This window comes from Pseudomonas rhodesiae (genome assembly GCF_007858255.1).
Taxonomy (GTDB): Bacteria; Pseudomonadota; Gammaproteobacteria; order Pseudomonadales; family Pseudomonadaceae; genus Aquipseudomonas; species Aquipseudomonas rhodesiae.
This window is the reverse complement of record NZ_VFEU01000003.1, coordinates 167,048-393,964: the sequence shown is the minus strand read 5'-3', so window position 1 is coordinate 393,964 and position 226,917 is coordinate 167,048. Positions and strand designations below refer to the sequence as shown.

Sequence of the window (226,917 nt, the reverse complement as noted above, 5' to 3'; positions counted from 1 at the left end):
CTGGCGGATTTCCGGGCGGATGGCCTCCACCAGGTAACGGATATTGCCCAGGATCGGGTAGTTGCGGCGCACCGCGTGAGGGCTTTGCAACAGGTCGAAAATGCCGATCAGGCTCAGCGCGCCGGTGACCAACGTGATCGGCCACACCCACTCATAGTGAAGGAACGGCAGGCTGGCAAGGGTGAACAGGACGCACACGGCAAAGAAGGCGTAACGGCTTAGCAAGGACAGGCTCATACGGGTTCCTTGAGGTCGGACTCTTACAGGTCGGTGCGGCATTCTGCGCCGCTAACGAAGGCCCAGACAACCGCCGCTTGCACTCAAGGCCGCCCGGACGGCCCCGCGCCAGACAGCACGCGGCTGTCCGTGACCTCGAACCGCGCCTGGTTGTCGGTGGTCGAGTCGGCCCCGACGAACACGCTGAAGCGGCCGGCCTCGACCATCGGTCTCCAGTGCTCGTCGAGCAAGGCAAAATCCTGCGCGTCCAGGGTAAAACTCACGGTGCGCGTTTCACCGGGGGCCAGGTGGACTTTGCGAAAACCGCGTAACTGGCGGACCGGCCGGGTCACACTGGCGACGTCATCGCGCAGGTACAACTGCACAATTTCGTCGCCTGCGCGCTGGCCGGTATTGGTGACGTTCACTTGCACCGTCAGCGTGTCGGTGGAGGCAATCCGGTCGGCGCTGAGGTGTGGCGTGGCGTAGCTGAACGTGGTGTAGCTCAGGCCGAAGCCGAACGGGTACAGCGCAGTCCACGGTGAATCAATATAAGTGGAGGTGTACAGGCCCTCGCCACTGGGCGGGCGACCGGTGTTTTTATAGGCGTAGTAGAGGGGGATTTGCCCGACGTTACGGGCAAAGGTGATGGGCAGTTTGCCGCTTGGGTTGACGTCACCGAACAGAATATCGGCCACCGCGTGCCCCGTTTCGCTGCCCAGAAACCAAGTCTCCAGCAGCGCCGGAGCCTGGGCAACGGTGTCGGATAACACCAGCGGGCGCCCGTTCATCAGCACGATGACCACGGGTTTGCCCGTAGCCAGCAGCTCGCGCAACAGCGCGTCCTGGGCGCCGGGCAAGCCCAGATGCGTGCGACTGCGCGCTTCACCACTCTGGTTGGCGCTTTCGCCAAGCACGGCAACCACCACCTGGGCAGAGCGGGCGGCCTGGCGGATCGAGCGCAAATCCTCGATTTGTTCGCTGTTGGGCGCAGTGCCGGGCAGGTAAATCACCTCGGTGTCTGGGTCGACGGCGCTGCGAATGCCTTGCAGCACCGTGATGGAGTCCGCGGCCAGTCCCACCCCTGGCCATGGCCCGAGTGTGCTTTCGGCGTCCGTGGCCAGGCTGCCGACCACCAGCACCTTGCGCAGGCTCTTGGGCAACGGCAGCAGCGCGTCGGTGTTTTTCAGCAGTACGATGGATTTCTGCGCGGCCTCCCGTGCCAAGGCACGGTGCTGCGGTGTGAGCAGATTGGCCCGTTGCCGAGCTTCATCGCTGTAGCGGTAGGGGTCGGCAAACAGTCCCAGGCGTTGCTTGGCCTTGAGCACGCGGCGCACCGCCTCGTCCACGGTGGCCAAAGACACCTGACTCGCGCGCACCAGTGAGGGCAAGTACTGTCGGTAGGTCTGGCTGGCCATTTCAATGTCCACCCCGGCGGTGAACGCCAGCCGTGCCGCATCGGCCGGCACAGCGATGATGCCATGCTGGTTCAGTTCCCAGATGGCGTTGTAGTCACTGACGATCAGACCGTCGAACCGCCACTCATCCCGCAATACACCGGTCAGCAGCGCCTTGTGGCTGTGCAGGGGAATTCCGGCCAACTCGTTGAACGACGGCATGATCCCATCGACTCCGGCCGCCACCGCTGCGCGGAACGGCGGCAAATACACCTCGCGCAAGGTGCGCTCCGACAGGTCGGCGCCGTTGTAGTCGCGGCCGCCTTCCGCCGCGCCGTAGGTCACGAAGTGTTTGGCGGTCGCCAGCATCGAAGAATTGTCCGAGGGGCCTGCGCCATGAAACCCCCGGACCTTGGCCTCAGCCATCGCGGCACCGAGAAAGGGGTCTTCACCGGCGCCTTCCACCACACGGCCCCAGCGCGGGTCGCGGGCAATATCGACCATGGGTGCAAAGGTCCAATGCACGCCGCTGGCCGTGGCTTCGATGGCGGCGGCACGGGCGGTGCGGTAGGCAAGGTCGGTGTCCCAAGCCGCGGCCTCCGCCAGTGGCACGGGAAATATCGTGCGGAAACCGTGGATCACATCATAGGCAAACAACAGCGGGATATGCAGGCGCGATTGGGTGACGGCCTGCTCCTGCAACTGCCGGGTCTGCTCAGCACCGTAGGCGCCGAGCACCGAACCGACGGTGTTGATGGACGCCGGCGGCAACTGCCCGTTATTGATGACCGGACCGGTCGGGGTGATCTGGACACCCAACTGGCTGAGCTGGTCGATTTTTTCTTCCAGCGTCATCTGCCGCAGCAGGTCTTCCACCGGGTCCTGCTCGGTGGCCTGCACGCCGACGCTTATGCTGAGCGCCAGGTAGAGCAGGGCTAATTGACGGTAAAGGTTCATGACGGCGGGTCGTTGTCAGCTGGCCAGAGCGTGCGCCGGGCTGTCGGCGAGCCTGGCCAGTCGCGCGGCCGAGGCGTTGCTGGGATAGCTATAGGATTTCAAGGCGTCGGCTTGCGCCTGTTCGACCAATTGTTCGAAAGAAAAGGGGCTGGCGTGCTCGGCCGCCAGGGCTGTCGGATTCAGGGCTGGCAGGCGTGCGGCCAGCGAAGCGTACGTCAGAAACTCGCGGCGTGTAGACATGCTGGTCTTTCCTTGAAGATAGAAATCCAGGCACCACGATCGGTACGACGCAGGCAAGCAACCGTGCTGCTTGCCTGAAGTTTTGAGCGGGAAGGGCAGAGTGTCTACTGTCAGAAATAACAGCTTTGCAGGTGTTTCAGACGAGCGGTGGGCGCGCGCTTTTCTGAGATTGTTTCAAGGTCAGTTGGCACCTGGAGCATGGAACTTCCCGGCGCTCGTCGACCAACTAGGGGAACGCAGGGTGCGCCAGCGCTGCATCCCATTCGCTCCTCTGTCCGTGAGTCGCTCATGAATATAAGTTCTGCCCTTACCCATCCGCTTGTGCAATCGGCTCTCGTCCCAGCCATGAAGGCGGCTATCCCAACGCCCGCCATTACCCAGCCGACATCTTCGACGGTTTCTGAAGCCTCGCCGCCTCACGATCGGCAAATCCGCGATAACCCTCTCATGAAAGCTATGCTGGAGCGCAAAAGCAGTACGCAGGACCAGCCCGCCTTGGGTCAGCCCACGGTACAGGCCTCAACGGACAAGAGCGGCTTACAGAAGTTGGCTGGCGACATTGCCCAGCACACGTGGTTTATCCCAGGCTTGAGCAACATGCTCAGCGGCGTGGCCGGTGCGGATAAAGGCCTGGACGGTGTGGTAAAGGGGCTGGTCAGTGGTTTGGACAAGACTTTGGTGGACGGTCTGGGGACCGCCATTGAAGGCGCGGCGAACAAGGATGTGGTGTCGATTTTCAAAGGCTACGGGCAAGCCGTGAAGCACAACGCGTCGACGCCCGAGTCCGTCAAGTCGGTGCTCGCGAACCTGGTCTGAGCGCGCTGTGCCGTGACTGGACGGCGGCTCCTCAGGCCGCCGTCTGCCGAATCGGCAGCACCACGCGAAACGTCGTGCCCTTGCCCGGCTCGCTGCGCACGGAAATATCGCCGTGGTGCTTTTTGATAATGCCGTAGGACAGTGACAGCCCTAGCCCCGTGCCTTCCCCCACTGGTTTGGTGGTGAAGAACGGATCGAAGATTTTCTGCACGGTTTCGGGCGCAATGCCGCAGCCGTTATCGGCGACTTCCAGCCACACGTTATCGCCCTCCACCCCATTGCTGATGGTGATCGTGCCTCGCTCGGGGCCCATGGCCTGGGCGGCGTTGATTACCAGGTTCATCACCACTTGGTTAAGTTGCGAGGCCAGGCATTCGATTTCCGGCAACGCGCTGTAGTGCTTGATCACGTCGGCCTTATACTTGAGCTCGCTGGCGACGATGTTGAGGGTGGAGTCGATGCCCTGTTGCAGATTGGCCCATTGCCAGGTCTGGTCATTGTCCACCCGCGAGAAGTTTTTCAGGTCCTTGACGATCTGCACCACTCGCCCGATGCCTTCCTTGGACTCCTTGATCAGGATGGGAATGTCTTCCTTGAGAAAGTCCAGCTCCAGTTCATTGCGCAGGGTTTTGAGTGCATCGCGCTGTTCGGCCGAGGCGAGGCTGTCCTCGACCTGCCGGTAGGCATCGAGCATCTGCTGCAACTGATTGAAGTAGCTGTCGAGGGTGCTGAGGTTGGAGGAGATAAACCCCACCGGGTTGTTGATCTCATGGGCCACGCCGGCCGCCAGTTGCCCCAGGGACGCGAGTTTTTCCGACTGCACCAGTTGGCTCTCCAACTGCTTGCGCTCGTCGATTTCCAGTTGCAACGCTTCGCTGGTCTGGGTCAGCGCCAGGGTGCGTTGCGCCACCAGTTGCTCCAGGTGGCTGGTTTGTAAGGAGGCGCGGCGGGCCATGTCCCACTTGTTGGAGAGCGTGTTGGCCATCTGTTGCACTTCGATGTTGTCGAAGGGCTTTTTCAGGATCAGCAGGCGATCATGGCCTTTGAGGCGGTACAGCAGGTCATCCCAGGAGTAATCCGTATAAGCCGTGCACACCACCACTTGCAGGCCGGGGTCGACTTTCCATAACTCTTCGATGGTCTTGGCGCCGTCCCAGCCCTGAGGCATGCGCATATCGACGAACGCCAGGGCGTAGGGGCGCTTGTCCGCCATGGCCGCGCTGAGCAATTGCAGGCCTTCTTCGCCGCCATAGGCCGAGTGCAATTCGAACGCCTGGACCTCGGCTTTATCAGTGTCGCCGAACAGCGCCGATTCCAGATCGTCGAGAGCCTGGTTGGTCTCAACGGTCGGCATCAGGATCTTGCGGAAATCGTCGTGAATCGACGGCGTGTCGTCGATCAACAGGATGCGTCGATTGGGAGGCTGGTTCATGCAGGACTTCCGGCTGGGGTCATGGGAATCGTCAGGGTAAAGATCGCGCCCAGGCCAGGCCCGTCGCTGTGGGCGCTGAGCTGGCCACTCATTTCGACGGCGGCCAGCGCGCAGCTGTGCAGGCCGAAGCCGTGGCCTTCTTTGCGAGTGGTAAAACCGTGGGTGAAGATCCGCGTCATGTTCTCGGCGGGGATGCCTTCACCGTCGTCTTTCACGCTGATCTGCAAGGTGTTGTCGGCCAGTGCCTGGACTTTGAGCGTCATCTGCCTCGGGCGGTCGTTGAGATTGGACATAGCGTACTTGGCGTTGCTGATCAGGTTGACCATGATCAACAGCAGGCGATGTTTGTCGGCGAGGATTTCCGGCACGGGCGCATATTCCTTTACCACCGTGACGTGATGCCGGCTCAAGGCGCCGGCGTTCATGCGCAGGGCGTCCTCCATCAGGTCGCTGATATGCACCGGCTCCAGCAGCGTGGCGGCGCCGGCATAGGATTGCTGGGTGGAGACGATGTCTTTGATGTGGTCCACGCTTTTGCTCAACTGCGCCAACTCATCGGTCATGCCCTGCTGCTCCACGGCGATGGCGTCCACCAGTTGGTTGAGGTAACCGGGCAGCAGCTTGCCTTTCTCATCTTCAGTGAGAAAGGTACCCAGGTCGGCCTTGTGCTCATTGATCAACTGCATGGCCTTGCCCAGCCCCAGCGCTTTGCTGCTGCGCAGTTTGCGGGTTACCAGGTCGGCGGAGATGTTCACGCTGTTGAGCACGTTACCCACGTTATGCAGCACGTTGGTCGCGATTTCGGCCATGCCGGCTTGGCGCGCGCTGTCGAGCAGTTCGCTCTGGGCATCCTTGAGCTGCTGGGTACGCCGCTCCACGCGTTGTTCCAGGGTTTCGTTGGCGGCCTGCAATTGGCGGTTGACCCGGTTGATCTCGGCGAAACTGCGCAACAGGCGCACGGCCAGGTAGAGCAGCATCGCCACCAGCAAGGTCGAGAAAATCAGCAGATAGCGGTGGTACTGATGGTCAATGCGGTCGGCTGCCTGCTGGTCCTGGTCGAGGTGGGTGGTCAGGTCGTCCAGGCGTTCGGCCACGGGCACGTCGGCAATCCGCTCAAGAAGGTTGTTGACCACCGGTTGTTCGCGCAGGATCAGCGAAATGTGATTGCTCAGCAGTTCCACCGGGCCCTGGAATTCGCTCGGTAGCTGTTCCTTATTGGTAGCCAGTTTGCCCAGGCCCACCAGGATGTCGGCAGCCCGATCGTCACTGGTGACTTGAGCGAATTCCAGGCTGCTGAGCAGCAGGTCGTAGGTGTCGGTGGCCACGCCTTGCAACTGCAGCCGACCTTCGTCGTCAAGGCGATTGAACTGGGCCTGGATGTCGTCTTCGGCGGTTGGCAGGAACGCCAGGGAATTGCGCAGCACCGCGTTGTGGGATTTGAACTGATCCACCAGCCGGGCTTTTTCCTGCATTGCCGTCTGGTAAGCGGCTTGCGTGGCCTGCCAACTGCTCAGATCGGTTGGGTTGTGGTAGGTGTCGCGGCTGTTCAATTCGGCCCAGATCCGCGTCATCTCCGTGAGGGGCGTGACCAGGGGATCATAGTTGTGGGTGATCGCGATCCTGGCCTTGAGCACTTCGCTGTCCCACTGCGCATTGAGTTGTTGCAGTTGGCGGATCAAGTCCCGCGACTGGGTGTAGCTGGCGGTCTGGTCACGAGCGGCCTTCAGGTACAGAAACACCAGAGTCGAGGCGAGCAGCAGGGTCACCAGGCCAAGCACGACCTGGGTAAAGCGACGGCGCGACTGAGTCGTCATAGTGGCTTGCCCGCCCATTCACCGGTCAGCGTCTTGAGAAACTGCACGATCAAGTCTTTGTCTTCCTGGTTCGGATTACGTCCCAACTGGTACTTGAACATCACGTCGACGGCTTCTTCCAGAGTCTTGGCCGAGGCATCGTGAAAATACGGCGCGGTCACCGCCACATTGCGCAGGCTCGGCACTTTGAACACATGGCGGTCTTCCTCGTCCTGGGTCACCAGGTACCGGCCCAAGTCGGCTTCGACCGGGTTGCCGCGGGCTTTGAAGTAGTCGCCCATCACGCCGAACTTCTGGAACATATTGCCGCCGATGTTGATGCCCTGATGGCAGGCGATACAGCCGTAATCCTTGAAGCGCTGGTAGCCGTACTTTTCCTGGGTCGTCAGGATCTCGGTGTTGCCCAGCAGGTACTGATCGAAGCGCGAATTGGGGGTCAGCAGCGTTTGCTCGTAGGTGGCCAGGGCATTCTGCACATTGGCGGCCGTGACCCCGTCGGCGTAGGTCTGTTTGAACGCGGCCTGGTAGTCGGGCAGTGCGGAAAGGTTCTGCACCACGGTGTTCCAGTCGCTGCCCATTTCCGCCGGGCTGATCACCACCTGTTCGATCTGGGCTTGCAGGGTATCCACCCGGCCGTTCCAGAACTGTTTGAAATTCAGGCTGGCGTTAAACACCGACGGGGTATTGATCGCCACCGGCTTGCCGTCGAAGCCCATGGAAAACGGCTTGTTGTCGGCGCCTCCGGTTTCCAGGTGATGGCAGCTGGCGCATGACAACGTGTTATTGACCGACAGGCGCGGTTCATTGAACAGTCGGCGGCCCAGCTCGACTTTGGCCGGGTCCAGGGTGGGCACCGGCGGCAGCGGTTTGAGCGCCTCATTCAACGGTGCAGCCGACAGCGGCTGAACCAGCCCCGACCACAACACCAGCATGACGCCGAAACGGTAACGTGAGACTTCGCTCAAGCGAGCACTCCTTGCAGGCATGGGGCTATGGGGTGGGCATCAGTGTGGCGCTGCCTACTTGCAGCATGTGCGCGAAATCCTTGGGCGGCACGGCCTTGCTGAACAGAAAGCCCTGGCCCTCTTCGCACTGCTGGGTTTTCAGGAAGTTCAGCTGCTCGACGGTCTCGACCCCTTCGGCAATGATGTTCAGTTCCAGGCTTTTGCCCATGCCGATGATAGCGCTGATCAGTTGCGCGTCCTGGCTATTTACGTTCAGGCCGCGCACAAACGACTGGTCGATTTTCAACACATCGATGGGAAAGCGCCGCAAGTAACTGAGGCTGGAGTAACCGGTACCGAAGTCATCCAGCGCCAGGCGCACGCCCATGGCTTTGATCTTTTGCAGGATGTCCACGGTTTCATCGACGTTCTGCATCAGCACGCTTTCGGTGATTTCCAGCTCCAGCCGAGCGGGCGGCAGGCCGCTTTGCTTGAGGATCGCGGCCAGATTGTCGACGAAATCGCGCTGGCGAAAGTCGATGGGCGAGACATTCACTGACATGCACAACGGCGGCAAGCCCATGCTGCGCCAGGCTTGCGCCTGCTCGCAAGCCTGGCGCAGCACCCATTGGGTCAACGGCACGATCAGGCCGCTGTCCTCGGCCACCGGGATGAAATCGGCCGGGCTGACCCACCCCGAGCGCGGTTGAAACCAGCGTATCAGCGCCTCCGCGCCGACGATGCGCCCGGACCTGAGGTCCAGTTTGGGCTGGTAGTGCAGCACAAATTCATCGCGTTCCAGGGCATGGCGAATCGCGCTCTCCAGGTTTTGCTGGCGTTGGGCGCGCAGGTTCATATCTTCGGTGTAAAAACTGAAATCGTTCGCGCCGCGCTCCTTGCTGGTGTGCATGGCGGTTTCGGCGTGCTTGATCAATTCCACCGCGTTGCAACTGTCATTGGGGTAGATGCTGATGCCCAGGCTCGCGGTGACGCTCAGGTCATGCCCGGCCACATGCCGCGTCGCGCTGATGGTCCTGAGCACTTTGTCGGCGATGTGTTGGGTTTGCTGAGGGTGCTGGACGTCGTGGAGCACGATCACAAACTCATCGGAACCGTAGCGAAACACCGAATCGGAGTCGCGCACCGTTGCCACCAGGCTGTGGCTGACCTGTTGCAGCACTTCGTCGCCCACCGGATAGCCCAGGGCATTGTTGATGCGTTTGAAGCGGTCGAGGCCGATGAACATCACCGCCAGTTGCGTGTCGTGCCGCCGGCCAAGGGCGATGGCCTGGGTCAGGCGGTCCCCCAGCAGCGTGCTGTTGGGCAGCTCGGTCAGCGCGTCGTATTGCAGCAGGTGCGAGACTTTCAGCAGTTCCTGCACCCGTTCTTCGATGGTGCGCTCCAGGCCGCTCACCTTGCGGGCCACGTCCTGAGCCAGTTGCCATTTCCACGTCAGCGCACTGGCCATCTGGCGGATCTCCAAGTGGTCGAACGGCTTTTTCAGGATCAGCAACTGGTCGTTGTACTTCAGCCGTGCCTCGATGGCCTCGAAGGAATAGTCGGAATACGCCGTGCACAGCGCGATCTGCAGGTTGGGGTCGACGTTCCACAGCTGTTCGATGGTTTGCAGGCCATCCCAGCCGGGCGGCATGCGCATATCGATAAACACCATGGCATAGGGGGCGTTGGCGGCCAGGGCCTGGCTCACCAGTGCCAGCGCTTCCTGGCCCTGGTAGGCCGAATCCAGCTCGAACACCTGGCGTGGAGCAGCGGGGGTGCCGAACAGGGTTTCCTCAAGGCTATCCAGAGACGGCTCGGCGTGGGTGTCGGCGCACAGGATCTTGCGGAAATCCTCGTGGATCGACGCAGTATCGTCAACGATCAGAATGCGGCGGTTGGCCCGAGTTGAGTCTGCATTCCGCGCTGGCAAAAGGCTCGACGGCATAACGATTCCTTCCCTGGTTTCACTTCTTGGGGGGGCCGACTACTGTGACAGCATAGCCGAGCTACCTTGAAATTGATGGCCAGTTGGCGTCAAATCGATCCCGCGCCTCGGGCGAGGGAAAGTGGCTTGGCACGACGGTTCAATTTAGCTCAATTCCGTTTAATTTGAAGGCGCGTAGGCATGGATGAACAACTGGCGACGAAACCCACGATTTTGTTGGTCGACGATGAAGAGTCGATCCTAAACAGCCTGCGCCGCCTGCTGCGCGGCCAGCCTTTCGACGTGGTGCTGGCGGGCAGCGGCGCCCAGGCCCTGGACATCATGGCCGCCCAACCCATCGACCTGGTGATGAGCGACGCGCGGATGCCGGGCATGGACGGCGCGCAACTACTGGCCGAGGTCCATCGGCTGTACCCCGGCACCAGCCGCATCCTGCTCACCGGTTACGCCGACCTGCCGACGATCGTCAAGGCGATCAACGAAGGGCAGATCCACCGCTACATCAGCAAGCCCTGGAACGACGAAGAACTGCAGCTGGTCTTGCGCCAGACCCTGGAGCATCAGCGCTTGGAGCGTCTGACCCAGGTTCAGAACGAGCAGCTCAAGCAATTGAACGCCACCCTGGAAAAACGCGTGGCGGCGCGCACCAGCGAGTTGCAGCAGACCGCCGATATGCTCGACCTGGCCTACGACGAGCTCAAGCGCAGCTACGTGACCGGCACCGAAGTGTTTTCGCTGCTGGCCAACCTGCGCTTGCCCAAGAACAAGCAAACCAACCGCGCGCTGATCGAACTGGTACGCGTGTATTGCGCCGCTCAGAGCATCGATGAGTCCAGTGCCCGCGATCTGGCCATGGCGGCCGCGCTTTACAACATCGGCAAGCTGAGCTGGACCGACAGCATGCTGATGGAACCGGCGGACAAGCTGCACAGCACCGACCGTGAGCGCTATCGCGGTTATCCGACCCAGAGCGAATCGCTGTTGATGACCCTAGAACCGATGAAAGATGCCGCGCGGATCATCCGTCATCATCAGGAGCGCTGGGACGGCAGCGGCTTTCCCGATCACCTCAAGGGTGATGCGATTCCCTTCGGTTCGCGCCTGCTGAAACTGGCGGTGGACTTTATCGAACTGCAAAAAGGCCTGATCCTGGAGCGGCAAATGAACAGCGACGAAGCGCTGTTGTTCATCCGCAAATACGCCGGGCGTCTGTATGATCCCGAGTTGATCGAGGGCTTTGTGCAGGCCTGCGCCACCTTCCTCAGCGACGTGACCCTGGGCGACCCGACCGTCAAGGTGCTGACCACCCGCGAACTGCAGGACGGTATGATCCTGGCGCGTAACCTCAACGCCGACAACGGCATGCTGCTGCTCAACGCTGGCAAGGTGCTGAACTTACCGCTGGTGGACAAGCTGATTGCGTTCGAGGCGATGGAGGGGGCCAAGTACAGCGTCTTTATCAAGGAACCGGACGAGGCGTGAGCCTTGGGCGGTGATTTTCACTGATTTGAATGCAAGGTTTTTATCGTATGTCCACCACTATCCGCATCGCCGCCGCCCTCCTGATCGGCGACGACGGCCAGACCCTGCTGGTGCGCAAGCGCGGCACCCAGGCTTTTATGCAACCGGGCGGCAAGATCGACGCCGGCGAGCAACCCGCCGAAGCACTGGCCCGTGAGCTGTTCGAGGAACTGAACCTGCGTATCGACCCTGAAGCGGCGGCCTACCTGGGCCACTTCTCTGCCCCGGCGGCTAACGAGCCGGGTTGCACCGTGGAAGCCGAGCTGTTCCAGGTCAACATCGACGTACCCGTGGCCCCCGCCGCCGAGATCGAGGAAGTGCGCTGGATCGACCCGGCCGGTGACGGCGGCCTGGTCCTGGCGCCCCTGACCCGTGACCTGATCCTGCCGTTCTATCGCTCGTCCCTGGCCACACCGGCCTGACGCCCATGCTGATCCGTGCGCTGGGGGCCGAGGATGCCGAGGCTTATCGGGCCTTGATGTTGGAGGCTTACGACACCTACCCCCAGGCATTCACCTCCAGCGTGGCCGAACGCGCCGCCATGCCCTTGAGCTGGTGGCAAAAGCGCCTCGACAACCCGCTGGATCGCCTGCTGGGCGGTTTTGATGGCGAGCGATTGGCCGGGATTGTCGGCCTGGCCTTCGAACCCCGGGAAAAAGCGCGGCACAAGGTCACGTTGTTCGGCATGTACGTGACCACGCCGTCCCAGCAACAGGGGCTGGGCCGCCGGCTGGTGGAAGCGGCGCTGGCCGAAGCACGGCGGCACCCGCGCCTTAAAGTCATCCAACTCACCGTAACCGCCGGCAACATCGCAGCGTTCACGCTGTACCGACGCTGCGGCTTTATCCAATACGGCCTGGAACCGCTGGCGGTGCGAGTGGGGGAGGACTACTTCGACAAGATCCACATGTGGCGCGAACTCGGTGTTAACTGAGGCCAGTGTGGGAGGGGGCAAGCCCCTCCCGCATTTTTAGACGGTTCTTTCAGTTAGTACTGAGGAGGCATTTGGATTGGCATGCCGCAAACTGCGCGGTGGTGCGCCATGTGATCCAGCCCAGGCAATGACTATCAACGGTGGGAGGGGGCTTGCCCCCGATGCTCTTAGGCATCTACACAAATCCTGACGGCTGGCCAGTAACGCTGTGTCGGCAGACCCGCCCCATCAGCGCACCGCACTCACCCCGTCCAACGTGGAAAACGACGTGTCCTTGGCCGTCAGCAGGAAGTCGCGCATATACGGCGCATCCAACATGTCGGCGCGAATGCCGGCGTATAACGTCGCGAACAACCCTTTCTCACCCAGGCGCTTGGCCTTTACGTAGCCGCGCGAGCTGTATTCATGCAGCGCCCAATGGGGCATGCCGCACACGCCACGGCCGCTGGCCACCAGTTGCATCATCATCACCGTCAGCTCGGAGGTGCGCACCTGGGCCGGTTCCACGTCGGCCGGTTCCAGAAAGCGCGTGAAGATGTCCAGGCGGTCGCGTTCCACCGGGTAGGTGATCAGGGTTTCGCTGAGCAAGTCTTCCGGCACGATATACGACTTGTTCGCCAGCGCATGCTGGTTGGCCACGGCCAGCATCGCCTCGTAGGTGAACAACGGTACATAGGTGATGCCCGGCAGCTCCAGCGGGTCGGAGGTCACCACCAGGTCCAGGTCGCCACGGGCCAGGGCCGGCAGCGGGGCGAAGGCAAAACCGGAGGCCAAATCCAGCTCGACTTCCGGCCAGGCGTCGCGGAACTGGTCGATGGTCGGCATCAGCCATTGGAAGCAACTGTGGCATTCGATCGCCATGTGCAAGCGCCCGGCGGTGCCCCCGGCCAGGCGCGCGATATCGCGCTCGGCGCCGCGCAGCAAGGGCAGGGTGGCATCAGCCAATTGCAGCAGGCGCAGGCCGGCGCTGGTGAAGCGCAGCGGTTTGGTCTTGCGCACGAACAGCGGCATGCCCAGGCGTTCCTCCAGCTCCTTGAACTGGTGGGACAGCGCCGATTGCGTCAGATGCAGGCGCTCGGCGGCTTCCACCAGGCTGTCGGCTTCGCGCAGGGCGTGCAGGGTCTTTAAGTGACGGATTTCGAGCACGGGCTCTCCATGAGGGTAATTTGTGTTGAAGTGCGATGGCGTGAGTTTGGCTCATGTTGCAAAGCATGTCGACTATGACCGCCGGGCACTCTTCATCAAACTGTCATGGAACTGTGGCAGCGCGCTTGAACAAACTTCATCAGACTCGCGCTCTACTGGGGTTCTGCGTTTTGGTGTTTTTCATGCGTGTGTTGTTTTTATTGGCCGCCTTGCTGTTCGGCCTGCCGTCTTCTGCGGCCTCCCGTTGCGATATCAACGTCCCGACCCAAACGGTCGATCTGGATCAGGTGAGCCTTGCCTATCAAAGCATTGGCCGGGCTTCGGACCCGGCCTTGTTGTTGGTGATGGGCCTGGGCGGTCAACTGATCCATTGGCCGGATGAAGTGGTAGTCGCCCTGTGTCAGCAAGGCTTTCGGGTGATCCGCTATGACAACCGTGATGTCGGCCTGTCCACTTGGCGCCAGGCGCCGGCCAGCGCCAACCTGACTTTTGAAGTGCTGCGCTACAAGCTCGGCCTGCCGGTGGCGGCGCCCTACACCCTGACCGATATGGCCGACGACGCCTTGGGCCTTATGGACGCGTTGCAGATCCAGCAATTTCACGTACTCGGCGCCAGCATGGGCGGCATGATCGCCCAGCACCTGGCGGCCATGGCGCCGCAGCGGGTCGAGAGCCTCACCCTGATCATGACCAGCTCCGGCGCCGAAGGGCTGCCGGCGCCGAACGCGGCGCTTGTGCAGTTGTTGTCGCGGCGCAGCGCGCCCAGTCGCGAAGTCGCTCTGGAGCAACAGGCCGATCTGCTGGCGGCACTGGGCAGCCCAAATATCAAGGACGATCGCCAGGCTCTGCTGCACCAGGCGGCGCTGTCCTATGATCGCGCGTTCAACCCCGAAGGTGTGAAGCGCCAGATCATGGCGATCCTCGCCGAACCCAGCCGCGTGCCCTTGCTCAACCAACTGCGCGTGCCGACCCTGGTGGTCCACGGCACCGCCGACCCGTTGCTGCCGGTGATGCACGGCGTGCACCTGGCGGCGCATATCCAGGGTAGCCAGTTGAAGCTGATCCCAGGCATGGCCCATAGGTTTCAGGAAGCGTTCAAGGCGCCGCTGCTGACGGCGGTGTTGCCGTACCTGCAAGCCCATCGCGAGGATGCCGCGCACTGGGCACGCATCGAGCCCGCGGCGCCTTCGAAGGTGTTGTGACATTGGTGTATGGTGCAACCTTTATGGCGCATATGGCCTGCGAGGTTGCCTAGCATGAGTACTCCCCTGAAAATCGATTTCGTCAGCGATGTGTCTTGCCCCTGGTGCATCATCGGCCTGCGCGGCCTGACCGATGCCCTGGACAAACTGGGCGCCGAGGTACAGGCCGAGATCCACTTTCAGCCGTTCGAACTCAACCCGAACATGCCGGCCGAAGGGCAGAACATCGTCGAACACATCACCGAGAAATACGGCTCCAGCGCCGAAGAGTCCCAGGCCAATCGCGCGCGCATCCGCGATCTGGGCGCGGCGTTGGGCTTTGCCTTTCGCACCGATGGCCAAAGCCGCATCTACAACACCTTCGATGCGCATCGCCTGCTGCATTGGGCCGGCCTTGAAGGCTTGCAATACAACCTCAAGGAAGCGTTGTTCAAGGCTTACTTCACCGACCAGCAGAACCCCTCCGACCACGCCACCCTGGCGATCATCGCCGAAAGCGTCGGCCTGGATATCCAGCGCGCGGCCGCGATTCTCGCCAGCGACGAATACGCCGCCGACGTGCGCGAGCAAGAGCAACTGTGGGTTTCCCGGGGCGTGAGTTCGGTGCCCACCATCGTGTTCAACGACCAATACGCCGTGAGCGGTGGCCAACCGGCCGAAGCCTTTGTGGGCGCGATTCGCCAGATCATCAACGAAGCCAAAAACTAGAGCCCCCTCTCCAAAGGTGGGAGGGACGCTGCGACGATTCGATGGCTGAGTGTCAGTCAGCGCTTGTAGCGCTCCAACCACCTATCGAGGGCAAGCCCTCTCCCACAGGGTATGGCAGTGTGCATGGAGTAAGTGCTGGCCCGCGCCTTGCATTGACCCCCTAAAGCCTTAGGGGAACACTGCCTTGAATATTCTCGATCTTGACCACAGCCTCACTGCACAGGCGCCGATTGCCCGGCGGTTGGCCAGCGGCCAGGCCACGCGTATCGACCTGCTGGACCTGGGCCCCAAGCTGCGGCTGTGGTCCACCGCAAACACCTGGAAGCGCTTCGTCGAACGCCTGGCCCAGCGGCCTCGGCCCACCGACGCGCGACCGGAAATCCTGTTTATCGGCTCCGGCGATTATCACCACCTCACCCCGGCGTTCCTGGCCGATTTGAAAGAGCCGGTCAGCCTGATCCACTTTGACAATCACCCCGACTGGGTGCGTTTTGCACCAAAGCGTCACTGCGGCTCGTGGGTCAACCGTGCGCTGAAAATGCCGGCGATCAAACGCATCGTCACCCTCGGCCCATGCAGTGACGACCTGCATAACCCGCAACTGCGCGGCGGTAATCTGGGGGCCCTCAGGCGTGGGCAGTTACAGCTGTTTCCCTGGCAGCATGCGCCGTCGAAAGTGTGGGGGCGGATCGGCGATGGCGCCGGGCATCAGCAGCGTGAAGACCAGCTGTATTGGCGCAACCTGGCGGAGCTGGATTGGACCGCATTTCTTGAGGAGATGATCAGCAGCCTGCCCACCGAAGCGGTGTGGATCACCGTTGATAAAGACGTGCTGGCCAGCGAAGACGCGGCCACCAACTGGGACCAGGGCGGCATGCGCCTGACCCACTTGCTCCAGGCCTTGCGCGCCTTGGCCGCGCGCAAACGCATTATCGGCATCGACGTGTGCGGCGAGTTCGCCACGCCAGCGTTCAGCAACGCGTTCAAGCGCTGGGAGGCCAAGGCCGATCAACCCCCCGCCGAGCGCTGGAGCCCTGAGGACTTGCAGCGCAATGCCGCGACCAATCAAGCCCTGATCGAACTGTTTGAGGAGTTGTTCCCGTGACCCTGACCGTAGTGGTGCTGGTGGCGTTTTCCATCGTGCTCGATGTGATCGGCCAGCTGTGTTTCAAGATGGGCCTGGACCGTTTGCCGGAGCTGGAGGGCGGCTTTCGCCTGAATGCGTTCTGGGGGCAGGTATTCAATGCGCCGTTGTTGTGGGCGGGAATCGGTGCCTATGTGATCGAGTTTTTCGTCTGGCTCGAAGCTTTGTCCCGCGCGCCGCTGAGCTTGCTGTTTCCGGCGGCGGCGCTGGCGTATTGCGGGGTGGTGCTGGTCGGCAAACTGGTGCTGGGGGAAACCGTCAGCCGCCGGCGTTGGCTGGGAACCTTGGTGATCACGTTAGGGGTGATGCTGGTGGCGATTGGAGGAGGGCAGGCATGAGTACGCAGAACGTCAATGCCGGTTGGCTGCACGAACGCTTGGGTACGGTGGTGCTGTGGGCCCTGCTGATCTGCACCGAGAGCGCCGGCCAGCTGTTTACCAAGATCGCCGGCGATCAACTGGGGCAGATGGATTTCAATTGGCAGTGGCTGGTGGAAGTCGCGCATAACCCTGGCATTCTGGCGGCGATTGCCTGCTACATCGGCGCGTTTTTCGTGTGGATGCTGATCCTGCGGCGCAGCAGTTTGTCCCTGGCCTTTCCCCTGAGTTCGCTGGTGTTCGTGGTGGTGCTGTTGGGGTCGTGGCTGGGGCTGGGGGAACATATCAGCCTGCTGCACTGGGTGGGGGTTGCAGTGATCATTGGCGGTATCGCCTTGCTGGCCGAAGGCGAAGAGAACTGATGGTCGAGGGGCTTGGCCCCCCGATGTTCGTGGGTGGGAGGGGCAAGCCCCTCCCACATTGAATCAGTTGAACTTGTAGCTGATCGCCGTCTGCACCTGCCCCTGGTTCACATCGCCAGTCTGCTTGACGATGCTGCTGTCCGCCGCCGAACCCACCAGGTGCACCCAGCTGGCGCTGGTCAACAGGGACCAGTGGGGCGCCAGGGGGAATTCGAAACTCTGGGTCAGCGTCACATTCTGGAAGCCGCCGCTGGCGCTGTACGGGCGATACCCGGTGGCGGCGGCCTCGTGGTCGTCCACGCCGAAAAACGTGTTGGTCTGCCGTGCGTCGGCGAAATGCGCCACCAGGCCGCTGCTGCCGATGATTCCGCCGCCCAGCGGGTAGCCCAGTTCGCCACCCAGTTTGCCCAACGTGCCGCTCTGGGCGTGGCCGCCGCCGACGGCCTGGCCCAGCTGGGCGTAGACCCGCCAGAAATCAGCCGGTGCGTACTGCACGAAACCACCGATCTCAGCCATGTCCGACACATTGCGCAGGCCCTGTAGCGAGCCGTTGGAAGTACGTCCCTGCAGGTAATTGATATACGGCCCAGCGCTGAAACCGTGGGTGTTCAACGCGCTCCAGGTCAGGCCGTCGTCGGTGCTGAGGCTGACATTGCCCCAGTCCAGGTCCACATAGGGCACGGGCCGGGTTTCGTAGCGGCTGCCGGTCGGGTCGTGGGGCTGGTAGCTCAGGCCGGCGCCGACTTCACCGCTGATGCCGTCGGCCAACGCGGCATTGGAGACACTCCACAGGCCAAGTAAACCGGCGAATGCCGCGCGGGTGATCCTCAACATGGTCACTGTTCCTTGATTGAATACCCGCGCATGAACGCGCAAAGCATGGCGGCCATGCAAGCACTCATCTTGTTTGTAGCAAGCTACAAAAATTGTAGCTTCCACGACACTTATCACCTGCGTACCCCGAGCAAAGCCCCGGCCCCACGGGGTGATGGCCAGTTGGCACAGTCTCTGCTCTACCCCTGGTGCAAGCGCATGCAGCGCGCCCTCTTCAAGGTAAACGCAGATGATTGACTGGCATATCGTGTGTGACTTCGACGGGACCATCACGCCCACCGATGTCATCGACAACGTCCTCCAACGCTTCGCCGGCCCCGAGTGGGAAACCATCGAGCAGCAATGGCTGGACGGGCATATCGGTTCACGCGAATGCCTGAGCCGCCAACTGGCGCTGATCAAAGCCACGCCCAGCGAGCTGCTGGCGTACTTCGACAGCGTCGAGATCGACCCGGACTTTCCAGACTTCGTCGATCACGTCCTCGGCCTGGGGGCGAGCCTGGAAGTGGTCAGCGACGGCATCGAGCAAGGCATCGCGCGGATTTTGTCGCGCAACTACGTGACCTTGCTGCCGATCCTCGCCAACCGCCTGCGCCAGGTCGACCAGAACAGCTGGCGCATCGACTTTCCGTATTCCAGCGATGCCTGCCGCGCTGCATCCGGCAACTGCAAGTGCAAATCCACGCCAGGCAACAAGCGGGTGCTGGTGATCGGCGACGGCAAGTCCGACATGTGCGTGGCGTCCACCGCCGACTTCGTGTTCGCCAAGGGCAGCCTCGCTGAGTACTGCACCGCTAACGCCATCCCCCACGCGCGCTTCGACACCTTCGCCGAAGTGACCGCACTGCTGGCGCGGCTCCCGCAGAGCCTTGCCGCCAACGCCACCTCCTTTGCTACCGACTCTCAGGAACTCTTCCATCATGTCTGATATCCGCATCGCTACCGCCGAAGACCAGGTGCTTCTGGATAAAGAAGCCAAGTACTGCTCCTACGGGGACACCGTCCACTACATCGAGCCGCCGCGCATTTTCAGCCGCTGCGAAGGCTCCTACGTGTGGGACACCGAAGACCAGGCCTACCTCGACCTGCAAATGTGGTACTCGGCGGTCAACTTCGGTTATGCCAACCCACGCCTGAACAACGCGCTGAAACAGCAGATCGATACCCTGCCGCAGATCGCCAGCCAGTACCTGCACAAGGGCAAGATCGAGCTGTCGGAAATGATCGCGGTGGACGCCAAGAACAAGTTCGGTCGCGACGGTCGTGTGCACTTCAATGTCGGCGGTTCGCAATCGATTGAAGACTCCCTGAAAGTGGTGCGCAACGCTACCAACGGCAAGAGTTTGATGTTCGCCTTCGAAGGCGGTTACCACGGGCGCACCCTCGGTGCTTCGTCGATCACTTCCAGCTACCGCTACCGTCGCCGCTACGGCCACTTTGGCGAGCGCGCGCAGTTCATCCCGTTTCCGTACCACTTTCGTGGGCCCAAGGGCATGACCAAGGAAGAATATGGCAGCCACTGCGTGCAGCAATTCGCACGGCTGTTCGAGACCGAATACAACGGCGTGTGGGACCCGAAAGTCGGGCAGAGCGAATACGCCGCGTTCTACGTCGAACCGATCCAGGGCACCGGCGGTTACGTGATCCCGCCGATGAACTTCTACCGCGAACTCAAGCAGGTGCTGGATCAGCACGGCATTTTGCTGGTCTCCGATGAAATCCAGATGGGCTTCTACCGCACCGGCAAGCTGTGGTCGATCGAGCACTTCGACGTGCAGCCCGATGTGATCGTGTTCGGCAAGGCGCTGACCAACGGCCTCAACCCCCTGGGTGGTATCTGGGCTCGCGAAGAGTTGATCAACCCGAAGATCTTCCCGCCAGGCTCGACCCACTCCACCTTCGCCTCCAACCCGCTGGGCACGGCGGTGGGCCTGGAAATGTTCAAGATGACCAACGAAGTCGACTACGGCGCGATGGTGATGGCCAAGGGCAAGTTCTTCCTTGAAGGTTTGCAGGATTTGCAGAAGCGTTTCCCGATCATCGGTGACGTGGACGGCCTGGGCCTGGCCCTGCGCTGCGAAATCTGCGGCCCGGACGGTTTCACCCCGGACAAGGCAACCCTGGACTACATGGTCGAGGAAGGCATGAAAGGCGATATGGTGGTCGACGGGCAGAAACTCGGCTTGATCCTCGACGTGGGCGGTTACTACAAAAACGTGATCACCCTGGCGCCGTCCCTGGAAATCAGCTACCCGGAAATCGAACTGGGCCTCAAGCTGCTGGAACAACTGCTGGTACGGGCGACCAACCGGTGAACAGTCACGGGTTCGACCTCGGTGAAGGTGATGCCGGTTTCGTGCTCGGCAACGGTCCGGTCGGGGTCCTGTTGATCCACGGCCTGACCGGCACCCCGAACGAATTGCGCCAGGTCGCCAAGGGCCTGGCCAAGGACGGTACGTGCACGGTGTACGTGCCGACCCTGGCCGGGCACTGTGGCGGCAACAGCGACTTGCAGGCCACCGGCTGGCGCGACTGGTACGAAGGCGTGCGCAAGACCTTCGTGCAGGTGCGCCAGCGGCATGGGCAAGTGTTCGTCGGTGGCTTGTCCATGGGCGCGGTGATGTCGATGTACCTGGCTTCGGAGCATCCGGGCCAGGTCGCCGGGCTGCTGATGTATTCCACCACCCTTAAGTACGACGGCTGGAGCATCAGCAAAATGGCGTTCATCACGCCGTTGCTGATCCGCATCCCGTTCGGCGTGCGCCTGTTCCGTTTTACTGAAAAGCCGCCCTACGGCATCAAGAACCAACGGTTACGGGCAATCGTCGAGCGGCAGATGAAGGAGGGTGAAAGCAGCGAGGCGGGGTTATTGACCATGGAAGGGGTGACGGTGCGCGAGTTGCACTGGATGAACGCCGTGGTGAAAAAACGCATGCCGTCGATCAACGTCCCGGCACTGGTGCTGCATTCGATCGAAGACGATATCACCAGCCGCTGGAACGCCGACTACGTCGAACGCCACCTCGGCGGGCCGGTGACCAAGATCCTGCTGGACGACTGCTACCACATGATCACCGTCGACCTGCAATACCGGCGGGTGATCGAACTGAGCGCCGCTTTCATCCGCGAACGGGCGAACGATGATGTGTTGGCGTGTTGTGGTTAACGCGACTGTTGTGCTGAGCGGGCTGTGCGCCAAGCAAGCTCTTGTTGGTGAGCAGGTCAAGCCTGCTCACCAAGCGACCTGACCCAACTAGATCCTCAGCCAAAAAAGGGGAACACGTGATCACCACCCAAGCCTTTGCAACCATCCGGGCGCTCCAGCGCAGTGCCTGGAACGATTGTTTTCCTGGTGCGCTGGAGGACTGGGACTACTACGTCGCCGTGGAAAACGCCGCCATCGAGGATTTTCAATGGCGCTATCTGGCCGTGTACGACAATGGAACGCTGGTGGCCGTGGCGCCGGCCTTTATCACCCATTACCGCCTTGACACCACTGTGTCCGGTGTCGGCAAGCGCTTGACCACGCGCTTGCAACGCGTGTGGCCCGGGGCTTTGCAGTTGGGGTTGTATGCAGTGGGCTCGCCGGTGGCCGAGCGCTGCGACGTCGGGTTTGCCAGTGACGTGCCGGCCGCGCGCCGACCGCTGTTGCTCAAGCACCTGTTGCACGCCGCGCGACAGGACGCCGATGACCTCGGCATCGGCCTGCTGGCGGTCAAGGATGCCCCCAGCCATGACCCGCACTGGCGCGAAAGCTGCCGCGCCGCCGGTTTCCAGAGCATGCCGAGCCTGCCCACCGGCGTGCTGCCGCTGCCCTATGGCTCGGTGGACGCCTACCTCGGCTCGCTGGGCAAATCCACGCGCAAGGACCTGCGCCGCAAGCTGCGCGCGCCGGGGCCGCGGGTCGAGTGGCGGGACAATATCGATGATGTGCTGCCCGAGGTCATGAGGCTGTACGAAGCCACGCTTACCCGCGCCGAATTGCAGTTCGAACGCTTGCCCGCCGACTACTTCACCGGCGTGCTCGAACGCCTCGAAGGGCGGGCAGTGTGTGTGCTGTACTGGGTGGATGAGCAACTGGTGGCGTTCAACCTCATGCTCAGGGACGAACATCGGCTGGTGGACAAGTTCTTCGGGCATGACGTCGCCTTCACCCGCGACCACAATCTGTACTTTCGCAGTTGGCTGACCAATGTCGACTACTGTATTCAACACAAAATTGCAGCGTACGAGTGCGGGCAGGCCGGGTATGCCAGTAAGCTGCGCCTGGGCTGCGAGTTCCAGGGCAACCAGGTGTTCTTCCGACACCGCAACCGCCTGGTCAACGGCCTGCTCGCGCTGGTAAAACTGTTTATTCGACCGGATCGTTCCGACCCTGCCATGGCTGCCGCAATAAGCGAAACCCGATGATCACCAAGACCCGCCAGAAAGCCCGTCCGTTTGCCATTTCGCGCTGGAGTGTCCAGCGCAAGCTGGTGCTGGCGTTCTGGTTGGTCAGCGTGATCCCCACCATGATTGCGGCGGAATTGGCCGCCACCACGCTGTCGGAAATTTTCGACAGCAACGTGCGCATCTGGCTGCAGGAGTCGACCAAGATCGTCAAGGATGAGATCGGCGATATCCTTCACGACAACGCGCGCATGGCCAAACTGTTCTTGCGCTACACCAGTCCGCCAGAGAGCAGGCAAGCCGCCAAGCACGATCGTCTGACCGCGGACATTGCCGATGCCACCGACATCGATGTGGTCGCGCTGATCCGCGTGAGTGACAACAAACCGGTGTTCAGCACCGCCGCCGACGACATCGTCAAACAGATCAGCCTGGCCCGGAACACCGTATTGCAAACCGTGCAGGTGGGCGGTGTGTCCACCGGCATCGTGGTCTCCACCTTCGAGACCACCCAGGAGGGCGTCGACTATGTGCTGTTGGTCGGCACCTACCTGGACAGCAGCTTCCTCACCAGCGTGGCCGATGTGCACTCCCTAGACCTGCGCCTGTACCTGGCCAACCCGGACGGCTTCTCGGAAATCTTTTCGACCCAACGCTTTGAGGATCACCCCTCGCGCATCCCCAAGGACGTCGAAACCGCGATGCGCAGCACGCGCCAACCCAGCGAGCAGTTCACCCATAACTACAGCGGCCTGTACTGGCCGATCTTCAACGACGCCGGCGAGTTGCAAGGCGTGATTTTCAGCGGGTTGCTGCGCCACACCAGCCTGGTGGGGCTGGTCAACCAGAGCAACTTGTTCGTGCTGATCTTTGTGCTCAGCTCGGCGTTGTCCCTGGCGGCCGGGGTGCTGGTGTCGCGACGCCTGACCAAGCCGCTGCGGGATCTGTCCCAGGGTGTCAGCGCGGTGATCTCAGGCGATTATGCGCACCGCGTCGAGGTCAGCGGCGGCGACGAATTGGCCCAGTTGAGCAGCACCTTCAACCACATGACCGAGCGCTTGGGCGAGCTGCACCAGCTCGAAGCCCAGTTGCGGCGCCGCGACCGCCTGCATGCCCTGGGCGAAGTCGCCATGGGCCTGGCCCACGAGATCCGCAACCCGTTGGGCATCATCAAGACCGCCACCCAGTTGCTGCACCGCCGCGCCGACCTACCGGACGCCGACAAGCGCCACCTCGAATATGTGATCAGTGAAGTCAGCCGCATCAATGACCTGATCACCGAGTTTCTCGACTTTGCCAAGCCCAACCCGCCGCTGCGCGTGGTGCAACCGGCGCGTGCACTGGTGGAGGAAATCCTCGGCTTCTGCGCGCCGGAACTGGCCACCCATAACATCGATGCGCAGATCGACGACCAGGCCCCGGGGGCGACGCTGTATGCCGATGCCCGCCAACTCAAACAGGCGTGCCTCAACCTGATCATCAACGCTATCGACGCCATGCCCGACGGCGGGCGTTTGACCTTGGGCATTCGCAGCGTGGGCGACAACACCGTCATCAGCATTGCCGACAGCGGCCAAGGTATTCCCGCCGAGATGATCGAGCGTATCTTCACGCCGTTTGTCACCACCAAGGCTTCGGGCACGGGGCTGGGGCTGGCCAAGGTCTATTCGATCATGGAAAGTCACGACGGCAGCATCGAATGCGCCAGTGAGAAAGAGGCCGGCGCCACCTTCAGCCTGTACATTCCGGCGCGGGGCGAAGACGACGAGGACAGTCATGACGCATAACGTATTAGTAGTCGACGATGAGCCCAAGCTGTGTGATTTGCTCGCCTCGGCCCTGGGCCAGAACGGCATTCAGGTGTTCACCGCCGGCAACGGCCTGCACGCGCTCAAGGTGTTGGAGCAGGAAGACATCGACCTGGTGATCAGTGACTGGCGCATGCCGGGCATGGACGGTGCGGCGCTGCTGGCGGAAATCAAAACGCGCTACCCCCAGGTGCCGGTGATCGTGATGACTGCCTACAGCACAGTGAAAAACGCTGTGCAGTCGATGCGTAACGGCGCCTATGACTACATCGCCAAGCCGTTCGATATCGACGAACTCGATATCACCGTGGCCAAAGCCCTGCAGTTTCGCGACATCCTGTGCGACAACGCACGCCTGCGCGCCGAGTTGGATGAGCACGCGCAGTTCGACAGCCTGGTGGGCGACAGCCCGGCGTTTCGCAAGGTGCTCCAGGCGGTGGATTCGGTGCGCGACAGCAGCGCCACCATCCTGCTGACTGGCGAGAGCGGTACCGGCAAGGAAATGGTCGCGCGCGCCATCCACAAGCACGGCAGCCGCGCCGACAAACCCTTCGTGGCGGTCAACTGCGCGGCGATTCCCGAAGGCTTGTTGGAAAGCGAGATGTTTGGCCATCGCAAGGGCGCGTTCACCGGCGCGGTGTCGGACCGGGTCGGGCGCTTCCAGCAGGCCGACAAGGGCACGTTGTTTCTCGATGAAGTAGGCGATATGCCCCTGGCCTTGCAGGCCAAGATCCTGCGCGCCTTGCAGGAGCGGGTGATCGAGCCGGTGGGCGACCCGCGCGAGCGCAAGGTGGACGTGCGAGTGATCGCCGCCACCAATAAAAACCTGCTGGACGCAGTGGCCAATAAAGAGTTTCGCGAAGACCTGTATTACCGCCTCAATGTGTTCCCGATCCCGCTGCCGGCCCTGCGCGAGCGGGTGGAAGACATCGCGCCCCTGGCCCGGCATTTCGCCCAGACCCTGAGCGCCACCGCCGGCAAACGCATCACCGGTTTCAGCCCCGAAGCCTTGCAGGCCATGGCGGCCTATCACTGGCCGGGCAATATCCGCGAACTGCAAAACTGCGTGGAGCGCGCGACCATCGTGGCAGCCACGCCTGTGATCGAAGACATCGATTTGCCAGGCTATCTGTTTGCTTCCAAGCCCAGCGAGGGCGGCGTGGCGACGATTCTCAGCGACGGCCCCGGCATTCCCCAGGACTTGGATGCGGCGCTGGCCGAGGTCGAGAAAGCCTACATCCTGGCGGCGTTACAGGAGAGCAATGGCGTACAGGCCGCGGCGGCGGCGAAGATTGGGATTTCCGAGCGCAGCTTCTGGTATCGCCTGAAGAAGCTGGGCATCCAGGTCGACAAGATCGTCCGCTGATTCAACCGGGATAAAACTGTGGGAGGGGGCTTTCCCTAATGCCAGTCAGTTAGGGATTCAGTTGATCCAGCCCAGGCAATAACTTTCAAAGGTGGGAGGGGGCTTGCCCCCGATTGCAGTGGCCCAGCTACAGATGAGCTGACTGTCACACAGCTATCGGGGGCAAGCCCTCTCCCACAGTTTTTGACCGGGTCCGGTCAGGTATGGATGCGTACCCAGATACTCACCAGGATTGTGGCGGCCATCAGCCAAGCCAGCGCCGCCACGGCTAAAGAGGCCTCCAGGCGCATCCGGTCGACCATCACATACAACGCAGCCAGGTACACGAAGTACGGAATGATTGACCACATGCCGAACAGGATGGTGGTCTTCAAGTCTTCCACCGAGCGGCCTTTGCCGACGATGTAGTGGGCGATCAGCGCAAAGGTCGGGAACAGCGGCACCAGCCCGGCGATGTAGTAGTTTTTGGTCTTGGCCAGCGCGGCGAGTATCAGCACCACCGCCGCGCCCAGGGCGGCCTTCAGAAACAGATCCATCAGTGACTCAACCCATATTTTTTGACTTTGTCGAACAGCGTGGTCTTGGCCATTCCCAGCTCCTGGCTGGCTTGGGTCAGGTTGCCGCCGCTGCGTTGCAGGGCGTCCATCAGCAAATTGCGCTCAAAGGCTTCCACCGCCTCGGTAAAGGCCAACCCCTGGCCGCCGCTGCTGGCGCCGCTTTTCTTGAATGCGGGCAGGCCGAGTGCGAAGCGTTCGGCGACGTTGCGCAGTTCGCGGACGTTGCCGGGCCAGTCGTGGCTCATCAGGCTGGATAGGGTCTGGTTGTCCAGCTCCGGCGCGGTGCGGTCGAAGCGCAGCGACGACTGCTGCAGGAAATGTTCGAACAATTGCAGGATGTCTTCGCGGCGCTCGCGCAGTGGCGGCAACTCCAGGGTGACCACGTTGAGGCGGTAATACAGGTCGCTGCGGAACTGACTGGCGCGGCTCAGCTCGTCCAGGTCGGATTTGGTCGCGGCAATCACTCGGCAATCCACCGCCACGCTCTGGTTGGAGCCGAGGCGTTCCAGGGTGCGTTCCTGCAACACCCGCAGCAGTTTGATCTGCAGGTTGATGGGCATGCTTTCCACTTCGTCGAGGAACAGCGTGCCTTCATGGGCGTGTTCGATCTTGCCGATACGCCGCTTGCCGGCGCCAGTGAAGGCGTTGGCTTCGTGGCCGAAAATCTCGCTTTCAAACAGGTTTTCCGGCAAGCCGCCGCAGTTCAGGGCGACGAACTGGTGGGCATGGCGCCGGCTGAAATCATGCAGGCAGCGGGCGACCAGTTCCTTGCCAGTGCCGGTTTCACCTTCGATCAACACATTGGCTGAGGTGTCGGCGACATTGGCGATCAATTCGCGCAGGTTCTGCATGGCCGGCGAACGCCCGATGATGCGGCCTTCCAGGGAGTCGCGTTCGGCCAGTTGACGGCGCAGCGCCCAGACTTCCCGCGCCAGCCCGCGCTGCTCCAGGGCGCGCCGGACGACGTCCACCAGGCGTTCGGGGGAGAAGGGTTTTTCCATGAAGTCATAAGCGCCGTTGCGCATCGCCCCGACGGCCATGGAAATATCGCCGTGCCCGGTGATCAGCACCACCGGCAGGCTTTTATCCAGGGCTTTGAGGCGGGTGAGCAGCTCCAGGCCGTCGATGCCCGGCAGGCGGATATCGCTGATGACAATGCCGGCGAAGTTCTCGCCGACGCGCTTCAAGGCTTCCTCGGCGCTGGCCACCCCCACGCTGGTGATGTCTTCCAGCGCCAGGGCCTGCTGGCAACCGAGCAGCACATGGGGGTCGTCTTCGACGATCAGGACGGTGAGGTCGTTGGGGTCTGTATTCATGTCGACTCAGTGGGGTGAGCGCCCGCCAATGGCAGGCTCAGGACAAAGGCCGTACCACCGCTGGGCGGGTGTTCCACGGCGAGGTTGCCGCCGGTGGCCGCCGCCAGGCTGGCCGACAGGGTCAGGCCCAGGCCCAGGCCTTGTTCGCCGGGTTTGGTGGTAAAGAACGGTTCGAACAAATGTTTGCGCGCCTCGGGGTCGATGCCGTGGCCATTGTCGCGCACCTGCAAGCGGTATTTGCCCTCGGCGCTGCTGCCCTCCAGCCACAGTTCGGGCGCCGGTTGGGCCTGCATGGCATCCAGGGCGTTGCCGATCAGGTTGACCAGGATCTGCTCCAGGCGCGTCTGATCGATCTGCAATTGGGTGTCGGTAAAGTCACGGTGCAAGGTCAGTGGCAGGTTGTCCAGACGCGCGCTCAGCACCTGGAGCGCGGCGTCCACGGCCTTGACCAGGCTGGCCTGGCCCTGGTCGTCGCCACGCCGGGCGAACGAGCGCAGGCTGGCGGTGATGCGCCCCATGCGGTCGATCAGTTCGTTGATGGTCTTGAGGTTGGTGCTGGCGGTGTCCAGCGCGCCGCGTTCGAGGAAGCGCACGGTATTGCCGGACAAGGTGCGCAGCGCCGCCAGCGGCTGGTTCAATTCATGGGCGATGCTGGTGGACATCTGGCCGATGGCCGCCAGTTTGCCGGCCTGCACCAGTTCATCCTGGGCGCGGCGCAGGGTTTCTTCGGCCTGGCGCCGTTCGCGGATCTGGCCCTTGAGCCGTTCGTTGCTGGCGCGCAGGTCGGCGGTGCGTTCGGCGATCCGCCGCTCCAGTTGGCTGTTGGCTTCCTGCAAGGCTTCCCGCGCGGCGAGGCGGGTGGCGATGACCTTGCGTCGCTCGTTCCAGGCAATCAGCAGGAATGCCACCAGGCCGAAGGCGACCGCCACCAGGATGCCCTGATTGATCGCTGCGCGACGCAGGTCGTTGAGTGGGGTGAGGAGGGTGAAGCTCCAGGGTGTGTCATTGAGCGGGCGCGATTGCGCCAGGTAGCTGACCTCGTGCTCGTCGTTGACCACTTCACTGTTGGCTGGGAAGGTCAGTTTTTCCGTGCCTTCCTTCAAGCGCTCGCGTGCCAGGGGCTCCAGCTCGTTCAAGGTGGCCCAGTAGTATTGCAGGCTGTGGGCGAGGCGTTCTTTGACCTCGTCGCTCAGTGGACGCACGGCCTTGAGGCGTCGGGCCGGGTCGCTGGAGAGAATGATGATGCCGTTCTCGTCGCTCACGAACGCTTCGAGGCGCGCACGCTGCCAGCGCTCTTCCAGGGCTTCGAGGCGCACTTTGACCACGGCGACGCCGATGATTTTGCCGTGCTCCTCCAGGCCATGGGCCAGGTAGTAGCCAGGCTCGCCGTTGGTGCTGCCGATGCCATAGAAACGGCCGGGCTGGCCGCGCACGGCGTTCTGGAAATATGCGCGGAAGGACAGGTCTTCCCCCTGGTAACTGTCGGCATCGCGCCAGTTACTGGTGGCGAGTACGCGGCCGGTGGTGTCCATTACGTAGATGGCCCGGCTGCGGCTGCGTCGGTTCAGGCCTTCGAGGTAATCGTTGACGGCTTTGCGGGTTTCTTGATTCGGGTCGGCCAGCAGCGTGGAGACACTGGTTTCCAGCTCCAGCAGGCTGGGCAGGTAGGTGTATTTGCTGATCTCGCTTTCTACGGTGCGAGCATGCAGCTCCAACTGGCGTTCGCCGTTGTCGCTGAGGGTGCGGATGCCATAGTACTCACTGATCCAGAAGCCGATGTAACCCAGGCCGATCATCAGGGCGATGATCAACGGCGGCAGGAACAACTGGCGAATCAGGCGAGGTTTCACGGCAAGTGATGGCGGTGCGGCGCGAAATTGGTTGGGGTCGCATTTCATCACAGATGCCTTGGGTCAACCAGAGCTTGCCATGCAGGAGGGGGGCTTGCCCCCGATGACGGTGGTTCAGTACAGATGTACCGACTGACACACAGCTATCGGGGGCAAGCCCCCTCCCACACTGGCTCGGGCTTAATTGCTTAGTGCTGCAGGATTTTCTCGAGGAACTGCTGCGCGCGCTCGGAGCGGGCGCTGATGTCGCCGAAGAATTCTTCTTTCGGGCAGTCTTCGATGATCTTGCCGGCATCCATGAAGATCACGCGGTCGGCCACTTTACGCGCGAAGCCCATTTCGTGGGTCACGCACATCATGGTCATGCCTTCCTGAGCCAGTTGCACCATTACATCCAACACTTCGTTGACCATTTCCGGGTCCAGGGCCGAGGTCGGTTCGTCGAACAGCATGACGATCGGGTCCATGGCCAGGGCGCGGGCAATCGCCACACGTTGCTGCTGACCACCGGAGAGCTGGCCAGGATGCTTGTGAGCGTGCGCCGACAGGCCGACGCGCTCAAGCAATTGCAGGCCTTTCTTGGTGGCTTCTTCCTTACTGCGGCCGAGCACCTTGATCTGCGCGATGGTCAGGTTTTCGGTGATGGTCAGGTGTGGGAACAGCTCGAAGTGCTGGAACACCATGCCTACGCGCGAGCGCAGTTTCGGCAGGTTGGTCTTCGGGTCGGCGATGGAAGTGCCGTCGACCACGATGTCGCCTTTCTGGAACGGTTCCAGCGCGTTCACGCACTTGATCAGGGTGGATTTGCCCGAGCCGGAGGGCCCGCACACCACGATCACTTCGCCTTTTTTAACCTCGGTGCTGCAATCGGTCAGCACCTGGAAGTCGCCATACCACTTGTTGATGTTCTTGATAGAGATCATACGGCAAACCTTTTTTGCAGACGCTTGACCAGCAGCGAGGCGGAAAAGCTGATGATGAAGTAGACGACACCGGCGAAGATCAGGAACTCATTGGAGCGCCCGATGATATCGCCGTTGGAGCGGGCGGAGTTGAGGAAGTCCACCAGGCCCACGGTGTAGACCAGCGACGTATCCTGGAACAGGATGATCGACTGTTGCAGCAGCAACGGGGTCATCTTGCGGAACGCCTGGGGCAGGATGATCAGGCGCATGGTCTGGCCATAGGTCATGCCCATGGCCTGTGCTGCCGCCATCTGACCCTTGGGGATCGACTGCACGCCGGCCCGCACGATTTCACAGAAGTACGCGGCTTCGAACATCATGAAAGCCACGACGCAGGAAGTGAACGCACCGATCGGGGTGTCTTCGCCGGTGATCCAGCGCAGCACGAACGGCACCGCCAGGTAGAACCAGGTGATCACCAGCAGCAGGGGGATCGAGCGGAAGTAGTTCACATAGGCGCCAGCCAGACGCGACAGCAGTTTGCTGGACGACAGGCGCATCAGCGCGAGAATCGTGCCCAGGGCGATACCGCCGATCACGCCCATGACCATCAGCTTCAAGGTCATGATCATGCCGTTCCACAGCCCAGGCATGGCGGGGATGATACCGCTGAAATCGAGTTCCATTATTTACCCCCCACGGAGATCAGGCCGGGCACTGCGACTTTCTTCTCGACCAGGCGCATCAGCAGCATCAGGCTCATGTTCAGGGTGAAGTAGATCAGCGTGGCCAGGGTGAAGGCTTCGAACAGGTTGGCCGAGAACTCGGCGGTCTGTTTGGTTTGCGCCAGCAGTTCCATCAGGCCGATCAAGGACGCCACGGAGGAGTTCTTGAAGACGTTGAGGAATTCCGAGGTGAGTGGCGGAATGATGATGCGGTAGGCCTGGGGCAGCAGCACGTTCCAGTAAATCTGCGGCAGCTTGAAGCCCATGGCGCGGGCGGCGGCTTCCTGGCCGCGTGGCAGCGCCTGGATACCGGTACGCACTTGTTCGCAGACACGGGCCGCGGTGAACAGGCCCAGGCACACGACAACGCTCAGGTAGGCCGAGGTGGTTGGGTTCAAGTCCTGCTTGTACCAGTCTTGCAGGTTCTGCGGCAGCAGGTCGGGCACCAGGAAGTACCAGATAAACAGCTGCACCAGCAACGGCACGTTACGGAACAGCTCCACGTAACAGGTCGCAATGCCGGATACCAGCCGGTTCGGCACGGTGCGCATGACCCCCAGAATGGAGCCCAGCAGCAGGGCGATGATCCATGCCACGACGGCGATGGCGATGGTCCAGCCCAAGCCGGCGATGTACCAGTCGAGATAAGTCTCGCTGCCCACGCCGGTGGACTTGAAGAACACGCCCCAGTCCCAGTTGTAATTCATTAGGGTCTCCCCCGAAATCGATCGATGTACAAGCACCCGCTTGGGGAAAATCCATTCCCGCCTGACGTTGAACGCCAGGCACACGCGATCGGCTCGAAAACCGCCAGGTCGAGTGTTCCAAGTTAAAACCAGCAGGTAGTAACAGACGCCTGAGGGAGGGTTGGCTCCCTCAGGAGATAAGGTTAGTCAGCTTTTAGATCTTTACTTCCGGAGCCGGCTTATCGGTCGGGTTCTGGATCAGTTCCTTGACCTTGTCGCTCATCGGGAAGTTGAGGTTCAGGCCTTTAGGTGGAACCGGGCTTTCGAACCACTTGGCGTAGATCTTGTTGATCTCGCCGGATTTGTACAGGCCGATGATGGCGTCATCCACGGCTTTTTTGAACGCTGGATCGTCTTTGCGGACCATGCAGGCGTAGGCTTCGAAAGATTGCGGAGTACCGGTGATTACCCAGTCATCCGGCTTCTTGGCCTTGGCTTCTTCACCGGCCAGCAGGGCGTCGTCCATCATGAACGCTACGGCGCGGCCGCCTTCGAGCATCTGGAAGGATTCGCCGTGGTCTTTGGCGGAGATGATGTTCATGCCCATCTGCTTGTCGGCGTTCATCGACTTGATGATGCGCTCGGACGTGGTGCCGGCGGTGGTCACGACGTTCTTGCCTTTCAGGTCGGCGAAGTCGGCATAGCTTGGCTTGCCATCTTTGTCTTTCTTGACCAGCAGACGGGTGCCGATTTCGAAGATGTTGGTGGTGAAAGCGACTTGCTGGGCGCGTTCGGCGTTGTTGGTGGTGGAACCGCACTCGATGTCGACGGTGCCGTTCTGAACCAGCGGAATACGGGTCTGCGAGGTCACCAGGTTGTAACGGGTCTGCAGATCGGGCTTGTTCAGGTCTTTTTTCAGGGCTTCAACGATGGCCAGCTGAATGTCGTGGGAGTAGCCCACAGGTTTGCCCGAGCCATCCGCGATGTAGGAAAACGGAATGGAGCTGTCGCGATGCCCGAGGGTGATGGTGCCGGAGTCGTTGATTTTCTTCAGCGTGCCGGTGAGTTCGGCGGCAAAGACTGGAGTGCTGATCAGAGCAGCAGCGATAGCTGCGCCCAAAATATGGGGAACGATGCGCATCAATACTTCCTCGACATTTGTTTTTTTTATGAAGCCGGCTAAACGGCTCTCTTGTACAGCGAATGTCCGTGACGGCTCCTGAGGCGTCTCGGCAATCGTCCAAGAGTGTAGAGCATGAGTCGTGCCAGGCTTGAAATAAAAGGTTAACTGTTTGATTTAAAAGGTGATTAAGTTTCTGTTACGAGATTTCGCCGGCCTTTTGATCCGGCAAACCGAATAGCGTGGGGTGCTGTGTTCGGAAAACCGAATGCCGTTGGTTAGCCGATCTATGTATAAGCGGCAAATGCAAAAACGCCGCGTTTATTCAAAATAAACGCGGCGCTTTCAGGTTTTCACTCCCAGGCTCAAGGCCATGCGGCGGCAGGTCAGGCCGCTTGGAACTTACTGCGGTTCTGCTCAACCTTGGTCAGGTAGCGCTGGACGTTGTCCTGCTCCTGCTCAGTGGTAAACAGGCCCAGCTTGGTGCGGCGCCATAGGATGTCCTGAGCCTGGGTGGCCCATTCTTCGGTGCACAGATAGTCGACCTCGCGGGTGTACAGGCCACCGCCCAAATGCTCGCCCAGGTCAGCCAGGGTTTGCACGCCCTCCAGCAGGCGCCAAGTGCGGCTGCCGTAGGTTGTGGACCAGCGGCGTGCGATCTCGCTCGGAACCCAATCGAACTTGGCGCGAATCGCCTCGGCCAGCGCTTCGGGCGTGCTCATGTCCTCACCACCCGGCAGGCTGGCCGTGGCGGTCCAGCTAGGACGCATCTGCGTGAAGTACGGCGCCAGTTGGGCCATGGCCGATTCGGCGAGCTTGCGATAGGTGGTCAACTTGCCACCGAACACCGACAGGATCGGTGCCTCGCCCGCACTCCCGGACAGTGCCAGGGTGTAGTCGCGGGTGATCGCCGATGGGTTGTCCGACTCGTCGTTGCACAACGGGCGTACGCCGGAGTAGGTGTGCACGATGTCATCGCGGCTCAGTTGCTTCTTGAAGTGGGCATTGACCACCTTGAGCATGTAGTCGGTTTCGCCCTCGGTGATCGCCACTTTCGCCGGGTCGCCGGTATATTCGCGGTCGGTGGTGCCGATGATAGTTAGATGATTCAGGTACGGAATCGTGAAGACGATGCGCTGGTCTTCGTTCTGCAGGATGTGCGCGTGGGCGCCCTCATACAGTTTCGGCACGATCAGGTGGCTGCCCTGGATCAGACGAATGCCGTAGGGCGAATCCAGTTTCAGGTCATCTTTGATGAATTTGGCCACCCATGGGCCGGCGGCATTCACCAACGCACGGGCGCGGATCGAAAACAGGCTGCCGTCGGCACGTTCCATGTTCATTTCCCACAGGCCCTTGCTGCGATGGGCGCTGACGCACCGGGTCTGGGTGTGGATATGGGCGCCTTTTTCACGGGCGGCCATGGCGTTGAGCACCACCAGGCGGGCGTCGTCGACCCAGCAGTCGGAATACTCGAACCCTTTGGTGATTTCGCTTTTCAGTGGGCTGTCCGGGCCAAACTTGAGGCTCTTGGAACCCGCGAGTTTTTCGCGCTTGCCCAGGTTGTCATAGAGGAACAGCCCAGCACGAATCATCCACGCCGGGCGCAGGTGCGGGCGGTGCGGCAGGACAAAACGCATTTGCTTGACGATGTGCGGCGCCTTGGCCAGCAGCACTTCCCGTTCGGCCAGGGCTTCGCGCACCAGACGGAATTCGTAATGTTCGAGATAACGCAGACCACCGTGGATCAGCTTGCTGCTGGCGGAAGAGGTGTGGCTGGCCAGGTCATCCTTTTCGCAAAGAAATACCGACAGCCCACGACCGGCTGCATCTGCTGCAATGCCAACGCCATTGATCCCGCCGCCAATAACGGCAACGTCATAGACTTCGGCAAGCGGTGGAGCAGGCAAGGTAGAAGGGTTCATCGGCTGGCCTCGCGATTTTTTCGTATTGGAATTCGAACATTAATGTTCATTTGCGAAAATGGTAGCCGATAAACGCGGGCACAGCCACCCGACTTCGATTGAAAAAACTCATCGAAGGGCAGGAAAAGGAAAAATTGTGAACATTGGCCCGTCTAAGGCTCGAGATGATTCAGCGAGTATTGATAGCTATCGGGGGCCAGCCCCTCCCACATTTGAATGGTTGTACACATCAAAGTGTGGGAGGGGGCTTGCCCCCGATAGCATCAGTAAAGGCCTTAAACGACTTCCAGCCGAACCTTATGCTGATTCAGCAACTGCACCAACGCCGGCACTGGCTCTTGGTCAGTCACCAGGCAATCCACCAGGCTGATCGGCCCCAACCGAATCATGGCATTGCGCCCGAATTTGCTGGAGTCCGCCGCCAGAATTACTTGCCGGGCATTGGCGATGATCGCCTGGGACACGCGCACTTCCTGGTAATCGAAATCCAGCAGGCTGCCGTCCTCGTCGATGCCGCTGATACCCACCAGTGCGAAGTCGACTTTGAACTGATTGATAAAGTCGACGCTGGCCTGGCCCACCACGCCGCCGTCGCGTCGCACATTGCCGCCGGTGAGCAGCACGTCGAAGTCGTCCTTGGCGCTGAGCATGGCGGCGACGTTGAGGTTGTTGGTGATAATTTTCAGGTGGCTGTGGTTCAGCAGCGCACGGGCGATGGATTCGGTGGTGGTACCGATATTGATGAACAGCGAGGCGTGATCGGGGATCTGGGCGGCGATGGCTTCGCCGATGCGTTGTTTTTCGTCGCGCATCTGGTCGGCACGCATGGCGTACGCGGTGTTTTCGACGCTGGAGTCATAGGCCGCGCCGCCATGGTAGCGACGCAGCAGATTAGCGTCCGCCAACTGGTTGATATCGCGGCGGATGGTTTGCGGGGTGACAACGAACAACTGCGCCATTTCCTCGATACTGACGTAGCCGCGTTCGCGGACCAGTTCGAGAATTTGTTGCTGGCGGGGAGGCAGATTCATGGGGCGTCCTTTGGGCTGCCATACAAAAGTGGCCCATGATGACGCAGGAATCTGCTCCCTACCAGTTACAACCCGAGGTTGGCTTATTCGGCGCCTTCGTGGGGCTCCCAGTCACGGGTGCGGCTGACTGCTTTTTGCCAGCCGGCGTAGAGTTTTTCTTTTTCCTTTTCGTCCAACTGAGGTTCGAATTCGCGCTCGATCACCGCCTTGCCGCGCAATTCGTCCAGGCTGCCCCAGAAACCGCAGGCCAAGCCGGCCAGGTACGCCGCGCCCAGCGCTGTGGTTTCACGCATTTGCGGGCGCTCCACTTGAGTACCGAGAATGTCGGCCTGGAACTGCATCAGGAAGTTGTTGGCCACCGCACCACCGTCCACGCGCAGGGCTTTGAGGCGTTCGCCGGAATCCTGCTGCATGGCGTCCAGCACGTCGCGGGTCTGGTAGGCAATCGACTCCAGGGCTGCACGAATAATGTGATCCACGCGTACGCCACGGGTCAGGCCGAACAGCGCGCCACGGGCGTAGGGGTCCCAGTACGGTGCGCCCAGACCGGTGAAAGCCGGGACCAGATACACGCCGTTGCTGTCCTTGACCTTGCCGGCAAAGTATTCGGTGTCATGGGCATCGTTGATGATCTTCAGCTCGTCACGCAGCCACTGCACGGTGGAACCACCGTTGAATACTGCGCCTTCCAGGGCGTAGGCCACTTCGCCGCGCGGGCCGCAGGCGATGGTGGTGAGCATGCCGTGCTTGGATTTCACGGCTTTGTCGCCGGTGTTCATCAGCAGGAAGCAGCCGGTGCCGTAGGTGTTCTTGGCCTGGCCGGCTTCCACGCACATTTGGCCGAACAGTGCGGCCTGCTGGTCACCGGCGATGCCGCCGATGGCGATACCGCTTTTGGTGCGGCCGTAGATTTCCGACGAGGACTTCACTTCCGGCAGCATCTCGCGCGGAATGTCGAGGATCTCCAGCATCTTCGCATCCCACTCCAGGGTGTGGATGTTGAAGAGCATGGTGCGCGAGGCGTTGGTGTAGTCGGTGACGTGAGTTTTGCCGCCGGTAAATTTCCAGATCAGCCAGCTGTCGACGGTACCGAACAGCAGCTCGCCGCTGCGCGCACGCTCGCGGCTGCCTTCGACGTTGTCGAGGATCCACTTGAGTTTGGTGCCCGAGAAGTACGGGTCGGTGACCAGGCCAGTGGTGTCGCTGATGTATTGTTCGTGACCGTCGCGCTTGAGCTGCTGGCAGATTTCGGTGCTACGGCGGCACTGCCAAACAATGGCGTTGTAGATCGGGCGGCCGGTGACTTTGTCCCACACCACGGTGGTTTCGCGCTGGTTGGTGATGCCGATGGCGGCTACCTGGTCATGGTGCAGGCCGGCCTGGGCCAGCGCTTCGACCATCACCGCGCTCTGGGTGGCGAAGATCTCCATCGGGTCGTGTTCGACCCAGCCCGCTTGTGGGTAATGCTGGGCGAACTCACGTTGGGCGGTGCAGACCACGTTGGCGTCACGATCGAAGATGATCGCCCGCGAACTGGTGGTGCCCTGGTCGAGGGCAATGATGTAATTCTTATTCTGAAGGTCGGTCATGTCGATTGCCTTAAACGAAATAGGAAGTCAGAAATCAGCCTGGGCCGCGAAGGGCAGGGGGCCAGGCTGGCGCTTTCAGGAAATACGGGTATTGCCGTTGACAGCCGTGTCAGGTGTTTCAATTACAGCAGGTGCGGCGCTCGGCAGATGACGGGCGATCAGGCCGCGATACGCCGCAGCACCAAGGCACGCACCCACGATCGGCGCGAAAATCGGCACCAGGAAATAAGGAATATCGCGGCCGCCGGTAAGGGCCATTTCACCCCAGCCGGCGAAAAAGGTCATCAGCTTCGGCCCCAGATCCCGCGCTGGGTTCATCGCAAACCCCGTCAGCGGGCCCATGGCACTGCCGATCACGGCAATCAGCAGGCCGATCAACAGCGGCGCCAGTGGGCCGCGTGGCAGGCCGTTGTTGTCATCGGTCAGGGCCATGATCACGCCCATCAGGATCGCGGTAATGACCATTTCCACCAAGAACGCTTGGGCGGTGCTCAGCAGTGCATGGGGGTAAGTGGAGAACACCGACGCCAGCTCGAGGCTGGCTTGGGTGCCGCGCACCAGATGGTGGGTTTGTTCGTAATCGAAAAACAGATTGCTATAGAGGGTGTAGACCAACGCGGCCGAGCAAAAGGCGCCGGCGATCTGGGCGAGGATATAGAAAGGCAGCTTGCGCTTGTCGAAGTCGGCGAACAGGCACAGCGCGATACTCACCGCCGGGTTCAAGTGGGCCCCGGAAATCCCGGCGCTCAGGTAGATCGCCATGCTCACGCCGACCCCCCAGATGATGCTGATTTCCCACAAGCCAAAACTGGCACCCGCGACCTTGAGCGCAGCGACACAGCCGGTACCGAAGAAGATCAGGAGCGCAGTGCCCAGAAACTCGGCCATGCATTGGCTTGAAAGTGAAGGCTGTTGAAGAGCAGTTGTCATGGAAAACCTCAATTGTTTTTCTTGTCTGGCGCTGGGCCTCAACGGGCCTTGCGCGATTTTCACCGCGGCGGGGATCCCCATCTCCGTTACGGCTTACTGCTCGAATGCGTAGGATTATTTCCCACTGTATTCGGAAACGAAAAAATATAGACAAGAATGACCGCTGTCAAAGGTCGAAAGTGAACTGTCAGTCACTTTCCAACTATGGGTCTGATGAATGATCACGTCGCCGACGCCCGGCGCGTGTCACGGCAGTGGGCGCACTAGAGCGTTTCGTGCTGGGTTGGCCTAGAATTGGCCATCTGTTTGCCACGCTTGGAGTATCCATGACCCCTGCACTGGATCTGTTGAAGAAAGTTCGCGCCGAACATCGTATTCATAGTTATGAACACGACCCTAAGGCCGCCTCCTATGGGCTGGAGGCCGCAGAGAAATTGGGCCTCGACCCATCGCAGGTGTTCAAGACCTTGCTGGCCAGCAGCGAGAAGGGCGAATTACTGGTGGCCGTAGTACCGGTCGTCGGAAGTCTGGATTTGAAGGCTCTGGCTCATGCGGCGGGGGTCAAGAAAGTCGAAATGGCCGATCCGGCGGCCGCGCAGCGTTCAACCGGTTATTTGCTGGGCGGCATCAGCCCGCTGGGGCAGAAGAAGCGCTTGCGCACGTTTATTGATGTGACGGCACAGCCCTTCGCGACGATTTTTGTCAGCGCAGGCAGGAGAGGGTTGGAAGTGGAGTTGCCGGCGGCAGTGCTGGCGGAGCATACCCAAGCCAAATTCGCCGAAATTGGCCGGGCATAATTCCCAGTGGCTGAAGATGCTGTGTGGGAGGCGGCTCACTCCCACACGTTTCGTGACTCAGCTGGCAGTGCTGTAGCGCCGTACGCCGGATTCGAGCTGGGGAATTTGCGCCGCAACGCTGCCTGACGCTTGGAACAGTACCAAGTGTTCAGCGGCGACACGAATGCCAACCTCCGCGCCCACCTGGTGGTCGGCATGGCTGGGAAAAATCGACTCCAGCTGTGCGCCGGTCGGCAGTTGCAGGCGGTACAGGGTGGACGCGCCGAGGAAGGTCTTGCCGACAATCCTTGCCTTCAACGCGCTGTCGGGCGCATAGACGATATCGTCCGGGCGCAGCAATACATCCACCGCACCGCCCGTAGGCCAGGTATAGGCACGGTTGCCGCGCAGATCGCCCAGCTCGGTACTGACCGACTCCGGTGAGCTCAACTGCCCACGAATGAAGTAGCCCTGGCCGATAAAGCTGGCCACGTAAGGCGTCTGCGGTTCGTGATAGAGGTTGTAGGGCGTGTCCCACTGCTCCAGCCGGCCTTCTTTGAACACGCCCACCTGATCGCTCACCGCGAAGGCTTCTTCCTGGTCATGGGTGACCAGGATCGCACTGGTACCGCGCGCCTTGAGAATATCGCGCACCTCATGGCTGAGCTTGCGGCGCAATTCGCCATCCAGGTTAGAGAATGGTTCGTCCAGCAGCAGCAATTGCGGTTCCGGCGCAAGGGCGCGGGCCAGTGCCACACGTTGTTGTTGGCCGCCGGACAGCTCATGGGGAAAGCGCTTGCCCAGGTTTTTCAGGTTGACCAGTTCCAACAGCTCGGCCACCACACGCTCTTTTTGCGGGTGCTTGCGAATGCCAAAGGCGATGTTGTCGGCCACACTTAGATGGGGAAACAGCGCGTAGTCCTGGAACACCATACCGATGCGACGTTTCTCCGGCGCCAGGGTGAAACCGGCGCTGGAGATGACTTCGCCTGCCAGACTGATCTCGCCTTCATACACCGGCTCGAACCCTGCGATGGCGCGCAGGGTTGTGGTTTTGCCGCAGCCCGAGGAGCCCAGCAGGCAGCCGATGTCACCGGCATTGAGGTGCAGATTGAGGTTCTGCACCACGCGTTGGTCCTGATAGCCGCACGCCAGGTTGCGCAGGTTCAGCAGTAATGAATGGCTCATGCGTGGTGGTACGCCGGCTCGACCAGAAATTCGAGCAGGGCCTTCTGTGCGTGCAAGCGATTTTCGGCCTGATCCCAGGCGACCGAGCGCGGGTCGTCGAGTAGGTCGAGGCTGATTTCTTCGCCACGGTGCGCGGGCAGGCAGTGCATGAACAGCACGTCCGGCGCGGCCAGGTCGAGCAGGTCGCGGTTGACCTGGTAGGGCGCGAACAAGGCCAGGCGCTTGGCGGTTTCGTCTTCCTGACCCATGGAGGTCCACACGTCAGTGCTCACTAGGTGCGCGCCAACCACGGCGTCTTTTGGATCGCGCAGCAGTTGCACGCGGCCATCGGCCTTGGCCAGGAACTCAGGGTTAGGCTCGTAGCCTTCCGGGCAGGCGATGCGCAGGTGGAAGTCGAATTGAATCGCCGCTTCTATATAGCTGTTGCACATATTGTTGCCGTCGCCGATCCAGGCCACGGTCTTGCCCTGGATTGAGCCGCGGTGCTCAAGGAAGGTTTGCATATCGGCCAACAGCTGGCAGGGGTGCAGGTCATCGGACAGGCCGTTGATCACCGGCACGCGCGAATTGGCGGCGAATTCGGTCAGGGTGCTGTGGGCGAAGGTTCGGATCATCACCGCGTCGAGCATGCGCGACATGACGATGGCGCAATCGCTGATCGGCTCGCCACGGCCCAGTTGAGTGTCCCGCGGCGACAGGAAGATGGCCTGGCCGCCCAGCTGAATCATGCCGGCTTCGAAGGACAGGCGGGTGCGCGTAGATGATTTCTCGAAAATCATCCCGAGTACGCGGTTTTTCAAAGGCTCGAACAGAACGCCGCGGTTACGCAGGTCTTTAAGCTCAATGCCTCGACGGAGCACGCTGACCAGCTCTTCGGGCGTACAATCCATCAGGGAGAGAAAGTGCCTTGCGCTCATCATTAACTACCTTTTGCAACAGACCGCAGATACTCAAAGCCTTGTTTATTGTGACAACGGGCGAGACCTGCGGCGAAAGCCGCACGGGGGCGACGAAATAGGGGAAGGCGCGATATTGACATTAAATGTCGCGTCTTACCAATAGGGCTACGTTTTTAGGGGTTTTCAAGCAGGGCGCCGAGGCGCGTTTGAAGACAATTTCCTGACAGCAGCGGCCCATTTGTACACTGGCCTCGCAACCTTTTGCAATGCGCGGAGGCGGGCTCGGGCCAGGCTGCGTCGGTTTCAGCCGCTATGGGCGGGGTTCTGCAACATTTGCTCATGCTTAGCCATGGCCCGGCCTGATGCCCGGCGATTCACAGGACGAACGATGCTGGCGCCCATTGAGGTCGCGGCCCATAGTCAGCCCAAAGCCCCCATAAAGAGACTGGCCATGACCAAGACTCTCCACCACCGTGCCTGCCATCTATGTGAAGCCATCTGTGGTCTGACCCTGGAAACCACCCGTAACGACGACGGCCGCCTGGCGATCACCTCGATCAAGGGCGACCCGCAGGATACTTTCAGTCGTGGTCATATCTGCCCTAAAGCTGTGGCGCTGCAGGATATTCAAAACGATCCCGACCGCCTGCATCAACCCATGCTGCGGGTGGGCAGCGAATGGCAGCCGATCCCATGGGAGGAAGCATTCGCCCTGGTGGCCGAGCGGCTCGCGGATATTCAGACACGGCACGGGCAGAATGCGGTGGCGGTGTATCAGGGCAACCCCAGCGTGCATAACTATGGGCTGATGACCCACAGCAACTACTTCCTCGGCCAGCTCAAAACGCGCAACCGCTTTTCCGCGACGTCCGTGGACCAATTGCCCCATCACCTCACCAGTCACCTGATGTACGGCCATGGCCTGCTGCTGCCGATTCCGGATATCGATCACACCGACTTCATGCTGATCCTGGGCGGCAATCCACTGGCGTCCAACGGCAGCATCATGACCGTGCCGGATGTGGAAAAGCGCCTCAAGGCGATCCAGGCCCGTGGCGGCAAAGTGGTGGTGGTCGACCCCCGGCGCAGCGAAACCGCAGCAATTGCCGATCAGCACCTGTTCGTAAGGCCTGGGGGCGATGCAGCCCTGTTGTTTGGTGTGCTCAACACCTTGTTTACCGAGAACCTGACTCGCGTCAGTCATCTGCCGGTTGAGGGGCTGGACGAGGTTCGCCGTGCGGTCAGCGGCTTCACCGCCGAGGCGATGAGCCGCCAGTGTGCCGTGCCGGTCGCGCAGATTCGCCAGTTGGCACGGGATTTCGCCGCAGCGGACAAGGCTGTCTGTTACGGGCGCATGGGCGTATCGACCCAAGCGTTCGGTACCTTGTGCCATTGGCTGGTGCAGTTGATCAACCTGGTGACGGGCAACCTGGACAGGGTGGGCGGCGCCTTGTGCACGTCGCCGGCGGTGGATTTGGTGGCATCGACCGGAGGCGGCCATTTCAACCGCTGGCAGAGCCGGGTGTCCGGGCGCCCGGAATATGGTGGCGAGTTGCCGGTATCGGCGCTGGCCGAGGAGATGCTGACCGAAGGGGATGGCCAGATCCGCGCCTTGGTGACGGTGGCTGGCAATCCGGTGCTGTCTACGCCGAACGGTCGCCAATTGGAGCAGGCGCTGGATGGTCTGGAGTTCATGGTCAGCGTCGATCTGTATATCAACGAGACCACGCGTTACGCCGACCTGATCCTGCCGTCCACATCGGCGCTGGAGAACGATCACTACGACACCACCTTCAATATGTTCGCGGTGCGCAATGTCACTCGTTTCAATCGCGCGATCCTGCCCAAACCCGAAGGTGCGTTGCATGATTGGGAAATCTTCGTGGGTCTGGCTCAGGCATTCGCGGCGAAGACCGGCGCGGCCCTGAAGCCGACCATGCCGCCGGCGCAGATGATCGACTACGGGCTGCGTGCCGGGGCTTATGGCGATGCGTCCAGCTACAAGTTGTCACTGGCGATGCTGGCCGATCATCCCCATGGCGTGGACCTGGGCCCGCTGCGGCCCAACCTTGCCGAGCGCTTGAAGACCGCGGACGGCAAGGTGCAGGCGGCTCCGGCGGTGATCCTCGCCGACCTGGCGCGCTTCGCGGCTCAGCCAATACCGATGGCCGATGAGCTGTTGTTGATCGGCCGTCGGCATGTGCGCAGTAATAATTCCTGGATGCACAACTATCACCGCCTGGTGAAAGGCAAGCCGCGCCATCAGTTGCACATGCACCCCGACGATCTGGCTCAGCGCCAGCTAAGCGATGGCCAGCGGGTACGGGTCAGCTCACGTATCGGCATGATCGAGGTGGAGGTGGTCGCCACTCAGGACATGATGCCCGGCGTGGTCAGCCTGCCCCATGGCTGGGGGCATGGTCGCCCCGGTGTGCGGATGAGCATTGCCAGCGAACAGCCAGGCGCCAGCGCCAATGACCTGACCGACGAGCGGCAGTTGGATGAGTTATCCGGCAATGCGGCCTTGAATGGCGTGCCCGTGCAAGTCGCCGCGGCGTAAGGAGCCCGAGCACCCTGCGGGAATTTTGCGTTACAATGCGCCACCGTGCCGACCTGTGAGTCGCAAAGTTCCTGCAGAGGTGTTCCATGGATATCATCGAAACGATCAAAGAGCAGATTGCCAACAACACTATTCTGCTTTACATGAAGGGTGCTCCGAACGCTCCTCAATGCGGTTTCTCCGCGAAGGCGTCCCAGGCCATCATGGCGTGCGGCGAGAAGTTCGCTTACGTCGATATCCTGCAAAACCCAGAAATTCGTGCCAACCTGCCTAAGTACGCCAACTGGCCAACCTTCCCACAATTGTGGGTGGCCGGTGAATTGGTCGGCGGTAGCGACATCATCGTTGAGATGGCGGCTGATGGTTCGTTGCAAGCGCTGATCAAAGACGCAGCGGCAAACGCGGCGGCCAAGACAGACGCTTGATTCGACCGCATTAAAAAGCCCCGCTTCTCGAAAGAGAGCGGGGCTTTTTTGTATCTGCCAGCGAAGGGTTACTCACCCATCTGCGATTGCAGATAGTTCTCCAGGCTGACTTTGTCGATCAGGCCCAGTTGGGTTTCCAGCCAGTCGATATGCTCTTCCTGGTCTTCCAGGATGTCTTCCAACAGTTCACGGCTGCCGAAGTCGGCGCTTGTTTCGCAATGAGCGATGGCGGCCTTGAGGTCGCTGTGGCTCTTGCGTTCAAAGCCCAGGTCGCTGCCAAGCATTTCCTGGGTGTGCTCGCCGATGTTCAGCTTGCCCAGGTCCTGCACGTTTGGCAGGCCTTCCAGGAACAGGATGCGTTTGATCAACGCATCCGCGTCCTTCATGGCCTTGATGGATTCTTTGTATTCACGTTTGCCGAGCTTTTCCAGGCCCCAATCGTCGTACATGCGCGCATGCAGGAAGTACTGATTGATCGCGACCAGTTCATTGGCAAGGATTTTGTTGAGTTGCTGGATGACTGAGATGTCGCCTTTCATGACTGGGGTCCTGCCCTGTAATAGCTGTGTATAGGGCGGAGTTTGAGCGGCGAACTCTGTAGTGTCAAACCTAAGTTATTGAATAATAAATGAAAATTAATCGGAATAAGAATGTTTGTGTTCCGCGTCTTGACGCTAACTAGTTGAATTACGGGCATAAAAAAACCGAACACTAAGTTCGGTTCTTTAAAACATGCCCGATCAGGCGTGAGTAAATTCTGCTGAATAGGGGAGCGAAGCCTGCGCGGTCTGCAGCTGCGTCAGGGTTTCCCGTACCACTTGCTTGGCAAGACAAGCGCATTTACCGCACTGGCTGGCAACGCCGGTGGTTTCACGCACTTCCTTGTAGCTGCAGCAACCTTCGTAGATTGCTTCGCGGATTTGTCCGTCGGTGACGCCAGTACAGAGGCACACATACATAAGGGAGAACCGTCGCGGGTTTAGGGCTTAAGTGCGATGGATCTTAATGTTAACGAGAATGATTGTCAAAGTAGATTCATGGACTTTTGCGCTGGCGCCCTCGCGCTGACGAACGGTTTTTTCCGTGTATGATGGTCGGTCTTCACGAAGCGTGACTGCGTCACAGGCTTGTCGCTTGAACACGGCAGACTCTGGATCGGTCCTTTTACTTCAATCTTCATCCCACATCAGGAGATACCCCATGAGCGTACTCGTCGGTAAACAAGCCCCGGATTTCGACGTACCTGCCGTTCTCGGCAATGGCGAAATCGTTGACAGCTTCAAACTGTCTGAAGCCATCAAAGGCAAATACGGCCTGGTGTTCTTCTACCCGCTGGACTTCACCTTCGTCTGCCCTTCGGAGCTGATCGCTCTGGACCACCGCATGGACGATTTCAAGGCGCGTAATGTTGAAGTGGTTGCCGTGTCCATCGACTCCCATTTCACCCACAACGCCTGGCGCAACACCGCCATCAACGATGGTGGCATCGGCAAAGTCAAATACACCATGGCTGCCGACATGAAGCACGAGATCGCCAAGGCTTACGATGTTGAATCCGAAGGCGGCGTGGCTTTCCGTGGCGCTTTCCTGATCGATGACAAGGGCGTTGTTCGCTCGCAAATCATCAATGACCTGCCACTGGGTCGTAACATGGAAGAGCTGATCCGCCTGGTCGACGCGCTGCAATTCCACGAAGAGCACGGCGAAGTGTGCCCTGCCAACTGGAAAAAAGGCGACAAAGGCATGAACGCCTCGCCAGAAGGCGTGGCCGCTTACCTGACCGAGAACGCTGGCAAGCTGTAAGCCACGTTTACGGTAAAAAAAACCGGCCTGAGAAGGCCGGTTTTTTATGCGTGGGATTCCATCTCAGTCGTTGAAGTCTTCCCAGCCGCCCATCTGCTTCCAACGATTGACGATGCCGCAAAACAGCTCGGCGGTCTTTTCGGTGTCATAACGCGCCGAGTGGGCTTCACGACCGTCAAAGTCGATGCCGGCGGCCTGGCAGGCTTTGGCCAACACCGTCTGGCCGTAGGCCAGGCCGGCGAGAGTGGCAGTGTCGAAGCTGGAGAACGGGTGAAACGGGTTGCGCTTCATGTCCAGACGCGCCACGGCGGCGTTCAGGAAGCCCAGGTCGAAGCTGCTGTTGTGGCCAACCAGGATCGCGCGTTTGCAGCCGTTGGCCTTCAACGCCTTGCGCACGCCACGGAAGATATCGGTCAGCGCCGCTTCTTCGCTCACGGCCATGCGCAGCGGGTGATCAAGCTTGATCCCGGTGAATTCCAATGCGGCGGCTTCGATATTGGCGCCTTCGAACGGTTCGACGCGGAAGAAGTGGGTATGCTCCGGGAACACAAAACCCTGCTCATCCATACCAATGGTGGTGGCGGCGATTTCCAGCAACGCGTCGGTGGCGCAATTGAACCCACCGGTTTCTACGTCGATGACAACCGGCAGATAGCCGCGAAAACGCTCGGCCATCGGGTGGCGGGAACCGCCACCACTGTGCTCGTGTTCGTCATCGTAATGGTCTTCACTCACTTGCTTTCCTCCAGCAGGCGCCAGCGCAGTGTTTCACCGGCGCGCAGCGGGATGACAGTCAGCTCGCCGAACGGCAGGCTGGCAGGGGCGGTCCAGTCTTCACGAACCAGGGTGATGCGATCTGTGTTGGCCGGCAGGCCGTAGAAGCGTGGGCCATTGAGGCTGGCGAAGCCTTCGAGCTTGTCCAGCGCGTTACGCTGTTCAAATGCTTCGGCATACAACTCGATAGCGGCGTACGCGGTGTAGCAACCGGCACAGCCGCACGCCGCTTCCTTGGCGTGCTGGGCATGGGGGGCCGAGTCAGTGCCGAGGAAAAACTTCGGATTGCCGCTGGTGGCGGCATCCAAAAGCGCCACTTGGTGAGTATTGCGCTTGAGGATCGGCAGGCAATAGAAGTGTGGACGAATCCCACCCACCAGCATGTGGTTGCGGTTGTACAGCAGATGATGCGCAGTGATAGTCGCGCCGACGTTGGCCGGGGCCTCGGTGACGAACTGCACGGCATCGGCCGTAGTGATGTGTTCGAACACCACCTTGAGCGTCGGAAACAACTCCACCACGCGGCGCATGTGCTCGTCGATGAAGATCTTCTCGCGATCGAACACATCGACGTCGCCACGGGTGACTTCGCCGTGGATCAGCAGCGGCATGCCGACTTCCGCCATGGCTTCGATGGCCGGCAGGATCTTGTCGATGCTGGTCACACCGGAGTCGGAGTTGGTGGTGGCGCCGGCGGGGTACAGCTTGGCGGCGTGCACGAAACCGCTGGCCTTGGCCTGACGAATTTCTTCCGGTTGGGTGCGGTCGGTCAGGTAAAGGACCATCAGCGGTTCGAAGCGGCTGCCGGCCGGCCGTGCGGCGAGGATACGCTGGCGATAGGCGTCGGCTTCGGCGGCATTACGTACCGGAGGTACCAGGTTAGGCATGATGATGGCGCGGCCAAACGTGCGCGCAACATCGGCCACGGTGTGGGGCAACGCAGCACCATCGCGAAGATGAATGTGCCAGTCGTCGGGACGCAGCAGGGTCAGGCGGTCGGACATTGGGGATTCCAGGCGGGTCAATCTGTTGGGAATGCTACCGGAAAAGACTCGCGCAGGCACTCGCTATCAAGTTTTGCGCGATACGACCGATAGCTCTGGGTATGCCTTAACGATGTATGACGCTTTGAAGTGTTGTAGAAACCAGTGGAGCCTCCCGTGCGCCAGCATTATCTAGCCCTGCTCAGTGTGTTCGCCAGCCTGCCTGCGATGGCACTCACGTTCCAGACACGTCTGGAGAATATTGAGTGGAAGGTGGAAGGTGACCAGTTCGAGTGCCGTCTAACCCAGCCGATCACTGATTTCGGTTCAGGTGAGTTCGTGCGCCGGGCCGGCGAGCAGGCAACATTTCGCCTGAAAGCCTTCAACGGTTCGCTGGGTGCTGGATCGGCCACCTTACTGGCGGCTGCAGCTCCTTGGCAGCCGGGTCGCGGTGACATAAACCTGGGAGCGGTGCGCGCCGGGAGCGGCGACGTTCTGTTCAATAGTTCTCAGGCCCAGGCCGGGCGTTTGTTCATCGGCTTGCTCGAAGGGCGTTCGCCTACTGTGCGGCATTACGGGCGCGAGGGTGGGTATTCGGAGATCCGTTTACTGCCGGTGAAATTCAATAAGGCCTACAGCGACTATCAGTTGTGTACGACTAAATTGCTGCCAATGAACTTCGATCAGGTCAAGCAGACCGTGGTGGGCTTCCCCGGCGGCGGTATCGAACTGGATGCGGCGGCCAAGCAAAAACTGTCGGTGATTCTCGCATTCATGAAGGCCGATCCGACCGTCAACCATATCGAGTTGAATGGCCACTCGGACAACAGCGGCAATCGCTTGAGTAATCGCGATATCTCGCGTCGGCGCGCGTTGGCGGTCATGGATTACTTCAAGGCCAACGGCATCCCGGAATCCCAGATCACCCTGCGGTTCTACGGTGAAAGCTACCCTCTGGCGCCCAATACCAATGCCGCCAATCGCGCCCGTAACCGTCGCGTGAATATCCAGTTGGAAAGAGTGGCGGCCCCCGAGAAACCGGCGCCCCAAGCCGCGGCACCCAGCAATCCGGCGCACACCTCATAAGGTGCGACCATCGGTCGCCAGATTGACATAATCTGTCGCTTTATCTTCATTTGCTGTCGCGCCTCTGTAAATCCACGGTTTTGATCGGTAGAATCGACGCCTTTCCGTACAACCCCGTGGAGTGATGGCATGGCCGACGTAAACAAGGTCGTTCTCGCGTATTCCGGCGGCCTGGACACTTCGGTGATCCTCAAGTGGCTGCAGGATACTTATAACTGTGAAGTGGTGACCTTCACCGCTGACCTGGGTCAGGGCGAAGAGGTCGAACCTGCACGTGCCAAGGCGCAAGCCATGGGCGTGAAAGAGATCTACATTGACGACCTGCGCGAAGAGTTCGTCCGCGATTTCGTTTTCCCGATGTTTCGCGCCAACACCGTCTACGAAGGCGAGTACTTGTTGGGTACCTCCATCGCACGCCCGCTGATCGCCAAGCGCTTGATCGAAATCGCCAACGAAACCGGCGCCGACGCCATTTCCCATGGCGCCACCGGCAAGGGCAATGACCAGGTGCGTTTCGAACTGGGCGCCTATGCGCTCAAGCCTGGTGTCAAGGTGATTGCACCTTGGCGCGAATGGGACCTACTGTCCCGTGAAAAGCTGATGGATTACGCCGAAAAGCACGCAATCCCGATTGAGCGCCACGGCAAGAAGAAATCCCCGTATTCCATGGATGCCAACCTGCTGCACATCTCCTATGAAGGCGGCGTGTTGGAAGACACCTGGACCGAGCACGAGGAAGACATGTGGCGTTGGACCGTCTCCCCTGAAAAGGCGCCGGATACCCCGCAGTATCTGGAACTGACCTACCGTAACGGCGATATCGTGGCGCTGGACGGCGTCGAGATGACCCCGGCCACCGTACTGGCCACTTTGAACCGCATCGGCGGCGAGCACGGTATCGGCCGTCTCGATATCGTCGAAAACCGCTACGTGGGCATGAAGTCCCGCGGTTGCTACGAAACTCCGGGCGGCACCATCATGCTGCGCGCGCACCGCGCTATCGAGTCCATCACCCTGGACCGCGAAGTGGCGCACCTCAAAGACGAGCTGATGCCCAAGTACGCCAGCCTGATCTACACCGGCTACTGGTGGAGCCCGGAGCGTCTGATGCTGCAACAGATGATCGACGCTTCCCAAGCTCACGTGAACGGTGTTGTGCGCTTGAAGCTGTACAAGGGCAATGTGATCGTCACCGGTCGCAAGTCGGATGAGTCGCTGTTCGATGCCAACATTGCCACCTTCGAAGAAGATGGCGGCGCTTACAACCAGGCAGACGCTGCTGGCTTTATCAAGTTGAACGCATTGCGTATGCGCATTGCTGCCAACAAAGGTCGCTCGTTGTTCTGAGTCGCGGATATGCTTGAAAAAAAGCCCCTTGTTTAAGGGGCTTTTTTTCGCCTGGATGTTTTAGAAATATGGAATGTTTATCACGTTTAAAATCTGTAAGTTCTATTCGCAAAAAATTGTACTGAACATTTTTTGCACAGATGGTGGTGAGCGATTTGTAGGAGTGCGAAGAATTTTATAATTAATCGGGAACTGGTCTTACAGAAAATTCACTCATACAGAGGTTATGTGAGTGTGATTAGGGAAAGTTCTGTAGGAATTCAGGGTGTAAGCAAATATGTTTATTGGAACTGAAACAAACGATTTTTTTCCATCTGCGTCAGCGTCTACTTTGCTCTGGCAAGGGGCATTTCCTGAAAGTCATGTGGGGCTGGGTTACCGTGTGTGCAGAGTCACCCGTAGATTTTATTCAAGTTATGTAAGCCCCCGGAAAGGTCTGAAAGGCTGCATAAAACTAGATACATCCGACTTGGTGTTTTTTTGTAGGGCAATTCCCTTATGGCTGTGGGTTGGGTCTCTGCTTGCTGTTGCTTGGGAGGGGACGCTATGCCAACTAGGAAACGACTAGGCTATTGTGCTTGCTCTGAATAATTCGAACAGCGAAATTGGACTTTCTTATGAATAAAGTGCTGATCGTGGATGATCATCCTGTCATTCGTCTTGCTGTGCGTATGCTAATGGAGCGTCATGGTTATGAAGTCGTTGCCGAGACTGATAACGGTGTCGATGCGTTGCAACTTGCACGGGAACATATGCCGGATATTGTCATACTGGATATTGGAATTCCCAAGCTTGACGGGCTGGAAGTTATTTGCAGGCTGTCCTCAACCAAACAGCCCACGCCGTTCAAGGTGCTGGTGCTCACGTCTCAAGCCCCTGGGCATTTTTCAATGCGCTGCATGCAGGCGGGAGCCGCCGGCTATGTGTGTAAACAGCAGGATCTGACCGAGCTGCTCAGCGCCATCAAGGCGGTTCTGTCCGGCTACAGCTACTTCCCCAACCAGGCGCTGAATTCGGTGCGCTCCGCCATGGGGAATGCCAGCGAGGCCGATATGGTCGAGCGTCTGTCGGGGCGTGAGATGATGGTGTTGCAGCAATTGGCCCGTGGCAAGACCAACAAGGAGATCGCTGACGGTATGTTTCTTAGCAACAAGACGGTCAGCACCTACAAGACACGCTTGCTGCTCAAGCTCAATGCCCGCTCCCTGGTGGACCTGATCGAACTGGCTCAGCGCAACGGTCTGGTGTAGGGGAGGGCATAACGCCCTATATAGTCAGGGTAACCGGCAGAAAAAAGCCTCCGTCAGGGAGGCTTCCGGTGATCGACCGCTTGGTCAGAGGTCGAAATCGTAATCGGCCAATTGCTTTTGCAAGCGTCGCTCTTCCAGAAGATTGTCGATGGTGCGGCGTTTGCTCAGGTTGGTCTTGGCCACTTCTGCAACAGGTGCATCAGTTCCATCGTCATCCGACTCCACAAGGTCGTCTTCGATTTCCAATTGTTCTTTGCCAGTGCTCATAAAGTTAACTCCAGGCTAAGACTGCCGTTGGCGCTCCTTATAACGATAATCCGCGGGCGGGTAAAAAAGATTTTTTCAATCGTAAGATGAAGAAAATCAATGATTCCTCAATCGTCGGATGTCTTGTCTTTGTATTCACACAAATCTTCGATCCGACAGCTCCCACAACGGGGCTTTCGGGCTTGGCAGACGTAGCGTCCATGCAGGATAAGCCAGTGGTGGGAATCGAGTAGGTAGGGCTTGGGCACGAACTTCATCAGTTGCTTTTCTACCTCCACCACGTTTTTCCCGCGAGCAATACCGGTGCGGTTGCTGACTCGGAAAATATGCGTATCCACGGCCATGGTGAGTTGTCGAAAGGCGGTGTTGAGCACCACGTTGGCGGTCTTGCGACCCACGCCTGGCAGGGCTTCCAGGGCTTCGCGGGTTTGCGGCACTTCGCTGCCGTGCCGCTCGATCAGCAAGCGACAGGTCTCGATCACATTCTTGGCCTTGCTGTTGTAAAGGCCGATGGTCTTGATGTACTCCGACAGCCCTTCAACGCCCAGGGCATAGATTGCTTCGGGCGTATTGGCCACGGGAAATAACTTGGCCGTGGCCTTATTGACACCCACGTCCGTGGATTGGGCTGACAGGATCACCGCAATCAGCAGCTCGAACGGTGACGAGTAAGCCAGCTCGGTCTTGGGTTCAGGATTGTCTTCGTGAAGCCTGCGAAAAATTTCCAGGCGTTTTGCGGCATTCATGAGGCGAAATGTTCCTTGCAGACGGTCAGCGGGATGTCGAAGTGGAGAGCCCTGTGTGAGGCTCTGCGAGCGATAGTCCAAGCAGCATAAGCCTGACGGGCATCAATGTGTGTCATGGCCGCGCCGAAAAGGCCAGCAAGGCCAGGTTACGTGCCTGTTACAGCTCAGTCACCATGGCAATCCACCTGGCGTTGAGCTTCATCGAGTCTGTGCTGTGCATCCGCCAGTTGCTGCGCGTCGGCCTGTTGGTCCTGGGCCTTCTTCAACTCGGCGCGGCGCATCGCCAGCTGAATCTTCGCGCGTTTAAGGTCAGCAGAATTGCGGTTGGGTTGTTTGGCTACCGGAGCGCCACTGAACTCCAGCGCTGCCAGGGCCTGCTCCGCCGTCTCGAACTGCTGCTGGAGGACAATCAGTTGCGATTGTTGCTCAAACGTCGGCGGATGCCCAAAGGCTTTCAAGGATTTGTGCAGTTGGGCACGGCTCATGGTTACATTGACCTTGGCCTTCTTCACTGCCGCATCGCGTGCTGCTTGTGCTGCGTCTATCGTCGTTACTTCTACAGGTGCCGAGCGCTTGGAGCGGGCCAGGCGTTCGGCGAGTTTGTGTGCTTCTTCGCGCTGCAGGCGCGCGTTGCGTTGTTCGAAGCGGCGACGGGCGCGACTGCGTTTGACCTCGCGCTCAAGGCGTTCTTTATCATCGCTCGCCAAACCACCCACAAGCGCAATGACGCTGAGCGGCGCACGCATCTCGATGCAATCAACCGGACAGGGCGCCACGCAAAGGTCACACCCGGTGCACTCGTCGATGATCACCGTGTGCATCAGCTTGGCGGCGCCGACAATGGCATCCACCGGGCAGGCCTGGATACATTTGGTGCAGCCGATGCACTCGGCCTCGCGGATGAAGGCGATTTGGGCGGGCCCGTCTCCTCGGCTGGTGTCCAGTTCCAGCATCGGCACGTTCAGCAATTGCGCGAGCCCAGCAATGGTCTCCTGACCACCGGGCGGGCACTTGTTGATCACTTCGCCCTGAGCAATTCCTTCGGCGTAAGGTTTGCAGCCTGGGTGCCCGCATTTGCCGCATTGGGTCTGCGGCAGCAGCGCGTCGATACGTTGAATGAGGTTCATGCTGAGATCGTTGTCATGCCGGTTGATTAAACAAACAGAGCCTGATTATCCGGCAGGCAAGAAGGGAGGCTAGCTGCAAAGCCCCGTCGCCGAAACGACAGGGCTTGTTGTGCAGATTTACTTGATGCGCTGACCCGGCTTGGCGCCACTGTCAGGGCTGAGCAGGTAGATTTCTTCACCACCAGGCCCCGCCGCCATCACCATGCCTTCGGAAATACCGAACTTCATTTTCCGCGGCTTGAGGTTGGCGATCATCATGGTCAGGCGACCATCGAGTTTGGACGGTTCCGGATAGGCGCTCTTGATCCCGGAGAACACATTGCGCCGCTCATCGCCGATATCCAGCGTCAGGCGCAACAGTTTGTCGGCACCTTCCACCGCCTCGGCCTTGACGATGAGGGCAACGCGCAGATCGATGGCGGCGAAGGCGTCGAAATCGATTTCCGGGGACAGCGGATCCTTAGCCAGTTCGCCATTGCCGGCCGGTGCGGCGTCGCCGGTGTCGGTCTGGCTGGCGGCCAGGTCTTCTTTCGAAGCGTCAGTCATGGCTTGTACTTTCACAGGGTCGATGCGCGTCATCAGCGGCTTGAACGCGTTCAACGGGTGGTTGGCGAGCAAGGTGGCGTGGTCGTTCCAGGTCAGGGGGGCGACATTCAAGAACGCCTCGGCATCGGCGGCCAGCAGTGGCAGCACCGGTTTGAGGAAGATCACCAACTGGCGGAACAGGTTGACGCCCGTGGCGCAGATCGCCTGCACCTCAGCTTCTTTGCCTTCCTGTTTGTTCAGCGACCATGGGGCTTTATCTGCGATCCAGGCGTTGGCGCGGTCGGCCAGGCCCATGATCTCACGCATGGCGCGGGCGAAGTCGCGGGCTTCATAAGCATCGGCGATGCTCGGCGCGGCGGCCAGGAAGGCGTCGGTCAGTTCCGGTGCGGCATTCTCGGCCACCATCACGCCAGCATTGCCCTTGTGGATAAAACCGGCGCAACGGCTGGCGATGTTGACGACTTTGCCCACGAGGTCAGAGTTGACCTTCTGCACGAAGTCTTCCAGGTTCAAGTCTAGGTCGTCGACGCCACGGCCAAGTTTGGAGGCGTAGTAGTAGCGCAGGTATTCCGGCGACAGGTGGTCCAGATAGGTGCGCGCCTTGATGAAGGTGCCACGGGACTTGGACATCTTCTGACCATTGACGGTCAGGTAGCCGTGCACATTGATGCCGGTCGGCTTGCGGTAGCCTGAGCCTTCAAGCATTGCTGGCCAGAACAGGGCGTGGAAGTTGACGATGTCCTTGCCGATGAAGTGATACAGCTCGGCCGTGGACTCCTTGCTCCAGAACGCGTCGAAGTCCAGCTCCGGCGTGCGGTCGCAGAGGTTCTTGAAGCTGGCCATGTAGCCGATCGGCGCGTCCAGCCACACATAGAAGTACTTGCCTGGCTCGCCTGGAATCTCGAAGCCGAAGTACGGCGCATCGCGGGAGATGTCCCACTGCTGCAGCCCGGCATCCAGCCATTCGGCGATCTTGTTGGCCACGGCGTCCTGCAAAGTGCCGCTGCGGGTCCAGGTTTGCAGCATCTGCTGGAAATCCGGGAGCTTGAAGAAGAAGTGCTGGGAGTCTTTGAGCACCGGAGTGGCGCCGGAAATCGCCGACTTGGGATCCTTCAGGTCGGTGGGGGCGTAGGTGGCACCGCATTTTTCGCAGTTGTCGCCGTACTGGTCTTCAGTGCCACACTTCGGGCAAGTGCCCTTGATGAAGCGGTCGGCCAGGAACATTTTCTTTTCCGGGTCGAAATACTGGGTGATCGAGCGAGTGGCAATGTGGCCGGCTTCTTTCAATCGCAGGTAGATCTGGCTCGACAGCTCGCGGTTTTCTTCGGCGTGGGTCGAATGGAAGTTGTCAAAGTCCACCAGGAAATCGGCAAAGTCGGCGCTGTGTTCAGCCTGCACATTGGCGATCAGTTGTTCCGGCGTGATGCCTTCCTTTTCGGCGCGCAGCATGATGGCCGAACCGTGGGCGTCGTCCGCGCAGACATAAATGCATTGATTGCCGCGATGCTTCTGGAAGCGCACCCACATATCGGTCTGGATGTACTCAAGCATATGGCCAAGATGGATGGAACCATTGGCATAGGGCAGGGCGCTGGTGACGAGGATCTTGCGTGGCTCGGACATGGGGCTCGGCTACTTGATGAAACGGAGGTCGGCCACTATAAAGCGCCGGCAAATTTATTTCACCCCGTGGCGTTGTTTCAGCATCCTGCAAACTGTCGAAAGCATGCCGTTACGTGGCCGGAACGGTTAGGATAGCCGCCTGTTTCAGTCAGTCTTTTTCGGGAGTAGCCCATGAGCGCCGTGAATCGCGCAGCGGTGGAAGCCGTTCTTCGCCAGTACACCGACCCCTATTTGAACCAGGACCCGGTGAGCGCCGGCTGTGTGCGAGCCATTGAGGTCCAGGGCGATCAAGTCTCGGTCCAGTTGGAGCTGGGCTACGCCGCCGGCCTGTTCAAGAACGGCTGGGCGCAGATGCTGCAGATGGCCATAGAAGGTTTGGACGGCGTACGTTCGGCCAAGGTCGATATTCAATGTGTCATCGCCGCGCACAAGGCGCAGGCGCAGATCCCGGGCTTGGCCAACGTCAAGAATGTGGTTGCAGTGGCGTCCGGCAAGGGCGGGGTTGGCAAGTCTACTACGGCGGCCAACCTGGCCCTGGCCCTGGCCCGCGAAGGCGCACGTGTGGGCATTCTCGACGCCGATATCTACGGCCCGAGCCAAGGCGTGATGTTCGGTATCGCCGAAGGCACGCGGCCGAAGGTCAAGGATCAGAAGTGGTTCGTGCCTATCGAGTCCCTGGGCGTGGAAGTAATGTCCATGGCGTTCTTGACCGATGACAACACGCCAATGGTCTGGCGAGGGCCGATGGTTTCCGGCGCGTTGTTGCAACTGGTCACCCAGACAGCCTGGGGCGACCTGGACTACCTGGTCATCGATATGCCGCCCGGCACCGGTGATATCCAGCTGACCCTGGCGCAGAAGGTGCCGGTGGCAGGTTCAGTGATCGTTACCACGCCTCAGGATCTGGCGCTGCTGGACGCGAAAAAAGGCGTGGAGATGTTCCGTAAGGTCAACATTCCGGTGCTGGGCGTCGTGGAAAATATGGCGGTGCATATCTGCTCCAATTGCGGTCATGCCGAGCATTTGTTTGGTGAGGGCGGCGGCGAGAAGCTGGCCACCCAGTATGGCGTCGAGCTATTGGCCTCGCTGCCGTTGTCGATGCTGATCCGCGAACAGGCTGATGGCGGCAAGCCTACGGTAATGGCTGAGCCTGATAGCCAAATCGCCATGATTTATCAGGAACTGGCCCGCCACGTGGGCGCGCGGATCGTGCTGCAGGAAGCGGCCATGCCATCCATGCCGACGATCACTGTCAGCGAGGATTGACGCGAGGAGGGGGCGATTACGCTTTTGCGCAATGTCTCATGTAAGCATTCGCTTACTTTTTCGTAAGCGAATGGTTTTTTTCCTCGCCCTGGGTGGCTAAAAAATGCGAAAGACTTTTCTATCTTATTGAAACATAACAATTATTTAGGGGTGCTCTGTTACGTCGGCGTGCTGGAGTGAATGTAGCATCCCGTTGAACTTCCCTTGGAACTCTCTAACATCAGCCCTGTGTCCACGGATTGACACGGCCATCAAGGAACGATGGTTCAAGGAATATCGCGGGATGCGATTCATCAGGATGATGAAAAGGAATAAAGGGACTAAGGAAAAAATGTGGGCGGGTCATACCGCCCCTTTTTTCGCCTGTAGAAAAGTAAAAGCAGGTCCAGGAAATGCAAAAAGGCCCGCAAGGGGCCTTTTGAGGAACGGTGAGGCTATCAGCGTTCGAGGTCGGCGATTTTGCCGGTCTTGCCATCCCACTCTTCGGCGTCAGGCAGCGCGTCTTTCTTCTCGGTGATATTGGGCCAGATATCGGCCAATTCAGCATTCAACGCGATGAAGTTCTCCATGCCGGCAGGCACCTCATCCTCAGAGAAGATCGCGTTGGCCGGGCATTCTGGTTCACACAGGGCGCAATCGATGCACTCGTCCGGGTGGATGACCAGGAAGTTCGGGCCTTCGTAAAAGCAGTCCACCGGACAGACTTCTACGCAGTCGGTGTACTTGCACTTGATGCAGTTGTCGGTGACGACGAAGGTCATTTCTAATTTTCTCCTCAGGCGGCGGCAGCGAAACCCTTAATGGCAGGGCTCGCGAGGTTCGGGAGCGATAGTCTGCAGGCCAGGCTAAAAGCCAGCAGCATCCCAAACCGCGCGAGAGTCTACCAGTTTGCAGGCCTGTGCGTTATATCCGAGTCTTCAGTGCATATAACATTTCGAGTGCTTTACGCGGCGTCAGATCGTCCAGCTCCAGCTTGGCCAGTTCATCCAGCACGGGGTGGGGCAGGCTGGCGAAGAGATCGCTCTGATGTGGCGCGGCACTTTGTCGCTGAGTCTTGGCGGGACTGGCGACCGCAGTTTCGTGGGGTAACGCAGTGGTTTCCAGGCGACTGAGGTGTTCGCGGGCGCGGCTGATCACGTCGTTCGGCACACCGGCCAGTTGCGCAACAGCCAGGCCGTAGCTTTGACTGGCCGGCCCTGGCAATACATGGTGCAGAAACACGATACGCTCGTTGTGCTCGGTCGCGTTCAAGTGCACGTTGGCCACCAGCGGCTCGCTTTCCGGCAGTACGGTCAGCTCGAAATAGTGGGTGGCGAACAGCGTGTAGGCGCGTAGGTGTGCCAGGCGCTCGGCGGCGGCCCAAGCCAGGGACAGCCCGTCGAAGGTGCTGGTGCCGCGACCGACTTCGTCCATCAGCACCAGGCTGCGTTCGGTGGCGTTATGCAGGATATTGGCGGTCTCGCTCATTTCCACCATAAAGGTCGAACGGCCACCGGCCAGGTCATCGCTGGAGCCGATCCGGGTGAAAATCCGGTCTACCAGGGACAGCTCGCAACTGGCCGCCGGCACAAAACTGCCGATATGCGCCAACAACACGATCAACGCGGTCTGGCGCATGTAGGTGGATTTACCGCCCATATTCGGACCGGTGATCACCAGCATGCGGGTATCGTCATCCAGCGACAGATCGTTGGCGACGAACGGCGTGGTCAGCACCTGCTCCACCACCGGGTGACGCCCCTGCACGATGCGCATGCATGGCTCGGTGACGAACCGCGGACAGTTGAGGTCAAGGTTGAGGGCGCGTTCGGCCAGGTTGCTCAACACGTCCAGTTCCGACAACGCGGCAGCCGTGTCTTGCAGCGGCGCCAGTTGGCCGATCAGGTCTTCGAGCAGCGCCTCATACAGCATCTTTTCCCGCGCCAAGGCACGGCTTTTGGCTGACAGTGCCTTGTCTTCGAACTCCTTAAGCTCCGGGGTGATAAAGCGTTCGGCACCTTTGAGCGTCTGGCGGCGCTGATAGTCGATCGGTGCCTGTTCGGCCTGTTTGCTGGGCAGCTCGATAAAGTAGCCATGCACGCGGTTGTAGCCGACCTTCAGATTGGCCAGGCCAGTACGGGCCTTTTCGCGGGCTTCCAGATCGATAAGGAATTGCCCGGCGTTTTCGCTCAGGGCTTGCAACTCGTCCAGTTCGCTGTCGTAACCGGTCTTCAGTACGCCACCGTCACGGATGATGGCCGGCGGGTTATCGATGATGGCTTTTTCCAGCAGCGCCGCCAGTTCCGGGTAGGTGCTGGTGGTCGCGGCCAATTGTTGCAAGTGCGGTGCGTCCAGCTCGCTCATGGCCGCTTGCAGCTGCGGCAGGGCGCCGAGCGCATCGCGCAGGCGCGCCAGGTCGCGCGGGCGCGCATTTCGCAGGCCGATCCGCGCCAGAATGCGCTCGATATCGCCAATTTCCTTGAGCTGCGGCTGCAGCTTTTCAAAGCGGTAACCATCCAGCAGGCAGGTGATGGAGGATTGGCGCGCTTGCAGCACCTTCAGATCCCGCAGCGGACGGTTCAGCCAGCGGGTCAGCAGGCGGCTGCCCATGGCGGTCTGGCAACGGTCGACCACCGATTGCAAGGTGTTGTCGCGCCCGCCGGCCAGGTTGGTGTCCAGCTCCAGGTTGCGACGGCTGGCGCCATCGAGCACCACTGTATCGTCCAAGCGTTCGTGGCGCAGGCTACGCAAGTGCGGCAGGGCGGTGCGCTGGGTTTCCTTGGCATAGCTGAGCAGGCAACCGGCGGCGCCGATTGCCAGGGTCAGGGTTTCGCAACCGAAGCCTTTAAGGTCTTGCACGGAGAATTGCTGGCACAGGCTCTTGAGCGCCGAGTCACGCTCGAAATCCCACGGCGCGCGACGTTTGGTCCCACGCCGTTTTTCCGCCGGCAAGTCCTTGGGCCAATCGTCCGGGATCAGCAACTCCACGGGATTGATGCGCTCCAGCTCTGCCAGCAGGTTCTCCCAGCCCTTGATCTCCAGAACTGTGAAATTGCCGCTGGTGATATCCAGCACGGCCAGGCCGAACAAGCGCTCATCCCCCAGCACCGCCGCGATCAAGTTATCGCGACGCTCATCCAGCAGTGCTTCATCACTCACCGTACCCGGCGTAATGATGCGCACCACCTGACGTTCCACCGGGCCTTTGCTGGTGGCCGGATCGCCGATCTGCTCGCAGATCACCACCGACTCGCCCAGCTTTACCAGCTTGGCCAGATAGCCTTCGAGGGAGTGGTAAGGAATCCCACACATCGGAATTGACTGCCCCGCCGACTGCCCGCGCGCGGTCAGCGTGATGTCCAGCAACTTGGCAGCCTTCTTCGCGTCTTCGTAGAAGATCTCGTAGAAGTCGCCCATGCGGTAGAACATCAACTGATCAGGGTGCTGGTTTTTCAAGCGCCAGTACTGCTGCATCATCGGGGTGTGGGAGGACAGATCGGACGTGTTCTTACTCATCAGATAGTTAGCAAATTCGTTGAAAGGAGTGGGGCAAAGGTGGGGCGCTCGGCCCTGCTTATTGCAATGGCCGCAAGGTTAACATGTGAAGTCGGCGCTTCGCAGGTTGCAAACCGGTGTACAAAACGCAGAGACGCTGCGCCTGATACAGCGCGACCTGTGCATAAAATATGCAAATTAGCATTTGCCAAGCTGCAAAACACCCGGCACTATCGCCGTTATGCAAAAACGCAACGTTTCTATCGTATTAAGAGAATTGCTGGACCGCGACCGGATCTCCCCCACGGAGCTTCACCGGCGTACCGGTGTGCCTCAGTCCACGCTGTCTCGGATCCTCAGCGGCAAGATTGTCGATCCGTCTGACAAGCATATCTCCCGCATTGCCGAATACTTTGGCGTGAGCACCGACCAACTGCGCGGGCGCGTGGCCGTAGGCGCTGCGCGGGACGACGGGCGCGACCCGATGCATTCGGAACTCAAGGACATAAGCCTGTGGGACGACGACACCCCTATCAATGACGATGAGGTGTCGATCCCCTTTCTGCGCGAGGTTGAATTGGCTGCTGGATCAGGAAGATTCGTCATCGAGGAAAGCGAGAAAGCCAGCCTGCGTTTTGGAAAGCGCAGCTTGCGACACAATGGTGTGCAATTCGACCAGGCCAAGTGTGTGACGGTGCGCGGCAACAGCATGTTGCCAGTGCTGCGCGATGGCGCCACCGTTGGGGTCAATGCGGGCAAGAGCGGCATCGGCGATATCGTCGATGGCGATCTGTATGCCATCAATCACAATGGCCAATTGCGGGTCAAACAGCTCTATCGCCTGCCATCCGGGATTCGTCTGCGCAGCTTCAACCGCGACGAGCATCCGGACGAGGACTACAGTTTCCAGGAAATCCAGGACGAGCAGATCAGTATCCTCGGTCATGTGTTCTGGTGGGGCATGTACGCGCGTTAACCCAATTCAGTAGGACAAAACCCGCCAAGCAGCGGGTTTTTTTTCGCCTGCCAAAAACCAGTAACCCCTTGAATCCCCAAGCCAAAAATGCACATGAGCATATCCTTAGTGAAAATAAATGCATTTACGCATTGACTGTATATGCATACATGCATATTCTTCATCTCAAGCCAGCCAACAAGGCCTGGTGGAGGCGGCAAGGATGCTGCCAAGGATGACAAGGAAGGCACGCAACATCGGCAAGGACGCCATCACAGCGATGGCAGGGATGCCAGGCAATACCGGCAAGGATGCCGACGCTCTTTAGTGACACCGCTTTACAAGAAACAGGCAGCGATGAACCGGCCTTAACGGTTCAGAGGGTTGGCAACTGACCCGGGTGTGCAGCGTAAAGCACCAGAAGCAGTTATCCGGCAGACAGGGATCGTGGTCGGAAAAACATTGACGAAAGAACCGTACCGCGCCAGTAGCGCCGAAGGTTCGAGGACAGCATTACTGAAAAGCCCGGGCAACCGGGCTTTTTGGAATGCCTACCTATAAATGGATTTACCCGGAAAACCGGCATTCAGCCGGCATTGCTCAGCCAGGAGGCGTGACATGACAAACGAGCAGCAAGCGTTAGCGGAAATGCCTATCTGGCTGGTGATTGCACTGGCCTTGATCGGCGGGGTATCCGGCGAAATGTGGCGTGCCGACAAGGAGGGCGCCCGCGGTTGGTCGTTGATCCGGCGCCTGGCCTTGAGGTCTGGCGCGTGCATGGTGTGCGGGGTTTCGGCCCTGATGCTGTGTTACGCCGCCGGCATGTCGATCTGGACTGCCGGCGCCATCGGCTGCCTCACCGCCATGGCGGGGGCCGACGTAGCCATCGGTCTTTATGAACGCTGGGCGGCCAAGCGTATCGGGGTCAACCAGACGCCGACTTCGCGGCCCGATCAGCAGTAATTGCTGCAAGGACGCGACCCTATGACACTTATCGAAAAACCTTCCCAACTGCCCATCGCGATCGCAGAAACGCTCAAGCTGGCGTTCCCGCACCTGCGGGTGGGCAATCACCAGGATTTCAACGGCGCCACGGATGCCAGCGGCATTTTGATCGGCGTGGAGCGCAACGGCCCCGGAATACGCGCCCTGGACGGGCGTAAGGCGCATGCCTTGTCGGTGTCTCTCAAAGTCACGGTTGCCAGCGGCGCGGCGCCCTTTGACGCCTGCGACTTGGCCAGCCAACTAATGGATCTGGCCCTGGACAACCGCTGGGGGCTGCCGGCCGAGCAATGCGACCTGCCCATGGCCATTGTGGCAGCGCCCTCCGTTCTGGGCTCCAGCGAAACGGACTACGACACCTGGACGGTGTCCTTCAGCCAAACGCTCTATCTGGGGCCGCCGCTGCTCGAAGATCCTACGGGTAAACCGCTGATTGCCTGCACCTGGGAAGTCTCGAATATCGACGATCCCGATCAATATCGACCTCTGCAGGAGTAGACCATGTTCGACGCGTTGCTACGCATGCAACTGGGGCCGATCATCGAGCGCCTGGCGCAAATGGAGGCCCAGCTCGAAGACCTGTACCGCCGTGCCGACAGTTTTTGTCGGATTGGCGTATGTGAGGAAGTCGATGCCGCCAGCCACACATGCAAGGTTCGGCATGGCGATTTGCTCACCCCGGCCATTCATTTTTTCAACCCCAGCGCCGGTGCGCAGACGGAAACCCGCATCCCATCTGTGGGCGAGCAATGCCTGCTGCTCAACTATGCAGGTGGGGAAGGGGGGACGCAGTCCGTGGCCCTGTTCGGCCTCAACAGTAGTCAGTTTCCGCCTGTCTCCCGTGTGGCGACGTTGACGCGTCGCCTTTATCAGGACGGGACGCAAAGCGATTACGACGATGCCACTCACCTGTTCAATTGGCGCAACGGGCCCACCACCGTCACGGGCTCACGGGAGCAGGTCCTCGCACAGGTCGGCGCCGCCAGCCTGGTACTGACGGCCGACAGCATCGCCCTGCAATTGGGGGCTACCGGTCTGCGGCTGGATGCCGGCGGGGTGCATTTAAGTGGCCCAGTGGTGGATCACCAGGGCCGTGTGATCAGCAGCGCATAAGGATTTGCCATGCTCGGAATCGATAGAAACACCGGGGCAGCCGTGGATGACTGGCTGCAGTTCGTACAGCGCGCCACCCGAGCGCTGACCACTCCCATAGGCACTCGCCAGAAGCGCCCGCTGTACGGCTCGATGATCCCGCAACTGCTTGGTCAGAACTTGGGCGACGACCTGCTGATCCTCGCCCAGAGCCATGCCGCGCAGGCGTTCTACAACACCCAGAATGGCATCGCCGATTTTCAACCCGAGGTCATCGTCGCTACGCGGCAAGGCGCTGGTTTGTTGCTGCGTTTTGCCGGCACCTGGAAAAACCGTCAACAAACCTTCGAGGTCGTGACATGAGCATGTTGATCCCCGGCCAGAACCAACTGGCGGAGCCGGCGCTTATTGCCGTGGAGGCGTTCGAGCCGTTGTTGGTGGAATTCAAGGCGTTCGTCATCGATTACGTGGCCACCCGTGCGCCGCAAAGCGCGCCCAAACTCAAGGCCAGTCTGGACAATGAAAGCGAATTATTGACCCTGGCCCTGGAAGCGTTTTGCGTACGCCTGCAAACCCATGAACGCAAGTACAACGCCCGTATCAAGCAGATGCTGGCGTGGTGGGCAACCGGCAGCAACTTGGATGCACGCCTTGCCGACATGGGGCTGGAGCGCCAAGTGCTCGACCCTGGCGACCCGGCCGCATTCCCGCCGATACCATCCATTCTGGAAAGCGACGACGATGCCCGTCTGCGCTACTACCTGGCACCCCATGCACCGGCGGCAGGCTCGCGGATGCAGTATCGACGCGAGGTCTTCACCCTGGGTGAACGGCCGTCGGTCAAGGTGCAGAGCGCCACTCCCGGCGTGGTTACCGTCAGCTACACCTTCGACCCGGACGGCTACGCGGCCCAAGTCAAGGATGGCAATGCGCGGCGCACCGCTCCAGGCGAAGTCATGGTCACGGTACTGTCAAGGGAGGGCGACGGCAGCGCATCCGCCGAATTGCTTGACGGCGTGCGACGACATTTCGCACGGCCGGATGTAAGGCCGGAAACCGATCTGGTCAGCGTGCAGAGTGCGCAGATCCTGCCGTACAAAATCCGCGTCGTGGCCAAGATCAACGCCGGGCCGGATTCCGGGTTGACCCAAGTGGCGGCTCAACGCCTGCTGCAAACCTACGCCGACTCCTGCCATCGCCTCGAAGGACGCGTCGACCCCAGTTGGATCGACTACGCCATTCACAGTGCGGGCGCGGCGCAGTTGCAGATTCTCGAACCTCTGGAACCGATCATCACCACAGCCTTCCAGGCCCCTTATTGCACCGGTGTCGAGGTGGAGGTGCGCACGCTATGAGTGAAAGCAAAGCGAGCCTGTTGCCGGCCAATAGCTCAGCACTGGAGAAAGCCCTGGACCTGGGCTTCGGCACCCTGCTGGACCGCGTCGTACCGCCGTTTCCCGCGCTGATGAACCCGCTGCAAACCCCCGTCGAATTTCTGCCGTACCTGGCCGCCGACCGGGGTGTCAGCGAATGGAATACCCAAGCCAGCGAAACGGAAAAACGCCTGACCGTGGGGCTTTCCTGGCAGATCCAGCGTCAGGCGGGCACGCCCAAGGCGTTGATCCATGCGGTGGAGTCTTTGGGTTTTACGCCCAATATCAGCGCCTGGTATCAGCAGCGGCCGCTGGGCGTGCCGTACACCTTTGACGTGCAGGCAATTGTGGGGCGCAGTTGGTCCAGCGGTGACCACAACCGGCTGATTCGGCGTATCAACGCGGCCAAGAGCGAGCGTGATCAGGCCACCATCACCATTGTCCACGAGACCTTGGGCGGCCTTTCGATCAGCAGCGCGCTCGACCCGCCGTTGAGTGACAGTGAGTTTTCCCTGCGGGGCGCTCTACCCGAAACAGTGCTGGGCGCCCGGCTTACCCAAACCGGCGCAGCCCTGCACTACACCATTAACGACTACGACCTCAGGGCGCAGCCATGACAGATGACATTACGCGCCTGGTGCGCTTCACCGCCAAGGGATTGGATGAAGTGCTGCAGGCGAAGAACCAGGGTTTGAAAGGTGAAATCACCCACATTGGCGCCGGCACCGGCCGCTACAACCCGGACGGCAGCGAAGTGGCCTTGCGCGACGAACGCCAACGGGTCGCCATCGTGGATTACGAAGACCTGGGCAACCACCAACTCAGGATGGCCGCGCTGTTTGACGGCGACGGCGAATATGAAATTGGCGAGTTTGGCTTTTATCTCGCCAGTGGGACGCTGTTGGCGGTGTATTCCGTCGCAGGAAAGTTGCTGACGTATAAAGCGGCGGCGGCTCGGGTGCTGCAGAAGTTCACGCTGGATGTTTCGCCGTTGCCGGGGGATAGCGTGGTGATTGTGGTGGGGACTGAAAGCTTGAACGTTCTTATTGCTAATGAGTTGGCAGTGATCGCTACTGCCAATATCGACAATATGGCTCGGCATCTAGGTTTGCTATTTCGTGTTGGAGAACTCGGCCGGGCATAGTCTAAGTGTTGGATAACTTATTTGGTCTCGCGATTTGTCATTCGGTAAGAGTGCGTCGAGGCATTAAAGTGGTAAAAGAGGAGCTACTATTTTGAGTACGGAAACGCAAATAGCTAACTTGGTTCAGGCTTCAAATAACCTGACAAATGCCGTGAATGGAAAAATTGATGCTATCGACGCGAGAATGAATCAGGCGCGTGCAGAGTTTGATCAGTTTCGAGCGTTAAAAGATGTCGTTGGTGCCATTGGTGAGCCGGGGACACTTCTGATGAGTGTCTTTCAAGGCATGATTTGGGGGACTGGTGCTCCTTACGATGTTGGCGCTGCTGGAGGGCTGGTTGCAACGGATCTCGGGTCGTCATTGAATGTGTACGCTCATTTCAAACTGCCGTTTTCCATTAATACCGATGATCAGATGTTTTGGCTGAATATTCGTGGCTATAGTTACGGTAGCTCTTTAGTGTTGGATGAGACATTTGCAGGTTACGTTTACTCGCCTCAGAGAGCAGTTATCAATCAGTCATGCTTTGGAAAGTTTGAGCCAGCTATTTATGCGGATACTGCGGGTAATGCGATCTGTCGCATAAAGATTCCTAATGTATATGTGACATCTTTGCGAATTGATACTATGCAGATTGGTCATTACCATTCGATTAGTGTGGGCGAATTAAAGTCTAAACTTTCTCTTTCTCCAACGGTGGTTTTCTAAATGAGCGAATTTTCTGCAGAAACTGTTCCTTCGCGTATCCTTAGCAAGGCAGGTTTGGAACTCTTGGAATGGGCATGTATCCGAGTCCGTCGAGATCAACTGTTGAGCGAAACGGATTATACCCAAGTTCAGGACAGCCCCCTTAATGATGAGCAACGTATTCAGGTTGCAAATTACCGGAGAGCTTTGCGGGATGTTCCGCAAAATGTTGGAGATCCATTCATCGTGGCATGGCCTGAAAAGCCCGCCTTTCTGAAATAGCCACCGCGAAAGCGGTTTTTTTCGCCTCCCCAAAGCCCCTCCTCAAGGGGCTTTGGCGTTCTCAACCCGGAGAAACCCACCTATGCCTACCCGCCAAACCTACACCGTCCTCATCCCATTCCCTACCGGAGGCGGCCATTGGTCCACCGTTGGCCAGGAGCTGGAACTGCTGGACGTCGAAGCATCCGCCCTGCGCACCGCTGGCCGTCTGGAACTGACCAGCGTCCTTAACTCCACCCCGAAGAAGGCTGAATAACCATGGCTGAGGTTCTGAACTTCGAGCACAACGGTATTACCGTCAATGCCACCGAATCCCCCGAGGCCATGGGTGGCCTGGGTGATAACGTCATCGGTCTGGTCGGCACCGCGCCGAACGCCCATGCGTCGATTCCGAAAAATGCGCCATTTCGCATCAATAGCTTCACCACCCAGGCGCTGCTGGACACCACCGGTGCCGAGTCGGGCACGTTGTTCCACGCCGTCTACCAGATTCTCAAAGTGGTGAAGGTGCCGGTCTACGTGGTGATCGTCGAAGAGGGCGCCACTGCGGCCGATACGCTCAACAATGTGATCGGCGGTAACGACCCGGTCACCGGGCGCAAACTGGGCCTGGCCGCACTCGCCAGCGTGCCTGAAGACCTGACCATCATCGGCGCCCCCGGCTTCACTGGCACCAAGGCCGTGGCCGGCGAGTTTGCCTCGTTCGGCAAGCGCATCAAGGCGCGTGTCGTGCTCGATGGCAAAGATGCCAGCGTCGCCGACCAAGCGGCCTATAGCGGCGAACTGGGCGGCGCCGACTTGGGTTTCGACCGCTGCCTGCTGGTGCACAACATGCCGTCGGTGTACTCCAAGGCGGCGAAGAAAAACGTGTTTCTGTCGCCGTCGTCTCTGGCGATCGCCGCGCTGGCCAAGGTCAAGCAGTGGGAGAGCCCGGGTAATCAGGTGACATTCGCCGAGGACGTTTCCCGCGTGGTCGAGTACAACATCCTCGACACCTCCACCGAAGGCGACCTGCTCAACCGTTATGGCGTGAGCTACTACGCGCGCACCATCCTCGGCGGCTTTTCGTTGCTGGGTAACCGTTCCATCACCGGCAAATTCATCAGCTATGTCGGCCTGGAAGATGCCATCAGCCGCAAACTGGTCAAGGCCGGCCAGAAAGCCATGGCCAAGAACCTCACCAAGTCCTTCATGGATCAGGAGGTCAAGCGCATCAACGACTGGCTGCAAACCCTGGTCGCCGACGAAACCATTCCCGGCGCCAGCGTGTACCTGCACCCGGAGTTGAACAGTGTCGAAAAGTACAAAAACGGCACCTGGTTCATCGTCATCGACTATGGCCGCTACGCGCCCAACGAACACATGATTTATCAACTCAACGCCCGTGATGAAATCATCGAGCAGTTCCTAGAGGACGTTCTCTAATGTTTACCAACCGAGTCAGACAGGCCATTGCGGCCACCCTCCAAGGCCTGCCGTTGTCCGCGACGGTGGAAGAGTTCACTCCGCCGAAGATCGAGTTCGAGATGGAACCCATGTCCGGTGGGCGCTTTATCGCCGAGGAAATGGCCAAGAGCGGCAAGGTGCTCAATGCCACGCTGGTCCTCCAGGGTGCCGGTCCTGAAATCATGCTGGCGCTGGGCGTGCGCATGGGTGACGACATCCTGCTCAACGTACGTGAAGCCGGTCAGGACCAGGACGGCAAGACGTATTTCACCTACCACACCGTCGGCGGCAAGCTCAAATCCCTGGATGAAGCGAAGCTGAAGATGGGCGAGAAGGCGCTCACCACGCTGGAGTTGTCCTGCCGCACCTACAATCGTCTGGAAAACGGCATCCCGGTGATCGACATCGACGTGCGCACCCAGAAATTCGTGCTCAACGGCGTCGATATCCTGGGCGATGCGCGCCGCGCTGTGCTGATGCCTTAAACCCCTGGGGGCGGGTGCGCTCGCCCCTTGCTTGAACAAGGAATTGCCCCATGGCCTGGATGCCACCGCTGCATAGGTTGCTGTCTGCGATCACCGCCGATACCGGCGCGACGATCGAGCAGGTGCAACTCAAACCGCTGTACTACGCCGCGCAAAAAGACGCGCTGGCCCGGGCCGGTGACGACGAGGACGATCAGTTCTTTGAACTGGCGAAACTCGCCACCGGCCTGTCGGAAAAAGAACTCGACCAGCTCAAGCGCCCAGACTACGTGTCTATCGCTCAATACGTACACGAGATGTCGACGCGACCTGCTTCATTCTTTCTCAACGAACCTCAGCAGTCGTCCCACGATCAGCCCATCCAACTGCTACTGCCCCTGGATGCAGCCGGCCGAACCCTGACTGAACTGCCTCTGGAAATGCCCGCCCTGCGCGCCACCAAAGTGATGAAAAAACTCGCCACCAACAAAGAACGCGCCGAGTTCATCACCGCCCATTGCACCGGCTTGATGATCCCGGATCTTGCGGGGTTGACCGTGCCGGACTGGACGGAATTGCAGGAGCGCATCGACGATTTTTTAAATCAACCGGCGGACTTCTTTCGGAACGCGACATCGAGGTGATCCTCGATGTGGTGCCGCTGGTTTACTCGGTAAACGAAGCGGAAATTCTCGACTGGGACGCCGCAAAAGCACTGCGCCGCTACGACATTGCGATCACTCGCCTTGGGGTTAAACAGGAGTAAAGCGAGATGCAAGAGACTCAATATGCGCCCCGGCTCGCGGTGCAAGACAACCGCTGGATGCTCGGTGACGCGGATCTGGGCAGTGTGCTCGCACCGTTCTCTGCAAGCTTGGCCGCGCCTGAACGCGAGGCTCCATCACCGCAATCGACGCTCAGCTCGGCGCTGGTTACCGTCAGCGTGGACCTGAATGCGTTGACCCTGGAGCAGGTACGGTTGCGCGAGACGCTGGAGACGCTCAACACGACGTTGTTCATCACCGGCGCTGCCCTGACCGCCCCGGCCCTGAGCCCCGCGACCAGTGAGACGAAGAAAACGCCGGAAGAAAAAAAGCCTGCCGAATCCTCCGCCACCCAATTGCTCAAGTGGGCCGGTGAAGGCTTGGCGGATTCATTCAGAACCAAGGTTTCAGACAAGGTGCTTGAAGCGACCCTGGGCAAAATCCCCGGCATCGGTGCGGTGTTTCAGGGGGGCGGCAAGGGCGGTGACACTTGCTGCGCGGGTGTCAGCGAGGCGCTGCGGGGGCGTGAGCGTTATGGGCCCAACAAGGCGTCTGGGAGGAGAGGGCCAGGCAAGCCTACGTTCATGAAGTCAAGGCGCAGTCCCCCCCGAACCTCTTTGAGTTTCTTCGCCACGGTGCGCAGCCTCTTCGAAAAGGTAAGCAAGGTATTCGAAGGTCCGCGCCTGGGGTTCAATGCCTCGACGATTGCTCCACGCACAGCGGCCCCTTCGAGCCTGGCTGGCGCCGCGACCCGACTGGAATCATCCGTCGTGCGCAGGCTGGGCCCGCTGAAGTACGTCGACACCGCGATGGCCGTCGTGCAAGGCGTGCGCCAAGGCGATGCCAAAGCCGTTGGCAGTGGCCTGAGCACCGTCGGTGGCGCCTGGGCTGGCGCATCGGCCGGGGCTGCACTTGGCACGCTGGTTTTTCCCGGTATCGGTACCGCCGTCGGTGGTGCAATCGGTGGCTTGCTGGGCAGCGAAGCGGGCAGTTGGCTCGGTGACAAACTGTTCAGTTCAAGTGATCGCCTGCCCGCGCCGAATGCCCTGAGCAAGGAACTCAACAGTGCTCGCACCGACAACGTCCAGGTCACGATCTCGCCGAGCATCCAGATCACCGGCGTCAACCCCGCCGATGCCCAGCAAGTGGTCAACCAAGTGCTCCAGGCCCTGCAATTCCAATGCATGCCCATGGTGACCGATTCCCTCGGCATTCGACGCAACGCGGCATTGGCCGACCCCGGAGGTGATTGATGCGACAACAGATGGTATTGGGCGATTTTATCTTTGGCCTCTCACGAGGTTTTGCCTACGCCACGCTCACCCACAGCAGTTACGGGGGCTGGAGCAACCTGGAAATCATTGCCAGCAAGCCGCAGTCCCGTCAGAGCGGTCAGGCTCTGGAGAAACTCACGTTCGGCGGCACGGCGATGTACGCCGTAGGTATGCAGCGCCTGGACGAGTTGCGCGCCTTGCAGAATGCGCGGGCACCGCTGCCGCTGGTCGACGGGATCGGTCGGAACTGGGGGCTGTGGCGCATCAATGCCGTGGTGGAAAACCAAAGCCATGTGATCGACGACGGCACCGCCATGGTCATGTCTTGGAGCCTTGAATTGGAGGAGTTCGTCAATGCGTAGAGTGCGAAGTATTGCCGGGGACTCAGTCAACCTGCTGCTGTACCGCGAGTTGGGGCGCTGTGACGACGCTGCTGAAGAAACCCTCTGGCACCTGAACCCCGAACTGGCCGAGCACGGGCCGGTATTGCCGGCGGGCGTGTGGGTGGTGGTGCCGGAGTTGCACGCCCGGCCAGCGGCATTGCGGCCGATTTCGGCCTGGGATTGAGGAGGCCATATGACACAGGGATTCACCCCGGTCGTTGAGTTCTACGGTGCCAATGCGGCATTGCTCAATCAACGTTTGATGCACTGGAGCCATACCGATGCCGCCGGTATCCAGACCGACCGACTGGAACTCACGCTCAATACCGAGGGTCTGGAAGGGTTACCGAGCTTGAGCGGCAAGATCGGCATGCGGGTCGGCTATCAGGAGTCGGGCCTGGTGGAGAAGGGCGAATTCGTCATCACACAGCGAACACCGGTGCTGTTTCCGATGCGCCTGATGATCGTCGCCACCGCCGCACCTTTCAGTGCCGCGGACTCCAGCCATTACCGGCAGCGCCGCTCCGCCAGTTACGGCCCTACCACCCTGGGCGCGCTGTTTCGTCAGTTAGTCAGCCGGCATGGCTATTCACCCCGGGTGGCACCGGCGCTGGAAGGCATTCCGATTCCCCATATCGATCAATCCAACGAAAGCGACATGGCGTTTATCACGCGCCTGGCCAATCGCTATAGCGCCATCACAAAACCGATCAACGAACTGTATGTGTTGGCGGAAGCCGGCAAGGTCCACTCGCTTTCCGGGCAACCTCTGCCGGAGGTGACGTTATCCGTGACCCAGGACAACCGACCCGGTGACCAAGCGTTCATCACAGCCAGGCTCGACGAGCAATCGCGGTCTAAGTACATGGGGTGCCGTGTGACCTGGTGGGATGCGGCTGGGGGCAAACAGCACGTCGTGCAAGTCGGCATTGCGCCGTTCAAAACCTTGCGCCAACGCTGCCAGAACGAAGCCGAAGCCCGCGCTGTGGCCGAAGGCGAACTGCGGCGCGTGGGCCGTGAAGGTTTGAAATTACAGATCGATTGTCCAGGCAACCCGCTGCTCGCTGCTGAAGGGTTGCTGCTGCTGGATCAGAGCTGGCCGTCCTATATGCAAGGGCGCTGGTCGATCACCCAGGTGACCCATGTGGGTGACCCGACGACGGGGTATCGCAGTTCGATCGTGGCGGGCGGATTGTCGATCTAGACCTTCTTACAGAGTAGAAACCATGCCGATTACGCTTGCCCAGCTTGTCCACGTCATGCCAGCAGCCCGCCTCGTAGCGGGTGTTTTTTTGCCCGCCATAAATGCTGCGATGGAACGGTACGCTATCGACACCCCCCAACGCATCGCTGCCTTTCTCGCTCAGATCGCTCACGAATCCGGCGAGCTGCAATACCTGCGCGAATTGGGCAGCCACCAATACCTGAGCAAATACGACACCGGCACCTTGGCTGCGCGCCTGGGCAATACGCCCGAAGCGGATGGTGACGGTCAGAAGTATCGGGGCAGGGGGCTCATCCAGGTTACCGGCCGTCGAAACTATATGACGTGCAGTCGGGCGCTATTCGGCGACGATCGCCTGTTGGCACAGCCTGAACTGCTTGAGCAGCCCCGGTGGGCGTGTGAGTCGGCGGCTTGGTATTGGGCAAGCAATGGTCTGAACGCGTTGGCCGACAAGGATCAATTCACCACGATTACGCGCCGCATCAATGGTGGGCTCAATGGCCTGGAGCAGCGCATGCAGCTGTGGGCGCGGGCGAAGGCGGTGTTATGCGGTTCTTAACGTCCTACCGTTTGCTCGGCTATTTCCTGCTGGTGGCGATGGCGGCGGGGCTGGCCTGGCAGGTGCAGGTCTGGCGATATGAGGCGCAGATCCAACGGTTGGCGGCGATACATGCCCGGGAGCTCGATCAACAAACCCAGTTGGCCGTGCGTCAACAACAGGCTGAACACGACAAGCGACTGGCCCTGGAGCAGAAGCTCAGCGCCAACGATCAACAACACGCGCAGGAGTTAAGCGATGCACAACGTCATCAGGCTGCTTTGCGTGATCGCCTGGCCACTGCTGATGTGCGGTTGTCAGTCCTTCTCGACACCCGCGACCCCGCCAACGGTTGTGCAGTGCCAGCCTCCACCGCCGCCAGCGGCCTGGTTCATGCAGCCCCGCGAGCCCGACTTGACCCGGCGCATGCTCAGCGAATTATCGCCATCACCGACGACGGCGATAACGCCCTGATTGCCTTGCGAGCGTGCCAGGCCTACGTGCGAACCATCGCCCGTTAGCATCTTGATGCAGCCGGTGGCTTGCGTGCGCGATCGGCTCCTGTAGGGTAGGCGAACGCCCGCCCACTCCAGGAGACGACCGTGAACGAGATCACTCAACTTGCCGCTGAACTGGGCCGCCGCCTGCAGGTGCTCAATGCACATGTCACCACGGCAGAGTCCTGTACCGGTGGCGGCATTGCCGAGGCTATTACGCGGATTCCCGGCAGTTCGGCCTGGTTCGAGGCCGGTTATGTCACCTACTCCAACCGGCAGAAGACTCGACAGTTGAATGTTCCCGACGAGCTGTTTGCCAAAGTAGGGGCCGTGAGTCAGGAAGTCGTGGAGGCGATGGTGCGCGGCGCCCAGGAGAAAAGCCTGGCGCGATTCGCCGTGGCCGTCAGTGGCGTGGCGGGGCCGGATGGTGGTTCGCCGGAAAAACCGGTGGGTACCGTTTGGCTGGCGTTCGGCGTGGGGGATGAGGTTACGGCGCAGCGCGAGCACTTCAAGGGCAACCGTGACGAGGTCCGCCGACAAACGGTCAAGGCCGCGCTAGAGGGCTTGTTGCGACGAGCTGCAGTAGAAATAGAAAAACAGGGGTAGGCGTTCTCCGATCTTTGTGGAACAATACTGTCTACTTATACAGGTGTTGGCCGTCAGGCCTTATTGATTACGTGAGGACTTTAATGGACGACAACAAGAAGAAAGCCTTGGCTGCGGCCCTGGGTCAGATCGAACGTCAATTCGGCAAGGGTGCCGTAATGCGTATGGGCGATCACGACCGTCAGGCGATCCCGGCTATTTCCACTGGCTCTCTGGGTCTGGACATCGCACTCGGCATTGGCGGCCTGCCCAAAGGCCGTATCGTTGAAATCTACGGTCCTGAATCTTCCGGTAAAACCACCCTGACTCTGTCGGTGATTGCCCAGGCTCAAAAAATGGGCGCCACCTGCGCGTTCGTCGATGCCGAACACGCCCTGGATCCAGAATACGCCGGCAAGCTGGGCGTCAACGTTGACGACCTGCTGGTTTCCCAGCCGGACACCGGTGAGCAGGCCCTGGAAATCACCGACATGCTGGTGCGCTCCAATGCCATCGACGTGATCGTGGTCGACTCCGTGGCGGCCCTGGTACCCAAGGCTGAAATCGAAGGCGAAATGGGTGACATGCACGTGGGCCTGCAAGCCCGTCTGATGTCCCAGGCGCTGCGTAAAATCACCGGTAACATCAAGAACGCCAACTGCCTGGTGATCTTCATCAACCAGATCCGTATGAAGATCGGTGTGATGTTCGGTAGCCCGGAAACCACCACAGGTGGTAACGCGTTGAAGTTCTACGCTTCGGTCCGTCTGGATATCCGCCGTACTGGCGCAGTGAAGGAAGGCGACGAGGTTGTCGGTAGCGAAACCCGCGTCAAAGTGGTGAAGAACAAGGTAGCTCCACCTTTCCGTCAGGCCGAATTCCAGATTCTCTACGGCAAGGGCATCTACCTGAACGGCGAGATGATCGACCTGGGCGTGTTGCACGGCTTCGTCGAGAAATCCGGGGCCTGGTATGCCTACAATGGCAGCAAGATCGGTCAAGGCAAGGCCAACTCGGCCAAGTTTCTGGCGGATAACCCGGACATCGCCGCTGCGCTTGAGAAGCAAATTCGCGACAAGCTGCTGACTGCCGCGCCAGACGTAAAAGCTGCCGCCAACCGTGAGCCGGTTGACGAGATGGAAGAAGCCGACACCGACATCTGAAGCAAACGATGACTGTTGTACTGGATACACTCGTCGCCGTTAGGCGCACTGCAATGGACCTGCTCGCTCGCCGCGAGCATGGTCGAGTCGAACTGACGCGTAAATTGCGCCAGCGCGGCGCAGAGCCCGAGATGATCGAAGCCGCCCTCGACCGTTTGACGGAGGAGGGCCTGCTTTCCGAATCCCGTTACCTGGAAAGTTTTGTTTCCTACCGAGCCCGGTCCGGCTATGGTCCTGCACGAATTCGCGAAGAACTGAGCCAGCGCGGTCTGCAGCGTGGAGATATCGACCTTGCTTTGCGTGAGTGCGGTATCAACTGGCAGTCGCAACTGGAGGATACCTGGCGTCGCAAGTTCTCTGGTCATCTGCCGATTGATGCCAAGGAGCGTGCGAAACAAGGTCGATTCCTGAGCTATCGCGGGTTCTCAATGGATATGATCAGCCGTTTGCTCAGCGGTCGAGAGATGGACGACTGAGTAACGCAGGTTCGTTCCGACGAACTGCTACATAACCCCTGGTCGCTCAATTCGATCCCCCGATACACCCGAAAAGGCTCGCTATGAAAATAGCGGGCCTTTTTGCGTTTCTGAACTCACGCTGGCTCTGGTGTCACTCGCTGCTGCGCCGTCCCCTGGGCATGGGCCCAGTTCTCTGGCAGGTTGATGTAGTCCACCAACTCTCGCAAACGGCCTTGATCTCGCCCGTTGAAATTGAACACCAATCGCGTCAAATGGCTGAATTTCGGCTCATCATGTTCCTCCCCGGTATAAGCCAGTTGCTGGAACTCCCCACTCAAGCGCAGGCTGGCGAATTCAGTCTGCAGATGCGCCAAGGCCTGTTCGCTGAGCGGATGGTTCATGCGCATCACAAACTCCCGTTTGAGCCAGCGTGTGGAGTGGAAGTTGGCGTAGAACTGATTGATTTCGTCCACGGCCTCTTCAGCGCTGTACACCAACCGAACCAGCTTGAGATCGGTCGGCAGAATGTAGCGATTGGCCTCCAACTGGTTGCGGATAAAATCCAAAGCGCCTTGCCAGAACCCACCGCCGGGCGCATCCAGCAACACCACCGGCACCAGCGGGCTCTTACCGGTCTGGATCAGCGTCAATACTTCCAGCGCTTCGTCCAGGGTGCCGAAACCGCCTGGGCATAACACCAGCGCATCGGCTTCTTTGACGAAGAACAGTTTGCGGGTAAAGAAGAAGTGGAAGGACAGCAGGTTTTCAGTGCCATCGATGGTGGGGTTGGCGTGCTGTTCAAAAGGTAAGGTGATATTGAACCCCAGGCTATGCTCCAGGCCAGCACCCTCATGTGCTGCGGCCATGATGCCGCCGCCACCGCCGGTGATCACCATCAGATCGGAGCGCGCCAAGGCGGCGCCCACCTCGCGAGCCAAGGCATATAACGGGCTTTCTACCGGAGTGCGTGCCGAGCCGAATACGGTGACCTTGCGTCGCCCCTTGAACTGTTCCAGAACCCGGAACGAGTGGTCCAGTTCGCGGATGGCCTGTAGGGTTATTTTGGCGTTCCAACGGTCGCGGTCGTCTTGCGCCATGCGCAGCACGGTAAGGATCATGTCGCGATACAGGGGGCTATTCGGGCTGTTGGGGGCGATCTGCTGGAGCTGAGCTTCGACTTGCTGTGTAAGCTCGGGCCCGTGTTCTTCAAAATGTCGTATCAAGCTGTCATTCGGTTGGTAAGGCATTCAACGTCTCCTTCTTCACAGAGGTTGGGCCGGCGGCGAGTGTGATCGTCCGGCGGCCACGACACTGCATGTGTCGCTGCATGCCCTAGGCATTGCACCTGTTTGCCAGTCGGCAAAGCGCGCTCTGTATATTCCTTGTGATTTAAAAACCTTTGCACTGCAAGTTGCAGCAGGGCAACCCTCTTGTGCCCGGAAAATGTTACAGGACGGCATGGAAACCGTTACGCGAGGGTGTTTGGGATGGCTCGATCATGGGCCGAAAAAGCCTTGGCTGGCAACCGCTTATTGGTTGATCAGAGGGACTTGGGCTGGCGCGGAACAATTGCAAACGGGGGAGTACGCGCCACGGGACCGCAGCGCGAGGATAAAGCCGAAATTACTTTTTCTTCTTCGTCGGGGCTGGGCAGTCCGCTTCTGCGAACTTCACCGATGCCACAGGGCGGTTGCTCTTGTTCTCGGTGATTTCATAGCGCATCACGGCGCCCTTGGCCATCAACTCGCGGTAGCCGGGGTTGGTGCAGACGCTGCGGCCCAATTGGAAGTAAACAGCCTTGGGGTTGGCGCGCATCTGTTCGGCACGGTCGGGCAGCACACTCAGGTGGTCGATCAGCTGCATACCTTCAACGGTGTAGGCCACTTCCAGGGTTTTTTCGTCGATTTCTCGCGGCAGGCCTTTATTGCTCTCGGCGGCAACGCTTTGCAGCTTCTTGTTCATTTGCGCCTCCAGCAGCGAGGCAGCGTGGGCGCCCATGGGCAAAACCAGCGCAAGCGCGACGGATGGGGCGACAAGACGCAGCATGGAACGCAGCATGAAATTCTCCTGATTCGGTTACAGGTGCATAGACCCGCCACTGCGCTGTGCGTTCAGTGGCGCGCGATTATAGGTGAGGCCTTGCCGCTACAGCCAGGCGTATCGCTGGTAAACTGCGGCCACTTCAACCGATCTTGAGTGACCCCGTGTCGATTTTCCCGTTTCTACGGCGCATGCGATGAGCCACGCCGTTTCCCGCCTGCGCACTCAGCGCCTGGCGCGCGCCATCAAACCTTTCGTCAATCGCGGCTCCCGCGCTGAGCGTTGCCCCGGCTGCCGGGTCATCCCCGAATATTGCCTGTGCGCCTGGCGACCCAAGGTCGCAGCCAGGTCCGCCATGTGCCTGTTGATGCATGATGTTGAGCCGATGAAACCCAGCAATACCGGCTGGCTGATCGCCGATGTGATCGATGACACCACGGCGTTCGCGTGGTCGCGTACCGAGGTCGATGCAGGGTTGCTCACCTTGTTAGCCGATCCGCAGTGGCAGCCCTATATCGTGTTTCCCGGCGAGTTCGTGGCGCCGGAGCGTGTCGTCAGTACCGTCACGGTGGCGCAGGGCAAGCGTCCGTTATTCATCCTGCTGGACGGCACCTGGAGCGAGGCGCGCAAGATGTTCCGCAAGAGCCTTTACTTGGAGCATCTGCCGGTGTTGAGCCTGGCGCCTGAGCAACTGTCACGCTACAAACTGCGCCGCTCCAAACGCGATGATCACTCCTGCACCGCCGAAGTTGCGGCCCTGTGCCTGGAGTTGGCTGATGATGGCGCCGCCAGCGAAGTCTTGGACGCCTACCTTGATGTATTCAGTACCCACTACTTGGCGGCCAAATTTCAGCTGCCACTGGACCCGGCGGACCCTGTTCACGCGCGTCTTGCTCCCTATATACCGGCGCTTTAGCCAGACGACGTTTGCATGATGGCACCTTATACCGGCAACCCGCTAAAATACCCACGGGCGTAGTGCTTGACCCCCCAGGCTACGCTGGGCATGCTGGGCGCCGTTTGAGGCGCCTGCATGGATTTTCGACGTTGTTTCACATCGAGCACGCCCTCTGGCGATGGCTGCCTGGCCAACGCCTTGTGTATTGGTGAGCCCTGAACCCATCGGGGCTCCCATAAAAACAGGATCATTTAATCAATGGCCACATACGAAATCCTGATTGCCGACGATCACCCGCTGTTTCGCAGTGCACTGCGCCAAGCGGTGACGCTGGGTCTAGGCCCGGATGTCCGCCTGGTCGAAGTGGCCAGCATTGCTGAGCTGGAAACCCAGCTGACCGACAAAACCGACTGGGATCTTGTGCTGCTCGACCTGAACATGCCGGGCGCATACGGTTTCTCCGGGCTGGTGCTGCTACGCGGACAGTACCCGCAGATTCCGGTGGTGATGGTCTCTGCCCAGGAAGAGGCCGATGTGGTGGTGCGCGCCAAGGAGTTTGGCGCCAGTGGGTTCATTCCCAAATCCAGCTCCATGGAGCAGATTCAAGCTGCGGTGCGTGCTGTTCTGGACGGTGATGTCTCGTGGCCCCCGCAAGCCTCGGAAACCATCAATGTCTCTGCCGAAGCCAAGGCCGCACAGGAAGGTCTCGCCAGTTTGACACCCCAGCAGTTCCGGGTATTGACCATGGTCTGCGAAGGTTTGCTGAATAAGCAAATTGCCTACGAGCTGAAAGTCTCGGAAGCGACCATCAAGGCCCATGTCACGGCGATTTTCCGCAAATTGAACGTGCGTACGCGCACCCAGGCGGCCTTGCTTTTGCAACAGCTTGAGTCAATTACGCAGCATTAAGCCGGTTTCGATTCACGCTTTTTTGACTTCGCGTGATCTAGTTTCCCCACTCCTTTGGTTCAGTTGCCTACATCTATGTCGCCTTTCAAGGGTCAAACCGGTATCAAACGTATCTTCAATGCTGGGGGATATTCCCTGGATGGCCTGCGCGCGGCATTCACCGGGGAGGCGGCGTTCCGGCAGTTGGTGTTGCTCAATGTAATCCTGATCCCGTTGAGCTTTTTTCTGAGCGTCAGCCGCGTCGAGCGTGCCTTGCTGATCGCTGTGTGCCTGCTGGCGCTGATCGTCGAGCTGCTCAATTCGGCGGTGGAAGCGGCGATCGATCGCATCTCTCTGGACCGTCATCCCTTGTCGAAAAACGCCAAGGACATGGGCAGCGCCGCGCAATTCGTGGCCCTGACCATGATCACGCTGGTGTGGGCCGTCATCCTGATCTAAGCCTCAGGCAATGGTCGGCAGCACGATTTCGTCGCTGCGTTGCACGCCGGCCGTGAACGCGCGACAGAGTTCCAGGAACTCGCGCATCGCTGAGGTCTGGTATTTCTGCTTGTGCCAGATGAAGTAGAACTGCCGCATAAGGTCCAGATCCGGCGTCTCCACCGGCACCAGGCTGCCACGACGAAACGCATCGCGCAGCGCCAGCCGTGAGATGCAGCCAATGCCCAGCCCGGACTCCACCGCGCGCTTGATCGCCTCGGTGTGTTCCAGTTCGAGGCGGATATTCAGCGCGCTGCGGTGATGGCGCATGGCTTGGTCAAACGTCAGGCGCGTGCCTGAGCCTTGTTCACGCAGGATCCACGCCTCATGGGTCAACTCGTCCATGCTCGCCATGCCGCGTTTGGCCAGGGGGTGCTGCGGCGCGCAAAACACCACTAGTTCGTCTTCTACCCAAGTCTGCACCTCGATATCCGGGTGGCTGCAGTCGCCTTCGATTAGACCCAGGTCAATTTCGTAATGCGCAACTTGATGCACGATATGCGCAGTGTTTTGCACATGCAGTTTCACCTGACTCTCGGGGTGTTGTTGCATGAAGCTGCCGATCAGCAAGGTCGCCAGGTAGTTGCCGATGGTCAGGGTAGCGCCGACGGCCAGGGAACCGAAGCCGGACTTGCCGTTGAGCAGGTCCTCGATCTCCTTGGCCTGATCCAGCAGCGCCACCGCCTGAGGTAACAGTTGATGGCCGAGAGCGTTGAGGCTCAGGCGTTTACCGGCGCGGTCGAATAATTGGCAGCTGGATTGACGCTCCAGCTCCGTGATCGAGGTGCTGGCGGCGGATTGGGATAAGGCCAGCAGGCCAGCAGCGCGCGAAACGCTTTCCTGCTGGGCGACGGCGACGAAGACTTGCAGTTGACGGAGAGTAAATCGCATATCGATATAACCGATAACCCTTATCTTAATAATTCAGTTAACAGATATTGTCGTCGCCATTAGAATGCGCTGCAATTGCGCGCTTCACATTTAGTGCAGACCCATTTCCAGGAGTCCCCCGTACATGAGCAACATGAACCACGAGCGTGTCCTCAGTGTTCATCACTGGAACGACACTCTGTTCAGCTTCAAGTGCACCCGCGATCCGGGCTTGCGCTTCGAGAACGGTCAGTTCGTGATGATCGGCCTGCAACAGCCCAACGGCCGCCCGCTCATGCGCGCTTACTCCATTGCCAGCCCAAACTGGGAAGAGCATCTGGAGTTCTTCAGCATCAAGGTGCCGGATGGTCCGCTGACCTCCCAATTGCAGCACCTGAAGGAAGGCGACGAAATCATCATCAGCAAGAAACCGACAGGCACCCTGGTGCTTGACGACTTGAAGCCCGGCAAACACCTGTACCTGCTCAGCACCGGCACTGGCCTGGCGCCATTTATGAGCGTGATCCAGGATCCGGAAACCTATGAGCGTTTCGAAAAAGTGATCCTGTGCCACGGCGTGCGCTACGTCAACGAAGTCGCCTACCGCGAGTTCATCACCGAGCACCTGCCGCAGAACGAGTTCTTCGGCGAGGCCGTGCGTGAGAAGCTGATCTACTACCCAACCGTGACCCGCGAGCCCTTCGAAAATCAAGGCCGCCTGACCGACCTGATGCGCAGCGGCAAACTGTTCAGCGATATCGGCCTGCCGCCGATCAATCCAGAGGACGACCGCGCCATGCTGTGCGGCAGCCCAAGCATGCTGGACGAGACCAGCGAAGTGCTCAACAGCTTCGGCCTGAAAGTTTCGCCGCGCATGCGTGAGCCGGGCGACTATCTGATCGAGCGCGCATTCGTCGAGAAGTAACCGCGGTAAAAAAATGTGGGAGGGGGCTTACCCCCTCCCACATTTCGTTTGCGCCTTATTCAGTTAGCGGGCACCACTTCCAATACGCAAATCACCCCAGCTTCGGGATAGTGCCAGCGCACATCCACATCCCAGAAGCGCACCCCGTATTCACGTTCTGGCGCCGGTGTCTGGTAGGCCGGGCGCGGGTCCTGGGCCAAACACTGATCGATCAGCTCAACCAATGGTTCCCCAAGGCGCTGGGCGTGGCCTTGTGCTTGCTGCAGCGCGGTCTTCAGCCACTGCACGGCAATCAACGGCGGCGCAGCGCTGGCGATGTCATTGGTGGCCGTGTCGATGATGTCGGCGTAGGGCACATAGGGCTTGATATCGAGCACGGGGGTGCCATCCAGCAAATCGATCCCGGAAATCCACAAGCGCCCGGGCTCCACCTTGTCCAGTTTCACCACCGACTGGCCGATGCCATTGGGTCGATGGGTTGCGCGGGTGGCAAACACCCCCATGGATGCATTGCCGCCCAGGCGCGGCGGGCGCACCTTCAGGCGTGGCTTGTCTTCCAAGGCTTGATGGAACAGAAACAGCAACCACACATGGCTGACCTGCTCCAAGCCTTGTACCGCCTCGCCCTGATCGAACGGCGCCACCAGTTCCACCACGCCCCGGGCCGCTGGCGCCAGTTGCGGCTGGCGCGGAATGGCGAACTTCTCCTTGAAGCAGGAACGCACGAAGCCCACGGGCGAGACCGGGTAATTCATGGCTTACGCACGCACCCGCAACGTCAGCCCCTTGAGGAAGTTACGCAGCAACTGGTCGCCGCATGGGCGGTAATTGGTGTGGCCGAACTTGCGGAACAGCGCGCTCAGCTCCGGTTTGGACACTGGGAAATCGGCTGACTTGAGAATGGCGTGCATGTCGTCTTCCTTCAGTTCGAAGGCGACGCGCAGCTTCTTGAGGATGATGTTGTTGGTCACCGGGGTTTCGATCGGCTGGGGTGGGCGGCTGTCGTCCTTGCCGCGCTTGAAGATCACCAGGCCATCGAGAAAGTGCGCCATGACCTCGTCCGGGCAGAACACGAAGCCTTCTTCTTCGTCCTTTTTGAGGTAGGTCAGCAGGTCATCCTTGGTGATGTCCATGCCGCCGAGCTTGGTGATCTCAACCATTTTGTTGTCGCTGATGTCGAGCATGTAGCGCACGCTGCGCAATACGTCGTTGTGAATCATGGTGGGCAATCCTGGTCTTCAACGGTGGACAACGCCCAGTGGGGCGCTGTCGAAAAAAGGGAGCGGCTTAGAATTTCTCTTTGCCGGACAGGTAACGCCATTGGCCTACGGGCACCTTGCCGATGGACACACCGCCGATGCGGATTCGGCGAATCGCCACGACTTTCAGGCCGACCGCTTCGCAGAACAATGCGATTACCCCGGGTTGCGGGTTTTTCAGCGCAAAGCGCAGGCGGTTCTCGTTCTGCCAGCTGGCTTTGACGGGCGGCAGTTCCTTGCCTTTGTAGGTCAGGCCATGGTTCAGGCGATTGAGGCCGTGGGCAACCATCTCGCCTTCCACCTCGACCACGTATTCCTGCTCGATCTTGGCGGCATCGGCGGTCAACTTGCGTAGAACCTTCCAATCCTGGGTAAACACCAGCAGGCCGCTGGCCTTGGCTTGCAGGTCGGCGCTGGCGCTCAGGCGCAGGAAGTGGCCCTTGAGCGGGCGCTTGCCGAAGCGATGTTCGTCCGACAGGGTTTCGGCGCTGATCGACGCCATCGCCGTGTCGGCATCCACGCCGGCGGGGGCGTGCAGCAGGATGGTCACGGGCTCCGGCGCGGTGGCCTTGGCTTCGGGGTCGAGTTCGACCTTTTGGGTGGTGACCTTGAACTGCGGTTCGTCGATCACTTCACCGTCCACCGAGACCCAGCCGCCTTCGATAAACAGCTCGGCCTCCCGACGGGAGCAACCGACCAGTTCGATAAGGCGTTTGGAGAGGCGTATGGGGTCAGTCATGACAAGGGCCGTAACAAAAGGGGGCGGCTATTGTACCTGCCTGGCGCCGGTTAATCCCGGCCCCATTTCATTTAGCCCTGACGCGCCTGTGACGGCAACTGGCGCAAACGCATGCGCAGCAACGGATAAGGCTTGCCCAGGCCGTCGTGCTCCGTGCGTCCGATCACCTCGAACCCCTGCTTGAGGTAAAAACCCAGGGCCTGGGGGTTCTGTTCGTTGACTTCCAACTCATCGGCGTTCATGCACTCCACCGCGTAGCGCAGCAACTGTCGGCCCAGGCCTTGGCCACGGTATTGCGGGTCGATGAACAGCATCTCCACTTTGCCCGCCGCGACCCCGGCAAATCCGGTAATGCGCTGGCGTGCGTCTTTGGTGCAGATCAGCATCACGGCATCCAGGTAGCGGGTCAGCACCAGATCCTTGAGTAACATGATGTAGCTGTCCGGCAGGAAGTCGTGGGTGGCGCGCACCGAGGCTTCCCAGATGCGCACCAGCTCCGGGTAATCGCTGCTTTTAGGTGTGTGAATGACCGAATGCTGCCCCATGCCCGCTGCCCCTTGCCGATATCTGCATTGATGGGCCAAACGATAGACCGAAAAAAGCCCCGCATCTTGTCCAGAAGCAGGGCTTTTCCAGTTTTTAACGATCAGGCGCGCTTTTCGGCCCACAGGTCGTATTCGTCGGCGTCGGTTACGGTGCACCAGACCTTGTCGCCTGGCTTCAAGCCGCTGGCGTCGTCGATAAATACGTTACCGTCGATCTCCGGCGCATCGAAGAAGCAACGGCCCACGGCGCCTTGTTCGTCGACTTCGTCGATCAACACTTCGATTTCCTTGCCGATGCGCAGTTGCAGGCGCGCCGAGCTGATGGCCTGCTGATGGGCCATGAAGCGTTCCCAACGGTCCTGCTTGACGTCGTCCGGCACCACGGCTAGGTCCAACAGGTTGGCCGGAGCACCTTCAACCGGCGAGTACTGGAAGCAGCCAACGCGGTCCAACTGGGCTTCGGTCAGCCAGTCCAGCAGGTACTGGAAGTCTTCTTCGGTTTCGCCGGGGAAGCCGACAATAAAGGTGGAGCGGATGATCAGCTCGGGGCAGATCTGGCGCCAGTTTTTGATGCGCGCCAGGGTCTTGTCTTCGAAGGCCGGGCGTTTCATGGCCTTGAGCACTTTCGGGCTGGCGTGCTGGAACGGGATGTCCAGGTACGGCAGGATCTTGCCGGCGGCCATCAGCGGGATCAGCTCGTCCACATGCGGGTACGGGTAAACATAGTGCAGGCGCACCCACACACCCAGGCTGCTGAGGGCTTCGCAGAGTTCGGTCATGCGGGTCTTCACCGGCGCGCCGTTCCAGAAACCGGTGCGGTATTTCACATCGACGCCGTAGGCGCTGGTGTCCTGGGAGATCACCAGCAGCTCTTTCACGCCGGATTTGACCAGGCGCTGGGCCTCGTCGAGCACGTCACCCACCGGGCGGCTCACCAGCTTGCCGCGCATCGACGGGATGATGCAGAAGCTGCAGCTGTGGTTGCAGCCTTCGGAAATCTTCAGGTAGGCGTAGTGGCGCGGGGTCAGCTTGATGCCTTGCGGCGGTACCAGGTCGATCAGCGGGTTGTGATCCTGACGTGGCGGCACCACCTCGTGCACGGCGTTAACCACTTGCTCATATTGCTGCGGACCGGTCACCGCTAGGACGCTGGGGTGCACGTCGCGAATATTGCCTTCTTCCACGCCCATGCAGCCGGTCACGATGACCTTGCCGTTTTCCTTGATGGCTTCGCCGATCACTTCCAGCGACTCCGCCTTGGCCGAGTCGATAAAGCCACAGGTATTGACCACCACCACGTCCGCGTCCTGATAAGTGGACACCACGTCATAACCTTCCATGCGCAGTTGGGTCAGGATGCGCTCGGAATCGACCAGGGCCTTGGGGCAACCCAGGGATACAAAGCCGACCTTGGGGTTGGCCGTTGCGGGAGTGGTGGACATGTCTAACCTCGGTATTGAATGACGCCGCCGCCGTGAAGGGCAGGGCAGCGGACGGGCGCTGGGCGCGCCTCTGATCAAAAAGTGCGCAATTCTAGCGATGGGCAACGCACTTGACCAGCTTTATGCAGGGAAATACGACGAGCGCTGCGCTATGCTTCGCGCCGTTGCGCATGGGTAAAACCCGTGGGTCAATAAAACGTCTGTTACGAGAAGTAAAACAGCGCATGCTAGGGTTCGCTTAGACGCGCTGTTTATATAAGACCTCAGGTCAAAGGGCAGGAGTGGTTGATGGGTCAGGCAAGCAGTCAGGCAACAGGTGCCGAGCATTCAAACGCCAAGCCGATTGGCATGCTGGTGGCGGCGGTTGGGGTGGTGTATGGCGATATCGGTACCAGCCCGCTCTATACCCTCAAAGAGGTGTTCAACGGCGGTTATGGGGTTCAGGTCAACCACGATGGCGTGCTGGGGATTCTGGCGCTGATTTTCTGGTCGCTGATCTGGGTCGTGTCGATCAAGTACATGCTGTTCGTACTTCGTGCCGACAACCAGGGCGAAGGCGGCATCATGGCCCTTACCGCGCTGGCGCGGCGGGCGGCGGGGGAGCGCAGGAAGCTGCGCAGTTTCCTGGTGGTGTGTGGTCTTTGCGGGGCGGCATTGTTCTATGGCGATAGCATGATCACCCCGGCAATTTCCGTATTGTCGGCCGTGGAAGGTCTGGAACTGGCGTTCGATGGCCTGGAAAAATGGGTAGTACCGATTGCCCTGGTGGTGTTGGTAGCGTTGTTTCTGATCCAGAAGCACGGCACCGACCATATCGGCAAACTGTTCGGGCCAGTGATGGTGACCTGGTTTCTGGTGCTGGGCGGCCTTGGTGTGTACGGCATTACCCTGCACCCCGAGGTACTCCATGCCCTGAACCCGATCTGGGCCGTGCGCTTCTTCGAGGCCCACCCTGGCATTGGCGTGGCGATCCTTGGCGCGGTGGTGCTGGCGTTGACCGGTGCCGAAGCGTTGTACGCCGACATGGGCCACTTCGGCCGCAAGCCGATTGCCCGTGCGTGGTTCATGCTGGTGCTGCCGGCACTGGTGCTTAACTACTTCGGTCAGGGCGCGATGCTATTGGGCGACCCCGAAGCCGCGCGCAACCCGTTCTACTTGCTGGCACCGAGTTGGGCACTGATCCCGCTGGTGGTATTGTCCACCCTGGCCACGGTAATTGCGTCCCAGGCAGTGATTTCCGGTGCGTTTTCCTTGACGCGCCAAGCGATCCAGCTTGGTTACATCCCGCGCATGCACATCCAACACACCTCCAGTGCCGAGCAGGGCCAGATCTACATTGGCGCGGTGAACTGGTCGCTTATGGTCGGCGTGATTCTGCTGGTACTGGGCTTCGAATCCTCCAATGCCTTGGCCTCGGCCTACGGCGTGGCTGTAACCGGCACCATGCTGATGACCACTATCCTGGTGTCGGCGGTCATGCTGCTACTGTGGAAATGGCCGCCGGTGCTGGCTGTGCCGGTGCTGGTCTGTTGCCTGTTGGTCGACGGTCTGTACTTCGCCGCCAACGTGCCGAAGATCATCCAGGGCGGGGCCTTCCCGGTACTGGCGGGGATCGTGCTGTTCGTACTGATGACGACGTGGAAACGCGGCAAGCAATTGCTGGTGGACCGCCTCGACGAAGGCGGCCTGCCGTTGCCGATCTTTATCAGCAGTATCCGCGTACAGCCGCCCCACCGGGTGCAGGGCACGGCGGTGTTTCTCACCGCGCGGCCCGACGCTGTGCCCCATGCGCTGTTGCACAACCTGCTGCACAACCAGGTGCTGCATGAGCAAGTGGTGCTGCTGACCGTGGTGTACGAAGACATCCCACGGGTGCCAGCCACCCGGCGGTTCGAGGTGGACTCCTACGGTGAAGGTTTCTTCCGGGTCATCCTGCACTTCGGTTTCACCGACGAGCCGGACGTGCCCGAAGCGCTGAAGTTGTGCCATCTGGACGATCTGGATTTCAGCCCGATGCGCACTACCTACTTCCTCAGCCGTGAAACGGTGATCGCCTCACGCCTCAACGGCATGGCGCGCTGGCGCGAAGGGTTGTTCGCGTTCATGTTGAAAAACGCCAACGGTAACCTGCGCTTCTTCAAACTCCCGGTAAACCGGGTGATTGAACTGGGCACCCAGGTCGAAATGTAAGCACACACTGTACGGGAGCCGGCAATCGGCTCCCGCTTTGCGCTGAACCCTGTGCAATCGCGCGTTGTCGACTAGGCTCTAAGCACGGTTTGAATAGTGCCCACAGAACCCAGAAGAGGTGCGCCATGAGTCAGCTGCTCGAATCCTATACCCTGCGCCAATTGACCCTGCCCAATCGCATCGCCGTATCGCCGATGTGCCAGTACTCCAGTGTCGATGGCCTGGCCAACGACTGGCACCTGGTGCACCTCGGCAGCCGTGCCGTGGGCGGCGCCGGCCTGATCTTCACCGAAGCCACCGCCGTGACCGCCGATGGCCGTATCACCGCCCAGGACCTGGGGCTGTGGAACGATCAACAGATCGAGCCGCTGCAACGCATTACGCGCTTTATTGCGGCCCAAGGGGCGGTGGCCGGTATTCAACTGGCCCATGCCGGGCGCAAGGCCAGCACCCACCGCCCATGGCTCGGCAAGCATGGCAGCGTCAAGCCCGAAGACGGCGGCTGGGTGCCGGTCGGCCCTTCGCCGATTGCCTTCGACCCTCTGCACACCCAACCCAAACAGCTGGATGAGGCACAGATCCAGCAGGTGGTTGCCGACTTCGTCGCGGCCGCCAAACGCGCCTTGACCGCCGGTTTCAAGGTGGTGGAGATCCACGCGGCCCATGGCTATCTGCTGCACCAGTTTCTGTCGCCACTGAGCAATCAACGTCAGGACCAGTACGGGGGCTCGTTCCAGAATCGCATTCGATTGGTGTTGCAAGTGACCGAAGCCGTGCGCGACGTCTGGCCTCAAGAACTGCCACTGTTCGTGCGCGTATCTGCCACCGACTGGGTGGAAGACGGCTGGAACCCGGATGAAACCGTGGAACTGGCGCGCCGCCTCAAAGCAATCGGGGTGGATTTGATCGACGTCTCGTCCGGCGGCACCGCCGCCAACGCCGAGATCCCCACCGGCCCGGGTTACCAGACCCGTTTCGCCGAGCGGGTGCGCAAAGAGTCAGAAATCGCCACCGGCACCGTCGGCATGATCACCGAGCCGGCGCAGGCCGAGCACATCCTGCGTACCTGTCAGGCCGACATCATCTTCCTGGCCCGTGAACTGCTGCGCGATCCGTACTGGCCGTTGCATGCCGACGACGACCTGGGTGGGCGCAAGGCGATCTGGCCGGCGCAGTATCAGCGGGCGACCCATCGCGATCAGCCGATCCATGAGTCCGACTTGAGGGATTAGCCGTCGCGACAATAAGAAACCCACCCTGATCCGGTGGGTTTTTTATTGCCCTGAGTATGGGAAATACCTGTAGGTCTTTGTTACCGAAGAAATTTTTTAAGTGAATGCTCTAAAAAAATCCCACGCGTCATCAGAATGTTTCTACGCTTACGGTAAGCCTGATTTCTGGCCCAGGAAATCAGGCGGCTTGCCCACTGAGGCATTGCGCTTCACGGGACGCAGGTGATGGGCGCCAGGAGTATTTGATTGTTATCAGGAGAAGCAGTCCATGGCCAAGTCCTATGGTGTAGCGGGTATGGTGGCGTCATTTCTGACCCGCAGGGTGGCGTTGCGAGGTCGAAGGCTGAGTTCGGATGAAGAGGCGTTGTTGGCGCAGTACCGCGCCCTGACCGAGGACGACCAGGTGGCGATGCGGTACTTGATTGGAGCGATGAAAAGCGTGTCGCGATTCTGAATCGCGGTTCAATCATGGGGGAGCGAACGCTCCCCCATGGTGCATCAGGTGTACTTGCGCTGGTCCGGTGCCGGCGGGAAGTACTGATACAACCAGGTTTCGCTCAAGGTGCGGTCCTGGGTGCGGATAAACAAACGCAGCTCCACCGGTTCCACGCTGTCGCTGGTCGGGTACCAGTCGAACAGAATGCGGTAGCCCTTGATGTTATCCAGTACCAGCACGCTGAAGTCCTTCACCTCGCCGTGGGAACAGGTCACCACCGGTTCGATCCCGGTGCCCTCCGGCAAGCGGTCCAGGCCGCCCCCCTTGAAGTCCACCGCGAAGCGGCGCGCCCACACCGGCGGGTAATGCTCGCCCGGTGCCCAGCCTTCGGTAAAACCGCCCATGCCGGAACGGGTAGCATCCACTTGCGCCAACGGCGTGCTTACCGGCGGCAAGGCGCTCCAGTACAACTTATAGCCGTAGTTGAGCGAATCGCCGGCGGCCACGGGTTTCTTCGGGGTCCAGAAGGCCACGATGTTGTCCAGGGTTTCGCCGGTAGTGGGGATTTCAAGGAGGTCGATGGAGCCTTCGCCCCAAGCGGTGGTTGGCTCCACCCACAGGCTTGGGCGTTTGCTGTACCAGTCCACGGTGTCCTGATAACTGGCGAATTCGTGGTCGGTCTGCACCAGCCCGAAGCCTTTCGGGTCGGTGTCGGCGAACGCATTGAATTGCAGCTTGGCTGGGTTATTCAGCGGGCGGCAGACCCACTCGCCATTGCCGCGCCACATGGCCAGGCGGTCCGAGTCGTGGATCTGCGGGTGGATGGTGTCGCACATGCGGCGCTCGTGGGTGCCGCAGCTGAACATGCTGGTCATCGGTGCGATGCCCAATTGTTCGATGGCCGTGCGCGCATTGATATGCGCGTCGATGGCCATCACCACTTGGTTGGCCTGGCAGTCGATATCGAAGCGGTAGGCACCAGTGGCGCTCGGCGAGTCGAGCAGGGCATAGACCACGAAGCGGGTAGCGTTCTTATCCGGGGTTTCGAACCAGAACTGCGTGAAATCTGGGAATTCTTCGCGTTTTTTCGCGTAGGTGTCGATCGCCAGGCCACGCGCGGACAGGCCGTACTGGCCAGTGGAATCCACCGCGCGGAAATAGCTGGCGCCGAGAAACGACAGCACATCATGACGGTCCAGCTCCGGCGCCTTGAACAGTTTGAAACCGGAGAAACCCAGGTCGCCGGTCAGTTGCTTGGTATCGACCGTAGTTTTTTCATAGTTGAACAGCGAAGGGCGGAAATGCACCTCACGGGCTTCGCGGGTCTTAGGGTCGACGCTGTGCATGCGCACCGGCGTCTTGAAGCCCATGCCGACGTGGAAGAACTGCACGTCCAATTGGCCGTTCAGCTCTTTCCACAGCGAATGGTTGCGGTCGTAGCCGATGGCGTTGAAGTTCTGCGGGGTCATGCTCGCCAGGGTCGGCGGCAGCACCTGTTTGGTGTCTTTGTAGGCGGTTGCGGCCAGTTGTTTGGCCTGGGCCTTGAGCGATTCGAAGTCGAACGCCACGGCTTTCCCATCGGCGGCGCGGTTCCCGGCCCATGCTTGGGCGGCGAACAGGCCACTGGCCGACAGACCGGTATAAGCCGCAATGGCCATGGACGCTTTGAGCAAATTCCTACGATGCATAGAGACAACCTGTCGTGAGCAAATCCCGCGCCGTTCCTGGCACGTGCTGGATCAGAAAGTACGGTTCGGACATGCCTTCGGCCAAACGCAACGAACATTAAACAGACGCCGGATAGCTTAAGCGGTTCGATGGTGTAGGAAAAATGATTGATGGCGGGGTGATGGCATTGCAAGTGCGACAAGACATTTCCGGGGCTGTGGGGCAACCACATTACTCACGAATTATGAACAACCAATGTGGGAGGGGGCTTGCTCCCGATAGCGGTGCATCAGCCGACTATTCAGTGCTGACCCACTGCTATCGGGGGCAAGCCCCCTCCCACAAAGAGTTTTGTATTGCCTGTCAGAGGTGTGTTTCAGGCCACTTCGCCCACGGCTCGGTACGCCTCGTCGATCGCCGCATGCGCGTACGCACTCCAGGCCGCATCCGAGTTGGCGATGCTCACATGGCCCAGGGGTTTGCGCGCCAGGTTCATCAGCGCTTCACTTTCGTCGGCGTCATCGAACAGGCTGTTGGAAAAATACGCATAGCCATGGGACCAGCGATTCACGGTGATCGCCAGGATATCCGTCTCATGGTTGAACCCGCCCGGGCCGAGCATGCGTTGCAGTTGGTCACGTAATTGCGCTTCCAGTTGCTCGAATGTCTGCCCATACAACCGGCCGCGTCCGGCGCGGGCCTGGTCGCGGGCGTTCATGCCGCTGTTGGGGCTGGTGGGCACGTAGACCATGTGCAAGCCGATGGGCTGCGTCGGGTCGCGCGGGTGGTCGTAGCCGCCCATGCTCACCGGGTAGTCCAGCTTGATGCGGCTGTAAGGCTGGGTAGCTGCGTAGATTTCATGCACGCCCAACTGCTGAAACGCCTGCCAGTTACGAATCACCACCTTGGTGTACACCAAGGGGAATTTCACGTTCTGGCTCAACGCATGGGCCTGGTCCGCGGGCAGGCCCTTGAGCAGGTACGGAATCATCATGTTGTAGCAGGCCAGGATGCAGCGTTTGCCGCGTACTTGTGCGAGTTGGCCGCCTCGGCTGTAGCCGATATGCACGCCGTCGCCGACATTGCGCACACTCACCGCCGTGCTGTTCAAGCGCAGGCGCACCGGCGCCTTGGGTTGGTCGAGCCTGGCATAGTCGAAGGGCGCCAGCACGATATCGTCCATGGTGTGCCCCGGCGCCACCCCAGGAATCAGGCTGCGCACCAAGAGGCGCGCCAGCGACGCGTTGCCGTCCGGGAAGTGGTAGATGTAGGGCTCTTCCATTTCTGCCGCAGCTTCTTCACTGATCGGCGCCAGGTTCATCCCCGCGAAGCCTGGGAAACCGACGTTATAGGCGTCGGACGCAGCCACGGCATCAATGCTCAAGGCCATAAAGTCATTGGTGCGGCTCTGGAAGTATTTCACCGCACCTTCCGACAACCCCACGTTCTTGAGCAGGAAGTCCCGGTAGCTGGTGGCCGCCAGATAATCGGCCTTTTCCTCGGCCGTTTTGCCCGGCAAGTAGTCCTTGGGCGCAGTGTGCAGTTCGATCAACGCCTGGCGGTCCGCAGGCGGCAGTGGGAAGTCATTGATAAAGTCTTTCAGGGCGCGCCCATGCAACTGGCCCGGGGCGATATCGTCGGCCACCATCGGCGTCGGGTCGCCGGTCACCAGTTTGTCTTCGCCGAAGTTTTCCTTGTCGAAAAATACCCCGCGCGACAGCCCCAGGCTGGGGTAGAACGGGCGGTCGAAGGCGGTTTCGAAGCGTTTGATATTCACCCCGAGCTTTTTCAACAAACCGTTCACTTGCTCGCTGAACAGGTGGGTGGGCGACTGGAAGGCCTCGCTGCCGCCATAGCCGATGATCATGCGGCCGCCGGCCTGGAACTCATTGCGTTTGGCATGGCCGCCGAAATCGTCGTGGTTTTCCAGGATCAGGATTTTCGCCTTGGGGTGCTTCTCACGGTAGAACCACGCCGCCGCCAGACCGCTCAGGCCACCGCCGACCACCACCAGGTCATAGTCCTCGGTGATCGGCAAGGTATCGGTGTCGAAGACCTTCTTTTCCCAGCCCATCTGATGCGCCACTTCGAACGAACCGACATGACTGCCGCGCAGGCCGGTGAGGGCGGGCGGGTAATAGCGACCGTCGGGGGCGGCCTGGAGAATCTGCAGCGGCGTGATGCCGGCAGCAACGGTGATGGCGACGCCGTTGAGGAAGTCGCGGCGGGTGATGTCCATGGGGGATCCTGAAAATTATTGTTATAAGCCCCCCTGCAAGCGCCTGCTTGCAGGGGGGCGGCGAATCAATGCTTGAACATCACATGCCGGACCGTGGTGTAGTCCTCCAGCCCATACATGGACATGTCTTTGCCATACCCCGACAGTTTCTGACCGCCGTGGGGCATTTCGCTGACGAGCATGAAATGGGTGTTCACCCAGGTGCAGCCGTATTGCAAGCGCGCGGCCAGGCGATGGGCGCGTCCTACGTCGGCCGTCCACACGGATGACGCGAGGCCGTAGTCCGAATCATTGGCCCAACCCAGCACCTGGGCTTCATCCGAGAATTTGGTAACCGACACCACCGGCCCGAACACCTCGCGGCGCACGATTTCGTCGTCTTGCTGGGCGTCGGCCAGCACGGTCGGTTCAAAGAAGAACCCGTTGCCTTCTACGGCCTTGCCGCCGGTGATCAGACGGATATGCGATTGCGCCACGGCACGTTCGACAAACCCGGCCACGCGGTCGCGATGTTGCGCGGTGATCAATGGCCCCAGCTCGGTGCTCGGGTCATCCTGCAAACCGTACTTGATGCTGGCAACCGCCGCGCCGAGTTTCTCGACAAAGGCGTCGTAGATGTCCGCCTGGGCATAGATACGGCACGCCGCCGTGCAGTCCTGGCCGGCGTTGTAGAAACCGAAGGTGCGGATGCCTTCCACGGCGGCGTCGATGTCCGCGTCGTTGAAGATAATCACCGGTGCCTTGCCGCCCAGCTCCATGTGCATTCGCTTCACGCTGTCGGCGGTGTTGGCGATGATGTTCGCGCCGGTGGCGATGGAACCGGTCAGCGACACCATGCGCACTTTCGGATGCTGCACCAGCGGGCTGCCTACGGTCGGGCCGCGGCCAAACACCAGGTTGAGCACGCCGACCGGGAAGATTTCCGACGCCAGTTCCACCATGCGCAATGCCGTCAGTGGGGTTTGTTCCGACGGTTTGAGCACCACGGTATTACCGGCGGCCAGGGCCGGGGCGATTTTCCAGGCGACCATCATCAGCGGGTAGTTCCACGGTGCGATGGACGCGATCACGCCCACCGGATCGCGGCGGATCATTGAGGTATGGCCGGGCAAGTACTCGCCGCCGGCCGAACCGCTCATGCAGCGACTGGCACCGGCAAAAAAGCGGAACACGTCGGCAATCGCCGGGATCTCGTCGTTCAGCGCCGCGCTGTAGGGTTTGCCGCAGTTGTCCGACTCCAGCTTGGCCAGTTCTTCACCGTGGGCTTCGATGGCGTCCGCCAATTTGAGCAGCAACAGCGAGCGGTCCTTGGGCGCGGTTTGCGACCAGCTTTCGAACGCGGCATCGGCGGCGCGCACGGCGGCGTCGACCTGGGCTTCGCTGGCTTCGTTGATTTCCACCAGCACACGGCCCAGGGCCGGGTTGAACACCGCTTGTGCCGGGCCTTCGCCTACGACCAAGTGGCCGTTGATCAAGAGTTTGGTTTGCATGGTTCAATCCTCTTCAACACTGTTGTTATTCCATTGAAGGAACCGACTCTAAATGTGGGAGGGGGCTTGCCCCCGATGACAGCCTTTCAGTCACATCATCTACAACTGACCAACCGCTATCGGGGGCAAGCCCCCTCCCACATCGGGACCGCATTCCTCCGAGTCAGGTTATTTACCGCCACTGCCCGCCACGCTTTCACCGCCGCGGGTCAAGTAATAAGCGCCCAGGATCGGGAACATCGTCACCAGCATCACCAGCATCGCCACTACGTTGGTCACCGGCACATCCCGTGGCCGGCTCAACTGGTTGAGCAGCCACAGCGGCAAGGTGCGCTCATGCCCGGCGGTGAAGGTGGTGACGATGATTTCGTCGAACGACAGCGCAAACGCGAGCATGCCGCCGGCCAGCAGCGCCGAGCCCAGGTTGGGCATGATGATGTAGCGGAAGGTCTGCCAGCCGTCGGCGCCCAGGTCCATCGACGCCTCGATCAGGCTGTGGGAGGTGCGGCGCAAGCGGGCGATGACGTTGTTGTAGACGATCACCACACAAAAGGTGGCGTGGCCGACGATGATGGTGAACATCCCCGGCTCGATGCCCAGGGTCTTGAACGTTGCCAGCAACGCGATACCGGTGATGATCCCCGGCAGCGCAATCGGCAGGATCAGCATCAGCGACACGCCCTGCTTGCCGAAGAACTCACGCCGGTACAGCGCCGCGGAAGCCAGTGTGCCGAGCACCATAGCGATCAGGGTGGCGATGGCGGCGATCTGCAGCGACAACTTGATCGCTTCCAATACGTCGGGCCGTGCGAACGCCACGCTGAACCACTTCAGGGTGAAGCCCTGGGGCGGGAAGCTGAACGCGGCTTCTTCGGTATTGAAGGCGTAGAGGAAGATGATCAGGATCGGGAAGTGCAGGAACACCAAGCCGCCCCAGGCGGCCATGCGCAAACCGAGAGATGCTTTTTCAGAGTGCATCGAAGGCCCCCAGGCGTTTGACGATGGACAGGTAAATCGCGATCAGCACGATCGGCACCAGGGTGAACGCCGCCGCCATGGGCATATTGCCGATGGCGCCTTGCTGGGCGTACACCATGCCGCCGACGAAGTAGCCCGGCGGGCCCACCAGTTGCGGCACGATAAAGTCGCCCAGGGTCAGCGAGAACGTGAAGATCGATCCGGCGGCGATCCCCGGCACCGACAGCGGCAAAATCACCTGCATAAAGGTCTGGCGCGGCTTGGCCCCCAGGTCGGCCGAGGCTTGCAGCAGCGACGGCGGCAAACGCTCCAGGGACGCCTGGATCGGCAGGATCATGAACGGCAGCCAGATATAGACGAACACCATGAACCTTCCCAGGTGCGAGGTGCTCAAGGTGCTGCCGCCCACGCCGGGAATGCCCAGCACAAAGTGCAGCAGCGGCTCCAACCCCAGGTGCTGCACAAACCACTGCGCCACGCCGCCCTTGGCTAGCAGCAAGGTCCAGGCGTAAGCCTTGACGATGTAACTGGCCCACATCGGCATCATCACGGCGATGTAGAAAAATGCCTTGGTCTTGCCGGTGGTGTAGCGCGCCATGTAATAGGCAATCGGGAAGGCGACGATGGCGCTGGCGATCGACACCACGATCGCCATGCTCAGCGTGCGCAGGATGATGTCGAAATTCGACGGCTGGAACAGCGCGGCGAAGTTGGCCAGGGTCAGGTCCGGGGTGACCGCCATGGTGAAGTCGTCGAAGGTGTAGAAGCCTTGCCATAGCAAGGTCAGCAACGAGCCCAGGTAGATTGCGCCGAACCAGATCAGCGGCGGCACCAGCAGCATCGCCAGGTATAGGTTGGGCTTGCGGTACAGCAGGTTGGAAAACCTGCGCATCGGCGGTTGTTGGGAAAGGGCCAGGCTCATGTCACACCTCGCCTGCGTTATCGGTCAACGGCGTCATGGCCTGTCGGGCCCAGCGCGCGGTGAGGGGCTGGCCGACCTGATGGGCGCTACTGGTGTCCAGCCACTGGTTGTTGGCCTGGCTGATGTTCAAGGTCTGGCCGTTGTCCAGTTTCAGCTCAAAACGGGTGGCGCTGCCCTGGTACTGGATGTCATGCAGCACGCCGCTGATCTCCACATCGCCAGCGCCCAGCGGGCCTTCGGCAAACCGCACATGTTCCGGACGGATCGAAAACGGTTGGGCGCTGCCGCTCAAGCGCTGGGCCAATTCGCCCCGAATCACGTTGGAGGTGCCGACGAATTCGGCGACGAACGCCGTGGCCGGTTTCATGTAGAGGTTGCGCGGGGTGTCGACCTGTTCGATACGGCCTTTGTTGAACACCGCCACGCGGTCGGACATGGACAGCGCTTCGGTCTGGTCGTGGGTCACGAAGATAAAGGTGATGCCGAGCTGGCGTTGCAGCTTTTTCAGCTCGCTTTGCATCTGCTCGCGCAGCTTGAGGTCGAGGGCGCCCAGTGGCTCGTCAAGCAGCAGCACACGCGGGCGATTGACCAACGCCCGGGCCAGGGCCACCCGTTGGCGCTGGCCGCCGGAGAGTTGCACCGGTTTGCGTTCGCCGTAACCGCCCAGGGCCACCATGCCCAGGGCTTCTTCGGCGCGGTTGAGCCGTTCGGCCTTGCCCACGCCTTTGACTTTAAGGCCATAGGCCACGTTGTCGCGCACATTCATATGGGGGAACAGCGCGTAATCCTGGAACACGGTGTTCACATCGCGCTGATACGGCGGCAAGCCGGCGGCTTCCTCACCATGAATGCGGATCGAGCCGGCGCTGGGTTGTTCGAAGCCGGCGATCAGGCGCAGGCAGGTGGTCTTGCCCGAGCCGGAAGGGCCGAGCATGGAAAAGAACTCGCCGTCCTCAATATCGATGCAAACCCGGTCAACGGCTTTCACTTCGCCGAACTGACGGGAAACGTGGGTGAATTGGACTGCAAGCGTCATGGTGCGGTGCTCCAAAAAGGCGCGGGTCGTCGCAGCGGCCCGGCCTGGACTTCTGAAAAAACAAAATATCTGTGAGTGCGGTCAATGTGGGAGGGGGCTTGCCCCCGATGCCAGTGGTTCAGTGAAAGCTGGGTTGGCTGTCACACCGCTATCGGGGGCAAGCCCCCTCCCACAGTAGGTCTATGCCGTCTTGATGGTTTTAACGGCCGCCCATGATCGCAATGTAGTCCTGGGTCCAGCGGCTGTACGGCACGAATTTGCCGCCTTCAGCCTGTGGGGTTTTCCAGAAGGCGATCTTGTCGAACTGGTCGAAGCCATTGGTCTTGCAACCCTCGGCGCCGAGCAATTCGCTCTCTTTACACGCGGCCGGCACCGCCGGCAGCGAGCCGAACCAGGCGGCGACATCGCCCTGGACCTTCGGCTGCAGCGACCAGTCCATCCACTTGTAAGCGCAGTTGGGGTGCTTGGCCTCGCTGTGCAGCATGGTGGTGTCGGCCCAACCGGTGGCGCCTTCCTTGGGGATGGTCGAGGCGATCGGCTGTTTCTCGTTGACCAGCCCGTTGACTTGGTACGGCCAGGCACTGGAGGCCACCACGCCTTCGTTCTTGAAGTCGCTCATTTGCACGGTGGTGTCGTGCCAGTAACGGTGGATCAGCGGTTGCTGGGCGCGCAGCAGGTCGAGCACGGCCTTGTATTGCGCTTCGGTCAGCTCGTAGGGGCTCTGGATTCCCAGCTCCGGTTTGGTGGCCTTGAGGTACAGCGCCGCGTCGGCGATGTAGATCGGACCGTCATAGGCCTGCACGCGGCCCTTGTTCGGCTTGCCGTCCGGCAGGTTCTGCGGGTCGAACAGCACGCTCCAGCTAGTGGGCGCGGTCTTGAACACGCTGGTGTTGTACATCAGCACGTTCGGCCCCCACTGGTACGGGGTGCCATAGGTTTGCTGGCCGACCACGTACCACGGCGCATCCTTGAGGCGCGGGTCGAGGTTTTTCCAGTTGGGAATCAGCGCGGTGTTGATCGGCTGCACACGCTTGCCGACGATCAACCGCAGCGACGCATCGCCGGAGGCGGTGACCAGGTCATAGCCGCCCTTGGCCATCAGGCTGACCATTTCATCAGAGGTGGCGGCGGTTTTCACATTGACCTTGCAGCCGGTTTCCTTCTCGAAACCGCTGACCCAATCGTAGGCTTTGTCGCTTTCGCCACGTTCGATATAGCCGGGCCAGGCGACGATATCCAACTGGCCTTCGCCGGCGCCGACCGCCTTGAGCGGTTCGGCGGCTTGCAGGCTGGCGCTGGCCAGCAGCGCGGTGGTCAAGGCACTGAGCAGTGCGGTCTTGTGCGCGGACATGGGGGTTCCCTCTTCTTTAATTATGGTCGGGGCAGTGTGTGAAGCCGTGATGCATGAGCTTAGTTGTTGTTTTAAAGGTGCTGACCGTGACGCGCCATGATGTGGCGCACCACGCTGTAGTCCTGTAACGAGTCGCTAGACAGATCTTTCCCATACCCCGAGCGCTTCAAACCGCCGTGGGGCATTTCGCTGACCAGCATGAAGTGGCTGTTGATCCAGGTGCAGCCGTATTGCAGGCGTGCCGCCACTTGCATGGCTTTGTCCAGGTTCTGGGTCCACACCGAAGAGGCCAGGCCGTATTCGGAATCGTTGGCCCAGTCCACCGCTTGCTCCAGTTCGTCGAAGCGGGTCACGGTGACCACCGGGCCGAACACTTCGCGCTGCACGATCTCATCGCTTTGCTTGCAACCGGCCAGCAGGGTGGGCTGGTAATAGAAACCGGCACCGGAATGCACGGCGGCGCCGGTGACCCGTTCGATATGCGGTTGGCCGAGGGCGCGTTCGACAAAGCTGGCGACGCGGTCGCGCTGGCGTGTACTGATCAGCGGGCCGAGTTCGTTATCGGCGTCGCGTTTGCCGGCAAAGCGCAGGCTGCCGACGGCCGCGCCCAGCTCGGCGACCAATTTGTCGTGAATCCCGGCCTGGGCATAGATACGGCATGCGGCGGTGCAATCCTGCCCGGCGTTGTAATAGCCATAGGCGCGCACGCCTTCGACCACGGCCTGCAGGTCGGCGTCGTTACACACGATCACCGGTGCCTTGCCGCCCAGTTCCAGGTGCGTGCGTTTCAGGGTTTTGGACGCGGCTTGCAGAATCTTCTGGCCGGTGACGATATCGCCGGTCAGCGACACCATGCGTACCTTGGGATGACTGACCAAATGGCTGCCGACCCCTTCGCCGCCGCCGCACAAAATGTTGATCACGCCCCGTGGCAGCAGCTCTTTGAGCACGGGTGCCAGGGCCAGGATCGACAGCGGCGTGTGTTCCGACGGTTTGAACACCAGGGTATTACCGGCGGCGAGGGCTGGGGCGATCTTCCACGCGGCCATCATCAACGGGTAGTTCCATGGCGCAATGGAGGCCACCACGCCGATCGGGTCGCGGCGCACCATGCTGGTGTAGCCCGGCAGGTATTCGCCGCTCAATTGGCCGGTCTGGCAACGCACGGCGCCAGCGAAGAAGCGGAACACATCCACAGTGGCGCTCAAATCATCCTGACGCGCCAGATGCAACGGCTTGCCGCAGTTCAGCGATTCCAGGCGGGCCAGGTAGTCGGCTTGTTTTTCAATAGCATCGGCGATGCCCAGCAGCAGGTTGGCGCGTTGCTGCGGCGTGGTCCGCGACCAACCGGCAAAGGCGCGGTGGGCGGCAAGGATGGCGCTTTCGACTTGCTCGGTGCTGGCTTCGGCGATTTGAGTCAGCACTTCACCGGTGGCCGGGTTGAGGATCGGCTCGACAAACCCCTGGCCTTGAACCAGTTCGCCGTCGATCAGCAACGCGGTGAGCAGCGGGGTGGGCGCGCCGGACATTTTTCGCGATCTCTTTTCTTGTGTGGCCATGGGCGTTCTCTTACAAGGCGCCCGGCTTTCTCTTATGGATGAGTCGAGAGTAGAGGGCGGGCGCGAGGTCAACAAATACTAAATACTGAATGCAGCATTCGATTAAATAGATGGCTTGCGTGGGTGCGGCTGTTCGCGCGCCACGGTGAGGAACGGGTCCACCAAGGTCGGCCGCGCGGTGCCACGGCGCCAGGCCAGGCCCACGTCGAGGGTTTGGCTGAGGTCGGCAATCGGCCGCGCTTCAATAATGTCGCCTTCCAGCGACCAGGGGCGGTAGGTCATGTCCGGCTGGATCGACACCCCCAGGCCCGCCGCCACCAGGCTGCGCACCGCTTCGGTGGAGGCCGTGCGCAAGGTCACACGCGGTTGCAGGCCGGCGCCGGCCCACAGGCGTTGGGCGTTGTGGCCCATTTCGTCGACGTTCAATTGAATCAACGGTTCGCGTGCCACATCGGCCAGGTTGATGCTGTCGTGCTCCAGCAATGGGTGCTGCGCCGGCAGCCACAGGCGGTGGGGCGAGTGGGTCAGGACTTCGGTCTGCAGGGCGTGGCGGTCTTCGAGGTTGGACAGGATCAGCACGCCCACGTCGATTTCGCCGCTGACCAGCAGATGTTCGATATACGGGCGCTCGTCTTCCATGACGCGGATTTCCACATTGGGGTACGCGCGCTGGAAGCGGGTCAGCAGGTCGGCCAAGTAGTAGCCGGCCACCAGGCTGGTCACGCCGACGATCAATTGCCCGGCTACCTGGTCGGTGCTCTGTTGCAGGCTGCGCTTGGCGTTGTCGACGGTGGCCAGAATCAGGTGTGCCTGGCGCAGAAACTGATGGCCCTGGTGGGTGAGGGTCATGCCCTTGGCGTGGCGATTGAACAGGTTGACGCCAATCTCCTGCTCCAGTTGCTGGATCGCCAGGGTCAGGGTCGACTGAGAGATGAACGCGGTTTGCGCCGCGGCGGAGATCGAGCCGGTCTCGGCCACGGCAATGAAGTGGCGGATTTGACGCAAGGTCATCATGCTGGAATTACCAGAAGGCTGTTTTTATAGAAGTACCTGAGTGTATATCGATTTATACGATAGGCAGCGGCGTTACATCTGGAAGCACTCTAGATCCTGGTTTTTTGGCACTTAGTTTTACGCTGGCAGCCTATTGGTCCTATGAACCCAAGTGTCTGGAGGCTGTTATGAACACCCGTGGATTGCTCGATCAGTTGCTCAAGTCCGGCCAGGACATGTTGCAGAATAAGGCCGGCGGCCAGCGCAAACAGGAAGACAAGGGCGCCTTGGGCGGTCTGCTCGGCGGTGGCGGCCTGGGCAGCCTGCTCGGTGGCGCCGGCGGGGGAGCCCTCGCGGCGGGTGCCATGGGGCTGTTGCTGGGTAACAAAAAAGCCCGCAAATTCGGCGGCAAGGCCCTGACCTACGGCGGTTTGGCCGCCTTGGGCGTCATCGCCTACAAAGCCTATGGCAACTGGCAGGCGCAACAGGCCAGTGCGCCCCAAGGCGAACCGCAAACCATCGACCGTCTGCCACCGGCCCAGGTCGAGCAGCACAGCCAGGGCATCCTCAAGGCGTTGGTCGCCGCCGCCAAGGCCGACGGCCATGTAGACGAGCGTGAGCGCGCGCTGATCGAAGGCGAGTTCACCAAACTCGACAATGACCCCCAATTGCAACACTGGCTGCATGCCGAACTGAACAAGCCCCTGGACCCGGCGGATGTCGCCCGCGCCGCCGGCACCCCGGAAATGGCCGCCGAGATGTACATCGCCAGCGTGATGCTGGTGGATGAAGAGAACTTCATGGAAAAAGCCTATCTGGATGAATTGGCGCGCCAGCTCAAACTGGAGCCCGGCTTGAAGGTGGAACTGGAAAAACAGGTACGGCTTAACCAATAACCACCGGTTTAAAACAAAATATGGGAGGGGGCTTGCCCCCGATAACGGTGCATCAGTTGCAGGTTTTACAACTGAGGTATCGTTATCGGGGGCAAGCCCCCTCCCACAGGCGTTTAGCGTTCATCTCCGTTGACCACCAAAACCCATTCATAAATGAGCGCTGCTGCTCAGCTATACTCCCCTCCATTTGAATGGCCCTTCGAGGAAGTACTGTGAAGAATTGGACCTTGCGCCAACGGATCCTGGCAAGTTTTGCGGTCGTTATCGCCATCATGCTGTTAATGGTCGTGGTCTCTTATTCACGGTTAATGAAAATCGAGGCTGGGCAAGAGGCCGTGCGCGATGACGCTGTGCCGGGGGTTTACCTGAGCTCAATGATCCGCAGCGCGTGGGTCGACAGCTATCTGCAGACCCTCGATATCATCGGTATGCGTGAAGACAAAACCCTGACCAGCGCCGACAAGACCGATTACCAGGGTTTCGAAAAGCGCATCGAACAGCAAATGGCCAATTACGAGAAAACGATCGGCAACCAGGCCGATCGTATGGAGTTCGATAACTTCAAGGCCTCGCACAGCAATTACAACAAGGTCCTGGCGCAAGTACTCGATCGCATCCAGGCCAACGATCTGCCGGCCGCCCACGAGTTGCTGGATGAGCAGTTGACGCCGATCTGGATTGAAGGTCGCATGAAACTCAACGACATCATCGCCGAAAATAAAGGCGTGTCCGATAACGCAACGTCCGCCATCGATGAAGCAGTGGTCTCCGCCAAGATCAGTTTGTTCGTGTCGCTTGCCGTGGCGATTCTGGCTGCTGGCCTGTGCGGTCTGCTGCTGATGCGCGCGATCATGTCGCCCATGCAGCGTATCGTCGAAATTCTTGAGGTCATGCGCACCGGCGACCTGAGCAAGCGTCTGAACCTGTCGCGCAAGGACGAATTCAACGCGGTCGAAACCGGCTTCAACGACATGATGACCGAGCTGACCGCCCTGGTGTCCCAGGCCCAGCGCTCGTCGGTGCAGGTGACCACTTCGGTCACCGAGATCGCCGCCACCTCCAAGCAGCAACAGGCCACCGCCACCGAAACGGCGGCGACCACCACCGAAATCGGTGCCACCTCCCGCGAAATCGCGGCCACCTCCAAGGACCTGGTGCGCACCATGACCGAAGTTTCCACCGCCGCCGACCAGGCATCGGTGGCCGCCGGTTCCGGTCAGCAGGGCCTGGCGCGCATGGAAGAAACCATGCACTCGGTAATGGGCGCCGCTGACCTGGTCAATGCCAAGCTGGCGATCCTCAATGAGAAGGCCGGCAACATCAACCAAGTGGTGGTGACCATCGTCAAGGTCGCCGACCAGACCAACCTGCTGTCGCTCAATGCCGCTATCGAAGCCGAGAAGGCCGGTGAGTACGGGCGCGGCTTCGCCGTGGTCGCCACCGAGGTGCGGCGCCTGGCCGACCAGACTGCCGTGGCCACGTACGACATCGAGCAGATGGTGCGTGAGATCCAGTCGGCGGTGTCGGCCGGGGTGATGGGCATGGACAAATTCTCCGAAGAAGTGCGCCGCGGCATGTTCGAAGTGCAGCAGGTGGGCGAGCAACTGTCGCAGATCATCCATCAGGTCCAGGCCCTGGCGCCGCGAGTGCTGATGGTCAACGAAGGCATGCAGGCCCAAGCCACGGGGGCCGAACAGATTAACCACGCGCTGGTGCAACTGGGCGACGCCAGCAGCCAGACGGTGGAGTCCCTGCGTCAGGCCAGTTTCGCCATCGATGAACTGAGCCAGGTTGCGGTGGGTCTGCGCAGCGGCGTGTCGCGTTTCAAAGTCTGATGAGCGAACTCGCGGCTAAACGCGGCGCCGTCCCGGCAGCGAAAAAAGCGTTGTTCCTGGTGTTTCATATCGGCAGCGAACGCTATGCCCTACGGGCCACCGAAGTGGCCGAAGTACTGCCGCGCCTGCCGCTCAAACCCATCGCCCACGCTCCTGTGTGGGTGGCCGGTATTTTCGCCCATCGCGGCGCGCTGGTGCCGGTCATCGACCTCAGTGCCCTGGCCTTCGGCACGCCGGCCCAGGCCCGCACCAGCACTCGGCTGGTGCTGGTGCATTACCAGCCGCAGCCCTGGGTCGAGGCGCGCCGGCTGGGGCTGATTCTGGAGCAGGCCACCGACACCCTGCGTTGCGGCCTTGAAGAGTTCCAAGCGTACGGCCTGGACAACCGCGAGGCGCCCTACCTGGGGCCCGTGCGCGAAGATGCAGAGGGCCTGATGCAGTGGATCGGCGTTAATGATCTGCTCACCGATGACGTGCGCGCCCTGTTGTTTTCCAGCGAGCTGAGCCTATGAGCAACGATCCGCGCTTCTTTGCCTTCCTTAAGGAACGCATCGGCCTGGACGTGGCGTCGGTGGGCGAGGCCATCATCGAGCGGGCCGTGCGCCAGCGCAGCCAGGTTGTCGGGGCACTTACCTCGGATGATTACTGGCAGCGCCTGCAACGCTCCCACGACGAGCAGCAAGCGCTGATCGAAGCGGTGATCGTCCCCGAGACCTGGTTTTTCCGTTATCCCGAATCCTTCGCCACGCTGGCGCGCTTGGCCTGCGCGCGATTGGCCGAGATCAAGCAGATGCGCGGCCTGCGTATCCTTAGCCTGCCGTGTTCCACCGGGGAAGAACCTTACTCGATCGCCATGGCCCTGCTGGATGCCGGGTTGGCGCCGCATCAGTTCAAGGTGCAGGGCATGGATGTCAGCCCGCTGTCGGTGGAGCGCGCCCGGCGCGGCGTGTATGGCAAGAATTCGTTTCGCGGCGGTGACCTGGCCTTTCGCGAACGCCACTTCACCGAACACGGCGACGGTTACCACATCGCCGACCGCGTGCGCGAACAGGTGCGTCTGCAAGTGGGCAACCTGCTTGACCCGGCGCTGCTGGCCAATGAGGCCAGCTACGATTTTGTGTTTTGCCGCAACCTGTTGATCTACTTCGATCAACCGACCCAGCAGCAAGTGTTCGAAGTGCTCAAGGCCCTGACCCACGTCGACGGCGTGCTGTTTATCGGCCCGGCCGAAGGCAGCTTGTTGGGGCGGCACGGCATGCGCTCGATTGGAGTGCCGCAGTCCTTTGCCTTCAGTCGGCATGCGGAACCGGTCAGGCCCGAGCCGACCTTCATACCGATGCCCAAGCCGCAACGCAGTGCGGCGCCGCTTCCGGCTAAACCACGGCCGTTCAGCACAGTGAGTGCCCAGGTAGTGCCGATCAAGGCTCCACCCTCCGAAGCAGGCGCCTTGCTCAGCCGTATCGCCACCCTGGCCAACCAAGGCAAAAGTGCCGAGGCCCGCGCCATGTGCGAACAGTATTTGAGCGACCATCCCCCGGCCGCCCAGGTGTTCTATTGGCTGGGGCTGCTTAGTGATGTGGAGGGCAGTGCCCAGCAGGCCCAGGGGTATTATCGAAAAGCCTTGTACCTGGAACCCCAGCATCCGCAGGCCCTGATGCAGTTGGCCGCGCTGCTGGAATCCCAGGGCGACAGTGCGGGGGCGCGTCGTTTGCAGGCGCGGGCCGCCCGCAGCGAGCGAGCTGACAGTGAGTCCAAACCATGAGTAGCCCCGACGCGCTCGACACCACCGGCCTGGACCTGACCCTGGCCGACACCCAAGCCATCGACGATTGCTGGAACCGCATCGGCGTCCATGGCGACAAATCCTGCCCGCTGCTGGTGGAACATATCCACTGCCGTAACTGCTCGGTCTATTCCGCCGCCGCCACGCGCCTGCTGGACCGCTATGCCTTGCAACAGGACGCGCATCGCGGCCACGTCGCCGAGACGGTCGACGAGGACGTGGCGACCCGCTCGCTGCTGATGTTTCGCCTCGGTGACGAGTGGCTTGGCATCGCCACCCGTTGCCTGATGGAGGTGGCGCCGCTGCAACCGATCCATTCGCTGCCGCACCAGCGCTCGCGCGCCTTGCTCGGCGTGGCCAATGTGCGCGGTGCGCTGGTGGCGTGCTTGTCGCTGGTTGAGATGCTGGGCCTGGAGGCCGCTGACAGTGCCCCCAGCGGCGCACGCAGCATGCCGCGCATGTTGATCATTGCCGCGCAGGATGGTCCGGTGGTGGTGCCGGTGGATGAAGTGGACGGTATCCACGCCATCGACGAGCGTACGTTGAGCGCGGCGTCGGTGTCCGGCACCCAGGCCAGCGCGCGCTACACCCAGGGCGTGCTGCAATGGAAGGGCCGCAGCCTGCGCTGGCTGGACGAGGCACAGTTGTTGTCTGCCGTGACACGGAGCCTTACATGACCCCCGACCAGATGCGTGATGCCTCGCTGCTGGAACTGTTCAGCCTGGAAGCCGATGCACAGACCCAGGTGCTGAGCGCGGGCCTGCTGGCCCTGGAGCGCAACCCGACCCAGGCCGACCAACTCGAAGCCTGCATGCGCGCGGCCCACTCGCTCAAAGGCGCGGCGCGCATCGTGGGGGTGGATGCCGGGGTCAGCGTGGCCCATGTCATGGAGGACTGCCTGGTCAGCGCCCAGGAAAGCCGTCTGTATCTGCAACCTGAACATATCGACGCATTGCTGCAAGGCACCGACCTGCTGATGCGCATCGCCACCCCCGGCAACGACGTGGGGCCGGCGGATATCGAGGCGTACGTGGCGTTGATGGAGCGCTTGCTGGACCCCTCGCACCCGCGCCCCAGCGTCCGGCCGCCAACAGTACCGGAGCCGGCTCCCGAGCCGGTCCTTGAAGAACTGCCGCCGGAGCCTGAGCCCGCGCCGCCCGTCACCAGCGACCCACCGCGTCAGGGCAAGCGCATGACGGAAGGCGGCGAGCGCGTGCTGCGCGTAACCGCCGAGCGCTTGAACAGCCTGCTGGACCTGTCGAGCAAGTCTTTGGTAGAAACCCAGCGCATCAAGCCCTACCTGGTCAGCCTGCAGCGCCTCAAGCGTATTCAGAGCCAGAGCGTGCGTGCCCTCGATACCCTCGATGGCCAGCTCAAGACCCAGCACCTGAACCTTGAAGCCCAGGAGGCCCTGGCCGATGCGCGCCGCCTGCTGAGCGAAGCCCAGGCGCTGCTGGCGGAAAAAACCGCCGAGCTCGATGAGTTCGGCTGGCAGGCCGGGCAGCGCGCCCAGGTGCTGTATGACACCGCGCTGGCCTGTCGCATGCGCCCGTTTGCCGACGTGCTGGCTGGGCAGGTGCGCATGGTGCGCGACCTGGGCCGCAGCCTGGGCAAGCAAGTCCGCCTGGAAATCGAAGGCGAGAAAACCCAGGTCGATCGCGACGTACTGGAAAAACTCGAAGCGCCCCTCACTCATCTGTTACGCAATGCCGTCGATCACGGCATCGAAATGCCCGAGCAACGTGTGCTGGCGGGCAAACCGGCCGAAGGGCTGATCCGCCTGTGCGCCTCGCACCAGGCTGGTCTATTAGTGCTGGAGCTGAGTGACGACGGCAATGGCGTGGACCTCGAACGCCTGCGCGGCACCATTGTCGAGCGCAAGCTGTCGCCGCTGGAGACCGCGCTGCGCCTGAGCGAAGAGGAGTTGCTGACGTTCCTGTTCCTGCCGGGTTTCAGCCTGCGCGACAAAGTCACCGAGGTGTCCGGGCGCGGCGTCGGGCTGGATGCGGTGCAGCATATGGTGCGCCAACTGCGCGGCGCGGTGGTGCTGGAGCAGACGGCGGGGCAGGGCAGCCGTTTCCATCTGGAGGTGCCGCTGACCCTTTCGGTGGTGCGCAGCCTGGTAGTGGAGGTCGGCGAAGAAGCTTATGCCTTCCCGCTGGCGCATATCGAACGCATGTGCGATCTGGCGCCGGAAGACATCGTGCAACTGGAAGGACGCCAGCATTTCTGGCACGAAGGCCGGCATGTCGGCCTGGTCGCCGCCAGCCAATTGTTGCAGCGACCGGCGGGGCAGAACCCTTCGGAAACACTGAAAGTGGTGGTGATCCGCGAGCGTGATGCGGTATATGGGATTGCCGTGGAGCGCTTTATCGGCGAGCGCACCCTGGTGGTGTTGCCGCTGGATGATCGCCTGGGCAAGGTCCAGGATATTTCCGCCGGTGCATTGCTCGACGACGGCTCGGTGGTGCTGATCGTCGACGTCGAAGACATGCTGCGTTCGGTGGACAAACTGCTCAATACCGGGCGCCTTGAGCGTATCGCCCGGCGCAGCCAGCAGACCGCCGAAGCTCCGCGCAAACGCGTGCTGGTGGTGGATGACTCGCTCACGGTGCGTGAATTGCAGCGCAAATTGCTGCTTAATCGCGGCTACGAAGTGGCCGTGGCCGTCGATGGCATGGACGGCTGGAACGCCTTGCGTTCCGAGGATTTCGACCTGCTGATCACTGACATTGATATGCCTCGCATGGACGGTATCGAATTGGTCACACTCTTGCGCCGTGACAGTCGCCTGCAATCGTTGCCGGTGATGGTGGTGTCGTATAAAGACCGCGAAGAAGACCGCCGACGCGGGCTCGACGCCGGGGCCGACTATTACCTGGCCAAGGCCAGTTTCCACGACGACGCCTTGCTTGATGCCGTGATGGAACTGATCGGGGGCGCGCGGGCATGAAGATCGCCATCGTCAATGACATGCCGCTGGCCATCGAGGCGTTGCGCCGAGCGTTGAGTCTAGAGCCGGCGCATCAAGTGGTGTGGGTGGCCAGCAATGGCCTGGAAGCGGTGCAGCGCTGCGCCGAACTGACCCCTGACCTGATCCTTATGGACCTGATCATGCCGGTAATGGACGGTGTGGAGGCCACGCGCCAGATCATGGCCGAGACCCCGTGCGCGATTCTGATCGTGACCGTCGACCGCCAAGCCAATGTGAGCCGCGTGTTCGAAGCCATGGGCCATGGCGCCCTCGACGTGGTGGACACGCCAGCTTTGGGCGTGGGCAACCCCCAGGATGCGGCGGCACCGTTGCTGCGCAAGATCCTCAACATCGGTTGGTTGATCGGCCAGCGCGGCAGCCGTGTGCGCGCGGAAACCGCGCCGCCGCGCCACGAGGGCAAACGCCAGCGGCTGGTGGCCATCGGCTCTTCGGCCGGCGGCCCGGCGGCCCTGGAAACCCTGCTCAAAGGCCTGCCCCGCGACTTTCCCGCCGCCATTGTGCTGGTGCAGCACGTCGACCAGGTGTTCGCCGCCGGCATGGCCGAGTGGCTCAGCAGCGCGTCCAGCCTGCCGGTGCGCCTGGCCCGTGAAGGTGAGCCGCCCCAGAGCGGGTTGGTATTGCTGGCCGGGACCAACCATCACATTCGTTTATTGAAGAACGGTACGCTGGCCTACACCGCAGAGCCGGTAAACGAGATCTATCGCCCGTCGATCGACGTGTTTTTCGAGAGCGTCGCCAGCCACTGGAATGGCGATGCCGTCGGCGTATTGCTGACCGGCATGGGCCGCGACGGGGCCCAGGGTCTCAAACTGCTGCGTGAACAAGGTTATTTGACCATCGCCCAGGATCAACAAAGCTCGGCGGTGTATGGCATGCCCAAAGCGGCGGCGGCAATCGATGCCGCTGTTGAAATTCGCCCACTGGATAGAATTGCGCCTCGACTGCTGGAGGTCTTTGCACAATGAGCAAGACCTTGCGCGGTGCTGGCTTGCAGGTGGTAATTCAGGTGACTGCAGATGAATGATTTACAGATCGACGACATCAAGACCGACGAAAACGCCGCCATGGTGTTGCTGGTCGACGACCAGGCCATGATCGGCGAAGCCGTGCGGCGTGGCCTGGCCCATGAAGAAAACATCGACTTCCATTTCTGCGCCGACCCGCACCAGGCCATTGCCCAGGCCATCCGCATCAAACCGACGGTGATCCTGCAGGACCTGGTGATGCCCGGCCTCGACGGCCTGACCCTGGTGCGCGAGTACCGCAACCACCCGGCCACGGCGAACATCCCGATCATCGTGCTTTCCACCAAGGAAGACCCGCTGATCAAGAGCGCGGCATTTGCAGCCGGCGCCAACGATTACCTGGTCAAGCTGCCGGACAACATCGAACTGGTGGCGCGCATCCGCTATCACTCACGTTCCTATATGACCCTGTTGCAGCGCGATGCGGCGTACCGTGCGCTGCGGGTCAGCCAGCAGCAGTTGCTGGACACCAACCTGGTGCTGCAACGGTTGATGAACTCCGATGGCCTGACTGGGCTGTCCAACCGTCGCCACTTCGACGAATACCTGGAGCTGGAATGGCGCCGCGCCATGCGTGACCAGACCCAGCTGTCATTGCTGATGATCGACGTGGACTTCTTCAAGACCTATAACGACAGCTTCGGCCACGTCGAAGGCGACGAAGCCCTGCGTAAGGTCGCCGACACCATCCGTGACGCCAGCAGCCGCCCGTCGGACCTGCCGGCGCGCTACGGCGGCGAGGAGTTCGCTCTGGTGCTGCCCAACACCTCGCCGGGTGGCGCGCGCCTGGTGGCGGAAAAACTGCGCATGGCCGTCGCCGCGCTGAACATCCCCCACAATGCCCCGACCGAAGGTTCGTGCCTGACCGTCAGCATCGGCCTGTCGACCATGGTCCCGCAGCAGGGCTCCAGTTGCCGCCAGGTGATCATGGCGGCGGACAAGGGGCTGTATACAGCCAAGCACAATGGGCGCAATCAGGTCGGTATCGAGTGACCTGAAGCTGCGCTCAACACAAGTTTCAAAGGCAGACTCCTAACTCTTTGGTGAGCAGACTTGCCCTGCGCCGGGCTGCGAAGCGGCCCCAAACCCAGGCACCTCGGTGTGTCAGCTAAAACCACATCGCTTGGAGTGGGGCTGCTTCGCAGCCCAGCACGGGCGGTGCGACGATTCGACAAGCCCGCTCACCACGGCAACTCCCCTCCCACGGCGGGTTTTCATAGGGTTTGAAACCGCCTTTTCGGCTCAGCGGGCTGCCGTTTCCAGCTGTTTGCCGTTATACTCGCCGGCTTTCAAAAGTTCGCCAACGAGTGCTGCCCGCCATGGAAATCAACCCGATCCTTAACACCATCAAGGACCTGTCCGAGCGCTCCGAAACTATTCGGGGGTATCTTTGACTACGATCAAAAGCATGAGCGTCTGACCGAGGTCAACCGCGAGCTTGAAGATCCGAGTGTCTGGAACAAACCTGAATACGCCCAGGAACTGGGGCGCGAGCGCGCTGCGCTGGCGCAGATCGTCGACACCCTCGACGAACTGAACACCGGCCTGGCCGATTGCCGTGACCTGCTGGACATGGCCGTCGAAGAAAACGACGAAGGCGCAGTGGGCGATGTGGTCGCCGAGCTGGCCCGTCTCGAGGAAAACCTCGCCAAGCTTGAATTCCGCCGCATGTTCAGCCACGAAATGGACCCGAACAACGCCTACCTGGACATCCAGGCCGGTTCCGGCGGCACCGAGGCCCAGGACTGGGCCAACATCCTGCTGCGCATGTACCTGCGCTGGGCCGACAAGCGCGGTTTCGACGCGACCATCATGGAACTGTCCGCCGGTGAAGTCGCCGGTATCAAGGGTGCTACCGTGCATATCAAGGGCGAATACGCCTTTGGCTGGCTGCGTACCGAGATCGGCGTGCACCGTCTGGTGCGCAAGAGCCCATTCGACTCCGGCAACCGTCGCCACACTTCGTTCTGCGCGGTGTTCGTCTCGCCTGAGATCGATGACAAAGTGGAAATCGAGATCAACCCAGCGGACCTGCGGATCGATACCTATCGTTCCTCCGGTGCCGGCGGTCAGCACGTCAACACCACCGACTCGGCCGTGCGGATTACCCACGTACCGACCAACACCGTGGTGAGCTGCCAGAACGAACGCTCCCAGCACGCCAACAAGGACACCGCCATGAAAATGCTGCGGGCCAAGTTGTACGAGCAGGAGATGCAGAAGCGCAACGCCGCTTCCCAGGCGCTGGAAGACACCAAGTCGGATATCGGCTGGGGTCACCAGATCCGCTCCTATGTGCTCGACGCGTCGCGTATCAAGGATCTGCGCACTAACATCGAACGCAGCGACTGCGACAAGGTGCTCGACGGCGATATCGACGAGTACCTGGAAGCCAGCCTGAAGTCCGGCCTGTAATACCCTGTGTGGGAGCGGGCTTGCCCGCGATCCCCAGGCCGAAGGCCTGGGGGCAACGAACCTGTGATGGAAAATTTAAAGACATGAGCGACCAACAACTCGACCCGCAAGCCCTGCAACAGGAAGAAAACTCCCTGATCGCCCTGCGCAAGGAAAAGCTTGCTGCCGAGCGCGCCAAGGGCAACGCCTTCCCCAACGACTTCCGCCGCGACAACTACTGCGATGCCTTGCAGAAACAGTACGCGGACAAGACCAAGGAAGAGCTGGCGGAAGCGGCGATCCCGGTCAAGGTGGCAGGTCGCATCATGCTCAACCGTGGCTCGTTCATGGTGATCCAGGACATGACCGGGCGTATCCAGGTCTACGTCAACCGCAAGACCCTGTCCGAAGAAACCCTGGCCTCGGTGAAAACCTGGGACATGGGCGACATCATCGCCGCCGAAGGCACCCTGGCCCGTTCCGGCAAGGGCGACCTGTACGTGGAAATGACCAACGTGCGCCTGCTGACCAAGTCCTTGCGCCCGCTGCCGGACAAGCACCACGGCCTGACCGACACCGAGCAACGCTATCGCCAGCGCTATGTCGACCTGATCGTCAACGAAGACGTGCGCCACACCTTCCGCGTCCGCTCGCAGATCATCGCCCACATCCGCAGCTTCCTGATGCAGCGTGACTTTCTGGAAGTGGAAACGCCGATGCTGCAAACCATTCCCGGCGGTGCCGCAGCCAAGCCGTTCGAAACCCACCACAACGCGCTGGACATGGAAATGTTCCTGCGTATCGCGCCTGAGCTGTACCTCAAGCGTCTGGTGGTCGGTGGTTTCGAGAAGGTCTTCGAGATCAACCGCAACTTCCGCAACGAAGGCGTCTCCACCCGTCACAACCCAGAATTCACCATGTTGGAGTTCTACCAGGCTTACGCCGACTACGAAGACAACATGGACCTGACCGAAGAACTGTTCCGCGAGCTGGCGCAGTTGGTCCTGGGCAGCACCGACGTGCCGTACGGCGACAAGGTGTTCCACTTCGGCGAGCCGTTCGTACGCCTGTCGGTGTTCGATTCGATCCTCAAATACAACCCCGAGCTGAGCGCCGATGACCTCAACGACATCGACAAGGCTCGCGCCATCGCCAAGAAAGCCGGCGCCAAGGTGCTGGGCTTCGAAGGCCTGGGCAAACTGCAGGTGATGATTTTCGAAGAGCTGGTGGAGCACAAGCTGGAACAGCCGCACTTCATTACCCAGTACCCGTTCGAAGTGTCGCCGTTGGCCCGTCGCAACGACGACAACCCGAACGTCACCGACCGTTTCGAGTTGTTTATCGGCGGCCGCGAAATCGCCAACGCCTACTCCGAGTTGAACGACGCGGAAGACCAGGCCGAGCGCTTTATGGCCCAGGTGGCCGACAAAGACGCCGGTGACGACGAAGCCATGCACTACGACGCCGACTTTGTCCGCGCCCTGGAATACGGCATGCCGCCGACCGCCGGTGAAGGCATCGGCATCGACCGCCTGGTGATGTTGTTGACCAACTCGCCGTCGATCCGCGATGTGATCCTGTTCCCGCACATGCGGCCACAAGCGTAACCGTAGCGAAATCCAGAGCCGCCTTTTATAAGGCGGCTTTTTTATGTGGCGTCTATAAGCGTCAAGCAAACAGCGCCAGGTTTTGATCTGTTCAAGGATGTGAGTCGTGAACCGCGTAACCGCACAAGAAGGCGCCGCCGGCATTGCTGCTGCCGTGGCTGAAAGCGTCCAGTACCAGGGCCGTAAGGCCAGTCGCCAAGGCAGCGAGCAGCGCAGGCAAGACATTTTGGATGCGGCCATGCGCATCGTGGTACGCGATGGTGTGCGGGCTGTGCGTCATCGTGCGGTGGCCGCCGAAGCGGGGGTGCCGCTGTCGGCGACCACCTACTACTTCAAGGATATCGACGACCTGCTCACCGACACCTTCGCCCAATACGTGGAACGCAGCGCCGCGTTCATGGGCAAATTGTGGGTGCGCAACGAGGGCCTGCTGCGCGAAATGGTCGCTTATGGCGATGGCAGCCCGCAGTCGCGCTCGCAGTTGGCGGACGACATCGCCCGCTTGACCGCCGATTACGTGATGCGTCAATTGACCAACCGCCGCGAGCACTTGATGGCCGAACAGGCCTTTCGTCAGGAAGCCTTGCTCAACCCGCGTCTGGCGGAACTGGTGCGGTCCCATCAACAGATTCTGCTGCAGGGCACCGGGCAGTTTTTCCAGGTATTGGGTTCCCGCGAGCCGCAACAGGATGCCAAAGTGTTGACGGCGATAATCGGTCGGATGGAATATCAGGGCCTGCTGGGCGGCCCAGAGCCTTTGACCGCTGACGAGATGCTTGAGATTCTCAAGCGTTACATGCATTTGGTGTTGGCCTCGGTCTGACACCGGGGGAGTCCAATGAAAACCTGGCGTTTGGCGGTACTGGCCCTGTCGTTCCTATTGCTCGGTGGTTGCCTGGTAACGTTCAAGGACCCGTTGCCCGCCCATGAGGCGGCGCCGGATGAACTGCTGGGCCATTGGACCAGCAAGAATGCTTGGGGCGAACCGCTCAATCTGCAAATCAGCCGCGCCGGTGAGCACCGCTATAAAGCGGTGAGCTACCCTAAAGCCTCGCCGGCCCAGCGCGATGAGTACCTGTTTACCGTTTCGCGCCATGGCAGCCGCTGGTACCTGTCGGCACCATTGCCCGCCAGGTGGGGAGGGCATTATTTCCTGGCGGGGTTCGAGTTCGACGATAAGCACGAATTGGTGGTCTATAACCTCGATCTCGAGCAGATTCACCAGGCTATCGGGCAACAGGTACTGCATGGCAGCACCGTGGATACCGTCGAAGGCGCCGGTGTACTGATCGACAGCGCCATGAGCCAGGTATTTGCCTACCTGGATGATCCGGCCAATGCCGATGTGTTCGTTGAAGCCGTGCGCTACCGGCGCGCGGGTCGATAACGTTTAAAGAGGAAGTACCGGGTGGACGATTACCAGCAGACGATACGCACCTTGTCCGATCGCATTGTGCTGGCGCAAACCCCGATCCGCGTCCTCGACGCCGTGAAATGGGACGAGAACATCCGTCAAGGGTTTCTCAAGGCCAAGGGCAAAGCCATGCCGGCCGTGGATCGCGACTATTACCTGAACCGGCCGCTGTCGTTCGATTCCAGCGCGGTGAAGCTGGAATTCCAGAATATCGAGCGTGACATCACCCGCCGGCTCGGCCAATTCAGCCCGGTGGGGCAGATCATGCGCCGCATGTGCAAGGAATACCGCATGGTGGTGCGAATGCTGGAGGCCCGCGGCACCGAGGACTTCGGCCTGATCTCCCAAGAGCTATACGGCGCCGCTTCCGATGCGTTCCACGCCGGCGACCCGACCCTGGCCGATCTGGGCCTGATGCTGTCCGATTACCTTAACAACATCGACGGCCGTGGCGACCTCAAGGACGAAGCCAAGACCCTGACCGCCAAGGACGCCGTGGCCCTGCTGCAAACCCGCCTGAACAAGGTGTTCGGCGAGGCCGAAGAAACCATTCGTGTGTTCGAGTCCGACGGTATCGTCGCCGACGCGGCGGCGGGTGCCGACTACATCAAGATCCGCGCCGACGCTATGTTCAACGACCGCGATGTGCGCGCCTTGGAAGTGCATGAAGGCCTGGTGCATGTGGGCACCACCCTCAACGGCCAGAACCAGCCGATCTGCACCTTCCTGTCCAAGGGCCCGCCGTCGTCCACCGTGACCCAGGAAGGTCTGGCGATCCTGATGGAGATCATTACCTTCGCCTCCTACCCCAGCCGCCTGCGCAAATTGACCAACCGCACGCGGGCCATCCATATGGTGGAGGAGGGCGCCGACTTCCTGCAGGTATTTGAGTTCTTCCGCGAGCAAGGCTTTGAGATGGCGGAAAGCTATGGCAACGCCAGCCGCGTATTCCGTGGCTCGGTGCCGACCGGTCTGCCGTTCACCAAGGATTTGTCCTACCTCAAGGGCTTTATCATGGTCTACAACTACATCCAGTTGGCTGTGCGTAAAGGCAAGCTGGAACAAGTGCCGCTGCTGTTCTGCGGCAAGACCACCCTGGAGGACATGCGTACCCTGCGCCAACTGGTGGACGAAGGCCTGGTGGTGCCGCCCAAGTACCTGCCCGAGCAATTCCGTGACATGAACGCCCTGGCGGCGTGGATGTGCTTCTCCAACTTCCTCAACCATCTGAGCCTGGATCGGATCGAGGCTGACTACTCCAATATCCTTTAAACGCTGTTATTTGCGAGGCTTCAACGGATGAGAATCCTCGGCATTCTGTGCCTGCTCCTCACACTGAACGGCTGTAGCTCGCTGCTGTTCTACCCCGAACCCGGCCTGCCGTTCACGCCACAAAAAGCACACTTGGACTACCGCGATGTCACCTTGACCACCGCCGATGGCGTCAAGCTGCATGCTTGGTGGTTGCCGGCCAAACCCGGCGTGCCGCTCAAGGGCACGGTGCTGCACCTGCACGGCAACGGTGGCAATTTGGCCTGGCATCTGGGCGGCAGTTGGTGGTTGCCGGAGCAGGGGTACCAAGTGTTGCTGCTGGACTATCGCGGTTATGGGCTGTCGGAAGGCAAGCCCTCATTGCCGGCGATTTATCAGGACGTGGACGCGGCTTTCAGCTGGCTCGACAAGGCCCCCGAAACCCAGGGGCAGCCCCTGATTGTGCTTGGCCAAAGCCTGGGCGGCGCGCTGGCCGTGCATTACCTGGCGGCGCACCCGCAGCGTCAGGCCCAGCTCAAGGCGCTGGTGCTGGACGGCGTGCCGGCCAGTTATCGTGACGTAGGACAATTCGCGCTGAGCACCTCCTGGCTAACATGGCTATTGCAAGTGCCCTTATCCTGGCTCGTGCCCGACGCGGACAGTGCGATCAATGCCATGCCCCAGTTGAGTGGCGTGCCGAAACTGTTGTTTCACAGCCTCGATGACCCGATCGTGCCCGTGGCCAATGGCATCCGCTTGTATCAGGCGGCGCCGCCGCCCAGAGTCTTGCAATTGACCCGGGGCGGGCATGTGCAGACCTTTGCCGATAAAACCTGGCAAACCGTGATGCTGCGCTATCTGGATGACCCGCAACATTTCAATGGCCTGCGGCGCCTGGGCGAAATTCCAAACTATCCGACTCCTAACGTTGATCCATCAGAGAGCCCGCAATGAGCGAAGAACGCAACATGATCCCGCTGATCCTCACCGGCATCGGCACCATCATCGGTACCGTCGGTTGCCTGTGGTACTACGGCTACCTGCACTTCGCCAAACCGGAAGATGCGTTGCTGCTCAGTGACTTCACCATGCTCAAGACCGTGCCGGGCGAGGATTACAAGATCTCCCTGACTCCGGCCGCCCAAGTGGCGCAGTGCGTCGATGGCGTGCTGGTGATGTTTGATACCGAGCAGAAAGGCTTGAGTGGCGTGCTGGTGAACAACAAGAAGCAAGCCGTGCGCTGCATGGGGCAGGAAACGCCGCAGTTGCAGCAGTGAGCTTGCACGTCATTGTTGTGGGAAAGCGCCACGAGACTTGGTGATTAAGTCTTCAGTGCAATGGTAAACCTACGCAACCCGGAACTATCTCGGTTAGCCAGCCACAGATTTGGGACTGATTGGTATCACTGATCGGTCTTTATTTCAGTTATGTGGAGTTAGCATCTATGGCAGCTATTAATGGACCGTCGAGTGTTGGGAATGCGCGCGATGCCGGCGCAGTGGGGCAACAGAGTCTCGATCAGCGGATCCAAGATACACGAAACCAAATTCAACAACTGCGATCGCGAGGTTCCCACGGTGGACCGGGAAGCAGTGGTGCCGGTGGCGACGAAACCCTTGAGGCGCTTTTGAAGCTGCTGAATAAGCTGCTTGAACAAAAAAAGAATGAAGGTGCACAGAGCGGTCAAGGGGCTCAAAACGGCAACGCTCAGCAAGACGGTCAATCTGGTGCGCAGCCTGCCTCTCAAATCCAGCAGGGAGACTATCAGGGGAACACCCCGGTACCTTTCTGACTGCTCGTCTCACAAAAGCTGCCCTCGTCGATGGGCTGTTTATGGCGCTTGTAGCGATCAGTCCACCAACAAGTCGGCGCTGGCGGTAGTCACGGGCGACGGAATTAGCTGGAACCCTATCGCGTATTCAAACCACAGAAAGCGGAGTTGCTTACACAGATCGAGGCTGAGAACGTGGCGATACGGATTGCTGCAATCGACAACATGCTGGACATGATCAGAGGGCATCAGACGCTGGAAAGGCGAGATGCTCGGGATCATGAGCTTGCGCAACTGATGGACAAGCTCTCGCAAAATACCTACGGTTCCAGAATTGAAATGCCCGCTGAGGATACTCATCGCACTATCGAGTTTGCCGAACCGAAAAAAAACCCACCGTAAGGTGGGTTTTTCTATCCAAGCTCAATCAATCAGTTCGCCATCGACGAACGTGGCTTGACCGGTTGGTTGTCGTTGGAGATGGTCACTTCAACGCGGCGGTTCATGGCGCGGCCCGATGCGCTGCTATTGTCGGCAACCGGATATTCCTTGCCATAGCCCTGGGTCACGATGCGCGAAATATCCACGCCTTGCTGAGCCAGTGCGCGTTGTACGGAAGCTGCACGGCGCTCCGACAAGCTCTGGTTGTAGGAATCGGAACCGGTGCTGTCGGTGTAGCCTTCGACGATCACTTTACGATCTGGGTTGTCGCGCAGGAACTGAGCCAGTTTGGTGATATTCACCAGGCCGCTGGATTTCAGATCGGACTTATTGGTGGCGAACAATACGTCACCGAAAGTCACCAGCGTACCGCGATCGGTCTGCTTGGCGTTCAAGCTGTCCTGCAACTGCTTGATCTGCGCATCGCGAGCTTCCAGCAGGGCGCGAGCGCGTTCGTCGCCGGCGTTTTTCAGCTTGGCTTCGGATTCGCGCAGGGCGATGGTGTCTTTGGCCACTTCAACGCGCTGGTTGGTCAGGTAAGCCAGCTGGTCGACCTTCTTCTGGTCTTCCTTGTCGCGATAGGCTTTGTCGGCCTTGTCCAGCCATTCCTGAGCGTCCTTGGTTTCCAGCGCCGCGAGCTTGGTGGCCTGTGGGTTGGTCTGCAGGGCCGAGAAGTTGGTGCGGGCGTTTTCCAGGTTGGCGTTTGGCGGAGTGGAGCAGGCCGCCAAGGCAACGCTCATTGCCAACAGGGCAGGGATCATCAGTTGTTTACGCATAATCGTGTCGTCCTTTCAATTCGATATCGGGTGCGGTGCGGTCGAGGGGCTCGGTTTATTTCTGCTGGATAGCAGCCGGGCGCATGCCTTCCTTACGCAACTCGTCAACGGCCTTCTGGGAATCCTTTACCGCTTGCTCAGCTTTGGCAGCCTGGGCTTTACGTTCGGCGACACGGGCGTCCCACTCGGCTTGTTCAGCCAACATACGAGCCTTCTCGTAGTTTTTGTCGTGCATCGCGATTTCAGCTTCTTTGAGCTTGTCCTGAGCCGACTTCATTTCTACAGCGGCGTACTCGGTGCCACCGGCGCTCACAGCGCTGTTGACCGCCGACTGGGTCACTGCGTACTGCTCAGTCGGAGGGTTACCGGCGCAGCCAGCCAGAACGAAGCTGGTACCGATTGCCAGCGCGGCCAATTTAAGCCCGCGCAGATGGTTAAACGAGGATTTGGCAGTGCTGGTCTTCATCGTCTTCAACTCCATTGGATAACTCCTGAAAAACATCAAAATCCATCTCAGTCAGTGAACGGCTGCGAGCCCGGTGGTAAAGCGCCTGGTGCTCTTTCAAACGGCCGTTCCAAGTGATGGCTTACTGGCTGTGACCGGAGGCTTTTTTCAAAAGTTCAGAAGAGATGGCGATTTGCCTAAAAAAATAATTGACTAAGTAGTCAGCGAAAAAAATTGGAACTTTTGCACTTCCAAGCAGTATTTCGGGCCTGTAATAGGCCCGGAATACAAGGGGAGGGTGGATTAAACGACAGCAGATCAGTGCTTCGATTCGTCCGCACTGGTAGACAAATCATGTAGATAGCGACGCGACAGCGACAAAAAGCGCGGGGTAGGGCCGACGTCTTCGTACAGCGGGTCGCCCTCTTCATCGGTCGCAATCACCTGCTGACCTTTGATATAGGGAAAGCTGGCTTCCAGCTCTTCAAGGGCGGCGCCGATCAGCTCGCCCAGCAGCTCTTCGGTGTTGCGCTTGGGGTACATCTCGGCGATGGCCGCCAGCCGGGCGGCGGACTCCACGTCCAGGTGGATCGCATATTCGGTCTTGGTCAAGCGACCCTTGGCGTTCTCTTCCCAATGCTGGGCCAATTCTCGGATTTTCATGGCAACCTCAATAAAACCCACGGCAAGCGGGCGGTGATGAGTGACCAGCCGTTCGCCTATCGCGACGACTTATGGTTGAGACTAGCTGCAACCCACAAGGTTTAAAGTCTTGTCATAAAACAACGCGGGCGGCACTCTGGCAGATCTGCGCGTCCCGGATTTCTGGCTGGAGATTGGCTGATGAGTGATATCGATGCACGCTTGCGTGAGGATGTTCACCTGCTGGGTGAATTGTTGGGCAACACCATTCGAGAGCAGTACGGCGATGATTTTCTCGACAAGATCGAGCAGATCCGCAAAGGCGCCAAGGCCGATCGGCGTGGCGCCGTCTCTGAGAAAACCGCCGGCGATGAACTGAGCGCCAGCCTCAATCAGTTGCAGGAAGACGAACTGCTGCCGGTGGCGCGGGCTTTCAACCAGTTTCTCAATCTGGCCAATATCGCCGAGCAGTATCAGTTGATTCACCGTCGCGATGAGTCGCAACCGGCACCCTTCGAGGCGCGCGTGCTGCCCGAGCTGCTGGCGCGCCTGCAACGCGAAGGCCACAGCAACGAATCCCTGGCCCGCCAGTTGGCGCGAGTGGAAATCGAGCTGGTCCTCACCGCCCACCCGACCGAAGTGGCGCGCCGCACCTTGATCCAGAAGTACGACGCCATCGCCGCGCAGTTGGCCTTGCAGGATCACCGCGACCTCACCACCGCCGAGCGCGAGCAGATCCGCCAACGCCTGCAACGATTGATCGCCGAGGCCTGGCACACCGAAGAAATCCGCCGCACCCGCCCCACGCCGGTGGATGAAGCCAAGTGGGGCTTCGCGGTGATCGAGCATTCGCTGTGGCACGCCATCCCCAACTATTTGCGCAAGGCCGATCAGGCGTTGCACGCGGCCACCGGCCTGCGCCTGCCCCTGGAATCGGCGCCGATTCGCTTTGCATCGTGGATGGGCGGCGACCGTGACGGCAACCCGAATGTCACCGCGTCGGTCACCCGCGAAGTCTTGCTGCTGGCGCGATGGATGGCGGCCGACCTGTACCTGCGCGATATCGATCAGTTGGCTTCCGAGCTGTCCATGCGTCACGCCAGCCCAGCGTTGCAGGCCAAGGTCGGCGACAGCGTTGAGCCGTACCGGGCCGTGCTCAAACAACTGCGCGACCGCTTGCGCGCCACGCGGCAATGGGCCCACACCGCGTTGAGCAGCAGCACACCGGCGCCCGCCGAGGTGTTGCAGAACAACCGTGAACTGCTTGAGCCGCTGGAGCTGTGCTACCAGTCGCTGCATGAATGCGGCATGGGCGTGATCGCCGACGGGCCGCTGCTCGATTGCCTGCGTCGCGCCGTGACATTCGGCCTGTTCCTGGTGCGTCTGGATGTGCGCCAGGATTCCAGCCGACACTCGGCAGCCATGACGGAGATCACCGATTACCTCGGCCTGGGTCGCTACGAAGACTGGGATGAGGACGCGCGCATCAGCTTCTTAATGAAGGAATTGACCAACCGTCGCCCGTTGCTGCCGGGGTATTTCAAACCGTCGGCCGACACCGCCGAAGTGCTCAATACCTGTAAGGAAATCGCCGCAGCCCCTGCGGCGTCGTTGGGCTCGTATGTCATCTCCATGGCTGGTGCGGCGTCGGATGTGCTGGCGGTGCAATTGCTGCTTAAAGAGTCGGGTGTACAGCGGCCAATGCGCGTGGTGCCGTTGTTCGAAACCCTGGCCGACCTGGATAACGCCGGGCCGGTGATCGAGCAACTGTTGCAACTGCCGGGCTATCGCGCGCGCTTACAGGGCCCGCAGGAAGTGATGATCGGCTATTCCGACTCGGCCAAGGACGCCGGCACCACCGCCGCTGCCTGGGCGCAATACCGGGCGCAGGAGCGCCTGGTGGATATTTGCCGCGAACAGCAAGTGGAGCTGCTGTTGTTCCATGGTCGCGGTGGCACCGTGGGCCGTGGTGGCGGCCCTGCCCACGCGGCGATCCTGTCGCAGCCACCAGGCTCGGTGGCCGGGCGTTTCCGCACCACCGAACAAGGCGAAATGATCCGCTTCAAGTTCGGTCTGCCGGACATCGCGGAGCAGAACCTCAACCTTTACTTGGCTGCAGTGCTGGAAGCAACGCTGTTGCCGCCGCCACCGCCCGAGCCGGCCTGGCGTCATTTAATGGACGAATTGGCCGCGGATGGTGTGAGGGCTTACCGCGCGGTTGTAAGGGAAAATCCGCAATTCGTCGAGTATTTCCGCCAGTCCACCCCCGAACAGGAGCTGGGCCGCCTGCCGCTGGGCAGCCGTCCAGCCAAGCGGCGTGCGGGCGGTATCGAAAGCCTGCGCGCCATCCCTTGGATCTTCGGTTGGACCCAGACGCGCTTGATGCTGCCGGCGTGGCTCGGCTGGGAGGCGGCGTTGAGCAATGCCCTGGCGCGGGGTGAAGGTGAATTGCTGGGGCAGATGCGCGAACAGTGGCCGTTCTTCCGCACCCGCATCGATATGCTGGAAATGGTGCTGGCCAAGGCCGATGCCGATATTGCGCGTCTCTATGATGAGCGCCTGGTGCAGCCCGACCTGTTGCCATTGGGTGCGCACTTGCGCGACCTATTGTCGCAGGCGTGCTCGGTGGTGCTCGGTCTGACCGGCCAGTCGCAACTGCTGGCACACAGCCCTGACACCCTGGAGTTCATCCGCCTGCGCAATACCTACCTTGACCCCTTGCATCTGTTGCAGGCCGAGTTGCTGGCGCGCTCGCGCCGGCAGGAAGCCGCGCAGGACAGCCCTCTGGAACAGGCGCTGCTGGTATCCGTAGCCGGTATCGCGGCCGGGTTGCGCAACACCGGCTGAGGTTTTTCGCGTGTTCTCAATGGCTTGCGCCTGAGCCAGGACGGCCGCCCGGAACCGGGCGGTCATCGTCCATGGGGGCGGGTTGCACTCTGGAATACCCTACCTATGACGTATGCGCGGTGCGGGTTCTTCCGACTTTTGGCGGCTTGTGTGGTTAGGGCCTGCTGTGTATCTTGATCAGCCTTTGGCCGTTTGGGCGGCCCGAATCACATTTTTACGCGATTGGCCCCACGCGGCGAATCCGAGCGTCATCTCTATAAAAAATTGAGGAGCACATCGATGCGCGTCATTCTGCTGGGAGCTCCCGGGGCCGGTAAAGGTACTCAGGCAAAGTTCATCACTGAAAAATTCGGCATTCCACAAATCTCCACCGGTGACATGCTGCGCGCTGCGGTAAAAGCAGGCACCGAGCTGGGCATTAAGGCCAAGAGCATCATGGACGCCGGTGGCCTGGTTTCCGATGACCTGATCATTGCCCTGGTCAAGGACCGTATCGCGCAGCCTGACTGTGCCAACGGTTTCCTGTTCGACGGTTTCCCGCGCACCATTCCTCAGGCCGAAGCCTTGGTGACGGCTGGTGTCGAGCTGGATGCCGTGGTTGAAATCGCGGTGGAAGACGAAGAAATCGTCCAGCGTATCGCAGGCCGTCGCGTTCACGAGGCCTCGGGCCGCGTGTACCACACCGTCTACAACCCGCCGAAAGTTGAAGGCAAAGACGATGTCACCGGCGAAGACCTGGTACAGCGCAAGGACGACACCGAAGAAACCGTGCGTCATCGCCTGTCGGTCTACCATTCCCAGACCAAGCCGCTGGTGGATTTCTATCAGAAGCTGTCCGCTGCCAACGGCAAGCCGAAGTACAGCCATATCCCTGGCGTCGGTTCGGTGGAAGCCATCACCGCCAAAGTGATGCAAGCCCTGAGCTGATCACCTGATCGGCGTCTCACACAACGGCCCGCTTGCGGGCCGTTGTTGTTTATACTGGCGCACTTTTTTTCGACTTGGACACCCACACCGATGAGCACCCTGCTGGCCCTGGACACCGCAACCGAAGCTTGCTCCGTTGCCTTGCTGCACGATGGCAAAGTAACCAGCCACTACGAGGTGATCCCCCGCCTGCACGCGCAAAAACTGTTGCCGATGATCAAGCAACTGCTCGAAGATGCCGGCACCACGTTGGCGGCGGTGGACGCTATTGCTTTTGGTCGCGGCCCGGGTGCCTTTACCGGTGTGCGCATTGCTATCGGCGTGGTGCAAGGCCTGGCCTTTGCCCTGGAACGCCCGGTGTTGCCGGTCTCCAACCTTGCCGTCTTGGCCCAGCGCGCGTTGCGTGAGCAAGGCGCGTCGCAGGTAGCGGCCGCCATCGACGCGCGGATGGACGAAGTCTACTGGGGCTGTTACCGCGCGGTGGCCGGTGAAATGCGCCTGGTCGGCGCGGAGGCGGTGCAGCCGCCCGAAGCGTCGGCACTGCCGGAGGATGCCAGCGGCGATTGGTTCGGCGCGGGCACAGGTTGGGGTTATGGCGAGCGCATCGCGGTGAAACTGGCCGGCCAGGACGCTGCCATGTTGCCACATGCCGAAGACCTGCTGACCCTGGCGCGTTTTGCCTTCGAGCGTGGAGAAGCGATCCCCGCCGATCAGGCCGCGCCGGTGTACCTGCGCGATAAAGTGGCGCAGACCAAGGCCGAACGCGGGCTGATTTGACGCCAAAGTGATGGCAACTTTCGCCAATCGTCAGAATTTGCCCCCATTTTTAAACCTTTTTCAAATTATGTGTTCTAGTTATCACCAGAGCATTTGCGCGCAACGGAAGTCGCCACTAAAATGCCATCACTGATAGCGAGTTCGCATCGATGCGTATAGACGGATTTTCCTCACAGTCGTACCCCCTCAAACGTAAGCCGCGCAAGGCGAGCGTGACGGTAGACGATTCAGTCGAAGATTCGCCGGACTTCATCGAGGTCCATTCCGAGGCGACGCCCGCTGCACAAGGTGCTGGCAATGCGCGCATAAGCGGCCTGCCCGCCCGGCAGCAAGACATGATCTTCCCCCGTTCCATGAGCAAAAGCGTCGCCACTGCCCTGGCCAGTTACCTGACCACCGCTGGCTTTGTCGAATGGGATATGGAAGTACTGGGCCTCGACGTTCACATCTGATGCGTCTGCCTTACTACCTTGGTTGTCCGTCCTGGAGTGAAAACGCCTGGCGTGATTACCTGTACCCGGCCGATGCCCGCGCCAGCGATTACCTCGCCCTCTATTCCCAAGTCTTCAACGCCGTTGAAGGCAACACCACATTCTACGCTCGCCCCTCGGCCGCCACCGTGCAGCGCTGGGCTGAAATCATGCCCGCCGATTTTCGCTTCACCGCCAAATTCCCCGGGGATATCAGCCACGGGGGCGATTTGCGTGAGCAATTACCGGCGGCGGAAAGCTTTGTCGGCCTGATGAGCCCGTTGGGTGAACGTGTAGCTCCGTTGTGGCTGCAACTGTCGGCTGCGTTCTCGCCGCAGCGTCTGGCGGAACTGGCTGGGTTTATCGACGGCCTGGAGCGTCCGATGGCGGTGGAAGTGCGCCACCCGGAATTTTTCGCCAAGGGCGATGCCGAGCGCATGCTTAACCGCCTGTTGCGCGACCGGGGTGTCGAGCGTATCTGCCTGGACCCCAGGGCGCTGTTCAGTTGCACCTCGACGTCGCCGGCGGTGCTGCACGCCCAATCGAAAAAGCCCAAAGTGCCGCCGCGGCCGGCTGCGCTGACTCAGTTTCCGCAGGTGCGCTTCATTGGCCATCCGGAGCTGGAGGCCAACGACCCGTTTCTGGTGCCTTGGATTGAAAAAGTCGCCGGCTGGATCGAAGAGGGACGCACTCCCTACGTGTTTCTGCACACCTCGGACAATCGCCTCGCCGCCCAATTGGCCATGCGCTTTCATACCCAACTGATGGCACGCTTGCCCGGCCTCGCACCATTGCCCACGTTGGATCGCGAGCCAGAAGTGGAGCAACTGGGGTTACTCTAGGGCTCCTTTTCCCGCCAGGAGCTTGCCATGGATGCCCAAACCCTTCGCGCCGAAACCTTCAAGCGCCTGCATGAACGCGACCGCGCGTTCGTGATGCCCAACCCGTGGGACGCCGGTTCCGCCGTGATGCTTGCCAGCCTGGGGTTCGAAGCCTTGGCCACCACCAGCGCGGGTTATGCCTTCAGCCTTGGTCGGCCGGATGCGGAGGGCGCGCTGTCTCTGGACGACACCTTGCTCAACGCGCATCAGATCGCCCAAGCCACGACACTGCCGGTGGCGGCCGACCTGGAAAACGGTTTCAGCGACAGCCCGGATGGCTGCGCCCAGACCATCCTGCGTGCGGCGGCCACGGGGATTGTCGGCGGTTCCATCGAAGACGCCACCGGACACTCTGGCGATCCCATTTATGCCTTCGACCTGTCTGTGGAGCGAGTACATGCGGCGGTAGTCGCGGCCCGCAGTTTGCCGTTTGCGTTCACGCTCACCGCCCGCGCGGAAAACCTTCTGCATGGGCGTCTGGATCTGCCCGACACCCTCCGCCGTCTGCAGGCCTACGCCGAAGCCGGTGCCGATGTGCTTTACGCGCCGGGCCTGCGCACCGCCGATGAGGTGTTGGCGGTGGTCAAGGCGGTCGCGCCCAAACCGGTGAATGTGTTGATGTCCGGTGCGCTGAAACTCAGCGTCGCGCAATTGAGCGCCATGGGCGTCAAGCGCATCAGTGTGGGTTCGGCGATGGCGTTGGCGGCCTATGGCGAGTTCTATCGCGCGGCCCAGGAGGTCTATGAGTTGGGCACCTTTACCTTTACCGAACGCTCCATGCCCTTCAGCAAGGCCAATCAGTTTTTCAAGGTCTGACCCATGCGGTTTATCAAGGTGATGGGCGTGCTGCTGATGCTGGGCGGCGCGGTGGTGGTCGGTGTATGGCGCGGTTGGGTGCCGTTGGCGCCGGAATGGAATCCATGGGCGCCGCTGGATGTGCGCGCCAGCCCAAACCTGTTGACGCGTTTTAAGCTGGGACGTCTGCAGGACGACCCGGCGCTGTGCGACCAGGTGCTGAAGACTTCAGGCTTGCGCGTGAGCCATCAAGCTGATTCACCCGCCGATGTCGCCTGCCCGTTGCGCAACACCTTGCGCGTGCAGGGTGCAGAGGTGGGATTGAGCAGCAGCTTTCTTGCCAGCTGCCCGCTGGCCGTGGCGTTCGCACTCTTCGAGCGCCATAGCCTGCAACCGGCGGCGCAGACGGTGTTTGGCCAGGCGGTGACGCGGGTCGATCATCTGGGCAGTTTTGCCTGTCGCACGATGTATAACCGTGCCAACGGGCAACTGAGCCAGCACGCCTCGGCCAATGCGCTGGATATCGCCGGTTTTCGCTTGGCCGATGGGCGCAGCATCAGCGTGCTCAAGGATTGGCCAGGGGAGGACGCCAATGCGCGGTTCCTGCGTCAGGTGCGCGACAGTGCCTGTGATGATTTCAACGTGGTATTAAGCCCGGACTACAACGCCGCGCACCGCAATCACTTCCACTTCGATATGGGGCGCTGGTGGGTGTGTCGCTGAGGGTCAGGCGGCCAGGCGCAGGTTGTGGGTGATCAACGGGCGTGCCCAGTAGTAGTCGAAGTCCAGGGCTTTCTGCTGCTCCACCAACGCTTCTTCGGAGTAAGGCGTAGGCGGCGGTGGCAACAGGTCCAGTTCGAACTCGGCGATTGGCAAGTGCAGGGCGCGCGGTTCCGGCGCAGGGCCTGGCTCCGGCAATGGCTGCCCGGCGGCCAGTACGATAGGGCGTACCCAACCGCTTTCGAAATTCTGCTGACGTTGCTGGGCGACGATTTCTTCTTCAGGAAACGGCGTCGCAGCCGGTGGCAGCAGCTCGGTTTCAAATTCGGCGATGGGCAGGAACAGCGGTTCTGGCGGGGCGATTTCGGTGTCTTTAACGTCGCACTCACGCTGGGTGAGGATCTGCGACAACAGGTCTGCGCCTGCGCTGGGTTCTACCGCCGGGTCCAGGGGTGCCGTCGCCTGGGCTGCCGGCGCGTCCGGCGTTTCGCCGAGCTGCTCGGCCAATGCCCGGGCGAAGAAGTCCTGCCACACATGACTCACACCGGCCAGCGCTTGAGTGTTGCGCAAGCCGTAGTGGTTGTGGGTCGGCAGTACACCGATGGTTAGGGGGAGAATGTCTGACATTTTCTTCGGTCGACGCTCAGCTCTGGCAAAATACCTGACTGTTGGTTTTATCGGCCGGTGTTGGCCGATCCTTAATATTTTTGAGCGTAGCGATTGATGAGCGAACAACCAGCGGCCAGCCGCATCCGGGTCGAGGCCATGGCCGATGCTTTCCAGTCCCGTGCCGAGCAGTGGGCTGCCCAACTTGGCTTGCCGTTAGTGCTGGCGGATGCGGATTTTTCCTTGCAGGTCGGCGAACACGGCTTGCAATTGCAGCAACTGGGGGCGGACGCACCGGGGCCGGTGCGTGTGGACTTCGTCGAAGGCGGCGCGGCGCATCGGCGTTTATACGGCGGTGGCAGCGGGCAGATGATCGCCAAGGCCGTGGGCATCGCCCAAGGCGTACGCCCACGAGTGCTGGACGCCACGGCCGGCCTGGGCAAGGACGCTTTTGTGCTGGCGAGCCTGGGTTGCAACATGAGCCTGATCGAACGCCAGCCGCTGATTGGCGCTTTGCTCGAAGACGGCCTGGCGCGCGGCGCGGATGATTTCGAAGTGGCGCCGATCGTGGCACGCATGCAACTGCTCAAGGGCAACTCCATCGAGGTGATGCGCAACTGGGAGGGCGAGCCCCCTCAGGTGATCTACCTCGACCCTATGTTCCCTCATCGTGAGAAAACCGCCCTGGTAAAGAAGGAAATGCGCCTGTTCCGCCCGCTGGTGGGCGATGACCCGGACGCACCGGCCTTGCTCGCCGCAGCGCTGGCCCTGGCCAGTCACCGTGTTGTGGTCAAGCGCCCGCGCAAGGCGCCGTGTATCGACGGGCCCAAGCCGAGCCATGCGCTGGATGGCAAGTCCAGCCGCTACGACATTTACCCCAAGAAAGCGCTCAAGCCCTGATAACCGCTATGGCTTGTAGGCCCGCATAAACAACCCCACCACATCCTGCACATGGGCTTCGGCGGCTTCCTCACTCAACTGGCCGCCGCAGCCATACAGCAGGCAGAAGTTCGCCGTGCCTTTGAGCAGGCAGAAAAAATGCTCGGCCGCCTTGAACGGCTTATCGATGTTCAGGGCGCCGCTCTGGTCAATGGTGCTGAGCAGGCGTTCCATGCCTTGCAACATGCGCATGGGCCCGGCTTCGAAGAAAATCTGCGAGAGTTTCACGTCCTGATTGCCGGTGGTCATCATCAGCCGATGCAGGTTCACCGACTCTTCGCTGTTGATCAGCCGATGAAAACCACGGGCGATGGTCAACAGGACCGTTTCCACCGGCACACCCGCGGGCATCTCGAAATACATCACCGGCAATTGTTCCTCGCATTTGGCCACGACGGCGGCGGTGAACAGGGTTTCTTTGTCGGTGAAGTGGTTGTAGACCGTGAGTTTCGACACGCCAGCCTCCAAGGCCACCGCGTCCATGCTGGTGCTGGCGTAACCATTGCTCAAAAACAGAAACTTGGCTGCTTCGAGGATTGCCTGGCGTTTTGCCATGTCCTTGGGACGCCCGGGGCTATTGGTGTTCAGAGGATTGTCGGACATTTTCACCTTTAATACTGGACTGGTGAGTTTGGTATTAATAACATACCGGCAAGTATAATTATTCCTAGCATCATTTGCGAAAGGTCCTTCAGCATGCGCAGCACTTTCCTGCCCCTTGCGTTGCCTGCGTGTCTGGTCCTCCTATTGGCCGCCTGCGGCCATGAAGAAGCGCCCCAGACCACCATCCGCCCGGCCATGGTGGTGCAGCCACAGCCTTCGACGCAGACGACGGACAGCTACCCCGGAGAAGTGCGCGCACGCTACGAGCCGGACCTGGCTTTTCGCATTGGCGGCAAAGTCAGTAAGCGCTGGGTGGAGGAGGGCGAGCGGGTCAAGGCCAATCAGGCGTTGGCCGAACTCGACCCTCAGGACGTGCGCCTGCAACTGGACGCTGCCCGCGCTCAGGTCGCCGCCGCCCAGGCCAACTTGAGCCTGGTGCGTGCCGAGCGTGATCGCTACAAAACCTTGCTGGATCGTCAGATGGTCAGCCGGTCCCAGTACGACAATTCCGAGAATCTCTACCGTTCGGGCGAAGCCCGCCTCAAGCAAATCAAAGCCGAGTTCGATGTGGCCAGTAACCAGGCGGCCTATGCGGTGTTGCGCGCGCCGCAGGATGGCGTGGTGGCCAAGCGTGCGGTGGAAGTCGGGCAAGTGGTGTCCGCCGGGCAAACGGTGTTCACCCTGGCCACCGATGGCGAACGTGAAGTGCTGATCAGCCTGCCCGAACAAGGCTTTGCTCGCTTCAAGATCGGCCAGCCGGTGTCTGTGGAGCTGTGGAGCCAGCCGGATCAACGCTTCGCTGGGCGCATTCGCGAGTTGTCCCCTGCCGCCGACCCCAAGTCGCGGACTTTTGCTGCGCGCGTTGCGTTTACCGGCGGCAAAGTCCCGGCGGAACTCGGCCAGAGCGCTCGCGTATTCATACAGGCCGACGGCAGTAATCCGCTGTCCGTGCCGTTGTCTGCCATCAGCGCGGAGAACGGTGAGTCCTACGTCTGGCGCGTGCAGCCGGACAACACCCTCAAGCGCACACAGGTGCGTATCGGCGCGTTCGGCGATAAAACCGTGCCGGTGCTGGAGGGCTTGAGCGCCGATGATTGGGTTATCGCAGCCGGTGTGCATGTGCTCCACGAGGGCCAGCCAGTGCGCCCGGTGGATCGCGCCAACCGCGTGGTGAATCTGGCGGCCAAGGAGTAGTCCCGATGGGTTTCAATCTTTCCGAATGGGCGCTACGCAATCGCCAGATCGTGCTGTTCCTGATGATTCTGCTGGCAGTGGTGGGCACGTTGTCCTACACCAAGCTGGGGCAGAGCGAGGATCCGCCCTTCACCTTCAAGGCCATGGTGATCAAGACCAACTGGCCTGGCGCCACCGCTCAAGAAGTCGCGCGGCAAGTCACCGAGCGCATTGAGAAAAAACTCATGGAGACCGGTGACTACGAGCGAATCGTTTCATTCTCGCGGCCGGGCGAGTCCCAGGTGACCTTCGTCGCCCGCGATGCCATGCGCTCGGCGCAGATACCCGAACTGTGGTACCAGGTGCGCAAGAAAATCAGCGACATCCGCCAGACCCTGCCACCGGATATCCAAGGGCCGTTTTTCAACGACGAGTTCGGCACCACCTTCGGCAATATCTACGCCCTGACCGGCGATGGTTTCGACTACGCCGTGCTCAAGGACTACGCCGACCGCATCCAGATCCAACTGCAACGCGTAGCGGATGTGGGTAAGGTCGAACTGCTCGGCCTGCAGGACGAGAAGATCTGGATCGAGCTGTCCAACCTAAAACTCGCCACCCTGGGTTTACCCTTGGCCGCTGTGCAACAAGCGTTGCAGGAACAGAACGCGGTGACTACCGCCGGGTTCTTTGAAACGCCAAGCGAGCGCGTGCAGTTGCGAGTGTCGGGCAATTTCAAGACGGTGGAGGAAATCCGCAGTTTTCCCATTCGCGTGGGGGATCGCACTTTCCGTATCGGCGATGTGGCTGATATTCACCGTGGCTTCAACGATCCACCGGCGCCGCGTATGCGCTACATGGGCGAAGACGCCATCGGCCTGGCCGTGGCCATGCGCGAGGGCGGCGATATCCTGGTGTTGGGCAAGGCGCTTGAGGGTGAATTCGCGCGTCTTCAGAAGAACCTTCCGGCGGGCATGCAGTTGCGCAAAGTGTCAGATCAGCCCGCAGCGGTCAAAACCGGAGTCGGCGAATTTGTCCAGGTGCTGGCTGAAGCGTTGGCCATCGTGTTGCTGGTGAGCTTTTTCTCCCTGGGACTGCGCACCGGCATGGTGGTAGCGCTGGCGATTCCGCTGGTGCTGGCGATGACGTTCGCCACCATGTATTACCTCGGCATCGGCTTGCACAAGATTTCCCTCGGCGCCCTGGTACTGGCCCTCGGGCTGCTGGTCGATGACGCCATCATCGCCGTGGAAATGATGGCGATCAAAATGGAGCAAGGCTACGACCGGCTCAAGGCCGCCAGTTTTGCCTGGACCAGCACCGCGTTTCCGATGCTCACCGGGACGCTGATCACTGCGGCCGGTTTCCTGCCCATCGCGACGGCCCAATCGAGCACTGGCGAATACACTCGCTCGATATTCCAAGTGGTGACCATCGCGCTGCTCGCGTCCTGGGTGGCCGCCGTGGTGTTCGTGCCCTACCTGGGGGAAAAACTCCTGCCGGACCTGGCGAAGATTCATGCCGCCAAACACGGCCATGATGGCCCCGATCCCTACGGCACACCCTTCTACCAGCGTGTAAGGCGGTTGGTGGCGTGGTGTGTGAATCGGCGCAAAACCGTGATAGTGCTGACGCTGCTGCTGTTCATCGGTTCGGTGGCGTTGTTTCGGTTCGTGCCGCAACAATTTTTCCCGGCGTCTGGTCGCCTGGAGCTGATGGTCGATTTGAAATTGGCCGAGGGCGCGTCCCTGAGCAACACCGCCGAGCAGGTCAAACGCCTGGAGGCGCTGCTCAAAGAGCATGCCGGCATCGACAACTATGTGGCCTATATAGGCACCGGCTCGCCGCGCTTTTACTTGCCTCTGGATCAGCAGTTGCCGGCCACCAGCTTCGCCCAGTTCGTGGTGTTGGCTAAGACCATCGAGGAGCGCGAAACCCTGCGCACCTGGCTGATCGAAACCCTCAACGAGCAATTCCCTGACCTGCGCTCGCGTGTCACACGCTTGGAGAACGGCCCGCCCGTAGGTTACCCGGTGCAGTTTCGCGTGACGGGGGAGCATATCGAAGAGGTGCGCGCCCTGGCCCGCAAAGTCGCCGCGAAGGTCCGCGAAAATACTCATGTGGTTAACGTGCACCTGGACTGGGAGGAACCGAGCAAAATCGTCTACCTCAATATCGATCAGGACCGCGCCCGGGCGTTGGGCGTCAGCACCGCCAACCTGTCGAAATTCCTCCAGAGTTCCCTGACCGGCTCCAGCGTCAGCCAGTACCGGGAGGATAACGAGTTGATCGAAATCCTCCTGCGCGGCACCCGGCATGAACGCACCGAACTGACGTTGCTCCCCAGCCTGGCGGTGCCCACCGACAATGGCAAAAGCGTCGCGCTGTCGCAGATCGCCACGCTTGAGTACGGCTTCGAAGAGGGCGTGATCTGGCATCGCAACCGCCTCCCCACGGTGACCATCCGCGCCGATATCTACGGCAAGGAACAACCGGCGACCCTGGTGCAGCAGATTTTTCCGACCCTCGCGCAAGTGCGCGCCGAATTGCCGGACGGTTACCTGCTGGAGGTCGGCGGCACCGTCGAAGACTCCGCACGCGGCCAGAACTCGGTGAAGGTCGGTGTGCCGCTGTTCATCGTGGTGGTGTTGACGTTGCTGATGCTGCAATTGCGCAGTTTCTCACGCACCGCGATGGTGTTTCTGACGGCGCCGCTGGGGCTGATCGGTGTGACGCTGTTTCTGTTGGTGTTCCGTCAGCCCTTCGGGTTTGTGGCGATGCTCGGCACTATCGCATTGTCCGGGATGATCATGCGTAACTCGGTGATCCTGGTGGATCAGATCGAGCAAGACATCAAGGCGGGGCTGGCGCCGTGGCAGGCGATCATCGAGGCAACGGTCCGACGCTTCCGGCCGATAGTGCTGACGGCGCTGGCAGCGGTGCTGGCGATGATCCCGCTGTCGCGTAGCGTGTTCTTCGGGCCGATGGCAGTGGCGATCATGGGCGGGTTGATTGTCGCCACGGCATTGACCCTATTGTTCCTGCCGGCCCTGTATGCTGCGTGGTTCCGAGTGAGGAAGGACGTTGCGTAATCATGTTGGCCACTGTTTCAGCCTTGACGTTGTTGTTGCTTGCCCCTGGGCCGACTAACACGCTGTTGCTGCGCGCCGGCGTGTTATTCGGCCTGCGGGCGTCGTGGAAGCTGGCCTTTATCGAGTGTCTGGCGTACTTGCTGCAAGTATCGGTGTGGGGCGTGGCGCTGCTCTACCTGGCCGCTTACTCTCCTTGGGCCGTCAAGTTGATCCAATTGGCAGCGAGTACGTACTTGCTCTGGGTGTCTTGGCGCTTATGGCGCGGCGCTAAAGCCTTGGACGGCGTGGGCCGGGACCGCTTCACCAGTAGCTATTTTTTCTGGATGACGGTGATGAACCCCAAAGGGTTGTTGATCGCTTCGTTGATCGCACCACCGGACACATTTACCCATTGGACCGGCTATCTCGCCTTCATGTGCACGATGGTATTAGTCGTGGTTCCGATCGGGTCGGCCTGGATTGTATTTGGCGCCGGTGTCGTCGGGCGTGGGCGGCACTTGTTGAGCCCGCGTGTCATCAACAGGAGCGCCGCGCTGGCCATTGGTTTTTTTGCCACGGTGCTGCTTGGGCGTCTGGTTACTTCGATTCTCCTTTGATGACCTCTGTGCGCTCATCGCCGGTGCAGCAGGGCATTACATGGTCTGTTAGAGCAAACGGTTAAAGATGGAACCATTCAGCTCCTCGAACCACGCAAGGTTACCCGCTCAGACGACGTTAACGCATAGCTGGCAGGTTTCGGGCGTTGGTTTCAATTGAATTGGAAGGAGAGAAAATGTTTTTACCTTTATTGACGTTACCGCTGCAATTCTTAGGTTCGATGATGGGCTCTGGCATGGGGGGTGGGGCAAACTTGCGTCATAACCCACCTATCAACATCAATATCGAAAACAACAACAGCAACCTAAATAACAACCTGAATAACCTGCTGAACAATAACCCCACCTCGATCAACATCTCGACGGTCCCGGCCAGGCCCTGGATACCTTATTAATGTATCCCTTTCAGCATTGGTACATGAAGGGCGAATGCTTGGCCCCTGTCGCCGTTGCATGAAACAAAAAGCCCTGAATTCGTCAGGGCTTTTTTGTGGTCATCGAGACGGTCTTGTCTACGGCGTTAAAGTGCGCCGAACACTTTCTTCGCCAAACTTGTGGCCGCCGCCGCAGGGTTTTTGCGGATCGTCTCTTCCTGCTGCGCAATCATCTTGAACAAACCGTCCAGCGCTTGTTCGGTCACGTAGTTCTCGACATTAGCGCTCTTGGCATCCACAGCGCCGAAGGCGGCGGCTTTGCCTGCCAGGGCGTTGTACTGCTGGGCTACGCCGACCTTGTCGGTAGCGGCCTTGACGATCGGCAGGAACTTGGCGCGAATGGCTTCGCGACTGCTTTTGTCCAGGTACTGAGTGGCCGAATCCTGGCCGCCGCTGAGGATGCCCTTGGCGTCGGTCACGCTCATGTTTTTCACAGCGTTTACCAGAATCGGCTGGGCTTGGGTCACAGCCGTTTCAGCCGCTTTGTTCATGCTGGTTTCCAGTTGGGTGACCTGATCACCCATGCCGAACATCTTCAGCTTGTCCGCGACTTTGCCCAACTTGCCCGGCAGGCCGATCTTGACCTCCGGGTTGTTGCTGAAACCGCCGGGTACGCCCAGTTGTTTCACAGCGATCTGGGCACCTTGGGTCAATGCATCCTTGAGTCCGCCAGTGGCGTCGCCCTGGGACAGGCTGCCCAGGTCCAGGGCCATAGCGTTGGCGCCGAGCAGCAGGCCGGCACACAGGGCGGTGAAGCGAAGGGATTTACGGAGCATGGGCGCTTCCTTATGTTCGATGTTCGAAATCAGGGGGCTACGGCGTTGACGCGCACGCGCAGCGGCTGGGCGTCCTGGCCGTCGAGCCGCACGGCGTGGCGATCAGTGGTGGTGAACAGTAGCTTGCCCTCCAGCTCGATGCGAGCACTCACCGCGTAACTGTGGCCGGGCTTGACCTGTGCCGGGTCGTAACTCAGGTGGAACGGCAGGGGCACCTGGCCTTTGACCGGGCCTTTCTGTTCGGCCAGAACCACGGCGGGAGCGTCCGCCAGGGACACGTCTTGCAGGCTCACGCTCAACGTGGCCGCCGGCGGTAGGGCGATGCGTTGCAGGTAGAACACTTCGCCGTCGAGGCTGGCCTTGGGCGCGGGACTCATGGATTGGCAGGCTCCGAGCAGGGCGGTAAGGCCCAGGAGAATGATCTTTTTCATGGTGCAGCTCCTTTTCAACGGGGCCGGAGGCTCTCCGGCCCTTATTCAATCTAGCGGCTTTCTTGCGGTTCCACCGGTGCATCACCCGCACCGTCCACACGGTGCAAGGCCACCTGGCGGATCGACAGGCGAATCTCGGCCGGTAACACGCGCTTGGCCGCGCCTTCGGCCAGTTCACCGAGCAGGTCGTGGTAGCTCAATTTGCCGGCCTCATCGCGGCGCAGCACATCTTGCTCCAGCAACGTCTGAATAAAATGTCGGAAAAGACTCTTATCGAAGAACTCCGGGGCATTGAGCCCGTGCAGGATCGACAGGCGCTGGGCCATGATCGTGCACAGGTCTTCCAGCTCTTCGGCGCTGATGCTGTTCTGGCCGCTGTTGAGCAACAGCGAGATCGCCATATAGAAGCGTTGCAGGGTCTGGGCGATGCTCTTGGACAGCAGCGTCAGCAACACAAAGTGTCGCGAGCTGGGGGCCGGGCGCAGGTACACATCTTTCTCGAAGCGCAACAGGCCCTGTTCGACGAACGCCTCCAGCCACTGGTCGATCACGTTGTCCAGATCGTCCAGGGACCAGCGGATAAACAGTTCCGATTGCAAGTACGGGTACAGCGCGTGGGTATAGCGCAGGATCTGTTCGCGGCTCATGCGTGAGCTGCTCTGGAAGAAGCTCGCCAGCAGCGCCGGCAGGGCGAAGATGTGAAGTACGTTGTTGCGGTAGTAGGTCATCAGAACGGCGTTCTGTTCGTCCAGGTACAAAATCTTGCCCAGGGCGTCGCTCTGTTCCGACAGCAGCTTCATATCTTTGACGTGCTGAATCAACGCCATGCCATCGCCTTCCGGCACCGTGGTATGGGGCGAGTACGGCACGCGACGCAATAGCGTCAGGTACAAGTCCAACTGACGGGCCATGGCCTGTTCATCCAGGGCCAGGCGCGTGGTGGACAGCAGTGCCAGGGCCACCAGATTCACCGGGTTCACGGCGGCGGCTTCGTTCAAGTGGCGAGCCACTTGTTCGCCCAGGCGATGGGTGGTTTCGTTGAGCCACGCCGGCTTGTAGTTCGGGCCCAGGTCCTGGGCGCGCCAGTCCGGTTGCTCGGCGTCGAGGAATTCCGCCAGCTTGATCGGCTCGCCGAAGTTCACCGCGACCTGGCCGAAGCGCTGCTTGAGGGCGCCGACCACTTTGAAAATATCGAAGATCGACTCTTTCTTCTTGCTCGCCCCGCGCAGTTCGCCGAGGTAGGTGCGGCCTTCCAGCACGCGCTCATAACCGATGTACACCGGCACGAACACGATCGGCATACGCGAAGAGCGCAGGAAACTGCGCAAGGTGATCGCCAGCATCCCGGTCTTGGGCTGCAGCATGCGCCCGGTGCGCGAGCGTCCGCCTTCGACGAAATACTCCACCGGGAAGCCCTTGGTGAACAGCGTATGCAAGTACTCGTTGAACACAGCGGTGTACAGCGGGTTGCCCTTGAAGGTGCGGCGCATGAAAAATGCACCGCCACGGCGCAGCAGGCTACCGATTACTGGCATGTTCAGGTTGATACCGGCGGCGATATGCGGCGGCGTCAGACCGTTCTTGAACAGTAGGTAGGACAACAGCAGGTAGTCGATATGGCTTCTGTGGCACGGGACGTAGATCACCTCGTAACCCTGGGCAACCTGTTGCACACCTTCGATGTTATTGACCTTGATGCCGTCGTAGATCTTGTTCCAGAACCAGCTCAGCACCACTTCCAAGAAGCGGATCGCGGTGTAGGTGTAGTCCGAGGCGATTTCGTTGCCGTAGCGCAGGGCCTGGGCCTTGGCTTTTTCCGGGCTGATTTTTTCGCGTTCGGCTTCGTCGGCGATGGCCTGGCGCACCAGCGGCATGTTGACCAGGCCCTTCACCAAGTTGCGGCGGTGGGACAGGTCGGGGCCGATCACCGCAGTCTTCAGGTTACGAAAGTGCACACGCAGGATGCGCTGGGCCATGCGCACTGTGCGTTCGTGGCCTTTATTGTGCTCGATCAATTCACGCAGGTTGATAGGCGCGGAGAATTGCACGCGAGTCTTGCGCCCCAGGATCAGGATGCTCAACAGCCGGCGCAGACGCCCGGTGACCGCCCAACTGTCGGCGAACAGCAGCTTCCAAGGGCTGGACTCGCTCTCGGGGGATTGGCCCCAGAACACGCTGACCGGAATGATTTGTGCATTCTCTTCGGCGTGCTCGCTGAGGGTGTTGACCAGGCGGGTCAGGGTTGGCGGCGCACCGCGCTTGTCCTGGCGGCCGAGCCAGTCCGGTTCCGGCGTGAGATAGAAGAACGCCGCCGGCTCCATCAGCGGGCCTACCGACACCGGCAACACCGGGCGCGGCAGGCCGGCCTTGGTGCACTCGGCGTCGACCACGGCCAGCTCGGTGAGGGAGGGTGATTGCAGGACGTAGAACACCGGCCGGCTGCGGTCCAGGTTGAGGGTTAGGGACGACTGGTTGATCGTCTCCGAGCGAACCCAGAGGTACAACAGTCGGCGCAAGGTGCCGAACACCAGACGGCGGAACGGGGAGCGGGTCATAGGCGAGCTGCTTCAAGTGGGAAAAAACCGAGCAGGCGCTCGGGCGGGTAGTGTGCCGTATTCGCCGAAAATCGGCAAAAAAGCAGCGATGTAAACTTGAGTTGAACGCTTTTGAGCCTGCCATATACTCGGCAGTTCAACGCGTACCGGCTCAATAATAAAAACCGAAGTGGGAGTAAACAGATGGCAACGCGCGAAACCGGCAATGTGAAGTGGTTCAACGATGCAAAGGGTTATGGCTTCATTCAGCGTGAGGACGGCAAGGATGTGTTCGTGCACTACCGCGCCATCCGCGGTGAAGGCCACCGCTCCCTGGCCGAGGGCCAGCAGGTGGAATACGCCGTGGTGAGCGGCGAGAAGGGCTTGCAGGCCGAGGATGTGGTCGGCCTATAGGCTGAGTGGCAGGTTTAAGCGGCAAGCTACAAGCTGCAAGCTACAAGCTACAAGCTACAAGCTACAAGCTACAAGCGCTTTGGCTTGCAGCTTGCAGCTTGCCGCTTGCAGCTGCTTTTCAACCCGTCCTCCAAGTAATCTGCTCTTCGCCGTCTGCGCTGATGCGAATCCAGATGTCGGCACTTTCTTCACCTTCTTCCTCGACCCACGTGCCCGGCGCGCAGCGCACTTCCACGTTCAGCGCGGCAAATGCGGCGCGGGCGCAGGCGATGTCGTCGTCCCATGGGGTCTGGTCGCTTTCCAGGTACAGGCTGTTCCACTTGCCAACGGCCTTGGGCAGCCAGGTGACAGGCACGTTGCCGGCCTTGCACTTGTAGGTCTGGCCTTTCTGGACCCAGTCGCTGCATGGCCCCAGGGCCGCGCCCAGCCAGGCGGCGATGGCTTTGTGGTCGACGTCGGCGTCCTTCAGGTAAATCTCGATATCGGGTTGGCGCATGGATGTTCCTCGTTGCGGGATTCGAAAATCCATTCGCGAAAATAAAGTCGGTTATTGAAGCACGAAATAATCGTAGCGCATCGACACCGTGACCTTCAGCGGCTCGGCCGCCTCGATCACTTCGGCGCGGCGCTCGGCACTGGCCCGCCAGCCATGGGGCGTCATGGCCAGCAGGTTGGCGCGGTCCTTGGGATCGGCCAGGCTCAGTGTGAATTCCAGGATCTCGCTGTGCGCCAGGCTCATGCCCGACGGCACCAGGGCCAGGTGCTTGTCGTCGGTGTATTCGCGCACTTCGTCGTACAGACGTTCACGCAGCTCCATCAGGTGACCACTGGTAGGGCCGACCTTCATCAAGCCGCCGCCAGGGCTGAGCAGGCGCTTGGCTTCCTGCCAGTCCAGCGGGCTGAATACGCTCGCCAGGAACTGGCAACTGGTGTCGGCCAACGGCACGCGGGCCATGCTGGCGATCAACCAGGTCAGCGCCGGGTTGCGCTTGCACGCACGTTTGACCGCTTCCTTGGAGATATCCAGCGCGTAGCCGTCGGCATGGGGCAGGGCCTCGGCGATTTGCGCGGTGTAGTAGCCCTCGCCACAGCCGATGTCCACCCAGCGCTGCGGCGCACGTTCTGCGGCCAGTTCGGCCAGGCGTTTGGCTACCGGGGCGTAGTGCCCGGCGTTGAGGAAGTCGCGACGCGCCTCGACCATGGCCAGGTTGTCACCCGGGTCACGGCTGTTCTTGTGCTGTACCGGCAACAGGTTCAGGTAACCCTGGCGTGCCCGGTCGAAACGGTGCCCGGCCGGGCACGCCACGCCATTGTCCACCGCGTTGAGCGGGGCACTGCAAAGGGGGCAGGCGAGCATCAGGCGAGCAACTTGATCAGGGTCTGATAATAGATTTCGGTCAGCACATCGAGGTCGCTGGCCAGGATGCGCTCATTGACCTGGTGGATGGTCGCGTTGACCGGCCCCAGCTCGACCACTTGGGTGCCGAGGGTCGCAATGAAGCGGCCATCGGAAGTGCCGCCGCTGGTGGACGCCTGGGTCTCGCGACCGGTGACCGCCTTGATGCTGGCCGATACGGCATCGAGCAGGGCACCCGGTTCGGTCAGGAACGGCAGGCCGGACAGCGCCCAGTCCACGTGCCAGTCCAGGCCGTGCTTATCGAGAATCTGCGCAACGCGTTGCTGCAGACCCTCCACGGTGGACTCGGTGGAGAAACGGAAATTGAACACCGCCGTCAGCTCGCCGGGAATCACGTTGGTGGCGCCGGTGCCGGAGTTGAGGTTGGAAATCTGGAAACTGGTGGGCGGGAAAAACGCGTTGCCGTCGTCCCAATGCTCGGCGGCCAGTTCGGCCAGGGCCGGCGCGGCCAGGTGGATCGGGTTCTTCGCCAGGTGCGGATAGGCGACGTGGCCTTGCACGCCGCGCACGGTCAGGGTCGCGCCGAGGGAGCCGCGCCGGCCGTTCTTGACCACATCGCCGACCAGCGTGGTGCTCGACGGCTCGCCGACGATGCACCAGTCCAGGCGCTCCTTGCGCGCTGCCAGGCGTTCGATCACGGCTTTAGTACCGTGGTGTGCCGGGCCTTCTTCATCGCTGGTGATCAGGAAAGCCACCGAGCCCTTGTGGTCCGGGTAGTCGGCGACGAAGCGCTCGGACGCTACCAACATCGCCGCCAGGCTGCCTTTCATGTCGGCTGCGCCACGCCCGCAGAGCATGCCGTTTTCGTCGATCAAGGCGTCGAACGGGTCGTTCTGCCAGGCCTGCACCGGGCCGGTCGGGACCACGTCGGTATGGCCGGCGAAGCACAGCACCGGGCCTTCATGCTTACCGTGGGTGGCCCAGAAATTGTCCACGTCTTCGATGCGCATCGGCTCAAGTTTGAAGCCGGCGTCGCCCAGGCGCTGCATCATCAGCTTCTGGCAATCGGCGTCGATCGGCGTCACCGAGGGGCGGCGGATCAGGTCGATGGCAAGTTGAAGGGTGGGCGAAAGGTCGGCATGGGCCGTCATGGGAAAACTCCGGAAAGCATGTTTGGAAGAGCAGGGCGGGCAGACAAAACGGCCGTTATCTTATAGCAAAACGGCGGCCAGAGGCCGCCGTTTAGTGCATTGCGCAAGTTTTTACGCGGCCGGAGCGGGCTGTGGCGCCGGCGCCGGTTTCGGCAGCGACGACAAGAACGCCATGATCAGCGCCGCCACGTACGGCAGGGACTGCACCAGCAACATCACCACCCAGAAGCGCATGTCATTGCTCGGCAGGCCCTGCACCAGGTAGATCCCCAGCGCGGCGCCCCACAACAACAGCATGATGAACATTTCTTCGCGGGCTTCGGAAATCGCGACCCAGAAGCCGTGGTTATCCGCGTTTTTCGGTGTACGAAAGAACGGAATGCTGGTGGTGAAGAAACCATACAGCACCGCCTTGGCGATGGTGTGGGACAACGCCAGCCCGGCCAGGGCCGCGCAGAACGCGTCCTTGAGGTTCACGCCCACCGCACGGCGGTACAGGAAAATGATCTTGCCCACCTTGAACACGAACAGCGCCAACGGCGGAATAGCAAAAATCAGCAACGGTGGGTCGACCCGGGTCGGTACGATGATCATCGCCGCCGACCACAACAGCGCGCCGACCGTAAAGAAGATGTTCATGCCGTCCGCCACCCAAGGCAACCAGCCCGCCAGGAAGTGATAGCGCTGGCCACGGGTCAGTTCGGTGTCCTTGCCGCGCAGCAGGCTGGCGGTGTGACGCTTGATGATCTGAATCGCGCCGTAGGCCCAGCGGAAGCGCTGCTTCTTGAAGTCGATAAAGGTATCCGGCATCAGACCTTTGCCGTAGCTGTCGTGGTAATACGCCGCCGACAGACCTTTCTCGAATACCCGTAGGCCCAGTTCGGCGTCTTCACAGATGCACCAGTCGGCCCAGCCCAGTTCTTCGAGCACCGAGCGGCGGGTCATGGTCATGGTGCCGTGCTGGATAATCGCGTCGCGGTCGTTGCGGGTCACCATGCCGATATGGAAGAAGCCTTTGTATTCCGCATAGCAGAGCTTCTTGAAGGTGCTTTCGTTCTGATCGCGATAATCCTGCGGCGACTGCACCACGGCGATTTTCGGGTCGGCGAAGTGCGGCACCATGTGCTTGAGCCAGTTGGGCGAGACGCAGTAGTCCGAGTCGATCACGGCGATCACTTCGGCGTCTTTGGCGGTGTGCGGAATCAGGTAGTTCAACGCACCGCCCTTGAAACCGGCCAGGGGCGCGACGTGGAAGAACTTGAAACGCGGCCCGAGGGTGGCGCAATAGTCGCGCACCGGTTCCCACACGGCCGGGTCCTTGGTGTTGTTGTCGATGATCAGAACTTCGTAGTCCGGGTAATCGAGCGCGGCCAGGGCGTCGAGGGTCTGTTTGACCATCTCCGGCGGCTCGTTGTAGCACGGCACATGGATCGATACTTTTGGGCGGTAGTCCGAATCGCCGACTACCGGCAGGAATTCACGCCGACGCTTGTGGGTCCATACCGCTTCGGCCAGTTCGTGGGCTTCGGTCAACAACACGATGAACACGCCAAGGGCGCCGAGCGCCAGCAAAAAGCCGACGGTCAGGCTGAACCAGGTGCTGTATTGCTGGCTGTAGTCGTAGCCGATCCATACCAGCACCGAACCGCATAGGAACGCAATAAAGGTCAGGAACGTGCGGCCGCGCTGGCGCAGGGCCGAGCCGTCGATCATCAGCAGGGTCAGGGACAGCAGCGCCAGCACCACCGAACCGATGGCCAGCACGCGCCATTGCGGAATCGCCACCACCGGCCCTTCGAAGTTGAATTTCTGCTGGCGCGCGGCGTTGAACACGCCCCAATACGCACCGACCGAGCCTTCGTCGCTGGCCTTCCACGGCTGATCGAACGCCTCGATCACAAAGTAGTTGTAGCCTTGGCGGTTGAGCTTGTTCACCAGCGTGCGCAGGTAAATGGCCTGGTCGGCCGGGGACGCGTCAGCCCCACCGCGCATGCGCCCGTTGCTTGGCCAGCCGACTTCCGACAGCAGCAGCGGCTTTTTCGGGAAGGTCTTCTTCAGATCCTTGGCGCGGTCGAGTACGAATTGGCCGGCCTTATCCACCGGAATATGTTCCCAATACGGCAGGATGTGCGCGGCGATCAGGTCGACGTGCTTGGCCAGTTGTGGATTGTGTTCCCAGATGTGCCATTGCTCGGAGGTGGTTACCGGTACTTTGACGGCGGCGCGCACGCGGTCCAGCAGCACGATCAGCGCCTCGGGCGTGATTTCCTCGCGGAACAACGCTTCGTTGCCCACCACCACGCGCACGACGCTGCGCGAGTTGTTGGCGATCTCGATGGCGCGCTGGATTTCGCGTTCGTTACGCTCCAGATCCGGGCTGATCCAGATCCCCAGGGTCACCCGCAGGCCGAATTCTTCCGCCAGTTTGGGGATATCCCCCAGGGTGCCGTCGACCGAGTAGGTGCGGATGTTGTCCGTCAGCTTGCTCATGATCGCCAAGTCTTGACGCATCTGTTCGTCGGTGGGGTATTGGTCTTTCTGCGGGTACTGGCCTTGTTGGAACGGCGAGTAGGAAAAACCGGAGATTTGTTCAGGCCAGTTGGGGGCTGAGACCGGGCGGTTGATCAGCGCCCAGAAACCGGTGAACAGCGCGGCAATTGCCAGCACCACCACCAGGTTGAGTCCAAATTTACGCGATGCCATGGTTATGCGGGTTCCAAAGGGTGTGGAACGAAATGAGGTGCCGGGCTGCGCCGAACGGCGCGCATCCTACACCGGCCTTTCCCTGACCGTACAGCAAGCCGAGAAAAACCGGACATTGGGCAGCGAAAGTACATCTAAGTTCTTAACTTGTAGCTTGTAGCTTAAAACTTGTCGCTGCGTAGCCCTATAATGCGCGCCGGTTTTTGGGGTAATGGTCATGAGTACAGAAGATCCGCGGTTTGCAGGCGTTGCCCGTTTGTATGGCATTGAGGGCCTGGAACGCTTGAAAGCGGCCCATGTGGCGATCGTCGGCGTGGGCGGCGTGGGCTCGTGGGCGGCCGAAGCCATGGCCCGCTGCGGGGTGGGCGAAATTTCGCTGTTTGACCTGGACGACGTCTGCGTCAGCAACAGCAATCGCCAGTTGCACGCCTTGGACAGCACCGTGGGCAAGCCCAAGGTCGAGGTCATGGCCGAACGCCTGCGCGGCATCAACCCGGACTGCACCGTGCATGCGGTGGCGGACTTCGTCACCCGCGACACCATGGCCGAGTACATCACGCCCAACATCGATTGCGTGATCGACTGCATTGACGCCGTCAACGCCAAGGCCGCGCTGATTGCCTGGTGCAAGCGTCGCAAGATCCAGATCATCACCACTGGCGGCGCCGGCGGGCAGATCGACCCGACGCTGATCCAAGTCTGCGACTTGAACCGCACCTTCAACGACCCGCTGGCCTCCAAAGTCCGGTCCACGCTGCGCCGCGATTATGGGTTCTCCCGCACCGTGACTCGCCATTACAGCGTGCCGTGCGTGTTTTCCACCGAGCAACTGCGCTATCCCAAACCAGACGGCAGCATCTGTTTGCAGAAGAGTTTTGTCGGCGATGGCGTGAAGCTGGACTGCGCCGGAGGATTTGGCGCGGTGATGATGGTCACGGCCACCTTCGGCATGGTGGCCGCGACCAAAGCGGTGGACAAAATTGTGGCGGGAGTGCGCAGGCCCTCGGAGCGGGTCAAACCCACCTGAATCTCACGGCCTTGCACAAATCAAAATGTGGGAGGGGCAAGTCCAATCGTCGCACCGGCCCTCCCACATTTAGTTCTGTGTCTGGCTTAGTGTTCGCATGCGCTGCAGGACTGCATTCAAGCCATTGCTGCGCGACGGCGACAGTTGGCGGGAAAGCCCGAGTTGATTGAACCACTCCGGCAAATCGACCGCTTGCAACTCGGCCGCCGACAACCCGTTGACTCGCGCCAGCAGCAGTGCCACCAACCCACGAATCATTCGTGCATCGCTGCTGGCGGCAAACTGCCAATGACCGTTCTCCAAACGGCCAACCAACCACACCAGGCTTTCACAGCCCTGCACCAGATTGGCGTCGACCTTATCTTCATCGGCCAAGGCCGGCAACCTCTCGCCCCACTGCATCAGCATGCGCGCGCGTTGCTCCCAGCTGCCGACGGCTTGAAACGCTTCGAGCGCCTCTACGGCATCAACGGGCAGAGTCATCGCAGCATATCCAGCGCTTGGTCCAGGGCCTCGAAAAAGCGCTCCAGATCGTCGGAATCGTTGTACAGCGCCAGGGACACACGGATCGCCCCCGACAAATGCATCGCCTTGAGTAGCGGCATTGCACAGTGATGGCCGGCGCGTACGGCAATTCCTTGCTCGGTGAGCAAGTGCGCGAGGTCGGCGTTATGGATGCCGTCGACCACAAAGCTGACCAGCGCAACCTGCGGCGAACCCAGCACGCGCACGCCGTTGCGGGCCTTCAAGCCGCGCAGCAGGTAATCATGCAGAGCGGCTTCGTGTGCGAGAACCGCCTGTGGGTCCAGTGAACTGAGGTAGTCCAGGGTCGCGCCCAGGCCGATCACTCCCGCGATCGGCGGCGTTCCCGCTTCGAAACCCAGGGGCGCTGGGCGGAAGCTGGCGCTGTGATAGTCCGCGTGCTGCACCATCTCGCCGCCCAATTGCCAGTGGCGCAAGTGGGGCAGGGCGTCGTTGCGGCCAAACAACACGCCAACCCCGTCGGGGCCGTACAGTTTGTGGCTGGAGAATGCATAGAAATCACAGCCCAGGGCCTGCACATCATGCCGACCATGGACGATGCCCTGGGCTCCATCCACCACGGTCAGGGCGCCATGGGGCCGGGCCATCGCCAGCAAGGTTTCCAGCGGTTGCCAGGCCCCCAGCACATTGGATAACTGGCTCACTGCCAGCAGGCGCGTGCGGGGGCCGATCAGTCCGACGGCGGCTTCAACATCGATCACGCCGTCGGCATTGAGCGGCAATACCACCAACTCCAAGCCGCGACGTTTGGCCAGTTGCTGCCACGGCAGCAGATTGGCGTGGTGTTCCAAGGCGCTGATGACGATCTCATCGCCCGTTGTGAATAAGTGCTCAAGGCCATAGGCCAAGAGGTTCAGCGCAGACGTCGCGCCATGGGTAAACACTATTTGCCCGCTATCACCTGCGTTCAACCACTGTGCAACCTTGCTGCGGCTGTCTTCGAAAGCCTGGGTCGCATGGGCGCCGGGCAAGTGTTGGGCGCGGTGCACATTGGCTGCGCCATTGGCGTAGTAATGGCTGATCGCATCCAGCAGCGCCTGGGGTTTTTGAGTGGTGGCGGCGTTGTCCAGATAGGTCTGGTCCTGCCGTTGCAGGGTGGCGATGGCCGGAAAGTCGGCGCGCCAGGGGGAGGGCACAAGCATGATGATCAAGACTCGTATAAGCGGGCCGCACCGCGAAGGCGCGGCCCGCTAGTGGCATCGAGTGGCTGCTTAGTTGTGAGCGTGCAGCGCTTCGTTCAGTTCGATGGCCGATTTGTGGGTTTTGCACTCCACGGCACCGGTCTCGGAGTTGCGACGGAACAGCAGGTCCGGTTGGCCGGCCAGCTCGCGCGCCTTGACCACTTTGACCAGTTGGTTCTGCTCATCGAGCAGCGCGACTTTGGTCCCGGCGGTCACGTACAGGCCCGACTCCACGGTGTTGCGGTCGCCCAATGGGATACCGATACCGGCGTTGGCGCCGATCAGGCAGCCTTCGCCGACCTTGATCACAATGTTGCCGCCGCCCGACAGGGTGCCCATGGTGGAGCAACCGCCGCCCAGGTCCGAGCCCTTGCCGACGAATACGCCGGCCGATACGCGGCCTTCGATCATGCCCGGGCCTTCGGTGCCGGCGTTGAAGTTGACGAAGCCTTCGTGCATCACGGTGGTGCCTTCGCCCACGTAGGCGCCCAGGCGCAGGCGCGCAGCGTCAGCGATACGCACACCGGCCGGCACCACGTAGTCGGTCATTTTCGGGAACTTGTCCACCGAGAACACTTCCAGCAGCTCGCCACGCAGGCGCGCTTCCAGTTGGCGCTCGGCCAACTCGCTGATGTCGATCGCGCCCTGGCTGGTCCAGGCCACGTTCGGCAGTTGCGGGAACACGCCGGCCAGGCTCAGGCCGTGGGGCTTGACCAGGCGATGGGACAGCAGGTGCAACTTGAGGTAGGCCTCAGGCGTGGAGGTCAGTGCGGCGTCTTCGGCCAGCAGGGTGGCGACCAGCGGCGTATGGCTTTCGGCCAGACGGCTGAGCAGCGCGGCCTGGGTCGCGTCGACGCCCTTGAGTGCGTCCGCCAGTTGCAGGGCCTGGGTGACGGTGAAGGTGATGGCTTGGTTGCCTTCGCTGTAACCGAGGATCGGTGCGATGGCCGCGACGATTTCAGCCGAAGGGTTGAGCAAGGGGTGTGCGTAGAACACTTCCAGCCAAGCGCCTTGGCGGTTCTGAGTGCCGACGCCGAAGCCCAGGCTGAACAGGGAATGGGACATGCTGTTACCTCTACAAAAATAAAAGGGCTGGCCTACTTGAGGGCCGCCGAATAAATGTCTGGCTTGAAGCCAATCAGGGTTCTGTCTCCGAGATCCAGCACCGGGCGCTTGATCATCGAGGGTTGCGCGAGCATCAATTCAATGGCTTTCGACTGATCGAGATCGGCTTTGCGTTCGTCTTCGAGTTTGCGAAAGGTGGTGCCCGCGCGGTTCAACACCACTTGCCAACCGTGCTCGTTGCACCATTGGGTCAAGTGTTCACGGTCGATACCGGCCGTTTTGTAGTCATGGAACTCATAATTCACGGCGTGCTCATCGAGCCAGGTACGTGCCTTTTTCATGGTGTCGCAGGCTTTGATACCGAAAAGGTGCAACGTTTTGCTTGAAGCGGTCAAGGAATTGCCCCCCTCTGATCCGATGGAGTGTGCTGATGAAAGTCAAAGGTCTGGGATTATGCCACGCCCAGCGCATTTGGGTGCCGCTCGTCAGCACCGTGCGACTTTTGTGCAAAAGCCATCGCGCAGCATAGGCGGCTAATATGGCACTTCAACGGCGAGTTGTTGCCTGATGTGTGTCGTTGCGAGTCGATTGTCCTGGAACCCCGCCTTATGCAAACCGCCTACACCGTTCTTATCCTGCTGATGCTGGTCAGTGCCTCGCGCCTGGTCGGGCGTGTTATCCCCCTACCGTTGCCCTTGGTGCAGATTGCCGCCGGCGCTTTGCTGGCCTGGCCCACGTTGGGGCTGCATGTGGCCCTGGACCCGGAGTTGTTTCTGTTTCTGTTCCTGCCGCCACTGCTGTTTTCCGATGGTTGGCGCATGCCCAAACGTGAATTGTGGCGCCTGCGCGGGCCGATCCTGACGCTGGCAGTGGGGCTGGTGCTGTTTACCGTGGTCGGCGCCGGTTACTTCATCCACTGGATATTGCCTACGATCCCGCTGCCGGTGGCCTTCGCCCTGGCGGCCGTGTTGTCGCCGACGGACGCCGTGGCGGTGTCGGCCATTTCCCAGAATCGGTTACCGACCCAGCTGATGCACATGCTGCAGGGGGAGGCCTTGATGAATGACGCGTCGGGCCTGGTGACCTTCAAGTTCGCCCTGGCAGCGGCATTGACCGGGATTTTTTCCCTGGCGGATGCCAGCCTGACCTTCGTGCTGGTCGCCCTTGGTGGCCTGGCGGTGGGCGTCGCCTTGAGCTGGGTGGTCGGCCGGTTGCGGGCCTGGATGATTGCGCGGGGCTGGGACGATCCGGCGACCCACGTGGTGTTTATGTTGCTGTTGCCCTTCGCAGCCTATGTGCTGGCCGAACGCCTGGGGGCGTCAGGGATTTTGTCGGCGGTAGCGGCAGGGATGATGCAAAGCTGGCTCGACCTGCTGCCGCGCCAGACCAGCACGCGCCTACTCAACCGCAGCGTGTGGTCGTTGCTGGAATTTGCCTTCAATGGCCTGATTTTCCTGCTGTTGGGCCTTCAATTACCGGACATCATCAAGGCCGTGGTGAGCCATGAGTCGACGCTGTGGCCGACCTTGCTGTATCGCTGCCTGGATGTGATCGCGATCTTTCTGGTGCTGGTGGCCTTGCGCTATATCTGGGTGCAGAGCATCTGGCGTCTGTCGGGCATGTTGCGGCGCTTGCGTGGGAAAAGTGAGCTGACGCTGATGCCGGATGCCCGGTCCTGTTGGCTGTTGACCGTCGGCGGTGTCCGCGGTGCCGTGACCTTGGCCGGTGTGATGTCGGTGCCGCTGCTGCTGGCGCCAGGCAAGGCTTTCCCCGAGCGCGACCTGCTGATCTTCATTGCCGCCGGCGTGATCCTGCTGTCGCTGATCGCTGCCTGTATTGCGTTGCCGCTTTTATTGCGCGGGATCGAAAAAAGCCCCGACGAAAAACGCCACAAGGAAGTGCGCGAAGCCTGGAAAAAGACGGCCGTGGCCGCGATTCATGCCCTGGAGGCCGAGGAACAGCCCGGGACCGAGAGCCACGACGCCGCCCAAGCCGCATTGGCCACCGAGCTTAAAGCGCGCTTGATGTCGGAATATCGCCATCAGTTGGAGGTCTTCAACGATTCGGCCGAAGCCCAGGCGCTGGCGCAACAGATGGACTTGCTGGAGCGAAAATTACGCCTCAAGGCTTTGCGCGCCCAGCGGCTGGAGCTATACAGCTTGAGCCGTCATCACCAGATTGGTGATGACGTGTTGAGAGAGGTGCTGGCGGAGCTGGACATGAGTGAGGCGAACCTGGGGCCCGTGAAGTAAGCGCTTGGAAGACTGAACATTGGGTGCCCGAAGGATTGCCATCCCTCGGGCTCTCGCTGCGTCTGGCTTAACGCCGGCGCTGAATGAAATCGCGAATTCGCTCCGCTGCCTCCACACACTCAGCCAGCGGCGCAACCAGCGCCAGGCGCACTCGACCGGCCCCGGGGTTGACCCCGTCCACGTCCCGCGACAGGTACGAGCCCGGCACCACCGTCACATGTTCTTCCACGAACAGGTCGCGGCAGAACGCGGCGTCGTCACCCTGCACATTCGGCCATAGGTAGAACCCGCCGTCCGGCGCCTGCACGTCCAGTACCGGCTTGAGAATGGCTAACACGGTCTCGAACTTCTCGCGGTACAGATCACGGTTGGCCAGCACATGGGCCTCGTCCTGCCAGGCCGCGATACTGGCGAGCTGGGTTTGCACCGGCATTGCGCAGCCATGATAGGTGCGATACAGCAGGAAACCTTTGAGGATATCGGCGTCACCGGCCACGAAGCCGGAGCGCAGCCCTGGCAGGTTGGAGCGCTTGGACAGACTGTGGAACACCACGCAACGCTTGAAGTCCTGGCGACCCAGTTCCACACAAGCACTGAGCAGGCCTGGCGGCGGGGTTTGCTCGTCGAAATACAGCTCGCTGTAGCACTCGTCGGCAGCGATCACGAAATCATATTCGTCGGCCAGGGCGATGAGTTTTTTCAGGGTCTGGACCGGAATCAGCGCGCCGGTCGGGTTGCCCGGTGAGCACAGAAACAGGATCTGGCAGCGTTTCCAGATATCCGGCGAAACCGCGTCGAAATCCGGGTTGAAGCCATTGCTGTCCAGGCACGGCAGGTAGTGCGGCTTGGCCCCGGCGAGGAACGCGGCGCCTTCATAGATCTGGTAGAACGGGTTCGGGCTCACCACCAGTGCGTCGTCACTGCGATTGACCACGGTTTGGGTAAAGGCAAACAAGGCTTCCCGGGTGCCGTTGACCGGCAAAATAGTGCGCGCCGGATCGAGCCACCCCTTCGGCACATTGAAGCGCCGCTCGCACCAGGCGCCGATGGCCTCGCGCAAGGCGGGAATGCCCAGGGTGGTCGGATACACCGCCATCTGGTCGAGGTTATTAGCCAGGGCGTCGGCCACGAACTGCGGGGATTTGTGCTTGGGCTCACCAATGGACAGCGCAATCGGGCGTTTCGCCGGGTTCGGTGTCACGCTGCCCAGCAGGGCGCGCAACTTTTCGAACGGGTAGGGTTGGAGCTGGTTCAGGGCGTTGTTCATCGGTGTATCTCGTGCAAGGCGTTAAAAACGGCGAAGGGGCGGTGGGCCGCCCCTGGTATCAAATCGTCAGGCGCGTCAGTTCAACGCCCGGCTCCTGGGGCACGCTCAACTGTTGGACGATGGCTTCCTGCAAGCGTCGGCACAGCTCGGGGTCGGACAACGGTTGGTTGTCGGCATCGGTAATAAAGAACACGTCTTCCACGCGTTCGCCCAGGGTCGCAATCTTGGCGTTTTGCAACGACAGGTCGAACTCCAGGAAAATCCCGCCGATGCGCGCCAATAGGCCCGGACGGTCCGGCGCGCTCAGTTCCAGCACGGTGACTGGGCGCTGGGCATCGTTGGAGATGGTGACCTGGGGTGCGAAGGCGAAGTGCTTGAGCTGGCGCGGGACCCGACGCTGGATGATGGTGGGGTAATCGTCGGGGTTGCGCAGGGCTTCGGTAAGGCCTTCGCGGATTTTCTTTACCCGCGCCGGATTGTCGCCGATCGAGTCGCCATCGGTGTCGAGCACGATGTAGGTGTCGAGGGTGAACTGGCTGCTGGAAGTGATCACCCGTGCGTCGTGGATGTTCAGGTTGAGCTGGTCCATGGCGGCCACGGTCACGGCGAAGAAGTCGTGCTGGTCCGGTGCATAGATGAAAATCTGCGTGCCGCCCTCGAACTCGCGCTGAGTGGTTTCCTTGATCAACACCAGCGGGCCGCCATCGGCAGGCTGCTGCAAAATGGCGTCGGTGTGCCAGGCGACATCGCCGGCGGTGTGGCGCAGGAAGTAATCGTCTCCCAACTGCGACCACAGTTGCTCGACATCGTCCGGGTCGTTGCCGCCGCGTACGAGGATATCCAGGGCCGCACTTTGGGTGCGGCGGATCTGCTCTTCGCGGTCCACTGGGTTTTCCAGGCCACGGCGCAGGGCGCGCTTGGTCTCGGTGTACAGCTGACGCAGCAGGCTGGCGCGCCATGAATTCCACAGAGTGGGGTTGGTGGCGTTGATATCGGAGACGGTGAGCACGTATAGGTAGTCGAGGCGGGTTTCATCGCCGACCACCTGGGCGAAATCATGGATCACCTGCGGATCGGACAAGTCCTTGCGCTGGGCAGTGGTCGACATCACCAGGTGGTTCTGCACCAGCCAGACAATCAGGCGGCTGTCCCACAACGGCAATTGGTGACGCTGGCAAAAAGCCTCGGCATCGACGGCGCCGATTTCCGAGTGATCGCCATGCCGGCCCTTGCCGATGTCGTGGTACAGCCCGGCCAGGTAGATCAGCTCGGGCTTGGGCAGTTTGGCCATCAACTTACTGGCTAGCGGGAATTTTTCCGATACCTGGGTGTACTGCAACTTACGCAGATGTTTGATCAGGTTCAGGGTGTGCGCATCGACGGTATAGATATGAAACAGGTCGTGCTGCATTTGCCCGACGATAAAACCGAACTCCGGTAAATAGCGCCCGAGGATGCCGTAACGGTTCATGCGGCGCAGGTTGCGGTGGATGCCGATCTTGCATTTGAACAGCTCGATGAACAGGCTGGTGTTGCGGATATCGTTGCGGAAGTCTTCGTCGATCAGGTAGCGGTTTTCCCGCAGCAGGCGAATGGTGTCGGCGCGCACGCCTTTGATTTCCGGCTGCTGGGCCATCAGCACGAAGATTTCCAGCATCGCGAATGGCGTGCGACGGAACACGTTGTCGCTGCGTGCTTCGATATAACCGTCGTGCAACTGGAAGCGCGCATTGATCGGTTGCGGCGGCGCTTCGTCTTCGGGGGCCAGGATCACCTCTTCGAAGTGCTGAATGATCAGATCGCTCAACTGCGCAATGCTCATGACCACGCGGTAGTACTGCTGCATGAAGCTTTCAATACTGGTCTTGGCGTCTTCGCCTTCAAACCCCAGCAGCGAGGCGATGGAGCGCTGATGGTCGAACAGCAAACGATCTTCGGCGCGCCCGGCAAGCATGTGCAGGGCGTAGCGCACTTTCCACAGGAACTCCTGGGAGGAGGCCAGCAGCGCATTCTCGCTTTCCACCAGGAAACCTTCGCCGGCCAGGGCGCGCAGGTTCAGGGTGCCGTATTCGCGACGGGCCACCCACAGAATGGTCTGGATGTCCCGCAGCCCTCCGGGTGAACCCTTGACGTTGGGTTCCAGGTTGTACTCGGTGTCGTTGTACTTGTGATGCCGGGCTTTCTGCTCGGCGCGCTTGGCCAGGAAGAAATCCTTGCTCGGCCACATGTGCGCCGTGCTGGTGACGTCGAGCATGCGCTGGCGCAGGCGCTCGGGGCCGGCGATGGTGCGGCTTTCCATGAGGTTGGTGATCACGGTGAGGTCGGCACGGGCCTCTTCGGCGCATTCGTCCACCGACCGTACGCTCTGGCCGACTTCCAGGCCGATGTCCCACAACAGTGTGAGAAAACGCTCGATGGAATCGCGAAAGATCTCATGGTCGGCGCTGTCCAGCAGGATCAGCAGGTCGATGTCTGAGTACGGGTGCAATTCGCCGCGACCGTAGCCGCCGACCGCCACCAGGGCGATGTCGGCGTCAGTGCTCCAGGTGAACTGTTCCCAGGCCTTTTGCAGGATGTTATCGACGAACCAGGCGCGGTCCTCGATCAGCCGGCGGATATCCCGGCCCTTGCGAAAGCGCTCATCGAGCACCTCGCGGGCCTGGCGAATGGCTTTTTTGAACGCGGCGATAGGGCTCGACTTCAGTGCCAGCTCGGCCTGGAACTGGCCACGGTCGAAGAGTTCGGGATCCACCTGGGGCATCGATCGGCTTTCCTTTCTATCTATGAGTCAGTCACAACACCGTTTGGGAAAACCAACGCAGCCTTGAATTACGCCGACACGCGCGGGATGGTGTCGTCCGAGCGCAGGGTGAAGATCTCGTAGCCGGTTTCGGTGACCAGTAGTGTGTGTTCCCACTGGGCCGAGAGCTTGCGGTCTTTGGTAATAGCGGTCCAGCCGTCGCCCAGCACCTTGGTGTCGGCCTTGCCCTGGTTGATCATCGGCTCGATGGTGAAGGTCATGCCGGCCTTGAGTTCCATGCCGGTGCCAGCGCGGCCGTAGTGCAGGATCTGCGGTTCTTCGTGGAACACCTTGCCGATGCCGTGGCCACAGAACTCGCGAACCACCGAAAAGCCGTTCTTTTCAGCATGCTTCTGGATCACTTCGCCGATGTCGCCCAGGCGGCAGCCAGGTTTGACGATCTCGATAGCCTTGTACATGCATTCCTGGGTGACCTGGGACAGGCGCTCGGCCCAGACCGGCACGGTGCCGACGTGGAACATGCGGCTGGTATCGCCGTGATAGCCATCCTTGATCACGGTGACGTCGATGTTCAGCGTGTCGCCGTCCTTGAGCGGCTTGTCGCCTGGGATGCCGTGGCAGACCACATGGTTGATCGATGTGCAGATCGACTTGGGAAAGCCTTTGTAGTTGAGCGGGGCAGGGATAGCCTTTTGCACATTGACGATGTAGTCATGGCAGATTCGGTCGAGTTCTTCGGTGGTGACGCCGGGCTTGACGTGTTCGGCAATCATTTCCAGCACATCGGCCGCCAGTTTGCCGGCAACGCGCATGCCGGCGATGTCTTCGGCGGTTTTCAAAGTAACGGTCATACAGGCTCTCTCTAGCGCGAGGCGCTGAAATCAAAACGGTTTACGGGTGTGCGACAAAAGGTTACAGAATTCGCACAAGCCCTGAAAAACGCGATTCTAACAGACGATGCTCTCAAGTCATGAGGGTCTGACGATCGCTTCTCTCTATAGGGTGGGGGTATCCGGACTCAATTCAAAGGGTTGCGCGAGTGGCCTTCAAGGCAGTTGTGATTGCAGGTTTCGTTTTCGCCCTTCGTGTGGTATAAAATGCGCCGCTTTCCGGGGATACCCCGAAAAGCTTAAATCCACACACGTGTCGACACGATGACCTGGGTGCCGGAGGCCTTGATGCCGCTGGTTGGTCATTGGGATACGTGGAGGCCAAACCCGACTTATTAAGGAACTATCATGTCCCAAGTCAACATGCGCGATATGCTGAAGGCCGGTGTGCACTTCGGTCACCAGACCCGTTACTGGAACCCGAAAATGGGTAAATACATTTTCGGCGCGCGTAACAAGATCCACATCATCAACCTTGAAAAAACCCTGCCAATGTTCAACGAAGCGCTGACTTTCGTAGAGCGTCTGGCCCAGGGCAAAAACAAGATTCTGTTCGTCGGTACCAAGCGTTCCGCTGGCAAGATCGTTGCTGAAGAAGCAGCACGTTGCGGTTCGCCGTACGTCGATCACCGCTGGTTGGGCGGCATGCTGACCAACTTCAAAACCATCCGTGCTTCCATCAAGCGTCTGCGTGACCTTGAAGTACAAGCCGAAGACGGTACTTTCGCCAAGCTGACCAAGAAAGAAGCGCTGATGCGCTCCCGTGACCTGGAAAAGCTCGATCGTTCCCTGGGTGGTATCAAGGACATGGGCGGTCTGCCTGACGCACTGTTCGTTATCGACGTTGATCACGAGCGCATCGCGATCACCGAAGCCAACAAGCTGGGCATCCCTGTTATCGGCGTAGTCGATACCAACAGCAGCCCGGAAGGCGTTGACTACATCATCCCAGGCAACGATGACGCAATCCGCGCTATCCAGCTGTACATGGGTTCGATGGCTGACGCTGTAATCCGTGGTCGCAACCACGTTGCTGGTGGTACCGAGCAATTCGTTGAAGAAGCTCCGGTAGCTGCCGCTGAGTAATTGACGCCCTGGCGTTGACTCAGTAAGCAAAAAGGGGGCTTGGCCCCCTTTTTGCCCCCTCGAAAACCATTTGTCGGCAGCGCAGCTACATCATCTGTAACGTGCAGCGGCCTACAAGGGGTGGTTCGAGAAGAATTGATCGCCCGTTTGATCGGGTGGAATGGTTGAAAACCTATCCAAGAGGATTTTGAAATGGCAGAGATTACTGCAGCGTTGGTTAAAGAACTGCGCGAGCGTACCGGCGAAGGCATGATGGATTGCAAAAAAGCCTTGACCAAGGCTGGCGGCGACATCGAAAAAGCCATTGATGACATGCGTGCTTCCGGCGCCATCAAGGCTGCCAAGAAAGCAGGCAACGTTGCCGCTGAAGGCGCCATCGCTCTGAAAGAAGACGGCAAATCCGCCGTTCTGCTGGAAGTGAACTCCCAGACCGACTTCCTGGCTCTGCAGGATGACTTCAAGGCATTCGTTGCCGACAGCGTTGAAAAAGCGTTCGCTGACAAGCTGACCACTGTCGAGCCTCTGATCGAAGCTCAAGAAGCTGCCCGCCTGGTACTGGTCGGCAAGGTTGGCGAGAACGTCAACATCCGTCGCCTGACTCGCGTTGAAGGTGATGTAGTTGGCGGTTACCTGCACGGTAACAAGATCGGTGTTGCGGTTGTCCTTAAGGGCGGCAACGTTGAGCTGGCCAAAGATATCGCGATGCACGTAGCGGCAAGCAACCCTGAGTTCCTGCTGCCTTCGGAAGTGTCCGCCGAAGCGATCGAGCGTGAAAAAGCTGTGTTCCTGCAGCTGAACGAAGAAAAAATCAAAGGCAAGCCAGAAAACATTGTTGAGAACATGGTCAAAGGCCGTATCAGCAAGTTCCTGGCCGAAGCGAGCCTGGTTGAGCAGGCGTTCGTCAAGAACCCTGAAATCAAGGTTGGCGAGTTGGCTAAGAAAGCCGGCGCTGAAATCGTTTCCTTCACTTACTTCAAAGTAGGCGAAGGCCTCGAGAAGCCGGTCGACAACTTCGCTGAAGAAGTTGCTGCCCAGCTGGCTGCCGCCAAGCAATAAGACAGTTTTATCTGTCGCCCGAAAGAGGCTGCCCGCTCACGCGCGCAGCCTCTTTTCAAATGGGAAGGCCAATTTTATTTGGTTTCCCTTCGGAACTGGCTTACAAAGCCGTGTTCCGATGGCGCTGTGATAGCGTCCAGCTAGAGTGAACGCAAGCCGTAAACGGCTCGCCAAGAATTTTTGAAAAATACGCCGCAGGAGAGATTCGCAATGGCTCAGCAGGGCAGTGGTTATCAGGCTCGCTATAAACGCATTCTACTCAAGCTCAGCGGCGAGGCCCTGATGGGCTCGGAAGAGTTTGGGATTGATCCCAAAGTGCTCGACCGCATGGCGCTGGAAGTCGGCCAGCTGGTCGGCATTGGCGTGCAAGTGGGCTTGGTGATCGGCGGTGGCAACTTGTTCCGTGGCGCGGCATTGAGTGCTGCCGGCATGGATCGGGTCACCGGTGACCACATGGGGATGCTGGCCACTGTGATGAACGCCCTGGCCATGCGCGACGCCCTGGAGCGCGCCAACATCTCGGCTATCGTGATGTCGGCTATCTCCATGGTCGGCGTGACCGACCACTATGATCGTCGCAAAGCCATGCGCCACCTGAACTCCAAAGAAGTGGTGATCTTCGCAGCCGGTACGGGTAACCCGTTCTTTACCACCGATTCGGCGGCTTGCCTGCGTGCTATCGAAATCGATGCCGACGTGGTGCTCAAGGCCACCAAAGTGGATGGTGTTTACACCGCAGATCCATTCAAAGACCCGCATGCCGAGAAGTTCGATCATCTGACCTACGATGAAGTGCTGGATCGCAAGCTGGGTGTGATGGACCTGACGGCTATTTGCCTGTGCCGCGACCACAAGATGCCGCTGCGCGTATTTAACATGAACAAGCCCGGCGCCCTGCTGAATATCGTACATGGCGGTGCGGAAGGGACTCTGATCGAGGAAGGCCAACAATGATCAATGAAATCAAGAAAGACGCCCAAGCGCGTATGCAGAAATCCCTGGAGTCTCTGAGCCACGCATTCGGCCAGATTCGTACCGGCAAGGCTCACCCGAGCATTCTGGGCAGTGTGATGGTGCCGTATTACGGCGCAGATACGCCGCTGAGCAGCGTAGCCAACGTCACCGTCAAGGACTCGCGTACCCTGCAGGTCGTGGCGTTCGAGCGCAACATGCTTGCGGCCGTCGACAAGGCGATCCAGAGCGCCGGCTTGAACCTCAACCCGACCAACCTGGGCGAGTTGTTGCTGATCTCCATGCCTGCCTTGACCGAAGAAACCCGCAAGGGCTTCACCAAGCAGGCGCGCAGCGCGGCAGAGGATGCGCGCGTTGCCGTACGTAACATTCGTCGTGATGCCTTGGGCGAGCTGAAGAAGTTGGTCAAGGACAAGGAAATCAGCGAAGACGAAGAGCGTCGTGCCGTCGCCGATATCGACAAGCTGACCAAGGAAGCCGAGGCCAAGATCACTCAGGCAACCGAAGAAAAAGAAAAGGACCTGATGGCCGTATAAAGGGTCAGGACGCCTTCATGGAAAAGACCAAGCAGACTGTGCCCTCCGTGGTGCCGCGCCATGTCGCGATCATCATGGATGGGAATAATCGCTGGGCGAAGAAACGCTTTATGCCGGGTGTTGCCGGGCATAAAGCGGGTGTCGATGCAGTGCGGGCGGTGATTGAGGTGTGTGCCGAGGCCAAGGTGGAGGTGCTCACGTTGTTCGCGTTCTCCAGTGAGAACTGGCAGCGCCCCGCCGAAGAGGTCAGCGCCCTGATGGATCTGTTCTTCAAGGCCCTTCGTCGTGAGGCCAAGCGTCTCAACGACAACAACATCAGCCTGCGCATCATTGGTGATCGCTCGCGGTTCCACCCGGAGCTGCAAACGGCCATGCGCGAAGCCGAGGCCATCACCGCTGGAGCCGACCGTTTTGTGTTGCAGATTGCAGCCAACTACGGCGGCCAGTGGGATATTGCCCAGGCTGCGCAGCGCTTGGCTCGTGAAGTGCAGGCCGGTCATCTGCGACCGGACGACATTACGCCCGAATTGCTGCAAACCTGCCTGGTCACCGGCGACCTGCCGTTGCCGGACTTGTGCATCCGCACCGGTGGCGAGCACCGCATCAGTAATTTCCTGTTGTGGCAGCTGGCTTACACCGAGTTGTACTTCTCCGACCTGTTCTGGCCGGACTTCAAACACGATGCCATGCGCACTGCGCTGGCCGATTTCGCTTCCCGTCAGCGTCGTTTCGGTAAAACGAGCGAGCAGATCGAAGCTGGAGCCCGGGTTTAAATGCTAAAACAACGAATCATCACTGCCCTGATCCTGTTGCCGATCGCCTTGTGTGGGTTTTTCCTGCTCGATGGTTCCGGTTTTGCGCTGTTTATTGGCCTGGTCGTGACCTTGGGGGCCTGGGAGTGGGCGCGGCTGGCCGGTTTCACCGCTCAGTTGCCCCGCGTGGCCTACGCTGCGGTCGTGGCGCTACTGTTATTCCTGATGCACACCTTGTCGAGCATCGTGGTGCCATGGATATTGGGCGCCGCGGTACTGTGGTGGGCGCTGGCGACCTTTCTGGTGCTGACTTATCCGCGCACCAGCAGTCAGTGGTCCAGTGTCGCCAGCAAGCTGGTGATTGGCCTGCTGATTCTGTTGCCAGCCTGGCAAGGGTTGGTAGAAATCAAGAACTCACCGATGGGTAACTGGCTGATCATGGCGGTGATGGTGTTGGTCTGGGGGGCTGATATTGGCGCCTACTTCTCGGGCCGAGCCTTTGGCAAACGTAAGCTGGCCCCGGCCGTCAGCCCTGGCAAGAGCTGGGAGGGCGTCTATGGTGGCCTGGCGTTGACTCTGGTTATCACGCTGGTGGTCGGTGTCGTACGTGATTGGTCGGGCAAGGAAATCTTCCTGGCTTTAGCGGGTACGGCGATCGTGGTCTTCATTTCGGTGGTCGGTGACCTCACCGAAAGCATGTTCAAGCGTCAGGCCGGTATCAAGGACAGCAGTAACCTGCTGCCAGGGCATGGCGGTGTGCTTGACCGTATCGACAGTCTTACCGCCGCCATCCCGATCTTTGCCGTGTTGCTGTGGATGACCGCTTCGTGAGCCGTCTGCAGCAGGTCACCGTGCTGGGGGCGACCGGCTCGGTGGGGTTGAGCGCCCTGGATGTCATCGCGCGCCACCCAAATCGTTACCAGGTCTTCGCGCTTACAGGTTTTACGCGGCTCAGCGAGTTGCTGGCGTTGTGCGTACGCCATGCACCGCGTTACGCCGTGGTGCCTGAGCCCATCGCGGCGCGTGGTTTGCAGGATGATCTGCGCGCGGCCGGGCTCGCCACTCAAGTGTTGGTGGGGGAGGAGGGGCTGTGCCAGGTTTCGGCGGATGCCGAGGTCGATACGGTGGTTGCGGCTATCGTCGGTGCGGCGGGCCTGCGACCGACCCTCGCGGCGGTGGATGCAGGCAAGAAAATCCTGCTGGCAAATAAAGAGGCGCTGGTAATGTCCGGTGCGCTTTTTATGCAGGCGGTGCGCAAGAGCGGTGCGGTGCTGCTGCCCCTCGACAGTGAACACAACGCTATTTTCCAGTGTATGCCAGGTGATTTTGCGCGAGGTTTGAGTCAGGTCGGCGTGCGGCGGATTCTACTCACTGCCTCTGGCGGTCCGTTCCGTCAAACACCGCTGGTTGAGTTGGAGCATGTATCTCCCGACCAGGCGTGCGCTCATCCGAACTGGTCGATGGGGCGCAAGATCTCCGTGGATTCAGCCAGCATGATGAACAAAGGCCTGGAGCTGATCGAGGCATGCTGGCTGTTCGATGCGCGCCCCGATCAAGTCGAGGTGGTGATTCACCCGCAAAGTGTGATTCATTCCCTCGTCGATTACGTGGACGGTTCGGTATTGGCCCAATTGGGCAACCCCGATATGCGCACGCCGATTGCCAATGCCTTGGCGTGGCCGGAGCGCATCGATTCCGGCGTGGCCCCACTGGACCTGTTTGCAGTGGCTCGCCTGGATTTCGAAGCGCCGGACGAGCAGCGTTTTCCTTGTCTGCGCCTGGCGCGGCAAGCGGCCGAGGCGGGTAACAGTGCGCCGGCGATGCTCAATGCGGCCAACGAAGTGGCCGTGGCAGCGTTTCTCGAACGGCGCATCCGCTTCCCGCAGATCGCGAGTATCATCGAGGACGTGCTGGGTCTGGAGCCCGTCGTGGCGGTCAACGATCTGGGGGCGGTGTTCGAAGCGGATACCAAGGCGCGCGTCCTTGCGCAACACTGGCTGAGCCGCAACGCGAAATAGTCTGTCGGCGCGTTGAGCCTTCTGGCCCTGGATTGGAATGCGGAGAAATTAGATGAGTGCGCTTTATATGATTGTCGGCACCCTGGTTGCTCTGGGTGTGCTGGTTACCTTCCACGAATTCGGCCACTTCTGGGTGGCGCGTCGTTGCGGCGTCAAGGTACTGCGCTTTTCCGTCGGTTTCGGCATGCCGCTGGTGCGCTGGCATGATCGCCATGGCACTGAGTTCGTGGTCGCGGCCATTCCGTTGGGTGGCTACGTCAAGATGCTCGATGAGCGCGAAGGCGAAGTGCCGGCCGACCAGTTGGACCAATCCTTCAATCGCAAAACCGTTCGTCAGCGTATTGCTATTGTGGCGGCCGGCCCGATCGCTAACTTCCTGTTGGCCATGCTGTTTTTCTGGGTGTTGGCCATGCTGGGCAGCCAGCAGATCCGTCCGGTGATCGGTGCGGTCGAGGCGGACAGCATTGCAGCCAAAGCGGGCTTGGTCGCCGGGCAGGAAATCGTTTCCATTGATGGCGAACCCACTACGGGCTGGGGCGCGGTCAATCTCCAACTGGTGCGTCGCCTGGGTGAAAGCGGCACCGTCAGCTTCGTAGTGCGTGAGCAGGACTCCTCTGCCGAAACCTCCCGTGCATTGGCGTTGGATCACTGGCTAAAGGGGGCTGATGAGCCCGATCCGATCAAATCCCTGGGGATTCGTCCATGGCGGCCGGTGCTACCGCCAGTGCTTGCGGAGCTGGACCCTAAAGGTCCGGCCCAGGCCGCAGGTCTGAAAACCGGCGACCGCCTTTTGGCGCTCGATGGGCAGGCGCTTAATGACTGGCAGCAGGTGGTCGATCTGGTGCGTGTTCGCCCTGATACCAAAATTGTGCTGAAAGTTGAACGCGATAATGCTCAAATCGACGTCCCGGTGACGTTGGCGGCACGCGGGGAAGCCAAGGCGGCCGGGGGTTACCTGGGTGCAGGGGTCAAGAGTCCCGAGTGGCCGCCTTCGATGATGCGGGAGGTCAGCTACGGGCCGTTGGCGGCAATCGGCGAGGGTGCCAAACGCACTTGGACCATGAGTGTGCTGACGCTCGAATCCCTCAAGAAAATGTTGTTCGGCGAGCTCTCGGTAAAAAACTTGAGTGGGCCGATAACCATTGCTAAAGTGGCGGGCGCTTCTGCCCAGTCGGGTGTTGCGGATTTCCTGAATTTCCTGGCTTACCTCAGTATTAGCCTGGGTGTTCTGAATTTGCTGCCCATTCCTGTATTGGATGGGGGGCATCTGCTGTTTTATCTGGTCGAGTGGGTGCGTGGTCGCCCCTTGTCGGATCGTGTGCAGGGTTGGGGGATACAGATTGGTATCAGTTTGGTGGTTGGGGTGATGTTGTTAGCCCTGGTCAACGATCTGGGTCGTCTGTAACGCTTCGCTGAATTGCGAATCTGCCGCATTTTGCGGCAGTTTGTTTATTGCCAGTTGGAATAAGAAAGGACTTCATGAAACGTCTGCTGCTAACTGCGGTTCTCACCGTATTGATGATCGCCGAAGTTCACGCCGAGTCCTTCACCATCTCCGATATTCGCGTCAACGGCCTCCAGCGGGTTTCCGCGGGTAGCGTCTTTGGTGCCTTGCCGTTGAACGTCGGGGAACAGGCTGATGATCGTCGCCTGGTGGAATCCACTCGTGCGCTGTTCAAAACCGGGTTCTTTCAAGACATCCAACTGGGTCGAGAAGGCAACGTCCTGGTCATCAACGTCGTTGAGCGACCTTCCGTCGCCAGTATCGAGATCGAGGGCAACAAAGCGATCTCCACTGAAGACCTGATGAAAGGCCTCAAGCAATCCGGCCTGGCCGAAGGTGAAATCTTTCAGCGCGCTACCCTCGAAGGTGTACGTAACGAGCTGCAACGCCAGTACGTGGCCCAGGGCCGTTACTCGGCGACCGTGGAAACGGAAGTGATTCCGCAGCCGCGTAACCGTGTAGGCCTCAAGGTCAACATCAACGAAGGCACCGTGGCGGCCATTCAGCACATCAACGTGGTGGGCAACACCAAGTTCGCTGATGAAGACCTGGTTGACCTGTTCGAACTCAAGACCACCAACTGGTTGTCGTTCTTCAAGAACGATGACAAGTACGCTCGCGAAAAGCTCTCCGGTGACCTGGAGCGTCTGCGCTCCTACTACCTGGACCGCGGCTATATCAACATGGATATTGCTTCGACCCAGGTGTCCATCACGCCGGACAAGAAACACGTCTATATCACTGTCAACGTCAACGAAGGCGAGAAGTACAAGGTTCGTGACGTGAAGCTCAGCGGTGACTTGAAAGTGCCTGAAGACCAGGTCAAGGCCCTGTTGCTGGTGCAGAAAGACCAGGTGTTCTCGCGCAAGCTGATGACCACCACGTCCGAACTGATCACGCGTCGTCTCGGTAACGAAGGCTATACCTTCGCCAACGTCAACGGCGTTCCGACGCCCCATGACGAAGATCACACCGTCGACATCACCTTCGTGGTGGATCCTGGCAAGCGTGCTTACGTCAACCGCATCAACTTCCGTGGCAACACCAAGTCTGCCGACGAAGTGCTGCGTCGTGAAATGCGTCAGATGGAAGGTGGCTGGGCGTCGACTTATCTCATCGACCAGTCCAAGACCCGTCTTGAGCGCCTGGGTTTCTTCAAGGAAGTAAACGTCGAAACACCGGCAGTGCCAGGTGTGGATGACCAGGTTGACGTGAACTACGCCGTTGAAGAGCAAGCGTCGGGCTCGATCACCGCCAGCGTCGGTTTCGCGCAGAGTGCCGGTCTGATCCTCGGTGGCTCGATCACCCAGAACAACTTCCTCGGTACCGGTAACAAGGTTTCCATCGGCCTGACCCGTAGCGAATACCAGAGCCGTTATAACTTCGGTTATGTCGACCCCTACTGGACCGCCGACGGTGTGAGCCTGGGCTACAACGCCTTCTACCGCACCACCGACTACAAAGATCTCGACGTAGACGTAGCTAGCTATGCGATCGACAGCCTGGGTGCTGGCGTGAACATCGGCTATCCGATCAGCGAAACCTCGCGCCTGACCTTCGGCCTGACTGCGCAGCAGGATGAGATCAAGACCGGTGTCTACACCGTGGATGAGATCTTCGACTTCACCCGTCGTGAAGGTGACAAGTTCCTGAACTTCAAGGCGTCTGCCGGCTGGTCCGAGTCGACTCTGAACAAGGGCGTATTGGCAACCCGTGGTCATTCCCAGAGCCTGACCCTGGAGGCCACCACGCCTGGCAGCGACCTGTCGTTCTTCAAACTCGATTACCGTGGCCAACTGTTCCAGCCGTTGAGTGATAACTACACCATGCGCCTGCACACTGAGCTGGGCTACGGCGATGGTTATGGTTCGACCAATGGTCTGCCGTTCTATGAAAACTACTACGCAGGTGGTTTTAACTCGGTGCGCGGCTTCAAGGACAGTACTCTTGGCCCGCGCGGTACGCCGAGTCGTGGTGTAGGTGTGACCGGTAACCAGGGCACCACGGCCGACTCGGACAACGACCCGCTGCCATTCGGTGGTAACGTGTTGATCCAAGGTGGTGCCGAAATTCTGTTCCCGCTGCCGTTCGTGAAAGATCAGCGTTCCCTGCGCACATCCGTATTCTGGGACGTGGGTAACGTGTTCGACTCCAAGTGCGAGCAGATCACCAACCCGAGTGGCGTGAAGTCCAACACCCAGTGTAACGACGTGAGCCTGAGCAACATGGCAAGCTCCGTGGGTGTGGGTGTGACGTGGGTGACCGCGCTGGGCCCGTTGAGCTTTGCTCTGGCCATGCCGATCAAGAAACCGGATAACGCTGAAACCCAGATTTTCCAATTCTCCCTCGGCCAGACGTTCTAAGCGTCTGACCTAAGATAACGACAACGGATTCTGTAGGAGTACATCGTGCGTAAGTTGACTCAATTGGTTCTGCTGGCAACCGTGCTGGTAGCGACCCCGGCCTTCGCCGAAATGAAAATCGCCGTCCTGAACTATCAGATGGCGCTGCTGGAGTCCGACGCGGCCAAAAAATACGCCGTGGACGCTGAAAAGAAATTCGGTCCGCAACTGACCAAGCTCAAGACCCTGGAAAGCAGTGCCAAGGGCATCCAGGACCGTCTGGTGGCTGGTGGCGACAAGATGCAGCAAGGCGAGCGTGAGCGTCTGGAGTTGGAATTCAAGCAAAAGGCCCGTGACTACCAGTTCCAATCCAAGGAGCTGAACGAAGCCAAGGCTGTTGCCGACCGCGAAATGCTCAAGCAGCTCAAGCCTAAGCTCGACAGCGCCGTGGAAGAAGTCATCAAGAAAGGTGCCTTTGACCTGGTGTTCGAGCGTGGCGCTGTGATCGACGTCAAGCCTCAATACGACATCACCCGTCAGGTGATCGAGCGCATGAACCAACTGAAGTAAGCCATGACCGCGACTATCAAACTCGGCGAGTTGGCCGAGTTCCTGGGAGCCACCTTGCGTGGCTCCCCGGAGAAGGAAATCACTGGGCTAGCCACCTTGCAGGAGGCTGGCCCAGCTCAGTTGAGCTTCCTCGCAAACCCTCAGTACCGTAAATACCTTGTCGACAGTCGTGCCGCAGCCGTGTTGCTCAAAGCCGCTGACGCCGAAGGTTTTACCGGGGATGCGTTGGTGGTGGGCGACCCGTACCTGGCGTATGCCAAGGTTTCGCACCTGTTCGATCCGAAACCCAAGGCAGCCGGCGGCATTCACCCGTCAGCGATGATCGCCGATGACGCCCAGGTTGACCCTGCAGCCAGCATTGGTGCGTTTGCGGTGATCGAGAGTGGCGCGCGCATTGCCGCGGGCGTTACGGTGGGTGCTCATTGCTTTATCGGCGCGCGTTGCGAGATCGGTGCTGATGGCTGGCTCGCGCCGCGCGTGACTTTGTACCACGATGTGCGGATCGGTCAGCGTGTGGTTATCCAGTCGGGCGCCGTGATCGGTGGCGAAGGCTTTGGCTTTGCCAACGCCAAAGGCGTCTGGCACAAAATTGCCCAGGTCGGTGGCGTTTTGATCGGCGACGACGTGGAAATCGGCGTGAACACAGCGGTTGATCGCGGGGCCTTGGCCGATACCGTGATCGGTAACGGCGTGAAGCTCGACAACCAGATCCAGATCGCCCACAACGTGCAGATTGGCGATCACACCGCCATGGCCGCATGCGTGGGGATTTCCGGCAGTACCCGAATTGGCAAGCACTGCATGCTCGCCGGGGGTGTTGGGCTGGTAGGGCATATTGATATCTGCGACAACGTCTTCATCACCGGTATGACCATGGTGACTCACTCGATTACCGAGCCGGGTGCCTACTCTTCCGGTACCGCCATGCAACCTGCGGCCGAGTGGCGTAAGAGTGCGGCGCGTTTGCGGCAGCTTGACGATATGGCTCGACGTCTCAAACAGCTGGAAAAGCGTGTTGGAGAAGTGACCCCTGGCAGTAATGCTTCATCAGAAGGCTGATACCATTTTCATATCAAGTGTGTACAGCCGCTAGACTGCCTCCTTGATTTGCTAGCGGGGCGTGCTTTTAGTCCGCCCGCCCCCAATCTTTATTACAGGCTTCCCCCCGAAATGATGGACATCAACGAGATTCGCGAATACCTGCCTCACCGTTACCCGTTCCTGCTGGTGGATCGTGTAGTGGACCTCAATGTTGAGGAAAAGCGCATTCGCGCCTACAAGAATGTCAGCATCAACGAACCGTTCTTCAATGGTCACTTTCCCGCACACCCGATCATGCCGGGCGTGTTGATTATCGAAGCTATGGCCCAGGCTGCCGGTATCCTTGGTTTCAAAATGCTCGACCTCAAGCCCGCCGATGGCACGCTTTACTATTTCGTGGGCTCGGACAAGCTGCGTTTCCGCAACCCGGTCACTCCAGGTGACCAGTTGGTCCTTGAAGCCAAGTTCATCAGCTGCAAGCGCCAGATCTGGAAGTTCGAGTGCCAGGCCTCGGTGGATGGCAAGGCGGTGTGCTCCGCCGAGATCATCTGTGCGGAACGCAAACTATGAGTTTGATTGACCCTCGCGCAATCATCGATCCGTCGGCCGTACTGGCCGCCGACGTTGAGGTCGGCCCTTGGTCGATCATCGGCGCAGGTGTGGAAATCGGCGAGGGGACTGTCATCGGGCCGCATGTGATCCTCAAAGGTCCGACCCGCATTGGCAAACACAATCGCATCTACCAGTTCTCCTCGGTGGGCGAAGACACGCCGGACATGAAGTACAAGGGTGAGGAAACGCGCTTGGTCATCGGTGATCACAACATCATCCGAGAAGGCGTGACCATTCATCGCGGTACCGTGCAGGATCGCGCCGAAACCACCCTGGGTGATCACAACCTGGTTATGGCGTACGCCCATATCGGTCATGACAGCGTCATCGGCAACCACTGCATCCTGGTCAATAACACCGCGTTGGCTGGGCATGTTCATGTTGATGACTGGGCGATTCTGTCCGGTTTTACCCTGGTGCATCAGTATTGCCATATCGGCGCCCATAGCTTCTCCGGCATGGGGACCGCGATCGGCAAGGACGTTCCGGCGTATGTCACGGTATTCGGCAACCCGGCCGAAGCGCGTAGCATGAATTTCGAAGGCATGCGTCGTCGCGGGTTCAGCGATGATGCCATCCATGCTCTGCGCCGCGCCTATAAGGTGGTTTATCGCCAGGGGCTGACCGTAGAGCAGGCATTGACCCAACTTACAGAACCGGCTGCGTTGTTCCCGGAAGTTGCGGTGTTCCGTGACTCGATCCAGGCGTCGACGCGCGGCATCACCCGCTGACCATGGCCAATCTGCGTATAGCGCTGGTGGCCGGAGAAGCTTCCGGCGATATTTTGGGCGCAGGTCTTATGCGAGCACTCAAGGCTCAGCATCCGGCGGTGGAGTTTATCGGTGTTGGCGGCCCGCTGATGCAGGCTGAAGGCCTGGCGTCCTACTTTCCCATGGAGCGCTTGTCGGTCATGGGGCTGGTGGAAGTATTGGGTCGTCTGCGCGAGTTGCTGGCGCGGCGCAAACTGCTGATCCAGACCTTGATCGAAGAAAAGCCTGACGTCTTTATCGGCATCGACGCACCGGATTTCACCCTCAATATCGAACTCAAGCTGCGTCAGGCCGGGATCAAGACCGTGCATTATGTCAGTCCGTCCGTGTGGGCCTGGCGGCAGAAGCGCGTGCTGAAGATTCGCGAGGGTTGCGACCTGATGCTGACCCTGTTGCCGTTCGAGGCCAAGTTCTACGAAGAGAAGGGCGTGCCGGTGCGGTTTGTCGGGCACACCCTGGCCGACGCCATTCCCCTGCACGCCGACCGAGCCGCGGCCCGCGCCGAACTGGGCTTGCCAGAAGGTCCGCTGGTGGCGCTGATGCCGGGCAGCCGAGGCGGTGAAGTCGGACGTCTGGCCAGCGTCTTCTTCGATGCGGCCGAGCGCCTGATGGTCCTGAAGCCTGGCGTGCGGTTTGTATTGCCTTGTGCCAGCCCGCAACGTCGTGCGCAGATCGAAGCGCTGCTGCCAGGCCGCGACCTGCCGTTGACCTTGCTGGATGGCCAGTCCCATCTGGCTTTGGCGGCGTGCGATGCGGTCATGATCGCTTCGGGTACTGCCACGCTGGAGGCCTTGCTGTACAAGCGTCCTATGGTCGTGGCCTATCGTTTGGCGCCGCTGACCTTCTGGATTCTCAAGCGCATGGTCAAGAGCCCTTACATCTCCCTGCCCAACCTGTTGGCCCAACGCCTGTTGGTGCCGGAGTTGTTGCAGGACGATGCGACACCGGACGCCCTGGCGCAAACCCTACTACCCTTGATCGACGGCGGCGAAGAACAGACCCGTGGGTTCGACGCCATTCACCGCACGTTGCGCCGTGATGCCTCGAACCAGGCGGCCGACGCCGTGCTGAACTTGATCGGCAAACAACAGGACGCTTTATGAGTACGCAAATGGGCCTGGATTTCAGCCTGGTTGCCCAAGCCCATGAACTGGTGGCCGGCGTCGATGAAGTAGGACGTGGCCCACTGTGCGGTGCGGTGGTCACGGCGGCGGTCATTCTGGATCCGAATCGACCGATCCTGGGACTGAACGATTCAAAAAAACTCACCGAAGCGCGCCGTGAAAAGCTGTATGACGAGATCTGTGAAAAAGCCTTGAGTTGGCATATCGCCCGGGCCGAAGTCGAAGAAATCGACACGCTCAATATTCTCCACGCCACAATGCTGGCGATGCAGCGTGCGGTCGAAGGCCTGCACATCACGCCGAAGATGGCGATGATCGACGGCAACCGTTGCCCGAAACTGAGCATGCCTTCGGAAGCGGTGGTCAAGGGTGATAGCAAGGTGCCGGCGATTGCCGCGGCCTCGATTCTGGCCAAAGTCAGTCGTGATCGGGAAATGGCTGCATTTGAACTGATCTATCCAGGTTATGGCATCGGTGGGCATAAAGGCTACCCGACGCCCGTTCATCTGGAAGCTCTCGCACGCCTCGGCCCGACGCCGATTCATCGCCGCTCCTTCGCCCCGGTGCGCCAGGCTTACGAGCTGCGCGAGAGCTTCAGCGAGGTTTAGTCGCGAGGCTGATGTTTTTGCCAAGGCCCGGTACAATCCGGGCCTTGTTGTCTCCATGTATTAGAACAGGATCACTATGCCGGCTTCATTCGTTCACCTGCGCCTGCACACTGAATATTCCCTGGTCGACGGCCTGGTACGGATCAAACCCCTGGTCAAAACCCTGGTGGGCATGAACATGCCTGCGGTGGCGGTGACTGATCAGAACAACATGTGTTCCCTGGTCAAGTTCTACAAAAATGCCATGGCCGCCGGCATCAAGCCGATCTGCGGCGCCGACCTGTGGCTATCCAACAAAGACCCCGACAACCCCTTGAGCCGCATCAGCCTGTTGGCGATGAACGGCGTTGGCTATCGCAACCTCACCGAACTGATTTCCCGCGGTTTTATCGACGGTCAGCGCAATGGCTCGATCATCATCGAGCGCGAGTGGGTGGCCGAAGCCAGCGAAGGGCTGATCATGCTGTCCGCCGCTAAAGAGGGCGAGATCGGTATCGCGCTGCTGGGCGGCAATCCTCAGGAAGCCGAAGTGCTGGCCCGCGAGTGGATGCAGGTTTTTCCCGACCGTTTCTATTTGGAAGTGCAGCGCACCAATCGGCCCAACGATGAAGAGCACCTGCACGCCGCCGTAGCATTGGCCGACAAACTCGGTGCGCCGCTGGTGGCGACCAATGATGTGCGCTTTATCAAGAAGGAAGATTTCGAGGCCCACGAAACCCGCGTGTGCATCGGCGAAGGCCGAGCCCTGGATGACCCGCGCCGTTCGAAGAATTACAGCGAAGAGCAGTACCTTAAAAGCGCCGAAGAAATGGCCGAGCTGTTCAGCGATCTGCCCGAGGCCCTGGAAAACTCTGTCGAGATCGCCAAGCGCTGCAATATCGAAGTGAAGCTGGGCAAGCACTTCCTGCCTAACTTCCCGATTCCCGATGGCATGACCATTGATGAATATTTCCGCAAGGTCTCGTTCGATGGCCTTGAGGAGCGGCTGGCGGTCCTGCTGCCCAAGGAAACCACCGAAGACTACGAAGCCAAGCGCCAGGTCTATGTCGACCGGTTGAATTTCGAGCTGGATATCATTATCCAGATGGGGTTCCCCGGTTACTTCCTGATCGTGATGGACTTTATTCAGTGGGCCAAGAACAACGGCGTGCCGGTGGGCCCGGGCCGGGGGTCAGGTGCTGGCTCGCTGGTGGCCTATGTGCAGAAGATCACCGACCTTGACCCGCTGGAATACGACCTGCTGTTCGAGCGATTCCTGAACCCGGAGCGGGTTTCCATGCCCGACTTCGACGTCGACTTCTGCATGGACGGTCGCGACCGTGTGATCGAATACGTGGCCGAAAAATATGGCCGCAACGCCGTGAGCCAGATCATTACCTTCGGTTCCATGGCGGCCAAGGCGGTGATCCGCGACGTGGCGCGGGTGCAGGGCAAGTCCTACGGCCTGGCTGATCGTCTGTCGAAGATGATCCCGTTCGAAGTCGGCATGACCCTGGAGAAGGCTTACGAGCAGGAAGAGATCCTGCGCGATTTCATCAAAGTCGACGAAGAAGCCGCCGAAATCTGGGAGATGGCCCGCAAACTTGAGGGCGTAGTGCGTAACGTCGGTAAGCACGCCGGTGGCGTGGTGATCGCGCCTACCAAACTCACCGATTTTTCGCCGATCTATTGCGACGAAGAAGGCGACGGCCTGGTAACCCAGTTCGACAAGGATGACGTGGAGGCGGCCGGCCTGGTGAAGTTCGACTTCCTCGGCCTGCGTACCCTGACCATCATCGACTGGGCCCTCAAAACCATCAACCGCGACCGCGCCAAGGTGGGCGAGGAACCGCTGGATATCGCCTTTATTCCGCTGGACGACAAGCCGACCTACACCCTGCTGCAAAAAGCCGAAACCACGGCGGTGTTCCAGCTTGAATCCCGCGGTATGAAAGAGCTGATCAAAAAGCTCAAGCCCGACTGCCTGGAAGACTTGATCGCACTGGTGGCCCTGTTCCGTCCGGGCCCGCTGCAATCAGGCATGGTGGATGACTTCATCAACCGTAAGCACGGGCGTGCCGAGCTGGCGTACCCGCATTCCGATTACCAGTATGAAGGCCTCAAGCCAGTATTGGCGCCGACCTACGGCATCATCCTGTATCAGGAACAGGTGATGCAGATTGCTCAGGTGATGGCGGGCTATACCCTGGGCGGCGCCGACATGCTGCGTCGCGCGATGGGTAAGAAGAAGCCAGAGGAAATGGCCAAGCAGCGTGGCGGTTTCATTGAGGGTTGCGCCACTAACAATATCGACGCCGATCTGGCGGGTAACATTTTCGACCTGGTGGAGAAATTCGCCGGTTACGGCTTTAACAAGTCCCACTCTGCCGCCTATGGCTTGGTTTCGTACCAGACCGCCTGGCTGAAAGCGCACTATCCGGCGCCATTCATGGCCGCGGTGCTGTCGGCGGATATGCACAACACCGACAAGGTCGTAACCTTGATTGAGGAAGTGCGCACCATGAAGCTGCGCCTCGACGCGCCGGACGTGAACGCCTCGGAGTTCAAGTTCACGGTCAACGACGAAGGCCGCATTATTTATGGCCTGGGCGCGATCAAGGGCGTGGGCGAAGGCCCGGTGGAAGCCATCACCGAAGCGCGTCAGGACGGGCCTTTCAAAGATCTGTTCGACTTCTGCGCGCGGGTCGATCTCAAACGTATTAACAAGCGCACCTTGGATGGCTTGATCCGCAGTGGCGCACTCGACCGTCTCGGCCCGTATTTCCATGATGAGCCCAAGGCTTATCAGGCCAATATCGACCGCAACCGCGCGGTGCTGCTGGCCGCCATGGAAGAAGCGATCAAGGCCGCCGAACAGACCGCCCGCACCCACGACAGTGGGCATGCTGACCTGTTCGGCGGTTTGTTCGTCGAGGAAGACGCGGATGTGTACGCCAATCACCGCAAGGCCAAGGAGTTAACGCTCAAGGAGCGGCTCAAGGGCGAAAAAGACACCCTGGGGCTCTATCTCACCGGCCACCCGATCGACGAGTACGAAGGCGAAATCCGCCGTTTCGCCCGTCAGCGCATCATCGACCTGAAACCGGCGCGGGATACCCAGACCGTGGCCGGCATGATCATTGCGCTGCGGGTGATGAAAAACAAAAAGGGCGACAAGATGGGGTTCATCACCCTTGACGACCGTTCGGGCCGGATCGAAGCCTCATTGTTCGCCGATGCGTTCCACTCCGCTCAGTCGCTGTTGCAGACCGATGCCATGGTGGTGGTGGAAGGGGAGGTCAGCAACGACGACTTCTCCGGCGGCTTGCGCCTGCGGATCAAGCGTGTAATGAGCATGGAGGATGCCCGCACCAACCTGGCCGAAAGCCTGCGCCTGAAAGTTAAAACCGAGGCGCTCAAGGGCGATCAGCTACGCTGGTTGGGTGAGCTGCTCAAGCGGCACCGGGGCGCGTGCCCGGTGACCATGGAGTACACCGGTAACGATGCCAAGGCCATGCTCCAGTTTGGCGAGACCTGGCGAATTGATCCCGCCGACGGCTTGATTCAAGCTTTGCGTGACCAGTTCGGGCGAGACAACGTCTTCCTCCAATACCGTTGATGGCTGGCCCGGTAGTGGCATTCAGCGTGATCGACAAAACATTTAATCTCGACCTAAACGCGCCTCTCCCTTAAGGTAGGGCGCGAATAGACAACCGGCTGGCCAGGCACTCCCTGGCCGTCGACCCAAGACGGACGCTTATGAACCCGAATTTTCTTGATTTCGAACAGCCGATCGCTGACCTGCAAGCCAAGATCGAAGAGCTGCGCCTGGTCGGCAATGACAATTCGCTGAATATCGGCGATGAGATCGCCCGCCTGCAAGACAAGAGCAGCACGCTCACCGAAGACATCTTCGGCAAACTGACCAGCTGGCAGATCGCGCGCCTGGCCCGCCACCCGCGCCGGCCTTACACCCTGGATTACATCCAGCACATTTTTACCGAGTTCGACGAGCTGCACGGTGATCGTCACTTCTCCGACGACGCGGCTATCGTGGGCGGTATTGCACGTCTGGACGACCAGCCAGTGATGGTGATCGGTCACCAGAAAGGCCGTGAAGTTCGCGAGAAGGTGCGCCGCAACTTCGGTATGCCGCGTCCGGAAGGCTACCGCAAGGCGTGCCGTCTGATGGAAATGGCCGAGCGTTTCAAGATGCCGATCCTGACCTTTATCGATACCCCGGGCGCTTACCCAGGCATCGACGCCGAAGAGCGCAACCAGAGCGAGGCGATCGCCTGGAACCTGCGCGTGATGGCCCGCCTGAAAACGCCGATCATCGCCACCGTGATTGGTGAGGGTGGTTCCGGCGGTGCACTGGCGATTGGCGTCTGCGACCAGTTGAACATGCTGCAATATTCGACCTACGCGGTGATCTCGCCGGAAGGTTGCGCCTCGATCCTGTGGAAAACCGCCGAAAAAGCGCCGGACGCCGCCGAAGCCATGGGCATCACCGCCGATCGCCTCAAAGGGCTGGGTATCGTCGATAAAGTGATCGCCGAGCCACTGGGCGGCGCTCATCGTGACCCGGCTGCCGCTGCCGCGACCATCCGCGCAGAGTTGGGCTCGCAACTGGCGATGCTCAAGAAGATGGATAACGAAGCGCTGTTGGCTCGTCGTTATGAGCGCCTGATGAGCTACGGTCTCTAAAGTCGCAGCAGTACTAATGTGGGAGGGGGCTTGCCCCCGATAGCGGTGGATCAGTCAGCAAATACAGGGACTGACACTCAGCAATCGGGGCGCAATCCCTCTCCCACATTTGCTTTGTGTATGCTTGGTCAACGTATTCCAGATTTGCGGCGGTAGCGTTTGATGAAACCAACTTTGCCCGCCAAACTCCTGCAAGCCCTGGCCCCCTGGCGCGACGCCCCGGCTTGGCATATCGCTTTCTCTGGCGGTCTCGATTCCACTGTGCTGCTGCATCTCCTGGCCACCGCCAAACCCCTTGTGCCTCTAAGCGCCGTTCATATCCACCATGGCTTGCAAGCCGCTGCCGACGCTTGGCCAAGCCATTGCCAGTCGGTGTGCGACTACCTGGGAGTCCCCTTGCGTGTCATGCGCGTGCAAGTGCCGTCCGGTGCCAGTCTCGAGCGTGGGGCGCGTGATGCGCGTTATCACGCGTTTGCGCAAGTTATCGGAGCAGGGGAGGTGATGCTCACCGCCCAGCATCGCGAAGACCAGGCCGAAACCTTGCTGTTTCGGCTGTTACGCGGCGCAGGCGTACGGGGGTTGGCAGCCATGCCGGTGCACCGTCCGTTGGCGGGCGGGCACTTAGTGCGCCCATTGTTGGGCGTCTCTCGGGCAGAGCTGGAAGCTTATGCCGTGGAGCATCAGCTTCAATGGATCGCAGACCCTTCCAACGCAGACACTCGCTTCTCCCGCAACTACCTGCGCCACCGCGTATTCCCGATACTGACCGAGCGCTGGCCGCAAGCCGTCCCCGGCCTGGCCCGCAGCGCCGAGCACTTGAGTGAAGCCCAGGGCCTGCTCGATGAGTTGGCCAGGATGGATCTGCAAGCCGCCGAACAACCTTCAGCGTTTCCCTGGTTGGGCTTGCCATCCCTGGCGCTTGCTCCGCTGCGAGAGCTTTCCGATGCCCGTCAGCGCAATGCTTTGCGCCATTGGCTGAATCCGCTGACACGCCTGCCCGACAGCGATCACTGGGTCGGCTGGCAATCCTTACGTGATGCCAAGCACGACGCACAACCGTTATGGTCTCTGGCTGATGGGCAATTACACCGTTGCGGTGAGCGCATCTGGTGGTTGCCTTCCTCTTGGTCGGAATTTTCCGATGTGCCGGTGAGCTGGTCTGATGCGCAACGCCCGCTACAGTTACCCCGTAATGGTGAGCTGAGATTTTGCGGCAAGGCGCCCGCAGGTCCGTTGGAGGTCCGGTACCGCCAGGGCGGTGAAATCGTCGATGTGCCAGGCCGCGGTCGACGGGATCTGAAGCGCTTGCTCAACGAAAGCGGTTTACCGGGCTTCGTCCGTGGCAGATTGCCGCTGCTGTATCGAGGAGAATTTTTAGTGGGGGTGCCCAACCTTGCGGGATTGTGGGCGCCGCCCAGTCAGGACTGGCAATTGCATTGGATGCCACAGACCTGCGATCAAGGTTTGAGCTGATAGAGCCTTTCCGGTAGACTACGCTCCCTTCTTGATACAACTTCTGTGGATTCGCCTGAATCGCAGCAGTTGCCGATTACCAAGCAGTCTTTGCTGGGCGATTCCAAAAAATGTGTAGCGATCAACGTACCGGTGTTTCATTGCTGGTCTGTCACAACGCGGCGGTTTTTTTGAAAGGTGCACTGTGATTAATGCAGGTGATCGGGGGCTTCGGCCTCTCTTCGCTTTCCCCGGCGGCTCGGACCGCTTTAACGCAGACTTCTAGGGTTTTTCATGACGCGCTACATATTCGTCACGGGCGGTGTTGTTTCTTCATTGGGGAAAGGCATTGCCTCCGCTTCATTGGCGGCCATCCTGGAGGCGCGGGGGCTTAAAGTCACCATGCTCAAGCTGGACCCGTACATCAACGTCGACCCGGGCACCATGAGCCCGTTCCAGCACGGTGAAGTGTTCGTCACCCACGACGGCGCCGAGACTGACCTGGACCTGGGCCACTACGAGCGGTTCATCCGCACGACCATGACCCAGAACAACAACTTCACCACCGGCCGTGTCTACGAACACGTGCTGCGCAAAGAGCGCCGTGGTGACTACCTGGGCGCGACCATCCAGGTTATTCCGCACATCACTGACGAAATCAAGCGCCGCATCATCAAGGGTGCGGGCGATGCTGACGTGGCGATGGTTGAGATCGGTGGCACCGTGGGTGACATCGAATCCCAACCGTTCCTCGAAGCCATCCGTCAGTTGCGTTTCGAAGTCGGCGCCAAGCGCGCGATGCTGATGCACCTGACTTTGGTGCCATACATCGCCACCGCCGGCGAAACCAAAACCAAGCCTACCCAGCACTCGGTCAAGGAACTGCGTTCCATCGGCCTGCAGCCGGACGTGCTGGTCTGCCGTTCCGATCATCCGATCGACATTTCCTCGCGTCGCAAGATCGCGCAGTTCACCAACGTTGAAGAGCGTGCGGTAATTGCCCTGGAAGACGCCGACACCATCTACAAGATCCCGGGCATCCTGCATTCGCAAGGTCTGGATGATTTTGTGGTCGAACGTTTCGGCCTGCAATGTGGCGGCGCGGACTTGTCCGAGTGGGATGCAGTGGTCGACGCCAAGCTCAACCCTGAGCACGAAGTCACCATCGCCATGGTCGGCAAGTACATGGAGCTGCTGGACGCGTACAAGTCGCTGATCGAAGCGATGAGCCACGCCGGTATCAGCAACCGCACCAAGGTCAACCTGCGCTACATCGATTCCGAAGACATCGAGAACCAAGGCACTGCGCTGCTCGAAGGCGTGGACGCGATCCTCGTACCTGGCGGCTTCGGCTTGCGCGGCGTGGAAGGCAAGATCACGGCCGTTCAGTACGCACGTGAGAACAAGGTTCCGTACCTGGGGATCTGCCTGGGCATGCAAGTGGCCGTCATCGAATTCGCCCGGAACGTGTTGGGCTGGAAAGACGCCAACTCCACCGAGTTCGACAGCAAGAGCGGTCACCCGGTCGTGGGCCTGATCACCGAGTGGGAAGACGCCACCGGTGCGGTCGAAGTGCGTACCGAAGCCTCCGACCTGGGCGGCACCATGCGCCTGGGCGCGCAGGATTGCCTGCTGGAGCCGGGCTCGCTGGTTCATGACTGCTACGGCAAGGACGTGATCGTCGAGCGTCACCGTCACCGCTACGAAGTGAACAACAACCTGCTGCCGCAGATCAAAGAGGCCGGCCTGAAAATCTCCGGTCGCTCGGGCGATGGCGCATTGGTTGAAGTGGTCGAGGCACCGGATCATCCGTGGTTCGTGGCTTGCCAGTTCCACCCTGAGTTCACCTCGACTCCGCGCGACGGTCACCCACTGTTCAGCGGTTTCGTCAAAGCTGCACTGACGCAACATCAGAAGAAGGCGTAAACCGATGGCCCAGAAGATCATTCGCGTAGGCGATATCGAGATTGCCAACGACAAGCCCATGGTGCTGTTCGGCGGCATGAACGTACTGGAAAGCCGCGACATGGCGATGCAGGTCTGTGAAGAATATGTGCGGGTCACCCAGAAGCTGGGCATCCCTTATGTATTCAAGGCCAGCTTCGACAAGGCCAACCGTTCGTCCGTGACGTCCTATCGCGGCCCAGGCCTTGAAGAAGGCATGCGGATCTTCCAGGACATCAAGCAAGCCTTCGGCGTGCCGGTCATCACCGACGTCCACGAGCCTGCGCAGGCGGCCGTGGTCGCCGAAGTGTGTGACATCATTCAGTTGCCGGCCTTTCTGTCGCGCCAGACCGACCTCGTGGTCGCCATGGCCAAGACCGGCGCGGTGATCAATATCAAGAAAGCCCAGTTCCTTGCGCCTCAGGAAATGAAACACATCCTGAGCAAGTGCGTGGAAGCGGGTAACGACCAGTTGATCCTCTGCGAGCGCGGTTCCAGCTTCGGCTACAACAACCTCGTGGTGGACATGCTCGGTTTCGGCATCATGAAACAGTTTGAATACCCGGTGTTCTTCGACGTGACCCACGCGCTGCAAATGCCCGGTGGTCGCTCGGACTCCGCAGGCGGGCGTCGCGCCCAGGTCACCGACCTGGCCAAGGCCGGCATGAGCCAATCCCTGGCCGGCCTGTTCCTGGAAGCCCACCCGGACCCGGATAACGCCAAGTGCGACGGCCCTTGTGCCCTGCGCCTGGATAAACTCGAGCCATTCCTGGCCCAGCTCAAGCAGTTGGACGAACTGGTCAAGAGTTTTCCGACGGTAGAGACCGCGTAAGCCGGGTTTCTCCGGTAGAGTATCCCACGCTAAACGCTCAAGCCTGCGGGCCTGAGTCTTGTCGCCTGCAAGCCTGCCCCGTTGTTCCACCCTTGCGGTCGGTCAAAAGTTTTCCTTCAGCTGCGTCGTTTTCGTCAACTTTGGAGTGTTTACAACAATGGCAAAAATCGTCGACATCAAAGGTCGTGAAGTTCTCGACTCCCGTGGCAACCCCACCGTCGAAGCCGACGTGCTTCTCGATAACGGCATCATCGGCAGCGCTTGTGCGCCGTCCGGTGCTTCCACCGGTTCGCGCGAAGCGCTGGAACTGCGTGATGGCGACAAGAGCCGTTACCTGGGTAAGGGTGTCCTCAAGGCTGTCGCCAACATCAATGGTCCGATCCGTGACCTGCTGCTGGGTAAAGACCCGCTGGATCAGAAAGCCCTGGACCACGCGATGATCAAGCTCGACGGCACTGACAACAAAGGCAGCCTGGGCGCTAACGCCATCCTCGCCGTATCCCTGGCCGCCGCCAAGGCCGCTGCCCAGGACCAGGACCTGCCGTTGTACGCGCACATCGCCAACCTGAACGGCACCCCAGGCGTCTATTCGATGCCCGTACCGATGATGAACATCATCAACGGTGGCGAGCATGCCGATAACAACGTCGACATCCAGGAATTCATGGTGCAGCCGGTTGGCGCCAAGACCTTCTCCGAAGGCCTGCGCATGGGCACCGAGATTTTCCATCACCTCAAAGCCGTACTCAAAGCCCGTGGCTTGAGCACTGCGGTCGGCGACGAAGGCGGTTTCGCACCGAACCTGGCGTCCAACGAAGATGCGCTGAAAGTCATCTCCGAAGCCGTGGCCAACGCAGGCTACACCCTGGGCACCGACGTGACCCTGGCCCTGGACTGCGCCGCCAGCGAGTTCTATGAAGACGGTAAGTACAACCTGTCCGGCGAAGGCCAGGTGTTCAACTCCGAAGGTTTTGCCGAGTACTTGAAGGGCCTGACCCAGCGTTACCCGATCATCTCGATCGAAGACGGCCTGGACGAGTCCGACTGGGATGGCTGGAAGATTCTTACCGACAAGATCGGCGAGAAGATCCAACTGGTGGGCGACGACCTGTTCGTGACCAACACCAAGATCCTGAAAGAAGGCATCGATAAAAAGATCGCCAACTCGATCCTGATCAAGTTCAACCAGATTGGTACCCTGACCGAGACCCTGGAAGCCATCCAGATGGCCAAGGCCGCGGGTTACACCGCTGTGATCTCGCACCGCTCCGGCGAAACCGAAGACTCGACCATTGCCGACCTGGCCGTGGGCACCTCGGCTGGCCAGATCAAGACCGGCTCGCTGTGCCGTTCCGACCGCGTTTCCAAGTACAACCAATTGCTGCGTATCGAAGAGCAACTGGCTGGCAAAGCCAAGTACAACGGTCGCGGTGAGTTTCGCGGCTGAGGGTTAAATGGTAAAAAGTCGGCGGATTGCGTCGGAAAACTCACGACAGGGTGAATTTCGGCGCTAATCTGGTGACTATCTAGCACAAGCCTGGTTCTTCCAGGCTTCGTGCTATCAGTTGCTTCAAAAGTTTTGCATGGCTGTCTTTTTCCACTGGATACCCGATATTCGATGCGCAGTCCCAATTGGTTGTTTCTTGTCTTGCTCTTGCTGCTGGCTGGCCTGCAGTACCGCCTATGGGTGGGGAATGGCAGCTTTGCGCAGGTAAAAGACCTGACCCAACAAATTGCCGATCAGCGTGCCGAGAACGAACGCTTGCTGGAGCGCAACCGCGTCCTCGATGCCGAGGTCCTTGAGTTGAAAAAGGGCACGGAGACCGTCGAAGAGCGGGCTCGCCATGAGTTGGGCATGGTCAAGGAGGGTGAAACCCTCTACCAGTTGGCCCAATGAGTCAGCGTTTGCCGGCCTTCTGGGCCGTGATTCCTGCCGCGGGCGTTGGTGCCCGTATGGCCGCGGACCGTCCCAAGCAATACCTGCAACTGGGCGGACGCACGATTCTCGAACACAGCCTCGGCTGTTTCCTCGACCACCCCTTGCTCAAGGGCCTGGTGGTCAGCCTCGCTTCTGATGATCCTTATTGGCCCGCCCTGGCGTGTGCTGCCGACCCGCGTATCCAGCGCGCAGACGGTGGTGCGGAGCGTTCGGCCTCGGTACTCAACGCACTGCTGCAGCTCAATGCCCTGGGCGCCTGCGATGACGATTGGGTCTTGGTGCATGATGCGGCGCGGCCTAACCTGAGCCGTGATGATCTCGATAAATTGCTGGCTGAGTTGGCGGACGATCCGGTCGGTGGCCTGCTGGCGGTGCCGGCTCGCGATACCCTCAAGCGCGTCGACAAGCAGGGGCGGGTGGTGGAAACCGTCGACCGCAGTTTGATCTGGCAAGCCTATACGCCGCAGATGTTCCGCCTCGGGGCCTTGCACCGCGCATTGGCCGACAGCCTGGTGGCCGATGCGCTGATCACCGATGAAGCCTCTGCGATGGAATGGTCCGGGCAGGCGCCGCGCTTGATCGAAGGGCGCTCGGATAATATCAAGGTGACCCGTCCGGAAGATCTGGAGTGGTTACGACTGCGTTGGGCCAATCGTCGATAGTCAGTTGCACCGGGTCGACTTCATCGCAGGCAAGCCAGCTCTCACATTCGATCACCTTCTCCCCCATGCAGCTCGGTCAAATGTGGGAGCCGGGCTTGCCCGCGATGAGCCCCACCTAGGCACCCATTACTCAAGCGCTGTACTCCGGCCGCTCGGCCAAGCCCTCCTTCAAGAAATCCACCAATTTCCTGACCTTTGGCGACAAATGTCGTTGCTGCGGATACAGCGCCCACACCGCCGTATTCGGTGGTTGATGAGCCTCCAGCAGCGACACCAGTGCGCCCGTGTGCAGGTGCTCCAGCACGTAATAGTCTGGCAGCTGACACAAACCCACACCTTGCAGCGCCGCATCCAACACGGCTTGCCCACTGTTGCATCGCCAGTTTCCCTGCACGCGCTGGGCAATCTCGCGTCCGTCCTGGGCCAATTGCCAAATGTCCGAACTGCCGATCAGGCAATTGTGCCGAGTCAATTCCGACAGGCTATGGGGCCGACCATACCGCGCCAGGTAGGACGGTGAGGCGCACAGGTACATGCGTCGCGGCGCGAGGCGGCTGGCGACCATGCGCGAGTCGTGCAGGCGGCCCAGGCGAATCGCCAGGTCGAGGCCTTCGTGCACCAGGTCCAGCTGACGGTTGCTCAGTTCGATATCCACTCGCAGCTGTGGATACAGGCGCATAAACCGGGTCACCAGCGGCACGATAAAGCGCTCGCCGTAAGCCACGGCACAGGTCATGCGCAACATGCCCTTGGGTTCGCTGGTCAGGTCGCCCACGGCACGCAAGGCCTCTTCGCGGCCATCCTGCAGGCGTTGGCAATGCTGCAAAAAGGTCTGGCCCGCCTCAGTCAAGGTGACCTTGCGGGTACTGCGATAAAGCAGCCGCGTTTGCAGTCGGTCTTCCAGGCGCGCGACTTGCCGGCTGATATGGGATGACGAAACCCCAAGACGCTCAGCGGCGGCGGTGAACTGGCTGCACTCGGCAACTGCGACGAACTCGTCGATGCCTTCCCAGCGGTTTTCCTGCATGGTGATTGTCCCTGTACAGCAATAAAGTTTTGCTTTTGCCTGGATTATTAATCAGTAAGCCATGTTTTACACTCTCAGCCTCAGTTTTTAACCCGATGGAGAAAACCGGATGATCAAGTCTCGCGCCGCCGTGGCCTTCGAAGCCAAGAAGCCCCTCGAAATCGTAGAAGTGGATGTCGCCATGCCCAAGGCCGGCGAAGTGCTGTTACGGGTGGTTGCCTCCGGCGTGTGCCATACCGACGCCTACACCCTCTCGGGCGCCGATCCGGAAGGGATCTTCCCGTCGATTCTCGGCCACGAAGGCGGTGCGGTGGTCGAAGCCATCGGTGAGGGCGTGACTTCCGTTGCGGTGGGCGACCATGTGATCCCGCTGTACACACCGGAATGTGGCCAGTGCAAATTCTGCCGCTCGGGCAAAACCAACCTGTGTCAGGCCATTCGCTCCACCCAGGGCAAAGGCTTGATGCCCGATGGCACAACGCGCTTTTCCTACAAAGGTCAGCCAATTTTCCATTACATGGGTACCTCGACGTTCTCCGAGTACACCGTGCTGCCGGAAATTTCCGTGGCCAAGATTCCCAAAGAAGCACCGTTGGAGAAGGTTTGCCTGCTCGGTTGCGGCGTGACCACCGGTATCGGTGCGGTGATCAACACCGCCAAGGTCAAGCCGGGTGACACTGTCGCCATCTTCGGCCTGGGCGGTATTGGTCTGTCGGCGGTGATCGGTGCGGTCAAGGCCAAGGCCGGACGTATCATCGCCATCGACATCAACCCGGCCAAGTTCGAAATCGCCAAGCAACTGGGCGCCACCGACTGCATCAACCCGAAAGACTACGATCGCCCGATTCAAGACGTGATCGTCGACCTGACCGATGGCGGCGTGGACTTTTCCTTCGAGTGCATCGGCAACGTGCAGCTGATGCGCGCGGCCCTTGAGTGCTGCCACAAAGGCTGGGGCGAGTCGGTGATCATCGGCGTTGCCGGTGCCGGCCAGGAAATTTCCACCCGTCCGTTCCAACTGGTCACCGGTCGCGTCTGGCGCGGTTCGGCGTTCGGCGGCGTACGCGGTCGCAGCGAATTGCCAAGCTACGTGGAGATGGCCCAGACCGGCGAAATCCCGCTGGATACGTTCATCACCCACACCATGGGCCTGGAAGACATCAACAAGGCGTTTGACCTGATGCATGAAGGCAAGAGCATTCGTACCGTCATTCACTTTTGAAGCAGCGGCGAGCGGCAAGCTGTCAGCAGCAAGTGGGTGTACGCCTTACTTGCCGTTTGAAGCTTGCTATTTGCAACTGGGAGCACTCCCATGACCCTGGAAAATATCTCCTGCCAGAAGAGTTTTGGCGGCTGGCACAAACGCTACAAACACAGTTCCCACGTGCTCGGTTGCGACATGACCTTCGCCGTCTACCTGCCGCCGCAAGCGGAGCAGGGCGGCAAGCTGCCGGTGCTGTACTGGCTGTCTGGCCTGACCTGCACCGATGAGAATTTCATGCAAAAGGCCGGCGCCCAGCGCATGGCCGCCGAACTTGGGTTGATCATCGTGGCCCCGGACACCAGCCCTCGCGGGCCCGGTGTGCCGGGTGACCCGGACAACGCCTGGGACTTCGGCCTTGGCGCCGGGTTCTACCTGAACGCCACCCAGGAACCTTGGGCCAAGCATTATCGGATGCATGACTATGTTGTGCAGGAATTGCCGGCATTGGTGGAGGCGCATTTCCCGGCGTCCGATAAGCGCGGCATCAGCGGCCACTCCATGGGCGGGCATGGCGCTTTGGTGTGTGCGTTGCGCAACCCGGGACGTTACCTGTCGGTGTCGGCATTTTCGCCGATCAGCAACCCCATGGACTGCCCATGGGGCCAGAAAGCGTTCTCCCGTTACCTGGGTGAAGAACGTTCAAAGTGGCGCGAGTGGGATGCCTGCGTGCTGATCAGTGAAGCCTCGCACAAGCTCCCGCTGCTGGTGGATCAGGGCGATCGCGACGATTTCCTTGCCGTGCAGCTCAAGCCCGAAGCCCTGCAGCAGGCAGCGAAAGCGGCCAACCATCCGCTGGAACTGCGGCTGCAACCTGGCTACGACCATAGCTACTTCTTTATCGCCAGCTTCATCGAAGATCATTTGCGACACCATGGTCGTGCTTTGCTCGGTTAATGTGAGGCAAAAGTAGGTAGAATCACGCCCTGAATTAAATCGGGGCGTTTTTTTATGCGTATTGGCCACGGCTACGATGTGCACCGTTTCGCTGAGGGCGATTTCATCACCTTGGGCGGCGTGCGCATTGCACACCACCATGGGTTGCTGGCTCATTCCGACGGCGACGTTGTGCTGCATGCCTTGAGCGATGCGTTGCTCGGCGCGGCGGCATTGGGTGATATCGGCAAGCATTTTCCAGACACCGACCCCACCTTCAAAGGTGCCGACAGCCGGGTGCTGCTGCGCCATGTGGTCGGCCTGATCCATGCAAAAGGCTGGAAGGTCGGTAATGTCGACAACACTATCGTGGCCCAGGCACCGAAAATGGCACCCCATATCGAATCCATGCGCGCGCTGATTGCCGCGGACCTGCAAATTGAATTGGATCAAGTCAACGTGAAAGCCACCACCACCGAAAAGCTCGGGTTTACCGGTCGTGAAGAGGGCATTGCGGTGCACTCCGTCGCCTTGTTGCTGCGCGCATGAGTGATCTGCAACTGCTGGGCCCGCGGGCCTATGGCGAGGCATTGGGCAGTGCTGTACTGAAAGCCACGGCCGAAGATTTCCAAGTGGACGAAGTGCTCGATATCCCGCTGACCGGCGAGGGTGAGCATCTGTGGCTGTGGGTGGAAAAGCGCGGCTTGAACACCGAAGAGGCAGCGCGGCGCATCGCCAAGGCCGCTGGCGTACCGTTGCGCACCGTCAGTTATGCCGGGCTCAAGGATCGCCAGGCACTGACCCGTCAGTGGTTTAGCGTGCAATTGCCCGGCAAGGCCGACCCGGACATGAGCGCCGCTGAAAACGACAGCCTCACTATCCTCAAAACCGCTCGGCATAAACGCAAGTTGCAGCGCGGCGCACATTCGGCCAACGGTTTCACCTTGCGCCTGACCCAATTGGTGGCCGATACCGCCGCGATTGACGCGCGCTTGCAACTGATTGCCCAGCATGGCATTCCCAATTATTTCGGCGCCCAGCGTTTTGGGCATAACGGTGGCAACGTCGTTGACGCGCGCGACTGGGCTGCGCGCAAAGCCTTGCCCGAGCAACGCAATGTGCGTTCTCGGCTGCTGTCCACCGCGCGCAGTTTTCTATTCAACAAGGTCCTGGCGGCGCGCGTGGCCGATGGCTCCTGGCAGCGCGCCCAGGTGGGCGACTTGCTGGCGTTTACCGACAGCCGCAGTTTTTTCCCGGCGGGCGAGGCCGAGTGCAACGACCCGCGCCTGGCGATCCTGGACTTGCACCCCACAGGGCCGCAATGGGGCGAAGGCAATTCGCCTGCCGCCGGCGCCACCTTCGAGCTGGAACAGGCGGTTGCCGCCAGCGAAGCCGACCTGCGTGATTGGCTGGTGAAGGCGGGCATGAGCCAGGAACGTCGTATTCTTCGACTGCCCATTGGCGGGTTGACGTGGCATTATCCCGGGCCTGACATTCTGCAATTGGAATTCGTCCTGCCGGCCGGATGCTTCGCCACTGTCTTGGTGCGCGAGCTTGTTGATCTGGTGCCGGTGGGGCAGACGGACAGCCCATGCGTATTCTGATATCAAACGATGACGGTGCCACCGCACCCGGCCTTGCCGCGCTCCATGCCGCGCTGCAGGATTATGCCGAGTGCATAGTGGTTGCCCCCGACCAGGACAAGAGCGGCGCCAGCAGTTCGCTGACGCTTGACCGTCCGCTGCATCCGCACGTTCTGCCCAATGGCTTTATCAGTGTGAACGGCACCCCCACCGACTGTGTACACCTGGCGATCAACAGCCTGTTGGAGCAGGAGCCGGACCTGGTGGTGTCGGGTATCAACCTCGGCGCCAATCTGGGCGATGATGTGTTGTATTCGGGCACCGTGGCCGCCGCCCTTGAAGGGCGCTTCCTGGGGCGCACCTCGTTTGCCTTCTCCTTTGCCTCGCGCCAGCTCGACAACCTGCCGACCGCCGCCCATTTCGCACGTTTGCTGGTCGAGGCCCACGGTTCCCTGGACCTGCCGCCGCGCACGGTACTGAACGTCAATGTCCCCAACTTGCCCCTCGACCATATTCGCGGTATCCAGCTTACGCGTCTGGGCCATCGCGCCCGCGCGGCGGCGCCGATGAAGGTGGTCGACCCGCGTGGCAAGGAGGGTTACTGGATCGCGGCCGCCGGTGACGCTGAAGATGGCGGCCCCGGCACCGACTTTCACGCGGTGATGCAAGGTTATGTGTCGATTACTCCGTTGCAACTCGATCGCACCTTCAGTGATGCCTTCGGTAGTCTCGATGGCTGGCTGGAGGGGCTGCGCTGATGGCTCGTGAACAAGACGATCTGCTGCGTCGCGGCATTGGGATGACCTCCCAGCGTACTCGCGAGCGCTTGATCCAGCGCCTGTACGAAGAGGGGCTTTCCAACGCCCAGGTGTTGGAAGTGATCCGGCGCACGCCGCGGCATCTGTTTGTCGATGAGGCCCTGGCCCATCGCGCCTATGAAGACACCGCGCTGCCCATCGGGCATAACCAGACGATTTCCCAGCCGTACATGGTTGCGCGCATGAGCGAGTTGCTGCTGGCGGCCGGGCCGCTGGACAAGGTGCTGGAGATCGGTACCGGTTCCGGCTACCAGACAGCCGTGCTGTCGCAGCTGGTGGAGCGGGTGTTTTCGGTGGAGCGTATCAAAGTGTTACAGGACCGCGCCAAGGAACGCCTGGTGGAGTTAAACCTGCGCAACGTGGTGTTCCGCTGGGGAGATGGTTGGGAAGGCTGGCCGGCGCTGGCACCGTATAACGGCATTATCGTTACCGCAGTGGCCACCGATGTACCGCAGGCATTGCTCGACCAACTGGCACCGGGCGGGCGCCTGGTCATTCCGGTCGGTTCCGGTGAAGTGCAGCAGCTGATGCTGATTGTTCGTGAGGACGAAGGCTTTTCACGACATGTACTGGGTGCCGTGCGCTTTGTGCCCTTGCTCAATGGCCCGCTGGCCTGATCAATTTGCGCGGCCAGTGAATTCTGTTGGCGCGGATGTGTCTTACGGCGGGGTCTATCAAGTCAACATGATGGGTGGCTACATTCCCCGCGCTTGAACCTCGGTTTCGCGCGGGAGCCAGTAAAACTTCAGCGCCCAGTTATACTTGCGTCATCTTTCAAGCCTGCTATGGGCGTTCATATTCAGTCACCACAAAGGGAGCGGCGGGTGAGTCTCACAGGTCTTGCGCAGCGTATGAGTAAAACAAGTTTTCAGCGACTGGTGCTTGGCCTTGTGTTCAGTTCCGTGTTGGTCGGCTGTTCAAGCTCGCCAAGCAGTGGCGCACGGGTCGTTGACCGTAACAAATCCGCCCCGCAAAAGCCGACGGTCACCACCGGGCAGTATGTGGTACGTAAGGGCGACACGTTATTCTCGATCGCATTCCGTTATGGCTGGGATTACAAAGCTCTCGCAGCTCGAAACAATATTCCTGTGCCCTATACGATACATCCGGGTCAGACGATTCGCTTCGATGGACGCACCGGCTCGGCCCCTACGGCGGTTGTGACAAGCACCGCATCCTCACCTTCGTCCTCCAGTAAAACCACCATCATCACGCGGCCTGCCGGTACTGCGGCCTCGACCCCGGCCAGCAAACCGACATCCACACCGGCGCCGCAACCCCCTGCCGGTCCTGCACCTAGCGGGTGGGGATGGCCCTCAAATGGAGTGTTAATTGGAAAATTCTCTTCAAACGGTAGTTTGAATAAAGGCATTGATATCGCCGGGGATTTGGGACAGCCTGTTTTAGCTGCGTCTGATGGGACAGTGGTGTACGCCGGGAGTGGTCTACGGGGTTACGGCGAACTGGTCATCATCAAACACAGCGATACCTACGTCAGTGCTTACGGTCATAACCGCAGGCTGTTGGTTCGGGAGGGGCAGCAGGTCAAAGTCGGACAGACAATTGCCGAAATGGGGTCAACTGGTACGGACCGGGTGAAACTGCACTTTGAGATTCGCCGTCAAGGGAAGCCTGTAGATCCACTGCAATTCCTACCCCGTCGTTGATGTGTTGCCAGCCTGTTCCTCGCGTAGAAGGAACAGGCTCCAGCGTTGCCAAGGATAAAGGCGTCGCTTGAGCTTGAGGTCGAACTCACCAAAGGACTATAACAATGGCTCTCAGTAAAGAAGCGCCGGAGTTTGACATCGACGATGAGGTTCTCCTTATGGAGAGCGGCATCGCTATGGAATCGATGTCGAATGAGGGACCTGCTACACCTTCAGTTCGAACCAAATCCAAGAACTCCTCCGCGTTAAAGCAACACAAATACATTGATTACACGCGGGCGCTCGACGCGACCCAGCTGTATCTCAATGAGATCGGTTTTTCTCCTTTGCTGACCCCCGAGGAAGAAGTCCATTTTGCGCGCTTGTCGCAAAAGGGCGATCCGGCTGGGCGCAAGCGCATGATTGAAAGCAACCTGCGCCTGGTGGTGAAAATCGCCCGACGCTATGTCAATCGTGGGTTGTCGCTGCTGGACCTGATCGAGGAGGGCAATCTGGGCCTGATCAGGGCAGTTGAAAAATTCGATCCTGAGCGGGGCTTCCGTTTTTCTACCTATGCTACTTGGTGGATTCGTCAGACCATCGAGCGGGCGATCATGAATCAGACCCGAACGATTCGCTTGCCGATCCATGTGGTCAAGGAACTCAATGTCTACCTGCGGGCCGCCCGTGAGCTGACGCAGAAGCTCGATCACGAACCTTCCCCTGAAGAGATCGCCAACCTGCTGGAGAAACCGGTAGGGGAGGTCAAGCGCATGCTTGGTCTCAATGAGCGGGTGTCTTCGGTCGATGTGTCGCTGGGGCCGGATTCGGATAAAACCCTGCTGGACACTTTGACGGATGATCGCCCGACGGATCCTTGTGAGCTGTTGCAGGACGATGATTTGTCTCAAAGCATCGACCAGTGGCTGTCTGAACTCACGGACAAGCAGCGTGAGGTGGTGATTCGCCGCTTCGGCCTGCGCGGTCATGAGAGCAGCACCTTGGAGGATGTGGGCCTGGAGATTGGGCTGACCCGTGAGCGGGTGCGTCAGATCCAGGTGGAAGGGCTCAAGCGCTTGCGTGAGATCCTGGAGAAGAATGGCCTGTCGAGCGAGTCGTTGTTTCAATAGCGGCGCAGTTTGAATGCCTGAATAGGGGAGGGGGCTTGCCCCCGATAGCGGTGTATCAGTCAAAGCAAGTGCCGACTGCTAAGCCGTCATCGGGGGCAAGCCCCCTCCCACATTTTTATCAGGCACCAGTGGGTGCGAATACCAAATCCCGGGCATAAAAAAACCCCGCTTTTAAGGGCGGGGTTTTTTCGACTAAGTCAGTACAAGTTAGATAACTTGAACTTCTTCAGCTTGCATGCCTTTCTGACCGCGGGTAGCGATGAAAGAAACCTGTTGGCCTTCTTTCAGGCTTTTGAAGCCGTCGGATTGGATAGCTTTGAAGTGAACGAACAGGTCGTCACCGGATTGTGGAGTGATGAAGCCGAAGCCTTTTTCATCGTTGAACCACTTAACGGTACCAGTTTGGCGATTAGACATGGTGTATCTCCTTGGACAAAGTTAACTGCGACTCAGGAAAAGCCCTGGCCGAGACTGAGTGCAAAGAGCAGGAAAAATTCTTGGAGATGGTTGGATCGAAATTCAACATATCGTGTAGAGATTCTCAGTGACACAAGCAGCACAGTGGCGCCACCTTAACCCTTTTTCCGGAACGTGCCAATGATATTTCCGAAGGTTTCTCCAATTTCGTGACTGGCGGTGGTATTTCCAGTCACCCGACCCAGTAGCGTGGGCCCTAGCCCCGCTGGCTGGAGCGTATGAAGAGGCCCGCTTTCGTCAAGAAAACCCCCACGCCCTTTGAACCCCAACGCCGGCACCGGTAAGATGCCCCACAGAATTTTTCCACCTCGCTATTCAGGACACCCGCCATGAGCATCAAATCGGACAAGTGGATTCGCCGCATGGCGCAAGAGCACGGCATGATCGAACCCTTCGTCGAGCGCCAGATGCGTGGCGAAGGCGCCGAACGCCTGATCTCCTATGGTGTTTCCAGCTATGGCTACGACGTACGTTGCGCCGATGAATTCAAGGTGTTCACCAACATCAATTCGGCAACCGTCGATCCGAAAAACTTCGATGAAAAGAGCTTCGTCGATATCAAGAGCGACGTATGCATCATCCCGCCGAACTCTTTCGCTCTGGCGCGCACAGTGGAGTTTTTCCGTATCCCTCGCGACGTGCTGACCATCTGCCTTGGTAAGAGCACCTACGCGCGCTGCGGCATCATCGTCAACGTGACCCCGCTTGAGCCTGAGTGGGAAGGCCACGTGACCCTGGAGTTCTCCAACACCACCACATTGCCGGCAAAAATCTACGCCAACGAAGGCGTGGCACAGATGCTGTTCCTGCAATCCGACGAGGCCTGTGAAGTGTCCTACAAGGACCGTGGCGGTAAGTATCAGGGTCAGCTTGGCGTCACCTTGCCGCGCGCTTGATCGAAAGCTCCTACACGTAAAGGGAATTAGTCTGAAGAAAGTGACTCTATTGGGTGTACTGCCCCGATACGTGTGAAGTGTGTCGGGCCACGCTTGAGGAGTACTTTATGAAGATCGACCCCCGAATCAGCGCAGAACTCGCACGGCTGGAGCCCAATCAGATTGGTGTTCTGGCCTGGTCCCTGATGGCCGACCCTGCCTATGCGGGCGGCATCCCCGGCCAACCTGGGCCGGATTATCCGCAGCCCGGTGAGCCCGGTGAGCCTACCCGGCCGGACGAGGCACCCCCCGTGCCCGTTGCCTGAAGCCTTTAGGGTTGGCCTGCATCATCTGACAGACCATACCTCCTGATCGCCAATCACCAGAATCCGGTGGTTGGCGTCCGGTTCCACCCTATAGCCCCCTGTAAACGCCCCGAACGCCGGTAGCAGGCTGACCCGCGGCCCGAGCTGAAAGCAGGGCAAGCGCAGGCTCTGGCGACCCTTGCCGCGCAAGCGATATACCGGATGCACATGACCTGCCAGTACATGGTGGCTGGGGTGAGCGTCCGGTTCGTGTTGCAAGGCAAACGGCCCCATCAGCAACGGTTCTGCTACCACGTCGATGCCGAGGTCGGCCGGCGGGTCACCCGCCCGCTTATCGTGATTGCCGCGAATCAACGTCATGGGCAGTTGGCGATGCTGGGCGCGCCACGCTCGCAGGGCGCTCAGCGTGCCGCTGGCATGGGAGCCGGGGCCGTGCAGGAAGTCGCCGAGGAAGATCACCTGCGCGCAGTCGAATGTCTGCAGCAGTCGGTCCAGTCGCGCCAGGTTGTCGGTGGTAGTGCCTTGGGGAACCGGTTGCCCCAGGCTGCGATAGGCCGACGCTTTGCCAAAATGCGCGTCGGCGATCAGCAGGCAGTGGCGCGCTGGCCAGTAGATAGCTTTCTCCGCCAGCAGCCATAACGTTTCGCCTTCAAGCTGCACTTCGCAATACATCAAGTTTTCCCGTTATCCGCGACTTTTTCCAAATCCTTGACCATCCGCGCGATGCGCTCCGAGAGTTTTTCCGAACTCATGCTTTCGCGCATCCGCTCCACCAGTAGCGGAAAAGCCAGGGGCGTGGGCCGTTCGATTACGTGCAGGTCCAGCGTCAGGGTGCAAAGATGCCCCAACGCCGCTTCCAGGCGGCGGATGTCCAACTCGTCTCGCAATACTTCCTCGCCGGCCTGGGCCAGCAATAGGTTGTGCGGGTCATATTGCTTGAACACTTCAAAGAACAAGCCGCTGGAAGCCTGCACCTGCCGGGTGCTTTTCGGCGCGCCGGGGTAACCGGCGAACACCAGCCCGGCGATACGGGCGATCTCGCGGAAGCGGCGCAGGGCCAGCTCACCGGCGTTCAAGCTGGCCGCCACATCCTCCAGCAGGTTATCCGGGCTCAGCAGCTCAGAATTCAACAGTGCCGGCCAATCCACATGTGTAGCGCTGAGCAGTTCCAAGCCGTAGTCGTTGACCGCAATGGAGAAGGTGACGGGTTGCCCCTGGCTGACGCGCCAGGCCAGCAAACTGGCCAGGCCCAGATGCACTTGGCGCCCCGCGAACGGGTAGAGGAACAGGTGCCAACCCTCCCGTGACTTCAGCGCTTCGGCCAACAAATGCTCGCGTGTCGGCAGGCCCGACCAGCGCAACTGGGTCTGTAGCAACGGCTGCACGGCGCGCATTTCCGGGCCGTCGAAGTGGCCATGGGCGGCAGCATCGAAACGTTCCACCACGGCCTGGGCCAGTTCGTTGGAAAGCGGCATGCGCCCGCCATTCCAGCGCGGTACGGCGGCCTTTTTGGCGTTGCTGCGGCGTACATAGGCAGTCATGTTTTCCACCCGCACCAGCTCTAGCAAACGCCCGGCAAACAAGAAGCCATCCCCAGGTTTGAGCCGGGCGATAAAGCCTTCCTCGACGCTGCCCAGGTTCTTGCCGCCGCCGCCCTTGCTCCAGAATTTCAGCTGAATGCTTGCATCGCTGACGATGGTGCCCACGCTCATGCGATGGCGCCTGGCCAAGCGTGCATCCGGTACACGCCAGATGCCGTGTTCGTCAGGCTCCACGCGGCGGTAGTCCGGATAGGCCGTCAGCGATAAGCCGCCGTGGCGCACAAAGCCCAGGGCCCAGGCCCAGTCGGCGTCAGTAAGGTCGCGATAGGCCCAGGCACCGCGCACTTCCTCCAGCAACGACGTGGGCATAAAGCCACCGCCCAAGGCCATGCTTACCAGATGCTGTACGAGTACATCCAAGGGTTTGTAGGGCGATTCGCGGGCTTCGATGCGTCGCTCGGCGATCGCGTCCTGGGCCGCCGCCGCTTCAATCAGTTCCAGGCTGTGAGTCGGCACCAGCGTCACTCGGGACGGCCGCCCCGGGGCATGGCCGGACCGCCCGGCACGCTGCATCAGGCGCGCCACGCCTTTAGCCGAGCCGATCTGCAACACTCGCTCGACCGGCAGAAAATCCACCCCCAGGTCCAGGCTGGAGGTGCACACCACCGCTTTGAGCTGCCCGTCTTTGAGCGCCCGTTCGACCCAATCACGGGTCTCGCGGGACAGCGAACCGTGGTGCAAAGCAATCAGCCCGGCCCAATCCGGCCGCGCATCAAGCAGGGCCTGGTACCAGATTTCCGACTGTGCGCGGGTGTTGGTGAACACCAGGCAACTGATGCTGGCATCCACCTCGGCCACCACCTGAGGCAGCATTTTCAATCCGATATGCCCAGCCCAGGGAAAGCGTTCGGACACTGGCGGCAGCAACGTGTCGACGTGCAGCGCCTTGGCCGTTTGCCCCTGCACATTGATCCCGCCGCCTTGTGGCACCAGTACTCCCAAGGCGTGGGATTGATTACCCAGCGTCGCGGAAATCCCCCACACCATTAAGTCAGGATGCCAACGGCGCAAGCGTGCCAAGGCCAGTTGCAACTGCACCCCGCGTTTGTTGCCGATCAGTTCGTGCCATTCATCCACGACCACCATGCGCACATGGGCCAGGCTGGCTTCGCTGTCGGCGCGGGCCAGCATCAGGGTCAGGCTTTCCGGGGTGGTGACCAGTGTGGTCGGCTGGCGACGGGTTTGTCGGGCGCGCTCGGCGCTACTGGTGTCGCCGGTGCGCAGGCCGACAGTCCACGGGATTTGCAACGCCGCCAGCGGCGCTTCCAAGGCGCGCGCGGTGTCGGCGGCGAGGGCGCGCATCGGCGTAATCCACAACACCGTCAGCGGCTCGGCCGGTGGCTTGCGTTTGCCGGTGGCCGGCGGTCGCGTAATGGCGAAGCGATTGAGCGCGGCAAACCACAGTGCGTAAGTCTTGCCGGCGCCGGTGCTGGCATGCAGCAAGCCGGAATTTCCCTCCTTGACCGCCGTCCACACGGCTTTTTGGAAGGCGAACGGTTTCCAGCCTTTGGCGGCGAACCATTGCCTGGCGAAGTCGTGGGGTTTTGCCATGCGATGGCTGACGCTCTGGAGGGCTTATTCCACAGACCCTCCAGGCGTCACAAAGGTTTACTTCAAATTACCGCTCAAGAACTGTTGCAGACGCTCGCTCTTGGGGCTGCCCAGCACGTCTTCCGGCGCGCCTTGCTCCTCCACCAAGCCTTTGTGCAGAAACAGCACCTGGCTGGACACTTTGCGCGCGAAGCTCATTTCATGGGTGACCATGATCATGGTGCGGCCTTCCTCGGCCAGGCCCTGGATCACCTTCAGCACTTCGCCCACCAGTTCCGGGTCGAGGGCCGAGGTGGGTTCGTCGAACAGCATCACCTCCGGTTCCATCGCCAATGCGCGGGCGATGGCGACACGTTGTTGTTGACCGCCGGAAAGAAACGCCGGGTATTGATCGGCCACGCGGGCCGGCAGGCCGACTTTGTCCAGGTAGCGGCGGGCGCGGTCTTCGGCGTCTTTTTTGCTGCAACCCAGCACCCGGCGTGGGGCCATGGTGATGTTCTCCAGCACGCTCATGTGGCTCCACAGGTTGAAGTGCTGGAACACCATCGCCAGCCGGGTGCGCAAGCGTTGCAGTTCGGCGTCGTCGGCCACGCGCATGCCGTGGCGGTCGCTGACCATGCGGATCGGCTGGCCGTCGAGGGTCATGGCGCCGTCGTTGGGGGTTTCCAGAAAGTTGATGCAGCGCAGGAAGGTGCTCTTGCCCGAGCCGCTGGCGCCGATCAGGCTGATCACGTCACCGGTCTTGGCCTTGAGCGAGACACCTTTGAGCACCTCATTGTCGCCATAGCTTTTATGCAGGCCTTCAACGGTCAATTTGTACATGGGGCGTGCATCCTCAAGGCGAAAGTAGATAGCCGCTGCGGTAGGCCTCGGTGCCTGCGACATGGCCGATGACCATCCCGGCAGTGGCCATGCGGCGCAGCGAACGGGCGTAAAGCAGGCCAGCCTTGCGGCAGTGCACGGGCGTTACGCGGTCGGAAATAGGGTCGATGATTTCGGCCAGCAATTGCCCGGCTTCCAGATATTCGCCGGGCAGGGCGGCGAACACCAGCAAGCCGCCCACTGGCGTGGCCACCGGTTCTACGCCTGCCAGTGGCGTGGCCGGGTAAGGCAGGTCGGGCAACGGCGAGGCCTGGCCGTTGATGGCACCGAAGCGGATCAAGTAATCGATGATCGCCTGGGCGTCGAGGCTGGCCAGGCCGTGGTTGACGTCGCCCTGGCCGCGCAGTTCGACGGTCACCGCGATGCTGCCCATGGGGATCGGAAACCGCGCGCCGAAGCGCTGCTGCAACTGCCACCACACCAGGGTGAAGCATTCGTCGAACGACTGTCCGCCCGAATCCGTAGCCAGCAGGTTGGCTTCCGAGCCCAGGTAACGTGCCAACGCCTCCACCTGCGGCCAGGCTTGCGGCGTGGTGTACAGGTGCGCCACAGCTTCGAAGTCGCAGTGCAGGTCCAGCACCAGGTCGGCATCGCACGCCAGGCGTTGCAACACCAGGCGCTGGGATTGCAACTGGGTCGCGGCGCCTTGGCCGGCCAGGGCGGAGAGCAGCGCGGCACGGATCACTTGCACGTTGTGCTGCGGATCGTCGCCAAGCAAGGCTTCGACCTGATTACCCACCTCATCACCGAGGTCGACAAACAGCCGATTGAAGTTCTGCCCGCTCTCCAGCTCGTAGCGGCCCAGCGGGGTGTCCATCAGCACCTGTTCCAGGCCCGCCGGGTTAGCGACCGGCACCAACACGAGTTCGCTGCGCAGGTGCCCGGCGGCGGCCAGCTCGGCCAGGCGCGCCTTTAAATGCCAGGCCACCAGCATGCCCGGCAACTCGTCGGCATGCAGCGACGCTTGGACGTAGACCTTGCCTTCGGCGTGTTCCGGGCCGAAGTGAAAACTGTGAATCTGCCGCGCCGTGCCGGGCAGCGGCGCGATCAGTTCGTGAATCCGATGACGCATGAAGGCTCCTTAGTGGCTGGGGCCGAGAAAGGCCAGCCAGCGCCGCTCCGCCAGGCGAAACAGACCGACCAGGGCAAAGGTCACGGTCAGGTAGATCAGCGCGGCAATGCCGAATGATTGAAACGTCATAAAGGTCGCCGAGTTGGCGTCCCGGGCCACTTTGAGGATGTCGGGAATCGTCGCAGTGAAAGCCACGGTGGTCGAGTGCAGCATCAGGATCACTTCGTTGCTGTAGTACGGTAGCGAACGACGCAGCGCCGACGGCATGATCACGTACGCGTAGAGCTTCCAACCGCTGAGCCCATAGGCCTTGGCCGCTTCGACCTCGCCGTGGGCCATGCTGCGGATCGCCCCAGCGAAAATTTCCGTGGTGTAGGCGCAAGTGTTGAGGGCGAAGGCCAGGATGGTGCAGTTCATCGCATCGCGGAAAAACGCATCCAGCACTGGCTGCGCGCGCACGGCGGCAATGCTGTAGATGCCGGTGTAGCAGATCAGCAACTGGATATAGAGCGGCGTACCGCGAAACAGGTAGGTGTAGAACTGCACCGGCCAACGTACCAGCGGGTTGCGCGAGACGCGGGCGATGGACAGCGGGATCGACACCAGAAACCCAATCACCAGTGAAGCGCTGAGCAGCCACATGGTCATCGCCAGGCCGGTGATGTGCTGGCCGTCGCTGTACAGAAACGGGCGCCAGTATTCCTGCAAGAGTTCGATCATCGCACGGCCTCCCGGGCGCCAGCGGAGTAGCGGCGTTCAAGACGGCGCAGGACAAAGTTGGAGGCACTGGTGATCAGCAGGTAGATCAACGCGGCCAGTACCAGGAAGTAGAACAGTTGATAGGTGCTCTTGCCGGCATCCTGTGCGGCCTTGACCAGGTCCGCCAGGCCGATGATCGACACCAGCGCGGTGGCCTTGAGCATCACCATCCAGTTATTGCCGATGCCCGGCAGGGCAAAGCGCATCATCTGCGGGAAGGTCACGTAGCGAAACCGCTGGCCGCGCTTGAGCCCGTAAGCAGTGGCGGCTTCCAGTTGGCCGCGGGGCACGGCGAGGATCGCGCCGCGGAAAGTCTCGGTGAAGTAAGCACCGTAGATAAAGCCCAGGGTGATCACCCCGGCGCTGAATGGGTCGATCTCGATGTATTCCCATTCCATAAAGTCGGTCAGGCCGGTGAGCCAGGTTTGCAGGCTATAAAAAATCAGCAGCATCAGCACCAGGTCGGGGACGCCGCGAATCAGGGTGGTATAGAGCTGCGCGGGGATGCGCAAAAAGGGCAGGCTGGACAGTTTGGCGCTGGCGCCGAGCAAACCCAGCAACACGCTGACGGCCAGGGACAGTACCGATAACTTGATGGTCATCCAGGTGCCTTGCAGCAATAGCGGGCCGAAACCCTTCAGGCTGAGTGCGCTCAGCCCGAGGGTTTGCAACAGTTCTTCGAACATAAATCGGGACCTATGGCGATAAAAAAGCGCCCCTGCAAACCCAGGGGCGCCCCAGGCATTATTTGCCGCTGTACAGGTTCAGATCGCCAAAGTGTTTCTTCTGGATGGTGGCGTAGGTGCCATCATCGTGTAACGCTTTGATACCTTTATCCAAAAGGGCCTTCAGCTCAGTGTTACCTTTTTTGATACCGATGGCGGTTTTGGACGGCAGCAGAGGGTCGTCGATGGCCGCGCTGACTTCATAGCCGGCGCCGGCTGGCGACTTCAAAAAGCCCAGTTCGGCTTGCAGCATGTCTTGCACCGAAGCGTCGAGGCGGCCGGAAGTCAGGTCGGCATACACTTGGTCCTGGTTAGCATAGGCCTTGGTGGTCACACCGGCTTTATCCAGTACCGCCTTGGCGTAGGCTTCCTGAATGGTGCCTTGCTCATAGCCTACCGATTTGCCCTTGAGGGATTCCGGCGTCGAGTAGCCCGCGCCTTTCTTGAATACCAGTGAGGTTGGGCCGGAGAACAGTTCGCTGGAGAAGTCGATGGCTTTCTCACGCACCGGGGTCACGGTCATGGACGAAATCACGCCGTCGAACTTATTGGCTTTCAGGCCCGGAATCATGCCGTCGAAATCACTTTCGACCCATTTGCACTTGACCTTCAGCTCGGCACAGATGGCATTGCCCAGGTCGATATCGAAGCCCACCAGGCTGCCGTCGGCTGCCTTGGATTCGAACGGTGCGTAGGACGGGTCGACACCAAAACGCAATTCCTTGTATTCCTTGGCCAACGCGGTACCGGCGGCCATGCACAGAGCCAGTGCAGAAAGGGTCAGCAATGCTTTTTTCATTATGTAATCCCTTGAAACCAAGATAAGCGCTTGTGGCGCGATTAGGACTGTTACTGAACGGTGTCAGACGGATCCCAAGTAGCAATTTCTGCACCATAGTTCCGAATGAGCGTTTTAAAAGGCAAGAAGGTGGCGTTGTGAGTGTAGGAGATGCCCAAAAATGGGCATCGATTTTTCAATGCACCATTTTGGGTGATGGGGCTCAGCTCAGCAGGTCTTGCAAGGTGCCGAGGTTGTCGGCGTCTTCCACGTGTTTATCCTGGCGCCACCGCAGCATCCGCGGAAACCGCACCGCAATTCCGCTTTTGTGGCGTTTGGACAGGGCGATGCCCTCGAAGCCCAGCTCGAACACCATGCTCGGCGTCACGCTGCTGACCGGGCCGAATTTTTCCACGGTGGTCTTGCGCACAATGGCGTCGACTTTGCGCATTTCTTCATCGGTCAGCCCGGAATAGGCTTTGGCAAACGGCACCAGGGTGCGCTCGCTGCCTGGCGGCCCATCCCACACCGCAAAGGTGTAGTCGCTGTAGAGGCTGGCGCGTCGGCCGTGGCCGCGCTGGGCGTAGATCAATACCGCGTCGACGCTGAACGGATCGACCTTCCACTTCCACCACACGCCCATGTCTTTGGTGCGGCCCACGCCGTAGAGGCCGTCGCGCGCCTTGAGCATCATGCCTTCCACCCCCAGTTTGCGGGAGTCTTCACGTTGCCGGGCCAAGTCCTGCCAAGTCCTGCCCGTCAACAGCGGCGAGGGCAGTAGCACCGGTTGGTTGCACTGTGCGATTACCTGCTCCAACTGTGCGCGGCGTTCGGCTTGGGAATGGTTGCGCCAATCGTCGCCCTGGTGCTCCAGCAGGTCATAGGCGAGCACTGCCACTGGCGCGTCCTCCAGGACTTTTTTGCTCAAGGTCTTGCGACCGATCCGCTGTTGCAGCAGGGCGAAGGGTTGCACCGCGTCCTTCCACACCACGATCTCACCGTCGATCACCGTACCATCCGGCAGACCACTGACCAGCGCATGCAGCTCCGGAAAACGCTCGGTCACCAGTTCCTCACCGCGGGACCAGACCCACAGGCGCCCCTCGCGCTTGACCACTTGCGCGCGAATGCCGTCCCACTTCCATTCCACCTGCCAGTCGGCGGGGGAGCCCAGCAGGGCGTCGAACTGCTCCACCGGTTGCGCCAGGCCATGGGCCAGAAAAAACGGATACGGTTGCCCGCCACGCTGCGCGTGTTCGTCGGACGATTCGGCGGCGATCAGCTTGAGATAACCCTCGGCTGTAGGACGGTTGGACAAGTCGGTGTAACCCACCAACCGCTGCGCCACCCGTTTGCTGTCCAACTCGGCCATCGCGGCCAGGGCGCGGGTGACCAGCAGTTTCGAAACGCCCACGCGGAAACTGCCGGTGATCAGCTTGATACACAGCATCAAACTCGGTTGATCCAGTTGCGCCCACAGCGCCGGCAAGCGTTCGGCCAGTTCCGTCGGCGGCAGGCCGCGCAAGGGCAGCAGTTTTTCTTCCAGCCACACCGCCAGGCCGTCCTCGGAGGTGTAGGTCGATTCTGGCAACAGCAGGGAAATTGTCTCGGCCAGGTCGCCTACCGATTGGTAACTTTCTTCGAACAGCCAGGGTTCGATGCCCGAAGCCTCAGTGGCCATGTCGCGTAGCAGCCGCGTCGGCACCAACTGCCGTGGGCGCCCACCGGAAAGGAAATACACCGCCCACGCGGCGTCGGCTGGCGGCGCCTGGCGGAAATAGCCCTGCAAGGCGGCGAGCTTGGCGTTGCTGGAGGTGGTGGCGTCGAGGTTGGCGTACAACTCGGCGAAGGCCTTCATGCCGTGACCTCTTCTTCATCGTCCCCATATTCGGTGGTGAACCCTTGGGCATCCAGGCCTTTTTCGCGCAGGTGACGCACCAACACGCCGACGGAACCGTGGGTGACCATCACCCGTTCGGCCCCGGTTTGCTCGATGGCCCACAACAAGCCGGGCCAGTCGGCATGGTCCGACAGCACAAAACCGCGGTCCACCCCACGCCGCCGACGGGTGCCGCGCAGGCGCATCCAACCGCTGGCAAAGGCATCGCTGTAGTCGCCGAAGCGGCGTATCCAGGTGCTACCGCCGGCAGAAGGCGGCGCGATGATCAGCGCCTGGCGCAGCAACGGGTCGTTTTTCTTGAAATCGCCGGCGTATAGCGTCTCCGGGATATAGATGCCGGCGTCGCGATACACCCGGTTCAATGGCTCGACCGCGCCGTGGCTGAGGATCGGGCCGATGCTGGCGTCGATACCATGCAGGATGCGCTGGGCTTTGCCGAAGGAGTAACAAAACAGCACGCTGGCCTTGCCGTTGGCGATATTCCCACGCCACCACTCATTGATTCCCGCAAAGATCTGCGCCTGGGGCTGCCAGCGGTAGATCGGCAGGCCGAAGGTGGATTCGGTGATAAACGTGTGGCATCGCACCGGTTCGAACGGCGCGCAGGTGCCGTCGGGTTCGACTTTGTAGTCACCAGAGGCTACCCAGACTTCGCCCTGGTATTCGAGGCGTACCTGGGCGGAACCGAGCACATGTCCGGCGGGATGGAAACTCAGGGTCACGCCGTGGTGCACCAGGCGTTCGCCGTAGGGCAGGGTCTGCAGGTTGATGTCCTGGCCCAGGCGCGAGCGCAGGATGCCTTCGCCGGGCGCTGCCGCAAGGTAATGGGTGTTGCCGGTGCGGGCGTGATCGCCGTGGGCGTGGGTGATAACCGACCGTTCCACCGGGCGCCAGGGGTCAATGTAGAAATCTCCGGCGGGGCAATAAAGGCCTTCCGGGCGGGCGATGACAAGGTCCATGGGGTGACCGGGGAGGTGGGCTTGTTACTTATGAGGCAGGGGCGAACGCAGAAGTTCTATCTGAGTGCATGGGACGTTCGACACTGAGCAGGCTTGCTGGGGTGAGCCGCCTCACCACAACAAGCCCCCTCTTGCATTTTGCAGCGTTTACTTGCCTGGGGTGAGGGTCAGGCGGGTCTTGCCATACACCTTGTCGAAGTTCTGTGGTTGCATCGGGAAACTCAGGTATTGCGCCTTGAGCGCCGCGTCAATGCCGTTGGCGTAGTGCGGGCTGACCGGGTTGCCGGATTGGCCGATGCCGCCCTGGCCCATCATCGGTTCCGCCTGGCCGAAGTCGACGATCATGCGCAGCGCCGGTACCTGGGTGGTGTTGAAATCCTGGCCCCAGCTGTAGGGCGCCGGGTTCAAGGTGTTGTGATCGCCGCCACTGGCCAGCGGCCCACGGATCACTTGGCCCTGGGCGTTTTTCCAGGTGGTGCTGTGCAATTTGCCCCACTGCCAGGCCTTGTGGTCCGCACCCAGTTGGCTGTCGCCGGCGGTGATGGCGGCCGCCAGGCTGCGCGCGAGGATCGCCGGTTTGTCTTCTTTCTGCGCGGTGCGCACATCGTCCCAGAATGGGCTGTCTTCACGGCCCAGCAGGTGGTCGGCCTGGGCGGAGTAGGACAAACGCGCGTTGCTCACAAAGGCTTTCCAGCTGGCGCTGGTTTCCGGGCCGAGTTCGTCGAGGAAGATCTGCCGCGTACTTTCCTGTAGGAACAGTTCATAGAGCGCAGCATCGGCGGAGGTCGATACCAGGCGACCATCGAAGGCCATCAGGCGGGTCAGGGCTTCGCGGGCCTTGGCCTGCTCGGCAGCGGGTAACGCCTCGATCGCCTGCTTGAGCGGCTGAGCCATGCCTGGCGCCTGGAACATGCTCTTGAGTTTGGCGGCGAAGGGGGTGGTTTGGTCGTACTGCATGGCGATCAGGCTGCGACTGTCATGCTTGCCGGCATTGGCCAATTGCGCCAGGCGTTCGCTGCGCTCAGGGGCATCCCAGGTGTTGGACAATTGCATGCCATAGCCGCGCGGTGCAGTGCGCTGGTTGGCGGTGCCGATCCAGCCTTGGGCCGGGTCCTGGTCATAGGGGTGCAGCATGGCATCGGCGTAGCCGTCCCAGTCGAAGCGCCCATCCCAGCCCGGCGACGGCAGTAGCCCTTCACCTTCGCGGCGATTGGGGAAGCGACCGGTGACCTGCCAGCCGATATTGCTGGCGTCGGCGAAGATCATGTTCAAGGCGATTGCGCGGATTTCCCGGGTGGCGTCCGAGGCTTTGCCGGCATTCTGCGCGCGCGACAGGTCGAAGAAGGCGTCCAGGCTCTTGTCGTCTTTGAAGTCGGCGCTTTGCAAGGCCAAGCCCAAACCGCTGGTCAAGGCCTGGCTGCTATTGAGCAGGGCACCGTGGCGGGTTTCGTAGACGACTTCGCGGATCGAGCGTTGGCCCTTGATGAAGAAGGTTTCGTTACGCATCCCGGCAGGTAGCCATTTTCCGTTGTTTTCGTAGTAAAGCGCGCTGCCCTGGCGTTTGACCTTTTCCAGGAACAGGTCCTGGGTGTCGCCCTTGACCGCGCTCATGCTCCACGCCACCTTGCCGTTGAACCCGGACAGCAGCGTAGGCAGGCCGGCAATCGAGACGCCCACTGCCTGGTACTTAGGTGCGCGAATCTGCACGTAGCTCCATGGCGACGGTGCCTGTGGCTGCGCCGCCAAGTCGTTGGCCAGCAGGCTTTTGCCGGCGCGGCTGCGTTGCGGGCCGATGGCCCAGTTGCTTGAAGTGGTGACCGCCAGTGCATTGAGGCTGCTCAACTGCTGACTGACCGCATCCAACCCCGCCAGACCGGTGATCTGGCCCAGGTTGATGCCCTTGAGTTTGTCGGCTTCGGCCAGCGGGATCGGCTCGTCGGGCGCGCTCGGCGTGAGCCAGGCAAGTTTATCGACGCCGACTTTTTGCCCCAGCACCAAGGAGCCCAGTTCTTCCTGCAGGTTGGCCGACTCGCTGAAATTGAGCAGGCAGAACAGCAGCGCGGAATCTTCCGGTTTCCAGTACTCGGGCTTGTAGCCGGTGTGGGCCAGATCCGGCGGCAGCTTGTCGCGATAACGGAACAGATAGGCGTTGACGCCGCGGGCGTACACCTCGAAGAAGCGCTTGAGGCGCGGCGATGAGGCGTTATACAACTCGCCGGCGCTTTTTTTCAGGTTGACCGCCCGCATAAAGCGGTCCACGTCCAGCACCTCAGGCCCCGACATTTCCGCCAGACGGCCCTGGGCCAGCAGGCGCAGGGTGACCATCTGCTGGATGCGGTCGCTGGCGTGCACGTAACCGAGGCTGAACAGCGCATCGTGGAAGGTGTTGCTTTCGATCAGCGGCATGCCTTGGGCATTGCGGCGTACCGACACATTCTGCGCCAGACCCTTGATGGGCTGCACGCCGGCCACCGGCGGCAAGGTGTCTTGGGTGCTTTGGAGTTGGCAACCAGCCAGGCTCAATGCACTGGCAACTGCCGCGGCAACGCCGAACCGGGGAAGAAAATGTGAGAGGGCTGGCGAGGCCATGGCAAAGCTCCTGCGGGGGGTAGCGTCAGTAAAGGCGCTACGTTAGTGAGCGCGGTGAAACGACGCAAGCAGGAGTTGTGTAATTGCGTAAGCCTGGGGCAAAACAGTGTGGGAGGCGCTGGGCGTCCTCCCACGGGGTCAAGCGAATGTCATGGGTCGCGATCAGGCGCCGTGGCACTTCTTGAATTTTTTCTCACTGCCGCACGGGCAAGGATCGTTGCGACCAACGTCCTTCAGGGCATTGCGCACCGGCTCTTGGTGAGCGTGGCCGCAGTTCGGGCCGTGGACATGGCCGTGGTCGTGATCATGATGATCGTGATCGTGATCGTGGTTGCAGTCAGGACCATGGACATGGGGTTGCTGAGTCATTGATGTCGCTCCGGAATAAAATCGCCGGGGATTATCTCGCCATTGTGGTTCACCTGCACGTCATAACCGATGAATAATCCGGTTTTCAGTTCGCCTTCGAGGCGGTAGGGCACCGGTCTGTCCGGGTTTTTCAGCATCTGCACCACATCGCGGATCTGCGGCCAGAGGTTGGTGCGCACCGTGACTTTGAACACCGCATGGCTGCGCGGCGGGACCGTCAACCATTCATTGGATTCGCCCTCGGTCAACACAAAATCACCCAAGGTCACCTTATAGATCAGGCCGCGCACGGTCAGGTCATCGTCATCGCGGTTGTCCACGCGAAAGAACAGTTTGAATTTCTGCTCAAGCAGTTTGGCGCGCACCACCTCCACCTTCACCAGGGAAACATGAGGCGCTGGCGAATCGTCTTCGAACCACGATGCGCAACCGCTCAGGCCGAGGGTCAACGCCAGCATCAAGCTGTATATCCGGAGCATGGCGTCAGTCCTGTAAGGGTTAAAGGTAGCTGGAACAACACTTCTTGAATTTCTGCCCGCTGCCGCACAGGCAGGCATCGTTGCGACTGGCTTTGATTTGCACCGTAGGATCAATGAAGTACCAGCGCCCGTCATTCTGTACGAAAGAAGACTGCTCGCGGTGGCTATGTTCGCCGGTGCTGTCGTGCCAGCGTGCGGTAAAGGTCACGAATGCGTGTTCCGGCTGCCCGCCGAACACTTCGGAGCTTTCCACTTCGAGACCCAACCAGGTGCTTTGGGCGCTCCACGCGGCGATGGCTTCGCGGTCCAGGCCGGCCTGTTGCGCAGGCAGAGTGGTGGCCACCAGATAGTCCACCAGGCCCAGGACGTAGGCGCTGTAGCGCGAACGCATCAACGCGGTGGCGCAAGGTGCCGGGTGGCCGGCGTGATAATGGCCGCAGCAGGCATCCAGCAGGTTGCCGCTACCGCAGGGGCAAATGGATGTACTCATCGGGATCACCACCAATACTTTCCGAAATTTTCCGGGTTGGCCCAGAACCGGGCGTTGAGCCAGTCGGGCACCTGTTTATAGTCAAGCAGATCGTAGGTGAACAGGGTCAACACCTGCTCGTCGCGCTGGAAACGCTCGCCGGCCTGTAGTGCCAGGGAGAAGAAGTCAGTGTCCTTCCAGTCGCAGGCGGCCAGGTCCACCAGCACGGCGATGCGGCTGGCATTGAGGTTGCGGATGCCGCCGAGCAGGGTCAGCCCTTGCGGTTTTGACAGGTGCTCCAGGCAATCGACCACCAGCGCCAGGTCAAAACGCTGGGCGGCCAGGTCTGCGGGCAGCGCGCCGGGCGCGGCGAAGGACACCTGGCTCTGCGGATGCGCCTTTTCAAAAGCGTCCAGTGCCGGGAACCGGCTGGCGCCCAGCACCAACAGGCGTTGGGGCGAGTGCAGGTCGAGCAAGGCAGCCAGGGCTTGCTGGGGTGTACGGGCAGAATTACCAGCGGTCATCACAGATCCTCACATCAGAACCCTAGAGACTAGCGCGGCTGAACGTGCGGGCCTAGAGCGGGTGGTGGAGAAAAGTCCCGGCTGAGCCCTCATCCTTAATAAATACGGGGGTGTGACGCAGTGGCGCAGTTGAAAAGAGCGGTCTTAACTGCATCCATCGGCCTTCGCCGATCCCCTCAGGAGAAATCAGATGAGCATCATGCGGACAGCTCTACCCTTGGTTCTGCTAACCGGAGTATTGACAGGTTGCGCAGGCTTGCAAAAAACCGACTGGCCCACCTGTGCCGCCGTAGGCGGTGTGACAGGCGCGGCGTTGGGCGCCACCGAAAGTTCGTCATGGGCCGGCGGCGGTGCGTTGCTGGTCGGTGGTCTGGCCGGCGCCTATTGCTGGGTGCATGGCGATGGCGACGAGGATGGCGACGGCGTGCCGGACAGCCGCGACAAGTGCCCCGGCACCCCTAAAGGCGTGCAGGTCGATGCCAATGGCTGCCCGCCCGCGCCGCAAGCAGCAGTGGTCGAGGAAGTGGTGGTGGTCAAGGAAGAAACCATCGTGATTCGCGACGTACACTTCCAATTCGATTCGGCCAAGTTGACGGCAGCGGATAAAACCAATCTCGACACCATTGCCACGCGCCTTAAACAGGAAGCACCGAACGCCCAGTTGCGTGTCAGCGGGCACACCGACAGTGTCGGTAAAGATGCTTACAACCAGAAACTCTCGGAAAAACGCGCCCATTCGGTCACCGAATACCTGATCAGTGCCGGCGTGCCGCGCAGCAGTTTTGTCTCGGTCACCGGGGCGGGCGAGAGCCACCCAGTCGCCGACAATAAAACGGCCGAAGGTCGTGCGCTGAATCGCCGTACGGAAATCCAAATCAACCGCTGACAGCCCTTGCCCCTGTGGGACCCACAGGGGCATTGCCGATCTGCATCGCTGCGTTCTCAAGTTTTTTGATCCTTCACTGGCAAAGCGCCGGTAGAAGTCGTTACTGTGCGTCCAAAGAAAAATTTGAAAACACTCAGGAGCCCCATGATGCGTAAGGTTTTTCTGTTGGCCCTGTTGGTCAGCCCCATTGCCCTGGCCCAGAGCGTCAGTGTGGAAACCAACTCACTGATGCGCCTGCCCAGCAGCACCAGTGTGTTGCAGTTGGAGCGCCTGGACGTGGCGGACTATGGCACCTTGCTGGTGCCGGCCACCATCAGCCAGGTCAGCGTGGACGAGCTGCACCTGGGCCGCGACGCGCGCATCGCCATTGTGCCCGGCAACACCGCGCTGCAATTGCAGGTGCGCCATGCGCAATTGGATCACGGCAGTCAGATCACCTCGCGCGGCGCTCCCGGCACTCACGAAAAACCTGCTAAGCCCGGACGTGACCTGAATTTGCGCATCAATGCCCTGACAGCTGAAGAACTCTCGGTGGATGCCCGTGGCGGTGCCGGAGCCCAAGGCTACGCCGGTCTGGATGGTGCCAACGGCGAAGACCCCGGCTGCACCTGGGGCGCGGCTGGGCGCGGCGCCAATGGCGATAACGGCGGCGATGGCTTGCCAGGCGCGTCGGGTGCGCAGGTGCGAGTGCAGTTGCCGAAAGACTTTCCGGCCCAGCAGATCAAGGTGTGGGTCGATGGCGGCCCGGGCGGCCTGGCGGGCACGGCTGGCAAACCGGGTAAGGGCGGGCAATCCAAGGGTTGTTTGGTGTACCGCGCCGATGGCGGCGAAAAAGGCCGCCCAGGCTTGGAAGGGCAGCCAGGGCCGGCCGGGCCGGCGGGTGCCGTCACTATTGAACGGCTCTGACGTGCCCCCACCTCAATCGGCAAGCCCAGGCTTGCCGTTTAGAACATCGGTCGCGCCGAAGCAATCGCCACCACCAGCAGCCCCACGATCAAGTTGATCCCCACCAATGTGCGAATCTGCCCCAGGGCCGTGGCGCCCGCCGGCCAGTCCTCGGCCGCCACCGCCGTGCGCAGCGCCGGGAATTTCAACGCCTGGATGCGGATAAACAATGCGGTCATCACCAGATACAGGCCCATCATCACCTGCACATAACGTGGCGCGGTTTCAAACCCATTGAAGCGCAGATGCAACAGGCCGACACCGCTGATCGGCAAAATCAGCACCGCCACCCAGACCCACACGAAAAAACGTTGAAACACATTAGCCCACAACTTGAGCCGGGCAGGGCCTTCAAGTGCCGCCACAGCGGCGGGGCGCAGGATCATCCAGGCGAAAAACATACCGCCGACCCACACCAGGGCGGCCAAGACATGCAGGGTGTAAGCGAGGCTAAAGACGGTCATTGCGGTACTCCGTTCTGCGCGGGATTAATTAGCGGGGTATGATAGCCGCCGATCCGAACCACTGAAAATTTATCCAGCGTTTTTTGCGCCCGACTATTCATGATCAGCACTGAACTCAAAACCACGATCCAGGGCGCCTACACGCGTTTTCTCGAAGCCAAGAGCTTGAAACCGCGCTACGGCCAACGCCTGATGATCGCCGAAGTGGCAAAAGTCCTCGGGGATATCGACACCGACGACGAAGGCCGCCGCGAAGGCGAGCCAGCGGTCGTGGCCGTCGAGGCCGGCACCGGCACCGGCAAGACCGTGGCCTACAGCTTGGCCGCGATCCCAACTGCCAAGGCCGCCGGTAAACGCCTGGTAATCGCCACCGCCACGGTCGCCCTGCAAGAGCAAATCGTCTACAAGGACCTGCCCGACCTGATGCGCAACAGCGGCCTGAACTTCACGTTCGCCCTGGCCAAAGGGCGTGGCCGCTATATGTGCCTGTCCAAGCTAGACGTGCTGTTGCAGGAAGGTCACGCGCAAACCGCCACCGCGCAGCTGTTCGAAGAAGAAGGCTTCAAGATCGAAGTCGATGAGGCCAGCCAGAAGCTATTTACCAGCATGATCGAAAAACTGGCCGGCAATAAGTGGGACGGCGACCGCGACAGTTGGCCCACTGCCCTGGAGGATGCCGACTGGGCACGCCTGACCACCGATCACAGCCAGTGCACCAACCGTCATTGCCCGAACTTCGGTCAATGCGCCTTCTATAAGGCTCGCGAGGGCATGGGCAAGGTCGACGTGATCGTCACCAACCACGACATGGTGCTGGCCGACCTGGCATTGGGCGGCGGAGCGGTGTTGCCCGATCCGCGCGACACACTGTACGTCTTCGACGAAGGCCACCACCTGCCCGACAAGGCCATCGGCCACTTCGCCCATTACACGCGGCTGCGTTCCACTGCCGATTGGCTGGAATCCACCGCCAAGAACCTCACCAAGCTGCTGGCCCAACACCCGCTGCCCGGCGACCTGGGCAAGCTGATCGAACAGGTGCCGGAGCTGGCGCGGGAGATCAAGACCCAGCAGCAGTTCATGTTCAGCGCCTGCGAGCAGGTGGCCGACTTCAAGCCGGGCGAAGACGTGGAAGGCCGCGAGCGGCCACGTCACCGCTTCGTCGGCGGTCTGATTCCCGAGCACATGCGCGAAATGGGCATCGAGTTGAAGAAGGGCTTTTCACGCCTGACCGATCTGTTCACCCGCCTCACCGACCTGCTCAAGGAAGGCATGGATGGCGAGGTCAATATCGGCATCGCCAGCAACCAGGCCGAGGAGTGGTATCCGCTGTTCGGCAGCCTGCTGTCCCGTGCCCAGGGCAACTGGGAGTTGTGGACCGCCTTCACCGTCGAAGACCCGGAAGACAACCCGCCCATGGCGCGTTGGCTGACCCTGGCCGAAAGCGGCGCCCTGTTCGATATCGAGGTCAACGCCAGCCCGATCCTGGCCGCCGAGATGCTGCGGCGCAACCTGTGGAATGTGGCCTACGGTGCCTTGGTGACATCGGCCACCCTGACCGCGCTGGGCACGTTCGATCGTTTCCGCATGCGCGCCGGGTTGCCGAAAAAGGCCGTTACCGCCGTGGTGCCGAGCCCGTTCCACCATGCCGACGCCGGCGTGCTGCGGGTGCCGGACCTCAGGGCCGACCCACGGGACGCGGCGGCCCACACCGCGGCGATCATCCGCGACCTGCCGGAGCTGGTCGAAGGCTCCCGGGGCACCCTGGTGCTGTTTTCATCACGCAAGCAGATGCAGGACGTGTTCGACGGCCTGGACCGCGACTGGCGCAAGCAGGTGTTTATCCAGGGCAACCTGTCCAAGCAGGAAACCCTCAACAAGCACAAGGCGCGGGTGGACGGTGGTGATTCCAGCGTGTTGTTCGGCCTGGCGAGTTTCGCCGAGGGTGTGGACTTGCCGGGGGCCTATTGCGAGCACGTCGTGATCGCCAAGATCCCGTTCTCGGTGCCGGATGATCCGGTCGAAGCGGCGCTGGCCGAGTGGATCGAAGCGCGGGGCGGCAACCCGTTCATGGAGATCTCGGTGCCGGATGCCTCGCTGAAGCTGGTGCAGGCCTGCGGTCGCCTACTGCGAACCGAACAGGACCGGGGCACCATCACCTTGCTTGACCGGCGTCTGGTCACCCAACGCTATGGCAAGGCTATCCTTAATGCGTTGCCGCCGTTCCGGCGCGAAATTTCTTAAGCCACCGTGGGCGAATTCGCCCACTTTGTGGTCTATCTCGTCACCGTCATCACAGGCCATCCATCGGCCGTCAGGGAGAACCTTGCTCGTATGATTCGCACGCTGCCCGCTCTTTTTGCCTTGCTGTTCGCGGCGCCTTTAATGGCCGCGCCAGATGGGCAACAAACACTGTTCAACTTCGTCCGACCTGCCGATGTGGTCAAGGTGGCGACCCAGGACGCCAGCCTGCCCCAATACAATGCCGAGCAAACGCCCGAAGGCGAGGTGCTGCGCCGCGTCACCTTCAACCCGGCGGCCGAACCGAGCCTGGTGCTCAGCCCGCAAAGCGGAGCGTGGGACTGGTCGCAGTCCGGAGCCGTGAGCCTGCGTATCCAGAGCGCCATGGACTGGGCGTTGACCCTGTACGTCAAGGTGCAAAGCAATGATGGCCGCACGTTGACCAGCCGCATCGACCTGCCGGCCGGTCCTGCCCAGACCTTGCTGATCCCGCTGCAAGCCAATTCCCCACTGAGCCAGGGCATGAAGGCCGGCCCACCGATGCCGATCAGTGTGAACGGCCAACGTGTGCTGCTGGCCAGCAGCGCCGGCGAGATCGACCGCAGCCAGGTGGTCTCGGTGACCGTGTCGATGCACAAGCCCAACGTGGCCCAGAGCATCCTGGTGGAGCGCTTCGGCGTGCAGGATGTGGAGCCGCTGATCAAAGCGGCCTACAGCGAACTGGTGGATGCCTATGGTCAATCCACCCGTGCGCGCTGGCCGGAAAAGGTCAGCAGCGACGAACAGCTCAAGGCTGCCGCCGTCAAGGAGCAGCAACAATTGCAGGGTTGGCTGGCCACCCGGGACAAATCCGCACTGGACCCTTACGGCGGCTGGAACAAAGGCCCGGCTTTCACCGCCAGCGGCTTTTTCCGCACCGAAAAACGCGACGGCCGCTGGTACCTGGTAACGCCCCAGGGGCATCCGTTCTATTCCCTCGGTGTGAACACCGTAGCCCCGGATAACAGCCAGACTTACGTGGCCGGCCGCGAATGGATGTTCGCCGCCTTGCCCAAGGCCGGCGAGCCTTTCGACAAGTATTACGGCAGCGCGGATCACCGCACCGGCAACGGCTCGGGCGAGGGTCGCAGTTTCGGCGCTGGGCGTTGGTACGATTTTTATGGCGCCAACCTGGAACGCGCCTACGGCACGGCAGGGTTCGACCAGAAACGCTGGGTCAGCCATACCCTCGACCGCCTGCAGGCCTGGGGCTTTAACACCGTAGGCAATTGGAGCGACCCGGACCTGGCCACCGCCGACCGTGTGCCGTACACCTTGCCGCTGTCCATCGTCGGCGACTACACCAGTATCAGTACTGGCACCGACTGGTGGGGCGGCATGCCCGATCCGTTCGACCCGCGCTTTGCCATGGCCACCGAACGTGCAGTGGCCATCGCAGCCCGCGACCATCGCGACGACCCCTGGCTGATTGGCTTCTTCGCCGATAACGAACTGGCCTGGGCCGGCCCCGGTGACGATCCGAAGGCCCGCTATGCCCTGGCCTACGGCACCTTACGCATGACCACCGATGTGCCGGCCAAGCGGGCGTTCCTCAAGCAATTGCGCGACAAATACCGCAACGAGCAAGGCCTATCGAAAGCCTGGGGGATCGAACTGGCCGGTTGGGAGCTGATGGAAGACCCTGGCTTCGAGCCGCCGATGCCCAACTCAGTGCATCCCGAAATCGAGGCCGACTTTAAATATTTCCAGAAAACCTTCGCCGATGCGTACTTCAAGACCATCTCCGACTCGCTGAAATGGCACGCCCCCAATCAACTGCTGCTGGGCGGGCGTTTTGCGGTCAGTACGCCAGAGGCCGTGGCGTCCTGCGCCCAGTATTGCGATGTGTTGAGTTTCAATATGTACACCCTCAAACCCCAGGACGGTTACGACTTCGCCGCCTTGCGTGCGCTGGATAAACCGGTGCTAATCACCGAATTCAACTTCGGCTCGGCCGATCGCGGGCCGTTCTGGGGCGGTGTGACGCAACTTACCAGGGAAGAGGATCGTGGCGCGGCATATGCCAACTTCCTCAAGCAAGCCATGGCCGAGCCGTCGATTGTCGGCGTGCATTGGTTTCAGTACCTGGACCAACCCGTGACCGGGCGTTTGCTGGACGGTGAAAACGGTCATTTCGGTCTGGTGGGCATCACCGATATGCCGTTCCAGGGCTTTGTCGAGAGCGTGCGCAAGAGCAACCTGGCGGCGGTCGAGCAACTGGGCAAGGAAGCGGAAAAGGCCTCTGCCGCCGCAAACCCTCAGGAGAAGGGGGGCGGGCGCCCAGGGCATGAAGGCAAAGGCCCGGGGCAGGGCGCCGGGCATGCCGGCGGTCATGCTGGAAACGGTCATTGATTCAAGGCTGACGGGTTCACAAACCCCACAAGGGCTGGAACAATGTCGGCCACTTTTTATGGCGCTTTACGAGGGGACTTAGGTGCAGATTCAGGGTCATTACGAGCTCCAGTTCGAAGCGGTACGTGAAGCCTTTGCCGCACTGTTCGATGACCCGCAAGAGCGTGGCGCGGCGCTGTGCATTCAGATCGGCGGTGAGAGCGTCGTCGACCTGTGGGCCGGTACCGCCGACAAGGATGGGGCTGAGGCCTGGCACAGCGACACGCTCGTCAACCTGTTCTCCTGCACCAAAACCTTTACCGCCGTCACGGCCCTGCAATTGGTGGCCGAGGGCAAGTTGCAATTGGACGTACCGGTCGCCCGGTACTGGCCGGAGTTCGCGGCGGCCGGCAAAGAAAGCATCACCCTGCGTCAACTGCTCTGCCATCAGGCCGGGCTGCCGGCGATCCGCGACATGCTGCCGGCCGAAGCGCTGTATGACTGGAACCTGATGGTCGACACCCTGGCCGCCGAGGCCCCTTGGTGGACACCGGGCCAGGGCCATGGCTATGCGGCAATTACCTACGGCTGGCTGGTGGGCGAACTGCTGCGCCGTGCCGATGGCCGTGGGCCGGGCGAGTCCATTGTGGCGCGGGTCGCGCAGCCGCTGGGGCTGGACTTTCATGTGGGGCTGGCCGATGACCAGTTTCACCGTGTTGCTCATATAGCGCGTAGCAAAGGCAATATGGGCGATGAAGCCGCGCAACGTTTACTGCAAGTAATGATGCGTGAACCTACCTCCATGACCGCGCGGGCATTTGCCAACCCACCGTCTATTCTGACCAGCACTAATAAACCCGAATGGCGGCGAATGCAGCAACCAGCGGCAAATGGTCACGGTAATGCACGTAGCCTGGCTGGTTTTTATAGTGGTTTGTTGGACGGTAGTTTGTTGGAAGCCGACATGCTCGAACAATTGACTCGCGAACACAGTATCGGACCGGATAAAACTTTATTGACCCAAACCCGCTTCGGCCTGGGCTGCATGTTGGATCAACCCCAACTGCCCAACGCTACATTCGGCCTTGGCGCTCATGCTTTTGGCCATCCTGGGGCTGGCGGCTCGGTGGGTTTTGCCGATCCGGAACATGATGTAGCGTTTGGTTTCGTGACTAATACACTCGGCCCTTATGTACTTATGGACCCGCGTGCCCAGAAGTTGGTCAGAATATTGGCCGGTTGTCTGTAAAACCCTTGCCGTTTCACAATTTTTTGTTACAAAGGCAACTATAAAAGGCGCTGAACGAAATCATGTAACTTTAATGTTCTGTAAGCGTCTGTTTAACGGGTCACCCAGACCCCCGTTTCTTTTCTCATTTTGTGGATATCTCATGTTATCGAACAAGTCCTTGGCTCTGGCGCTCTGCCTCACTATTACCGGATGTGCACAAACTCCACAAAATGATGCCGAAGGCGGGAATTGGTGGTCATTTGGATCGGATAAGACGGCTGCCAAGGACGCAGTAAGCCAGACCGATGCCAAACCGGACGCTAAACCCGCCGCCGGCGCCAAGCCTGCCGCCCCGGCTACCGCGGCTGCCGCTGCGCCTGCACCTGCCACTGCGGCACCGGTTGCCAAGGCCGACACCGGTTCCAGCTGGTGGCCATTTTCGTCCAAGAACACCGATGCCAAGGCCGCTGATGCCAAGGCCGCCGATGCCAAGGCCGACTTGAAAGCCGATCTCAAAGCCGCAGATCCGGCCCCGGCCCCGACCGTCGCCAAGGCCGACACTGAAACTCACTGGTGGTGGCCGTTCGAAAGCAAGCCCAAGCCACTGGCCAAGGTCGATGTGACCAACGTGCAGATGCCCGATCCGAAAATCACCCAGGCTTGGTTGGACGACTATGAGCCGCGCCTGCGTGCCGCCATCAAGGACAGCAACCTGCAACTGGAACGCCGCGACAACGTGCTGGTGGTCATTGCCCCTGTGGATGGTTCCTACAATCCCAAGCGCCCGGCGATGTTGTTGCCGGTGACTTTGGGGCCTTTTACCCGTGTGGCCAAAGCGGTTGAATCCGATCCCAAAACCGCCGTGCTGGTGCTGGGTCACGTTGATGCCACCGGCAGTGCCCCGGCCAGCCAGGCATTGACCAAGGAGCGTGCGCAGTCCATCGCCTCGATCTTCAGCCTCAGCGGCCTCAAGCAGGACCGCCTGATGCTGCGTGGCATGGGCGACCTGATGCCGCGCGCCGCCAACGACAGCACCCAGGGCCGCGCTCTGAACCGTCGCATGGAAATCATGTTTACCCAGCGCACCACCATGCTGGCACTGTTGAGCAAGTACAACTCGGGCAAAACCCCGCCTGTGGCTGAAATGGTCGCAGTGCAGAACGCGCCAGCCCCGGCTGCTCCTGCTGCCAAGGCTCCGGCCAAGAAAGCACCAGCTACCAAGAAAGCCGCCGCCAAGCCTGCAGCCAAAAAGGCTCCCGCCAAGCCTGCCGCGAAGAAGCCTGCGCCAGCCAAAGCCAAGGCCGCTGCCCCGGCTACCAACGACCAGGCGAAAAACTGATCCGCTGAACCAGAAGGATAAAGCCGCATGACCCAGGCACTGGCCGATATGCGTCGTGACTACACACGGGACGGTTTGAGCGAGGCCCAGGCCCCGAGCGAGCCGTTTGCGCTGTTTCACCAGTGGTTTGCCGATGCGGTGAAGACCGAGCAGCCGCCGGTGGAGGCCAATGCCATGACCCTGGCCACGGTCGATCAGGACGGGCGGCCGCACTGCCGTATCCTGTTGCTCAAGGGCTTGGATACCCAGGGCTTTACCTTCTTTACCAACTACGAAAGCGCCAAAGGTCAGCAGCTCGCGGCGCGGCCGTTCGCGGCCATGACGTTTTTCTGGCCGAGCCTGGAGCGCCAAGTGCGTATCGAAGGGCGGGTGGTCAAGGTCACGCCGCAAGAGTCGGACGCGTACTTCCAGGTCCGCCCTCTGGGCAGCCGCTTGGGTGCCTGGGCCTCGCCCCAGAGCCGGGTGATCCGTGACCGTGAAGAACTGCAAGAACTGCTCAAGGTCACCGAGCAGCGCTTCAGCGATACCCAGCCCGATTGCCCCGAGCACTGGGGCGGCTATCGCCTGTTGCCCGAGCGCATCGAGTTCTGGCAAGGCCGCGCCAGCCGCCTGCATGACCGTCTGAACTACCGCCTGCAAGATACTCAGTGGATCCGCGAGCGCCTGGCGCCCTGAGCTTCACCTTTCGTCACTTACGCTGAATGATGCCCTTCACCCCGCAGTCTCTGTTAAAGAGGCTTCGGGCGTGTAGCGCTGGGCGGCGTTCTTCAACCAGTCAGCCAAATCGCGGCGTTTGATCTTCAACTGGCGGGCGCTTTCCAGCTGCTGCAGCATAAAACTGCGTTTGTGCGGATCGTCACCGGCCATCGACAGTGCCAGGTCGCGGTCAGTCCAGCGCCTGATTCGCACGTAGAGCCAGGCGTGGAAATACAGACCGGCAAGGGTTGTGACTAGAATGATGAAATAGTCCATGGATGTCCTGAGACGGAGGGCAGTGCTACCGTTCGTCGAGTTGTCTGGTGCAGGCTGTCTGTACTCAGGCTGAATGAAAGCAGTTTTTTGCCGGGCTTGCCGTGACAGGCGTCAAGCGGCAGCGTTTAATGAATACCTGTCCTTTGGAGTTGATGCTATGCGTAAGTCTGTTTTACTGGTTGCCTGCTTTACCACCTTGTCTCTGCTGTTGGGTGGCTGCGCCTCGAGTCTGACCGGCGACTCGTACTCCCGTGATGAAGCGCGTCGTGTACAGACCGTTCGCATGGGTACCATCGAATCCCTGCGTCCGGTGAAAATCGAAGGCACCAAAACCCCTATCGGCGGCGCTGCTGGCGCGGTCATCGGCGGCGTGGGTGGCAGCGCCATCGGCGGCGGTCGCGGCAGTATCGTCACGGCGGTGATCGGTGCTGTGGCCGGCGGCCTGTTGGGTTCGGCCACCGAAGAAGGTCTGACCCGTACCCAAGGTGTCGAAATCACCGTGCGCGAAGACGATGGCAGCATGCGCGCCTACGTCCAGGCCGTGCAGGAAAATGAAATCTTCCGCATCGGCGACCGTGTGCGCATCATGACTGTTGACGGTACCAGCCGCGTTACCCGCTAAGGGTTAATCAGGCGGTAAAGAAAAACCCCAACCGGGTCACCGGTTGGGGTTTTTTGTGCGCCGTGTACTTGGGTAATCAGGCTTTCTTGCGGCTCGCCATCGCGGTCACGGCATAGCCGATGCAGGCCGCCAGGATCGACCCGGTCAGAATGCCCATGCGGTCTTCACCGGCAAACTCGCTGGCCCCTGGTACGAACGCCAGGGAGCCGACGAACAGGCTCATGGTGAAGCCGATACCGCACAGGATCGCCACACCGAATACCTGGCCCCAGTTGGCCCCTTCCGGCAGCGCGGCCAGGCCGGTTTTGATGGCCAGCCAGGTCAAGCCGAACACGCCGACGGTCTTACCGATCAACAGCCCGGTGGCGATGCCCATCGGCACATGGTGGGTAAAGCTTTCCAGGCTGACACCTGTGAGGGAGACGCCAGCGTTGGCAAAGGCGAATAGCGGCAGAATGCCGTAGGCCACCCACGGGTGCAGGGCGTGTTCCAGGGTCAGCAGCGGCGAAGGCTCGGCGTTCTTGGTGCGCATCGGAATGCAGAATGCCAGGGTCACACCGGCCAGCGTGGCGTGCACGCCGCTCTTGAGTACGCATACCCATAGGATCAGCCCGACGATCAGGTAAGGCGCGAGCTTGATCACCCCCAGACGGTTCATCGCAATCAACGCCAACAGGCATGCGCCCGCACCGGCCAGGGCGGCACCGGACAGGTCGGTGGAATAGAACACGGCGATCACAATGATCGCACCCAGGTCATCAATGATGGCCAAGGTCATCAAAAACAGTTTCAACGACACCGGTACACGCTTGCCGAGCAGGGCCAGTACGCCGAGGGCGAAGGCAATGTCGGTGGCCATCGGGATCGCCCAGCCAGAAAGTGCCGCGGGGTAGTCCTTGTTAATGGCCCAGTAAATCAGCGCCGGCACCACCATGCCGCCAATCGCCGCGGCGCCCGGCAGCACCACTTGGGAGGGCTTGGACAGGTGGCCGTCGAGCAGCTCGCGCTTGACCTCAAGGCCGATCAGCAGGAAGAACAGGGCCATCAGGCCGTCGTTGATCCACAGCAGGGCCGGCTTGGCGATTTGCAAGGCACCGACCTGCGCCACCACGGGCACGTCGAGAAACGCGGCGTAAAGGTGCGACAACGGCGAGTTGTTGACGATCAGCGCCAACGCCGCAGCGGCGATCAGCAGCAGGCCACTGGCGGCTTCGAGCTGAAAGAAACGGGTAAACGTGCTACGCAGAGCCAAGGGATGCTCTCCAATCCAAGTTCAATAGGTGGCTACCCTAACCCGTACCGATAGTTGTTAAAACAAAAGTTATATTCTTATTTGTTATAAACAGCGGTCGACAAAGGCATCGCGCCAAACACTAGCAATTGTGTGTCTGATTGCGTCCTCACTGTATCTGTGTGGAGTGTAGGAAACATCCTAAGATTGCGTTCAAAATCCTTGAGAGATCACCCCCGATGAGTGACCAACGCCCCTGGGCCCGCGAAGCCATTCGCATCATTGAAGCGGATTTCCAGCGCAGCGCCGACACCCACCTGATTCCCCTGCCGTTACCGGGCTTGCCGGGGATCGAGTTGTACTTCAAGGATGAGTCCAGCCACCCCACCGGCAGCCTGAAGCATCGCTTGGCGCGCTCGTTGTTTCTGTATGCGTTGTGTAACGGCTGGCTCAAACCGGGCGCGCCGGTGATCGAAGCGTCCAGCGGCTCCACGGCGATTTCGGAGGCGTACTTTGCGCGGCTGCTCGGCTTGCCGTTCATTGCGGTCATGCCCGCCACCACCTCCCAGGAAAAAATCGCGCAGATCGCGTTCTACGGTGGCAAGAGCCATTTGGTGCAGGATCCGACCCAGATTTACGCCGAGTCCGAACGCCTGGCGCAGGAAAGCGGCGGTCACTTCATGGACCAGTTCACCTATGCCGAGCGTGCCACCGACTGGCGCGCGAACAACAACATTGCCGAGTCGATCTTCCAGCAGATGCGCTTCGAGCAGCACCCCGAGCCGAGCTGGCTGATTTCCAGCCCCGGCACCGGCGGCACCACCGCCACCCTGGGGCGTTATGTGCGCTATCGCCAGCATTGCACCCGCGTGTTATGCGCCGATGCCGAACGCTCGGTGTTCTTCGACTTCTATCAGAGCGGCGACGCCAGCCTGCGCCTGGATTGCGGTTCGCGCATCGAAGGCATCGGCCGGCCACGAGTGGAAGCGTCGTTTCTACCGAAAGTCATCGACGCGATGGTCAAAGTGCCGGATGCGCTGTCCTTGGCCGCGATGCATTACTTGGCCGAGCGCCTGGGGCGACGGGTAGGGGGTTCCAGTGGGACCAATCTGATTGGCGCGCTGATGGCCGCGCAGCAGATGAAAGCGGCGGGGGAGTCTGGCTCGATCGTGGCGATTTTGTGCGATGGGGGCGAGCGCTACGCCACCACGTATTACGATCAGGCGTGGCTGGCGGGGCAGGGCTATGCACTGGACGCCTTGATATCGGCCGTTGCCGCCAGTGTGGAGCGCGGCGAACCGCTGCCCGCCAGCGTACTGCGGGCGAATATTTAAGAGAGCAGCGGCAAGTCAGAGCAGACGCACTTACCGCTTACCGCTTACCGCTTGTTGCTTGCCGCTTGCCGCTTGCCGCTTCATCCCCGTCTGGCCAACATATCCCGCGCCAATGCCTCGGCAATCCGGATCCCGTCCACGCCCGCCGACAGAATCCCGCCGGCATAACCCGCACCTTCGCCAGCCGGAAACAGACCTTTGACGTTCAGGCTCTGCATCGATTCGTTACGAGTAATCCGCAGCGGCGATGAGGTGCGGGTCTCGATACCGGTCAACACGGCATCGTGCAGCGAGTACCCCTTGATCTGCTTCTCGAACGCCGGCAACGCTTCCCGAATCGCTTCGATGGCGAAGTCCGGCAGTGCCAAGGCCAGATCGCCCAGGGACACCCCCGGTTTGTAGGACGGTTCCACGCTGCCCAGGGCGGTGGACGGCTTGCCCGCAATGAAGTCGCCGACCAGTTGCGCCGGTGCCTCGTAGTTGCTGCCACCGAGAACATAAGCGTGGGATTCCAGGCGCTCCTGCAGCTCGATACCGGCCAGCGGGCCGCCGGGGTAGTCCACTTCCGGCGTGATGCCGACCACGATGCCGGAGTTGGCATTGCGTTCGTTACGCGAGTACTGGCTCATGCCGTTGGTCACCACGCGGTGCGGCTCGGACGTAGCGGCGACCACCGTACCGCCCGGGCACATGCAGAAGCTGTAGACCGAACGGCCGTTCTTGGCGTGGTGCACCAATTTGTAGTCGGCGGCGCCGAGTTTCGGGTGACCGGCGTACTTACCCAGGCGTGCGGCGTCGATCAACGACTGCGGGTGTTCGATACGAAAGCCCACCGAAAACGGCTTGGCTTCCATGTACACACCACGGCTGTGCAGCATGCGGAACGTATCGCGGGCGCTGTGGCCGAGGGCGAGGATCACATGCTTGGACAAAATCTGCTCGCCGCCATCGAGCACCACGCCGTTCAGTTGGCCGTCTTCGATCAGCACGTCGGTCACCCGTTGCTCGAAGCGCACTTCACCGCCGAGGGCGATGATCTGCTGACGCATATTTTCCACCACGCCGGTCAGGCGGAAGGTGCCGATATGGGGCTTGCTGACGTAGAGGATCTCTTCCGGCGCACCGGCCTTGACGAACTCGTGCAGCACTTTGCGGCCGTGGAACTGCGGGTCTTTGATCTGGCTGTACAGCTTGCCGTCGGAAAACGTCCCGGCGCCGCCTTCACCGAACTGCACGTTGGACTCGGGGTTGAGCACGCTTTTGCGCCATAGGCCCCAGGTGTCCTTGGTGCGTTGGCGCACTTCCTTGCCGCGTTCGAGGATGATCGGTTTGAAGCCCATCTGCGCCAGCAATAGCCCGGCAAAGATGCCGCATGGGCCGAACCCGACCACCACTGGCCGCTCCACCAGATCGGCTGGGGCATGGCCGACCACTTTGTAGCTGACGTCCGGCGCCGGGTTGACGTTGCGGTCATCGGCAAACTTGCGCAGTAGCGCGGTTTCGTCACCTTTGACGGTCAGGTCGATGGTGTAAATAAAGCACAGTTCCGACGATTTCTTGCGCGCATCGTAGCTGCGTTTGAAGAGGGTGAAATCGAGCAGGTCATCACTGGCGATGCCCAGGCGCTGCACGATGGCAGGCCGCAGGTCTTCTTCGGGATGGTCGATGGGCAGCTTGAGTTCGGTGATTCGTAACATGACGGGATCCGGTGTGCGGCGTCTGGTATGGCCGGCGGTTTTGCAAACCGGCGATTATAAGCCCCAACCTGGGTATCCCGTCATGCTAAAACAGCGCGGGCGCCGATCAATCGTCCCGTGAACCGCCGAAAGCCGCGCAGCCACGCTGGACTTTACCGTTGATCCGCAATTCGGCGCTCATGTGCTGCAGGCTACCGCTGACGCTGTCCACGCAGCGTTGCGGGGCCACCCACAGTTCGATGTGTTCGTTATTGGCTTCGGTCATCAGGTTGAAACGGCCGTCGCCCAACTGTTCTTCCACATAGGGCACCGCCAGCGGTGGTTGGCCTTCGCGTTCGAGCACCATGCCCTTGGCCGCCACGTTCAGGGCCCAGGCCGGCTTGTGGCCGTTGGCGCGCAGGATCATGCGTTTGAAGTCCGGGTCGTTGCAGGCGTCGGTGGAACGTTCCACGCGATACAGCTGCTGCAGCTCCACTTCGCCCTGGGCGCCGGACGCCACGCCGGTAAACTTGCCACGCAAGTCGGCAAACAACGCCCCTTGCTGCCCGGCCAGCGCTGCCGCTTCCTGCAGGATACTGGTACCGCCGGTGTCCTTGACCACGTAGTTGCGCTTGTCGTTGCACGGCTGGAACAGCAGTTTGCCGCCATCGGCCGTGAGTTCGCCCTGCATGCGGGTCAACCCGGCAAGGGAGGGTTTGGCTGGCTCGCTTTCAAACATCTGGCAAGCGGCGAACAAAGGAAGCAAGGCGAACAGGGCAAAGGTACGGGCGGCACGCATAAAGGGTCTCCAGGCAAGTGCCGTCACGTTACGCAGGCTGGCGTTGCATCACAAGCCCACTCGCCAGCTTCAGGCAGTTCTGACAGACACTACAGTCAACCCACGATAAAGGTCTGGCCGGTCTGCAAGCCTTCGACACTTTTTGCGTAGGCCAATGCCACGTCGGCACCGGTGACCGGCTTGTAGCCACGGAAGTACGGCGCATAGCTGCCCATGGCTTCCACCAGCACCGTCGGGCTCACGGAGTTGACGCGCAGACCGCGCGGCAATTCGATCGCGGCGGCTTTGACAAACCCATCGATTGCGCCGTTGACCAAGGCCGCCGAAGCGCCGGTACGAATCGGGTCGCGGTTGAGAATGCCGCTGGTGAACGTAAAGGAGGCGCCATCGTTGGCGTACTCGCGGCCGATCAGCAGCAGATTGACCTGGCCCATGAGCTTGTCACGCAGGCCCAGTTCGAAGTCGCTGTCCTGCATCTCGCCCAGCGCCACGAAGTTCACGCTGCCGGCGGCGCAGATCAGGGCGTCGAAGTTGCCGGTCTGTTCGAACAGCTTGCGGATGGAAGCGCTGTCGCTGATGTCCACCTGGAAATCGCCGCTGTTGCGACCGATGCTGATCACCTCGTGACGCTGAGCCAGCTCCGCCTTGACGGCTGAACCGACGGTGCCGTTGGCGCCAATCAATAGGATTTTCATGTTGCTATTCCTTAAAGGGCTGATTGAAGGGCCAGTCTAGGCTGGCTTTTGCATGGGATAAACGCGCTAATAGGCAACTTTTGGTTTTCAAATGGAAACAATCCATGAGCGAAATGGATGACCTGGCGGCCTTCGCCGTGTTGATCGAAGCGGGCAGTTTTACGTTGGCAGCCGAACAACTGGGTTGCAGCAAGGGGCAACTGTCCAAGCGCATCAGCCAGCTCGAAGCGCAGTTCAGCGTGGTGTTGCTGCACCGCACCACCCGCCGGCTCAGCCTGACGGCCGCCGGCGCGGCGTTGCTACCTCAGGCCCAGGCCTTGGTGGTGCAGGTGGAGCGGGCGCGTCAGGCCCTGGCGCGACTCAAGGACGACCTGGCGGGGCCGGTGCGCATGACGGTGCCGGTTTCCCTGGGGGAAACCTTTTTCGATGGCGTGCTGCTGGAGTTCACTGAGCGCTATCCGCAGGTCCAGATCGAGCTGGAGCTGAACAACCGCTACCGGGACCTGGCCCGGGACGGTTTCGATCTGGGGGTGCGCTCGGGGGCGATTGAAGATGAGCGCCTTGTCGCCAAACCGTTGCTGGCCTGGCACGAAATGACCTGCGCCAGCCCGGCCTACCTGGAACGGCACGGCGAACCGCGAACTCCGGCGGACTTGGCCACGCACCGTTGCCTGCTCAACAGCCACTACAGCGGCCGCGAAGAGTGGCTGTACCACCAGCAACACGAATTGCTGCGGGTACGGGTCAGCGGCACCTTCGCCTCCAATCACTACAACCTGCTGAAAAAAGCCGCGCTGGTGGGGGCGGGGATCGCCCGTCTGCCGTCCTACGTGCTGCCGGCAGAGCTGGCTGACGGACGTTTACGCTGGCTGTTGCGCGATTATCAAACGCGAAGTCAGCCGATGTATCTGGTTCACCCTTACCAGGGCGGCCTGCCGCGCCGCACCCAGGTGCTGGCCGATTACCTGGTGGAGTGGTTCAAGCGCAGCGGCGAGGCTCTGGACCGGCTTTAACGGTAGCGCCGTGCGATCAGGTGATCGATGGACAGACGCCCCGGCCCCTTGGCAACCAGCAGCAAAAGTACGGTGAGCCAGGTGCCGTGGGTTGGATAAGCGTCCGGGTAGACGAACAGTTGAATCACCAGGGTCATGCCGATCAGGGCCAGTGCGGAGAACCGCGTGGCCAATCCCAGCAGTATCAGCAGTGGGAAAAAATGCTCGGCGAAGGCGGCCAGGTGCGCGGCCACTTCCGGCGACAGCAATGGCACCTTGTATTCGCTGCGAAACAGCGGCAGCGTCGAAGCCGCCAGGCGCGGCTCTCCCAGCTCGAAGGTGCCGTTGATCAGGTCAATGGCAAAACCCTGGACCTTGGTCTGCCCGGATTTCCAGAACACGGCGGCGATGGAAAAACGCGCGAGGAAGGCGATCAGGCTGTAAGGGATTTGTTCAAAAAGCTGGATGGCCCGTTTGATCAGGCACTGTGTGCTGGTGTTCATGGCGATACCTTTGAGTCCAGGTGTAAATGAGTGATGGCGTGATGGCTGATTAACAGCGTCAGGCATTGGTGCAGGTCGAAGTCATTGCTGGCCTCCAGGGCCCGTTCTACGGCGGTCTGCAAGGCTTCGCCCTGGGCAAGGCGTTGGATAAAGGTCACTGAACCTGCGTCGATGGCGAACACTTTGACTTCCAGGCCCTGGCGCAGGACCAGTGCGCTTTGGGCATGCCCGGGATCAAGGGCGGCCAGGCCGCCTTCGGTCTGATGCGCCGCCCACACCGCGACCACGGCATACGCCGACGCCATGGTGGCGACGCTGGGGTGCAGCCGTAGGCGCACCGTGCCGAGGTCGGCGCGGGCCTGCAGGGCAGCAAGTACGGTGTGCGGCTCCAGCGGGCGGTCATCGGCGGCGTGGTACGCGCGGACCCGCAGGCGTTCCAAGCGTGCGATATCCGCCAGGTAAGGCACGCTCGCCGCCGGTTCGAAGCCCTGGATAAAGTCGGCGAATGTGCTGCCGTATTCGCTGATCAGCGGGCTGGTGGGCGGGCACGCCTGCACGTAAAGACCGGCCATGGCTCGAAAGAACGCTTCGCCCACCAGGAGCTGCGTCACCGGGTACGCCACTGCCAGCGCGTTGATCAACCCGTTGTGCACTGTGTTGCGATGCACCGCGAAACGGCTGGCCGGGTCGGCGCCGTTGCCACTGAACAGGCCGTCTGGACAGATTTGGCCGGGCGCCAGCAAGGCCTTGGCGAAGGTGGCTTGATGGCTCATGGGCGCACCTGCGTTAACAGCCAATCGGCATGCTGGGCTTCAGCCAGCAGCACCGACAATGCGGGCACCTGATTATCGCGTTCGATCAGTGTCGGTATCGGGCCGATGCGCGCCAGCACCTGTTCATACAACTGCCACACGGCGTTATCGACGGGCGCGCCGTGATCGTCGATCAGCAGGCGATCGCCGAGGCTGTCGCTGTCTTCGGCAAACCCGGCCAGATGAATCTCGCCCACGGCCTGTAATGGCAGTGCATCGATGTAGGCAGACGGATCACGTTGGTGGTTGATGCATGAGACGTAGACATTGTTGACGTCC

General features: G+C 60.5%; 222 protein-coding genes (2 of these 222 only partly in view). 129 read left to right on the top strand and 93 right to left on the bottom strand.

Going from position 1 to position 226,917, the window contains the following annotated elements; translation table 11 throughout:
• The 3 genes from FIV35_RS06605 to FIV35_RS06595 all read right to left on the bottom strand — a co-directional run.
• On the bottom strand, window positions 1–237 hold the 5' end (the start) of the coding sequence (locus tag FIV35_RS06605) for an FMN-binding glutamate synthase family protein (protein ID WP_034137150.1). Its footprint begins 1,383 nt before the window's first position; only the first 237 of its 1,620 coding nucleotides appear in the window; it begins with the start codon at window positions 235–237; its stop codon lies beyond the left edge, outside the window.
• Window positions 238–320: 83 nt separating this feature from the next.
• Window positions 321–2,570 (bottom strand): glycoside hydrolase family 3 N-terminal domain-containing protein, encoded by a 2,250-nt coding sequence (locus FIV35_RS06600; RefSeq protein WP_052198927.1) that lies wholly within the window; start codon window positions 2,568–2,570, stop codon window positions 321–323.
• Between the two features lie 15 nt (window positions 2,571–2,585).
• Window positions 2,586–2,810, bottom strand: a complete 225-nt coding sequence (locus FIV35_RS06595) for a hypothetical protein (RefSeq protein ID WP_034137151.1) — start codon at window positions 2,808–2,810, stop codon at window positions 2,586–2,588.
• 447 nt (window positions 2,811–3,257) lie between these two features.
• Here FIV35_RS06595 and FIV35_RS06590 point away from each other — a divergent pair, with 447 nt between their 5' ends.
• Window positions 3,258–3,626 (top strand): hypothetical protein, encoded by a 369-nt coding sequence (locus FIV35_RS06590; protein ID WP_143521047.1) that lies wholly within the window; start codon window positions 3,258–3,260, stop codon window positions 3,624–3,626.
• Window positions 3,627–3,657: 31 nt separating this feature from the next.
• Here the strand turns inward: FIV35_RS06590 and FIV35_RS06585 are convergent, their stop codons facing one another.
• From FIV35_RS06585 to FIV35_RS06570, 4 genes are read right to left on the bottom strand one after another with little or no spacing between them, the layout of a single operon-like run.
• Complete coding sequence (locus FIV35_RS06585; protein WP_034137153.1) at window positions 3,658–5,058, bottom strand: ATP-binding protein; 1,401 nt, start codon at window positions 5,056–5,058, stop codon at window positions 3,658–3,660.
• Complete coding sequence (locus FIV35_RS06580; RefSeq protein ID WP_034137475.1) at window positions 5,055–6,872, bottom strand: DAHL domain-containing protein; 1,818 nt, start codon at window positions 6,870–6,872, stop codon at window positions 5,055–5,057. Before FIV35_RS06580 ends, FIV35_RS06585 begins: the two co-directional genes overlap by 4 nt.
• Complete coding sequence (locus tag FIV35_RS06575) at window positions 6,869–7,837, bottom strand: cytochrome-c peroxidase (RefSeq protein ID WP_034137154.1); 969 nt, start codon at window positions 7,835–7,837, stop codon at window positions 6,869–6,871. Before FIV35_RS06575 ends, FIV35_RS06580 begins: the two co-directional genes overlap by 4 nt.
• Before the next feature lie 25 nt (window positions 7,838–7,862).
• Entirely contained in the window at window positions 7,863–9,761 is a 1,899-nt protein-coding gene (locus FIV35_RS06570) for a putative bifunctional diguanylate cyclase/phosphodiesterase (protein ID WP_034137155.1), read from the bottom strand.
• A 180-nt stretch (window positions 9,762–9,941) separates the two neighbouring features.
• On the opposite strand from FIV35_RS06570, the gene nosR reads away from it, so the two are divergent.
• Genes nosR through FIV35_RS06555 form a run of 3 tightly spaced genes read left to right on the top strand, consistent with a single transcriptional unit; the run spans window position 9,942 to window position 12,216 of the window.
• The gene (gene nosR / locus FIV35_RS06565; protein WP_034137156.1) at window positions 9,942–11,243 is read left to right on the top strand and encodes a response regulator c-di-GMP phosphodiesterase, NosR family; all 1,302 of its coding nucleotides are present in this window, start codon (window positions 9,942–9,944) and stop codon (window positions 11,241–11,243) included.
• Window positions 11,244–11,290: 47 nt separating this feature from the next.
• Window positions 11,291–11,704 carry an NUDIX hydrolase gene (locus tag FIV35_RS06560; protein WP_034111939.1) on the top strand — a complete coding sequence of 138 codons (414 nt, stop codon included), beginning with the start codon at window positions 11,291–11,293 and terminating at the stop codon, window positions 11,702–11,704.
• 5 nt (window positions 11,705–11,709) lie between these two features.
• Window positions 11,710–12,216, top strand: a complete 507-nt coding sequence (locus FIV35_RS06555; protein ID WP_034137157.1) for a GNAT family N-acetyltransferase — start codon at window positions 11,710–11,712, stop codon at window positions 12,214–12,216.
• Window positions 12,217–12,444: 228 nt separating this feature from the next.
• Here the strand turns inward: FIV35_RS06555 and metR are convergent, their stop codons facing one another.
• Entirely contained in the window at window positions 12,445–13,362 is a 918-nt protein-coding gene (gene metR / locus FIV35_RS06550; protein WP_034096103.1) for a transcriptional regulator MetR, read from the bottom strand.
• Window positions 13,363–13,544: 182 nt separating this feature from the next.
• On the opposite strand from metR, the gene FIV35_RS06545 reads away from it, so the two are divergent.
• From FIV35_RS06545 to FIV35_RS06525, 5 genes are all read left to right on the top strand, one after another.
• Window positions 13,545–14,564 (top strand): alpha/beta fold hydrolase, encoded by a 1,020-nt coding sequence (locus FIV35_RS06545; protein WP_034137158.1) that lies wholly within the window; start codon window positions 13,545–13,547, stop codon window positions 14,562–14,564.
• Window positions 14,565–14,618: 54 nt separating this feature from the next.
• On the top strand, window positions 14,619–15,272 hold the full coding sequence (locus tag FIV35_RS06540; RefSeq protein ID WP_034137159.1) for a DsbA family oxidoreductase: 654 nt from the start codon (window positions 14,619–14,621) through the stop codon (window positions 15,270–15,272).
• A gap of 184 nt (window positions 15,273–15,456) precedes the next feature.
• On the top strand, window positions 15,457–16,377 hold the full coding sequence (locus FIV35_RS06535) for an arginase family protein (RefSeq protein ID WP_034096106.1): 921 nt from the start codon (window positions 15,457–15,459) through the stop codon (window positions 16,375–16,377).
• The gene (locus FIV35_RS06530) at window positions 16,374–16,754 is read left to right on the top strand and encodes a DMT family transporter (protein ID WP_034096107.1); all 381 of its coding nucleotides are present in this window, start codon (window positions 16,374–16,376) and stop codon (window positions 16,752–16,754) included. The genes FIV35_RS06535 and FIV35_RS06530 overlap by 4 nt, the downstream gene beginning before the upstream one ends.
• Window positions 16,751–17,155, top strand: a complete 405-nt coding sequence (locus FIV35_RS06525; protein ID WP_034137160.1) for a DMT family transporter — start codon at window positions 16,751–16,753, stop codon at window positions 17,153–17,155. The genes FIV35_RS06530 and FIV35_RS06525 overlap by 4 nt, the downstream gene beginning before the upstream one ends.
• 63 nt (window positions 17,156–17,218) lie before the next feature.
• Here the strand turns inward: FIV35_RS06525 and FIV35_RS06520 are convergent, their stop codons facing one another.
• Window positions 17,219–17,989: a MipA/OmpV family protein gene (locus FIV35_RS06520; protein WP_034137161.1), complete on the bottom strand. Its 771-nt coding sequence runs from the start codon at window positions 17,987–17,989 to the stop codon at window positions 17,219–17,221.
• 229 nt (window positions 17,990–18,218) lie between these two features.
• Here FIV35_RS06520 and FIV35_RS06515 point away from each other — a divergent pair, with 229 nt between their 5' ends.
• The 6 genes from FIV35_RS06515 (at window position 18,219) to FIV35_RS06490 (ending at window position 25,552) form a co-directional block, all read left to right on the top strand.
• Window positions 18,219–18,917: an HAD-IB family phosphatase gene (locus tag FIV35_RS06515; protein ID WP_034111949.1), complete on the top strand. Its 699-nt coding sequence runs from the start codon at window positions 18,219–18,221 to the stop codon at window positions 18,915–18,917.
• Window positions 18,910–20,304, top strand: a complete 1,395-nt coding sequence (locus FIV35_RS06510; RefSeq protein WP_034096112.1) for an aspartate aminotransferase family protein — start codon at window positions 18,910–18,912, stop codon at window positions 20,302–20,304. Before FIV35_RS06515 ends, FIV35_RS06510 begins: the two co-directional genes overlap by 8 nt.
• Window positions 20,301–21,155: an alpha/beta hydrolase gene (locus FIV35_RS06505; RefSeq protein WP_034111951.1), complete on the top strand. Its 855-nt coding sequence runs from the start codon at window positions 20,301–20,303 to the stop codon at window positions 21,153–21,155. The genes FIV35_RS06510 and FIV35_RS06505 overlap by 4 nt, the downstream gene beginning before the upstream one ends.
• Before the next feature lie 116 nt (window positions 21,156–21,271).
• Entirely contained in the window at window positions 21,272–22,399 is a 1,128-nt protein-coding gene (locus FIV35_RS06500) for a GNAT family N-acetyltransferase (protein WP_034096114.1), read from the top strand.
• On the top strand, window positions 22,396–24,165 hold the full coding sequence (locus FIV35_RS06495) for a sensor histidine kinase (protein ID WP_034137163.1): 1,770 nt from the start codon (window positions 22,396–22,398) through the stop codon (window positions 24,163–24,165). Before FIV35_RS06500 ends, FIV35_RS06495 begins: the two co-directional genes overlap by 4 nt.
• The gene (locus FIV35_RS06490) at window positions 24,155–25,552 is read left to right on the top strand and encodes a sigma-54-dependent transcriptional regulator (protein ID WP_034137164.1); all 1,398 of its coding nucleotides are present in this window, start codon (window positions 24,155–24,157) and stop codon (window positions 25,550–25,552) included. Before FIV35_RS06495 ends, FIV35_RS06490 begins: the two co-directional genes overlap by 11 nt.
• A 197-nt stretch (window positions 25,553–25,749) precedes the next feature.
• On the opposite strand, the gene FIV35_RS06485 is transcribed toward FIV35_RS06490, so the two are convergent.
• From FIV35_RS06485 to FIV35_RS06435, 11 genes are all read right to left on the bottom strand, one after another.
• The gene (locus FIV35_RS06485) at window positions 25,750–26,088 is read right to left on the bottom strand and encodes a GlpM family protein (protein ID WP_034137165.1); all 339 of its coding nucleotides are present in this window, start codon (window positions 26,086–26,088) and stop codon (window positions 25,750–25,752) included.
• The gene (gene aauR, locus FIV35_RS06480; protein ID WP_034137166.1) at window positions 26,088–27,425 is read right to left on the bottom strand and encodes a two-component response regulator AauR; all 1,338 of its coding nucleotides are present in this window, start codon (window positions 27,423–27,425) and stop codon (window positions 26,088–26,090) included. Before aauR ends, FIV35_RS06485 begins: the two co-directional genes overlap by 1 nt.
• Entirely contained in the window at window positions 27,422–29,323 is a 1,902-nt protein-coding gene (gene aauS, locus FIV35_RS06475) for a two-component sensor histidine kinase AauS (RefSeq protein WP_034137167.1), read from the bottom strand. Before aauS ends, aauR begins: the two co-directional genes overlap by 4 nt.
• A 140-nt stretch (window positions 29,324–29,463) precedes the next feature.
• Entirely contained in the window at window positions 29,464–30,198 is a 735-nt protein-coding gene (locus tag FIV35_RS06470) for an amino acid ABC transporter ATP-binding protein (RefSeq protein ID WP_034096120.1), read from the bottom strand.
• On the bottom strand, window positions 30,195–30,866 hold the full coding sequence (locus FIV35_RS06465; RefSeq protein WP_034096121.1) for an ABC transporter permease subunit: 672 nt from the start codon (window positions 30,864–30,866) through the stop codon (window positions 30,195–30,197). Before FIV35_RS06465 ends, FIV35_RS06470 begins: the two co-directional genes overlap by 4 nt.
• Window positions 30,866–31,612, bottom strand: coding sequence for an amino acid ABC transporter permease (locus FIV35_RS06460; protein ID WP_034096122.1), 747 nt, complete (start codon window positions 31,610–31,612; stop codon window positions 30,866–30,868). Before FIV35_RS06460 ends, FIV35_RS06465 begins: the two co-directional genes overlap by 1 nt.
• Window positions 31,613–31,805: 193 nt before the next feature.
• Complete coding sequence (locus FIV35_RS06455; RefSeq protein WP_034137168.1) at window positions 31,806–32,732, bottom strand: glutamate/aspartate ABC transporter substrate-binding protein; 927 nt, start codon at window positions 32,730–32,732, stop codon at window positions 31,806–31,808.
• Between the two features lie 365 nt (window positions 32,733–33,097).
• Window positions 33,098–34,636 (bottom strand): glycerol-3-phosphate dehydrogenase, encoded by a 1,539-nt coding sequence (glpD, locus tag FIV35_RS06450; protein ID WP_034137169.1) that lies wholly within the window; start codon window positions 34,634–34,636, stop codon window positions 33,098–33,100.
• Between the two features lie 275 nt (window positions 34,637–34,911).
• Window positions 34,912–35,667, bottom strand: a complete 756-nt coding sequence (locus tag FIV35_RS06445; protein ID WP_034096125.1) for a DeoR/GlpR family transcriptional regulator — start codon at window positions 35,665–35,667, stop codon at window positions 34,912–34,914.
• 83 nt (window positions 35,668–35,750) lie between these two features.
• The gene (gene glpK / locus FIV35_RS06440; RefSeq protein WP_034096126.1) at window positions 35,751–37,256 is read right to left on the bottom strand and encodes a glycerol kinase GlpK; all 1,506 of its coding nucleotides are present in this window, start codon (window positions 37,254–37,256) and stop codon (window positions 35,751–35,753) included.
• A 75-nt stretch (window positions 37,257–37,331) separates the two neighbouring features.
• Window positions 37,332–38,186 carry an MIP/aquaporin family protein gene (locus FIV35_RS06435; protein ID WP_034111958.1) on the bottom strand — a complete coding sequence of 285 codons (855 nt, stop codon included), beginning with the start codon at window positions 38,184–38,186 and terminating at the stop codon, window positions 37,332–37,334.
• Between the two features lie 326 nt (window positions 38,187–38,512).
• Between FIV35_RS06435 and ybaK the strand changes: the two genes are divergently transcribed.
• Window positions 38,513–38,983 (top strand): Cys-tRNA(Pro) deacylase, encoded by a 471-nt coding sequence (ybaK, locus tag FIV35_RS06430; RefSeq protein ID WP_034137170.1) that lies wholly within the window; start codon window positions 38,513–38,515, stop codon window positions 38,981–38,983.
• Window positions 38,984–39,040: 57 nt separating this feature from the next.
• Here the strand turns inward: ybaK and FIV35_RS06425 are convergent, their stop codons facing one another.
• Together FIV35_RS06425 and argF are read right to left on the bottom strand one after the other, a co-directional pair.
• Entirely contained in the window at window positions 39,041–40,150 is a 1,110-nt protein-coding gene (locus FIV35_RS06425; protein ID WP_034137171.1) for an ABC transporter ATP-binding protein, read from the bottom strand.
• On the bottom strand, window positions 40,147–41,067 hold the full coding sequence (gene argF / locus FIV35_RS06420) for an ornithine carbamoyltransferase (protein WP_034111959.1): 921 nt from the start codon (window positions 41,065–41,067) through the stop codon (window positions 40,147–40,149). Before argF ends, FIV35_RS06425 begins: the two co-directional genes overlap by 4 nt.
• A 433-nt stretch (window positions 41,068–41,500) precedes the next feature.
• Here argF and FIV35_RS06405 point away from each other — a divergent pair, with 433 nt between their 5' ends.
• Together FIV35_RS06405 and grxD are read left to right on the top strand one after the other, a co-directional pair.
• Entirely contained in the window at window positions 41,501–43,609 is a 2,109-nt protein-coding gene (locus FIV35_RS06405) for a molybdopterin oxidoreductase family protein (RefSeq protein WP_034137172.1), read from the top strand.
• Between the two features lie 86 nt (window positions 43,610–43,695).
• The gene (gene grxD, locus FIV35_RS06400; protein WP_034137173.1) at window positions 43,696–44,034 is read left to right on the top strand and encodes a Grx4 family monothiol glutaredoxin; all 339 of its coding nucleotides are present in this window, start codon (window positions 43,696–43,698) and stop codon (window positions 44,032–44,034) included.
• Window positions 44,035–44,102: 68 nt separating this feature from the next.
• Here grxD and bfr read toward each other — a convergent pair whose 3' ends face one another.
• Together bfr and FIV35_RS06390 are read right to left on the bottom strand one after the other, a co-directional pair.
• Window positions 44,103–44,573 carry a bacterioferritin gene (gene bfr, locus FIV35_RS06395; protein WP_034096133.1) on the bottom strand — a complete coding sequence of 157 codons (471 nt, stop codon included), beginning with the start codon at window positions 44,571–44,573 and terminating at the stop codon, window positions 44,103–44,105.
• A gap of 201 nt (window positions 44,574–44,774) precedes the next feature.
• Window positions 44,775–44,993: a bacterioferritin-associated ferredoxin gene (locus FIV35_RS06390; RefSeq protein WP_034096134.1), complete on the bottom strand. Its 219-nt coding sequence runs from the start codon at window positions 44,991–44,993 to the stop codon at window positions 44,775–44,777.
• Between the two features lie 241 nt (window positions 44,994–45,234).
• On the opposite strand from FIV35_RS06390, the gene FIV35_RS06385 reads away from it, so the two are divergent.
• Complete coding sequence (locus FIV35_RS06385) at window positions 45,235–45,837, top strand: peroxiredoxin (RefSeq protein ID WP_034096135.1); 603 nt, start codon at window positions 45,235–45,237, stop codon at window positions 45,835–45,837.
• Between the two features lie 63 nt (window positions 45,838–45,900).
• Here the strand turns inward: FIV35_RS06385 and rnt are convergent, their stop codons facing one another.
• Together rnt and pyrC are read right to left on the bottom strand one after the other, a co-directional pair.
• Window positions 45,901–46,572, bottom strand: a complete 672-nt coding sequence (rnt, locus tag FIV35_RS06380; RefSeq protein WP_010564138.1) for a ribonuclease T — start codon at window positions 46,570–46,572, stop codon at window positions 45,901–45,903.
• Window positions 46,569–47,615 (bottom strand): dihydroorotase, encoded by a 1,047-nt coding sequence (gene pyrC, locus FIV35_RS06375; protein ID WP_034137174.1) that lies wholly within the window; start codon window positions 47,613–47,615, stop codon window positions 46,569–46,571. Before pyrC ends, rnt begins: the two co-directional genes overlap by 4 nt.
• A gap of 156 nt (window positions 47,616–47,771) precedes the next feature.
• On the opposite strand from pyrC, the gene FIV35_RS06370 reads away from it, so the two are divergent.
• From FIV35_RS06370 to FIV35_RS06360, 3 genes are all read left to right on the top strand, one after another.
• On the top strand, window positions 47,772–48,680 hold the full coding sequence (locus tag FIV35_RS06370) for a flagellar protein MotY (protein WP_034137175.1): 909 nt from the start codon (window positions 47,772–47,774) through the stop codon (window positions 48,678–48,680).
• A 129-nt stretch (window positions 48,681–48,809) separates the two neighbouring features.
• Window positions 48,810–50,027 (top strand): argininosuccinate synthase, encoded by a 1,218-nt coding sequence (locus FIV35_RS06365; protein WP_034096138.1) that lies wholly within the window; start codon window positions 48,810–48,812, stop codon window positions 50,025–50,027.
• Between the two features lie 617 nt (window positions 50,028–50,644).
• Window positions 50,645–51,277 carry a response regulator transcription factor gene (locus FIV35_RS06360; RefSeq protein ID WP_034137176.1) on the top strand — a complete coding sequence of 211 codons (633 nt, stop codon included), beginning with the start codon at window positions 50,645–50,647 and terminating at the stop codon, window positions 51,275–51,277.
• An 84-nt stretch (window positions 51,278–51,361) separates the two neighbouring features.
• Here FIV35_RS06360 and FIV35_RS06355 read toward each other — a convergent pair whose 3' ends face one another.
• The 4 genes from FIV35_RS06355 to metG form a co-directional block, all read right to left on the bottom strand.
• Window positions 51,362–51,544 (bottom strand): PA3496 family putative envelope integrity protein, encoded by a 183-nt coding sequence (locus FIV35_RS06355; protein WP_034096140.1) that lies wholly within the window; start codon window positions 51,542–51,544, stop codon window positions 51,362–51,364.
• A 107-nt stretch (window positions 51,545–51,651) separates the two neighbouring features.
• Window positions 51,652–52,290, bottom strand: coding sequence for an endonuclease III (gene nth, locus FIV35_RS06350; RefSeq protein WP_034096141.1), 639 nt, complete (start codon window positions 52,288–52,290; stop codon window positions 51,652–51,654).
• A 164-nt stretch (window positions 52,291–52,454) separates the two neighbouring features.
• Window positions 52,455–53,417 carry an electron transport complex subunit RsxB gene (rsxB, locus tag FIV35_RS06345; protein WP_034137177.1) on the bottom strand — a complete coding sequence of 321 codons (963 nt, stop codon included), beginning with the start codon at window positions 53,415–53,417 and terminating at the stop codon, window positions 52,455–52,457.
• Between the two features lie 117 nt (window positions 53,418–53,534).
• Entirely contained in the window at window positions 53,535–55,586 is a 2,052-nt protein-coding gene (metG, locus tag FIV35_RS06340; protein ID WP_034137178.1) for a methionine--tRNA ligase, read from the bottom strand.
• Window positions 55,587–55,757: 171 nt separating this feature from the next.
• On the opposite strand from metG, the gene apbC reads away from it, so the two are divergent.
• Window positions 55,758–56,852: an iron-sulfur cluster carrier protein ApbC gene (gene apbC, locus FIV35_RS06335; RefSeq protein ID WP_034096144.1), complete on the top strand. Its 1,095-nt coding sequence runs from the start codon at window positions 55,758–55,760 to the stop codon at window positions 56,850–56,852.
• 437 nt (window positions 56,853–57,289) lie between these two features.
• On the opposite strand, the gene fdxA is transcribed toward apbC, so the two are convergent.
• Window positions 57,290–57,613 carry a ferredoxin FdxA gene (gene fdxA, locus FIV35_RS06325; protein WP_034111970.1) on the bottom strand — a complete coding sequence of 108 codons (324 nt, stop codon included), beginning with the start codon at window positions 57,611–57,613 and terminating at the stop codon, window positions 57,290–57,292.
• A 142-nt stretch (window positions 57,614–57,755) separates the two neighbouring features.
• Window positions 57,756–60,347: a DNA mismatch repair protein MutS gene (gene mutS / locus FIV35_RS06320; RefSeq protein ID WP_034137179.1), complete on the bottom strand. Its 2,592-nt coding sequence runs from the start codon at window positions 60,345–60,347 to the stop codon at window positions 57,756–57,758.
• Window positions 60,348–60,567: 220 nt separating this feature from the next.
• Here mutS and FIV35_RS06315 point away from each other — a divergent pair, with 220 nt between their 5' ends.
• The 24 genes from FIV35_RS06315 to recX all read left to right on the top strand — a co-directional run bounded on the left by FIV35_RS06315 (window position 60,568) and on the right by recX (window position 75,677).
• Entirely contained in the window at window positions 60,568–61,302 is a 735-nt protein-coding gene (locus FIV35_RS06315) for a LexA family transcriptional regulator (protein ID WP_080761400.1), read from the top strand.
• A gap of 597 nt (window positions 61,303–61,899) precedes the next feature.
• A complete protein-coding gene (locus tag FIV35_RS06305; RefSeq protein WP_034096148.1) occupies window positions 61,900–62,244 on the top strand; it encodes a phage holin family protein in 345 nt (114 codons plus the stop codon).
• Window positions 62,245–62,265: 21 nt separating this feature from the next.
• Window positions 62,266–62,781, top strand: a complete 516-nt coding sequence (locus FIV35_RS06300; protein ID WP_034137180.1) for a hypothetical protein — start codon at window positions 62,266–62,268, stop codon at window positions 62,779–62,781.
• Between the two features lie 3 nt (window positions 62,782–62,784).
• A complete protein-coding gene (locus FIV35_RS06295) occupies window positions 62,785–63,396 on the top strand; it encodes a phage baseplate assembly protein V (RefSeq protein ID WP_034137181.1) in 612 nt (203 codons plus the stop codon).
• Window positions 63,397–63,405: 9 nt separating this feature from the next.
• On the top strand, window positions 63,406–63,738 hold the full coding sequence (locus FIV35_RS06290; protein WP_034137182.1) for a phage baseplate protein: 333 nt from the start codon (window positions 63,406–63,408) through the stop codon (window positions 63,736–63,738).
• Window positions 63,735–64,730: a baseplate J/gp47 family protein gene (locus tag FIV35_RS06285; protein ID WP_034137183.1), complete on the top strand. Its 996-nt coding sequence runs from the start codon at window positions 63,735–63,737 to the stop codon at window positions 64,728–64,730. Before FIV35_RS06290 ends, FIV35_RS06285 begins: the two co-directional genes overlap by 4 nt.
• Entirely contained in the window at window positions 64,727–65,365 is a 639-nt protein-coding gene (locus FIV35_RS06280) for a phage tail protein I (RefSeq protein WP_034137184.1), read from the top strand. Before FIV35_RS06285 ends, FIV35_RS06280 begins: the two co-directional genes overlap by 4 nt.
• Window positions 65,362–65,892 (top strand): tail fiber protein, encoded by a 531-nt coding sequence (locus FIV35_RS06275; RefSeq protein WP_034137185.1) that lies wholly within the window; start codon window positions 65,362–65,364, stop codon window positions 65,890–65,892. Before FIV35_RS06280 ends, FIV35_RS06275 begins: the two co-directional genes overlap by 4 nt.
• 91 nt (window positions 65,893–65,983) lie before the next feature.
• Window positions 65,984–66,601, top strand: a complete 618-nt coding sequence (locus FIV35_RS06270) for a hypothetical protein (protein WP_034096155.1) — start codon at window positions 65,984–65,986, stop codon at window positions 66,599–66,601.
• A complete protein-coding gene (locus FIV35_RS06265) occupies window positions 66,602–66,862 on the top strand; it encodes a tail fiber assembly protein (protein WP_080761401.1) in 261 nt (86 codons plus the stop codon).
• 82 nt (window positions 66,863–66,944) lie between these two features.
• Window positions 66,945–67,118 (top strand): hypothetical protein, encoded by a 174-nt coding sequence (locus FIV35_RS29560; RefSeq protein WP_167389876.1) that lies wholly within the window; start codon window positions 66,945–66,947, stop codon window positions 67,116–67,118.
• 2 nt (window positions 67,119–67,120) lie between these two features.
• Window positions 67,121–68,287 carry a phage tail sheath protein gene (locus FIV35_RS06260; protein WP_034137186.1) on the top strand — a complete coding sequence of 389 codons (1,167 nt, stop codon included), beginning with the start codon at window positions 67,121–67,123 and terminating at the stop codon, window positions 68,285–68,287.
• Window positions 68,287–68,793, top strand: coding sequence for a phage major tail tube protein (locus FIV35_RS06255; RefSeq protein ID WP_034137187.1), 507 nt, complete (start codon window positions 68,287–68,289; stop codon window positions 68,791–68,793). The genes FIV35_RS06260 and FIV35_RS06255 overlap by 1 nt, the downstream gene beginning before the upstream one ends.
• Before the next feature lie 50 nt (window positions 68,794–68,843).
• Window positions 68,844–69,416 (top strand): phage tail assembly protein, encoded by a 573-nt coding sequence (locus FIV35_RS06250; protein WP_034137188.1) that lies wholly within the window; start codon window positions 68,844–68,846, stop codon window positions 69,414–69,416.
• Entirely contained in the window at window positions 69,413–69,538 is a 126-nt protein-coding gene (locus FIV35_RS30080) for a hypothetical protein (RefSeq protein ID WP_010212704.1), read from the top strand. Before FIV35_RS06250 ends, FIV35_RS30080 begins: the two co-directional genes overlap by 4 nt.
• A gap of 6 nt (window positions 69,539–69,544) precedes the next feature.
• The gene (locus FIV35_RS06245; RefSeq protein WP_034137189.1) at window positions 69,545–70,789 is read left to right on the top strand and encodes a hypothetical protein; all 1,245 of its coding nucleotides are present in this window, start codon (window positions 69,545–69,547) and stop codon (window positions 70,787–70,789) included.
• Window positions 70,789–71,172, top strand: coding sequence for a phage tail protein (locus FIV35_RS06240; protein ID WP_034096160.1), 384 nt, complete (start codon window positions 70,789–70,791; stop codon window positions 71,170–71,172). The genes FIV35_RS06245 and FIV35_RS06240 overlap by 1 nt, the downstream gene beginning before the upstream one ends.
• Window positions 71,165–71,377, top strand: a complete 213-nt coding sequence (locus FIV35_RS06235; protein WP_034137190.1) for a tail protein X — start codon at window positions 71,165–71,167, stop codon at window positions 71,375–71,377. Before FIV35_RS06240 ends, FIV35_RS06235 begins: the two co-directional genes overlap by 8 nt.
• A 9-nt stretch (window positions 71,378–71,386) precedes the next feature.
• Window positions 71,387–72,397 (top strand): contractile injection system protein, VgrG/Pvc8 family, encoded by a 1,011-nt coding sequence (locus FIV35_RS06230; RefSeq protein WP_034137191.1) that lies wholly within the window; start codon window positions 71,387–71,389, stop codon window positions 72,395–72,397.
• 22 nt (window positions 72,398–72,419) lie between these two features.
• Window positions 72,420–72,977: a glycoside hydrolase family 19 protein gene (locus tag FIV35_RS06225; protein ID WP_034137192.1), complete on the top strand. Its 558-nt coding sequence runs from the start codon at window positions 72,420–72,422 to the stop codon at window positions 72,975–72,977.
• Entirely contained in the window at window positions 72,965–73,477 is a 513-nt protein-coding gene (locus FIV35_RS06220; RefSeq protein ID WP_034137193.1) for a lysis system i-spanin subunit Rz, read from the top strand. Before FIV35_RS06225 ends, FIV35_RS06220 begins: the two co-directional genes overlap by 13 nt.
• Window positions 73,478–73,558: 81 nt before the next feature.
• Complete coding sequence (locus FIV35_RS06215; protein ID WP_034096165.1) at window positions 73,559–74,059, top strand: CinA family protein; 501 nt, start codon at window positions 73,559–73,561, stop codon at window positions 74,057–74,059.
• 83 nt (window positions 74,060–74,142) lie between these two features.
• Window positions 74,143–75,201 (top strand): recombinase RecA, encoded by a 1,059-nt coding sequence (gene recA / locus FIV35_RS06210; RefSeq protein ID WP_034096166.1) that lies wholly within the window; start codon window positions 74,143–74,145, stop codon window positions 75,199–75,201.
• An 8-nt stretch (window positions 75,202–75,209) separates the two neighbouring features.
• Window positions 75,210–75,677: a recombination regulator RecX gene (recX, locus tag FIV35_RS06205; RefSeq protein WP_034137194.1), complete on the top strand. Its 468-nt coding sequence runs from the start codon at window positions 75,210–75,212 to the stop codon at window positions 75,675–75,677.
• A 116-nt stretch (window positions 75,678–75,793) separates the two neighbouring features.
• On the opposite strand, the gene FIV35_RS06200 is transcribed toward recX, so the two are convergent.
• Together FIV35_RS06200 and FIV35_RS06195 are read right to left on the bottom strand one after the other, a co-directional pair.
• Complete coding sequence (locus tag FIV35_RS06200; RefSeq protein WP_034137195.1) at window positions 75,794–76,906, bottom strand: LOG family protein; 1,113 nt, start codon at window positions 76,904–76,906, stop codon at window positions 75,794–75,796.
• Between the two features lie 376 nt (window positions 76,907–77,282).
• A complete protein-coding gene (locus tag FIV35_RS06195; RefSeq protein ID WP_034096169.1) occupies window positions 77,283–77,717 on the bottom strand; it encodes a PA3611 family quorum-sensing-regulated virulence factor in 435 nt (144 codons plus the stop codon).
• A 178-nt stretch (window positions 77,718–77,895) separates the two neighbouring features.
• Between FIV35_RS06195 and FIV35_RS06190 the strand changes: the two genes are divergently transcribed.
• The 3 genes from FIV35_RS06190 to FIV35_RS06180 all read left to right on the top strand — a co-directional run bounded on the left by FIV35_RS06190 (window position 77,896) and on the right by FIV35_RS06180 (window position 79,944).
• Entirely contained in the window at window positions 77,896–78,615 is a 720-nt protein-coding gene (locus FIV35_RS06190; RefSeq protein WP_034137196.1) for a tRNA-uridine aminocarboxypropyltransferase, read from the top strand.
• Between the two features lie 240 nt (window positions 78,616–78,855).
• Entirely contained in the window at window positions 78,856–79,506 is a 651-nt protein-coding gene (erdR, locus tag FIV35_RS06185; RefSeq protein ID WP_034137197.1) for a response regulator transcription factor ErdR, read from the top strand.
• A gap of 75 nt (window positions 79,507–79,581) precedes the next feature.
• Window positions 79,582–79,944 (top strand): diacylglycerol kinase, encoded by a 363-nt coding sequence (locus FIV35_RS06180; RefSeq protein ID WP_034096172.1) that lies wholly within the window; start codon window positions 79,582–79,584, stop codon window positions 79,942–79,944.
• Window positions 79,945–79,947: 3 nt separating this feature from the next.
• Here the strand turns inward: FIV35_RS06180 and FIV35_RS06175 are convergent, their stop codons facing one another.
• Entirely contained in the window at window positions 79,948–80,874 is a 927-nt protein-coding gene (locus FIV35_RS06175) for a LysR family transcriptional regulator (protein WP_034137198.1), read from the bottom strand.
• 124 nt (window positions 80,875–80,998) lie between these two features.
• Between FIV35_RS06175 and fpr the strand changes: the two genes are divergently transcribed.
• Window positions 80,999–81,778, top strand: coding sequence for a ferredoxin-NADP reductase (gene fpr, locus FIV35_RS06170; RefSeq protein WP_034096174.1), 780 nt, complete (start codon window positions 80,999–81,001; stop codon window positions 81,776–81,778).
• A 59-nt stretch (window positions 81,779–81,837) separates the two neighbouring features.
• On the opposite strand, the gene tsaA is transcribed toward fpr, so the two are convergent.
• The 5 genes from tsaA to rimO all read right to left on the bottom strand — a co-directional run bounded on the left by tsaA (window position 81,838) and on the right by rimO (window position 85,763).
• Window positions 81,838–82,533, bottom strand: a complete 696-nt coding sequence (tsaA, locus tag FIV35_RS06165; RefSeq protein WP_034137199.1) for a tRNA (N6-threonylcarbamoyladenosine(37)-N6)-methyltransferase TrmO — start codon at window positions 82,531–82,533, stop codon at window positions 81,838–81,840.
• Between the two features lie 3 nt (window positions 82,534–82,536).
• On the bottom strand, window positions 82,537–82,998 hold the full coding sequence (locus FIV35_RS06160; protein WP_034137200.1) for a YehS family protein: 462 nt from the start codon (window positions 82,996–82,998) through the stop codon (window positions 82,537–82,539).
• 67 nt (window positions 82,999–83,065) lie between these two features.
• Window positions 83,066–83,776, bottom strand: a complete 711-nt coding sequence (locus tag FIV35_RS06155; RefSeq protein ID WP_034137201.1) for an rRNA pseudouridine synthase — start codon at window positions 83,774–83,776, stop codon at window positions 83,066–83,068.
• Between the two features lie 71 nt (window positions 83,777–83,847).
• Window positions 83,848–84,321 carry a GNAT family N-acetyltransferase gene (locus FIV35_RS06150; RefSeq protein WP_034137202.1) on the bottom strand — a complete coding sequence of 158 codons (474 nt, stop codon included), beginning with the start codon at window positions 84,319–84,321 and terminating at the stop codon, window positions 83,848–83,850.
• A gap of 101 nt (window positions 84,322–84,422) precedes the next feature.
• Complete coding sequence (gene rimO / locus FIV35_RS06145) at window positions 84,423–85,763, bottom strand: 30S ribosomal protein S12 methylthiotransferase RimO (protein WP_034096179.1); 1,341 nt, start codon at window positions 85,761–85,763, stop codon at window positions 84,423–84,425.
• Between the two features lie 288 nt (window positions 85,764–86,051).
• Between rimO and FIV35_RS06135 the strand changes: the two genes are divergently transcribed.
• The 3 genes from FIV35_RS06135 (at window position 86,052) to FIV35_RS06125 (ending at window position 89,639) form a co-directional block, all read left to right on the top strand.
• Entirely contained in the window at window positions 86,052–87,953 is a 1,902-nt protein-coding gene (locus FIV35_RS06135; RefSeq protein WP_034137203.1) for a potassium transporter Kup, read from the top strand.
• Between the two features lie 125 nt (window positions 87,954–88,078).
• Window positions 88,079–89,185 carry an NADH:flavin oxidoreductase/NADH oxidase gene (locus tag FIV35_RS06130; RefSeq protein WP_034112079.1) on the top strand — a complete coding sequence of 369 codons (1,107 nt, stop codon included), beginning with the start codon at window positions 88,079–88,081 and terminating at the stop codon, window positions 89,183–89,185.
• A gap of 268 nt (window positions 89,186–89,453) precedes the next feature.
• Entirely contained in the window at window positions 89,454–89,639 is a 186-nt protein-coding gene (locus FIV35_RS06125; RefSeq protein WP_034096182.1) for a hypothetical protein, read from the top strand.
• 44 nt (window positions 89,640–89,683) lie between these two features.
• On the opposite strand, the gene FIV35_RS06120 is transcribed toward FIV35_RS06125, so the two are convergent.
• From FIV35_RS06120 to FIV35_RS06080, 9 genes are all read right to left on the bottom strand, one after another.
• Entirely contained in the window at window positions 89,684–91,309 is a 1,626-nt protein-coding gene (locus tag FIV35_RS06120; RefSeq protein WP_034137204.1) for a glucan biosynthesis protein D, read from the bottom strand.
• A 356-nt stretch (window positions 91,310–91,665) separates the two neighbouring features.
• A complete protein-coding gene (locus tag FIV35_RS06115; RefSeq protein WP_034137205.1) occupies window positions 91,666–93,528 on the bottom strand; it encodes an NAD(P)-binding protein in 1,863 nt (620 codons plus the stop codon).
• A gap of 65 nt (window positions 93,529–93,593) precedes the next feature.
• Window positions 93,594–95,018, bottom strand: a complete 1,425-nt coding sequence (locus tag FIV35_RS06110; protein WP_034137206.1) for a gamma-aminobutyraldehyde dehydrogenase — start codon at window positions 95,016–95,018, stop codon at window positions 93,594–93,596.
• A 168-nt stretch (window positions 95,019–95,186) separates the two neighbouring features.
• A complete protein-coding gene (locus FIV35_RS06105; RefSeq protein ID WP_034137207.1) occupies window positions 95,187–95,996 on the bottom strand; it encodes an ABC transporter permease in 810 nt (269 codons plus the stop codon).
• Entirely contained in the window at window positions 95,986–96,918 is a 933-nt protein-coding gene (locus FIV35_RS06100; protein WP_034096187.1) for an ABC transporter permease, read from the bottom strand. Before FIV35_RS06100 ends, FIV35_RS06105 begins: the two co-directional genes overlap by 11 nt.
• Before the next feature lies 1 nt (window position 96,919).
• Window positions 96,920–97,954 carry an ABC transporter ATP-binding protein gene (locus tag FIV35_RS06095; RefSeq protein ID WP_034137208.1) on the bottom strand — a complete coding sequence of 345 codons (1,035 nt, stop codon included), beginning with the start codon at window positions 97,952–97,954 and terminating at the stop codon, window positions 96,920–96,922.
• A 199-nt stretch (window positions 97,955–98,153) separates the two neighbouring features.
• Window positions 98,154–99,305 (bottom strand): putative ABC transporter substrate-binding protein YdcS, encoded by a 1,152-nt coding sequence (gene ydcS / locus FIV35_RS06090; RefSeq protein ID WP_034112087.1) that lies wholly within the window; start codon window positions 99,303–99,305, stop codon window positions 98,154–98,156.
• 71 nt (window positions 99,306–99,376) lie between these two features.
• On the bottom strand, window positions 99,377–100,834 hold the full coding sequence (locus FIV35_RS06085) for a gamma-aminobutyraldehyde dehydrogenase (protein ID WP_034137209.1): 1,458 nt from the start codon (window positions 100,832–100,834) through the stop codon (window positions 99,377–99,379).
• Between the two features lie 132 nt (window positions 100,835–100,966).
• The gene (locus tag FIV35_RS06080) at window positions 100,967–101,878 is read right to left on the bottom strand and encodes a LysR family transcriptional regulator (protein WP_034096190.1); all 912 of its coding nucleotides are present in this window, start codon (window positions 101,876–101,878) and stop codon (window positions 100,967–100,969) included.
• Window positions 101,879–102,045: 167 nt separating this feature from the next.
• Here FIV35_RS06080 and FIV35_RS06075 point away from each other — a divergent pair, with 167 nt between their 5' ends.
• The 17 genes from FIV35_RS06075 to FIV35_RS05995 all read left to right on the top strand — a co-directional run bounded on the left by FIV35_RS06075 (window position 102,046) and on the right by FIV35_RS05995 (window position 119,230).
• On the top strand, window positions 102,046–102,753 hold the full coding sequence (locus FIV35_RS06075; RefSeq protein WP_034137210.1) for a tellurite resistance TerB family protein: 708 nt from the start codon (window positions 102,046–102,048) through the stop codon (window positions 102,751–102,753).
• A gap of 191 nt (window positions 102,754–102,944) precedes the next feature.
• A complete protein-coding gene (locus tag FIV35_RS06070) occupies window positions 102,945–104,588 on the top strand; it encodes a methyl-accepting chemotaxis protein (RefSeq protein ID WP_219730056.1) in 1,644 nt (547 codons plus the stop codon).
• Entirely contained in the window at window positions 104,588–105,100 is a 513-nt protein-coding gene (locus FIV35_RS06065) for a chemotaxis protein CheW (RefSeq protein ID WP_034112089.1), read from the top strand. Before FIV35_RS06070 ends, FIV35_RS06065 begins: the two co-directional genes overlap by 1 nt.
• Complete coding sequence (locus FIV35_RS06060) at window positions 105,097–106,350, top strand: CheR family methyltransferase (protein ID WP_034137211.1); 1,254 nt, start codon at window positions 105,097–105,099, stop codon at window positions 106,348–106,350. Before FIV35_RS06065 ends, FIV35_RS06060 begins: the two co-directional genes overlap by 4 nt.
• Window positions 106,347–107,048 (top strand): chemotaxis protein CheW, encoded by a 702-nt coding sequence (locus FIV35_RS06055; protein ID WP_034137212.1) that lies wholly within the window; start codon window positions 106,347–106,349, stop codon window positions 107,046–107,048. The genes FIV35_RS06060 and FIV35_RS06055 overlap by 4 nt, the downstream gene beginning before the upstream one ends.
• Window positions 107,045–109,324 carry a hybrid sensor histidine kinase/response regulator gene (locus tag FIV35_RS06050; protein ID WP_034137213.1) on the top strand — a complete coding sequence of 760 codons (2,280 nt, stop codon included), beginning with the start codon at window positions 107,045–107,047 and terminating at the stop codon, window positions 109,322–109,324. Before FIV35_RS06055 ends, FIV35_RS06050 begins: the two co-directional genes overlap by 4 nt.
• Window positions 109,321–110,331 carry a chemotaxis response regulator protein-glutamate methylesterase gene (cheB, locus tag FIV35_RS06045; RefSeq protein WP_034137214.1) on the top strand — a complete coding sequence of 337 codons (1,011 nt, stop codon included), beginning with the start codon at window positions 109,321–109,323 and terminating at the stop codon, window positions 110,329–110,331. The genes FIV35_RS06050 and cheB overlap by 4 nt, the downstream gene beginning before the upstream one ends.
• Window positions 110,332–110,382: 51 nt before the next feature.
• Entirely contained in the window at window positions 110,383–111,384 is a 1,002-nt protein-coding gene (locus tag FIV35_RS06040) for a diguanylate cyclase (protein ID WP_034096198.1), read from the top strand.
• A gap of 326 nt (window positions 111,385–111,710) precedes the next feature.
• Window positions 111,711–112,806, top strand: a protein-coding gene (gene prfB / locus FIV35_RS06035; RefSeq protein ID WP_098100956.1) for a peptide chain release factor 2 whose coding sequence is annotated in 2 segments (ribosomal slippage) — window positions 111,711–111,782 and window positions 111,784–112,806 — 1,095 coding nt in all. Because the reading frame shifts where the segments join, the coding sequence is not laid out codon by codon here.
• An 83-nt stretch (window positions 112,807–112,889) separates the two neighbouring features.
• Entirely contained in the window at window positions 112,890–114,392 is a 1,503-nt protein-coding gene (gene lysS, locus FIV35_RS06030) for a lysine--tRNA ligase (protein ID WP_034112093.1), read from the top strand.
• Window positions 114,393–114,498: 106 nt separating this feature from the next.
• The gene (locus FIV35_RS06025) at window positions 114,499–115,215 is read left to right on the top strand and encodes a TetR/AcrR family transcriptional regulator (RefSeq protein WP_034096200.1); all 717 of its coding nucleotides are present in this window, start codon (window positions 114,499–114,501) and stop codon (window positions 115,213–115,215) included.
• A 15-nt stretch (window positions 115,216–115,230) separates the two neighbouring features.
• A complete protein-coding gene (locus tag FIV35_RS06020; protein WP_034137215.1) occupies window positions 115,231–115,779 on the top strand; it encodes a hypothetical protein in 549 nt (182 codons plus the stop codon).
• A gap of 21 nt (window positions 115,780–115,800) precedes the next feature.
• The gene (locus FIV35_RS06015; protein WP_034112096.1) at window positions 115,801–117,078 is read left to right on the top strand and encodes a flavohemoglobin expression-modulating QEGLA motif protein; all 1,278 of its coding nucleotides are present in this window, start codon (window positions 115,801–115,803) and stop codon (window positions 117,076–117,078) included.
• A gap of 27 nt (window positions 117,079–117,105) precedes the next feature.
• A complete protein-coding gene (locus FIV35_RS06010; protein ID WP_034137216.1) occupies window positions 117,106–118,011 on the top strand; it encodes an alpha/beta hydrolase in 906 nt (301 codons plus the stop codon).
• The gene (locus tag FIV35_RS06005) at window positions 118,008–118,334 is read left to right on the top strand and encodes a PA3694 family proteiin (RefSeq protein WP_003172217.1); all 327 of its coding nucleotides are present in this window, start codon (window positions 118,008–118,010) and stop codon (window positions 118,332–118,334) included. Before FIV35_RS06010 ends, FIV35_RS06005 begins: the two co-directional genes overlap by 4 nt.
• A 167-nt stretch (window positions 118,335–118,501) precedes the next feature.
• Window positions 118,502–118,849 carry a hypothetical protein gene (locus FIV35_RS06000; RefSeq protein ID WP_052198928.1) on the top strand — a complete coding sequence of 116 codons (348 nt, stop codon included), beginning with the start codon at window positions 118,502–118,504 and terminating at the stop codon, window positions 118,847–118,849.
• Between the two features lie 147 nt (window positions 118,850–118,996).
• Window positions 118,997–119,230 (top strand): hypothetical protein, encoded by a 234-nt coding sequence (locus tag FIV35_RS05995; protein ID WP_080761403.1) that lies wholly within the window; start codon window positions 118,997–118,999, stop codon window positions 119,228–119,230.
• Between the two features lie 29 nt (window positions 119,231–119,259).
• Here FIV35_RS05995 and lptF read toward each other — a convergent pair whose 3' ends face one another.
• The 3 genes from lptF to FIV35_RS05980 form a co-directional block, all read right to left on the bottom strand.
• On the bottom strand, window positions 119,260–120,045 hold the full coding sequence (gene lptF / locus FIV35_RS05990) for a lipotoxin F family OmpA-related lipoprotein LptF (RefSeq protein ID WP_034137217.1): 786 nt from the start codon (window positions 120,043–120,045) through the stop codon (window positions 119,260–119,262).
• Window positions 120,046–120,100: 55 nt separating this feature from the next.
• Window positions 120,101–120,526, bottom strand: coding sequence for a DUF4398 domain-containing protein (locus tag FIV35_RS05985; RefSeq protein WP_034096206.1), 426 nt, complete (start codon window positions 120,524–120,526; stop codon window positions 120,101–120,103).
• Window positions 120,527–120,808: 282 nt separating this feature from the next.
• On the bottom strand, window positions 120,809–121,153 hold the full coding sequence (locus FIV35_RS05980) for a hypothetical protein (protein ID WP_034096207.1): 345 nt from the start codon (window positions 121,151–121,153) through the stop codon (window positions 120,809–120,811).
• Window positions 121,154–121,333: 180 nt separating this feature from the next.
• Between FIV35_RS05980 and ppc the strand changes: the two genes are divergently transcribed.
• The 7 genes from ppc to FIV35_RS05945 all read left to right on the top strand — a co-directional run bounded on the left by ppc (window position 121,334) and on the right by FIV35_RS05945 (window position 128,552).
• Window positions 121,334–123,979, top strand: a complete 2,646-nt coding sequence (gene ppc / locus FIV35_RS05975; protein ID WP_034137218.1) for a phosphoenolpyruvate carboxylase — start codon at window positions 121,334–121,336, stop codon at window positions 123,977–123,979.
• A 279-nt stretch (window positions 123,980–124,258) separates the two neighbouring features.
• Window positions 124,259–124,906: an adenylate kinase gene (gene adk, locus FIV35_RS05970; protein WP_034096209.1), complete on the top strand. Its 648-nt coding sequence runs from the start codon at window positions 124,259–124,261 to the stop codon at window positions 124,904–124,906.
• 90 nt (window positions 124,907–124,996) lie between these two features.
• Window positions 124,997–125,683, top strand: coding sequence for a tRNA (adenosine(37)-N6)-threonylcarbamoyltransferase complex dimerization subunit type 1 TsaB (gene tsaB, locus FIV35_RS05965; RefSeq protein WP_034096210.1), 687 nt, complete (start codon window positions 124,997–124,999; stop codon window positions 125,681–125,683).
• A gap of 149 nt (window positions 125,684–125,832) precedes the next feature.
• Window positions 125,833–126,135, top strand: coding sequence for a hypothetical protein (locus tag FIV35_RS05960; RefSeq protein WP_034137219.1), 303 nt, complete (start codon window positions 125,833–125,835; stop codon window positions 126,133–126,135).
• On the top strand, window positions 126,135–126,995 hold the full coding sequence (locus FIV35_RS05955) for a DUF72 domain-containing protein (RefSeq protein ID WP_034137220.1): 861 nt from the start codon (window positions 126,135–126,137) through the stop codon (window positions 126,993–126,995). The genes FIV35_RS05960 and FIV35_RS05955 overlap by 1 nt, the downstream gene beginning before the upstream one ends.
• Window positions 126,996–127,022: 27 nt before the next feature.
• Complete coding sequence (locus FIV35_RS05950; protein ID WP_034137221.1) at window positions 127,023–127,850, top strand: isocitrate lyase/PEP mutase family protein; 828 nt, start codon at window positions 127,023–127,025, stop codon at window positions 127,848–127,850.
• Window positions 127,851–127,853: 3 nt separating this feature from the next.
• Complete coding sequence (locus FIV35_RS05945; RefSeq protein WP_034137222.1) at window positions 127,854–128,552, top strand: extensin-like domain-containing protein; 699 nt, start codon at window positions 127,854–127,856, stop codon at window positions 128,550–128,552.
• 3 nt (window positions 128,553–128,555) lie between these two features.
• Here FIV35_RS05945 and FIV35_RS05940 read toward each other — a convergent pair whose 3' ends face one another.
• Entirely contained in the window at window positions 128,556–129,176 is a 621-nt protein-coding gene (locus tag FIV35_RS05940; RefSeq protein WP_034137223.1) for a hypothetical protein, read from the bottom strand.
• A 96-nt stretch (window positions 129,177–129,272) separates the two neighbouring features.
• On the opposite strand from FIV35_RS05940, the gene FIV35_RS05935 reads away from it, so the two are divergent.
• Window positions 129,273–130,055: a class I SAM-dependent methyltransferase gene (locus tag FIV35_RS05935; RefSeq protein ID WP_034137224.1), complete on the top strand. Its 783-nt coding sequence runs from the start codon at window positions 129,273–129,275 to the stop codon at window positions 130,053–130,055.
• A 6-nt stretch (window positions 130,056–130,061) separates the two neighbouring features.
• Here FIV35_RS05935 and FIV35_RS05930 read toward each other — a convergent pair whose 3' ends face one another.
• Complete coding sequence (locus tag FIV35_RS05930; RefSeq protein WP_034137225.1) at window positions 130,062–130,697, bottom strand: TetR/AcrR family transcriptional regulator; 636 nt, start codon at window positions 130,695–130,697, stop codon at window positions 130,062–130,064.
• A gap of 93 nt (window positions 130,698–130,790) precedes the next feature.
• Here FIV35_RS05930 and FIV35_RS05925 point away from each other — a divergent pair, with 93 nt between their 5' ends.
• From FIV35_RS05925 to FIV35_RS05910, 4 genes are all read left to right on the top strand, one after another.
• The gene (locus FIV35_RS05925; RefSeq protein ID WP_034137226.1) at window positions 130,791–131,891 is read left to right on the top strand and encodes an efflux RND transporter periplasmic adaptor subunit; all 1,101 of its coding nucleotides are present in this window, start codon (window positions 130,791–130,793) and stop codon (window positions 131,889–131,891) included.
• 5 nt (window positions 131,892–131,896) lie between these two features.
• On the top strand, window positions 131,897–134,962 hold the full coding sequence (locus FIV35_RS05920; RefSeq protein ID WP_034137227.1) for an efflux RND transporter permease subunit: 3,066 nt from the start codon (window positions 131,897–131,899) through the stop codon (window positions 134,960–134,962).
• 2 nt (window positions 134,963–134,964) lie between these two features.
• Window positions 134,965–135,558: a LysE family translocator gene (locus FIV35_RS05915; RefSeq protein WP_034137228.1), complete on the top strand. Its 594-nt coding sequence runs from the start codon at window positions 134,965–134,967 to the stop codon at window positions 135,556–135,558.
• A 176-nt stretch (window positions 135,559–135,734) separates the two neighbouring features.
• Window positions 135,735–135,953, top strand: coding sequence for a hypothetical protein (locus FIV35_RS05910; protein WP_034137229.1), 219 nt, complete (start codon window positions 135,735–135,737; stop codon window positions 135,951–135,953).
• A gap of 125 nt (window positions 135,954–136,078) precedes the next feature.
• Here FIV35_RS05910 and FIV35_RS05905 read toward each other — a convergent pair whose 3' ends face one another.
• Genes FIV35_RS05905 through plsB form a run of 3 tightly spaced genes read right to left on the bottom strand, consistent with a single transcriptional unit; the run spans window position 136,079 to window position 139,754 of the window.
• Entirely contained in the window at window positions 136,079–136,768 is a 690-nt protein-coding gene (locus FIV35_RS05905; RefSeq protein ID WP_034137230.1) for a DUF4197 domain-containing protein, read from the bottom strand.
• Between the two features lie 29 nt (window positions 136,769–136,797).
• The gene (locus FIV35_RS05900; protein ID WP_034137231.1) at window positions 136,798–137,199 is read right to left on the bottom strand and encodes a YbaY family lipoprotein; all 402 of its coding nucleotides are present in this window, start codon (window positions 137,197–137,199) and stop codon (window positions 136,798–136,800) included.
• A gap of 50 nt (window positions 137,200–137,249) precedes the next feature.
• Entirely contained in the window at window positions 137,250–139,754 is a 2,505-nt protein-coding gene (gene plsB, locus FIV35_RS05895) for a glycerol-3-phosphate 1-O-acyltransferase PlsB (protein WP_034137232.1), read from the bottom strand.
• Window positions 139,755–139,937: 183 nt separating this feature from the next.
• Between plsB and FIV35_RS05890 the strand changes: the two genes are divergently transcribed.
• Window positions 139,938–140,147, top strand: coding sequence for a cold-shock protein (locus FIV35_RS05890; protein WP_024073812.1), 210 nt, complete (start codon window positions 139,938–139,940; stop codon window positions 140,145–140,147).
• A gap of 118 nt (window positions 140,148–140,265) precedes the next feature.
• Here the strand turns inward: FIV35_RS05890 and FIV35_RS05885 are convergent, their stop codons facing one another.
• The 4 genes from FIV35_RS05885 to FIV35_RS05870 all read right to left on the bottom strand — a co-directional run bounded on the left by FIV35_RS05885 (window position 140,266) and on the right by FIV35_RS05870 (window position 145,358).
• Complete coding sequence (locus FIV35_RS05885) at window positions 140,266–140,643, bottom strand: hypothetical protein (RefSeq protein ID WP_034096226.1); 378 nt, start codon at window positions 140,641–140,643, stop codon at window positions 140,266–140,268.
• Window positions 140,644–140,694: 51 nt separating this feature from the next.
• Window positions 140,695–141,504 carry a putative RNA methyltransferase gene (locus tag FIV35_RS05880; RefSeq protein WP_034137233.1) on the bottom strand — a complete coding sequence of 270 codons (810 nt, stop codon included), beginning with the start codon at window positions 141,502–141,504 and terminating at the stop codon, window positions 140,695–140,697.
• Window positions 141,504–142,655: a succinyl-diaminopimelate desuccinylase gene (gene dapE / locus FIV35_RS05875; RefSeq protein ID WP_034137234.1), complete on the bottom strand. Its 1,152-nt coding sequence runs from the start codon at window positions 142,653–142,655 to the stop codon at window positions 141,504–141,506. Before dapE ends, FIV35_RS05880 begins: the two co-directional genes overlap by 1 nt.
• A 111-nt stretch (window positions 142,656–142,766) precedes the next feature.
• Window positions 142,767–145,358 (bottom strand): glycosyltransferase, encoded by a 2,592-nt coding sequence (locus FIV35_RS05870; protein WP_034096229.1) that lies wholly within the window; start codon window positions 145,356–145,358, stop codon window positions 142,767–142,769.
• Between the two features lie 217 nt (window positions 145,359–145,575).
• Here FIV35_RS05870 and tcdA point away from each other — a divergent pair, with 217 nt between their 5' ends.
• Entirely contained in the window at window positions 145,576–146,385 is an 810-nt protein-coding gene (gene tcdA / locus FIV35_RS05865; RefSeq protein ID WP_052198936.1) for a tRNA cyclic N6-threonylcarbamoyladenosine(37) synthase TcdA, read from the top strand.
• 69 nt (window positions 146,386–146,454) lie between these two features.
• On the opposite strand, the gene FIV35_RS05860 is transcribed toward tcdA, so the two are convergent.
• From FIV35_RS05860 to FIV35_RS05845, 4 genes are all read right to left on the bottom strand, one after another.
• Window positions 146,455–146,868, bottom strand: coding sequence for a SufE family protein (locus FIV35_RS05860; RefSeq protein WP_034137235.1), 414 nt, complete (start codon window positions 146,866–146,868; stop codon window positions 146,455–146,457).
• Window positions 146,865–148,070 carry an aminotransferase class V-fold PLP-dependent enzyme gene (locus FIV35_RS05855; RefSeq protein WP_034137236.1) on the bottom strand — a complete coding sequence of 402 codons (1,206 nt, stop codon included), beginning with the start codon at window positions 148,068–148,070 and terminating at the stop codon, window positions 146,865–146,867. Before FIV35_RS05855 ends, FIV35_RS05860 begins: the two co-directional genes overlap by 4 nt.
• Before the next feature lie 69 nt (window positions 148,071–148,139).
• A complete protein-coding gene (dapD, locus tag FIV35_RS05850; protein WP_034096233.1) occupies window positions 148,140–149,174 on the bottom strand; it encodes a 2,3,4,5-tetrahydropyridine-2,6-dicarboxylate N-succinyltransferase in 1,035 nt (344 codons plus the stop codon).
• 32 nt (window positions 149,175–149,206) lie between these two features.
• Entirely contained in the window at window positions 149,207–149,515 is a 309-nt protein-coding gene (locus FIV35_RS05845) for an arsenate reductase (RefSeq protein ID WP_231980866.1), read from the bottom strand.
• Window positions 149,516–149,782: 267 nt separating this feature from the next.
• Here FIV35_RS05845 and FIV35_RS05840 point away from each other — a divergent pair, with 267 nt between their 5' ends.
• Window positions 149,783–151,426, top strand: coding sequence for a Na+/H+ antiporter (locus FIV35_RS05840; protein WP_034137237.1), 1,644 nt, complete (start codon window positions 149,783–149,785; stop codon window positions 151,424–151,426).
• Between the two features lie 67 nt (window positions 151,427–151,493).
• Here the strand turns inward: FIV35_RS05840 and dapC are convergent, their stop codons facing one another.
• The 3 genes from dapC to map form a co-directional block, all read right to left on the bottom strand.
• Complete coding sequence (gene dapC / locus FIV35_RS05835) at window positions 151,494–152,693, bottom strand: succinyldiaminopimelate transaminase (RefSeq protein ID WP_034137238.1); 1,200 nt, start codon at window positions 152,691–152,693, stop codon at window positions 151,494–151,496.
• Window positions 152,694–152,751: 58 nt separating this feature from the next.
• Window positions 152,752–155,454, bottom strand: a complete 2,703-nt coding sequence (locus FIV35_RS05830) for a [protein-PII] uridylyltransferase (protein ID WP_034096237.1) — start codon at window positions 155,452–155,454, stop codon at window positions 152,752–152,754.
• A gap of 68 nt (window positions 155,455–155,522) precedes the next feature.
• On the bottom strand, window positions 155,523–156,305 hold the full coding sequence (map, locus tag FIV35_RS05825) for a type I methionyl aminopeptidase (protein ID WP_034096238.1): 783 nt from the start codon (window positions 156,303–156,305) through the stop codon (window positions 155,523–155,525).
• Between the two features lie 387 nt (window positions 156,306–156,692).
• Here map and rpsB point away from each other — a divergent pair, with 387 nt between their 5' ends.
• From rpsB to ispD, 23 genes are all read left to right on the top strand, one after another.
• Window positions 156,693–157,430 carry a 30S ribosomal protein S2 gene (gene rpsB, locus FIV35_RS05820; RefSeq protein ID WP_003189158.1) on the top strand — a complete coding sequence of 246 codons (738 nt, stop codon included), beginning with the start codon at window positions 156,693–156,695 and terminating at the stop codon, window positions 157,428–157,430.
• Window positions 157,431–157,622: 192 nt separating this feature from the next.
• The gene (gene tsf / locus FIV35_RS05815; protein WP_034137239.1) at window positions 157,623–158,486 is read left to right on the top strand and encodes a translation elongation factor Ts; all 864 of its coding nucleotides are present in this window, start codon (window positions 157,623–157,625) and stop codon (window positions 158,484–158,486) included.
• Between the two features lie 210 nt (window positions 158,487–158,696).
• Complete coding sequence (gene pyrH / locus FIV35_RS05810; RefSeq protein WP_003189161.1) at window positions 158,697–159,440, top strand: UMP kinase; 744 nt, start codon at window positions 158,697–158,699, stop codon at window positions 159,438–159,440.
• Window positions 159,437–159,994, top strand: coding sequence for a ribosome recycling factor (gene frr / locus FIV35_RS05805; protein WP_034096240.1), 558 nt, complete (start codon window positions 159,437–159,439; stop codon window positions 159,992–159,994). Before pyrH ends, frr begins: the two co-directional genes overlap by 4 nt.
• Before the next feature lie 17 nt (window positions 159,995–160,011).
• The gene (uppS, locus tag FIV35_RS05800) at window positions 160,012–160,767 is read left to right on the top strand and encodes a polyprenyl diphosphate synthase (RefSeq protein WP_034137240.1); all 756 of its coding nucleotides are present in this window, start codon (window positions 160,012–160,014) and stop codon (window positions 160,765–160,767) included.
• Window positions 160,768–161,577: a phosphatidate cytidylyltransferase gene (locus FIV35_RS05795; protein ID WP_034137241.1), complete on the top strand. Its 810-nt coding sequence runs from the start codon at window positions 160,768–160,770 to the stop codon at window positions 161,575–161,577.
• Window positions 161,574–162,764: a 1-deoxy-D-xylulose-5-phosphate reductoisomerase gene (ispC, locus tag FIV35_RS05790; protein ID WP_034137242.1), complete on the top strand. Its 1,191-nt coding sequence runs from the start codon at window positions 161,574–161,576 to the stop codon at window positions 162,762–162,764. Before FIV35_RS05795 ends, ispC begins: the two co-directional genes overlap by 4 nt.
• 52 nt (window positions 162,765–162,816) lie before the next feature.
• Complete coding sequence (gene rseP, locus FIV35_RS05785; protein ID WP_034137243.1) at window positions 162,817–164,169, top strand: sigma E protease regulator RseP; 1,353 nt, start codon at window positions 162,817–162,819, stop codon at window positions 164,167–164,169.
• Between the two features lie 74 nt (window positions 164,170–164,243).
• On the top strand, window positions 164,244–166,631 hold the full coding sequence (gene bamA / locus FIV35_RS05780) for an outer membrane protein assembly factor BamA (RefSeq protein ID WP_034137244.1): 2,388 nt from the start codon (window positions 164,244–164,246) through the stop codon (window positions 166,629–166,631).
• 45 nt (window positions 166,632–166,676) lie between these two features.
• Window positions 166,677–167,180 carry an OmpH/Skp family outer membrane protein gene (locus tag FIV35_RS05775; protein ID WP_003219314.1) on the top strand — a complete coding sequence of 168 codons (504 nt, stop codon included), beginning with the start codon at window positions 166,677–166,679 and terminating at the stop codon, window positions 167,178–167,180.
• 3 nt (window positions 167,181–167,183) lie between these two features.
• Window positions 167,184–168,239, top strand: a complete 1,056-nt coding sequence (gene lpxD, locus FIV35_RS05770; protein WP_034137245.1) for a UDP-3-O-(3-hydroxymyristoyl)glucosamine N-acyltransferase — start codon at window positions 167,184–167,186, stop codon at window positions 168,237–168,239.
• A gap of 111 nt (window positions 168,240–168,350) precedes the next feature.
• Window positions 168,351–168,791, top strand: a complete 441-nt coding sequence (gene fabZ / locus FIV35_RS05765) for a 3-hydroxyacyl-ACP dehydratase FabZ (RefSeq protein ID WP_034137246.1) — start codon at window positions 168,351–168,353, stop codon at window positions 168,789–168,791.
• On the top strand, window positions 168,788–169,564 hold the full coding sequence (gene lpxA, locus FIV35_RS05760) for an acyl-ACP--UDP-N-acetylglucosamine O-acyltransferase (protein ID WP_034096247.1): 777 nt from the start codon (window positions 168,788–168,790) through the stop codon (window positions 169,562–169,564). The genes fabZ and lpxA overlap by 4 nt, the downstream gene beginning before the upstream one ends.
• Before the next feature lie 2 nt (window positions 169,565–169,566).
• Window positions 169,567–170,706, top strand: coding sequence for a lipid-A-disaccharide synthase (lpxB, locus tag FIV35_RS05755; protein WP_034137247.1), 1,140 nt, complete (start codon window positions 169,567–169,569; stop codon window positions 170,704–170,706).
• On the top strand, window positions 170,703–171,335 hold the full coding sequence (gene rnhB / locus FIV35_RS05750) for a ribonuclease HII (protein WP_034096249.1): 633 nt from the start codon (window positions 170,703–170,705) through the stop codon (window positions 171,333–171,335). Before lpxB ends, rnhB begins: the two co-directional genes overlap by 4 nt.
• A 76-nt stretch (window positions 171,336–171,411) precedes the next feature.
• Window positions 171,412–174,933 (top strand): DNA polymerase III subunit alpha, encoded by a 3,522-nt coding sequence (dnaE, locus tag FIV35_RS05745; RefSeq protein ID WP_034096250.1) that lies wholly within the window; start codon window positions 171,412–171,414, stop codon window positions 174,931–174,933.
• Window positions 174,934–175,073: 140 nt separating this feature from the next.
• Window positions 175,074–176,021, top strand: coding sequence for an acetyl-CoA carboxylase carboxyltransferase subunit alpha (locus tag FIV35_RS05740; protein WP_034096251.1), 948 nt, complete (start codon window positions 175,074–175,076; stop codon window positions 176,019–176,021).
• Window positions 176,022–176,183: 162 nt separating this feature from the next.
• Entirely contained in the window at window positions 176,184–177,494 is a 1,311-nt protein-coding gene (gene tilS / locus FIV35_RS05735; RefSeq protein ID WP_034137248.1) for a tRNA lysidine(34) synthetase TilS, read from the top strand.
• 273 nt (window positions 177,495–177,767) lie between these two features.
• Window positions 177,768–179,399, top strand: coding sequence for a CTP synthase (gene pyrG, locus FIV35_RS05730; RefSeq protein ID WP_034096253.1), 1,632 nt, complete (start codon window positions 177,768–177,770; stop codon window positions 179,397–179,399).
• Window positions 179,400–179,403: 4 nt separating this feature from the next.
• Window positions 179,404–180,249 (top strand): 3-deoxy-8-phosphooctulonate synthase, encoded by an 846-nt coding sequence (gene kdsA, locus FIV35_RS05725; RefSeq protein ID WP_034096254.1) that lies wholly within the window; start codon window positions 179,404–179,406, stop codon window positions 180,247–180,249.
• Window positions 180,250–180,406: 157 nt separating this feature from the next.
• Window positions 180,407–181,696, top strand: coding sequence for a phosphopyruvate hydratase (gene eno / locus FIV35_RS05720; protein WP_034096255.1), 1,290 nt, complete (start codon window positions 180,407–180,409; stop codon window positions 181,694–181,696).
• Between the two features lie 171 nt (window positions 181,697–181,867).
• The gene (ftsB, locus tag FIV35_RS05715; RefSeq protein ID WP_034096256.1) at window positions 181,868–182,146 is read left to right on the top strand and encodes a cell division protein FtsB; all 279 of its coding nucleotides are present in this window, start codon (window positions 181,868–181,870) and stop codon (window positions 182,144–182,146) included.
• Window positions 182,143–182,850 carry a 2-C-methyl-D-erythritol 4-phosphate cytidylyltransferase gene (ispD, locus tag FIV35_RS05710; protein WP_034137249.1) on the top strand — a complete coding sequence of 236 codons (708 nt, stop codon included), beginning with the start codon at window positions 182,143–182,145 and terminating at the stop codon, window positions 182,848–182,850. The genes ftsB and ispD overlap by 4 nt, the downstream gene beginning before the upstream one ends.
• Before the next feature lie 130 nt (window positions 182,851–182,980).
• Here the strand turns inward: ispD and FIV35_RS05705 are convergent, their stop codons facing one another.
• Window positions 182,981–183,877: a LysR substrate-binding domain-containing protein gene (locus FIV35_RS05705; RefSeq protein WP_034137250.1), complete on the bottom strand. Its 897-nt coding sequence runs from the start codon at window positions 183,875–183,877 to the stop codon at window positions 182,981–182,983.
• A gap of 109 nt (window positions 183,878–183,986) precedes the next feature.
• Here FIV35_RS05705 and FIV35_RS05700 point away from each other — a divergent pair, with 109 nt between their 5' ends.
• The 8 genes from FIV35_RS05700 to rpoS all read left to right on the top strand — a co-directional run bounded on the left by FIV35_RS05700 (window position 183,987) and on the right by rpoS (window position 191,191).
• A complete protein-coding gene (locus tag FIV35_RS05700; protein WP_034112177.1) occupies window positions 183,987–185,099 on the top strand; it encodes an S-(hydroxymethyl)glutathione dehydrogenase/class III alcohol dehydrogenase in 1,113 nt (370 codons plus the stop codon).
• A gap of 90 nt (window positions 185,100–185,189) precedes the next feature.
• Complete coding sequence (gene fghA / locus FIV35_RS05695; RefSeq protein WP_034137251.1) at window positions 185,190–186,035, top strand: S-formylglutathione hydrolase; 846 nt, start codon at window positions 185,190–185,192, stop codon at window positions 186,033–186,035.
• 54 nt (window positions 186,036–186,089) lie between these two features.
• Window positions 186,090–186,563, top strand: coding sequence for a 2-C-methyl-D-erythritol 2,4-cyclodiphosphate synthase (gene ispF / locus FIV35_RS05690; protein ID WP_012722614.1), 474 nt, complete (start codon window positions 186,090–186,092; stop codon window positions 186,561–186,563).
• Window positions 186,560–187,618, top strand: a complete 1,059-nt coding sequence (gene truD / locus FIV35_RS05685) for a tRNA pseudouridine(13) synthase TruD (protein WP_034137252.1) — start codon at window positions 186,560–186,562, stop codon at window positions 187,616–187,618. The genes ispF and truD overlap by 4 nt, the downstream gene beginning before the upstream one ends.
• Window positions 187,606–188,355: a 5'/3'-nucleotidase SurE gene (gene surE / locus FIV35_RS05680; protein WP_034096262.1), complete on the top strand. Its 750-nt coding sequence runs from the start codon at window positions 187,606–187,608 to the stop codon at window positions 188,353–188,355. The genes truD and surE overlap by 13 nt, the downstream gene beginning before the upstream one ends.
• A gap of 41 nt (window positions 188,356–188,396) precedes the next feature.
• A complete protein-coding gene (locus tag FIV35_RS05675; protein WP_169867554.1) occupies window positions 188,397–189,032 on the top strand; it encodes a protein-L-isoaspartate(D-aspartate) O-methyltransferase in 636 nt (211 codons plus the stop codon).
• 207 nt (window positions 189,033–189,239) lie between these two features.
• Window positions 189,240–190,082, top strand: coding sequence for a peptidoglycan DD-metalloendopeptidase family protein (locus FIV35_RS05670; protein WP_034137253.1), 843 nt, complete (start codon window positions 189,240–189,242; stop codon window positions 190,080–190,082).
• A gap of 104 nt (window positions 190,083–190,186) precedes the next feature.
• Complete coding sequence (gene rpoS / locus FIV35_RS05665) at window positions 190,187–191,191, top strand: RNA polymerase sigma factor RpoS (RefSeq protein WP_034096265.1); 1,005 nt, start codon at window positions 190,187–190,189, stop codon at window positions 191,189–191,191.
• 207 nt (window positions 191,192–191,398) lie between these two features.
• Here the strand turns inward: rpoS and FIV35_RS05660 are convergent, their stop codons facing one another.
• Window positions 191,399–191,608 (bottom strand): cold-shock protein, encoded by a 210-nt coding sequence (locus FIV35_RS05660; RefSeq protein ID WP_002554837.1) that lies wholly within the window; start codon window positions 191,606–191,608, stop codon window positions 191,399–191,401.
• 389 nt (window positions 191,609–191,997) lie between these two features.
• Here FIV35_RS05660 and dcd point away from each other — a divergent pair, with 389 nt between their 5' ends.
• Both dcd and FIV35_RS05650 read left to right on the top strand, forming a co-directional pair.
• Window positions 191,998–192,564 (top strand): dCTP deaminase, encoded by a 567-nt coding sequence (dcd, locus tag FIV35_RS05655; RefSeq protein ID WP_034096266.1) that lies wholly within the window; start codon window positions 191,998–192,000, stop codon window positions 192,562–192,564.
• 107 nt (window positions 192,565–192,671) lie between these two features.
• Window positions 192,672–192,869, top strand: coding sequence for a hypothetical protein (locus FIV35_RS05650; RefSeq protein ID WP_034137254.1), 198 nt, complete (start codon window positions 192,672–192,674; stop codon window positions 192,867–192,869).
• Window positions 192,870–192,890: 21 nt separating this feature from the next.
• Here the strand turns inward: FIV35_RS05650 and pdeM are convergent, their stop codons facing one another.
• From pdeM to FIV35_RS05580, 14 genes are all read right to left on the bottom strand, one after another.
• Window positions 192,891–193,541, bottom strand: a complete 651-nt coding sequence (gene pdeM / locus FIV35_RS05645; protein ID WP_034137255.1) for a ligase-associated DNA damage response endonuclease PdeM — start codon at window positions 193,539–193,541, stop codon at window positions 192,891–192,893.
• The gene (locus FIV35_RS05640; RefSeq protein WP_034137256.1) at window positions 193,541–196,021 is read right to left on the bottom strand and encodes a ligase-associated DNA damage response DEXH box helicase; all 2,481 of its coding nucleotides are present in this window, start codon (window positions 196,019–196,021) and stop codon (window positions 193,541–193,543) included. The genes pdeM and FIV35_RS05640 overlap by 1 nt, the downstream gene beginning before the upstream one ends.
• Window positions 196,022–196,078: 57 nt before the next feature.
• Window positions 196,079–196,843 (bottom strand): ABC transporter ATP-binding protein, encoded by a 765-nt coding sequence (locus FIV35_RS05635; RefSeq protein WP_034137257.1) that lies wholly within the window; start codon window positions 196,841–196,843, stop codon window positions 196,079–196,081.
• A 13-nt stretch (window positions 196,844–196,856) separates the two neighbouring features.
• Window positions 196,857–197,975, bottom strand: a complete 1,119-nt coding sequence (locus tag FIV35_RS05630; protein ID WP_034137258.1) for a succinylglutamate desuccinylase/aspartoacylase family protein — start codon at window positions 197,973–197,975, stop codon at window positions 196,857–196,859.
• Window positions 197,976–197,984: 9 nt separating this feature from the next.
• Complete coding sequence (locus FIV35_RS05625) at window positions 197,985–198,695, bottom strand: ABC transporter permease (protein WP_034096271.1); 711 nt, start codon at window positions 198,693–198,695, stop codon at window positions 197,985–197,987.
• Window positions 198,692–199,420, bottom strand: a complete 729-nt coding sequence (locus FIV35_RS05620; protein WP_010212412.1) for an ABC transporter permease — start codon at window positions 199,418–199,420, stop codon at window positions 198,692–198,694. The genes FIV35_RS05625 and FIV35_RS05620 overlap by 4 nt, the downstream gene beginning before the upstream one ends.
• 58 nt (window positions 199,421–199,478) lie before the next feature.
• A complete protein-coding gene (locus tag FIV35_RS05615) occupies window positions 199,479–200,258 on the bottom strand; it encodes a transporter substrate-binding domain-containing protein (RefSeq protein WP_027604451.1) in 780 nt (259 codons plus the stop codon).
• Window positions 200,259–200,460: 202 nt separating this feature from the next.
• Entirely contained in the window at window positions 200,461–202,095 is a 1,635-nt protein-coding gene (locus tag FIV35_RS05610; RefSeq protein ID WP_034137259.1) for an ATP-dependent DNA ligase, read from the bottom strand.
• Entirely contained in the window at window positions 202,092–203,096 is a 1,005-nt protein-coding gene (locus FIV35_RS05605) for a ligase-associated DNA damage response exonuclease (protein WP_034137260.1), read from the bottom strand. The genes FIV35_RS05610 and FIV35_RS05605 overlap by 4 nt, the downstream gene beginning before the upstream one ends.
• A gap of 147 nt (window positions 203,097–203,243) precedes the next feature.
• On the bottom strand, window positions 203,244–205,685 hold the full coding sequence (locus tag FIV35_RS05600; RefSeq protein WP_034137261.1) for a penicillin acylase family protein: 2,442 nt from the start codon (window positions 205,683–205,685) through the stop codon (window positions 203,244–203,246).
• Between the two features lie 162 nt (window positions 205,686–205,847).
• Window positions 205,848–206,054, bottom strand: coding sequence for an SEC-C metal-binding domain-containing protein (locus FIV35_RS05595; protein ID WP_034137262.1), 207 nt, complete (start codon window positions 206,052–206,054; stop codon window positions 205,848–205,850).
• The gene (locus tag FIV35_RS05590) at window positions 206,051–206,533 is read right to left on the bottom strand and encodes an LEA/WHy family protein (protein WP_034137263.1); all 483 of its coding nucleotides are present in this window, start codon (window positions 206,531–206,533) and stop codon (window positions 206,051–206,053) included. The genes FIV35_RS05595 and FIV35_RS05590 overlap by 4 nt, the downstream gene beginning before the upstream one ends.
• Window positions 206,534–206,552: 19 nt before the next feature.
• Window positions 206,553–207,023, bottom strand: coding sequence for a YchJ family protein (locus tag FIV35_RS05585; RefSeq protein ID WP_034137478.1), 471 nt, complete (start codon window positions 207,021–207,023; stop codon window positions 206,553–206,555).
• A gap of 5 nt (window positions 207,024–207,028) precedes the next feature.
• On the bottom strand, window positions 207,029–207,526 hold the full coding sequence (locus FIV35_RS05580) for a DUF6231 family protein (RefSeq protein WP_034137264.1): 498 nt from the start codon (window positions 207,524–207,526) through the stop codon (window positions 207,029–207,031).
• 190 nt (window positions 207,527–207,716) lie between these two features.
• Between FIV35_RS05580 and FIV35_RS05575 the strand changes: the two genes are divergently transcribed.
• Both FIV35_RS05575 and FIV35_RS05570 read left to right on the top strand, forming a co-directional pair.
• Window positions 207,717–208,412 (top strand): PA1041 family peptidoglycan-binding anchor lipoprotein, encoded by a 696-nt coding sequence (locus FIV35_RS05575; RefSeq protein ID WP_083377903.1) that lies wholly within the window; start codon window positions 207,717–207,719, stop codon window positions 208,410–208,412.
• 147 nt (window positions 208,413–208,559) lie between these two features.
• Window positions 208,560–209,318, top strand: coding sequence for a collagen-like triple helix repeat-containing protein (locus FIV35_RS05570; RefSeq protein WP_034137266.1), 759 nt, complete (start codon window positions 208,560–208,562; stop codon window positions 209,316–209,318).
• Window positions 209,319–209,356: 38 nt separating this feature from the next.
• Here FIV35_RS05570 and FIV35_RS05565 read toward each other — a convergent pair whose 3' ends face one another.
• Complete coding sequence (locus FIV35_RS05565; protein ID WP_034137267.1) at window positions 209,357–209,821, bottom strand: CopD family protein; 465 nt, start codon at window positions 209,819–209,821, stop codon at window positions 209,357–209,359.
• 99 nt (window positions 209,822–209,920) lie between these two features.
• Between FIV35_RS05565 and dinG the strand changes: the two genes are divergently transcribed.
• The 5 genes from dinG (at window position 209,921) to pdxH (ending at window position 217,677) form a co-directional block, all read left to right on the top strand.
• A complete protein-coding gene (dinG, locus tag FIV35_RS05560; protein ID WP_034096280.1) occupies window positions 209,921–212,065 on the top strand; it encodes an ATP-dependent DNA helicase DinG in 2,145 nt (714 codons plus the stop codon).
• 90 nt (window positions 212,066–212,155) lie between these two features.
• Window positions 212,156–214,453 carry a beta-galactosidase gene (locus FIV35_RS05555; RefSeq protein WP_034137268.1) on the top strand — a complete coding sequence of 766 codons (2,298 nt, stop codon included), beginning with the start codon at window positions 212,156–212,158 and terminating at the stop codon, window positions 214,451–214,453.
• A gap of 82 nt (window positions 214,454–214,535) precedes the next feature.
• Window positions 214,536–215,681 (top strand): EstA family serine hydrolase, encoded by a 1,146-nt coding sequence (locus tag FIV35_RS05550; protein ID WP_034096282.1) that lies wholly within the window; start codon window positions 214,536–214,538, stop codon window positions 215,679–215,681.
• Between the two features lie 142 nt (window positions 215,682–215,823).
• Window positions 215,824–217,002 carry an OmpA family protein gene (locus FIV35_RS05545; protein WP_034137269.1) on the top strand — a complete coding sequence of 393 codons (1,179 nt, stop codon included), beginning with the start codon at window positions 215,824–215,826 and terminating at the stop codon, window positions 217,000–217,002.
• 27 nt (window positions 217,003–217,029) lie between these two features.
• Window positions 217,030–217,677, top strand: coding sequence for a pyridoxamine 5'-phosphate oxidase (gene pdxH, locus FIV35_RS05540; RefSeq protein WP_034112207.1), 648 nt, complete (start codon window positions 217,030–217,032; stop codon window positions 217,675–217,677).
• A gap of 36 nt (window positions 217,678–217,713) precedes the next feature.
• On the opposite strand, the gene FIV35_RS05535 is transcribed toward pdxH, so the two are convergent.
• Entirely contained in the window at window positions 217,714–217,974 is a 261-nt protein-coding gene (locus FIV35_RS05535) for a hypothetical protein (protein ID WP_034137270.1), read from the bottom strand.
• Between the two features lie 157 nt (window positions 217,975–218,131).
• Here FIV35_RS05535 and FIV35_RS05530 point away from each other — a divergent pair, with 157 nt between their 5' ends.
• Window positions 218,132–218,596: an outer membrane lipoprotein gene (locus tag FIV35_RS05530; protein ID WP_003189251.1), complete on the top strand. Its 465-nt coding sequence runs from the start codon at window positions 218,132–218,134 to the stop codon at window positions 218,594–218,596.
• Window positions 218,597–218,672: 76 nt separating this feature from the next.
• Here the strand turns inward: FIV35_RS05530 and nhaA are convergent, their stop codons facing one another.
• Window positions 218,673–219,848: a Na+/H+ antiporter NhaA gene (gene nhaA / locus FIV35_RS05525; RefSeq protein ID WP_034096286.1), complete on the bottom strand. Its 1,176-nt coding sequence runs from the start codon at window positions 219,846–219,848 to the stop codon at window positions 218,673–218,675.
• A gap of 218 nt (window positions 219,849–220,066) precedes the next feature.
• Here nhaA and FIV35_RS05520 point away from each other — a divergent pair, with 218 nt between their 5' ends.
• Window positions 220,067–221,161 carry a PLP-dependent cysteine synthase family protein gene (locus FIV35_RS05520; RefSeq protein ID WP_034137271.1) on the top strand — a complete coding sequence of 365 codons (1,095 nt, stop codon included), beginning with the start codon at window positions 220,067–220,069 and terminating at the stop codon, window positions 221,159–221,161.
• Window positions 221,162–221,241: 80 nt separating this feature from the next.
• Here the strand turns inward: FIV35_RS05520 and FIV35_RS05515 are convergent, their stop codons facing one another.
• The 3 genes from FIV35_RS05515 to FIV35_RS05505 all read right to left on the bottom strand — a co-directional run bounded on the left by FIV35_RS05515 (window position 221,242) and on the right by FIV35_RS05505 (window position 224,331).
• Window positions 221,242–222,858: an NAD(P)/FAD-dependent oxidoreductase gene (locus tag FIV35_RS05515; protein WP_034096288.1), complete on the bottom strand. Its 1,617-nt coding sequence runs from the start codon at window positions 222,856–222,858 to the stop codon at window positions 221,242–221,244.
• Window positions 222,859–222,964: 106 nt separating this feature from the next.
• Window positions 222,965–223,636, bottom strand: coding sequence for a COG3650 family protein (locus FIV35_RS05510; protein WP_034137272.1), 672 nt, complete (start codon window positions 223,634–223,636; stop codon window positions 222,965–222,967).
• Window positions 223,637–223,731: 95 nt separating this feature from the next.
• A complete protein-coding gene (locus FIV35_RS05505; protein ID WP_034112210.1) occupies window positions 223,732–224,331 on the bottom strand; it encodes a short chain dehydrogenase in 600 nt (199 codons plus the stop codon).
• 104 nt (window positions 224,332–224,435) lie between these two features.
• Between FIV35_RS05505 and FIV35_RS05500 the strand changes: the two genes are divergently transcribed.
• Window positions 224,436–225,344, top strand: a complete 909-nt coding sequence (locus tag FIV35_RS05500) for a LysR family transcriptional regulator (RefSeq protein WP_034137273.1) — start codon at window positions 224,436–224,438, stop codon at window positions 225,342–225,344.
• On the opposite strand, the gene FIV35_RS05495 is transcribed toward FIV35_RS05500, so the two are convergent.
• The 3 genes in view from FIV35_RS05495 to bufB are tightly spaced (each overlapping or abutting the next) and all read right to left on the bottom strand, a layout consistent with a single transcriptional unit that may run on beyond the window.
• Window positions 225,341–225,826: a DoxX family protein gene (locus FIV35_RS05495; RefSeq protein ID WP_034137274.1), complete on the bottom strand. Its 486-nt coding sequence runs from the start codon at window positions 225,824–225,826 to the stop codon at window positions 225,341–225,343. The two genes, FIV35_RS05500 and FIV35_RS05495, sit on opposite strands and share 4 nt — an antisense overlap.
• Entirely contained in the window at window positions 225,823–226,599 is a 777-nt protein-coding gene (locus tag FIV35_RS05490; RefSeq protein ID WP_034137275.1) for an HvfC/BufC N-terminal domain-containing protein, read from the bottom strand. The genes FIV35_RS05495 and FIV35_RS05490 overlap by 4 nt, the downstream gene beginning before the upstream one ends.
• Window positions 226,596–226,917 carry the 3' portion of an MNIO family bufferin maturase gene (bufB, locus tag FIV35_RS05485; RefSeq protein ID WP_034137276.1) on the bottom strand. Its footprint extends 554 nt past the window's final position, so 322 of the gene's 876 nt are visible here — the last part of the coding sequence; its start codon lies beyond the right edge, outside the window; its stop codon occupies window positions 226,596–226,598. Before bufB ends, FIV35_RS05490 begins: the two co-directional genes overlap by 4 nt.

Coding starts and splice junctions, on each gene's coding strand:
- FIV35_RS05955 (WP_034137220.1), top strand. CDS start 126,135: ATGCGTCTGCCTTACTACCTTGGTTGTCCGTCCTGGAGTGAAAACGCC.
- FIV35_RS05495 (WP_034137274.1), bottom strand. CDS start 225,826: ATGAACACCAGCACACAGTGCCTGATCAAACGGGCCATCCAGCTTTTT.
- FIV35_RS06315 (WP_080761400.1), top strand. CDS start 60,568: ATGCAAAAACGCAACGTTTCTATCGTATTAAGAGAATTGCTGGACCGC.
- FIV35_RS06125 (WP_034096182.1), top strand. CDS start 89,454: ATGGCCAAGTCCTATGGTGTAGCGGGTATGGTGGCGTCATTTCTGACC.
- FIV35_RS05855 (WP_034137236.1), bottom strand. CDS start 148,070: ATGCTTGTGCCCTCCCCCTGGCGCGCCGACTTTCCGGCCATCGCCACC.
- FIV35_RS05900 (WP_034137231.1), bottom strand. CDS start 137,199: ATGAAAAAGATCATTCTCCTGGGCCTTACCGCCCTGCTCGGAGCCTGC.
- fpr (WP_034096174.1), top strand. CDS start 80,999: ATGAGCAACATGAACCACGAGCGTGTCCTCAGTGTTCATCACTGGAAC.
- rsxB (WP_034137177.1), bottom strand. CDS start 53,417: ATGAACCTCATTCAACGTATCGACGCGCTGCTGCCGCAGACCCAATGC.
- FIV35_RS06485 (WP_034137165.1), bottom strand. CDS start 26,088: ATGGATCTGTTTCTGAAGGCCGCCCTGGGCGCGGCGGTGGTGCTGATA.
- FIV35_RS06135 (WP_034137203.1), top strand. CDS start 86,052: ATGGGTCAGGCAAGCAGTCAGGCAACAGGTGCCGAGCATTCAAACGCC.
- glpD (WP_034137169.1), bottom strand. CDS start 34,636: ATGAACCCTTCTACCTTGCCTGCTCCACCGCTTGCCGAAGTCTATGAC.
- FIV35_RS05515 (WP_034096288.1), bottom strand. CDS start 222,858: ATGTTACGAATCACCGAACTCAAGCTGCCCATCGACCATCCCGAAGAA.
- FIV35_RS06305 (WP_034096148.1), top strand. CDS start 61,900: ATGACAAACGAGCAGCAAGCGTTAGCGGAAATGCCTATCTGGCTGGTG.
- FIV35_RS06385 (WP_034096135.1), top strand. CDS start 45,235: ATGAGCGTACTCGTCGGTAAACAAGCCCCGGATTTCGACGTACCTGCC.
- FIV35_RS05510 (WP_034137272.1), bottom strand. CDS start 223,636: ATGCGTGCCGCCCGTACCTTTGCCCTGTTCGCCTTGCTTCCTTTGTTC.
- bfr (WP_034096133.1), bottom strand. CDS start 44,573: ATGAAAGGCGACATCTCAGTCATCCAGCAACTCAACAAAATCCTTGCC.
- FIV35_RS05545 (WP_034137269.1), top strand. CDS start 215,824: ATGTTATCGAACAAGTCCTTGGCTCTGGCGCTCTGCCTCACTATTACC.
- FIV35_RS05910 (WP_034137229.1), top strand. CDS start 135,735: ATGTTTTTACCTTTATTGACGTTACCGCTGCAATTCTTAGGTTCGATG.
- FIV35_RS06115 (WP_034137205.1), bottom strand. CDS start 93,528: ATGGACATCACCCGCCGCGACTTCCTCAACGGCGTCGCCATCACCGTT.
- FIV35_RS06520 (WP_034137161.1), bottom strand. CDS start 17,989: ATGTTGAGGATCACCCGCGCGGCATTCGCCGGTTTACTTGGCCTGTGG.
- FIV35_RS06555 (WP_034137157.1), top strand. CDS start 11,710: ATGCTGATCCGTGCGCTGGGGGCCGAGGATGCCGAGGCTTATCGGGCC.
- FIV35_RS06510 (WP_034096112.1), top strand. CDS start 18,910: ATGTCTGATATCCGCATCGCTACCGCCGAAGACCAGGTGCTTCTGGAT.
- plsB (WP_034137232.1), bottom strand. CDS start 139,754: ATGACCCGCTCCCCGTTCCGCCGTCTGGTGTTCGGCACCTTGCGCCGA.
- ydcS (WP_034112087.1), bottom strand. CDS start 99,305: ATGTCCGCGCACAAGACCGCACTGCTCAGTGCCTTGACCACCGCGCTG.
- FIV35_RS06435 (WP_034111958.1), bottom strand. CDS start 38,186: ATGACAACTGCTCTTCAACAGCCTTCACTTTCAAGCCAATGCATGGCC.
- FIV35_RS05925 (WP_034137226.1), top strand. CDS start 130,791: ATGCGCAGCACTTTCCTGCCCCTTGCGTTGCCTGCGTGTCTGGTCCTC.
- nth (WP_034096141.1), bottom strand. CDS start 52,290: ATGAATGCCGCAAAACGCCTGGAAATTTTTCGCAGGCTTCACGAAGAC.
- FIV35_RS05660 (WP_002554837.1), bottom strand. CDS start 191,608: ATGTCTAATCGCCAAACTGGTACCGTTAAGTGGTTCAACGATGAAAAA.
- FIV35_RS05915 (WP_034137228.1), top strand. CDS start 134,965: ATGTTGGCCACTGTTTCAGCCTTGACGTTGTTGTTGCTTGCCCCTGGG.
- tsaB (WP_034096210.1), top strand. CDS start 124,997: ATGAGCACCCTGCTGGCCCTGGACACCGCAACCGAAGCTTGCTCCGTT.
- FIV35_RS06050 (WP_034137213.1), top strand. CDS start 107,045: ATGACCCCCGACCAGATGCGTGATGCCTCGCTGCTGGAACTGTTCAGC.
- FIV35_RS05625 (WP_034096271.1), bottom strand. CDS start 198,695: ATGATCGAACTCTTGCAGGAATACTGGCGCCCGTTTCTGTACAGCGAC.
- FIV35_RS06515 (WP_034111949.1), top strand. CDS start 18,219: ATGATTGACTGGCATATCGTGTGTGACTTCGACGGGACCATCACGCCC.
- FIV35_RS05590 (WP_034137263.1), bottom strand. CDS start 206,533: ATGCTCCGGATATACAGCTTGATGCTGGCGTTGACCCTCGGCCTGAGC.
- FIV35_RS06545 (WP_034137158.1), top strand. CDS start 13,545: ATGCGTGTGTTGTTTTTATTGGCCGCCTTGCTGTTCGGCCTGCCGTCT.
- FIV35_RS06245 (WP_034137189.1), top strand. CDS start 69,545: ATGCAAGAGACTCAATATGCGCCCCGGCTCGCGGTGCAAGACAACCGC.
- FIV35_RS06390 (WP_034096134.1), bottom strand. CDS start 44,993: ATGTATGTGTGCCTCTGTACTGGCGTCACCGACGGACAAATCCGCGAA.
- cheB (WP_034137214.1), top strand. CDS start 109,321: ATGAAGATCGCCATCGTCAATGACATGCCGCTGGCCATCGAGGCGTTG.
- lpxA (WP_034096247.1), top strand. CDS start 168,788: ATGAGTTTGATTGACCCTCGCGCAATCATCGATCCGTCGGCCGTACTG.
- mutS (WP_034137179.1), bottom strand. CDS start 60,347: ATGAGTAAGAACACGTCCGATCTGTCCTCCCACACCCCGATGATGCAG.
- FIV35_RS05740 (WP_034096251.1), top strand. CDS start 175,074: ATGAACCCGAATTTTCTTGATTTCGAACAGCCGATCGCTGACCTGCAA.
- FIV35_RS06195 (WP_034096169.1), bottom strand. CDS start 77,717: ATGCTGCGTTCCATGCTGCGTCTTGTCGCCCCATCCGTCGCGCTTGCG.
- FIV35_RS05635 (WP_034137257.1), bottom strand. CDS start 196,843: ATGTACAAATTGACCGTTGAAGGCCTGCATAAAAGCTATGGCGACAAT.
- map (WP_034096238.1), bottom strand. CDS start 156,305: ATGACCGTTACTTTGAAAACCGCCGAAGACATCGCCGGCATGCGCGTT.
- FIV35_RS05520 (WP_034137271.1), top strand. CDS start 220,067: ATGAGTGACCAACGCCCCTGGGCCCGCGAAGCCATTCGCATCATTGAA.
- pyrG (WP_034096253.1), top strand. CDS start 177,768: ATGACGCGCTACATATTCGTCACGGGCGGTGTTGTTTCTTCATTGGGG.
- FIV35_RS06425 (WP_034137171.1), bottom strand. CDS start 40,150: ATGAGCCATTCATTACTGCTGAACCTGCGCAACCTGGCGTGCGGCTAT.
- FIV35_RS05585 (WP_034137478.1), bottom strand. CDS start 207,023: ATGAGTACATCCATTTGCCCCTGCGGTAGCGGCAACCTGCTGGATGCC.
- dapE (WP_034137234.1), bottom strand. CDS start 142,655: ATGACGGCCCATGCCGACCTTTCGCCCACCCTTCAACTTGCCATCGAC.
- FIV35_RS06085 (WP_034137209.1), bottom strand. CDS start 100,834: ATGTCCGGCGCGCCCACCCCGCTGCTCACCGCGTTGCTGATCGACGGC.
- FIV35_RS05860 (WP_034137235.1), bottom strand. CDS start 146,868: ATGACTCTGCCCGTTGATGCCGTAGAGGCGCTCGAAGCGTTTCAAGCC.
- FIV35_RS05580 (WP_034137264.1), bottom strand. CDS start 207,526: ATGACCGCTGGTAATTCTGCCCGTACACCCCAGCAAGCCCTGGCTGCC.
- FIV35_RS05905 (WP_034137230.1), bottom strand. CDS start 136,768: ATGCTCCGTAAATCCCTTCGCTTCACCGCCCTGTGTGCCGGCCTGCTG.
- FIV35_RS06295 (WP_034137181.1), top strand. CDS start 62,785: ATGTTCGACGCGTTGCTACGCATGCAACTGGGGCCGATCATCGAGCGC.
- FIV35_RS06060 (WP_034137211.1), top strand. CDS start 105,097: ATGAGCAACGATCCGCGCTTCTTTGCCTTCCTTAAGGAACGCATCGGC.
- FIV35_RS05610 (WP_034137259.1), bottom strand. CDS start 202,095: ATGAAGGCCTTCGCCGAGTTGTACGCCAACCTCGACGCCACCACCTCC.
- aauR (WP_034137166.1), bottom strand. CDS start 27,425: ATGAATACAGACCCCAACGACCTCACCGTCCTGATCGTCGAAGACGAC.
- ybaK (WP_034137170.1), top strand. CDS start 38,513: ATGACCCCTGCACTGGATCTGTTGAAGAAAGTTCGCGCCGAACATCGT.
- FIV35_RS05565 (WP_034137267.1), bottom strand. CDS start 209,821: ATGACCGTCTTTAGCCTCGCTTACACCCTGCATGTCTTGGCCGCCCTG.
- FIV35_RS05795 (WP_034137241.1), top strand. CDS start 160,768: ATGCTAAAACAACGAATCATCACTGCCCTGATCCTGTTGCCGATCGCC.
- FIV35_RS06250 (WP_034137188.1), top strand. CDS start 68,844: ATGGCCTGGATGCCACCGCTGCATAGGTTGCTGTCTGCGATCACCGCC.
- rpoS (WP_034096265.1), top strand. CDS start 190,187: ATGGCTCTCAGTAAAGAAGCGCCGGAGTTTGACATCGACGATGAGGTT.
- grxD (WP_034137173.1), top strand. CDS start 43,696: ATGGATATCATCGAAACGATCAAAGAGCAGATTGCCAACAACACTATT.
- adk (WP_034096209.1), top strand. CDS start 124,259: ATGCGCGTCATTCTGCTGGGAGCTCCCGGGGCCGGTAAAGGTACTCAG.
- FIV35_RS06000 (WP_052198928.1), top strand. CDS start 118,502: ATGGCAGCTATTAATGGACCGTCGAGTGTTGGGAATGCGCGCGATGCC.
- FIV35_RS06570 (WP_034137155.1), bottom strand. CDS start 9,761: ATGCCGTCGAGCCTTTTGCCAGCGCGGAATGCAGACTCAACTCGGGCC.
- FIV35_RS06130 (WP_034112079.1), top strand. CDS start 88,079: ATGAGTCAGCTGCTCGAATCCTATACCCTGCGCCAATTGACCCTGCCC.
- pdeM (WP_034137255.1), bottom strand. CDS start 193,541: ATGTATTGCGAAGTGCAGCTTGAAGGCGAAACGTTATGGCTGCTGGCG.
- FIV35_RS05650 (WP_034137254.1), top strand. CDS start 192,672: ATGAAGATCGACCCCCGAATCAGCGCAGAACTCGCACGGCTGGAGCCC.
- FIV35_RS06470 (WP_034096120.1), bottom strand. CDS start 30,198: ATGATCTCTATCAAGAACATCAACAAGTGGTATGGCGACTTCCAGGTG.
- FIV35_RS06290 (WP_034137182.1), top strand. CDS start 63,406: ATGCTCGGAATCGATAGAAACACCGGGGCAGCCGTGGATGACTGGCTG.
- FIV35_RS06405 (WP_034137172.1), top strand. CDS start 41,501: ATGACCAAGACTCTCCACCACCGTGCCTGCCATCTATGTGAAGCCATC.
- FIV35_RS05880 (WP_034137233.1), bottom strand. CDS start 141,504: ATGCTCGCCTGCCCCCTTTGCAGTGCCCCGCTCAACGCGGTGGACAAT.
- FIV35_RS06095 (WP_034137208.1), bottom strand. CDS start 97,954: ATGACGCTTGCAGTCCAATTCACCCACGTTTCCCGTCAGTTCGGCGAA.
- ispD (WP_034137249.1), top strand. CDS start 182,143: ATGAGTCAGCGTTTGCCGGCCTTCTGGGCCGTGATTCCTGCCGCGGGC.
- FIV35_RS05845 (WP_231980866.1), bottom strand. CDS start 149,515: ATGAAAAAGGCACGTACCTGGCTCGATGAGCACGCCGTGAATTATGAG.
- pyrC (WP_034137174.1), bottom strand. CDS start 47,615: ATGTCCGACCGCCTGACCCTGCTGCGTCCCGACGACTGGCACATTCAT.
- FIV35_RS05960 (WP_034137219.1), top strand. CDS start 125,833: ATGCGTATAGACGGATTTTCCTCACAGTCGTACCCCCTCAAACGTAAG.
- FIV35_RS06365 (WP_034096138.1), top strand. CDS start 48,810: ATGGCCGACGTAAACAAGGTCGTTCTCGCGTATTCCGGCGGCCTGGAC.
- FIV35_RS05950 (WP_034137221.1), top strand. CDS start 127,023: ATGGATGCCCAAACCCTTCGCGCCGAAACCTTCAAGCGCCTGCATGAA.
- FIV35_RS06360 (WP_034137176.1), top strand. CDS start 50,645: ATGAATAAAGTGCTGATCGTGGATGATCATCCTGTCATTCGTCTTGCT.
- FIV35_RS29560 (WP_167389876.1), top strand. CDS start 66,945: ATGCCTACCCGCCAAACCTACACCGTCCTCATCCCATTCCCTACCGGA.
- recA (WP_034096166.1), top strand. CDS start 74,143: ATGGACGACAACAAGAAGAAAGCCTTGGCTGCGGCCCTGGGTCAGATC.
- FIV35_RS06560 (WP_034111939.1), top strand. CDS start 11,291: ATGTCCACCACTATCCGCATCGCCGCCGCCCTCCTGATCGGCGACGAC.
- FIV35_RS06105 (WP_034137207.1), bottom strand. CDS start 95,996: ATGCACTCTGAAAAAGCATCTCTCGGTTTGCGCATGGCCGCCTGGGGC.
- argF (WP_034111959.1), bottom strand. CDS start 41,067: ATGAGCGCAAGGCACTTTCTCTCCCTGATGGATTGTACGCCCGAAGAG.
- FIV35_RS06190 (WP_034137196.1), top strand. CDS start 77,896: ATGAGCCACGCCGTTTCCCGCCTGCGCACTCAGCGCCTGGCGCGCGCC.
- FIV35_RS06585 (WP_034137153.1), bottom strand. CDS start 5,058: ATGAACCAGCCTCCCAATCGACGCATCCTGTTGATCGACGACACGCCG.
- frr (WP_034096240.1), top strand. CDS start 159,437: ATGATCAATGAAATCAAGAAAGACGCCCAAGCGCGTATGCAGAAATCC.
- FIV35_RS05595 (WP_034137262.1), bottom strand. CDS start 206,054: ATGACTCAGCAACCCCATGTCCATGGTCCTGACTGCAACCACGATCAC.
- tsaA (WP_034137199.1), bottom strand. CDS start 82,533: ATGAATTACCCGGTCTCGCCCGTGGGCTTCGTGCGTTCCTGCTTCAAG.
- FIV35_RS06580 (WP_034137475.1), bottom strand. CDS start 6,872: ATGACGACTCAGTCGCGCCGTCGCTTTACCCAGGTCGTGCTTGGCCTG.
- FIV35_RS05885 (WP_034096226.1), bottom strand. CDS start 140,643: ATGCGCCAACCCGATATCGAGATTTACCTGAAGGACGCCGACGTCGAC.
- FIV35_RS06240 (WP_034096160.1), top strand. CDS start 70,789: ATGCGACAACAGATGGTATTGGGCGATTTTATCTTTGGCCTCTCACGA.
- ispF (WP_012722614.1), top strand. CDS start 186,090: ATGCGTATTGGCCACGGCTACGATGTGCACCGTTTCGCTGAGGGCGAT.
- FIV35_RS06235 (WP_034137190.1), top strand. CDS start 71,165: ATGCGTAGAGTGCGAAGTATTGCCGGGGACTCAGTCAACCTGCTGCTG.
- FIV35_RS05940 (WP_034137223.1), bottom strand. CDS start 129,176: ATGTCAGACATTCTCCCCCTAACCATCGGTGTACTGCCGACCCACAAC.
- FIV35_RS05490 (WP_034137275.1), bottom strand. CDS start 226,599: ATGAGCCATCAAGCCACCTTCGCCAAGGCCTTGCTGGCGCCCGGCCAA.
- FIV35_RS05830 (WP_034096237.1), bottom strand. CDS start 155,454: ATGCCCCAGGTGGATCCCGAACTCTTCGACCGTGGCCAGTTCCAGGCC.
- dnaE (WP_034096250.1), top strand. CDS start 171,412: ATGCCGGCTTCATTCGTTCACCTGCGCCTGCACACTGAATATTCCCTG.
- rnhB (WP_034096249.1), top strand. CDS start 170,703: ATGAGTACGCAAATGGGCCTGGATTTCAGCCTGGTTGCCCAAGCCCAT.
- lpxD (WP_034137245.1), top strand. CDS start 167,184: ATGACCGCGACTATCAAACTCGGCGAGTTGGCCGAGTTCCTGGGAGCC.
- FIV35_RS05530 (WP_003189251.1), top strand. CDS start 218,132: ATGCGTAAGTCTGTTTTACTGGTTGCCTGCTTTACCACCTTGTCTCTG.
- rseP (WP_034137243.1), top strand. CDS start 162,817: ATGAGTGCGCTTTATATGATTGTCGGCACCCTGGTTGCTCTGGGTGTG.
- FIV35_RS05980 (WP_034096207.1), bottom strand. CDS start 121,153: ATGAAAATCCGAGAATTGGCCCAGCATTGGGAAGAGAACGCCAAGGGT.
- FIV35_RS06230 (WP_034137191.1), top strand. CDS start 71,387: ATGACACAGGGATTCACCCCGGTCGTTGAGTTCTACGGTGCCAATGCG.
- ftsB (WP_034096256.1), top strand. CDS start 181,868: ATGCGCAGTCCCAATTGGTTGTTTCTTGTCTTGCTCTTGCTGCTGGCT.
- lysS (WP_034112093.1), top strand. CDS start 112,890: ATGAGCGACCAACAACTCGACCCGCAAGCCCTGCAACAGGAAGAAAAC.
- FIV35_RS06010 (WP_034137216.1), top strand. CDS start 117,106: ATGAGAATCCTCGGCATTCTGTGCCTGCTCCTCACACTGAACGGCTGT.
- FIV35_RS06600 (WP_052198927.1), bottom strand. CDS start 2,570: ATGAACCTTTACCGTCAATTAGCCCTGCTCTACCTGGCGCTCAGCATA.
- FIV35_RS06465 (WP_034096121.1), bottom strand. CDS start 30,866: ATGGAACTCGATTTCAGCGGTATCATCCCCGCCATGCCTGGGCTGTGG.
- FIV35_RS05615 (WP_027604451.1), bottom strand. CDS start 200,258: ATGAAAAAAGCATTGCTGACCCTTTCTGCACTGGCTCTGTGCATGGCC.
- FIV35_RS06225 (WP_034137192.1), top strand. CDS start 72,420: ATGCCGATTACGCTTGCCCAGCTTGTCCACGTCATGCCAGCAGCCCGC.
- FIV35_RS06005 (WP_003172217.1), top strand. CDS start 118,008: ATGAGCGAAGAACGCAACATGATCCCGCTGATCCTCACCGGCATCGGC.
- tilS (WP_034137248.1), top strand. CDS start 176,184: ATGAAACCAACTTTGCCCGCCAAACTCCTGCAAGCCCTGGCCCCCTGG.
- FIV35_RS05575 (WP_083377903.1), top strand. CDS start 207,717: ATGAGCATCATGCGGACAGCTCTACCCTTGGTTCTGCTAACCGGAGTA.
- FIV35_RS06110 (WP_034137206.1), bottom strand. CDS start 95,018: ATGCAAACCAAACTCTTGATCAACGGCCACTTGGTCGTAGGCGAAGGC.
- FIV35_RS06280 (WP_034137184.1), top strand. CDS start 64,727: ATGAGTGAAAGCAAAGCGAGCCTGTTGCCGGCCAATAGCTCAGCACTG.
- FIV35_RS05605 (WP_034137260.1), bottom strand. CDS start 203,096: ATGGACCTTGTCATCGCCCGCCCGGAAGGCCTTTATTGCCCCGCCGGA.
- truD (WP_034137252.1), top strand. CDS start 186,560: ATGAGTGATCTGCAACTGCTGGGCCCGCGGGCCTATGGCGAGGCATTG.
- FIV35_RS05935 (WP_034137224.1), top strand. CDS start 129,273: ATGAGCGAACAACCAGCGGCCAGCCGCATCCGGGTCGAGGCCATGGCC.
- FIV35_RS06040 (WP_034096198.1), top strand. CDS start 110,383: ATGAATGATTTACAGATCGACGACATCAAGACCGACGAAAACGCCGCC.
- FIV35_RS05500 (WP_034137273.1), top strand. CDS start 224,436: ATGAGCGAAATGGATGACCTGGCGGCCTTCGCCGTGTTGATCGAAGCG.
- lpxB (WP_034137247.1), top strand. CDS start 169,567: ATGGCCAATCTGCGTATAGCGCTGGTGGCCGGAGAAGCTTCCGGCGAT.
- fghA (WP_034137251.1), top strand. CDS start 185,190: ATGACCCTGGAAAATATCTCCTGCCAGAAGAGTTTTGGCGGCTGGCAC.
- FIV35_RS06020 (WP_034137215.1), top strand. CDS start 115,231: ATGAAAACCTGGCGTTTGGCGGTACTGGCCCTGTCGTTCCTATTGCTC.
- FIV35_RS05640 (WP_034137256.1), bottom strand. CDS start 196,021: ATGGCAAAACCCCACGACTTCGCCAGGCAATGGTTCGCCGCCAAAGGC.
- FIV35_RS06080 (WP_034096190.1), bottom strand. CDS start 101,878: ATGATGACCTTGCGTCAAATCCGCCACTTCATTGCCGTGGCCGAGACC.
- erdR (WP_034137197.1), top strand. CDS start 78,856: ATGGCCACATACGAAATCCTGATTGCCGACGATCACCCGCTGTTTCGC.
- FIV35_RS06255 (WP_034137187.1), top strand. CDS start 68,287: ATGTTTACCAACCGAGTCAGACAGGCCATTGCGGCCACCCTCCAAGGC.
- FIV35_RS05930 (WP_034137225.1), bottom strand. CDS start 130,697: ATGTCCGACAATCCTCTGAACACCAATAGCCCCGGGCGTCCCAAGGAC.
- FIV35_RS06100 (WP_034096187.1), bottom strand. CDS start 96,918: ATGAGCCTGGCCCTTTCCCAACAACCGCCGATGCGCAGGTTTTCCAAC.
- glpK (WP_034096126.1), bottom strand. CDS start 37,256: ATGACCGACCTTCAGAATAAGAATTACATCATTGCCCTCGACCAGGGC.
- FIV35_RS06175 (WP_034137198.1), bottom strand. CDS start 80,874: ATGCGATTTACTCTCCGTCAACTGCAAGTCTTCGTCGCCGTCGCCCAG.
- FIV35_RS06265 (WP_080761401.1), top strand. CDS start 66,602: ATGAGCGAATTTTCTGCAGAAACTGTTCCTTCGCGTATCCTTAGCAAG.
- FIV35_RS06490 (WP_034137164.1), top strand. CDS start 24,155: ATGACGCATAACGTATTAGTAGTCGACGATGAGCCCAAGCTGTGTGAT.
- FIV35_RS06445 (WP_034096125.1), bottom strand. CDS start 35,667: ATGAATCTGCCTCCCCGCCAGCAACAAATTCTCGAACTGGTCCGCGAA.
- FIV35_RS05985 (WP_034096206.1), bottom strand. CDS start 120,526: ATGGAGTTGAAGACGATGAAGACCAGCACTGCCAAATCCTCGTTTAAC.
- FIV35_RS06355 (WP_034096140.1), bottom strand. CDS start 51,544: ATGAGCACTGGCAAAGAACAATTGGAAATCGAAGACGACCTTGTGGAG.
- aauS (WP_034137167.1), bottom strand. CDS start 29,323: ATGAAATGCGACCCCAACCAATTTCGCGCCGCACCGCCATCACTTGCC.
- FIV35_RS06595 (WP_034137151.1), bottom strand. CDS start 2,810: ATGTCTACACGCCGCGAGTTTCTGACGTACGCTTCGCTGGCCGCACGC.
- FIV35_RS06150 (WP_034137202.1), bottom strand. CDS start 84,321: ATGGGGCAGCATTCGGTCATTCACACACCTAAAAGCAGCGATTACCCG.
- FIV35_RS06285 (WP_034137183.1), top strand. CDS start 63,735: ATGAGCATGTTGATCCCCGGCCAGAACCAACTGGCGGAGCCGGCGCTT.
- FIV35_RS06220 (WP_034137193.1), top strand. CDS start 72,965: ATGCGGTTCTTAACGTCCTACCGTTTGCTCGGCTATTTCCTGCTGGTG.
- rpsB (WP_003189158.1), top strand. CDS start 156,693: ATGTCCCAAGTCAACATGCGCGATATGCTGAAGGCCGGTGTGCACTTC.
- FIV35_RS05890 (WP_024073812.1), top strand. CDS start 139,938: ATGGCAACGCGCGAAACCGGCAATGTGAAGTGGTTCAACGATGCAAAG.
- dcd (WP_034096266.1), top strand. CDS start 191,998: ATGAGCATCAAATCGGACAAGTGGATTCGCCGCATGGCGCAAGAGCAC.
- FIV35_RS06275 (WP_034137185.1), top strand. CDS start 65,362: ATGACAGATGACATTACGCGCCTGGTGCGCTTCACCGCCAAGGGATTG.
- FIV35_RS05920 (WP_034137227.1), top strand. CDS start 131,897: ATGGGTTTCAATCTTTCCGAATGGGCGCTACGCAATCGCCAGATCGTG.
- FIV35_RS06155 (WP_034137201.1), bottom strand. CDS start 83,776: ATGACTGACCCCATACGCCTCTCCAAACGCCTTATCGAACTGGTCGGT.
- FIV35_RS06055 (WP_034137212.1), top strand. CDS start 106,347: ATGAGTAGCCCCGACGCGCTCGACACCACCGGCCTGGACCTGACCCTG.
- FIV35_RS06455 (WP_034137168.1), bottom strand. CDS start 32,732: ATGCGCATCGTTCCCCATATTTTGGGCGCAGCTATCGCTGCTGCTCTG.
- FIV35_RS05555 (WP_034137268.1), top strand. CDS start 212,156: ATGATTCGCACGCTGCCCGCTCTTTTTGCCTTGCTGTTCGCGGCGCCT.
- FIV35_RS05870 (WP_034096229.1), bottom strand. CDS start 145,358: ATGGCATCGCGTAAATTTGGACTCAACCTGGTGGTGGTGCTGGCAATT.
- kdsA (WP_034096254.1), top strand. CDS start 179,404: ATGGCCCAGAAGATCATTCGCGTAGGCGATATCGAGATTGCCAACGAC.
- FIV35_RS06525 (WP_034137160.1), top strand. CDS start 16,751: ATGAGTACGCAGAACGTCAATGCCGGTTGGCTGCACGAACGCTTGGGT.
- rimO (WP_034096179.1), bottom strand. CDS start 85,763: ATGTCCACCACTCCCGCAACGGCCAACCCCAAGGTCGGCTTTGTATCC.
- FIV35_RS05620 (WP_010212412.1), bottom strand. CDS start 199,420: ATGTTCGAAGAACTGTTGCAAACCCTCGGGCTGAGCGCACTCAGCCTG.
- fdxA (WP_034111970.1), bottom strand. CDS start 57,613: ATGACCTTCGTCGTCACCGACAACTGCATCAAGTGCAAGTACACCGAC.
- FIV35_RS05535 (WP_034137270.1), bottom strand. CDS start 217,974: ATGGACTATTTCATCATTCTAGTCACAACCCTTGCCGGTCTGTATTTC.
- FIV35_RS06065 (WP_034112089.1), top strand. CDS start 104,588: ATGAGCGAACTCGCGGCTAAACGCGGCGCCGTCCCGGCAGCGAAAAAA.
- eno (WP_034096255.1), top strand. CDS start 180,407: ATGGCAAAAATCGTCGACATCAAAGGTCGTGAAGTTCTCGACTCCCGT.
- pyrH (WP_003189161.1), top strand. CDS start 158,697: ATGGCTCAGCAGGGCAGTGGTTATCAGGCTCGCTATAAACGCATTCTA.
- FIV35_RS06075 (WP_034137210.1), top strand. CDS start 102,046: ATGAACACCCGTGGATTGCTCGATCAGTTGCTCAAGTCCGGCCAGGAC.
- nosR (WP_034137156.1), top strand. CDS start 9,942: ATGGATGAACAACTGGCGACGAAACCCACGATTTTGTTGGTCGACGAT.
- fabZ (WP_034137246.1), top strand. CDS start 168,351: ATGATGGACATCAACGAGATTCGCGAATACCTGCCTCACCGTTACCCG.
- bamA (WP_034137244.1), top strand. CDS start 164,244: ATGAAACGTCTGCTGCTAACTGCGGTTCTCACCGTATTGATGATCGCC.
- FIV35_RS06200 (WP_034137195.1), bottom strand. CDS start 76,906: ATGCCTTACCAACCGAATGACAGCTTGATACGACATTTTGAAGAACAC.
- FIV35_RS06160 (WP_034137200.1), bottom strand. CDS start 82,998: ATGATTCACAACGACGTATTGCGCAGCGTGCGCTACATGCTCGACATC.
- FIV35_RS05675 (WP_169867554.1), top strand. CDS start 188,397: ATGACCTCCCAGCGTACTCGCGAGCGCTTGATCCAGCGCCTGTACGAA.
- FIV35_RS06460 (WP_034096122.1), bottom strand. CDS start 31,612: ATGAATTACAACTGGGACTGGGGCGTGTTCTTCAAGTCCACCGGCGTG.
- FIV35_RS06540 (WP_034137159.1), top strand. CDS start 14,619: ATGAGTACTCCCCTGAAAATCGATTTCGTCAGCGATGTGTCTTGCCCC.
- dinG (WP_034096280.1), top strand. CDS start 209,921: ATGATCAGCACTGAACTCAAAACCACGATCCAGGGCGCCTACACGCGT.
- tsf (WP_034137239.1), top strand. CDS start 157,623: ATGGCAGAGATTACTGCAGCGTTGGTTAAAGAACTGCGCGAGCGTACC.
- FIV35_RS05705 (WP_034137250.1), bottom strand. CDS start 183,877: ATGCAGGAAAACCGCTGGGAAGGCATCGACGAGTTCGTCGCAGTTGCC.
- ppc (WP_034137218.1), top strand. CDS start 121,334: ATGAGTGATATCGATGCACGCTTGCGTGAGGATGTTCACCTGCTGGGT.
- surE (WP_034096262.1), top strand. CDS start 187,606: ATGCGTATTCTGATATCAAACGATGACGGTGCCACCGCACCCGGCCTT.
- FIV35_RS06495 (WP_034137163.1), top strand. CDS start 22,396: ATGATCACCAAGACCCGCCAGAAAGCCCGTCCGTTTGCCATTTCGCGC.
- FIV35_RS05570 (WP_034137266.1), top strand. CDS start 208,560: ATGCGTAAGGTTTTTCTGTTGGCCCTGTTGGTCAGCCCCATTGCCCTG.
- FIV35_RS05945 (WP_034137222.1), top strand. CDS start 127,854: ATGCGGTTTATCAAGGTGATGGGCGTGCTGCTGATGCTGGGCGGCGCG.
- uppS (WP_034137240.1), top strand. CDS start 160,012: ATGGAAAAGACCAAGCAGACTGTGCCCTCCGTGGTGCCGCGCCATGTC.
- FIV35_RS05840 (WP_034137237.1), top strand. CDS start 149,783: ATGCAAACCGCCTACACCGTTCTTATCCTGCTGATGCTGGTCAGTGCC.
- FIV35_RS05630 (WP_034137258.1), bottom strand. CDS start 197,975: ATGCGTCATCGGATTCACGAACTGATCGCGCCGCTGCCCGGCACGGCG.
- FIV35_RS05505 (WP_034112210.1), bottom strand. CDS start 224,331: ATGAAAATCCTATTGATTGGCGCCAACGGCACCGTCGGTTCAGCCGTC.
- FIV35_RS06180 (WP_034096172.1), top strand. CDS start 79,582: ATGTCGCCTTTCAAGGGTCAAACCGGTATCAAACGTATCTTCAATGCT.
- tcdA (WP_052198936.1), top strand. CDS start 145,576: ATGAGTACAGAAGATCCGCGGTTTGCAGGCGTTGCCCGTTTGTATGGC.
- dapC (WP_034137238.1), bottom strand. CDS start 152,693: ATGAACAACGCCCTGAACCAGCTCCAACCCTACCCGTTCGAAAAGTTG.
- dapD (WP_034096233.1), bottom strand. CDS start 149,174: ATGTCCCATTCCCTGTTCAGCCTGGGCTTCGGCGTCGGCACTCAGAAC.
- metG (WP_034137178.1), bottom strand. CDS start 55,586: ATGTCCGAGCCACGCAAGATCCTCGTCACCAGCGCCCTGCCCTATGCC.
- FIV35_RS06120 (WP_034137204.1), bottom strand. CDS start 91,309: ATGCATCGTAGGAATTTGCTCAAAGCGTCCATGGCCATTGCGGCTTAT.
- recX (WP_034137194.1), top strand. CDS start 75,210: ATGACTGTTGTACTGGATACACTCGTCGCCGTTAGGCGCACTGCAATG.
- FIV35_RS06260 (WP_034137186.1), top strand. CDS start 67,121: ATGGCTGAGGTTCTGAACTTCGAGCACAACGGTATTACCGTCAATGCC.
- FIV35_RS05700 (WP_034112177.1), top strand. CDS start 183,987: ATGATCAAGTCTCGCGCCGCCGTGGCCTTCGAAGCCAAGAAGCCCCTC.
- apbC (WP_034096144.1), top strand. CDS start 55,758: ATGAGCGCCGTGAATCGCGCAGCGGTGGAAGCCGTTCTTCGCCAGTAC.
- FIV35_RS06300 (WP_034137180.1), top strand. CDS start 62,266: ATGACACTTATCGAAAAACCTTCCCAACTGCCCATCGCGATCGCAGAA.
- FIV35_RS06590 (WP_143521047.1), top strand. CDS start 3,258: ATGAAAGCTATGCTGGAGCGCAAAAGCAGTACGCAGGACCAGCCCGCC.
- FIV35_RS05600 (WP_034137261.1), bottom strand. CDS start 205,685: ATGGCCTCGCCAGCCCTCTCACATTTTCTTCCCCGGTTCGGCGTTGCC.
- lptF (WP_034137217.1), bottom strand. CDS start 120,045: ATGCGTAAACAACTGATGATCCCTGCCCTGTTGGCAATGAGCGTTGCC.
- FIV35_RS06070 (WP_219730056.1), top strand. CDS start 102,945: ATGGCCCTTCGAGGAAGTACTGTGAAGAATTGGACCTTGCGCCAACGG.
- pdxH (WP_034112207.1), top strand. CDS start 217,030: ATGACCCAGGCACTGGCCGATATGCGTCGTGACTACACACGGGACGGT.